General features: G+C 42.7%; 203 protein-coding genes and 2 tRNA genes (2 of these 205 only partly in view). 76 read left to right on the forward strand and 129 right to left on the reverse strand.

Going from position 1 to position 230,686, the window contains the following annotated elements:
• The 4 genes from ABDW02_RS07880 to ABDW02_RS07895 form a co-directional block, all read right to left on the reverse strand.
• Nucleotides 1-151: the start of an SDR family oxidoreductase gene (locus tag ABDW02_RS07880; RefSeq protein WP_343633853.1), read on the reverse strand. It extends 611 nt beyond the left edge of the window; only the first 151 of its 762 coding nucleotides appear in the window; it begins with the start codon at nucleotides 149-151; its stop codon lies beyond the left edge, outside the window.
• A gap of 72 nt (nucleotides 152-223) precedes the next feature.
• A complete protein-coding gene (locus ABDW02_RS07885) occupies nucleotides 224-622 on the reverse strand; it encodes an AraC family transcriptional regulator (RefSeq protein ID WP_343633855.1) in 399 nt (132 codons plus the stop codon).
• A 30-nt stretch (nucleotides 623-652) separates the two neighbouring features.
• The gene (locus tag ABDW02_RS07890) at nucleotides 653-985 is read right to left on the reverse strand and encodes a hypothetical protein (RefSeq protein WP_343633857.1); all 333 of its coding nucleotides are present in this window, start codon (nucleotides 983-985) and stop codon (nucleotides 653-655) included.
• The gene (locus ABDW02_RS07895; RefSeq protein WP_343633859.1) at nucleotides 982-1,338 is read right to left on the reverse strand and encodes a hypothetical protein; all 357 of its coding nucleotides are present in this window, start codon (nucleotides 1,336-1,338) and stop codon (nucleotides 982-984) included. Before ABDW02_RS07895 ends, ABDW02_RS07890 begins: the two co-directional genes overlap by 4 nt.
• Before the next feature lie 42 nt (nucleotides 1,339-1,380).
• Between ABDW02_RS07895 and ABDW02_RS07900 the strand changes: the two genes are divergently transcribed.
• Nucleotides 1,381-1,728, forward strand: a complete 348-nt coding sequence (locus ABDW02_RS07900; RefSeq protein WP_343633861.1) for a hypothetical protein — start codon at nucleotides 1,381-1,383, stop codon at nucleotides 1,726-1,728.
• A gap of 16 nt (nucleotides 1,729-1,744) precedes the next feature.
• On the opposite strand, the gene ABDW02_RS07905 is transcribed toward ABDW02_RS07900, so the two are convergent.
• The 15 genes from ABDW02_RS07905 to ABDW02_RS07975 all read right to left on the reverse strand — a co-directional run bounded on the left by ABDW02_RS07905 (nucleotide 1,745) and on the right by ABDW02_RS07975 (nucleotide 15,018).
• Nucleotides 1,745-2,317: a YdeI/OmpD-associated family protein gene (locus ABDW02_RS07905; protein WP_343633863.1), complete on the reverse strand. Its 573-nt coding sequence runs from the start codon at nucleotides 2,315-2,317 to the stop codon at nucleotides 1,745-1,747.
• A gap of 323 nt (nucleotides 2,318-2,640) precedes the next feature.
• On the reverse strand, nucleotides 2,641-3,057 hold the full coding sequence (locus ABDW02_RS07910; RefSeq protein ID WP_343633865.1) for a DUF1761 domain-containing protein: 417 nt from the start codon (nucleotides 3,055-3,057) through the stop codon (nucleotides 2,641-2,643).
• A gap of 245 nt (nucleotides 3,058-3,302) precedes the next feature.
• Nucleotides 3,303-4,292 (reverse strand): response regulator transcription factor, encoded by a 990-nt coding sequence (locus tag ABDW02_RS07915; RefSeq protein WP_343633867.1) that lies wholly within the window; start codon nucleotides 4,290-4,292, stop codon nucleotides 3,303-3,305.
• Nucleotides 4,293-4,771: 479 nt separating this feature from the next.
• The gene (locus ABDW02_RS07920) at nucleotides 4,772-5,221 is read right to left on the reverse strand and encodes an SRPBCC domain-containing protein (RefSeq protein ID WP_343633869.1); all 450 of its coding nucleotides are present in this window, start codon (nucleotides 5,219-5,221) and stop codon (nucleotides 4,772-4,774) included.
• 174 nt (nucleotides 5,222-5,395) lie between these two features.
• On the reverse strand, nucleotides 5,396-5,956 hold the full coding sequence (locus tag ABDW02_RS07925; RefSeq protein WP_343633871.1) for a DUF4256 domain-containing protein: 561 nt from the start codon (nucleotides 5,954-5,956) through the stop codon (nucleotides 5,396-5,398).
• Nucleotides 5,949-6,569 carry a DUF1801 domain-containing protein gene (locus ABDW02_RS07930; protein ID WP_343634253.1) on the reverse strand — a complete coding sequence of 207 codons (621 nt, stop codon included), beginning with the start codon at nucleotides 6,567-6,569 and terminating at the stop codon, nucleotides 5,949-5,951. The genes ABDW02_RS07925 and ABDW02_RS07930 overlap by 8 nt, the downstream gene beginning before the upstream one ends.
• Nucleotides 6,570-6,574: 5 nt before the next feature.
• Nucleotides 6,575-8,233, reverse strand: coding sequence for a serine hydrolase (locus tag ABDW02_RS07935; RefSeq protein WP_343633873.1), 1,659 nt, complete (start codon nucleotides 8,231-8,233; stop codon nucleotides 6,575-6,577).
• Nucleotides 8,234-8,382: 149 nt separating this feature from the next.
• Nucleotides 8,383-8,754, reverse strand: a complete 372-nt coding sequence (locus ABDW02_RS07940; RefSeq protein ID WP_343633875.1) for a DoxX family protein — start codon at nucleotides 8,752-8,754, stop codon at nucleotides 8,383-8,385.
• Nucleotides 8,755-8,831: 77 nt separating this feature from the next.
• Nucleotides 8,832-9,287, reverse strand: coding sequence for an SRPBCC domain-containing protein (locus ABDW02_RS07945; protein WP_343633877.1), 456 nt, complete (start codon nucleotides 9,285-9,287; stop codon nucleotides 8,832-8,834).
• Between the two features lie 59 nt (nucleotides 9,288-9,346).
• Nucleotides 9,347-9,670 (reverse strand): metalloregulator ArsR/SmtB family transcription factor, encoded by a 324-nt coding sequence (locus ABDW02_RS07950; RefSeq protein WP_343633879.1) that lies wholly within the window; start codon nucleotides 9,668-9,670, stop codon nucleotides 9,347-9,349.
• 252 nt (nucleotides 9,671-9,922) lie between these two features.
• Nucleotides 9,923-10,408: a hypothetical protein gene (locus ABDW02_RS07955; protein ID WP_343633881.1), complete on the reverse strand. Its 486-nt coding sequence runs from the start codon at nucleotides 10,406-10,408 to the stop codon at nucleotides 9,923-9,925.
• A 60-nt stretch (nucleotides 10,409-10,468) separates the two neighbouring features.
• Nucleotides 10,469-11,494, reverse strand: a complete 1,026-nt coding sequence (locus ABDW02_RS07960) for a histidine kinase dimerization/phosphoacceptor domain -containing protein (RefSeq protein ID WP_343633883.1) — start codon at nucleotides 11,492-11,494, stop codon at nucleotides 10,469-10,471.
• A gap of 88 nt (nucleotides 11,495-11,582) precedes the next feature.
• Nucleotides 11,583-12,722, reverse strand: coding sequence for a T9SS type A sorting domain-containing protein (locus ABDW02_RS07965; protein WP_343633885.1), 1,140 nt, complete (start codon nucleotides 12,720-12,722; stop codon nucleotides 11,583-11,585).
• A gap of 140 nt (nucleotides 12,723-12,862) precedes the next feature.
• Nucleotides 12,863-14,251: a glycosyltransferase gene (locus tag ABDW02_RS07970; protein WP_343633887.1), complete on the reverse strand. Its 1,389-nt coding sequence runs from the start codon at nucleotides 14,249-14,251 to the stop codon at nucleotides 12,863-12,865.
• Nucleotides 14,252-14,523: 272 nt separating this feature from the next.
• Complete coding sequence (locus ABDW02_RS07975; RefSeq protein ID WP_343633889.1) at nucleotides 14,524-15,018, reverse strand: DinB family protein; 495 nt, start codon at nucleotides 15,016-15,018, stop codon at nucleotides 14,524-14,526.
• A gap of 255 nt (nucleotides 15,019-15,273) precedes the next feature.
• Between ABDW02_RS07975 and ABDW02_RS07980 the strand changes: the two genes are divergently transcribed.
• From ABDW02_RS07980 to ABDW02_RS08025, 10 genes are all read left to right on the forward strand, one after another.
• Nucleotides 15,274-16,164 carry a pentapeptide repeat-containing protein gene (locus ABDW02_RS07980; RefSeq protein WP_343633892.1) on the forward strand — a complete coding sequence of 297 codons (891 nt, stop codon included), beginning with the start codon at nucleotides 15,274-15,276 and terminating at the stop codon, nucleotides 16,162-16,164.
• A 141-nt stretch (nucleotides 16,165-16,305) separates the two neighbouring features.
• Nucleotides 16,306-16,635, forward strand: coding sequence for a hypothetical protein (locus ABDW02_RS07985; RefSeq protein ID WP_343633894.1), 330 nt, complete (start codon nucleotides 16,306-16,308; stop codon nucleotides 16,633-16,635).
• A 379-nt stretch (nucleotides 16,636-17,014) separates the two neighbouring features.
• On the forward strand, nucleotides 17,015-17,383 hold the full coding sequence (locus ABDW02_RS07990) for a DUF2200 domain-containing protein (protein ID WP_343633896.1): 369 nt from the start codon (nucleotides 17,015-17,017) through the stop codon (nucleotides 17,381-17,383).
• Between the two features lie 26 nt (nucleotides 17,384-17,409).
• On the forward strand, nucleotides 17,410-17,679 hold the full coding sequence (locus ABDW02_RS07995) for a hypothetical protein (protein WP_343633898.1): 270 nt from the start codon (nucleotides 17,410-17,412) through the stop codon (nucleotides 17,677-17,679).
• A 212-nt stretch (nucleotides 17,680-17,891) separates the two neighbouring features.
• The gene (locus ABDW02_RS08000; RefSeq protein WP_343633900.1) at nucleotides 17,892-18,623 is read left to right on the forward strand and encodes a hypothetical protein; all 732 of its coding nucleotides are present in this window, start codon (nucleotides 17,892-17,894) and stop codon (nucleotides 18,621-18,623) included.
• Between the two features lie 250 nt (nucleotides 18,624-18,873).
• A complete protein-coding gene (locus ABDW02_RS08005) occupies nucleotides 18,874-19,281 on the forward strand; it encodes a hypothetical protein (RefSeq protein WP_343633902.1) in 408 nt (135 codons plus the stop codon).
• 19 nt (nucleotides 19,282-19,300) lie between these two features.
• Nucleotides 19,301-22,702 carry a DNRLRE domain-containing protein gene (locus tag ABDW02_RS08010; RefSeq protein WP_343633904.1) on the forward strand — a complete coding sequence of 1,134 codons (3,402 nt, stop codon included), beginning with the start codon at nucleotides 19,301-19,303 and terminating at the stop codon, nucleotides 22,700-22,702.
• A gap of 15 nt (nucleotides 22,703-22,717) precedes the next feature.
• On the forward strand, nucleotides 22,718-29,068 hold the full coding sequence (locus tag ABDW02_RS08015; RefSeq protein ID WP_343633906.1) for a hypothetical protein: 6,351 nt from the start codon (nucleotides 22,718-22,720) through the stop codon (nucleotides 29,066-29,068).
• Between the two features lie 118 nt (nucleotides 29,069-29,186).
• Nucleotides 29,187-36,848, forward strand: coding sequence for an RHS repeat-associated core domain-containing protein (locus ABDW02_RS08020; protein ID WP_343633908.1), 7,662 nt, complete (start codon nucleotides 29,187-29,189; stop codon nucleotides 36,846-36,848).
• Between the two features lie 553 nt (nucleotides 36,849-37,401).
• Complete coding sequence (locus ABDW02_RS08025) at nucleotides 37,402-37,950, forward strand: hypothetical protein (protein ID WP_343633910.1); 549 nt, start codon at nucleotides 37,402-37,404, stop codon at nucleotides 37,948-37,950.
• Nucleotides 37,951-38,020: 70 nt separating this feature from the next.
• Here ABDW02_RS08025 and ABDW02_RS08030 read toward each other — a convergent pair whose 3' ends face one another.
• From ABDW02_RS08030 to ABDW02_RS08115, 18 genes are all read right to left on the reverse strand, one after another.
• Complete coding sequence (locus ABDW02_RS08030) at nucleotides 38,021-40,303, reverse strand: T9SS type A sorting domain-containing protein (protein ID WP_343633912.1); 2,283 nt, start codon at nucleotides 40,301-40,303, stop codon at nucleotides 38,021-38,023.
• Nucleotides 40,304-40,569: 266 nt separating this feature from the next.
• Nucleotides 40,570-40,962 (reverse strand): DUF202 domain-containing protein, encoded by a 393-nt coding sequence (locus ABDW02_RS08035; protein ID WP_343633914.1) that lies wholly within the window; start codon nucleotides 40,960-40,962, stop codon nucleotides 40,570-40,572.
• 13 nt (nucleotides 40,963-40,975) lie between these two features.
• Nucleotides 40,976-42,343, reverse strand: coding sequence for a mercuric reductase (locus ABDW02_RS08040; RefSeq protein ID WP_343633916.1), 1,368 nt, complete (start codon nucleotides 42,341-42,343; stop codon nucleotides 40,976-40,978).
• Nucleotides 42,344-42,463: 120 nt separating this feature from the next.
• On the reverse strand, nucleotides 42,464-43,201 hold the full coding sequence (locus ABDW02_RS08045; protein ID WP_343633918.1) for a hypothetical protein: 738 nt from the start codon (nucleotides 43,199-43,201) through the stop codon (nucleotides 42,464-42,466).
• A 224-nt stretch (nucleotides 43,202-43,425) separates the two neighbouring features.
• A complete protein-coding gene (locus ABDW02_RS08050; protein ID WP_343633920.1) occupies nucleotides 43,426-46,548 on the reverse strand; it encodes a T9SS type A sorting domain-containing protein in 3,123 nt (1,040 codons plus the stop codon).
• A gap of 166 nt (nucleotides 46,549-46,714) precedes the next feature.
• The gene (locus ABDW02_RS08055; RefSeq protein WP_343633922.1) at nucleotides 46,715-47,893 is read right to left on the reverse strand and encodes an efflux RND transporter periplasmic adaptor subunit; all 1,179 of its coding nucleotides are present in this window, start codon (nucleotides 47,891-47,893) and stop codon (nucleotides 46,715-46,717) included.
• Nucleotides 47,894-47,991: 98 nt separating this feature from the next.
• Complete coding sequence (locus ABDW02_RS08060) at nucleotides 47,992-52,359, reverse strand: CusA/CzcA family heavy metal efflux RND transporter (protein WP_343633924.1); 4,368 nt, start codon at nucleotides 52,357-52,359, stop codon at nucleotides 47,992-47,994.
• Between the two features lie 94 nt (nucleotides 52,360-52,453).
• Entirely contained in the window at nucleotides 52,454-52,852 is a 399-nt protein-coding gene (locus tag ABDW02_RS08065; protein ID WP_343633926.1) for a hypothetical protein, read from the reverse strand.
• 55 nt (nucleotides 52,853-52,907) lie between these two features.
• On the reverse strand, nucleotides 52,908-53,732 hold the full coding sequence (locus ABDW02_RS08070) for an NAD(P)H-hydrate dehydratase (protein ID WP_343633928.1): 825 nt from the start codon (nucleotides 53,730-53,732) through the stop codon (nucleotides 52,908-52,910).
• A 131-nt stretch (nucleotides 53,733-53,863) separates the two neighbouring features.
• The gene (locus tag ABDW02_RS08075; RefSeq protein WP_343633930.1) at nucleotides 53,864-54,490 is read right to left on the reverse strand and encodes a response regulator transcription factor; all 627 of its coding nucleotides are present in this window, start codon (nucleotides 54,488-54,490) and stop codon (nucleotides 53,864-53,866) included.
• Nucleotides 54,477-55,247: an ATP-binding protein gene (locus ABDW02_RS08080; protein WP_343633932.1), complete on the reverse strand. Its 771-nt coding sequence runs from the start codon at nucleotides 55,245-55,247 to the stop codon at nucleotides 54,477-54,479. The genes ABDW02_RS08075 and ABDW02_RS08080 overlap by 14 nt, the downstream gene beginning before the upstream one ends.
• Before the next feature lies 1 nt (nucleotide 55,248).
• The gene (locus tag ABDW02_RS08085; protein WP_343633934.1) at nucleotides 55,249-55,902 is read right to left on the reverse strand and encodes a hypothetical protein; all 654 of its coding nucleotides are present in this window, start codon (nucleotides 55,900-55,902) and stop codon (nucleotides 55,249-55,251) included.
• Nucleotides 55,903-55,958: 56 nt separating this feature from the next.
• Nucleotides 55,959-56,591, reverse strand: a complete 633-nt coding sequence (locus tag ABDW02_RS08090) for a hypothetical protein (protein ID WP_343633936.1) — start codon at nucleotides 56,589-56,591, stop codon at nucleotides 55,959-55,961.
• A 74-nt stretch (nucleotides 56,592-56,665) separates the two neighbouring features.
• A complete protein-coding gene (locus tag ABDW02_RS08095) occupies nucleotides 56,666-57,238 on the reverse strand; it encodes a hypothetical protein (protein WP_343633938.1) in 573 nt (190 codons plus the stop codon).
• 23 nt (nucleotides 57,239-57,261) lie between these two features.
• Nucleotides 57,262-58,698, reverse strand: coding sequence for a hypothetical protein (locus ABDW02_RS08100; protein WP_343633940.1), 1,437 nt, complete (start codon nucleotides 58,696-58,698; stop codon nucleotides 57,262-57,264).
• A 203-nt stretch (nucleotides 58,699-58,901) separates the two neighbouring features.
• Nucleotides 58,902-60,098, reverse strand: coding sequence for a hypothetical protein (locus ABDW02_RS08105; protein WP_343633942.1), 1,197 nt, complete (start codon nucleotides 60,096-60,098; stop codon nucleotides 58,902-58,904).
• Between the two features lie 204 nt (nucleotides 60,099-60,302).
• Nucleotides 60,303-61,094, reverse strand: a complete 792-nt coding sequence (locus ABDW02_RS08110; RefSeq protein WP_343633945.1) for an AraC family transcriptional regulator — start codon at nucleotides 61,092-61,094, stop codon at nucleotides 60,303-60,305.
• A 13-nt stretch (nucleotides 61,095-61,107) separates the two neighbouring features.
• Nucleotides 61,108-62,019, reverse strand: a complete 912-nt coding sequence (locus ABDW02_RS08115; protein ID WP_343633947.1) for an SDR family NAD(P)-dependent oxidoreductase — start codon at nucleotides 62,017-62,019, stop codon at nucleotides 61,108-61,110.
• Between the two features lie 165 nt (nucleotides 62,020-62,184).
• Between ABDW02_RS08115 and ABDW02_RS08120 the strand changes: the two genes are divergently transcribed.
• Nucleotides 62,185-63,030 (forward strand): Cof-type HAD-IIB family hydrolase, encoded by an 846-nt coding sequence (locus ABDW02_RS08120; RefSeq protein WP_343633949.1) that lies wholly within the window; start codon nucleotides 62,185-62,187, stop codon nucleotides 63,028-63,030.
• 232 nt (nucleotides 63,031-63,262) lie between these two features.
• Here the strand turns inward: ABDW02_RS08120 and ABDW02_RS08125 are convergent, their stop codons facing one another.
• From ABDW02_RS08125 to ABDW02_RS08170, 10 genes are all read right to left on the reverse strand, one after another.
• Nucleotides 63,263-63,823: a hypothetical protein gene (locus ABDW02_RS08125; RefSeq protein WP_343633951.1), complete on the reverse strand. Its 561-nt coding sequence runs from the start codon at nucleotides 63,821-63,823 to the stop codon at nucleotides 63,263-63,265.
• Nucleotides 63,824-63,955: 132 nt separating this feature from the next.
• Nucleotides 63,956-64,858, reverse strand: a complete 903-nt coding sequence (locus tag ABDW02_RS08130) for a helix-turn-helix domain-containing protein (RefSeq protein ID WP_343633953.1) — start codon at nucleotides 64,856-64,858, stop codon at nucleotides 63,956-63,958.
• Nucleotides 64,859-64,894: 36 nt separating this feature from the next.
• On the reverse strand, nucleotides 64,895-65,710 hold the full coding sequence (locus ABDW02_RS08135; protein ID WP_343633955.1) for an SDR family oxidoreductase: 816 nt from the start codon (nucleotides 65,708-65,710) through the stop codon (nucleotides 64,895-64,897).
• Between the two features lie 292 nt (nucleotides 65,711-66,002).
• A complete protein-coding gene (locus tag ABDW02_RS08140) occupies nucleotides 66,003-66,197 on the reverse strand; it encodes a hypothetical protein (RefSeq protein ID WP_343633957.1) in 195 nt (64 codons plus the stop codon).
• A gap of 24 nt (nucleotides 66,198-66,221) precedes the next feature.
• A complete protein-coding gene (locus ABDW02_RS08145; protein ID WP_343633959.1) occupies nucleotides 66,222-68,810 on the reverse strand; it encodes a YCF48-related protein in 2,589 nt (862 codons plus the stop codon).
• 78 nt (nucleotides 68,811-68,888) lie between these two features.
• Nucleotides 68,889-69,413 (reverse strand): GNAT family N-acetyltransferase, encoded by a 525-nt coding sequence (locus tag ABDW02_RS08150; RefSeq protein ID WP_343633961.1) that lies wholly within the window; start codon nucleotides 69,411-69,413, stop codon nucleotides 68,889-68,891.
• Nucleotides 69,414-69,919: 506 nt separating this feature from the next.
• The gene (locus tag ABDW02_RS08155) at nucleotides 69,920-70,195 is read right to left on the reverse strand and encodes a hypothetical protein (RefSeq protein ID WP_343633963.1); all 276 of its coding nucleotides are present in this window, start codon (nucleotides 70,193-70,195) and stop codon (nucleotides 69,920-69,922) included.
• A 159-nt stretch (nucleotides 70,196-70,354) separates the two neighbouring features.
• Nucleotides 70,355-71,395: a hypothetical protein gene (locus tag ABDW02_RS08160; protein ID WP_343633965.1), complete on the reverse strand. Its 1,041-nt coding sequence runs from the start codon at nucleotides 71,393-71,395 to the stop codon at nucleotides 70,355-70,357.
• 66 nt (nucleotides 71,396-71,461) lie between these two features.
• Nucleotides 71,462-71,593 (reverse strand): hypothetical protein, encoded by a 132-nt coding sequence (locus ABDW02_RS08165; RefSeq protein WP_343633967.1) that lies wholly within the window; start codon nucleotides 71,591-71,593, stop codon nucleotides 71,462-71,464.
• Between the two features lie 16 nt (nucleotides 71,594-71,609).
• The gene (locus tag ABDW02_RS08170) at nucleotides 71,610-72,014 is read right to left on the reverse strand and encodes a hypothetical protein (RefSeq protein WP_343633969.1); all 405 of its coding nucleotides are present in this window, start codon (nucleotides 72,012-72,014) and stop codon (nucleotides 71,610-71,612) included.
• 66 nt (nucleotides 72,015-72,080) lie between these two features.
• Here ABDW02_RS08170 and ABDW02_RS08175 point away from each other — a divergent pair, with 66 nt between their 5' ends.
• A complete protein-coding gene (locus ABDW02_RS08175) occupies nucleotides 72,081-72,890 on the forward strand; it encodes a hypothetical protein (protein ID WP_343633971.1) in 810 nt (269 codons plus the stop codon).
• Between the two features lie 58 nt (nucleotides 72,891-72,948).
• Here the strand turns inward: ABDW02_RS08175 and ABDW02_RS08180 are convergent, their stop codons facing one another.
• Nucleotides 72,949-73,524 carry a hypothetical protein gene (locus ABDW02_RS08180; RefSeq protein WP_343633973.1) on the reverse strand — a complete coding sequence of 192 codons (576 nt, stop codon included), beginning with the start codon at nucleotides 73,522-73,524 and terminating at the stop codon, nucleotides 72,949-72,951.
• Between the two features lie 200 nt (nucleotides 73,525-73,724).
• Between ABDW02_RS08180 and ABDW02_RS08185 the strand changes: the two genes are divergently transcribed.
• Nucleotides 73,725-73,991: a hypothetical protein gene (locus ABDW02_RS08185; RefSeq protein ID WP_343633975.1), complete on the forward strand. Its 267-nt coding sequence runs from the start codon at nucleotides 73,725-73,727 to the stop codon at nucleotides 73,989-73,991.
• Nucleotides 73,992-74,071: 80 nt separating this feature from the next.
• A complete protein-coding gene (locus ABDW02_RS08190; RefSeq protein ID WP_343633977.1) occupies nucleotides 74,072-74,683 on the forward strand; it encodes a hypothetical protein in 612 nt (203 codons plus the stop codon).
• Between the two features lie 67 nt (nucleotides 74,684-74,750).
• Here the strand turns inward: ABDW02_RS08190 and ABDW02_RS08195 are convergent, their stop codons facing one another.
• Nucleotides 74,751-75,677, reverse strand: coding sequence for a hypothetical protein (locus ABDW02_RS08195; RefSeq protein WP_343633979.1), 927 nt, complete (start codon nucleotides 75,675-75,677; stop codon nucleotides 74,751-74,753).
• A 58-nt stretch (nucleotides 75,678-75,735) separates the two neighbouring features.
• The gene (locus ABDW02_RS08200; RefSeq protein WP_343633981.1) at nucleotides 75,736-76,059 is read right to left on the reverse strand and encodes a four-helix bundle copper-binding protein; all 324 of its coding nucleotides are present in this window, start codon (nucleotides 76,057-76,059) and stop codon (nucleotides 75,736-75,738) included.
• Between the two features lie 405 nt (nucleotides 76,060-76,464).
• On the opposite strand from ABDW02_RS08200, the gene ABDW02_RS08205 reads away from it, so the two are divergent.
• A complete protein-coding gene (locus ABDW02_RS08205) occupies nucleotides 76,465-76,860 on the forward strand; it encodes an endonuclease domain-containing protein (protein WP_343633983.1) in 396 nt (131 codons plus the stop codon).
• A 591-nt stretch (nucleotides 76,861-77,451) separates the two neighbouring features.
• A complete protein-coding gene (locus ABDW02_RS08210; protein WP_343633985.1) occupies nucleotides 77,452-83,859 on the forward strand; it encodes a choice-of-anchor Q domain-containing protein in 6,408 nt (2,135 codons plus the stop codon).
• Between the two features lie 82 nt (nucleotides 83,860-83,941).
• Here ABDW02_RS08210 and ABDW02_RS08215 read toward each other — a convergent pair whose 3' ends face one another.
• The gene (locus ABDW02_RS08215) at nucleotides 83,942-84,718 is read right to left on the reverse strand and encodes an SDR family oxidoreductase (RefSeq protein WP_343633987.1); all 777 of its coding nucleotides are present in this window, start codon (nucleotides 84,716-84,718) and stop codon (nucleotides 83,942-83,944) included.
• A 231-nt stretch (nucleotides 84,719-84,949) separates the two neighbouring features.
• Here ABDW02_RS08215 and ABDW02_RS08220 point away from each other — a divergent pair, with 231 nt between their 5' ends.
• The 5 genes from ABDW02_RS08220 to ABDW02_RS08240 all read left to right on the forward strand — a co-directional run bounded on the left by ABDW02_RS08220 (nucleotide 84,950) and on the right by ABDW02_RS08240 (nucleotide 91,227).
• A complete protein-coding gene (locus tag ABDW02_RS08220) occupies nucleotides 84,950-85,942 on the forward strand; it encodes a ligase-associated DNA damage response exonuclease (protein WP_343633989.1) in 993 nt (330 codons plus the stop codon).
• Nucleotides 85,939-87,540, forward strand: a complete 1,602-nt coding sequence (locus ABDW02_RS08225) for an ATP-dependent DNA ligase (RefSeq protein ID WP_343633991.1) — start codon at nucleotides 85,939-85,941, stop codon at nucleotides 87,538-87,540. The genes ABDW02_RS08220 and ABDW02_RS08225 overlap by 4 nt, the downstream gene beginning before the upstream one ends.
• Nucleotides 87,533-89,983 (forward strand): ligase-associated DNA damage response DEXH box helicase, encoded by a 2,451-nt coding sequence (locus ABDW02_RS08230; RefSeq protein WP_343633993.1) that lies wholly within the window; start codon nucleotides 87,533-87,535, stop codon nucleotides 89,981-89,983. Before ABDW02_RS08225 ends, ABDW02_RS08230 begins: the two co-directional genes overlap by 8 nt.
• Nucleotides 89,984-90,026: 43 nt before the next feature.
• Nucleotides 90,027-90,695 (forward strand): ligase-associated DNA damage response endonuclease PdeM, encoded by a 669-nt coding sequence (gene pdeM / locus ABDW02_RS08235; RefSeq protein WP_343633995.1) that lies wholly within the window; start codon nucleotides 90,027-90,029, stop codon nucleotides 90,693-90,695.
• A 79-nt stretch (nucleotides 90,696-90,774) separates the two neighbouring features.
• Nucleotides 90,775-91,227: a hypothetical protein gene (locus ABDW02_RS08240; RefSeq protein ID WP_343633997.1), complete on the forward strand. Its 453-nt coding sequence runs from the start codon at nucleotides 90,775-90,777 to the stop codon at nucleotides 91,225-91,227.
• On the opposite strand, the gene ABDW02_RS08245 is transcribed toward ABDW02_RS08240, so the two are convergent.
• The 15 genes from ABDW02_RS08245 to ABDW02_RS08315 all read right to left on the reverse strand — a co-directional run bounded on the left by ABDW02_RS08245 (nucleotide 91,221) and on the right by ABDW02_RS08315 (nucleotide 103,005).
• The gene (locus ABDW02_RS08245; protein ID WP_343633999.1) at nucleotides 91,221-92,621 is read right to left on the reverse strand and encodes a S41 family peptidase; all 1,401 of its coding nucleotides are present in this window, start codon (nucleotides 92,619-92,621) and stop codon (nucleotides 91,221-91,223) included. The genes ABDW02_RS08240 and ABDW02_RS08245 overlap by 7 nt on opposite strands.
• Nucleotides 92,622-92,746: 125 nt before the next feature.
• Nucleotides 92,747-93,601, reverse strand: coding sequence for a LytTR family DNA-binding domain-containing protein (locus ABDW02_RS08250; protein ID WP_343634001.1), 855 nt, complete (start codon nucleotides 93,599-93,601; stop codon nucleotides 92,747-92,749).
• 206 nt (nucleotides 93,602-93,807) lie between these two features.
• Nucleotides 93,808-95,829 (reverse strand): hypothetical protein, encoded by a 2,022-nt coding sequence (locus tag ABDW02_RS08255; RefSeq protein WP_343634003.1) that lies wholly within the window; start codon nucleotides 95,827-95,829, stop codon nucleotides 93,808-93,810.
• Nucleotides 95,830-95,962: 133 nt separating this feature from the next.
• The gene (locus ABDW02_RS08260) at nucleotides 95,963-96,502 is read right to left on the reverse strand and encodes a 2'-5' RNA ligase family protein (protein WP_343634005.1); all 540 of its coding nucleotides are present in this window, start codon (nucleotides 96,500-96,502) and stop codon (nucleotides 95,963-95,965) included.
• Between the two features lie 107 nt (nucleotides 96,503-96,609).
• Nucleotides 96,610-96,945, reverse strand: coding sequence for a hypothetical protein (locus ABDW02_RS08265; RefSeq protein ID WP_343634007.1), 336 nt, complete (start codon nucleotides 96,943-96,945; stop codon nucleotides 96,610-96,612).
• Between the two features lie 139 nt (nucleotides 96,946-97,084).
• On the reverse strand, nucleotides 97,085-97,993 hold the full coding sequence (locus ABDW02_RS08270) for a helix-turn-helix transcriptional regulator (protein ID WP_343634009.1): 909 nt from the start codon (nucleotides 97,991-97,993) through the stop codon (nucleotides 97,085-97,087).
• A gap of 93 nt (nucleotides 97,994-98,086) precedes the next feature.
• On the reverse strand, nucleotides 98,087-98,293 hold the full coding sequence (locus ABDW02_RS08275) for a hypothetical protein (protein WP_343634011.1): 207 nt from the start codon (nucleotides 98,291-98,293) through the stop codon (nucleotides 98,087-98,089).
• Nucleotides 98,294-98,324: 31 nt separating this feature from the next.
• The gene (locus ABDW02_RS08280; protein WP_343634013.1) at nucleotides 98,325-99,239 is read right to left on the reverse strand and encodes an SDR family oxidoreductase; all 915 of its coding nucleotides are present in this window, start codon (nucleotides 99,237-99,239) and stop codon (nucleotides 98,325-98,327) included.
• Between the two features lie 145 nt (nucleotides 99,240-99,384).
• Nucleotides 99,385-99,609 (reverse strand): helix-turn-helix transcriptional regulator, encoded by a 225-nt coding sequence (locus ABDW02_RS08285; RefSeq protein ID WP_343634014.1) that lies wholly within the window; start codon nucleotides 99,607-99,609, stop codon nucleotides 99,385-99,387.
• A 3-nt stretch (nucleotides 99,610-99,612) separates the two neighbouring features.
• Nucleotides 99,613-100,149 carry a DUF2975 domain-containing protein gene (locus tag ABDW02_RS08290; protein WP_343634016.1) on the reverse strand — a complete coding sequence of 179 codons (537 nt, stop codon included), beginning with the start codon at nucleotides 100,147-100,149 and terminating at the stop codon, nucleotides 99,613-99,615.
• Between the two features lie 170 nt (nucleotides 100,150-100,319).
• Nucleotides 100,320-100,775, reverse strand: a complete 456-nt coding sequence (locus ABDW02_RS08295; RefSeq protein WP_343634018.1) for a hypothetical protein — start codon at nucleotides 100,773-100,775, stop codon at nucleotides 100,320-100,322.
• An 82-nt stretch (nucleotides 100,776-100,857) separates the two neighbouring features.
• Nucleotides 100,858-101,208, reverse strand: a complete 351-nt coding sequence (locus ABDW02_RS08300; RefSeq protein WP_343634020.1) for a hypothetical protein — start codon at nucleotides 101,206-101,208, stop codon at nucleotides 100,858-100,860.
• A gap of 2 nt (nucleotides 101,209-101,210) precedes the next feature.
• Complete coding sequence (locus tag ABDW02_RS08305; protein ID WP_343634022.1) at nucleotides 101,211-101,762, reverse strand: DNA-3-methyladenine glycosylase I; 552 nt, start codon at nucleotides 101,760-101,762, stop codon at nucleotides 101,211-101,213.
• 58 nt (nucleotides 101,763-101,820) lie between these two features.
• The gene (locus ABDW02_RS08310) at nucleotides 101,821-102,189 is read right to left on the reverse strand and encodes a nuclear transport factor 2 family protein (RefSeq protein ID WP_343634024.1); all 369 of its coding nucleotides are present in this window, start codon (nucleotides 102,187-102,189) and stop codon (nucleotides 101,821-101,823) included.
• Nucleotides 102,190-102,210: 21 nt separating this feature from the next.
• Nucleotides 102,211-103,005, reverse strand: coding sequence for an SDR family oxidoreductase (locus ABDW02_RS08315; protein ID WP_343634026.1), 795 nt, complete (start codon nucleotides 103,003-103,005; stop codon nucleotides 102,211-102,213).
• 125 nt (nucleotides 103,006-103,130) lie between these two features.
• On the opposite strand from ABDW02_RS08315, the gene ABDW02_RS08320 reads away from it, so the two are divergent.
• Entirely contained in the window at nucleotides 103,131-103,490 is a 360-nt protein-coding gene (locus ABDW02_RS08320) for a helix-turn-helix domain-containing protein (protein WP_343634028.1), read from the forward strand.
• Nucleotides 103,491-103,496: 6 nt separating this feature from the next.
• On the opposite strand, the gene ABDW02_RS08325 is transcribed toward ABDW02_RS08320, so the two are convergent.
• Nucleotides 103,497-104,435 carry an NAD(P)-dependent alcohol dehydrogenase gene (locus ABDW02_RS08325; protein ID WP_343634031.1) on the reverse strand — a complete coding sequence of 313 codons (939 nt, stop codon included), beginning with the start codon at nucleotides 104,433-104,435 and terminating at the stop codon, nucleotides 103,497-103,499.
• A 101-nt stretch (nucleotides 104,436-104,536) separates the two neighbouring features.
• Between ABDW02_RS08325 and ABDW02_RS08330 the strand changes: the two genes are divergently transcribed.
• Nucleotides 104,537-104,905: a helix-turn-helix domain-containing protein gene (locus ABDW02_RS08330; protein ID WP_343634033.1), complete on the forward strand. Its 369-nt coding sequence runs from the start codon at nucleotides 104,537-104,539 to the stop codon at nucleotides 104,903-104,905.
• Between the two features lie 175 nt (nucleotides 104,906-105,080).
• On the opposite strand, the gene ABDW02_RS08335 is transcribed toward ABDW02_RS08330, so the two are convergent.
• The 10 genes from ABDW02_RS08335 to ABDW02_RS08380 all read right to left on the reverse strand — a co-directional run bounded on the left by ABDW02_RS08335 (nucleotide 105,081) and on the right by ABDW02_RS08380 (nucleotide 122,679).
• The gene (locus ABDW02_RS08335; protein ID WP_343634035.1) at nucleotides 105,081-105,578 is read right to left on the reverse strand and encodes a hypothetical protein; all 498 of its coding nucleotides are present in this window, start codon (nucleotides 105,576-105,578) and stop codon (nucleotides 105,081-105,083) included.
• Nucleotides 105,579-105,860: 282 nt separating this feature from the next.
• A tRNA-Arg gene (locus tag ABDW02_RS08340) sits at nucleotides 105,861-105,937 on the reverse strand.
• A gap of 84 nt (nucleotides 105,938-106,021) precedes the next feature.
• Nucleotides 106,022-106,291: an ATP-dependent Clp protease adaptor ClpS gene (locus tag ABDW02_RS08345; protein ID WP_343634037.1), complete on the reverse strand. Its 270-nt coding sequence runs from the start codon at nucleotides 106,289-106,291 to the stop codon at nucleotides 106,022-106,024.
• A gap of 103 nt (nucleotides 106,292-106,394) precedes the next feature.
• Nucleotides 106,395-113,363 carry a hypothetical protein gene (locus ABDW02_RS08350; protein WP_343634039.1) on the reverse strand — a complete coding sequence of 2,323 codons (6,969 nt, stop codon included), beginning with the start codon at nucleotides 113,361-113,363 and terminating at the stop codon, nucleotides 106,395-106,397.
• A 30-nt stretch (nucleotides 113,364-113,393) separates the two neighbouring features.
• Nucleotides 113,394-114,017 (reverse strand): glycerol-3-phosphate 1-O-acyltransferase PlsY, encoded by a 624-nt coding sequence (gene plsY, locus ABDW02_RS08355; protein WP_343634041.1) that lies wholly within the window; start codon nucleotides 114,015-114,017, stop codon nucleotides 113,394-113,396.
• Nucleotides 114,017-118,639, reverse strand: a complete 4,623-nt coding sequence (locus ABDW02_RS08360) for a hypothetical protein (RefSeq protein WP_343634043.1) — start codon at nucleotides 118,637-118,639, stop codon at nucleotides 114,017-114,019. The genes plsY and ABDW02_RS08360 overlap by 1 nt, the downstream gene beginning before the upstream one ends.
• The gene (gene prmA, locus ABDW02_RS08365; RefSeq protein WP_343634045.1) at nucleotides 118,636-119,481 is read right to left on the reverse strand and encodes a 50S ribosomal protein L11 methyltransferase; all 846 of its coding nucleotides are present in this window, start codon (nucleotides 119,479-119,481) and stop codon (nucleotides 118,636-118,638) included. Before prmA ends, ABDW02_RS08360 begins: the two co-directional genes overlap by 4 nt.
• On the reverse strand, nucleotides 119,463-120,224 hold the full coding sequence (gene tpiA, locus ABDW02_RS08370) for a triose-phosphate isomerase (RefSeq protein WP_343634047.1): 762 nt from the start codon (nucleotides 120,222-120,224) through the stop codon (nucleotides 119,463-119,465). The genes prmA and tpiA overlap by 19 nt, the downstream gene beginning before the upstream one ends.
• Before the next feature lies 1 nt (nucleotide 120,225).
• Entirely contained in the window at nucleotides 120,226-122,127 is a 1,902-nt protein-coding gene (locus tag ABDW02_RS08375) for a DoxX family protein (RefSeq protein WP_343634049.1), read from the reverse strand.
• A gap of 15 nt (nucleotides 122,128-122,142) precedes the next feature.
• The gene (locus tag ABDW02_RS08380) at nucleotides 122,143-122,679 is read right to left on the reverse strand and encodes a DUF1599 domain-containing protein (RefSeq protein ID WP_343634052.1); all 537 of its coding nucleotides are present in this window, start codon (nucleotides 122,677-122,679) and stop codon (nucleotides 122,143-122,145) included.
• Nucleotides 122,680-122,782: 103 nt separating this feature from the next.
• Between ABDW02_RS08380 and folP the strand changes: the two genes are divergently transcribed.
• A complete protein-coding gene (folP, locus tag ABDW02_RS08385; RefSeq protein ID WP_343634054.1) occupies nucleotides 122,783-123,565 on the forward strand; it encodes a dihydropteroate synthase in 783 nt (260 codons plus the stop codon).
• Between the two features lie 60 nt (nucleotides 123,566-123,625).
• Here folP and ABDW02_RS08390 read toward each other — a convergent pair whose 3' ends face one another.
• From ABDW02_RS08390 to ABDW02_RS08415, 6 genes are all read right to left on the reverse strand, one after another.
• Nucleotides 123,626-124,069 carry a PaaI family thioesterase gene (locus tag ABDW02_RS08390; RefSeq protein ID WP_343634056.1) on the reverse strand — a complete coding sequence of 148 codons (444 nt, stop codon included), beginning with the start codon at nucleotides 124,067-124,069 and terminating at the stop codon, nucleotides 123,626-123,628.
• Nucleotides 124,066-124,917 carry a mechanosensitive ion channel domain-containing protein gene (locus tag ABDW02_RS08395; RefSeq protein ID WP_343634058.1) on the reverse strand — a complete coding sequence of 284 codons (852 nt, stop codon included), beginning with the start codon at nucleotides 124,915-124,917 and terminating at the stop codon, nucleotides 124,066-124,068. Before ABDW02_RS08395 ends, ABDW02_RS08390 begins: the two co-directional genes overlap by 4 nt.
• Nucleotides 124,918-124,994: 77 nt before the next feature.
• Nucleotides 124,995-125,816 carry a 1,4-dihydroxy-2-naphthoyl-CoA synthase gene (menB, locus tag ABDW02_RS08400; protein WP_343634061.1) on the reverse strand — a complete coding sequence of 274 codons (822 nt, stop codon included), beginning with the start codon at nucleotides 125,814-125,816 and terminating at the stop codon, nucleotides 124,995-124,997.
• 105 nt (nucleotides 125,817-125,921) lie between these two features.
• Nucleotides 125,922-126,827 carry an AAC(3) family N-acetyltransferase gene (locus ABDW02_RS08405; protein ID WP_343634063.1) on the reverse strand — a complete coding sequence of 302 codons (906 nt, stop codon included), beginning with the start codon at nucleotides 126,825-126,827 and terminating at the stop codon, nucleotides 125,922-125,924.
• A gap of 1 nt (nucleotide 126,828) precedes the next feature.
• A complete protein-coding gene (locus ABDW02_RS08410; RefSeq protein ID WP_343634065.1) occupies nucleotides 126,829-128,940 on the reverse strand; it encodes a WG repeat-containing protein in 2,112 nt (703 codons plus the stop codon).
• Between the two features lie 142 nt (nucleotides 128,941-129,082).
• Nucleotides 129,083-129,337, reverse strand: coding sequence for a type B 50S ribosomal protein L31 (locus tag ABDW02_RS08415; protein WP_144334052.1), 255 nt, complete (start codon nucleotides 129,335-129,337; stop codon nucleotides 129,083-129,085).
• A 192-nt stretch (nucleotides 129,338-129,529) separates the two neighbouring features.
• On the opposite strand from ABDW02_RS08415, the gene ABDW02_RS08420 reads away from it, so the two are divergent.
• Nucleotides 129,530-130,852: a right-handed parallel beta-helix repeat-containing protein gene (locus tag ABDW02_RS08420; protein WP_343634070.1), complete on the forward strand. Its 1,323-nt coding sequence runs from the start codon at nucleotides 129,530-129,532 to the stop codon at nucleotides 130,850-130,852.
• A gap of 135 nt (nucleotides 130,853-130,987) precedes the next feature.
• Complete coding sequence (locus ABDW02_RS08425; RefSeq protein ID WP_343634072.1) at nucleotides 130,988-134,008, forward strand: CotH kinase family protein; 3,021 nt, start codon at nucleotides 130,988-130,990, stop codon at nucleotides 134,006-134,008.
• Between the two features lie 64 nt (nucleotides 134,009-134,072).
• Here ABDW02_RS08425 and ABDW02_RS08430 read toward each other — a convergent pair whose 3' ends face one another.
• Nucleotides 134,073-134,999: a malate dehydrogenase gene (locus ABDW02_RS08430; RefSeq protein ID WP_343634074.1), complete on the reverse strand. Its 927-nt coding sequence runs from the start codon at nucleotides 134,997-134,999 to the stop codon at nucleotides 134,073-134,075.
• A gap of 246 nt (nucleotides 135,000-135,245) precedes the next feature.
• Here ABDW02_RS08430 and ABDW02_RS08435 point away from each other — a divergent pair, with 246 nt between their 5' ends.
• Both ABDW02_RS08435 and ABDW02_RS08440 read left to right on the forward strand, forming a co-directional pair.
• Entirely contained in the window at nucleotides 135,246-135,815 is a 570-nt protein-coding gene (locus tag ABDW02_RS08435; protein ID WP_343634076.1) for an RNA polymerase sigma factor, read from the forward strand.
• Complete coding sequence (locus ABDW02_RS08440) at nucleotides 135,812-137,095, forward strand: hypothetical protein (protein WP_343634078.1); 1,284 nt, start codon at nucleotides 135,812-135,814, stop codon at nucleotides 137,093-137,095. The genes ABDW02_RS08435 and ABDW02_RS08440 overlap by 4 nt, the downstream gene beginning before the upstream one ends.
• 8 nt (nucleotides 137,096-137,103) lie before the next feature.
• Here ABDW02_RS08440 and ABDW02_RS08445 read toward each other — a convergent pair whose 3' ends face one another.
• The 3 genes from ABDW02_RS08445 to radC are packed head-to-tail and all read right to left on the reverse strand — an operon-like array spanning nucleotide 137,104 to nucleotide 140,015.
• Nucleotides 137,104-138,039, reverse strand: a complete 936-nt coding sequence (locus ABDW02_RS08445) for a GSCFA domain-containing protein (RefSeq protein ID WP_343634080.1) — start codon at nucleotides 138,037-138,039, stop codon at nucleotides 137,104-137,106.
• Entirely contained in the window at nucleotides 138,036-139,319 is a 1,284-nt protein-coding gene (locus ABDW02_RS08450; RefSeq protein ID WP_343634082.1) for a polysaccharide deacetylase family protein, read from the reverse strand. Before ABDW02_RS08450 ends, ABDW02_RS08445 begins: the two co-directional genes overlap by 4 nt.
• 3 nt (nucleotides 139,320-139,322) lie before the next feature.
• Nucleotides 139,323-140,015, reverse strand: a complete 693-nt coding sequence (gene radC / locus ABDW02_RS08455) for a DNA repair protein RadC (protein WP_343634084.1) — start codon at nucleotides 140,013-140,015, stop codon at nucleotides 139,323-139,325.
• 140 nt (nucleotides 140,016-140,155) lie between these two features.
• Here radC and ABDW02_RS08460 point away from each other — a divergent pair, with 140 nt between their 5' ends.
• From ABDW02_RS08460 to rluF, 8 genes are all read left to right on the forward strand, one after another.
• Nucleotides 140,156-141,169, forward strand: coding sequence for a metal-dependent hydrolase (locus ABDW02_RS08460; protein ID WP_343634086.1), 1,014 nt, complete (start codon nucleotides 140,156-140,158; stop codon nucleotides 141,167-141,169).
• 46 nt (nucleotides 141,170-141,215) lie between these two features.
• Complete coding sequence (locus ABDW02_RS08465) at nucleotides 141,216-142,061, forward strand: SDR family oxidoreductase (RefSeq protein ID WP_343634088.1); 846 nt, start codon at nucleotides 141,216-141,218, stop codon at nucleotides 142,059-142,061.
• Between the two features lie 24 nt (nucleotides 142,062-142,085).
• Complete coding sequence (locus ABDW02_RS08470) at nucleotides 142,086-142,679, forward strand: low affinity iron permease family protein (protein ID WP_343634090.1); 594 nt, start codon at nucleotides 142,086-142,088, stop codon at nucleotides 142,677-142,679.
• Nucleotides 142,680-142,839: 160 nt separating this feature from the next.
• The gene (locus ABDW02_RS08475) at nucleotides 142,840-144,342 is read left to right on the forward strand and encodes a T9SS type A sorting domain-containing protein (RefSeq protein WP_343634092.1); all 1,503 of its coding nucleotides are present in this window, start codon (nucleotides 142,840-142,842) and stop codon (nucleotides 144,340-144,342) included.
• 334 nt (nucleotides 144,343-144,676) lie between these two features.
• Complete coding sequence (locus tag ABDW02_RS08480; RefSeq protein ID WP_343634094.1) at nucleotides 144,677-146,185, forward strand: T9SS type A sorting domain-containing protein; 1,509 nt, start codon at nucleotides 144,677-144,679, stop codon at nucleotides 146,183-146,185.
• A gap of 160 nt (nucleotides 146,186-146,345) precedes the next feature.
• Nucleotides 146,346-147,506, forward strand: a complete 1,161-nt coding sequence (locus ABDW02_RS08485) for a glycoside hydrolase family 3 N-terminal domain-containing protein (RefSeq protein WP_343634096.1) — start codon at nucleotides 146,346-146,348, stop codon at nucleotides 147,504-147,506.
• A 110-nt stretch (nucleotides 147,507-147,616) separates the two neighbouring features.
• A complete protein-coding gene (locus ABDW02_RS08490) occupies nucleotides 147,617-148,180 on the forward strand; it encodes a hypothetical protein (RefSeq protein ID WP_343634098.1) in 564 nt (187 codons plus the stop codon).
• Between the two features lie 60 nt (nucleotides 148,181-148,240).
• Nucleotides 148,241-149,146, forward strand: a complete 906-nt coding sequence (gene rluF, locus ABDW02_RS08495; protein WP_343634100.1) for a 23S rRNA pseudouridine(2604) synthase RluF — start codon at nucleotides 148,241-148,243, stop codon at nucleotides 149,144-149,146.
• A 165-nt stretch (nucleotides 149,147-149,311) separates the two neighbouring features.
• On the opposite strand, the gene ABDW02_RS08500 is transcribed toward rluF, so the two are convergent.
• Nucleotides 149,312-151,093 (reverse strand): PDZ domain-containing protein, encoded by a 1,782-nt coding sequence (locus ABDW02_RS08500; RefSeq protein WP_343634102.1) that lies wholly within the window; start codon nucleotides 151,091-151,093, stop codon nucleotides 149,312-149,314.
• Between the two features lie 123 nt (nucleotides 151,094-151,216).
• Here ABDW02_RS08500 and ABDW02_RS08505 point away from each other — a divergent pair, with 123 nt between their 5' ends.
• On the forward strand, nucleotides 151,217-153,097 hold the full coding sequence (locus tag ABDW02_RS08505; RefSeq protein WP_343634104.1) for a SpoIIE family protein phosphatase: 1,881 nt from the start codon (nucleotides 151,217-151,219) through the stop codon (nucleotides 153,095-153,097).
• A gap of 151 nt (nucleotides 153,098-153,248) precedes the next feature.
• On the opposite strand, the gene ABDW02_RS08510 is transcribed toward ABDW02_RS08505, so the two are convergent.
• Complete coding sequence (locus tag ABDW02_RS08510; protein WP_343634106.1) at nucleotides 153,249-153,959, reverse strand: transglutaminase-like domain-containing protein; 711 nt, start codon at nucleotides 153,957-153,959, stop codon at nucleotides 153,249-153,251.
• Between the two features lie 26 nt (nucleotides 153,960-153,985).
• Between ABDW02_RS08510 and ABDW02_RS08515 the strand changes: the two genes are divergently transcribed.
• Nucleotides 153,986-154,588: a hypothetical protein gene (locus ABDW02_RS08515; RefSeq protein WP_343634108.1), complete on the forward strand. Its 603-nt coding sequence runs from the start codon at nucleotides 153,986-153,988 to the stop codon at nucleotides 154,586-154,588.
• Here ABDW02_RS08515 and ABDW02_RS08520 read toward each other — a convergent pair whose 3' ends face one another.
• The 3 genes from ABDW02_RS08520 to pepT all read right to left on the reverse strand — a co-directional run bounded on the left by ABDW02_RS08520 (nucleotide 154,589) and on the right by pepT (nucleotide 157,782).
• The gene (locus ABDW02_RS08520; RefSeq protein ID WP_343634110.1) at nucleotides 154,589-155,122 is read right to left on the reverse strand and encodes a shikimate kinase; all 534 of its coding nucleotides are present in this window, start codon (nucleotides 155,120-155,122) and stop codon (nucleotides 154,589-154,591) included.
• A 73-nt stretch (nucleotides 155,123-155,195) separates the two neighbouring features.
• Nucleotides 155,196-156,380, reverse strand: coding sequence for an aminotransferase class V-fold PLP-dependent enzyme (locus tag ABDW02_RS08525; protein ID WP_343634112.1), 1,185 nt, complete (start codon nucleotides 156,378-156,380; stop codon nucleotides 155,196-155,198).
• A 157-nt stretch (nucleotides 156,381-156,537) separates the two neighbouring features.
• Nucleotides 156,538-157,782, reverse strand: coding sequence for a peptidase T (gene pepT / locus ABDW02_RS08530; RefSeq protein ID WP_343634114.1), 1,245 nt, complete (start codon nucleotides 157,780-157,782; stop codon nucleotides 156,538-156,540).
• 99 nt (nucleotides 157,783-157,881) lie between these two features.
• On the opposite strand from pepT, the gene ABDW02_RS08535 reads away from it, so the two are divergent.
• Nucleotides 157,882-159,852, forward strand: a complete 1,971-nt coding sequence (locus ABDW02_RS08535; RefSeq protein WP_343634116.1) for a hypothetical protein — start codon at nucleotides 157,882-157,884, stop codon at nucleotides 159,850-159,852.
• A gap of 57 nt (nucleotides 159,853-159,909) precedes the next feature.
• On the opposite strand, the gene ABDW02_RS08540 is transcribed toward ABDW02_RS08535, so the two are convergent.
• The 5 genes from ABDW02_RS08540 to ABDW02_RS08560 form a co-directional block, all read right to left on the reverse strand.
• A complete protein-coding gene (locus ABDW02_RS08540) occupies nucleotides 159,910-160,602 on the reverse strand; it encodes a Crp/Fnr family transcriptional regulator (protein WP_343634118.1) in 693 nt (230 codons plus the stop codon).
• A 39-nt stretch (nucleotides 160,603-160,641) separates the two neighbouring features.
• The gene (locus tag ABDW02_RS08545; protein ID WP_343634120.1) at nucleotides 160,642-161,745 is read right to left on the reverse strand and encodes a DEAD/DEAH box helicase; all 1,104 of its coding nucleotides are present in this window, start codon (nucleotides 161,743-161,745) and stop codon (nucleotides 160,642-160,644) included.
• A 214-nt stretch (nucleotides 161,746-161,959) separates the two neighbouring features.
• Nucleotides 161,960-162,913 (reverse strand): hypothetical protein, encoded by a 954-nt coding sequence (locus tag ABDW02_RS08550; RefSeq protein ID WP_343634122.1) that lies wholly within the window; start codon nucleotides 162,911-162,913, stop codon nucleotides 161,960-161,962.
• Nucleotides 162,914-162,916: 3 nt separating this feature from the next.
• Nucleotides 162,917-163,447: a sigma-70 family RNA polymerase sigma factor gene (locus ABDW02_RS08555; RefSeq protein ID WP_343634124.1), complete on the reverse strand. Its 531-nt coding sequence runs from the start codon at nucleotides 163,445-163,447 to the stop codon at nucleotides 162,917-162,919.
• Between the two features lie 139 nt (nucleotides 163,448-163,586).
• Nucleotides 163,587-165,176 carry a T9SS type A sorting domain-containing protein gene (locus ABDW02_RS08560; RefSeq protein ID WP_343634126.1) on the reverse strand — a complete coding sequence of 530 codons (1,590 nt, stop codon included), beginning with the start codon at nucleotides 165,174-165,176 and terminating at the stop codon, nucleotides 163,587-163,589.
• Nucleotides 165,177-165,324: 148 nt separating this feature from the next.
• Between ABDW02_RS08560 and ABDW02_RS08565 the strand changes: the two genes are divergently transcribed.
• The 12 genes from ABDW02_RS08565 (at nucleotide 165,325) to ABDW02_RS08620 (ending at nucleotide 174,523) form a co-directional block, all read left to right on the forward strand.
• Nucleotides 165,325-165,882, forward strand: a complete 558-nt coding sequence (locus ABDW02_RS08565; RefSeq protein ID WP_343634127.1) for a hypothetical protein — start codon at nucleotides 165,325-165,327, stop codon at nucleotides 165,880-165,882.
• A gap of 33 nt (nucleotides 165,883-165,915) precedes the next feature.
• Complete coding sequence (locus tag ABDW02_RS08570) at nucleotides 165,916-166,332, forward strand: hypothetical protein (protein ID WP_343634128.1); 417 nt, start codon at nucleotides 165,916-165,918, stop codon at nucleotides 166,330-166,332.
• 83 nt (nucleotides 166,333-166,415) lie between these two features.
• Entirely contained in the window at nucleotides 166,416-166,868 is a 453-nt protein-coding gene (locus ABDW02_RS08575; RefSeq protein WP_343634129.1) for a hypothetical protein, read from the forward strand.
• 18 nt (nucleotides 166,869-166,886) lie between these two features.
• Nucleotides 166,887-167,336, forward strand: a complete 450-nt coding sequence (locus tag ABDW02_RS08580; protein WP_343634130.1) for a hypothetical protein — start codon at nucleotides 166,887-166,889, stop codon at nucleotides 167,334-167,336.
• Nucleotides 167,337-167,346: 10 nt separating this feature from the next.
• Nucleotides 167,347-167,796 (forward strand): hypothetical protein, encoded by a 450-nt coding sequence (locus tag ABDW02_RS08585; protein ID WP_343634131.1) that lies wholly within the window; start codon nucleotides 167,347-167,349, stop codon nucleotides 167,794-167,796.
• Complete coding sequence (locus ABDW02_RS08590; protein ID WP_343634132.1) at nucleotides 167,789-168,298, forward strand: hypothetical protein; 510 nt, start codon at nucleotides 167,789-167,791, stop codon at nucleotides 168,296-168,298. The genes ABDW02_RS08585 and ABDW02_RS08590 overlap by 8 nt, the downstream gene beginning before the upstream one ends.
• Nucleotides 168,299-168,445: 147 nt before the next feature.
• Nucleotides 168,446-169,984: a carbon-nitrogen hydrolase family protein gene (locus ABDW02_RS08595; RefSeq protein ID WP_343634254.1), complete on the forward strand. Its 1,539-nt coding sequence runs from the start codon at nucleotides 168,446-168,448 to the stop codon at nucleotides 169,982-169,984.
• A 194-nt stretch (nucleotides 169,985-170,178) separates the two neighbouring features.
• Nucleotides 170,179-171,771: a ribosomal protection-like ABC-F family protein gene (abc-f, locus tag ABDW02_RS08600; protein WP_343634133.1), complete on the forward strand. Its 1,593-nt coding sequence runs from the start codon at nucleotides 170,179-170,181 to the stop codon at nucleotides 171,769-171,771.
• Nucleotides 171,772-172,148: 377 nt separating this feature from the next.
• A complete protein-coding gene (locus ABDW02_RS08605) occupies nucleotides 172,149-172,484 on the forward strand; it encodes a DUF6150 family protein (RefSeq protein ID WP_343634134.1) in 336 nt (111 codons plus the stop codon).
• A gap of 88 nt (nucleotides 172,485-172,572) precedes the next feature.
• The gene (locus tag ABDW02_RS08610; RefSeq protein WP_343634135.1) at nucleotides 172,573-173,427 is read left to right on the forward strand and encodes a hypothetical protein; all 855 of its coding nucleotides are present in this window, start codon (nucleotides 172,573-172,575) and stop codon (nucleotides 173,425-173,427) included.
• 3 nt (nucleotides 173,428-173,430) lie between these two features.
• A complete protein-coding gene (locus ABDW02_RS08615) occupies nucleotides 173,431-173,880 on the forward strand; it encodes a DUF1569 domain-containing protein (RefSeq protein WP_343634136.1) in 450 nt (149 codons plus the stop codon).
• A 1-nt stretch (nucleotide 173,881) separates the two neighbouring features.
• Nucleotides 173,882-174,523 carry an O-methyltransferase gene (locus tag ABDW02_RS08620; protein WP_343634137.1) on the forward strand — a complete coding sequence of 214 codons (642 nt, stop codon included), beginning with the start codon at nucleotides 173,882-173,884 and terminating at the stop codon, nucleotides 174,521-174,523.
• Nucleotides 174,524-174,590: 67 nt separating this feature from the next.
• Here ABDW02_RS08620 and ABDW02_RS08625 read toward each other — a convergent pair whose 3' ends face one another.
• Nucleotides 174,591-175,091, reverse strand: a complete 501-nt coding sequence (locus ABDW02_RS08625; RefSeq protein ID WP_343634138.1) for a hypothetical protein — start codon at nucleotides 175,089-175,091, stop codon at nucleotides 174,591-174,593.
• A gap of 286 nt (nucleotides 175,092-175,377) precedes the next feature.
• Here ABDW02_RS08625 and ABDW02_RS08630 point away from each other — a divergent pair, with 286 nt between their 5' ends.
• Together ABDW02_RS08630 and ABDW02_RS08635 are read left to right on the forward strand one after the other, a co-directional pair.
• A complete protein-coding gene (locus ABDW02_RS08630; RefSeq protein ID WP_343634139.1) occupies nucleotides 175,378-177,426 on the forward strand; it encodes an OmpA family protein in 2,049 nt (682 codons plus the stop codon).
• Nucleotides 177,427-177,530: 104 nt separating this feature from the next.
• Nucleotides 177,531-177,860: a rhodanese-like domain-containing protein gene (locus ABDW02_RS08635; RefSeq protein WP_343634140.1), complete on the forward strand. Its 330-nt coding sequence runs from the start codon at nucleotides 177,531-177,533 to the stop codon at nucleotides 177,858-177,860.
• Between the two features lie 105 nt (nucleotides 177,861-177,965).
• On the opposite strand, the gene ABDW02_RS08640 is transcribed toward ABDW02_RS08635, so the two are convergent.
• The 9 genes from ABDW02_RS08640 to ABDW02_RS08680 form a co-directional block, all read right to left on the reverse strand.
• Nucleotides 177,966-180,050, reverse strand: a complete 2,085-nt coding sequence (locus ABDW02_RS08640) for an OmpA family protein (RefSeq protein ID WP_343634141.1) — start codon at nucleotides 180,048-180,050, stop codon at nucleotides 177,966-177,968.
• Nucleotides 180,051-180,065: 15 nt separating this feature from the next.
• Nucleotides 180,066-181,052, reverse strand: coding sequence for a PorP/SprF family type IX secretion system membrane protein (locus ABDW02_RS08645; RefSeq protein ID WP_343634142.1), 987 nt, complete (start codon nucleotides 181,050-181,052; stop codon nucleotides 180,066-180,068).
• Nucleotides 181,053-181,055: 3 nt separating this feature from the next.
• On the reverse strand, nucleotides 181,056-184,742 hold the full coding sequence (locus ABDW02_RS08650; protein WP_343634143.1) for a PKD domain-containing protein: 3,687 nt from the start codon (nucleotides 184,740-184,742) through the stop codon (nucleotides 181,056-181,058).
• A gap of 19 nt (nucleotides 184,743-184,761) precedes the next feature.
• Complete coding sequence (locus tag ABDW02_RS08655; protein WP_343634144.1) at nucleotides 184,762-185,730, reverse strand: type IX secretion system membrane protein PorP/SprF; 969 nt, start codon at nucleotides 185,728-185,730, stop codon at nucleotides 184,762-184,764.
• A gap of 1 nt (nucleotide 185,731) precedes the next feature.
• Entirely contained in the window at nucleotides 185,732-189,154 is a 3,423-nt protein-coding gene (locus tag ABDW02_RS08660; protein WP_343634145.1) for a PKD domain-containing protein, read from the reverse strand.
• A 194-nt stretch (nucleotides 189,155-189,348) separates the two neighbouring features.
• Nucleotides 189,349-189,825 carry an RNA methyltransferase gene (locus tag ABDW02_RS08665; protein ID WP_343634146.1) on the reverse strand — a complete coding sequence of 159 codons (477 nt, stop codon included), beginning with the start codon at nucleotides 189,823-189,825 and terminating at the stop codon, nucleotides 189,349-189,351.
• Nucleotides 189,822-190,802 carry a succinylglutamate desuccinylase/aspartoacylase family protein gene (locus ABDW02_RS08670; RefSeq protein WP_343634147.1) on the reverse strand — a complete coding sequence of 327 codons (981 nt, stop codon included), beginning with the start codon at nucleotides 190,800-190,802 and terminating at the stop codon, nucleotides 189,822-189,824. Before ABDW02_RS08670 ends, ABDW02_RS08665 begins: the two co-directional genes overlap by 4 nt.
• Nucleotides 190,803-190,804: 2 nt before the next feature.
• On the reverse strand, nucleotides 190,805-191,683 hold the full coding sequence (rimK, locus tag ABDW02_RS08675; protein WP_343634148.1) for a 30S ribosomal protein S6--L-glutamate ligase: 879 nt from the start codon (nucleotides 191,681-191,683) through the stop codon (nucleotides 190,805-190,807).
• A 48-nt stretch (nucleotides 191,684-191,731) separates the two neighbouring features.
• Complete coding sequence (locus ABDW02_RS08680) at nucleotides 191,732-192,169, reverse strand: RimK/LysX family protein (protein ID WP_343634149.1); 438 nt, start codon at nucleotides 192,167-192,169, stop codon at nucleotides 191,732-191,734.
• Between the two features lie 185 nt (nucleotides 192,170-192,354).
• Here ABDW02_RS08680 and rplS point away from each other — a divergent pair, with 185 nt between their 5' ends.
• The 13 genes from rplS to ABDW02_RS08745 all read left to right on the forward strand — a co-directional run bounded on the left by rplS (nucleotide 192,355) and on the right by ABDW02_RS08745 (nucleotide 201,265).
• Entirely contained in the window at nucleotides 192,355-192,711 is a 357-nt protein-coding gene (rplS, locus tag ABDW02_RS08685) for a 50S ribosomal protein L19 (protein ID WP_294669741.1), read from the forward strand.
• Between the two features lie 168 nt (nucleotides 192,712-192,879).
• Nucleotides 192,880-193,671 carry a hypothetical protein gene (locus ABDW02_RS08690; RefSeq protein ID WP_343634150.1) on the forward strand — a complete coding sequence of 264 codons (792 nt, stop codon included), beginning with the start codon at nucleotides 192,880-192,882 and terminating at the stop codon, nucleotides 193,669-193,671.
• Between the two features lie 65 nt (nucleotides 193,672-193,736).
• Nucleotides 193,737-194,606 carry a nucleoside hydrolase gene (locus tag ABDW02_RS08695; RefSeq protein WP_343634151.1) on the forward strand — a complete coding sequence of 290 codons (870 nt, stop codon included), beginning with the start codon at nucleotides 193,737-193,739 and terminating at the stop codon, nucleotides 194,604-194,606.
• A gap of 115 nt (nucleotides 194,607-194,721) precedes the next feature.
• The gene (locus ABDW02_RS08700; protein ID WP_343634152.1) at nucleotides 194,722-195,624 is read left to right on the forward strand and encodes a M28 family peptidase; all 903 of its coding nucleotides are present in this window, start codon (nucleotides 194,722-194,724) and stop codon (nucleotides 195,622-195,624) included.
• A gap of 11 nt (nucleotides 195,625-195,635) precedes the next feature.
• Nucleotides 195,636-195,851, forward strand: a complete 216-nt coding sequence (locus ABDW02_RS08705; RefSeq protein WP_343634153.1) for a Kazal-type serine protease inhibitor family protein — start codon at nucleotides 195,636-195,638, stop codon at nucleotides 195,849-195,851.
• 81 nt (nucleotides 195,852-195,932) lie between these two features.
• The gene (locus ABDW02_RS08710) at nucleotides 195,933-196,334 is read left to right on the forward strand and encodes a ketosteroid isomerase-related protein (RefSeq protein WP_343634154.1); all 402 of its coding nucleotides are present in this window, start codon (nucleotides 195,933-195,935) and stop codon (nucleotides 196,332-196,334) included.
• A 1-nt stretch (nucleotide 196,335) separates the two neighbouring features.
• Nucleotides 196,336-196,926, forward strand: coding sequence for a GNAT family N-acetyltransferase (locus tag ABDW02_RS08715; protein WP_343634155.1), 591 nt, complete (start codon nucleotides 196,336-196,338; stop codon nucleotides 196,924-196,926).
• Nucleotides 196,917-197,876 carry a carbon-nitrogen hydrolase family protein gene (locus ABDW02_RS08720; protein ID WP_343634156.1) on the forward strand — a complete coding sequence of 320 codons (960 nt, stop codon included), beginning with the start codon at nucleotides 196,917-196,919 and terminating at the stop codon, nucleotides 197,874-197,876. The genes ABDW02_RS08715 and ABDW02_RS08720 overlap by 10 nt, the downstream gene beginning before the upstream one ends.
• Before the next feature lie 9 nt (nucleotides 197,877-197,885).
• Complete coding sequence (locus ABDW02_RS08725) at nucleotides 197,886-198,350, forward strand: hypothetical protein (protein ID WP_343634157.1); 465 nt, start codon at nucleotides 197,886-197,888, stop codon at nucleotides 198,348-198,350.
• 3 nt (nucleotides 198,351-198,353) lie between these two features.
• A complete protein-coding gene (locus ABDW02_RS08730) occupies nucleotides 198,354-198,662 on the forward strand; it encodes a hypothetical protein (RefSeq protein ID WP_343634158.1) in 309 nt (102 codons plus the stop codon).
• A gap of 38 nt (nucleotides 198,663-198,700) precedes the next feature.
• Nucleotides 198,701-199,180 (forward strand): MlaD family protein, encoded by a 480-nt coding sequence (locus tag ABDW02_RS08735; RefSeq protein WP_343634159.1) that lies wholly within the window; start codon nucleotides 198,701-198,703, stop codon nucleotides 199,178-199,180.
• 244 nt (nucleotides 199,181-199,424) lie between these two features.
• A complete protein-coding gene (locus ABDW02_RS08740; RefSeq protein ID WP_343634160.1) occupies nucleotides 199,425-200,789 on the forward strand; it encodes an aldehyde dehydrogenase in 1,365 nt (454 codons plus the stop codon).
• A 179-nt stretch (nucleotides 200,790-200,968) separates the two neighbouring features.
• The gene (locus tag ABDW02_RS08745) at nucleotides 200,969-201,265 is read left to right on the forward strand and encodes a hypothetical protein (RefSeq protein ID WP_343634161.1); all 297 of its coding nucleotides are present in this window, start codon (nucleotides 200,969-200,971) and stop codon (nucleotides 201,263-201,265) included.
• A gap of 99 nt (nucleotides 201,266-201,364) precedes the next feature.
• Here ABDW02_RS08745 and ABDW02_RS08750 read toward each other — a convergent pair whose 3' ends face one another.
• The 7 genes from ABDW02_RS08750 to ABDW02_RS08780 form a co-directional block, all read right to left on the reverse strand.
• Entirely contained in the window at nucleotides 201,365-201,925 is a 561-nt protein-coding gene (locus tag ABDW02_RS08750) for a helix-turn-helix transcriptional regulator (RefSeq protein WP_343634162.1), read from the reverse strand.
• Between the two features lie 276 nt (nucleotides 201,926-202,201).
• The gene (locus ABDW02_RS08755) at nucleotides 202,202-202,354 is read right to left on the reverse strand and encodes a lmo0937 family membrane protein (RefSeq protein WP_343634163.1); all 153 of its coding nucleotides are present in this window, start codon (nucleotides 202,352-202,354) and stop codon (nucleotides 202,202-202,204) included.
• A gap of 174 nt (nucleotides 202,355-202,528) precedes the next feature.
• Complete coding sequence (locus ABDW02_RS08760) at nucleotides 202,529-202,966, reverse strand: peptidase M23 (RefSeq protein WP_343634164.1); 438 nt, start codon at nucleotides 202,964-202,966, stop codon at nucleotides 202,529-202,531.
• 266 nt (nucleotides 202,967-203,232) lie between these two features.
• A complete protein-coding gene (locus tag ABDW02_RS08765; RefSeq protein ID WP_343634165.1) occupies nucleotides 203,233-203,772 on the reverse strand; it encodes a hypothetical protein in 540 nt (179 codons plus the stop codon).
• Nucleotides 203,773-203,878: 106 nt separating this feature from the next.
• On the reverse strand, nucleotides 203,879-204,727 hold the full coding sequence (locus tag ABDW02_RS08770; protein WP_343634166.1) for a thioredoxin domain-containing protein: 849 nt from the start codon (nucleotides 204,725-204,727) through the stop codon (nucleotides 203,879-203,881).
• 147 nt (nucleotides 204,728-204,874) lie between these two features.
• Complete coding sequence (locus ABDW02_RS08775) at nucleotides 204,875-205,546, reverse strand: hemerythrin domain-containing protein (RefSeq protein WP_343634167.1); 672 nt, start codon at nucleotides 205,544-205,546, stop codon at nucleotides 204,875-204,877.
• Nucleotides 205,547-205,649: 103 nt separating this feature from the next.
• Nucleotides 205,650-206,804, reverse strand: coding sequence for an MFS transporter (locus tag ABDW02_RS08780; RefSeq protein ID WP_343634168.1), 1,155 nt, complete (start codon nucleotides 206,802-206,804; stop codon nucleotides 205,650-205,652).
• 111 nt (nucleotides 206,805-206,915) lie between these two features.
• Here ABDW02_RS08780 and ABDW02_RS08785 point away from each other — a divergent pair, with 111 nt between their 5' ends.
• On the forward strand, nucleotides 206,916-208,658 hold the full coding sequence (locus ABDW02_RS08785) for a VWA domain-containing protein (RefSeq protein ID WP_343634169.1): 1,743 nt from the start codon (nucleotides 206,916-206,918) through the stop codon (nucleotides 208,656-208,658).
• Between the two features lie 49 nt (nucleotides 208,659-208,707).
• Here ABDW02_RS08785 and ABDW02_RS08790 read toward each other — a convergent pair whose 3' ends face one another.
• The 3 genes from ABDW02_RS08790 to ABDW02_RS08800 are packed head-to-tail and all read right to left on the reverse strand — an operon-like array spanning nucleotide 208,708 to nucleotide 211,162.
• Nucleotides 208,708-209,406, reverse strand: a complete 699-nt coding sequence (locus ABDW02_RS08790; RefSeq protein WP_343634170.1) for a hypothetical protein — start codon at nucleotides 209,404-209,406, stop codon at nucleotides 208,708-208,710.
• The gene (locus tag ABDW02_RS08795; protein ID WP_343634171.1) at nucleotides 209,406-210,248 is read right to left on the reverse strand and encodes an ABC transporter permease subunit; all 843 of its coding nucleotides are present in this window, start codon (nucleotides 210,246-210,248) and stop codon (nucleotides 209,406-209,408) included. The genes ABDW02_RS08790 and ABDW02_RS08795 overlap by 1 nt, the downstream gene beginning before the upstream one ends.
• The gene (locus ABDW02_RS08800) at nucleotides 210,248-211,162 is read right to left on the reverse strand and encodes an ABC transporter ATP-binding protein (RefSeq protein WP_343634172.1); all 915 of its coding nucleotides are present in this window, start codon (nucleotides 211,160-211,162) and stop codon (nucleotides 210,248-210,250) included. Before ABDW02_RS08800 ends, ABDW02_RS08795 begins: the two co-directional genes overlap by 1 nt.
• Before the next feature lie 390 nt (nucleotides 211,163-211,552).
• On the opposite strand from ABDW02_RS08800, the gene ABDW02_RS08805 reads away from it, so the two are divergent.
• Nucleotides 211,553-213,742 (forward strand): T9SS type A sorting domain-containing protein, encoded by a 2,190-nt coding sequence (locus ABDW02_RS08805; RefSeq protein WP_343634173.1) that lies wholly within the window; start codon nucleotides 211,553-211,555, stop codon nucleotides 213,740-213,742.
• A gap of 67 nt (nucleotides 213,743-213,809) precedes the next feature.
• Here the strand turns inward: ABDW02_RS08805 and ABDW02_RS08810 are convergent, their stop codons facing one another.
• Nucleotides 213,810-214,433, reverse strand: a complete 624-nt coding sequence (locus tag ABDW02_RS08810) for an NAD(P)H-dependent oxidoreductase (protein ID WP_343634174.1) — start codon at nucleotides 214,431-214,433, stop codon at nucleotides 213,810-213,812.
• 98 nt (nucleotides 214,434-214,531) lie between these two features.
• On the opposite strand from ABDW02_RS08810, the gene ABDW02_RS08815 reads away from it, so the two are divergent.
• Together ABDW02_RS08815 and ABDW02_RS08820 are read left to right on the forward strand one after the other, a co-directional pair.
• Entirely contained in the window at nucleotides 214,532-214,918 is a 387-nt protein-coding gene (locus ABDW02_RS08815; RefSeq protein ID WP_343634175.1) for a helix-turn-helix domain-containing protein, read from the forward strand.
• 12 nt (nucleotides 214,919-214,930) lie between these two features.
• The gene (locus ABDW02_RS08820; RefSeq protein WP_343634176.1) at nucleotides 214,931-215,323 is read left to right on the forward strand and encodes a hypothetical protein; all 393 of its coding nucleotides are present in this window, start codon (nucleotides 214,931-214,933) and stop codon (nucleotides 215,321-215,323) included.
• A 46-nt stretch (nucleotides 215,324-215,369) separates the two neighbouring features.
• Here the strand turns inward: ABDW02_RS08820 and ABDW02_RS08825 are convergent, their stop codons facing one another.
• The 10 genes from ABDW02_RS08825 to ABDW02_RS08870 all read right to left on the reverse strand — a co-directional run bounded on the left by ABDW02_RS08825 (nucleotide 215,370) and on the right by ABDW02_RS08870 (nucleotide 225,205).
• Nucleotides 215,370-215,759: a hypothetical protein gene (locus tag ABDW02_RS08825; protein ID WP_343634177.1), complete on the reverse strand. Its 390-nt coding sequence runs from the start codon at nucleotides 215,757-215,759 to the stop codon at nucleotides 215,370-215,372.
• A 294-nt stretch (nucleotides 215,760-216,053) separates the two neighbouring features.
• Nucleotides 216,054-216,674 (reverse strand): response regulator transcription factor, encoded by a 621-nt coding sequence (locus tag ABDW02_RS08830; RefSeq protein ID WP_343634178.1) that lies wholly within the window; start codon nucleotides 216,672-216,674, stop codon nucleotides 216,054-216,056.
• Entirely contained in the window at nucleotides 216,671-218,665 is a 1,995-nt protein-coding gene (locus ABDW02_RS08835) for a tetratricopeptide repeat protein (RefSeq protein ID WP_343634179.1), read from the reverse strand. Before ABDW02_RS08835 ends, ABDW02_RS08830 begins: the two co-directional genes overlap by 4 nt.
• A 428-nt stretch (nucleotides 218,666-219,093) precedes the next feature.
• Entirely contained in the window at nucleotides 219,094-219,516 is a 423-nt protein-coding gene (locus ABDW02_RS08840) for a hypothetical protein (protein WP_343634180.1), read from the reverse strand.
• Nucleotides 219,517-219,731: 215 nt separating this feature from the next.
• Nucleotides 219,732-220,478, reverse strand: a complete 747-nt coding sequence (locus tag ABDW02_RS08845; protein WP_343634181.1) for a response regulator transcription factor — start codon at nucleotides 220,476-220,478, stop codon at nucleotides 219,732-219,734.
• Nucleotides 220,465-222,090 (reverse strand): tetratricopeptide repeat-containing sensor histidine kinase, encoded by a 1,626-nt coding sequence (locus tag ABDW02_RS08850; RefSeq protein WP_343634182.1) that lies wholly within the window; start codon nucleotides 222,088-222,090, stop codon nucleotides 220,465-220,467. The genes ABDW02_RS08845 and ABDW02_RS08850 overlap by 14 nt, the downstream gene beginning before the upstream one ends.
• Nucleotides 222,091-222,248: 158 nt before the next feature.
• Nucleotides 222,249-222,671 carry a hypothetical protein gene (locus ABDW02_RS08855; RefSeq protein WP_343634183.1) on the reverse strand — a complete coding sequence of 141 codons (423 nt, stop codon included), beginning with the start codon at nucleotides 222,669-222,671 and terminating at the stop codon, nucleotides 222,249-222,251.
• Between the two features lie 487 nt (nucleotides 222,672-223,158).
• Nucleotides 223,159-223,875, reverse strand: a complete 717-nt coding sequence (locus tag ABDW02_RS08860; RefSeq protein ID WP_343634184.1) for a MauE/DoxX family redox-associated membrane protein — start codon at nucleotides 223,873-223,875, stop codon at nucleotides 223,159-223,161.
• 138 nt (nucleotides 223,876-224,013) lie between these two features.
• Nucleotides 224,014-224,574, reverse strand: a complete 561-nt coding sequence (locus tag ABDW02_RS08865) for an AraC family transcriptional regulator (protein WP_343634185.1) — start codon at nucleotides 224,572-224,574, stop codon at nucleotides 224,014-224,016.
• 10 nt (nucleotides 224,575-224,584) lie between these two features.
• On the reverse strand, nucleotides 224,585-225,205 hold the full coding sequence (locus ABDW02_RS08870) for a class I SAM-dependent methyltransferase (protein WP_343634186.1): 621 nt from the start codon (nucleotides 225,203-225,205) through the stop codon (nucleotides 224,585-224,587).
• Between the two features lie 288 nt (nucleotides 225,206-225,493).
• Between ABDW02_RS08870 and ABDW02_RS08875 the strand changes: the two genes are divergently transcribed.
• The 4 genes from ABDW02_RS08875 to ABDW02_RS08890 all read left to right on the forward strand — a co-directional run bounded on the left by ABDW02_RS08875 (nucleotide 225,494) and on the right by ABDW02_RS08890 (nucleotide 228,102).
• Nucleotides 225,494-225,566, forward strand: a tRNA-Lys gene (locus ABDW02_RS08875).
• A 309-nt stretch (nucleotides 225,567-225,875) separates the two neighbouring features.
• The gene (locus ABDW02_RS08880) at nucleotides 225,876-226,367 is read left to right on the forward strand and encodes a hypothetical protein (protein WP_343634187.1); all 492 of its coding nucleotides are present in this window, start codon (nucleotides 225,876-225,878) and stop codon (nucleotides 226,365-226,367) included.
• 672 nt (nucleotides 226,368-227,039) lie between these two features.
• Nucleotides 227,040-227,492 carry a response regulator gene (locus ABDW02_RS08885; protein WP_343634188.1) on the forward strand — a complete coding sequence of 151 codons (453 nt, stop codon included), beginning with the start codon at nucleotides 227,040-227,042 and terminating at the stop codon, nucleotides 227,490-227,492.
• A 103-nt stretch (nucleotides 227,493-227,595) separates the two neighbouring features.
• Complete coding sequence (locus tag ABDW02_RS08890) at nucleotides 227,596-228,102, forward strand: hypothetical protein (protein WP_343634189.1); 507 nt, start codon at nucleotides 227,596-227,598, stop codon at nucleotides 228,100-228,102.
• 36 nt (nucleotides 228,103-228,138) lie between these two features.
• Here ABDW02_RS08890 and ABDW02_RS08895 read toward each other — a convergent pair whose 3' ends face one another.
• A complete protein-coding gene (locus tag ABDW02_RS08895) occupies nucleotides 228,139-228,615 on the reverse strand; it encodes an acyl-CoA thioesterase (protein ID WP_343634190.1) in 477 nt (158 codons plus the stop codon).
• Nucleotides 228,616-228,858: 243 nt separating this feature from the next.
• On the opposite strand from ABDW02_RS08895, the gene ABDW02_RS08900 reads away from it, so the two are divergent.
• On the forward strand, nucleotides 228,859-230,686 hold the 5' end (the start) of the coding sequence (locus ABDW02_RS08900; RefSeq protein ID WP_343634191.1) for an FG-GAP-like repeat-containing protein. Its footprint extends 10,163 nt past the window's final position; the window shows 1,828 of its 11,991 coding nt (coding positions 1-1,828); it begins with the start codon at nucleotides 228,859-228,861; its stop codon lies beyond the right edge, outside the window.

Genomic DNA, 230,686 nt, shown 5'->3' on the forward strand with positions numbered 1-230,686 from the left:
ATAAGATCTCATCCACTACTTTTTCAGCTTCTTTTTGGTTGGAATGATATGTGAGAATCATATTCAACCCTTTTTTGGCCAGGCTGACAGCCATATCCCGTCCAAGTCCTCTGCTACCTCCTGTTACGAGTGCGATTTTACTTCTTGTCATTTTTTTGATACTAAAAATTAATGACCCAAAAGTAGGCGGACAGTTTTTCTGAATACTGGTGAGAATTTCAGTTTAAATGGTGAGGATTTCAGTTTTTTGCAAAAGCAATGTTTCCCGGTATTGCTTCGGAGTCATCCCGGAGAAATGTTTGAAAAATTTGGTAAAGTTGGACGGATCGTACGTTAAATGCGCTGCAATCTCAGCAATGCTCCTGTTATTTTCAGCAAGCATGCGTTTGGCTATAACGAGTATTTTTTCTTCGTAATAAAAGCACGGATGATTACCGGTCGTCAGTTTAACCGTGTTTGTCAAATGGGTCGGATGAATATGCAGGATATTGGCAAAATCCCGGATGCCAAACATCTTATCGGCCCTACCCTCCTCGATATCGAGCAAATGCTTATCCAGTTCTTTCAAATAATCAGCGGTAATCTCGTGTTGACGGGCCATTATTTTCTGAGGAATTTTCATGTTTCGAAAGTACGACAAATCAGCAAAACCTCATTTTTTAAGTCTAAACTTTCTCCGGAAGATGAGAAATGTTGCCAGTACGCTTACCAGCGGAACGCCTATGCACAGCGAATCAATCAACAGCTTGTTCCGGTTATAAGGCATTTTTCCGGTTATTGAAAACACGGTACAAAAGGAAACAACCAGCACCACGGCCAGCAGGGTTTTCCCAGCGGATTTCCATTTGATACAGGCGATGAAAATGGTCAAAGCGATCAGGGTGAGCAAATCATAGAAAAGCGAAACCAATACTTCTTGTCCGTTAGCAAAGGCGGCAACCGGTAAGGTCATTCCTACAAACAAAAGAAACCGATTCTTATTCATTGGCTTGTTCTTATTTGGGCCAGGAATTTCAGGAAGCTCAGTCGTGCTGAACACTGCGGACAGAACTTGTCTTTGATAACCTGTGGTTCTTTCAAGTCACTTACGAATTCAAAATGCTGGAACCCGATCCGTTTCCCGTTGGTGAAACCAAAGTATTCCGGCCTGTGAGAACCAAAATCTACTGCGCAGAAGTCACAGAGTGTCAGACGCATTCCCCGGTAGACTTCGTAAGTGGTATAGGTATGAAGTCCCTGATGCAGGTGATTTATTTCAAGCGGATCCCAGCCGCAATCATCGCAGGGAGCACAATCGCGCACTTCGAGTGGGTGGTAGCAAACCGGACATTGTTCCATTATTTTCCCAATTTAGTTATTTTTAGGATAAATGCCGTTTTTATGTACCGATTCTTCCTCCTGCTCCTGGTTTTTATTCCTGCTTCCTGCCAGACACTCCATACACATATGCCGAAAGGTACTATGAGCGACGAGTCTATCCTGGAGTTAAAGCTGGATTACCGTTCCATTTCTACTTATAAAGTAATAGGTACTGTTCAAAACAATTCTAAAAACCGGGTTTATGATGTCCGTGTACGGATTGAGATTATCCACGCCGACCAGTCAACTGCTGTGGAACATTTTGTCATTCCCAGGATTAACCCGTATGAAAATTACAAATTTAAAAAGTCAACGGAAGACATGCTGGGAACCGAATTAAGACTGCAGATCCAATCTTCACATTATTAGTGACACCGGTTTTGCATTAAAATTGCTTCGGTTTTGATTTGCGGGAAGCATGTTCCGCCAGTTCATCGATGCGTTTCTGCCTGGTTTCCGGTCGTTTGGCACTCACCAGCCAATACAGCATCATCTTTTTAACCGACTTACTCAGGCCCAAAAAGTATTCCAGCGCTCCGTCGTAATTGCTGAGTGCTGATTCGAAGTCTTCGGGAAGGGTGAGCGCTTCTACTTCATCGAGAATCGTCCAGGAACCATTTTCCTTTGCCCGTTCAATGCTCTCATAACCGGCTGGTGTCATCTGTCCGTTTTCAATCAGGCGCTCGATTTTATCCTTATTGATCTTCGACCAGGTACTTTTGGCTTTGCGCTTACTGAAGAACTGGTGCGCCTTTTCGGAGTCGACAGCAACTTTCTTACTGTCTATCCAGCCGAAACACAGGGCTTCGTCTACTGCTTCGCTCCAGGTAAGTGTTGGTTTCCCGGATGATTTCTTATAGAAAACCACCCAAACAGCCTGTTCTTTCACATGGTTTTTCTCCAGCCATTGACGCCATTGGGTGCGGTTTTCGGGGTAAAAAACAGTTATTTCGCTCATTGTTTATTCATTTGGGGTGATATGCAGTTGGTTTATCAACCACATAGCACACAGAGAACACATAGTTTTTTGGTATCTAATGGCTGACAAGTACGCAAAAGTGCATAAAAGTAATTTGCATTCCTTAATCGCGAAGAAAAGGAGATTTCTGTAGGAAAACTAGCAATAGCCTGTTCTTTTGATGTGGTTTTTCTCCAGCCATTGACGCCATTGGGTGCGGTTTTCGGGGTGAAAAACGGCTATTTCACTCATAATTTATTGATTTGATGGACTATGTAGCAATTTTAACCACATAGTCCACATAAGATCACATAGTTTTTTTGTTATCTAATGGCTGACAAAATACTGCAAACGATCAACATACCAACCAGGTGGAACGTTCCACTGATGATTCCGTAGGGAATTGGTTTCGGCATGTTGGGATTGATAGCTATGTTTACCGTATTGGAAAAGAGATAGCCAACTCCCGCGATCAAAGCAAATTCAGTGGCATTTGCCAGGGTTTGAATTCCCAAAGCGCGCATCAATAAAGCACTCGTAATAGTAATGACTAAGGAACAAACCATCGGGCCAATGAAAAAGATGGGTGTTGAATTTTGGAGTTTCTCTCCTTCTTTCCCCAAAGATCTGGCATATTGCTTTTTGAAAAAGACCGTGAACCAAAGTGCTCCCAATACCGAATAAGCCACAAATGCAACAACTACGCTTAGCCAATTGATGGCTGAAATAAACTGAATCATACTTCTATTTTTTGAATGTTCCACAAAAATAAATGCGGGTTGTGACAGCCTTATGTCAGGGGTAGAAACAGAATGAGAATGAGAAGCAGAATGAGAATCCAAAGCAGATTTTCAATCGCTTCGGATTAAATGAGAATCCAAAGCAGGTCAGCCGCGGCTGATCGCTTCGGTTAAATGAGAACGCCTTCGCTGAAGCTATTCGTTGCGAAATGAGAAACGGTAAAAGGAACAATAAATCCTGCCAGTTAATTCACGATGAATTTGTAACCTACTCCGCGGATGTTGACAATTTTGATGCGGGTGTCGGGTTCGAGTTTTTTACGGAGTTTCGAGATAAAGACATCCAGTGTTCTGCCGATGTAATCGCCTTCATCGCCCCAGACGACTTTGAGGATGTGTTCGCGCTCAACGGTTGTATTGACGTGGGTGAAAAGAACTGAAAGCAGATCGGATTCCTTGCTGGAAAGTTCGGTCGTTTCTCCTGAACAGGTGATTGTCATGTTCTTCTGATCAAAGGCGGTATCTCCTATGCGGATTACATCCGGATTGCCGGTTTCAGCGGGTGAAACGGGTACGGATCTTTTCTTCCGGAAGTAAACAAACAACCCGATGAACGCACAAATGGAACCCAAAGGCAGCGCAATCATGGAATAGGCGGACTTACCGGGAACAACTGCCGGTTCTTTTTGGGCTCGAACGGATTGCTTTCGGGAAGAAACAGGATGAGTTGCCGCCGGATTCTCCATGAAAGCCGGCTGAACAGGAGCCGAATGATACAGGGAGCCGACATGGAGATTGTACCGTTTCAACACGGTGAGGTAAATGACGTAGCACGCTTTGGATTGATAACGTGGTCCGCACGGCATGAGTTCGGGGTTCACCGAATCTCCTTTTTCATAGCTGTAAACTATTTCGTCGTTCTCACAGCGCTTTACTTCTACGATGTAGCTGCTTGCTGCTTTCATCTGAAGCATCACCTGATCAACCGTGGCTGCCAGATCGCCGGGATTAAAACCGAATGCGTTGCCGAACTGGATTTTATAGCTTTCTCCTTCTTTTTCGATGGGAAAAACGCGTGATGTGCTGTCACCGGAATCCAGCAATACCTGGTGACCAATCATCCGCAAGGAAACCAACAGGTGTTTTTCTTCTTTCGGAGTTTGGGCATAACAGGCTGTTCCTCCAGCAAGCAGGTAAAGCAGTACGCCTGTGATAATTTTCAATTTTCCGGACATGGTACTACAAATCTAAGCGAATAGGTATTGAACAGGAAGTGTTCAGACCCTAATTTACATTAATTTACATTTGAAATGAAGTTTTTGGGGAGGAATAATTTACACTTGTGTGCATCTATAAAAGTCACTTCTCCCGAATAATTCTGGACTCATTTACCTTTAATTCCTGTTTGGTGACTTTTGACTCTTCATTCAGTGATCTTTTAGTTTCACTTCATTTGTGTTTTGAACCCCCTGTTACCACAGAGTTTCCGGTTCACCCGAATGAGATTGTTAAGAATTCGGAGATTTGTTACAGGAGTAACGTTTTAATACTATATCTATACTTGACCCGTACTTGATCCGTACTTGACCCATAGGCGACCTATTGGAGCACATTTTTTGGCATTTTCAAAGCGGATTCCGGAAAGTTTTCCAGGTCCGTCCGGTTACATTTCCGGGAAACCAAAAAACATGGTTTGAAGCCTGTTTTTCAATGATCAATCGTGGAATTTCCCTTCTTCGATCAGCTGCTGAATGTAAGTATTTAAGCGTTCGATGTTTTGTTTCTGTCCTTCATCGGCCTTGTGTGCTTTTACGATGGTATTGAACTGCTCTTCGGAATCAAACAGCATGTTCCATTGCAGTTCGGTGCCATTTTCAACTGACTCGAACAAAACGGTAGTTATGAAGTGCGGATTAAAATGCTCGAAAACGATTTTCTTTAAGGGGACGATCTCCCTGTAGATGCTCCTGTTCGGGTAATTTGTGCCATCGGGCCCGTGCAGGGTGAGTTTCCACTCTCCTTCTTCCCGGAAATCCATTTGGTGGATTGTTGTTGAGAAACCGGCCGGTCCCCACCAGTTTACGATCTTTTCGGGATCTGTCCAGGCTTCCCAAATCAATACCAGGGGCGCTGTGAATGTTGCTGTTGTTTGAAGTTCCTGCATATTCTAATAAATGAGTTCAAAAGGTTCAAAATCTTCTTCGCTCTGCGAGCTTCGAAGGTTTAAAAGTTCAAATGTTCCAAACTGTAGCAGACTTGCTTGTTAATCGCTGCGGTTTAAAGGGTTAAAAAAATGTTCAACTTAAAATGCTTTGAACTGTTTAAGCTTTTGAACTCTTTAAACTTTCAGCATTCCGCGGAATCCGCGGGCGGCATAATATGATTCTGCGCCATTGTGGTACGTAAAAACGGTATCATAGCGCCGGTCGCAGAATATTGCTCCTCCCAATTTACGGATTTCTGCCGGAGTTTTTACCCAACTGGATGTTTTTGTATCGAAATTGCCCAGTTGCTGCAATTCGCGGTATTGCTCTTCTGTCAACAGTTCGATCCCCATTTCTGCGGCACGTTCCAGCACGCTTCCTGCAGGTTTGTGTTCTTTGCGGGAATTCCAGGCCTCGCGGTCGTAGCATAAACTGCGGCGCCCTTTGGGACTTTCGGGTGAACAATCGCAAAACAGGTATTCGTCTTTTTGCTGATCGTATCCAATTACGTCCGGCTCGCCTTCCGATGCTTCCATTTCGTCGAGCGACCACAATTTCCCCGGATTTGCTTCCAGTTTGGCCTGTATTTTCGACCATTCCACGTCCGGATGGCGTTTTGTGTTTTTCTCAAAGCGCGCTTTCAGCACTTTGAGCAGTTCTTGTGCTGCTTCTTCGGATAAGGTTTTATTAGTCATTTTTAGCTGCTTTTTTCCGTATCAAATATTCGTTCACATCGTTGAGTCCTTTTCCATCCAGGATATCCGGCATCGATTTTTCAATGCGTGATTCGCGCGTTTTTGCCTGTTTGGGTTGTGAGAAATGCAGGATGTAGGCTCTTTGCCGGCCCGGAGTCAATGCTTCGAACGCTTGTTTCAAAGCAGGAACTTCTTTAAACTTTGCTGTCAACTCATCCGGAACGGGATATTCCTTCGTTTTCTTCAGTTCCACTTTCTTTCCCGATTCCTCCACTTCTACTGCCTGGAAAATGTACTTTTTCAAATCAGAAGCTATTGATTGAATTTCTTTCAGGCTTGTAAACCGCACCTGTCTTGCACTTTGTACATTTTCAGTTTGCTGAATGAGGATTTTTTCCGGGTCTTTCATCAATGCTCCCTTGAAGAACAGCAACGCACAGTATTCTTTGAATACATGGATCAGCACGATGTTTTTCTTCTCATAGGTGTAGCACGGACATCCCCACTTCAAATCTTCTGTGAGGTGACATTCCAGGACGATTTTCCGTAATTCCGCCACCTCCTTTTTCCATTTTTCTTCCTTTTCGAAAAACCAATCAACTTTTGGATTTATCATTATTAATCGTGTTTTTTTGCTCTCAGATTTTTTAAATTTTCTCTAAACGTTTCTAAAAGCGCATCGTTTTTCTCTGCTGCAAGCATAACCGCCTTCTCTTCCATTTCAATGGCTTCATTGATCTTATTATTCTGATCCAACACGTATGCGTAACTATCAAACACATTTCCAGATTCCGAAAAAAGTTCAGTATTCAGTTTCAAAACAAATTCTGCAGCATTATAATCGTTCATCCCCAGGTAATAATAACCAACTCCATTCAACAAGCTTTCTTTTTCTTCCTCAGATTCCCCGTTCAACGATACTGCTTTTTTAAAATATTCTGTTGCCTGCTCCTGAGACTGTTCAGATAACAGTATTTTGGCGTATTCCGAAAAGATTGCAGGAGATCGGGGAAATACCTGCAAAGAATGGTTTAGCACTTGCTTTGCCTCATTCATTTTCTTTTCTCTCACCAAGTATTCACTTAACAGGATCATTTCTTCTTCCGAAATGTAATAATCAGCTCTTTCTTTTTCCTTTCGGTGATCAAACTCAACAAGTGCACATTCTATCCCTTGCGAGTATATCTCACAACCCAATTTCTGCACCAAAGACATAAGTACCGGATTCCTGTAGGGCTCTTTGTTAATCGTTCTCAACAGTGAAATTCCCTTTAAATCCACGGCAGGAAAATCAAAATTATCGGTCATTGCCACCACTTGTTTTCTTTCAGGATTGCGCAGAAAGACGGAACGTGAACCGTAACTTCTTCCTTTGTGCCAGATAACTCTTCCGTTGTTCCGGCTGATCGAAATAAACCAGCCCATTCCATAATAAGATGGTATCGGAGCTCCCAGATCCTTTGCAGTATCGCCACTTGTAAGTATAAATGGCGTGTATGCCAGTTCCTGTAATTCTTTCGACAGTAGCTTATTTTGTCTTAAAGCACAGTCAAATCTGGAAAGGTCTCCCACGCAGGAATAAACATTTTCAGATCCTACCAGGAAATCTTTACGTTGCTGCACAAAATTGACAGAATCGACCGGACTAGCTTCACATGATGCACTGTTCTTCAATTCGTGCGGAACAAGCAAATCCTGCTCCTGAACTCCTTTTGGCAACCAATGAGTAATTTTTTGACTGGAAGGAATAAATGTCCGTTTCATACCAGCCGGTTTGAAAACGTATTTATCCATGTAAACGGCAAACCTCATCAGCGAAACGCGTTCAACAATGACCGCAAGTAATTCATACCCCACATTCGAATAAATCCATTCGGCTCCCGGTTCTGCAAATAACGTCGGTTTATAGCGCTCAAAAATTGCAACCAAGCTGTCATTGTTTACGGGAATTGACAGGTCCACTTCCTCAATCTGGTTCAAACTTTGTTTTAAACCGGAAGTATGAGAAAGTAAATGCTTGATTTTTATATCCGGATAGGGAAATTCGGGGATATATTTCAGTACCTGGTCCTCGATATTCAATTTCCCCTGCTGATGCAACTGCAAAATGGCAAGCGCGGTAAACGGTTTTGAAACAGACCCCAAGTTAAAGATCGAATTGTGTTGAACGATTTCTTTTGTAGTATTATCTCTGAAACCCTCACTTCTTTCAAAAACAGGCTGGCCGTTGACTGCCACCAATAAATCCCCGTTGAAGCACTTTTTTTCTGAAAACAACTGACATAATGAATCCAAAGAGCGAGTGAATTCCTCCTGTGCGTTAATGATATTGCTCCCAAAAACAGGAAGCATTAGAAAGATGCAGCGTAACGTCAAGGACTGTCTTGTTTTCATTTTCAATGTTACAACTTTCTTTTTTTATTCTTTTAAACCGCCAGCTTTCTTTCCGCCGGCCTGAAATACCAAGATACGACAGTTAATACTAAAAGCAAGAGAGAAGGAAAGATTTCACTGGCGGGGCTTCGGGAAACAATGTGTGAAAATGCAGCTCCCGACATCGCGAAGAAAAATCCGGCGTAGGCCCATTCCTTGAGTACTGGAAATTTCGGGATCAAAACGGCAATTACCCCCAATATTTTCCAGATTCCGAGCAATGTGAGCAAATAAGTGGGGTAATGTAAAAAAGCCATACGGGCTACGTCCTGTTCCATTTGAAGCAACTGAACGATCCCGGTTGAAAGCATTCCCAGGCAAAGCCAGATTGTGGCGATCCAATAGATTATTTTTTTTGTTCTCATTTTTTTCAAATTATGAATGATTAATTATGAATTATCAAGCCGGTTATCTTGATAATTATTTTCTTGATAATTGATAATTAGCTCAATATTTCCTGAATGCGATTATGCGCCATATTGATTCCCTGTGCGAAGGGAAGTTTCAGGATCTGGTCACGGATCTCATTTGAGCGGTAGATGACGTGCATGGTCAGTTTACTTCTGTCACCGAACAATTCTTCGAATTCCAGGAATTCCATCTGGGCCCCGAAAGGCGCATTTTCCATTTCAAAGGTGCGGATGATCTTTTGGTTCGGGATAAAGTCGTGAATGGCTCCGCTGAACCCGTGTTTATTTCCCATCGGGTCTGTTGTTTCAAACTGGTAGCTGCCGTGTTTTTTGTTTTCCAGCTTCAGGACTTTTGTGCCCATCCACTGCTCCACGATATCGGCTTCTTCGTAAGCTTTGAACAATAAGTGCAAAGGCAGGTCAAATTCCCGGGTGATGATCAATTCCTGTTTGCCATCCTCGGCGTGAATGTGTGTTTTTCGTTCCATGATACAAGTTCAAGAGTTTAAAAGGTTCAAAGGGTTTAAAGGGTTTAAATACTTCGCAATTATTTTTTCTTTTGATAGTTCTTCATGATCTCTTCGAGCTTGTTGAAGCGTTCATCCCACATTTGGCGGAAAGGTTCTATGAAATCAGCGACTTCTTTCATGCTCTTTGCATTGATGTGATAGTAAATTTCCCGTCCGTTTTGAGTTTGCTGCAGCAATTCGCATTCGGTGAGGATTTGCAGATGTTTGGAAACCGTGGGCCGCGCAGTATCGAAATTGGAAGCTATTGCCCCGGCTGTCATGGATTGGGAAGCCACCAATAACAGGATGGCCCTTCTTGTAGGATCAGCGATTGCCTGAAATACATCTCTTCTTAAATTCATCGTGTAGCTATTTGACTACAAATATATATGAAGTTATTTGACTACGCAAAATTTTTTTTCAAAAAAACACTTGTATAAGGATTATTGTCCGCCTGCGGCAGACATTTTCTTTTTCACGCAGATATCGCAGATAGCGCAGGTTTTTATGATGATATGCTTGTTAGCTGATTTACTCAGATCCCTCTAATTAAATTTGCTTAGAAGATCCTATTACCCGTTGAGAATTACCGCTTCAATGGGATTTGGGCAATCTTATTCTTCTTTCTGAAAAATACAAGCTCCCTGATCCGGGTAACGCATCCAATAAATAACGCTCTCAAACTCATCAACCAGTAAAACCATAATTATTGGCTCTGGAAGTTTTTCAACGATTGTTGAAGGTGAGCCCTGAATGGAAAAAGGATAAAAACTTATCCGGTGGTCTAGTGTAATGATCAGGCTGTCATTGTTTAATTGCCAGTTTCCAATCCATTGATCTCTTATTACATCAATACTATAAATACTTAAAGAAGTATCTCTTTCCAGGAAAGCTCCATGCGTAGCATTCAGACACAAATTGTGAAGAACGGTGGTATCTGCATATTTTGGAGTTGAAGCATAAGTACTTTGAGGCATAGCATAATAATGAATGCCAATTTCTTCCTCAAAAGTATATGTTCCGGGTATTGTTTCCATCCGCTGGGATTTTGCATCCGGCAGCTGAAGGAAAAACAACATCCCTGCAACCCATTTCTTCATCTTTTTAATTTGATCATAAAAACGTACAGTTGAAGAACAGGATCGTTCAAAGGGAACTTCTTACTCAAACTCCAACTCGAAACAAACACCTTGCTTACTTTCCTTTTTTTGGAGCTTTCCGTTGAGTTGCTCTGCAAAGCCTTCTATTAAAAAATGTCCGAAATGATGGTCATCGGTTCCTGTTTTGTATTCGGAGAAACCTGCGCCGTCGTCTTTGTAGGTCAGGAGGTATTTTCCGTCTTTCAGTTGAAGGCCGAGGTAGATTTCTCCGTGATTTCTTCCTTTGAAACCGTGTAAAATGGAATTCGTGATCCATTCGTTGATCAATAAACCGAGCGGAATCATTTTATCAACGGGAAGTTCCAGGTAATCGATGTCCAGCTTCAGCTTGAAATTATCGGGTTCGTTTACCAGGGAATTCAGGCAGTCTTTGAAGAGCTTTTTCCAGTAGTTTGCCACATTGATCAGGGCCAGATCTTTGTGCTTGTATAGGGATTCATGAATACTGGCAATGGTTTCTATGCGCGATTGCGTTTTGTCGAGTACGCCGTTGAAGTTATTATCGCCTTCTTCCATTTGCAGCCGGATCAAACTGGAAATGATCTGCAGATTGTTCTTAACCCGGTGATGCATTTCTTTGAGGATCACATCTTTTTCATTGTTGAGCTTTTCCAGCTCGGCAGTCCTTTTCCTGACTTTATTTTCCAGGTCGTTCTTCAACTGGATCAGTTCTTCTTCTGCCCGCTTGCGGTTGGTGATATTGGTTGATAATACGAAAATTCCTTCGGGAATGGGTTCTATGCGCAATTCGAACCAGTTTTTGGCTCCGTCGTTATAGGTAAATTCGTTCTCAAAATGAAGTGTAACGCGCTCATCCATGCATTTTTTGAGTTGACTGAACATGAAGGTATCCTCGATTCCGGGATAGCATTCCATCATCGTTTTCCCCAGTAATTTATCAACGGTACTTTGCCCCTGGCTTGCCACAGTTGTATTTACGTAGAGGTATTTCCAGTGATAGTCGATTACCTGGAATCCTTCAAGCAAACTATCGAGAATACTTAAGTTTAAGAGTGATCGTTTCAATGAATGAGCGTTTAATTTACACCCTTAATATACAAAAAACCACATACATGCAATGAAGTGGGGTTTTGAAATTGTCGTAAAAAGTATATCAGGAATTCGTGATCACCAGTTTTTTGGAAACCGTGAACCCTTTTCCTGAAATTTTCAGGATATAAGTTCCTGCTTTCAAATGATCGATATCCAGGGACTGAATGTTTTCACCGGTTTTCTTTTCAACCAATCTACCGCGCATATCACGCACGGTGATTTCTTTGACCGGCCGGTTATTGCTTGCCTGAATGATTATTGCATCTTCTGCCGGATTCGGCCAGAAAGCTACATCAACCTGTTTGTAATCTGAAACGGCTGCTGTTCCTTCGTACTGACTGAAAAAGCGCCAGATCTCTTTGGATGCGTCGAAATCCATGCAGGTATTCCCGGAAGAACCCGAAACCGGTGAACCGGGCCAGGTATGCCCACCACCGGTTACTTTAAACAATTCGACCGTGTAACCGTTGGTTCCTCCCGTGTAAAGGTATCTTGTTGCCGTAGCGTTATCGGAAGTTACTGCATCCGGAATCGGAATCACAGCCGGAACCGGGTTACAATTGTTCTGATCGACCCAAAAGAGATTCGTGTCATCGATGCCTTTCATGGTCGAAGTTCCCGCATAGGGATTCGTATTATCAGAGGTTCCGTGAATGTGCAGAACAGGAACCGGGTGCTGCGGAACACATTCGTCGTACATATCCACCGACATGGAGCCGGTCACTGTTCCGATTGCTGCAAAGCGGTTACTTTGACAAGCCAGGTAATAAGCCATAAAACTTCCGTTGGACATTCCCGCGCAGTAAACCCTGGAGGAATTGATGGAATAATCTGCTGAAATGGTATCAATCAATGCTTCCAAAAACCCGACATCATCCACCGTGGAGCCCAGTACGCTTCCGTAATTCCAGAAACGCTGCCCGAACATAGTAGAACCATCCGGATGAACGACGATAAAGTTTGCCGTATCCGCTATGGGCCTGAAATCGCGGTATTGTGCCTGGTACGCCCCATCTGTACCCAATCCGTGCAAGTTGAACACCAAAGGAACCGGATTTGCCGGATTATACATGGCAGGAATGTAGAAGGAATAAGTACGTGTAATTCCACCGTGGACAAAAGAACCTGAAACGGTTGTCTGCGCGCGGAGTAACCCGGCCACACAAACCAGTAACGCAGTAATAAAGCTGGACTTCTTCATAGAAGAAATATAGGGATTTTTTTGTATAAACTCTATCCTTTTTGCATCCGGACCGACTGAAAATCAAATCCCGCACCGAAACCGGAGCGGGATTTTACCTAACTTACCTAAACCTAAACACTATACACTACTTATACTCTTTAATGCTTTTGCGGAAGATCACGTGTCAGCCACCCTCTTCGGCTCGCAGTTGCGATAGCGTACGGAGTGATCCAAAACAGCGTGAACGTATAAAAAATGCTATATGGATATGCCCAAAGTGATTCGAGCAGATTGTGTCGTTTTGTATAAAAGAATACCTGGATGCTTGAGAAGATGAACAGGCTTAAAAATGCCGAACTCAGGAACAAAAGCGGGTGCGTACAGATCAGGAAGAACATCAGCAGCATTCCCGGATAGGCCACGAATACTTTCAACCACTGATCCAGCAACAGAATACGCGGACCAATTTTCGATTCTTCACGGAATTTCCCGAAAGCGAACTTACTCATGGCGATGTTCTCGCGGATGTTGCTTCGTTCCCAACGGATAAACATTTTGTACAGGCTTTTGTATTTCTCCGGAATGTTGGTGAATACATACGCATTTCGCTGGAACAACACATGGTATCCTTGCTTGAGAATCATGTTCGTCATTGCACGGTCTTCACCGATATCGCTCAGTTGTCCCATGAAAGTCTGGTTCATCCAGTCCGGAAGGCAAGCCATCACCACATCTTTGCGGTAAGCGGCGAGTGCACCGGGTGTGCACAATACGGATCCCAGTTTGCTTTGAGCCGAACGTATAAACTCAAAACTGAAGGTAAAGCTTACGTTCAACATGCGTGGGATCATGGCGTTCTTATTGTTCAAGACGCGTACATTCCCGGCCACTGCGCCACATTTTTCATCTGTTATGAAAGGGCTTACCAAATTTCTAAGCGTATCTCTTCTCACGATGGAGTCACTGTCGACGGTTACAAAGACATCTCCGGTAGCCAGGTTGAAACCACGATACAAGGCGTGTCTTTTTCCCTGGTTGTGCGGCTGCTGGTAAATTTCCAGGCGGTCTCCCAATTCTGCTTTAGCTTTTTTCATCCAATCCCAGGTATCGTCTACACTTCCATCATCAATGGAGATCAGCTGCAGTTTTTCGTGCGGGTAATCACTCTGAGCGAGACTAATCAATGTACGGTACACTAATTCTCCTTCGTTGTATGCCGGCACGATCACCGTTGAAACGGGCAGTTTTTCGTCAGGTACGGATTTAACAGACCTGTATTGCAGGTACAAAAACAGGATATATATTAAAAAACAGATTTTGAATATCAATAAGGCCGTTCCGACAACAATCAATGCAATTCCCCAGGAATTATTCATGCGTTCGAGGTGTAATGCTTTGAAATGCGGCTGCAGCATGTATACCAGGAACGCTGCTCCGACCATTAATAAGATCGCCCCAAGAAGGATGATCACATCTTGTACTCTTACAGGGCTTTTCGGGTAGTAACTATATGTTACTTTCGGGTTTGTGTGTTTGTTAGCGTGCATGTCGTAAAGCTTTGAATTTCCGTACCAACCCTTTCAACAGTTGTACCGAATTCAAAAACCCCTTATTTTTCAAGGGTTTAACGATTTAGTAGTTTTTGAAATCCGGGGAATTATTCCACAGATTGGGGAATTTCTCCCCAATCTGCCTCAAACTCGCTTCTACCTGCAAGTGATAAAAATTTGAGCTTTAAACTTTTGAACCCACACCAAAAACAAAAAAGCCACCCAAAAGAGTGGCTAAGACTATATTATTATTCTGAATCCTATCTTTTCTAGCTGTCTTCGTATGTAGGGCCGTAGAGTCCCGGAACTTTGTTTCCGGTGGAACGCAGGTAAACGATCATTTCTCCCCGGTGATGGTAGATGTGATTGAACAAAAAGCCTCTTGCGACTGTTCCCCTCGGAAAAGGCCCCATGATGGTACGATCTCCGGATTTCATGACCCAGGGAGTTTGCAGGTCTTCTTCCTTCAAAGAAAGAAGCGCTTCCCGGGCTTTTTCCACATTTGCTTCAAAAAGCTCACGCGTTGCATGAATGTCTTCCGGGGATCCGCGTTCCAGGCTGTCAGCAGACATATCGTATTCATCCTGCGTCAATGTTCCCACATACCAATAATAAATGGTTGCAATGTGCTGAGCCAGTTCTCCCATAGACCAGGAAGTCGGCGACGGTTTGAATTTTACATGACTTGCCGGAACGGCGTGCAATAATTTGCGGGTGCTTTCTGCTTCGTGCTCAAATTCAGCTATTAAGGCTTCTAACATCATACTCCAGATTTTAAATGAACGGATAAGTTACTACTCTTCCTTTTTGAAACAAAATCGCGGCGTGTTAATAAAGCTAACATTCAAAAAAGATGCGTTTTGGCGGCAGAAAGAGCAAAAACCGGTTAAAAACCACCATTCAACCCAAATAACAACTAAAAGTAGTGTAAAAACAACCAGAAGTAGTTGTATTTTTATCAGACCTGCAAATGTGCCCTCCTACCTTTGCTTCATCGAAAATCAACAAAAAAGTACGTTATGTTCAATTCAAAAATCATTGGTGAGCGCATCACCGAAGCAAGAAAGAAGACAGCAGTTTCACAAGCGGGACTTGCCGAATTGCTTTTTATCAGTCCGCAGGCAGTTGGAAAATGGGAGCGCGGAGAATCCATGCCGGATATTTTGACTTTAAACCGCCTGGCAGAAATCCTGCAGGTAGACCTGAACTATTTTTCGGAAAATTTCCCATCGGTTGCACGCGAGGATCAAACACCTGTTGTACCAGAGGCAGTTCCTTCCACTCCATCGAAAAAGAAACCACTATCCTGGGATATGTCGAAAGGAAGCTGGGCAGATGCCGATTTCTCCGGGCTCAAAAACCTGCATGAAAAATTCAGTTCTTCGCATCTGAAGAATTGCAAGTTCATCGGTTCGGACTTATCGGGATTACAACTGAGCGATAACTATGTACTGGGCTGCAACTTCTCGGGCTCAGACCTCAGCAATAGCCAGTTAAAAGGTTCGCACCTGACCAAAAACGCGTTCAGGGAATGTTTGCTGAAAGCGACCGAATTTACAGGTAGCCATCTTTCCGGGTGCGATTTTTCCGGAGCAGATTTTTCGGAAGCCGTGTTCAAGTCAGGAGGTTTTGAGAAAAACACGCTTGAAAACGCACTTTGGAAACATGTTTCGTTCCGGGAAATGTACCTGGCCGACCTGGTTTTTGAAGGAATCGTTGAAGACTGTTATTTTGAAAACTGCGCTTTTAAACGAATTACTTTCAAAGATGCAGTCCTTACAAACACGTTCTTCAAGAACAAAAGCCTGAAACACATCCGTTTTGTGGATTGCAAGGCAGATCGCATCACGTATGAATTTTTAAAGAACGGAAAAGCGGATTTAAGCGGGCTTGAACTGATTGACAGCTGAAGGAATCCGTGTTTTTTGTTTGGCGACATCATCCGGTTTCCGGGAATTTAAACAGGTTTAAACATGTTCAAAAAAGGTTTAAAAGGGTTCAAAAAGTTTAACCATATTTGAAGGGTTATTGAACTCTTTGAACTTGTTTTTATGAATGCGAACGAACGGTCTCGAATCTGCAAAGCCAGTACCGAAGAATTTTTAGTCCTGCTTCATAAGGAGCATAAAATCCTGCTGGAGCAAGACCTTTTTAAAGCCAATATCCTGGCACGGATACTCAGGTTCACGCCGCTTGAACTGGAAGAAGTCCTGGAATATCTTCACCGGTATGAGATTGATATTGTTATCGGAAAAGCTGCCAAAAAAGCTGCCCGGAATGCCCTGGAGCATTATGACAGGCCGGATTGGCAAATTCGGGGCAGGGATGTGTTTGAAGAAATTTATGATGATTTGAAAAGGATTTATGAAATTTCCGAGTAAATCCTTCCTTACTTTTTTCCAAGGCAAAAAAAGTAAGCAAAAATGCCTTTCAATTACCACCGTCAAGCAGCTTTCTCTTTCGGACCGACTCACGAAAAGAAGGGATCAGGATCCCAAATGACAAGCACTTTTCGGAGTCGGTTACCAAAATAGAAAACCTTTTTCTTCGACAATTATTTTTAAGTTTAGTGTAGATTTCTCTATCAAAAACGAGTTCTGGAAGCTGGTAATTGATGTTCAACCGCTGCATACAATCTAAAACAGGTAATCTTAGCTTCTGCAAAAAAATAATCTTTTAATATTTTTTTCGAACCAAGAGAAGAATATCAGTTGTTTCACTATTTACAGATTCCGTATTTTTGGTAAAAGCATTCAGACTATGAGTACAACTCCGGAACACGATCAAAAAATTGCCAAACTGACCTTTGCTTCGGTTTATCCACATTATGTAAAAAAGGTTGAAACCAAGGGAAGAACGGTACAGGAACTCCACGAGGTAATTGAATGGCTGACCGGTTTTGATGAAAAAAAAGTGCAGCAACTCATTGATCAGAAAGTGACTTTTGAAGAGTTCTTCAAGCAAGCTAATCTAAACCCGAATGCGGAATTAATTACCGGAACGATTTGCGGTTACAGGATTGAAGAGATCCAAACACCACTGACCAAGCAAACCCGTTACCTGGACAAATTGGTCGATGAACTGGCGAAGGGGAAAAAGATGGAGAAAATCTTAAGAAATGAGAAGTGAATATGGTAAATGTTTAAAATAGTATTGTGGCATTTAACTTAATCCTCCTTATCGCCTATTTGTGTGTCACGATCTTTACCAGTGTGAAGATCAGTAAGAGCATTACGCTTTCTACCACTCAGAAAGTAATTAATATTGTTTTAAATGCTTTTGCCCCGGTACTTTGGTATTACCTGATCTCCCCGATTATTTTCCCGAAAGACAAACTCATTACCAGGGACGAACGCGAGAAGCTGCTCGCAAAAGAAAGGGGAAGCAGGATGGAAAACACAGGAAGATCTTCCACTTATACCTGACTCCATGAAATTAAAAAGGGGACAAAAGCCCCCTTTGTACCTAACTTGGTTTTTGCTACATTACCAACTTTCAAATCCTACAGCTAAGTTAATAACGAACAAGACCAGGGAGTTTACACATCAGATAAAAGGATTTACATAATTCCTACTATAACCGGCAGCACTTTCACTAAAAATGACTATTCTTGTGCGCTACAATAACACTCATTCACATGAATAAACCGACTATCACTGCGTTAATTACCGTTCAGGAAATCCATAACTCCGCCAATTCGAACCTTCCGGATGCCCATGTCAAAGATTTCGGAGGAAAACCGTTGTTTCAATTAATGATTGACAAACTGCTTGGTGTTCAGTCCATCGATAAAATCGTGGTAACCACCGATTCGGAGAAAGTCAGAAAGATCTACGCGAACAACGCCAAAATTTCCCTTATTCCGTTGCCGGATGCAGCTACCCTTTCCGCTGAAAACTCTGCAGAGCGCATTCTGGAAGACATGCCCACTTCCGATTGGTTTACCGCGCACGCCCTGAAGAAGACAGCCGGAGAACATTTTATGCAAACGCAATGTATCAACCCGCTCCTTTCCGTACAAACGATCGAAGCTGCCATTGAACAGTATTACAATTACGTACTGAACGACGAATACCAGCAATTTGATTCGGTGATGAGCCTTTGCCGTGTTGAAAAAAGACTGTACGACAACAGCAAATATCCCAAACCCGTTACTTTACGAAACGAGCCGCATTTCGTGATTTTTGAAGACACGGTATTCAACCTTTTCAACCGCACTTCCTTCCAGAAGAATAACCGGCAAAAACTGGGTAAAAACCCGATGTTCTTTGAAGTTCCGGAAATTGAAAGCCTCGCAGTGGAGTCACCGGTGAGTTATAAACTGGCAAAGCTGGCTTTTGAGCATAAAAACCGGTTTAATATGGATTAAATAGACTATCAACAATTGACTTTTTCAAGCTTTTATAATAGGTTTCATAAAATATTCAAAAAAAACAATCAACAAATAAACCATTGAAAAACATATCATTACATCAATATTGAAGAGTTATCAACAACTTTTTTTTCAAAAAAATAGTTAAAATACCAAAAGCTTAACTACATTTGGAGAGCGATTTAAGAGCCTAAATTATTTTTTAAAGACGCCATAAATCAAAAACACAACTTAGTACATTATTCTTATGAAACAGATCCTTTTAGGGTTTATACTTCTCGTATATTCCTCTGTGTTCTCACAATCAACCAGCATTGATTTTTCAATGTCTTTCGCTATCAATCCCTCATTTACTCCCGGATTAGACGAAATAGACCGACAAGGTTCGATTTTCCAGGTGAAAATTACAGCAACTGATTTAAACGACATAGGTGAATTTACAGTCATTGTTTGCGACCAGGCATCCGGTAATCCGATTACGGTGAAACGTCTGAGTAAGCAAGAATTATTAACAGGCACATACACTCAGAACGGCTTAACTGTCTTTAGTTTCCCCTATTTGGAACCTTCAGCAAAGTATAAAGTTATTTTGGAAGCCCAGAATTCCCAGCAGGCATATTTACCCCGAATTGAGAAAAATTTTCCCTCTAATTAATCTATAGACAACTTAAATTATGAATCGAATAATTGCACTATTCGCCTTTTTGTGTGCCTTTTCAGGCTATTCACAAATAGTAAGCGTACCAACCCTTTATTCAACGGAAGATGCGCAAACCAATTCCGGATCAACAGGAACTAATTATGGAACATTAGGAACCATGAATGTTTCTGTAGCATCAGGCCCCGCTGTATACAGAGGGTTCATGAAATTTGACCTGAGTACGATACCATCAAATGCTGTAATCACTTCAGCAATATTGCGATTGACACCAAGCGGAACCGAAAACGTAACTGCGGTCAATTCAACCCAATTGTACGTAGATGTTTGTAATTCATCCTGGACAGAAACAGGAATCAGTCATTCTTCCAACATTTCAAATAATACCCTTTTCTCCACCGTAACCTTATCCCAATCCATATCCGGAAAAAGGGAATTCATTGTTAAAGACTTTGTACAGGCAATGGTTGAAGGACGTTTACCAAATAATGGTTTCCGGGTCCGTAAGAGCGATGAATCAACTGTCCTTAGCACGACTTATTTTACCAGAGAAAACGGAACAGCATCCAATCGCCCCCAGTTAATTATTCAATACTACCTTCGTTCTTATGTGAGTGCGGCAACTATTGTCCATACAAGTACTTTGAGTAGTACAGACGGATCTATTTCTCCTACAATTGTCAACGGAGCAACTCCAACTTTGATGACCTACAATTGGTATAATTCAAGTGGAACTCAGATTGCAACAACCCAAAACTTAACAGGTGTTGGAAAAGGTTGGTACGGTTTGAAATATTGGAGTACCGGTATATTCGGCGACACTACTTACCAGGCTTTCCTGGTAGGGACAGAATGTGAAGATGTCTCTATAACGTTTGACCCGGGACCGAATTATATCGACGATTCCCGTTTTTCGGATTTTGTCAGCGGCTCTGGAACTACCGCTATTAACTATCCTCAGGCAAACAATGGATCCAATGTACTGATGCTTCATGAGCGCTGGACAAACGGTACCTGGTATAGTGCCAGAGATGTGATCAAGTTCAGGGTATGGGTTGATCCGGGATGCGATGTAAATTCGGCAGTCATGACATTGGTAGGAAACGCACATTATCCTTTACAAACTCCTAATACTTCCGAATTGCAGCGAATAACTTCCGACTGGTCCGAATACGGGGTTGCTCAAAACAACATGCCAAGTGCTACGGCAACCGGAAAAATAACCGTTCCTGCAATTCCTGCAGGAAACGGGAATGCAACTACTGATATTGCTAGTTTCTTTAATATCTGGAAAACAAACAATACCCAAAACTACGGGATGCTTTTCCAGTTGCAGTCTTATGCATCGAACCTTTATACCAGAATGCAATTTCATTCATCAGACGCGACAACTCCGAGCAACCGTCCTCAAATTGCCTTCTCAATAAAAGTAAACACCTGTGATTTAAGCAGAAAGGGATCTACGACAACAAGCAGTAATGATCCGGCCCTGAAAAAATCCCTTCAGGTAAGTATTACTCCTCCTTCTTGGGCAGTTTCACCATACAGGTATGTTATTTCGGATTTGCCGATCCCGAATCAAACTGATTTGCTGACTTACCTGAACGATTCCGTTTTTGATCCGGATATCGACAGTACCAAACTGTATATGGGAACTGTTAATTCAACGACTTATAATTTCGGAGAAGTAGATTACAGCAATTACAACGTAGCAGTTTTTGATAATAACGGAAAACGCATCTATGACAAAAAAGACATTGATCTTTATCCGGCAATTACATTGCTTGCTGCTTCAAATGCAGTGGTAGTTAACAACAATATGATCCGGCCTAACACAGCTGCAAATGGTATCTGTGAAGTCAATGCTTATGTAAATACAACATCCCAGGGATCTGTAAAAATAAACCCTACCGTTTTATCAGGAACACAGTATTATGGGTTTATTGATGATTACAAACCGCTCGCAACATCCGGAGATATTCGTTTCGGTTATGCTATAGTAGGTACGAAACTCTATACGATCAAAAACTCAGTTGTCAGCAGTAGTTATGTGAATATTACAGCTGGAAAGAATGTAAACCTGACATTTGAAAACGATACCATTATCTTCTCGGACGATTCGACGATTTTTGACAAAGCTGCCATAACTGCCGGATACAAACTAAAATTCGGAGGGATTATGAACAGTGCTTCCCGAACGTATTTAAAATTCAAAAAGATACCTCTTAAGCCGTTCTTCCTGTTACAAACATCCGGAACCGAAAGAAGTTGTACCACACCTACTGCTAATTTCCAGTTCAGTATCAACGGATTTTTGAGCAACTTGTTTGGAAGCTACAACTATACGCTAAATGCACAGAATGCAAACAGTCCCGTTCCTTCTTTCTCAGGTACGGGAACCAGTGCCGGAACTGTCACGGTCAGTAACGTTCCACCGGGAGTTTATACATTGACTTGTACCCAAACAAGCGGTAGTTTGATCTCTTTGGTTTATACCGTGTACATCGGGGTTCAGGCAGATTGGTATACCACTCACCCGAATTATAATATTACACCGAACTCTTATTCGTTAAGCAGAAACAATGTAAATCCTATTTCAACTTACGCCAGTGCATTCAGTACGAATTTTCTGAACGCAGGCACAAAAGGATGGATCTGGTTCTACCCGGTGGTAAGTGCTTTTTTACAGAACAGGAACGATTATTTGTCGATTGTAGACAACTTCACGAATACACAACCAAGTCCTACCCAAACTTACCTTTCATTCAGAAAAGTTCTTCCTACTATTTCCAGTTCAGGATCCGGGACAATTGTTATAATTCCGGGAGGTATACAGGTTGTCTGGAGAGATGCAATCACTTCTGCTGTAGGATCGACCATCATACCATCCAATACAAATCCATTCATTACAATTGAAATGACCGGTACAATGATGAATGTAAGAGCCAACGGCACAATCATCGCATCCATTAATCAACCTGCCGGAGGAATTCGTTTGAAAGCTAACTCCAACAGAACCAACGAAGGATTTAAAGATGTACATACCACTTTCGCATGTACACCTGCGCAAACAATTGACCAGGTTGGCTATTATGAATTGGCCAGAGATTACACAGCCGGTTACGCCACAGCAGTTGAAGGAAAATTGAAATTTACCTTTGATGAAGAATACGGCATTCAATCGGGTAAAAAAGTACAGTATGTTGTTTACAACGACTCGAACAATCCTATTGCTTCAGGCGACATGAGTGGTACCGTAACAGGAGGTGCAAGTGCCTTAGCATATAGCTTTGATGATAACAGATATACTTTAACAGTTTCTTCTATCAGTACAGCAACGGTTGGTAAGTTTTATCACCTGGAAGTAACCACTTCAACCGGTCAAAAAAGAGTTTTACGTTTCTTATACAAAAATTAATACCATAATCATCCTATGTATTTATTTACAAAACTTAGCAAAAGAACAAAAACCATCAGTTGGTTTTTACTTCATGTTTTTGTTCTGCAAATCATCCCTTTCTCCTCTTTCGCAGGTGAGAAAAACAGCACGGTTGATTTGAATTTATTCACTGCTTCGGGTAACAAAAAGAGTGATCTAATCGCACGTATGCTTGCCTGGTCAGCACCTTCATCTAAAGAAAATACCGAATCTGATTCGGAGTACCAATCTCTAAAAAAGGTAAATTCTCCTGATTCAAATAAGAAGAATTCGGTACAATTGAAAACCGTATCAGCGAGTGGGAGTGGATTCACACCAGGTGCCATGAACGACATGGTTGATCCTTTTACAGGCGATTTTTCTTACAATCTTCCTTTGATGGATGTAGAAGGTTATCCATTGACATTGACGTATAATGCCAATGTAAATATGAATTCCGATGCCTCCTGGGTTGGTCTGGGGTGGAATTTAGATGTAGGATCGGTAAATCGTGAGATGCGAGGAATTCCTGATGAATTCAATGGTGATCAAAACTTAACCAGAACCGTGAAGCAATTGGATGATATAACTTCCAACGGATTCAAAGCGGGAGGTTATGCATCGTTAGGCTTAAAAAAGAACTATTTTACTCCAAAACTGCAGGTAACAGCTTTATGGGGAAGCTATGAAAACAGTTATTTAGGACTTGGAAAAACCTTTGACATTGGTTTACAAGCAACTGTTGCGTTAAGCTATTCAGACGAACGCGGTAATATTGCGGCAAGTTTCGGTTTGGGTTATACTTCAGATACAAAAGGAGGGGTTGGTTTTAATAGAGATTTTGGTTTTAGTGCAGGATACGGTCCGAAACAAGGAGAAACAGGTGCCGGCGGTAGTATCGGAGCAACTTTCGGTAGAAATTTTAATTCCAGGATCGGTTTAATCGCAAAAACACAATCATTCAGTGTCTCAGCCGGTTATACTGCTGAACCTTATAAAGGGAATGCCGATAGCGATAAATGGTTTACAAAAGGGGATAAAGGTGCCACTACAGGAAGAGGATACAGTGCAAGTTATGGAGCCAGCACAACTATTATGTTTGGAACAGCTGCTTCTACTCCACGCTTGCAATTCAACTCAACATCCCTTAGTAACGCTTTCTTCCTGAATGCTTATGTAGGAGCGAAATCCGGGAGTTTAGTCGCAAAGGCCGGGGCAATTGTTGAAACCTATAGTTCAGAGTCCAAAATGGCCGGTTCCAATACCATTTACGAACAGGCATACGGTTATCTGCATTCCGGTAAACGCGCCAATGCAACAGGAAGTTCTCCTGTTATGGATTTTAACCGGGGAACCGATTTTGAGTTTTCAGAGCGCATGAAAAACCTTCCCTTTTCTGTTCAGACTTATGATATTTTTCATGCATCAAGCTCTGGAATAAATGGTCAATTTAGAGCAAACAGAACAGATGTAGGAACTTATTACGATGCATCGACTCAGGGAAGATTGAATGAAAACAGTGTGATGCTTGTTAATGATGATATTAAGGCTGTAAACGTTGGTGTTTTATTCGGTGCAGGTATTACTATTGAAGTAGGATATTCTACAGGTGTACAAAAAGGAGACATGGTTTCCGGGAAATGGGGATCACCTATTGATTTCGCGACCGTAGGTAACAACACTGAATACGATCCGACCACTTATTTTAAAGCAATTGGGGAATTAACACCGAATAATCTGGCGAACTATACTAATCTTGGAGGTAGTGCACCCCGACGTTTCAATTTAACTGCCGGTTCTGATATAAACGTAACTTCCACAATGGACAATGGTATTTCACCATCTGTTTCTTCCAGTCCTAAACCTGTAAGGGCAACAGCATTTATCCCGCGTACAGCAAATGCAATGTATACCGGGTCTAATGTATATGAACGCACTTTCCGTTATTACAACACTACAGGAACTTACGTTTCACCCGTTAACCGTGTAGGAGCACATCGAGCAGGAAACCATATTTCTGCTATACAAGTAACATCTACTAATGGGGGCATCTATACTTATGGAATTCCCAATTATTCCCTCATTAGTTCAGAGGTAGCATTTTCCTGCACGGGAAGATCCGTTGATGCAAGTACAGGGATGGTGAGTTATTCAGCTTCAGATGCCAGTATATCCAATTCATTGGGAAAATCACAAATGTTTGACCGAACAGATATTCCGGCTTACCCCACAACATTCCTGTTAACATCATCTGTTAGTTCGGATTACATAGATGTAACAGGAGATGGTCCTTCATTGGATGATATTGGTTCCTATTATAAATTTGATTATGTAAAGGTTTACGATAATTACAAATGGCGTTTTCCTGTCAGCGGATACGGTTCAGGTAATCCGAAAGCCATTATTAACAAAGGATTCTTATCCTTAGATTCCGATGATATTGCAAGTTACTCCTATGGGGAGCGTGAAGTATATTATCCCAAAACTATTAAGGGAAAGAATTATATCGCTGTTTTTGTGTTAGAAGACCGAAAAGATGCCTTTGGTGTAATTGATGATAAAGGTTTCCTGGATGACACAAAGCCCCTAAAAGCTTTAGATAAAATCATTCTTTATAACCTGAGCGACTACGAAGCAAACGGAGTAAACGCAACGATGCTTCAAGTCGTTGATTTTGAATATGATTATTCACTGTGTTTGAAAGCCCCATCCAACAAAGACACATATACGAATCCATCTTCCACTAATAATGGAAAGTTAACCTTGAAAAAAATAATGACTTATGCCGGTACATCCAAAGAGCAAGGATTAAGTGCTATTGAGTTTGATTACAATGCAGGACCGTCATACAATCATTTGAATGTTGACAGATGGGGTAATTACAAACCAAATAACACAGCTGTTCCGAATGATCTCTACCCATATGCTATTCAGGATGAAACTACCGCAAATACATACTCAGCTTACTGGAAATTAAGCAAAGTAACCTCATCTACTGGTGGTGAGATGACTATTAATTATGAAGCTGACAGTTACGGTTACGTTCAAAATAAACGTGCCATGCGACAGTTTGAAATTGCCGGTATGATGAACCTATACAAGTACCATGAGGTTATCAATCAAACTTACTGGACAAGTCAAAGCAGTGATTTAAAAAGTGAATTCCGTAACGATTCATTTAATCCCAATCCGGATTTTGTAGTGGAGCAATTTAGAAAAAAATATGGCGAGTTTAAGAAAAACCTAATGCCTAACAATGTTATAGTATTCAGGTTGGACAAGCCTATTTCGAACAGTTTAAGCAAAGTGGAAGCCAATAAAAAAGTAAAAGACGATTATTTCAAGGATCCAAGTAAAGGACCAAATAGTTATTTGCAAGAGTTGTATTTTAATGTATATGCGGAGGTAAAATCAGGTTACCAGGAAATGATTCCTTGTTTCGTAAAAATTGCTCCTGATTATCCTCAGTTATTCCAGGATTGGTCTGGTGGAATGGATAATAATATGTATTCCATCGGAGTACTTCCTCCAAGCTCATCAACAGATGATTATCAATATGGGTATGTTGTTTTGGAATTGATCAATGTTGGTAAAATTGAAGAAACTAAGAAGAAAGAGAAAAAGGACAAGGATATTTTGATTCTGCATCCCATTCAACGTTTTGGAATTGATTTCATAAGACAAAATTTACCTGACATTGTATATGGTGCATGCAGAACCTGTGAAGGAGAATTATCTGTTGATAAAAAAGCACTTTTTGGTAATGAAATGTATGAGTACATTATTACCAAAGGCAATTATTTAAGAAATCTTACAACTACCCGTTCATTTGTTAGATTATTTGAACCGGACAACAAAAAGTTCGGAGGAAATGCCCGTGTGAAATCTATTCAAATAGATGACAAATGGGTAAGTATGTCTGGCGAAGAATCAATAACTAATGGTACTTACGGATGGACGTATCAGTATCCTTCACGAAGTGAAACCGGTGGAATCGCCGCTTATGAACCTCGCCAGGGAATGGACGAAAATCCTTTCTACGAATGGGATTCTTATTATGATTTTGCAAAGAAATTTCCGGATGAGTTGAATTTTAATGTGATGCCTCTAGCTCAACAATTATTCCCTAAAGAAGTGGTGGGATACGAAAAAGTCCGTATTTCCATGACTGGATATGGTGCTAGTTCAAAAGGAGAAGTCGAAATGAACTTCCACACGAACAAAGAAGAGGGATACAAAACAATTGCTGTTCCAACGGATATTGACAAGAGTCAGAAAATCAATGAAAAATCCTTTTTCACCGGGCAAACAGTTGATTTATATGGTTTCTCTCAGGGGTACTCAGTTATTACCAATGATTTTCACGGAAAACCTATTGATATAACCTTAAAAGATCCTCAAGGGAATAGCATTTATCAAACTGTTTATGAATATTATAAGTTAGGTGAAAAAATCCCTATGATTGATCGAAAAGGTCATGTAGAGAATGAAAGTGTTGCACAGGAATATGACATCCATTTGGATTCACGTTATATCCATGATGAATCCAAATTTAAAATGGCTGGTTTAACAGTTGGATTCACCTGGTCACTTCCGCCTAAGATTTCAATTTCCCCATTTTATACTCAAAATAGCAGGGAACGCGGTTTCTATTCCCTGAACATGTTAAAACACATGAACTATTCTGCAGTTGTAAAAAGTATTAAAACAACTAATATGGCTTCCGAGAATACTGCAAATAATCTGCTGTATGATAAATATACAGGATCAGTCATTCTTTCCAGTCTACAAGATGAGTACAATGACAGATTATATAGTTTGGTTTATCCGGCTCACTGGGCCTATCCTAATTTACGTGAAATCCAAACCTCTTATCCTGCAAGCAGTAGCGGGAACTTAAATAGTTCAACAGGATTACTGACAGCAACCTATGATCTGAGTGAGTTCTATTCACCAGGTGATTTGATTGAACTCACAAACGGATCGACAACCTCTACAGGTTACATCTTGTCCATTGCAGCTGGATCTTCTGGAAGCTCTACAGCATATATTGTAAATACAAATGGGGCCATATTTACAGCCATCTCAGGGGCGCTAACCTTCCGTGTATTAGTTCCCAATCGAAGTAATCGTTTGTCTGAGGCAATGCAAACTCTTGCTACAAAAAAACCTTTTGTAATAACTGCTGGAAGTAATTTCCCTTTCCCGACAGATGAGATATTAGAAAGTAGTGCTTTAATTTATAAGGATAAAAACAACATCAGTGAATGTTCTCCGAAACCAGATAACCAGTATATCAACTTGTTTGCAAACGGAGCTAAAGGAAAACCAATCGTAGAAACAATTCTTTCCTGGCAAACTGAACGAAAAAATGAGGTACATCCTCAAAAAACTCGTTTTGATGGAGCTTATGTGGATTTCAAACCTCTTTACGCATTAGATGCATATAACGTATGGGCCCGAATAGATAGACCCAACTATCCATCAGGAAATGGCACGTTCCAAAAATGGAGAAAAAGTGCAATAAACACGCGTTTTAACAGATATGGAGTACCAATCGAATCCCGCGACTTAATTGGCAACTATTCAACAACAGTTTCCATAACAAATACAAAAATTGCGGATCTTCAAATTGCTCAGGTTTCAAACGCAAATGCTACAGATATTGCCTTCGATGGTTTCGAAACTTATACTTATGAAACAGGGTTTTACGGTACGTATTTCAATTTTCAGATTCCAAGTAGTACCTCTCTTGTTTCAACAGTTAGACACAGTGGAAAAACATCTTTGAAATTGACCGCATCGCAATCTGCAAGTTATACATCGACCACTACTGCGAATTGTGCATTCGATGAAATTCCAAGTACAGATATTCCTGCAGGTTATCTAGATGGACGAAATTGCAATTGTCCTCCTCCTCTATTTAATCCTAACCCGGGAGATTATATTTTTGGGGCTTGGGTTAAACAAACCGGTACCAATGCAACTGTTAAAGTGATTGTGGGAACAGGTGGCTCAGCAACAACTTATACTGCTGTTAAATCAGGTCCTGCAATTGACGGATGGCAGCGTGTAGAAGGAATTTGTACAATTCCCACAGCACCTATTCAGGTTTCTTTAAAATTGGAAAATGGCACATCAACAGATGCTTATTTCGATGATTTCAGACTACACCCTGTTTCAGCAGAAATGTCAACGATAGTATATGATCCTAAAACATTGCTTCCATTAGCAACACATAATACATATAACTATACGACTTTTTATAACTACGATGAAAATCTTCAGTTAGTACGTTTAAAACTGGAGACCATTGAAGGAATTAAAACTGTTTCAGAAACAGAATCAGGCCTTTATACAAAATAATCAATCCCAATCACAGACTTCAATAGCTATGAAAAATTTTAAATATTTAATAGTTTTTTTACTACTCATCACAATAACCCAAAACGTGTTTGGGGCAATTGAACGGTTTAGTAATAGAATGGATGGAGACAACTCTACAAACCCATTGGTATCTGGTAGCTCAATGACCGTTTACGATGATAAGTACTTCGATATGAGCACTGATCCTTTTTGGACTACTCGTTTCGCTAACAAAAAAGCAACGGGATATGTGCGGTTAGGAATTAATCCTGATTTAAACCTTACAAGTGGTTTCAGTGGATCTCAAAGTATTGAAATCAATTATTGGACGTGGAATACAACTTCCGGTGGTTTTGATTTGACAACCGTTACCAAAGTTTTCAATTTATCTTACTCAACTACACCTACAACCCCAGTAGACGATCAATACACATTTACCATTAATGGAGCACAACGTATTACGGTACGATTACTTTCAGGAACTCTTCCACTTGCAAATTTATATCTGGAAGCAGGAGTGGAGGTAGAACGATACTATACATTAGATAATAGTGCTGTTTCTAATTTAGTTTATACGATTCTGAATCCACTTCCTACAGCAGTAATTGACGGGCCTCAAATTGAATTCCGCTGGGACACGAAACCTGGGGCTGAGTCTTACGAATTGGAATGGGTACACGTAAACAGCTACAAATTAGCTTCCGGTACTTATTTTACAGAAAGTGAACTAAGCTATAATTTCTATTTAAATAGTACACGTATTGAAACGAAACAAAACTGGTACCGGATCCCCCATATTTTTGATCACGGATACATAGTGTTCCGCGTTCGACCAATTGGTAAAACAGGAACGGATTTTACTGACAGGCAAGATGGGACCTGGTCGGTCATCAATGAATCAGGATTAATATCTTCGTTTCCGACCGCCAATAAAATTCCGATTACCTCCAAATTCTCAAATCTGAACTGGGTACATGTTGTAAACTATTCTGAAGATGGAAGACGTGTGGAAGGAGTTTCTTATACGGATGGATTGGGAAGAAACCATCAATCAATAGGCTACAACCCGATAAATAACCAAGTCATTGTATCCAATAAGTATTACGATGAACTAGGTCGTATTGCGGTAAGTGATATTCCAACACCTGTCAATGGAGCATGGATGAAATTCCAACCCAATTTCAACCGTGCAAATGTACCGGGATCTCCTTCCTATTCCTGGCAAAACTTTGATAGTACAGTAAGTGATTCCTGTTTATTGAATTCAGCCGGATTTACAACTACAACCGGGGCAGGTTTATATTATTCTCCTTCCAATCCTAACCAAAACGGTGCAAATGTTGCTATCCCTGATGCTGAGAGACATCCATTCACACGTATTGTTTTTACTAACGATTATTCCAACCGTCTTTCACGAATTGCACTTGCCGGTGACGATTTAAAAATCGGTTCAGGCAAAGAAAAGAAAATTTTCTATCCTTCAACAAATCAACAAGAGTTAGATCAATTGTTCGGTTCAGAAGTAGGTTACGCCAAGCATTACGAGAAAATGATAACAGTGGATGGTAATGGCCAAATCTATGTCCAGTATTCTGACTTGTCCGGAAAAGTAGTTGCTTCTTACATGGAAGGACCTAGCCCTAACAATCTTGATGGTGCCGAAGGAAACTCTTCAAGTCCACTACTTGTCACAATGATTGATCAGGGATCCCCGCAACAAATCAACACTTCTGTGCCTTATTCTGAAATCTCATACAGTCAATATGTTTCTTCAGATACGGTTTTCAATTTCAATTATTACTTCACTCCTTCTCAATTTGAGAGTGCATGTACAGGCAATCTATGCCTGGATTGTATATATGATCTGTCTATTGAAGTGTTTGATTATTGTGGTCAACCCGTTACTTTAAATGGGTACACCAATCCTGTTCAGATCATTGGATCAAACATTGACAGTATTATCAATGGAACATGTAATGGTGATGATGCTTACGAGGCAAGTTTCTCAGCGAACCTGACAAAAGGGATGTATACCATTCATAAAAAACTGACGGTAAACGAGCAGGCTATCGATGATTACTGGTGCCTATACCTGGAAGCGAACAATTGTATTGAAGGTGTTCAGTCCATTTTTGACAGTCTTTACTTAGCAGAACCTTTCTTAGCATGTACTCCTCAGCCTATCGAAGAAGAAGAACTGGATGAATGTGAAAGTGCTAAAGCTATCATGCTGTTGGATGTTAGTCCGGGTGGACAATATGGTCTTTACAACGGAACAAGCTGGACTTCTACGGATGCTTATTCGGTTTATAATCCTTCCGGGCAATTGGGAGTAAACTGGAGAAGTTTGACGTACCTGGATGCAAATGGCGTTGCTGTCCCTTCAAGTACTCTAGCTGGTACAGCAGGTTTACAGTGGTTCGTAAATAATTTCCGTGACGAATGGGCTGAGGTTTTGTTGGCATACCATCCGGAAAAATGTTACCTGGATTTCTGTTTTGCGAACTCAGCTTCCAATCAATATAACAATGAAATGCTGGCTATTAACTCTTTCGAGGGTGCTAAAACAGCCGGTTTCTTAATGCCTTTAACCGGAGGTGTTCCTAATAGTAACTATTCTTATTTCCCGTCATCCATGCCTAGCTACCTGGATCCGTTCTTCACTACAGGTGGAATGGGTGTTTCACAAGCTAGCACAATGGTAGGAACAATGAACCATTATATCGACATCATGCCGGGGTATCCGCTTTCGATGTGGGAATATGCACTTTATATGATTACCGGTGGTGATTGCAGAAAAGATAATCTATCTACTTGTATGGAACTGGATGATTGTAACAAAGATTTGGTTTGGTTGACTTTCAGAGAATTGTATCTTCAGGAAAAAGCAACACAGGTTTTCCTGGCTCAGCAAGCTTATGCAGCAGTTCATGGTTGTTCGAATGATTGTATCGGTAAAAACCCTCCTTGCAGCGGTACTCCGGCACAATTGGCAACACGTTCTTCCCGTTTTGGAAATTTGGGTCAATTTGCGAGTACAACTACAAACCCGGCTACTCAGGCAGATTCTGAAATTGAAATGAATGCATTGATCGCTGAAGCTTGTTCTACCAGCTGTGAAGGATATGCTGAGCAATGGCTGGCAGACCTTTCAGGATGTGCACCGATTGCATCATTAACAAATGCTGAACGAACTGCATTGAAAAACGAATTCATTGAATTGTGTATGCTTGGTTGTGATCAGTATCATCCAATGGGAGCAACAACAGCTCCATCAGGAGAAGAAACGACTAATCATCATACAGACATTCAGGGAATATTGGATTTCCATTTAGGTGGTAAACCGGGTTATCCAAGTGTGAATTGTTCTCCTTATCTGATTTCAGTTCCTGGCCCGTACCAAAACATGGATGCTATGTTGAATGACATTCCGGTTATGGACCAGTGTGGTTGTGATATTTTGATGGATGTACGCGCGGATTATCAAGCAGGAATTGCTAACAATACCATTCCGGCAACTACTACATTAGAAACTTACTTAAACATTTATAAAGGTATCAGTTTAGACGACGTCGATAACCTGCTTTGTGTGTGTGACCAATTCTATGACGAAACAAACAATGTTTGGTTACCGAACGCTGACGCATCTATTCGTTTGGCTAAAAAATATGTTCCGAAGGAATTAACATGTGAAGTAACTGTGGCTTGTAAAACTTGTGACGAAGTTTCTGCTGCTTATACCGGAGCGTATGCATACGTGAGTGAGCAATACGATATGGATGCTACGGAATTCGAAGCATCTGCAAATTATGAGAGCATCCTGACAGCTTATCTGAACGAACAATTCGGTTACGACCTCACTTTCCTGGACTACGATTTCTTCCACAGAGGTTGTACGGCAAGCAGTGCAGAACCTGTTTGTGAAATGAACCCGATCATGAATGAGTTCAAGGATATGATGTCCTTATTGGCCATGCGCGGTCAATTTGTTCACACTAGTCCGTTGAACCTTGTAAACGAGAACGTTGTCTATAAACATGGAAAATTAAGAGAAGACGAAATCTTAGGTTCCAGTTACAGCACCACCACTTCTTCCGGGCATTTAATTGCAAGCTTCCAGGCAGGATCTCAAACCCCTTGTACGTTTGACTTCTCCATTGCAGGCAATCCGACGTTTGATTTCTCCAAAGTAGTTTCATTCGGAGATGTTTGGGCAACAACAACGAATTGTACGGCAAATACCAACTTCGAGATTGAAGTAAAATACTACGAGTGCGGTCAGTTGGTAACGAAAGTAGCTCAGGTTTCCTCTGCTTGTTTGCAGGTTAATTTCTGTTACTGTGGTGATAACGGGCAGCGTTTATGTGACCAGCCTTTGTTTGATCCGAACTACAGCATTTGCTACCAGCCAACTTTGGATGAATTGATGCAGAATGCAACCGAGACTTACGAAGCAAGTGTCTCAGCAGCTTATGCTTTATTCAAAGAAGAGTACAAATCGCAGTGTGCTGAAGCATTCTCTACGGAGCATTTCGATATGCAGGGACGTTACCGTTTCTATCAGTATACTTTGTATTATTACGATCAGGCAGGAAATTTGGTAAAAACAGTGGCTCCAAAAGGAGTTACTAAATTAAATGCTACCCAGGTTGCAGCTGCGCAGGCTAACAGAGCTTCTGTTACAGATGTAACGAGTACAACTCCTGCAGTAGTACCAACACAGGAATACATTACAAAATACAGATACAATTCATTTAATCAAATTGTATCGACCGAAAATCCGGACCAGGAAGGAATGACCAACTACTGGTATGATTTCTATGGTCGTAAAATACTTTCCCAAAATCCTGAACAAGCTACTGTTAATAAATACAGTTACACTTTCTACGATAAAAAAGGAAGAATTGAAGAAGCTGGTATAGTTGCTCCGGCAACGGCTCTAGGAAGTATTGATATTAAAGCACAGGATCCTCTAGCTGCCGCCTTTAGAGCGTGGGTAACAGCAAATGGAAGTACGCGAACCGAAGTAACTAAAACTTATTATGATAAAGTATTTATGCCCGGAGTCCAATCACGTTTTACTCTTCAACCAGGTCAAACTGTTGCCGGACAACAAAACTTAAGATTACGCATAGCATCTACTGCATATTATAATACCATCACCCCTTCAACAAATCTGACAACAGGTTATGCTTCTGCAACACACTATACTTATGATTTGCACGGTAATATTTTACAGACACTGCAAGATGTTCCTGAATTAGCTCCTGTATTACAGAATATCAAATCAACCGAGTATGAGTTCGAAATGATAAGTGGGAACCTAAAAACGATCAAATATCAAAAAGATCAACCAGACCAAATCACACATAGCTATATATATGACAAGCTGAATCGCATGGAAGAAGTGTTTGTAAGCACTGATAAAGTGCATCAATCCCGTCAGGCACATTACTTGTATACAGAATATGGTTCTATCGCACGTGTTGAAATTGGAGAACAAAAAGTTCAAGGGATGGATTTTGCCTATACAATTAATGATTGGGTAAAGTCAATGAACGGAACCATATTGAATCCGGGATACGAATTGGGAAGAGATAATACTTCTGGATATTTATCTCAAAACACTTCTGTACACAGTAAATTTGCGAAAGATGTTGTTGGATATACTTTGGGTTATTTTAACGGAGATTATCAAAGTATCGGTTCTACCAACTTCATTCCTTCTCCTTACGGTGTAAGCATACTAAACTCGGCAATCAGTCAATTGTATAACGGAAATATTGCTTATACAACGAGTTCTATTGCGGATGTACCATCTGGTCCTGCTATGGCCATTCAAATGGGAGTATATCGTTACGATCAATTGAATCGTTTAATTTCTTCGCGTACTTTTAGAGCTACCGGCCTGGCGGCAAGCAATAACTGGTCAACAGCATATGAAACGCAGGAATACAAATCCGCTTATACTTACGATCAAAATGGAAACCTAAAAACCTTGTTACGTAATGGAGGATCCACTAACTTAAACATGGATAATTTTATCTATCAACCTGAGTTGATGAGTTCCGGTGCTAAGACTAACCGACTGGATTATGTGGATGACAATACCGGATACACTGGAAACTACACACAAGACATTGATGATCAAGCCTTAAACAATTATGGATATGATAAACTGGGGCAATTAACCCGGGATAATTCTGAAGGTTCAATGATCATTGAATGGTATAGTGCAAATCGTAAGGTAAAAAGGATTACACGTACGGGAAGAACTATTGAATTTAAGTACGATCCATTTGGTCAGCGAATTATGAAAACTGTATGGGACGGAGATAATGACGGACAAATTACGTATTATGCATATGATGCAACCGGAAAAGTTATGGCAATTTATTCCATGACAACGGATTCATACCTTGAAGCATCATTGGATGAATTTAATCTCTATGGAGCTACACATTTGGGAACTATTAAAAGACAGATTCCTCTTTATGATAATGGACCGCTCACTTACACACCAGCGAATCCATGTGCACATACTTTAGGTTACAAACGTTACGAAATCAATAATTACCTGCGAAATGTTAATGCTGTAATTACAGATAGAAAACTATATGTATCAGGTTCTTATCAAGCTACAATGGTTCTGAATGCTGATTATTATCCATTTGGAATGGAAATGCCAGGAAGGACGACAAACATTGGTACATACCGTTACGGTTACAATGGTATGGAAATGGATATCGAGACAAAAGGCAACGGACATTCTTATACTACTGAATTTAGGCAGTATGATCCGCGATTAGGGAAATGGTTGAGTTTGGACCCTTTGATGGCTAAATATCCTCAAATGTCTCCGTACGCAGCATTTAATAACAATCCTGTTTTCTTCATTGATCCACTAGGTTTGGAAGGAACTAACAATGGTAATCCTTCGGTTTACAACGACGGTGGTGATGAAGATTGTGATCCTGAATGTGAAAATACAAGTGCTTCAAGTGGCGGCGGTGGTCATGATTTCACTAATTACCCGTTAGCATGCGGTGGTACGATCACCCTTTATAAAGATGCTAAAAATGTTGTCTTGGATAAAAATAAAAACCTTCAAAGCTTTACGCTATACAATAAAACATACAGCTACAGTGTAGATGGTGACGGGGACTTTAGAGGATTCAGAACAAGTGATGATGAACTCTACCAGGGAAAAACGGTATTTAATAACTTACCTTGGTATTATTATGATGTATATCATTACAAAGACTCACCGATCAAGTGGCCGGTTACAAAAGGAGGAACCAAAACCGGTTATGGAGAATGGGAAGAACAGGCTGCTGAATCAAAAGTATTTCAGGCATATCTAGCGGGATTGTTAAAAACTATGGGGGCGACTCCAATGGGAAAAAGGATTCTTGCAAGTATTTCTAAGGAACTACTTAAAGATGACGTGAGAGAATGGATAGCCACAGGTCTTACTTTTACGATGTTGTTTGAATTCAACCTGGAGAGAAGAAGTTGCTATCAGTACCAGGAAGTTCAGGATTGGTATGGCCATTTTGCACATAATGGATTCAATTCGGATTATTCGTATATTGTACCAATTGGAATGAGTGATGTCTATGAAAAGCGAGTAGGTGTTGCCAAGTATCAGTGGAGAGTTGTATGGAGAGGACATGATCTTGGAGATCTTGGAGGGTTACTTCTGAAAACTGAGGATATTATTGAAGCAATGACTGTTCCAACATTAACGACTCCTCCGACGTCAATAAATAAACATTAATGAGAACAACAATAATCAAAATATTCATTGCTATAGGTATATGCATCATCGCATTTTGGAAAATGCCTGCTGTCCTTCTATCTGAAGATTTAACTATATCTTCAATTGGAGAACCTTTACAAGCGAGTCTTTTCTGTGTAATGCCTTATTTAGTATTTTGTATATATAGTATTTTCAGGAAGAAAATAAGCTTCTTCTACCCGGTAATCGGGGGAAGCTTTCTACTGGTACTGATCTCCTGGATGTTTAAAGGGCATATTAATTCAATGCTTTGGTTTAGTGTATTTGTTAATACTTCGGGTATTTTACTAGTACTATTTTTTTGTGAGTTGTATTTATATCTCTCAAAAAAAAGACCAACAGATTTAGATTCTGACGAAATTTAATTCAAAGAACTAAACAAATCAGTCTAAAATTTTAAACCCAACTAATGGAACAGTTTCTATTAGTTGGGTTTGTTTTTTTCTGTTTGCTAAAAATCAACTGAAGTAATGATTTGATACATTCTCAAAACAAATTACTTATCTTTGCCCCTTATTAATAAACCAGCAACATGCCACAATCAATTATCTTTTTAGTAACAACTCTCGGATTCATCTTTGGATCCCACTCTCCTCTGCTCGGGCAAAAAAACACCAAGTCACCTAGTAAATTGATGGTGTTCAAAAAGGACAACTATGAACTGAAATACCCGGAAACCTGGTCGTTGGATACTACAACCAAAACTGCGGCGGATTTTATTGTTTACAGCCCTTTAAGTTCTGATAAGGATGAGTTTAAGGAAAACCTGAACCTCGTAGTACAAGATTTGAAAGGCTTGAATTTTGACCTGGACAATTTCACAGCGCTCTCGGAGCAACAGATCCAAAGCTACCTGGAAGGAAGTGAAGTAACGGAGAATGAACGATTGAAAAAAGAAGACCAGGAGTATCATCACCTGGTTTATACAGCAAAAACCGGTGGACGCATGCTTCGCTTCGAACAATATTACTGGGTGGTGAACGAGAAGGCTTACATTTTGTCTTTTACAGCAGAATTGGACCAATTTGAAAAATATGCCGATATCAGCAAACAGATACTTGAAAGCTTTACACTGAAATAGCACGAAGAATTTATTCCAACAAAAAATCCCTCCCGAAACCGGAAGGGATTTTTTGTTGAACGAAAACAAATTACTTCTTAACAAACTGTCTAACAGATAGTTTGTTTGTTTGAGTATTTGTTACTTTTAATAAGTATGTTCCTGAGCTCAAAGCGGATACATCCATTTGGTTTTCTCCGTTACGAGTTACATCGTACACTCTTCCTGCAACGTCTGTTACCTGGAAATTGTACAGGTGCTCGTTCGTTCCTTCATAAGTTACGTTCATTACATCCGAGCATGGATTCGGGTACAAATTGATCGTCAATAATTCGTTTTCATCCACGATCAATTCTGCGTCTATATCTGCTACGGCAAAAGGGCTTAAACTTGTAAGGCCTGTACGCGTGATCTCATACGTGCTGTTTGCTCCTGCTACCGCACTTGCTGAAGTTTGAGAATCCCACGCTCCGCTTGTATAATGTGTAATGTAAGCATTGTCGCGGTCGAATCCGTTCACTTCTGATGTTGCCATCCAACCCAATTTCAAGTTCATGTTTACGGAAGAAGCATCAGACTCTACCAGCCAGGTTCTGTTTACCACGCTTCCGCTGGTAGCACTGTTGAATCCTGTATTTTCTGTTCCACCGGTAAATACACCGCTAAAGGTTTTTACCATGAAATTACCGGAAGCAGATCCGGATGCCTGCTGGATACTTGCCGGTGAGTAGCCGGAAGTTGTTCCAACCGGGAATACTTTATACGGATCGGAAGCAGCAACATGCATTTGAAGCATTCCCATGTAAGGTGTCATAACGTAACGTGTATCGCTGTATCCTGTAATATCTGCATCTTCTTCGATGATCAAATCGTCATTCATCAGCATTACGCTTCCGCTGGTAAGTGTCAGTTCATCGTAAATATGCAGTGTGGATCCCAGTATCAAATCACCACCACCGGTAATGTTCACAATCAATTGTCCCAGGTCCGTACCGGAACCGTCAAAATAAAGTGTATCGTCGGCTACCGATGCAATGTTCAAATGCAGATCTGAATTCATATCTCCCCTGATCGGGCTAGCCATATCCTGATTCAGTGTACCGTTCAGGATCAGGTCGTTACCATTCAGGTCCAACGTACCGTTTACCAGTTCCAATTCGCCGTCAACGGTTGCATCACTATCCAGCATCACCTCGCCTTGTCCGATGTTTACTTCTACGTCATTCAATCCTGTACCTGTAATTTCAACTCCTGTAGTAACGGTTGAATCTCCCATGTATTCCACATCATAGGAAGCTGTCCCGGTAAAAGTTCCGCCATTGCTTTGCAGATTTCCGTTCATCACCTGAACCACACTTCCTGCATTCATAGTAAGTACAGAACCGCTTTCAAGGCTCAAAGTTCCGTTGTGCAACTGCAATTCTCCTGCAATCTCCAATTCGCTTTCCAACATCACCGTTCCTGAAGTTCCTGAATAGTCAATAGAAAACTGACCGATGGAAGATCCGGAAGTAAACACCAAACCGGAATTTAAGGCATTGGAAGTCTCGATCATCACATTGGACGCGGCAGTTGTGGAAAGCATTGCTCCCGACTGGATGTCCAGATTCCCGTGAATTTCCAGGTCATTGGCGCCAACACTCAAAGTACCAGTATTCAACAGCAAATCCCCGTGAATGATCAGGTCGCTTCCCATTGTCAAAACAGCCGTGTTGTCGTCCAGGCTGATGTCTGCGTTTTCCATATTCATGGAATTGATCTCAATACCGGTAGTTTTGGATCCTCCGATGTAGTATACGTGGTAAGCACCACCTGAATTGAATACTCCGCCCGATGTTGCCAATGAACCATCATTGCGAACCACTTTTGCATCTACTTCCAGCATCAGGTTTGATCCCGTATTCAGGGTAAATGATCCGTCTTCCAGGTATAAGGAATCACTCACCGTAACCTGTGAAGTAATTGCGAGTACCGATCCCATATTCGCGAAAGTATTCACTGTCATATTTCCCGAAAACGAATAGGAAACCAAGACCCCTGTAAATTCAATACGCTGGATATCTACATCACCGCTTCCGCCGAACGTACCCAAATCGATCGATAATTCGCTGTTGGTAGAACTCGTTAATGTTCCATCAACCGTAAAATTGTTCAGAAGACCTGAAAAGGTAACATCCGTATTCATGTTCACTTCAATTCCTGAAGGGATGATAATATTGTCGTTGCTGACATTGTTGGAAGGAGCTGTTCCTCCCCAGGTGGCAGGATCTGTCCAGTCACCACTTGTGACTGCAGTAAAAGCAAATAATTTGTTGGTGGATAATGCCATAAAAGCAAAAACCACAAGTCCTAATTTTAGTAACCCTGTTTTCATATACTTGATTTTAATTACTTGATGTTTATTTACATAAAGTTCTGTCCAATCAGCAGATGAATTGTTACATTATTCAGGAGTGAGAATTACATATTTCACAGAATCGGAATACAAAGCAGATTTTCCATCGCTTCGGATTGAATGAGAATCCAAAGCAGCTCAGTCACGCCTGATCGCCCGGATTAAATGAGAAGTCGTAATAAGACTAATTTCCTTCACACTCACACTATTGAGAATGAAATACAATAAATGAAACCCTACTCTCTTTATGAACTGATCTTAATCAGGTAGGCCAGTAATAATATGCTAATCACAAAGATCAGGATGACGGTAATATTTAAAAGGATGGGATTGTGCTTAAATTCTCCCAGGTCGATTTCTTTTCGGATGCGCCGGTAACGCAGCAAAGCAAACAGGGAACTCATTGCACCAATGGCGACAATGATGATTCCGATCGGGCCTGAATAACTGTAATGGTTTCCCTGGACTTCTATTTCCAGTGCCACGTTCATTTCTTTGGTAAACAGGGAAAATTCCACCACCACAAAACCAAATGCCATGATACCGACACTGGTGCGCACCCAGGCAAGCAAAGTCCGCTCATTCGACAAATGGTCCGATATCTTTTTTTGTTCCACACTTCCTTTCTCCTCGTTCATACTTCTCATCGTGTTAGTTAATCTCTTTTAATTTTCCCAAAGCGGTCGGGATCAGTTCTGAAACCGTCGGATGCAAAACCATCGTATCCCGGAGCGCGGTGTATGGAATATCCGACACCATCAGGTTGAGTATCCCGGAAATGATTTCGTCACCTCCTACTCCCAAAACTGCGGCTCCTATTAATTGATCCCGGTCATTAACCAGCATGCGGATAAAGCCTTTGGTTTCTCCTTTTTCCACTGCCCGCCGGATTTGCTTCATTTCAATATAAGCTTCGCGGACTTTCAATCCTTTTTCCAGGGCTTCTTTTTTCGTCATCCCTGCTCTTCCCAGCGGTGGATCCACGAAAAGTCCGTAAGTCATGATCCTGTCTGAAATCTTTCGTTTTTTTCCTTCGAACAGGTAAGAAGCCACCACCTCAAAATCGTTGTAAGCCGTGTGGGTAAAAGCACCTTTCCCGTTACAGTCGCCCAGTGCAAAAACGCCTTCCACGTTGGTTTCACAGTAATCGTTTACCCGGATATACCCGCGCTTATCGGTGGCAATAGTTGCAGCCTCCAGGTTCAACAGATCCGTATTCGGCACTCTCCCGATTGCCAGGAGCAAATGCGTTCCGGAAACAGTATGTGCTTTCCCGTCCTGTTCGTAAGTTACCTGAATTTCGCCGGTTTTGCCACTTGCAGCGATATTTTGAACATTGGTCAGGAACTTTACACCGTCGCTTTCCAAACTTTCCCGGATGGATTGGCTCACATCTTCATCTTCGCGGTTAATGATTTGCGCCGACCGTTCTATGATCGTGACTTCACTTCCGAAGCGCTTAAACAGCTGTCCGAATTCCAGGCCGATGTAACTGCCTCCGATGATCAGCAAGTGTTGGGGTAATTCCGTCAACTCCAAAACCGATTCATTTGTCAGGTAATCTGCCTCCCGGTATTCTTCGGGAACAAGTGCACGCGCACCCACATTGATAAAAATTTTCGGCGCGGTATAAATCGTATCACTGACTTTGATCTCATAGGGGGAAACAAATGAAGCCTCGCCTTTCACAAAAGTGATGTTGGGATTGTCCCGAAACCCCGTTTCTATTCCGTGAACGGATTCGGAAACAATTCCGTCTTTACGCTGTTTGATCTTTTGGAGATCAGCTTTCGGTTTCCCGGAAAGTGAAACACCCAATTCTTCGGCATGGAAGACATCCCACATTCTGCGGGCACTTGCGACATAGGTTTTCGTAGGTGTACAGCCACTGTTGACACAAGTGCCGCCAACCGTGTTTTTTTCAACCATTAAGACCTGCATTCCCTCGTCAGCCAGGCGAAATGCCAAAGGGGTTCCCGCCTGTCCGGAACCAATGATAATCGCGTCGAATTTTTTCATACTTTTTCTAAAATAGCATATTCAACCCGAAATATCAAACGAGCATGGACCTTCATTTTATTAAAAAAGCGTAATTACTGATGCAATTACGCTTTAAGCTTTTCAGGTATTCGTATTCCTTTAAGGAACAACCTGCACCACTTTATTCAGTGCCCGGTACTTGCTCCGGATCTTTCCTCCTTCACTGGTTCCCTGACTCACAGCCGTTTCATTCGTTCTATCCATATAAACAGTGGAAGAACCCAGTGCAAGTGAATTCAAGCTTGCAACTCCCATGATGATATTGGATGCGCCCAATTGATTTTGGTAGAACAAAGCATCCTGCCCCCAGGTCCAGGATCCGATAAAAATCCCCACAGATTGATTCGCTGCCAAAGGGCTTCCGATCCAGGTAAGTGTATTTGCCTGTGATTTTACGATCGTATCAAACCCCGGCTGAAAAGCAATTGTGTCCAAAACAGGTGTTGTATTCGTAAACTGATTGCCATCCGTATCATTGTAAATGAAGGTTCCGGAATTGATTTTTCCCGCATATTCTTTGTAATGTCCGAAGTAGAAAGCATTGTAAGTAAGCGGATCTCCATTAAAGGTCACGGAAGCTCCGCTTGTCAACTCCAGGTTTGTTCCGGTAGGGCCGCCAAACTTAAAACGTGCGACCACATAAGTCTTATCTTCGTTTTTATTGTAGAACAATTCGTAATCCGTGTAAATTTTGTCCTGGTTTACATCTTCCGAATTCTCCTTTTCGCAGGAAACGAGTAAGAAAGGAATTGAAACCAATGCGATTGCCTTTTTAACTATTCCGCTTTTAATCAGGACATGCTTCTTGTCCTTCCGTTTTTTAGTAGTAGTATTCATTTTGTGTTTTTTTCGGGGCTAACTTACAAAAAAATAAATTCGGCCGGTAAAAGGGAACTGATTTGTAAGGGATTGAATGATTCATTATCCGGTTTCGGGAAATAATCGGACGTGCTCACTTAGCAACTAAAGAGATCGTATCGAAAATATTCCGAACTATTTCTGATTAAACGAAAAGAGCCCCTGACATTCCACCAGGAGCCCTTTCTTTGTTACTTAACTTATTAATTATTGGAAACCACTATTTTCTTCACAATAGCAGATCCGTTTTCGAATTGAATACGTGTCAGGTAAGTTCCTGTCATTAACCCGGACAGGTTTTTAGTTACCAGTGTAGATCCTTCTTCCAAAGTCACCTTGTCAGAGAAAATCACTTTACCTGCCAGGTCGATAACACTAACAACAGCCGATCCGCTTTTCGAAACATTATTCACCCGGATATTCAACTGATCCCTGGTTGGTACCGGGTACAAATCTACCGTTACCCCATCCACCGAAGCTGCAATTTCATTGATGCTTGCGGGTTCATCCAATGTATTGACCGTAGTATTTGTAGTAATCGGCGCGTTGTAATCAAAGAAGATATCTGCCGTATTGGTAAACACTGTTCCCACCGGAGTGGTTGTTTTACGCTGAATGCTGTACTGAACCAACCCGGAGCTCAAAGCGTCTCCGAAACCGTCTTTCCATGGCAGGTTGATGTTTGCAAATGTGAAAGTTACCAAACCTGTTTCGCTCATGGTTGCTGTGTAGTGATGATCGGAATAACCCGGTTTGAACGTTGTCCAGTCAAAATCCGCATCCAATTGATCGGTCACGGAAATGTTCTGAGCGAAGTACGTTCCTTCATTCTGGAAATGGATCGTATAATCGAATTCTTTCGTTTCCATCGGCACCAAACCGGTTGTTCCTGTTCCTTTTGGAGTTACTTCCTTGTAATTCGGGTCATAAGAACCAATAACGGTTGTCTGATGTGTATTTACGTTGTTCCAGGGCGTATTATCTGTTAACCAGTCTGTTGCAATCGGGGCTGCACCAGCCACTGTGTCGTAAACGTTTACAAGTGTTCCCAGCGGAATGTTTGTGGGTGTGCTGTAATCTAAAAGCATGACGTGTGTTCCGTTCGGATTCAGGGAAGGGAAACCTGTCTGTACACTGTAATTATTCGGATAAGCAGTGCTGTTCAATTGAACAAAACCGGGTGAAGACGCGTTTACAAAAGCCAATTGTCCGTCGTGTGAATAGCCCAGCTGAACTCCCGACTCAGTCACTGTTCCTTCATTTCTCACGATTACTTTTTGCTGGTAGCTGTTTCCAGGGATCGGAGGAAGGTTCGAATTGATGGTAGTAATTTTCAAGTCATGCATCGGTGTTGTTCCATTGGAGAAATCTACCACTGTATTACACCCTGAAGCAGCAACTACATTCACAGTATTCGTATTGCTTTGGCAAGCAGATAACGGATAATAGGAGTTTACCTGCTCGCTGATTGTGTATGTTCCCGTTGGAACCCGGAAGCTGTAATGTCCGTTTGCATCTGTAAATGTGTAACCGAAACCGGAACAATGGATCATAATGTTTTCAATCCCGTTCTCACCTGAATCGTGTGTACAGTTAGCATTCGCGTCTGCGTAAACCGTTCCTGAAATCGTGCAGTAACAGCTTTGGCTCGTATTTGCATTCGCAATCCAGAAATGTTTCCAGCTGCTGCATCCGTTTGCATCCGTAACCGTTAAATAATAATCATCTACTCCCAGGTTAGTCGCATTTTGTGTTATTGTTCCGTTTGAATAGGCATACGTATAAGGTGCTGTTCCTCCGCTTACAACTGCTGTTGCAGTTCCGTCTGTACTATAAATACAGCTTGCACCGACTGTCGATACCCCTACATTTACTGGAGAAGTTGCGTCCAACAACACGGATTTGGTTACCGAGCAGGATACTGCATCTGTAATCACACAGGAGTAAGTTCCCAACGGAACTCCGCTGATGGAACTGGTTGTTGCCCCGTTGCTCCATTGGTAGGTGAACGGACCGTTTGTTCCGGAAACCGCTGCTGTTACTGCCCCTGTTGTTGCCGGACAAATAACGGTAGATGCCTGAACATTTGCGTTGATTGTACTGATCGGGCTGACTACCACAGAACCAGTTCTGATACATCCCACGTTGTCTGTAACCTGGAACGGGTAAGTTCCTGCAGGAACATTCGATAAGGTTGCCCCTGTTACTGCCGGATACGAACTCCAGGAATAAGTATAAGGAGCTGTTCCACCCGTTGGTGCTAACGTTGCCGAACCTGTAGGTGCAGTACACTGACTGGCTGTAGAACTGTACGAAACGTTGATCGGTGTATTGGTGTTTATATAAGCATATCCCTGCCCGATACAACCATTTGCATCTGTGGCAATGACCGTGTAGGCATTTCCTCCGTTTAAGTTAGTAGCATTATTCCCCGTTTGGCCGTTGCTCCAGGAATAAGTGTAGGGGTTCATACCTCCTGAGCCGAATGCCATAGCACTTCCGTTCGGCTGCAAACAGGTTGCATTTGTAACAGTTACGTTTACATTGATATGAGGACTTTGCAAAATGGTAGCTCCCAGGTTATTGGACTGACATCCTTGTGCATCGGTAACCGTCAAAGGATAAAATCCCTGGCTCATCCCGGAAATGGAAGCGCTGGTTGCGCCTGTGCTCCATAAATAAGTGTAAGGTGCCACACCACCTGAAGCAACTGCTGTTGCCGTTCCATTCGTACAACTGGCATTGGTAGTGTTGATGGTTGCTGTAACGTTCGATAACTGATGTACATTAATGGAAGTATCCATAATATTCAATACACAACCGGTTGTTTGGTCCGTTATCATTGCCTGGTAATCTCCAATAGGAACACTTGCATTATTCCCGGAATAACTGGTTAGTGTTTGTTGATTTATCCAACTGTACGTAAAAGGCCCGGGAGTTCCGTTTACCTGCGTAGCAGTAATTGTTCCCATGGTAGCCGGGCAAAGCGGTGAAACAACATTCACTTCAAACGTAAAGGAAGGTGTGTAACCTGCCTGCGCATATGCCATTATATTTCCACTGCTTACCTGGCAATAGATATAGCCGTAATTGGACATGGCGATGCCGGTCAATTGATCCGTTGTGGAGTTCACATTGGAATGAACTACCGTGCCCCCGTCCGTATAATAGGTGTAGGTAATTGGGAGGGGAACTCCGGTTGTAGAGACTGAAAAGACGCCGTCGTTGTTACAGGGCGTCTGTGTGAAAGTCCCGGTAGCTGTCTGACTCATTGCATGCTGACTCATACCGGCCAGCATGCATATGAAAAGAGTAAGGTTTTTCATAAACTGATTATTAAATGATTTCTCTAAGTACTTTCCCTGAAAAGAGAAGTTGCCTGAAGGAGAAATTATTTAAAAAAGAATGAAACAGAATGAGGACTTTCGCTAATGAACAGGAAACCGAGTGAATCAACTACGACGGGTCCTCCTCATTCTCATTCTCGTTCTGTCAATGTGCGTGTCCGCCTTCTTCCTCGGAGTTTTTCATTTTTGCCAGCAGGCTGAATGCCCCTCGAACTACCAACTGTTTCCGTACATCAAATCCTTCCGGTAAGGTAATCGCTACAAAACCGGCCTCTTCTTTTCCAACTACGATTTCAACCATTTTGAAAACGACATTCTTTTCGCCGCCTTCGCGGTGTTCCTTTTCCCTGACGAAGATGTATGGTTTCCCCTCGAAATAGACGATGGCACTTTCCGGAACAGCACTTACGAGGGCATTATCCGTTTCCACTACTGCTTTCAGGTACATTCCCGGGATCAATTCCTTGTCGTTCTTCGTAATGTCGCAATGAATCTGCACACTGCGTTCACTGTTGATCTCTCTCCCGATGAGTTTCACGCGTGCTTCGCGCTCTTTGGTTTCATTGGTCAAGCTGAATAAGACGCGCTGTCCTTCACGTATGGAAGGAATATCTTTCTCATAAACGGTTAATTCTACGTGCAATTCTGCCGTATTTACAATTTCGATCAGCACATCCGTGGGGTTTACAAATGCGCCGATGTTCGTATTTACTTTGGTGACGTAGCCCGAAATCGGTGCATACAGGTTGATCGTATTCTGGATTTTCCCGTTTTGCAACCTGTTTACGTTGATATTCAGCAATTCCAGCCGCGATCTCAATCCTTCAATACGGCCTTTTGCCGACAGGTAATTGGCTTTGGCCTGCTCCAGTGATTTCCGGGCGTTGATATTCTCTTTGGCCAATTCTTTCTGCCGCTCGTATTCCGAGTTCAGGTATTCCAATTGCCCGTAATTTTCCAGGTATTCCTGCTGCAGCTGGATATAATCCTGGTTCTCCAGGATGGCTACCACCTGCCCTTTCGCCACTTTAGAGCCAGGCAACAACTGGGTGGATTTCACAAAGCCCGCCATCGGTGCGGAAACGGAAACTTTACTCTGAGGCGGCACATCCAGGAAGCCATTTACGGAAATCACCCCACTGATGCTACGTTTTTCAATCGTTCCCAGGGAAATTTCAGCAGATGCATATTGAGCTTCGGTGAGTTCCACCGTCTCTGCAGATTCTTCGTGATGTGCTTCCTCCTTCCCGGTAGTTGTTTCAGCGCCTCCACAGGAGGAAAGTAATCCCGCAAATGCAATAAATATGATCCAATTTGTTTTCATGTCTTTATTTATAAGGTTAAAAGTTCCAACCGGTTCAAAAGGTTCAAAACTTTGATTTTGAACGCTTGAACATTTGAACTTTTTTTGAACTTTGTTTCTTATTCAGCCATCAGGTAATTCAGGTAAAGCAGGTTTGAATTGTAGTCATTTACTGCTTTTAAATATCCTTCATTGATAGCAATGATTTGTTCTGTATTTAATAAATGTGTCGTAAAATTGATCTCACCCAACTCAAAGGATTTGAGGGATTGCTGTTCGATCAGTTTCGCATTCGGGATCGCTGCGTTGAGGTAATATTCCATTAAATTCCTGCTGGCTTCCACTTTAATCAGCGCCTTCTCATATTCGCTTTGCAACCCGCTTACATAATTGGCGTAATCCAGGCTTTTGACATCGCGGTTAATAGCTGCGGCTTTCGATTTGCTGATATCCGGGCCAAACCAAAGCGGAATAGTTAATCCGACCTGGAATCCCTGGAACCTGTCAGAACGCCCGGCAAGCTGCGTGGAATTTTCCGACAGCAAACTTCCGTAGAGGGTTTGATTGAAATATCCCACTTTCAATTCCGGGAGTGCCGAATTAACGGCTAATTTGCGTTCCTGCTCTGCAATCGAAACCTGTTGTTCCAGGTAACGGGCCTGCGGATTATTTTTCAATGCAGCCGTATCCCCGATCGGAACCGTTTTGAGCGGCACCAGTTCGTCCGAATTGAACCGCACCGGAATCTTTGAGCCCAGTAAAAACTGCAGCCTGCTGGCTATAGCGGTCAATTCTGCATCTACCTGTAACTGTTTGCTCCGGATCTCATTCAAACGCGTCTCAACCTTTGTTTTTTCGAGCAATGAGCCTTCACCCGCACGATGGTTTAACCCGGTTGCTTTTGCGAATCGCTGCAAAATACTATCCTGCTTCATCAACCCTTTTTTGTACGAATGCCAATACGCATTTTGGGTATGCAATTGCCGGATTTCAAAGGTCAATTCATTTTTGGAAACAGCCAATTGCATAGATGCTCCTTTGATCTGTGAACTTGCCAGGTTTGATTTCGCTACAAACACCGTGGGGAACGGAATGGTCTGTGTAACCGTGATATTATTGTCGCCTCTGTAATAGCTGTTATACTGACCGATCATTAAACTCACGTCCGTTTTAGGCAATTCGCTGCTCGTTTTCTTCAGCTGTTCGTAATATTGAACCTGTTTCGATTTTGCCTGCAGATTTTGATTGTTCGCATAAGCGATTTGCAAAGCAGAATCCAGGGAAAGTGCCGTTTGCCCGAAACCGGACTTTGCAAGCAATACTCCGAGAATCAGCATGCCGATGGATTTGGGAACGGTTGTTTTTCTGTTCATCGTTTTGGGTTTATTCGTCAAGTAATAAATACACGGAAGGACAATCAGCGTTAACAGCGTAGCCGTGATCAATCCACCGATTACCACGGTTGCCAGCGGTTTCTGAACTTCCGCACCGCTTCCGTGTGAAAGCGCCATGGGCAGGAATCCGAGAGATGCCACGGCAGCAGTCATAACTACCGGTCGCAGGCGTGTTTGTGTTGCCAGCAAGATACGCTCTTTCACATTTTCCACTCCTTGTTTTTGCAAATGATTGAATTCTCCGATCAATACAATTCCATTGAGAACCGCCACACCGAACAGGGCAATAAATCCGACACCGGCAGAAATGCTGAAAGGCATATCCCGCAGCCAAAGTGCAATGATTCCACCTATCGCAGAAAGCGGAATGGCTGAAAAGATCAATAAACTCTGACGAATCGAACTAAATGTGAAATAAAGCAACACGAAAATAAGCAGTAAGGCAACAGGCACTGCAATGGACAAGCGACCACGGGCTTCCTGTAGGTTTTCAAACGTTCCGCCGTAAGTGGGATAATATCCAGGATTAAAAGCCACCTGCTGATCCACTTTTTGCTGCAATTCTTTCACCACACTTTCCACATCGCGTCCACGCACATTGAACCCGATCGTGATTCTTCTCTTGGCATCATCGCGCTGGATCTGGACAGGAGCCGAATCATCAAAACGAACCGTTGCTACCTGTGAAAGCGGAATTTGATTGCCATTCGGAGCTTTCACATACAGGTTCTGAACATCTTCGATACTCGTGCGCAGTTCTTTTTCCAAACGCACCACCACATCAAAACGCTTTTCACCTTCATATACCAAACCAGCTGATTTCCCTGCAAAAGCAGCATTTACCACCGTATTGATGTCTTCAATATTCAACCCGAAACGCGCCAACGCATCCCGGTCGTAAGAAATGAGAATCTGGCGTGCCCCTCTGACATTTTCCAGGTACAAATCAGTCGCTCCGTCGATGGTATTTACAATTCCTGCAATCTTTTTGGAGTAAGCCGTAAGCATATCCAAATCTTCTCCGTAAACCTTTACGACCACATCCTGTCTGGCGCCGGTCATCAACTCATTGAAGCGCATTTGGATCGGTTGCTGGAAACCGAAAGTGACTCCGGGAATATCTTCCAGTTCTTTGGCCATCAGATCCGCCAGTTCTTCCTTGTTACCGGTTTTCTTCCAGTGTGATTTGTCTTTGAGAATAACCATCAGGTCGCAAGCGTCAATAGGCATCGGATCGGTGGGAATTTCTCCCGAGCCAATTTTACCTACCACCATTTCCACCTCATCCGGGAAACGGTCCAGCAAAATCCGCGAACCTTTTTTAGATGCATCGATCGTTTCTTCCAAACTGCTTCCCAGCATCACGCGGGTTTCCACAGCAAAATCACCTTCGTCCAGCGACGGAAGGAACTCTGCTCCCAACCTGGTAAACAGGAACAGGGAAGCGACAAAAAACACCACTGCCGAACCGATAACCCATTTGGGAATCCCCAAAGACTTTTTGATCAGCGGCTCGTATATGCGCTGGATTCCGTCGACCAGGCGATCTGAAAAGTTGCGTTTGTGTTCCGTTTTTTTACTTAGAAACAAGGCGCTCATCATTGGAATGTAGGTTAAGGACAAAATGAAAGCACCCAAAATCGCGAAAGAAACGGTTTGTGCCATCGGTTTGAACATCTTGCCTTCCACTCCAACCAAAGCCAGGATCGGCAGGTACACAATCAGGATGATGATTTCCCCGAAAGCAGCCGACGAACGGATCTTACTGGCGGAAGCATACACTTCCGTATCCATTTCCGCTTGTGTGAGATTCCTTCCGGGTTTCAAAATGCGGATATGATGCAGCGTAGCTTCTACGATAATTACCGCTCCGTCTACAATCAGCCCGAAATCAATTGCCCCCAGGCTCATCAGGTTTCCGGAAACACCGAATAAATTCATCAGGGCTATTGCAAACAGCATTGCCAGTGGAATAACCGATGCAACGATCAGTCCTGCACGGAAATTCCCGAGAAATACTACCAGGATGAAAATGACGATCAACGCTCCTTCCAGCAAGTTTTTGGAAACGGTGCCAATGGCATTGTCGACCAGTTTTGCCCGGTCCAGGAAAGGTTCGATCCGAACTCCTTCTGGCAAGGTCTTTTTGATTTGTTCGATGCGTTCTTTGACAGCCGATATGACCTGGGAGGAATTCGCTCCTTTCAGCATCATCACAATGCCGCCTACAGCTTCCCCTTTGTCGTTGTACGTTAGTGCACCATACCGAATGGCATTTCCATAGCGGACCTGCGCCACATCGTGGACCAAAACCGGCAGGCCGTTATCCATCTGCCGGACTACGATCCGTTTGATGTCTTCCAAACCCCCGATCAATCCTTCGCTGCGGATGTACCACGCATTCGGTTTCTTGTCGATGTAAGCACCTCCTGTATTCTGATTGTTTTTCTCCAATGCATTGAAAACATCCGAAATGGTAATTCCCAGGCTGTTGAGTTTATCCGGGTTCAAAGCAATTTCATACTGCTTCAGGTACCCTCCGAAACTGCTCACATCGGCAACACCTTTTACGCCCAGCAACTGACGGCGCACGATCCAATCCTGGATAGTCCGCAACTCCATCGCGTCGTATTTTTTTTCGTAGCCTTTTCCGGCATGAATGGTATATTGGTAGATTTCTCCCAAACCGGTTGTTACAGGAGCCAACTCCGGCCTTCCGACACCAGCCGGAATATCGTTTACAACGGTTGTCAAGCGTTCCGACACCATTTGGCGCGCCTGGTAAATATCTATTCCGTCTTCAAAAACAATGGTTACCACGCTCAGTCCAAAACGGGAAAAGGAACGCACTTCCTCCACATTCGGGACGGTAGCAACCGACTGTTCAACGGGATAAGTGACCAAACGCTCGATATCCTGCGCCGACTGCGAGGGAGCGGAAGTAATAATTTGTATCTGATTATTGGTAATATCAGGTACTGCATCAATGGGAAGCCGTGTTAACGAATAACTTCCCCAGCCTACTAAGGCAAGCATCAGCATGCCTATAATCAGCTTATTCCGGATGGAAAAGCGAATAATTGCATCCAGCATAAAATAAAATTAAAGGTTAAAAAGGGTTCAAAATGTTCAAAGAGGATCAAAACCGGAACCTTTTAAACTTTTTGAACTTGAACAATGCAGTTGTTCAAATCTTAGGCGGTTGCCAGATGCTTCCGTTGTATTCGGAAAAGGTAAACCGGTAATCGGGTAATTCAGACTTTTCCTGGTCGTTGACCGGTGCTGAATTTGCGAGAATAAAAGGTGGTTCTTTCCTTAAAATATAGATCAGTTGCGTAGTGGTATGATTGTGTGAGAACGGGCAGTTTTCCTGCTCATCACCGTGGTGCTCGTGCCTGTCGTGCTCTTCATTACTTCTGAGGTGCTCGCCGATAAATGCTATCAGGCCGATTTTGTGATGCTCCCTATTGTGATGATTGTAATGGGTAATGAATTTCGGGATGAATGAAAAAGCGTGTACTGTTCCGTCAGGCAGTGCAACTACCAGTACCAGAAACAATACAAATGCTTTCTTCAATTTATTCATCGGGATAAATGTAGTGAAAATCAGAATGAGAATCAGAATCAGAATGAGGATTTTCTCATTCTCTGATTTGTTTAAACGCTTTGCCCAAATTCGCTATGACATCGGTAATTAACATACTTTCTGCGCTTTGTTCCGCCAGGGTTATATCTGCTGCCAAACCGTGCAGGTATACTCCGAGCTTCGCGGCATCGAACGGTTCATACCCCTGGGCTAAAAAAGAGGTAATGATTCCCGTCAGCGCGTCGCCGGAACCTCCTTTTGCCAAACCTGCGTTACCGGTTGTATTATACACCACTTCCTGATCTTTGATAATGGCGGTATGATGCCCTTTCAAAACGATGATTATTCCATATGCGGCAGATTTCTCCTTAGCGGTTTGGATCCGGTCTTCCTGCAATGTATGCTCTCCGAACAGCCGGTCAAATTCGCCGGCATGCGGAGTGAGAACTGTTCCTTCCGGGACACAATCCAGCAATTTTTTATTGTGTGAAATAATGGTCAGCGCATCTGCATCCAGCAGCACCGGAGTTTTAGCCTGAACCAATACCGAAACCAGCATTTCTTCTGCCAGTTCATCCGTGCCGATTCCCGGCCCTACTCCCACCGCAGAAAAGCGCTCTACCTGGTAATGGCCTTCTTCACGCATCAGGAGCATTGCCTCCGGAACAGCCGTTTGCAACATGAAGCGTTCTTCCGTGGGGACACAAACTGTCAGCAAACCCGCTCCTGCCCTTAGTCCTGCTTTTGCAGCGATAACGGCAGTTCCCATCATTCCTTTTTTCCCGGCTATCAACAATGCATGGCCATGATCGCCCTTATGAGAAAACGTTTCCCGCTGTTTCAACCGCAATCCGATGTAATTTTTGGTGAGCTTATTCATACGCATAATTCATAAGGAATTCATCCTGAATTTACGAAAAAAAATGGGAAAAACAGAAACAGAACAGCATGAGAAACCAAAGCAGATCAGTCGCAGCTGATTTCTTCGGATTAAAATGGATTGGGGCTATATTAACGGATAAGCTTGTTGTTCATAGCCCATTTGACCAGTTCATCGGAATCGCCCACATTGGTCTTTTGAAAGATATTTTTGCGGTGTGTTTTCACCGTATGTTCGGAAATAAAAAGCCGGGTTCCGATATCTTTACTGGTGTATCCTTCAGCGATCAGTTCAATAATCTCAATTTCCCGTTCACTCAGTCTGAACTCCTTAAACTCCCGGGGCGCATCGATAAAATCGTTTAATTGATCGAAATACGTTTTTCCGGAGATCACTCTTTCAATGGCCGTTAAAAGCTCTTTCCCCGAGTTGCTCTTTAAAATGCATCCGTCGGCCTGCACTTCAAACAATTCGCGAATGAATTGTTTACGATTGTACATGGTAATGACAATTACTTTCGTATCGGGGTATTGAGCCTTTAATTGTTTGGTACATTCTATCCCATTCATAACCGGCATATTGATGTCCAATAAAACCAGATCAATCTGATTTTCTGCAACCGTATTCAGTACTTTTTGTCCATTGTCTACAACTCCAATAACATTTAAATGCTCAGCCGTATTCAGGATAGCTTCTATTCCGCCTGCCACAATGGAGTGGTCGTCGGCAATGAGGATATTGGTTTTAAGCGTTTCCATATAGTGGTATTTCAATAATAAATGTAGCACCTTTATTCAAAGATTCCATGTGAAAAGTTCCTTTATGTTTCTGACAGCGTGTTTGAATACTTTTCAGCCCCATTCCGGGCGAAAGCTGCTCCGGATCAAAACCAATACCGTTATCCTCATAAATAACTGTTAATTCTTCCTGTATTCCCGTAACTTCTAACCGGATTTTGGAGGCATGTGCATACCGTAGCGTATTGGTAATTAATTCCTGGATCATTTGGTATACATCTTTTGCCAGTTCCTGTGAGATATTACTTTCCAAGGTGATGTAACAATCCATATCGATCTTTTTCGAATCGCGAATGACCCGGCACAAATGTTCCAGTGCCTTACTCAGCCCGTAATAATTCAGGGTAGAATTCCCCAGGTTGTGCGCTATAGCCCGCATTTCCTGAATGGATGTCTTCATTTCACGCTGAAGAATCTCCAGCAATCTTTCCTGTTCGGGAGTAATGTGACTCTTTTCCAATAAATCCAGGTAAATCTGGACTGTAGAAAGCTGTCCGCCCAAACGATCATGCAGATCCTGTGCAATCCGCTCACGTTCTTTATCCTGTCCTTCCAGCAAAGCATAAGCAGCGTTTAATTCTTCCGCTTTCAGAAGTTTTTCAATTTCCCGGAGTTCAGTCCGCCTTTTACGCATCTTCCGCTGATACAAAAAAGTAAACACGAACAAACTCACAACCACCAGCACCATAGCCGTTGTTCCGATTAATACTATTGTCAAATCATTTTGCATACTTTCTCTCCACAAAAATTCCTAACACAATCAAAATGAATTTAATATAAGTAAAGCCTGAGATGATGATCCATGAATAATCAAAATTTTCTTCCGGAACGATTTCATGGGTCATTCGGGCTATGAGCAGGTAACCGAAAAAGGCTCCCGAAGCAAAAACAGTCAATCCACCACTGATATAGAAATGTGGATAGAATCCCAGGTATTCTACTTTTTCTTCCTGATAGAGTTTCCAAATAAAATTGAATCCCAATGCCATCATAAAAAACATACAACATGCAAGTCCTACACTGTTTATTTCTTCTCTGTTATGCACAAGCAGATAGCCCGAATCTACTAAATATGCAACCAATACAATCCCAAAAATGATGTTCCAATATTTCTTCAAATCCAAACTTAGATAAAGCAAAAAAGTAAATATCAGTTCTACCAATCCGATGATGTGATAGAGGTAATAATTAGCTATTTTATGATCTGCCGTGATTTTAGAAGCAATCATCCAGGGAGCCAGACAAAACAAATAAGCACTTAGAATTGTAAAATAGTTATTCCTTCGAACAGTGAATAATGACACAGCAAAAACAGGAAGGATCATATAATCCGACCAATCAGCGATTAGTATCGTTATTTCTTTCAGCGTCACCTGCTAAATGTAAGATTTTCAAGGAGAAAGAAGCCCGAAATCGGGCTTCTTTTTGTTTATTGATGAATGTATATTTTCTTATCTGAACACAATCTCGGACAAGGTCTGAAATAAGTATATGCTTTAATCTCTTCATCTAAAGTGTGTGGTAAATCATCAATCAGGAATATATCCTCCCCACTGGATAAGTAAGGAATCATGACCAAATCAACCTTTCTTTTTAATTGTCCTTTAATCGTTCTCTCTGAGACGGCTTCGTAAAAACGTAAGCCTGCAACCTTTAAAATCTTCTTATTTCTTTTAATCTTAGATTTATTGAAAAGCTCTATAGCATCATACATTTCATAAATATGATCAATGGAAATTTGATATCCATAGATTTGATTGAACTTGTTCCGATCCTTTCCTTCTTTTATAAGCTTTCGCAGGTAGATTGTATCTTTTTTTTGAAAACCTTTTCCATAAAGTTCTCCCGGTTGATAACACCCATTTTCAGAGATAAAAATATCATCTATCCGTGAAGTAATATCAACACAACATGAATCTGTAGAACTGAACTGACATGCTACCGATCTGTTTCCTGTTGGATCATTATCCGGACATTCTTTGCTTTTTTTCTGAAAAAGTAATACGCTAAGAATTACAACGGCAATAGTTAATATGCCGATAACTAGATTTTTTGTTTTCATGAATTGTAGTTTAAGTTTCTATGGTACTGAAAATAAATAATCTAAATGATATTCAGACAACTTCTTACACGCATTTATTTACACAATCTGGGACATGGTCGTGTATGCCCGTAGATTGGCCCTGTAGTTAAATCCACGTCCATTGATAATGTCGGATAAATAACCAGGTCAAATTTGTTCGTAACAGGAAGTCCACCGGGCATTATTCTTGTAGAAATAGCTCTATAAAAACGAAGTCCCTTGATCGGGCTTTGAATACCTGCGGGTGTTTTGTTATACCTTTTTGCTTTCGTAAGCATGGAATCCAGGGTGACCAAACCCAAATGAAAAGCCTTTACATCATCAGCACCAAAATGTGCTTCAAAAGCTGCGATTTCTTTTTTAGCGGAATCAGCTTTAATTTCTTCTCCGTCGTTTTGAATAGTTGTAGCATTACAAAGTAACCTATGTAATTCCTTATCTAATTGCAACGAAGAAGAGAAAGATCGTTCACTAAAATTGACTGAAGTCTTTTCTGATTCGAATTGAGCCACCTCTTTTGTCGAAGTGACATATTGACGATCATCCTGAAGAGTTCGAAATAGAATAATACTCAATGTAACAACCACAGCAGCTAATACACAAATAATGATGTTTGTTGTTTTCATAGTGTTTAAGAATTATGGGGTATTTAGAAATGGAACTGGATTCCGAAGTAGAATTTCGGACCGGAAAACTGATAACGTAGATCACTTTTAATTTCGGATTCATCTTTAACAACATCTCCTACATTCAGATCATCCAATCCCTTAATTGCAGTTAACGATAAACCACAAGCTACAGAGAATGCCCGGTCTTTTAGCCCGAAACGAGTGCCCAATCCACACATGAATAAGGGCATTTCTTTTTGCAGCCCTAATCCAACCTGCCAAAAAGGTAAGACTCTCCAATCCTGTTTATTGAGATAAAAATTCAGCATGGAAGAAATTGCAATTCCTTCAAAGTCTCTTTGTCCGATTTGTACAATGGTTCCCCCACCTGAGCCGTCGGCTGCCATGTTGTACGAGTCTTGAGATTGTAAGGAATAGTAAACTCCCGCACTAACTTCCGGCACAAAATTCCGGTGCCATATTAAGTGAATCGAAGCAATTGCTTTTTCTTTAGAATCAGCTAATCGTAACTGATTATTTCCATCGATACTCATAAGATGTTCTGTCATACTCACAGTAACAAGTACACTTGAATCCCTTGATACATTTCCTTCCTCAACCAGAATAAACCAAGTGCCATTTACTTCATGTGATTTCCAACTTTTGATTGTTTTTTGCATTTGTTGTAATAACCGCTCGAAATTATCCAGGAATTTTTTTTGATCGTCGATTAACCCTTTTATCCGATTCACTTTATTCAACCACACTTCAAGTGATATAGCACACTGGGTATTAGTGCCATCAAGCTTCTTCAGAATATCCGTTCTAACAACGTCCACCTTATCATAGAGTTCTTTGTAACTATCTTTTGCAACTTTCAAGTTCAACTCCATTTGAATCAGTTGATCACTAGTACTGCGTTTCGAGGCGAAATCGAATTCAATCAATTGTTTGGACCATTCCACATAGTCTTTCGATTTTTTTTGTTCTTTTCGAAAAAGCTCAAAAACAGCTAATAACTGAATGTTTAGAATGGAATCATGTGGACAATGACACTTTTCAGGACATTCTATGCTTTTTATAAACCCATTCTCCTGTGTTTTTCCTTTATAGGCATCCAGTATTTTCCACATTTCTTCCAGAGCGGTATTCAACCGGTAGTTCAGAGAATCTACAATAACCTTACTGGAACTGTTTAACGAATAATTCAATGGATTATAAGCTTTTACATAAACAGCAAATTCACGTTTACCGGCATCCGATTGTGCCTCATGGTCTTCGCTCCTTTTAATGCTAATAACTTGGCCTTTTTTGATCCTGGAAAATTTAACTTTTCCTGGTATTAAGGACATTTGTAAGTCTTGATCGAAATAAATATTGCCGTCTTTGGATCTCGGACTTTCGATCACATCCCTGGTAGATTGTCCGTAAACCAACTGTGCTAACAGGACAAATACGAATGGTAAAATTCTTTTCATGATTTCATTTGTTTAGTGAATATTTTGGTAACTATCTGGAAGCAAAGGTGATTCAAAGAAAAAAAGGCATCAATCCCTCCCTGGAGTGATTCGTGAATCCGGAAAGAGGTATATTAATTGCATTTACCCGATCCGTCATATTTTGAAAAACAAAAAAGAGCACCAAACTTGATGCTCTTCCATATTTTTACTGCCATATAGCCCTAATTAATCTTTATGTAGTAATACACGGCAATATTCCTGGGACGGGTTTCTGCACCACCCGTCGCATTTGTTTTGCCTGTATTTGTAACATCGGTGTCTGACACTTTATGGTTTCCACTTGCGCCCTTACTATCATTTTGTTTCGGTTTCAAATATGAAAATGTATGCTTATGAGATTTTAACTCATCAGATTGATAACTTCCGACAATTCTGGCATCTGGATCAGCTTTATTTGCAGAAACAGGAGGAACAGGTTGGTTAGGATCAAAAGTATTCAGTCCTCTAAGGAACATTCCCCTTAAATCCGGTATCTGAGACTGTGATGTTAATGTTTGAAACTTTGAATTCGGAATGGGACGTCCATCACAAGGAGCCCATTTACTTTTGTTTGAAGTCCAGATTCCCCCTGGACTTTTTTCGTTATTTTTTGTTGCAGCATTAAATTGCTCAAAGTTTAAATAAGAAATAACAATAGTTCCTATTGGAAGTTCTTTGTTTGAAGATATATTTTCCAAAGCGTAAGCTTTACTGGAAATAGCTCCTCTATCGGTTTGAAGTGTTAAAATCAAATCTTTATCCAAAGGCCTTTTGCAAGTGATTAATGTAGTAAAGCTTTCTAAAGGTTGATTAACGCTCACATTTCCACTTATAACACTTCCTTCCGGAAGTACACTAAAATTTTTCACAACAGGCATCGGGTCACTGGGTGAGGAAGGTCTGTAATAAATGGTAAATACAACAGCATCTTCTGTTTCCAGGTTCTTACCCTGAATAAATCCTGATCCCGGATTAACACAAATTCTCGTACATTCAACAAACGCATCATACAAACTTGTATTAGGAATCGAACCAAAGGACGCCTGAACACTTCCTTCATCAATACTCAACTCACTTATTTCTAAAAGCTTTGTTCTTAATTCTGAAAATTTTTCCTCCGAATCATTCATTCCAATTGAAAAAGGAATTCCTTTGATAGGAATAGTTAGAGAGCCTCCCCATTTTCCGCTTCTCATATCTGATTTAAAGGTTTCCGATAAATAGTAGGTTCTCAAATCTTTACTAAAAGAGTCTGTTCTGGTCATTTTAGTAAATGAATATAACCCATCTTGCAGTAGTTCTGTGCACTTGCAATCTTGTCCGAATGTTTGCAGATTCACCGTAATAAACAGACTAATAAATGTCATTTTAATGCTCATAATTTTAAGTTTATTGGTTACATTTTTTCTGATATATGACTTTTGAATATCATATACTAAAATTGACCAATACAACATAAAGATTCAATCGCTCCCGGGAGGGATTCATATTCTTTAAAAGGGTGATTTAAAACTAACATCAGACCAAAACTTCACTCTCATTTAATCCGAAACGATCAGCCACAGCTGATCTGCTTTGGTTTCTCATTCCCCCTCTCTTCTCCTACTAACCTCCGAAGGAGTTTCTCCGAAGTGTTTTTTGAAGGCGTAGGAAAAATGTGTGAGGTCTTCGAAGCCGAGTTCCAGATAGATTTCGGAGGGTTTCCGGCCTTTTTTGGATAGTAAGAAGTTGGCTTCTTCCAGTCTTTTTTGTTTTAGCCAATGGTTCGGGGTGTCGTTGAAGATTTCCTTGAAGTCGCGTTTGAAGGCGGAAATGCTTCTCCCGGTCAGGAAGGCAAAGCGGGAAATGCTCACGTTGAACCGGAAGTTTTGGTTCATGAAGGCTTCTATGTCAATCTTTTCCGGGATTCCGTAATCGAAGAAAAGCCCTGCGAGATCGGGTTGTTTGCGCAGCAAGATGAGTAACAATTCTTCCCGTTTCAGGTCTGCGAAAGGTTCTTCGATTTTCCCGCGGTGATAGTAAGGAAGCAGGGATTGCATGAAGGTATCCAACAATTGACCGGATTCAACCGGTATCAGCGATTCAGCAGATGGAAAGCCGGTTTTAGAGAAGCCATACTTTTCCTGGAAGCGTTTGAGAAAATCTTTGTCGAAGAAGACAAATACCTTTTCCAACTCGTTGTTGATCCGCTCCTTATTGTAACGCGCCAACCTGTTCTTTCGAGCAATGCAGCAATCGCCCGAGTAGAGAGACACCTGCTTTGTTCCGTCATAGATGTTCATTACACCTTTGAGGATATAAGCCAAGGTATGCTCGGCAACGAATTGCTCCGGGGAAATTTCTTTCCCCACGTAATGCATGTGTGAATCGTCCATTTGCTGTTCTAATTTAGGAATACTTTTCCAACAAAGCCCGTGTTTCCAGAACCACGCGTTCCTGGAACTCTTTGCTGCGCGACAAAACGGAACCCTGCATCGGATTTCCTTTTTGGTCGAAGTAAACACCGGTTCTGCCCGAGGTGTCCGTTACCACATCCGAGATCACTTTGGCGGATTTCTTCGGGGTGCTTTTGTAACGCGAAAATGCAGGAAGGAGCATCATCAATTGCATCATGCTTCCCATCAGGAAATGCACGAAGCGGTTTCCGTTGTTGCCAAGGCCTGTTCCGGGAGTAATTCCCGGTTCTATGACGTTGAAATGCAGACGGGGCGTTTCGCGAGCCAGGACCATAGCGGCGGCCAATACGCATTGTTTGGAAGTTGCATAGGCATCTATTCCGGCCATTTTTGCTCCGCCGGGTTTCCAGATTCCTTTGGCGCTTGATTCGGCAGAAAGGTATTGCCCGCCTTTCATTCCCATCACTTTAGCCGGTTTCCTTTCGGGATCTTCTATGGCCGAACCGATGAAAACCACGTTGGCCCCGTCCGGAAGATGTGGTACCAGTGCTTCTGTCAATGCAAATGCTCCCAGGTAATTGGTGGCGAAGGTCAAGTCCCAGCCCTGCGCATTTTTCAAGGCTTTTTGAGGCATGATCCCGGCGTTATTCAGCAACCCTGCGATCGGAAGCCCGAGTGACGCGATTTCCTTAGCAGCATGCTTTACGCTAATGATATCGGAAACATCGCACACCACCATTGCGGCATCCTGGCCGCGTTCGTTGATCGTTCTTTTGACTTCTTCCAGTTTATTGCGGTTACGCCCCACCAGGACAACCGTTCCGTGTTTAGCGAGTTCCAATGCGGTTTCATATCCGATTCCGGATGTAGGGCCGGTAATGACGTATGCTTTTTCTTCTTTCATCTGGTCTTTATTTGATACGACAAAGGTCCGAAGATTGCCTGCTCCGAACTTTGTTGCGAGGTCCAAAAAGGTTTGTTGGGAAGTCCAAAGACAGAAGGACAATCCAAAGCAGTTCAAGCAATAAAACCCCGCTTTGCCCGTTGGGATTACTGAGAGTTCAACTTTATGCAAGAAAAAAATCCAAATACTGATTCCACAACGACACCCACTTCTGATTTCAACAAACAACAAACCATCAAAGCTGTTTTTTTCGACATTGACGGAACATTGATCAGTTTTAATACACGTACCATTCCTGAATCGGCTGTGCTGGCCATTCAAAAATTGCAGGAACAGGGAATCCGGGTCATTGTTGCTACCGGCCGTTCGATCCAGGCGGTCACTCCTATCCGGCACCTGGGATTCGACGGATACGTGACATTTAACGGCAGTGCCTGCTATGACAAGGACGGTAATCAATTGTCGAGATACACCATTTCACCGGATAGCATTTCCCGTTTACTGCATTACACGGAAAACCGGGAAATCAATTTTGTGCTCATGTATGAAAACACAGTTGCCGTGAACCTGGTAACCCCGGAAATAATTGCCAGTCAAACCAAGCTGAAACTGCCGGTTCCACCAGTACTTGACCGGACAAACCCGGACATTGGCAATGTGTTGCAGGCAAATGTTTTTATCGGGCCTGAAGAAGAAGCGGCTTTCATGCAAACCGTGATGCCGGATTGCGTTGCCGCCCGCTGGACTCCACTTTTTGCCGATGTGAACCCGGCCGGGATCAGTAAGAAAATCGGCCTGGAGCTATTTTGCAGCTACTTCGGACTGGATGTATCCGAAACGATGGCCTTTGGCGATGGCGGGAACGATATCACGATGTTGCAATACGCCGGGATCGGTGTAGCCATGGGAAATGCCGGTGCCAACGTCAAATCGGCAGCAGATTACATCACCACCGATGCGGATGAAGATGGGATTTGGAAGGCTTTGGAGTATTTCGGTGTGATAGAATGAATGGCCCACCGGCGCACAAAGGAATTGGTGATAACTGATCTACGCCTGCGGCATAGCTTTTTCTTCCACTGATCGCATAGTTACAAAGATTAAATAAACCGCAAAGAAAAGGAGAACGCAGAGATGTTGTATCAGTTAATCTACGCCTGCGGCATAGCTTTTATTCTTCGGAGAGGAACAGCGTTACTTACCACTTTCCTCCTTCTTTCTTAGTTCTTTGGGGTAATAAGCTCTAGGTCATAAACCACAGAAAACCGATCTGGTTCCCGTCGATGGCGATGATGCAGGGATATTCGTAGCGGTTCGTCTCGAAATCAGCCGGGGAAGAATTGGTATAGAACTGCACACTTTCAGCATTGAAAGTCTTTCCGAAGAACAGTTCTTTTACCTGACTGTAATCGACCCATTTGTTGGAGGCTTTCCATTCCAGCGGATCGTTGTTGATCGTTTCGTGCTCTTCCAGGTAATGCGTGTGTGTTTTTTCGGATTCGGTAATGAGCAGGTCGGTAAACGATTCTGCTTCCGGCTGCGGAATATGGCGCCATTCGGTACCGAGCAGCAGGTCGTAGTTAAAATCTTCCGGAGTATGAACTGTTCCCAGTGCTCCTTCAATAAATACATCGAACAGACGCATGGCCAGTTCGTCGTTCGAAGGATTTGCACGGTAAGAACGAATGAGCTCATTGGTGCGTTCATCCGTCTCAGAAATTTCTTCTACCGGGCGGATCTCAAAGACTTTGCACCAGATGACGTCGTAATTGAAATAAAGAAATGCATTGAGTTCGTTGTTCATAATCTCCGGAACTATTGGTTTGAATGAAGATACGAAAACAGTGCGAGAATCCAAAGCAGATCAGCCGCGGCTGATCGCTTCGAATTAATGAGAATGAGTTTATAACGTTCATGCATCTTTGCATGCTTATTTTCAATTCGATTTCTGCCAGGCACTCGGCGACATACCCGTTTTGCTTTTGAATAGTTTGGTGAAGTGTGAAGGATATTCAAATCCCAGTTCATAAGCAATTTCAGCAATCGTTTTAGCATTTCCCCAAAGCATGTTCTTGGCCCGTTCTATCAGTTGAAGGTGGATATGCTCCTGGGTGCTTTTACCGGTATGCTTGCTCAGTAAATCGGACAAATAGTTGGAAGAAAGGCTCAGTTTGGAGGCAAAATACCCGACATCCGGCAGGCCTTTATCAATCAGGGTTTCCTGCGAAAAATAAGCGATCAGTAACTTTTCGAAGCGCTGCACCAGGTCGTTGTTTACCTTCTCCCGGGTAAAGAATTGCCGGTCGTAAAAACGGTTGCAGTAATTCAACAGCAATTGCAGGTTGTCAACGATTAGTTCTTTGGTATGCTTGTCGGTATTTTGACTGTATTCCCTCACTATTTTTCCCAGGCAATCGAGCAGGATCTGTTTCTCGTCTTCCGACACGTGCAGGGCTTCATTGGCCTCGTAGTGGAAAAAAGAATATTCCCGGATCTTCCTGCCTAAATCTGTTCCTGCCAGCAAGTCGGGGTGAACAAAAAGGCCCCACCCCTCTTCTATTTCCATTTCCGGCCCCGAAGTAATGACCTGACCCGGAGCAGTGAACATCAGCGAACCTTCCTCAAAATCATAGTAAGATCTTCCGTATTTCAAGGTTCCTGTTATTTTCTTACACATCAGGATGTAAAAGGAAGTCCGGTAAGAAACTTCCTCATCGGGGCGATCTACCTGTGTTTGCGTAAGGTCAATAACAGAAATGAGCGGATGTTTTGGCTTTCCGTATTTGTAAAACCGGTGGACTTCCGTGATGGATCCGATATCAACAAACTTGTTTTTCATGTTTCCCGAAAATACACTCAATTTACCATGATTTTCCTATCCGAAGAAAAAACTACGGATTGTACGCACAAACTGATCTTCCGTGTTCTTCCATTTCGTGTCGATGTAAAATTGGGCATCAGCTCCTATGATGTAGCGCAATCTGGTACTTTCATCGGTGGCGGCCTCATAGATTACGTCAGCCACTTCTCCGGGTGTTGCCTGTACCAAATGGGCAGTTGAAGCACCGAATTTGGTGTAGATATTTCCCATAATGGTATTGTATTCTTCGATATCGCTGTGGATAAACTGCTGTCCGTTCCTGAAATTGGTTTTGACGCTTCCCGGCTCCACAATCTTCACCTGAATATTCAATTCACTGACCTCGTGAGAAAGTGCTTCGGAGAACCCTTCTACGGCAAACTTGGAACTGGAATAAAGGGTAGCGAAAGGCATCCCGACGGCTCCGCCAAAGGTAGAGATATTGACAATAGAACCCTTTCCGTTTTTGCGCATTACGGGCAATACCGCCTGTGTTACCATCATGGTACCGAATACATTTACCTCGTACTGGTTTTGAATCTGCTCCCTGGTAGCTGCTTCAAATACACCCATAGCGCCATAACCGGCGCTGTTTACCAACGCATGAATGGTACCGAAACGCTCCACACCGGCAATCACTGCCTGTTGAATGGATTCCTGGTCCTGAACATCCAGTTTTACTACCAGTACATCTTCCAATGCGGTTAATTCGGTTTCTTTTTCAGGAGAGCGCATCGTTGCAATGACATTCCAGCCTTTTTGGTGAAAGAGTTTGGCTGATTCTTTTCCGAATCCGGAAGAAGCTCCGGTAATCAATACGGTCTTTTTCATGTTGTCTGTTTAAAAAATTGCTTGCCATTAGTGATACTGCAAAGGTGACACCGATGAAAAGAACCGGCTTATACGTTTCAGGGGATCGGTTATACAAACTACGGATTGTGCGAAGGGATGTAACCACGAGGCGCGCGGACACATAGCAGATTTTCAGTCGCTATATCTTTCAGAGTACGAGGAATAGGTGCTTTGTACAATCTGCGTCTGCGGCACAGCTTTTTATTCTTCGGAGGAATAGGGTTTACTTACCACTTTCCTCCTTCTTTCTTAGTTCTTGCGGTAATAAGCTCTAGGTCATAAACCACAGAAAACCGATCTGGTTCCCGTCGATGGCAATGATGCAGGGATATTCGTAGCGGTTCGTCTCGAAATCAGCCGGGGAAGAATTGGTATAGAACTGCACACTTTCAGCATTGAAAGTCTTTCTGAAGAACAGAGCGAGAATGTGTGAGTTGCTATAAAAGAAAAACCCTGATAAAAACATCAGGACTTCTTCCTTTTTAATGTTCTAATTTTTAATCATTCGTTTTACTGCTCTTCCTTTCTCAGTTGAAATCTCGAAAAGAAGAATCCCATTAGAAAATCCTGAAAGATCAATCTGATCATTAGATACTACTTCTTTTGAAAATAGCTCTTTCCCATTAATATCCCGGATAGTCAACTTTGCCGCACCAGATTCAAAACGAAGAGTAACCAGGCTGGAAGCTGGATTTGGAAAAGCAAAAAAATTCTCTGTCTGCAATTCTGAATTTTTCAGTGTAACTGTATTAGTTTCTATATAAATGTTTTCGTTAACAATCAAGCCTTCAAACGTATTTCCTTCACAATAAAGACTCAGTTGAATAGCATACATTCCGTTTCCATTAATAGGATATTGTGCCGGAATTATAAATGTACCTGAAGCTGTTACAATTTCCCACTGTGCTTCGATGGTGGAAGAATTGATGAAAGCCGCAGAGATGAGTTTAGCGGATGACGTAAAGATCAGTTGCTGACCGCAAAATTCCTGCACATTTCCGGACCGATATGCAATAGTCGAATCCGCATAAGCTGTTGTTCCATAAAAATGGTTCGGATCTGTCACAACAAATAATCCATCCAAATCGTTTCCACAGGAAGTATATCCTCCTTCAAGGGAATAAAGTCCTTCGCAAAATCCTGAAAGGTTTCCAGAACCAGCAATAACCTTATTCTGGCCCGAAACAGTTGTAGCAAAAGATTCACTGGAAACAGAAGAAAGTTTTACAGAACCATTACAATTAGTTGCAGGACTTAGCGTATATGTCATTATTTCTACTGGATTAACCGTTGAACAATGGAATTTAAGCAGGTTTCCATCTTGTTTAGATGCCCATCCTATTTGATTATCTGGTGTGTTCGCAACCGCTGATATTGTAATCTGTGAAGGTGTTGACTCAGGTAACCAGGTTACACCAGCATCCAATGTTACTAAAATCGTACCATCATAACCTGAAACCCTTCCATGTGTTGAAGAACTAAAGGTAATATCTTTTAATATGCTTGTCGTACCCGAGTTTTGCAGAGTCCATGTAATTCCACCATCATAAGTAGACACTATAACTCCTTGGTATCCTACAGCATAAGCAGTATCTGTAGCAGGATATTCAATGCTGTTGTAGGCGTTCAAACCAACAGTTGGGGTGATATTCTGCCAGGTTGATCCACCGTCTACGGTTTTGAATATAAACTCTGTGGTACATACCATTCCGGTATCCTGATTCAAAAAGCTTATTGAATTATAATTTATCCCTGGATGCCAATCTGATGTCCAGTTCACACCACCATCAAGAGTTTTATGAATGTATGATGGTCCTGCAATATATCCGACTTGTGGTGTTGGAAAATCTATATCCATCAAATCACCACCTGACAAAAACTGGTAAGAATCCCAATTAACTCCTCCATCAGAAGTATGAAAAGACACTCCTGTAACACCTATTACCCAAATATTTTGTGTATCTGCAACACCAATTTTTGTATACATGCTGCTAATAGGTGAATCAACAAGTGACCAGCTACTCCCATTGTCGGTTGTATGCAATATAGTTCCTTCTAATCCACATGCCCACCCGTCATTGTCGGATGAAAACTTAACATCAGTTAATTCCCAGCCTGAACCGTTATACATAGAAGCCCAACTTTGTCCACCATCAGAAGTACTTATAATTTCTGTCAAGACAGAAGAAGTTGCCCATCCATGCAATGAATCCAAAAAGAAGGTTTGCTCAAAATTTCGATTCTTTGGACTGGAAAGGTCTGTCCAGGTATTTCCACCATCCGTAGTTTGAAAATATTGATTGTTATTTGCACGTACAAACCCTGTCATTTCGGAAATAAAATAGATTGAAGGGGATGGGTTTAACATGTTTTGAAACTGGGTGGAATTCTGCCAGGTTAATCCTCCGTCTACAGTAGTTAGGTAAGTTCCATTATGACCAACAGCATAACCTAGTAGACTTGTAGTAAAATAAACATCCGTTAATGGTAAACCCGCAGCATCATCAGGTTCATCCCAACTTAAACCTCCATCGTGTGAAACAATAATGTTTCCATACCCCAAATCATTTCCAACTGCTACGATCATATTTTCATCCACAAATTGCAAAGCAAACAGGTTATAACCAGATTCGATAAAAATAGTGTCCCAGGTTTGTCCACCATCCGTTGTTTTCAATAATTCATAATTTGACATCAAGATACCAAGTGTATCATTTAAAAATTGAGTTTCAAGGAAGTAGCCATTGGGCTCATTGATCAACTCGTTCCAATTTAAGCCGTCTGTAGTTTCAAAGATGCCATGATATCCTGACGCATACCCGTGTGTTGTTGAAAGCATATCAATACTGGTCAAGCCATTATACACCGAATAATTTCCCTGAAGAGACCAAGTATCACCACCATCATTGGTATGTGCAATATAACCGTTAATTGTAGAAGCCCAACCATTATTAAGATCGATAAATTCAATGTCTGTTGGACTGAATTGTGTTGCCTGAGGAACATTTTCCCATTGAAACTGGGCAAATATGCTTCCTGAAAAAATCAAACAAAGATAAAGGAGGATTTGTTGGTTCATATAAATTAGCATTGATGTTGCGGCTGTAAAAGTAATGAATAACTGAGAAACAAAATAGTAAGTCGATTCCCATTTGTTTTATTCCTTCAAAGTCTTTTTCATGAGGATATCGGTTTGTTCGTCGGTGCCTAATTGGAACAGGTGTTTGGAGAATGCCATAAACCCGTTCTTTTCGTAAAAACGGATTGCCCGCGGATTCTTTTCCCACACTCCGAGCCAGATGTATTCCTTGTTGAGTTCACGGGCTATTTCCAGTGCTTTTTCGTAAAGTAGCTGGCCCACTTTTTTTCCATGGTATGCGGCTTTCACGTAAATCCGCTCAATTTCTATCGACACGGCTTCTTTTACATCCGTCTGCGCTTCCCCGGTATTCAGTTTCAGGTAACCAACCGGTGTTTCACGATCCCATGCCAGGAAGAACAGCGAATTGGGGTTTGACAATTCTGCCAGGAGCTTTTCCGGACTGAAATTCACAGCCAGGTAATGTTGCATATCTGCTTCGGTATTGCTGTCGGCAAAGGTTTCGTAGAAAGTTTCACTTCCTATTTTCCGTACAAGTTCCAGATCACCGGCCGGAGCGGGCCGTATCATTAATTCGTCCATTGTATTTGTCTTTGAATCCGGGGATGAGGCTCACCGGCAGCAATCGCAACTAAACATGATATCATATTTCATACTATCGTGTTTTCGTGATATTACGATATAACGATCAAATGTAGTAACTCTTTTTCTTTGAACCGCTCAGCACAGAAGGTACACGAAGAAAATAGGTTTGGTTTGATCTGCGCCTGCGGAACAGCTTGGCTTGCCTAATAAAAACAGCAAAGAGAAGGAGGACGCAGAGGTATTGATGAACTCTGCTCTCTTCTTTTCTTCTACCTAGTATCACGTCTTTCAGACTATACTTCGTCTTCACCAGCTATTGCTGGCTCTTCTTTGCGGTGAGAAAAAAGTCTATCTTATCGTTTACTCAATCCCTGAACTTTTTCACGTCATACCAATCGATCAGGCCCATGAGGAATCACTTATCCAAAAACAAGTAAAGCGCCTGAATGCGGTCATTTTCAATGATGGCTACATCCATTCCGGTGGCAACCGGTGTTTCCCCTTTAAATCCCAGGTTCCAGGAAAACGAGTTGCGAAGCGTGGTTTACCTGTGAAGGTTTGTTCAGTTCGAATACAAACTCAAGCGGCCATTCGGCCTGCAATTTCGAGATCAGTGCGTTGATAGCTTCGTAACCAATGATGGGCTTTCCGTCGTTGCTTTCGAAAAAATGAATGTTGGGTGCGTAGATTCGCTGCATTGCTGCCAGGCGATTGCCGGGGTTTCTGTCGTTCCAGATAACAAGCAGGCTGTCTTCCAATAGTTTCGCTGTAGTTGCCATAAATTTCTTTTAGGGTGTAAAGCTATGTTTTTTTGGTTTTCTGACGCCGGGCTGATTCTGGCCACCTCCACCTCCTCTGACGGAGTCTGATACTCGTCAGAGTCGTCAGACCCTAAACCCCTCCTCAAGGGGGACTTATACTGCAAAATCACCACAATTTTACGGGAGGGGGTCTAAAGCCCCATCTGCACTAGATTGCAGGCTTTTGACATATTGAAGAAACTCTTTCGGAGTGAATACTTTCGTAGGAATATTCAATTGCTTATAGACTTCAGTCGCTTTATAGTGACATCTTGTATCCTCAGTTATAAAGAAATAACAATGTGAGCCATAAAAGGTATGGTTCGAATCGTCAATCATGTTATCAAAATCTTTGTCAGTCTTAAATCCTTTAAAATCAATTTTAGAATACAGATTTGTGATTTTATCATACCAAGGATGGTCACTTGTTTTGCCATCAGGAGCATAAGTTTCCAGCATTGAATCTATATCATATTTCTTCAGGCTTTTCTTGAGTTCTTTCTTATCAATCGTTTGACCAGGAGGTAACATCTTAGCAAACTCGTTAAAATTGTCAGGATTCATCATTCTCTTCAAATCCCTATACATTTCTGGGTCTTGCCCTATTCTTGTGTTTAAAGTCAATAAATCATCAAACATATTTTTCATGTCTCCTGATGAATATGTGATTGGAAACATTTTTTGATACAATGGAAATTCAAAAGCTTTCATAAAGTCATCAGGAAAAGCTTGTGTCACCAAAGTGGTCATACTTTCAATTGTCTTATTAAGTATTGCATCAACTAATTCTAAATCAACATCGCTAGTTATTGAATCAATTAGACCTGAGAAGGATGTTTCTTGAGGTTTTAAAGAGTCTTCTAGTGACGAATTGAAAACTTCAAATACATCTTTTCGCTCAAGCTTAGTTTCAGATTGTTGACCATATAAGCACATAAAGTTATTGTTCGTAAGAGTGCTAATATGTTGAAGATGTCCTTCCAATTGTGTTGTATCTCCAGATGGACTTTTATAAGCACGAATTAAATCACTAATATGAGCGTTGGTGTAAACAGTAGTTAAAGTACCTGACTGAAGAGAATCCAAAATCAACTGATAAGGTTCAGCTTCTTGATAATTTAATCTTTCAATCTTCTCAATTTGGTCAAATACGTTAAGGTCGAGGTATATTAATTTCATAATTCTAACATAAAAAAAACAGGAGGTCAATATCAAGAGTAGTCAAAGAAGTTTTGTAATACAAAGTTATACTCCCATGCTATTTCTTACTCCGTCTCTCAGGAACTCTGCAAACCGCTCCTTTACAACAGCCTGGAACTCTTCAATTTGTTCATCAGTATAATCCTCTATCCAGTTATTGTTGATGAACTCTACCATATCCTTATATTCAGAATCACAATGGTAGCTGAGCAAAAGTATTTTTATGCTCTGGAAGAATTTGAGTTGGCTTCTCAACCACTTCTAAACTTTTCGAATGGAATATTCCAATCTTTTGTAGAGTATTTGAACCAGGTGACAAGTAATATTTGTATCCTGTGCTGTCAGCAAGAGTTTTAAATAAAACGCTATCACAAATTTCTTCAAAGACAATAACATCAACTTGACCTAACTTCTTTATGATTTGAGATGCGACTTGCATTTGTTTCTTTTCATCTGATGGTCCTTTTCCAGAATTTCCAAACCATTCTAGATTCCAAGTTAGAACTTCAAGAGAATTATCAGTCCTGAGTTTTTGTGAATAGGACAAAGTTAATGCCGAGATTATCATCAGCGAAACAGTGGTAAAAAAGTGTTTCATAGGTTATAACTATTTGACAACTAATATATAAATTTATTCCATTAATCTAGTTTAACTTAACTCACAATGAAAATACCAGGCTTCAAATACATTTATGCGGACACGAATGTTGTAAGTAATATCCTCAAAGAGAATGGTATATTAAAGGATTTTCTTAGACACTTTCCTCTAAAAGACTATAATCTTCTTTGTTTCAGTACTTATACATTATATGAAATCAGCAAGAGTGAAACATTAATGGCAGACTTTAGAAAGGTATTTGCGGTTTACCCATGTGCAATAATGTTTTCTTATTTCCCTTTGGGAGTTAGAGAGATTGATGTAATCAGTGGTAAAGAACCTTATGTTGACCCCGTTCTTTTAACACCCCAAGCCATTAGTGTTGATGGAAAGAAAATGCATCCAGATTCTTTAAACAAGATTTTACAAGACCCTAGTATTCTAGCTGCATTTGATTTTATAGAACATAAATCCGAAGAATTATTCCACGAGTATTCTAACTTATTAGATAAAGAAGAATTCGCTCAATTTCGAGATGCTAAAATGAGCAGAAATCAATTTGTTAATACCTTCAAAAGATATGAGCTCAAATATCGATTCTTTGGTGGTCAATGGAAAGAGCCAAATAAAAACAATGTACTTAAAATGAAAACACTTGAAGTTCTTGGACAAGGGTTATATTACAAGTTCTACTCTGACCTTAAGCGCAAGACTTCAATATCTGATGTGCTTGATATTCTAATAATGACTACGGCACCTTATTGTGATGCATTCATTTCGGAAAGTAACAGCATCGATATTTACCGAAAGATTATAAATATGAATCAGTGCGCCATTTCTACAAACTACATGACAATATCAGATTTGTTGAAATAGCGCACTTAAATCCTATGCAGCGATTAACACATCAAGCTTCTTAACTTCTTCATCAATCTCACTTGGTCACTAACAATCTCTTCACGAGTTTACCATCAACAATGTACCCTTTTTCCTGGCAAACTTTAAGATTTCTATAGAAAGTTGGCTTGGTCATATATGTAGCACCTTTTAATGCTTTAAGACTACCCTCATGCTTCAGCAAATATAAAAACCTGCGAATTGCACCTGATTCATTCTTAAGCCAAACTGTTGGGAGTTTCTCCTTTAAAGGCTTTGCTAATTTAAGTGGTTTCAATTCTTTTTCCTGCTTCAAGATGTTATCTGAATTCTCTGACTCTAGACATTCCATCTCTACAATATAAGTTGCAACTATTTTGGACCTATCTTTCCAATGGAGTAACGTCACTTCATATTCACAAATTAGGCTATTGGCTCTTATACGCTTGACAAATACATGTTCATTTAGCATGTACCATTCATAGTCCCAATAATAACTACTTTCGCAAAGGTGGTCGAGTGTAAACTCAAACAGAACACTTTCATAAGTGTCAGAACACAAAGAATGGAGACGATACTTTCGCACACCATTTTCTTTGCCTTTTTTCCAATAACGGACATTAAATACATTCATATAACTCTTTTATTGAACAAATTTCGGTACATGTCATTTACCAGAAAAATGGTCTCTACAACTATGTACGAGATTGAGACTAATTCAACTCCTAAGTACTGTGTATAAAGGAAATAAAAAAAATGAATTTTAAAGCTTAAACTTATTGGAACTATTGCAATATTCTTTATTTTAAGGTTTAACTTTCTTAACTTAATACCATGTATTCTATTTACCTCGATTTAAATATTTTTGACAGAATTGAAAAAATTCAAAGGGTAAGTTCTGATGAAGCTGAACCATATAAGTTTCTCGTTCATTGTTTAAAAAGCGGAGACTTCTACACTCATTATTCTCACGCACATATCACAGATTTGGTCCGAGCTTACAAACCAGAAGATACTACCAAGCTTGAAGGTCATCTTAAGAATATAGGTGATTTATCAAATCATGTCTATATCTGTCTTTCTGAGGTGATGCTGATGTAACCATAGCAGAAGTCGACATTTTTACATATTTCAATTTTGTTCTCGAAGCTTCTAAGAATATTGTTACTACTGAAGACATAATGGCTCAATTTGGCGAATACGCTAATGATGAGTCTCCAATTTCACCTGAAATGGAAAAGGCTTTAGAACATCCATTAATTCAAAAGTTGTACCCGAAAACTTTTAAGACAAGAATGAATAAGTCTATTCTTGAAGACAACATCGATGCACCTCAACGGATGCATGATGACCCTTCTTTGTTCAGAGCGGTAAAAAAGTTGATGAATCCAGCCAATATGAGTGAGTATAAGCAAACTCTTCCTCCTGGAGAAAAACTGGATAAGCAGGTTGAAAAATATTTGAAAGGTTTAGACTTCGAGGCTCGATTAGATAAATATGGACCACAAGGTAAAACAAGTGATAACGAATGGTATGACGAAATAGTAAATCTTTACTATAGAACAGATTTTAAAGGATTCAAGACTGATAAAACATTTACCAGCTTAATGCAGGATGCTGAGCATACATTTTATGCGGCTCATTTCGATATATTCATAACGAATGATAAGGGATGTCATTACAAAGCTTCGGAGGTTTATAGTAAACTGGGATTTGGTACAAAAGTTTTCACAGCAAAGGAATTTTATGACTATGCTATGAGCAATTTAACTAATTCTGAAGGGGGAAATTAGCCCTCCCGTAAATCTGTGGTGATTTTGCAGTATAAGTCCCCCTCAAGGAGGGAGATACGGAAAGCCTTTATTTTTTATCTATCTGGAAACCGGTGAAATCCGATGCTGCATTCGGATCATCGCTGCAGGCGTTGACTGTAATATAGGTCAGTTTGGGGTGATCGTCTACGTAATCGGAGAGGAAAGTCTCTTTTTCAATGTAGTCTGTTTGACGGGCTGTATCATCGTCGTCACTGCGCAATTTATCTTCGAACGGTTCCAGCACCATATCGTCCATGACATCATTTTCATTTTTTACCCGGAAGGTTTCAGGGGTGACATATGATTCTGCCCATTCTTCAAATTCGGGCTTGCGTTCAATGGCAGCAAGTGATCCTTTTTCGTTTCCCTTCAGGTCGCTAAAGCTGCGTTTGCCTGTATCCAGTTCTTCCAGCAGTTTCTTCTGCAGTTTTGTTTTTTCTATTTGCTTATTGCGGCGTACACTAGAAATCACCGTTTTGTTTTTCCAAAGGTCTTTGTTGGTACTGATTTTCATCATTTTCCGGATTTTCTTGTAATCCGGGTTATTCGTTGTATTAAGCACCAGGGAAATATCTCCCAATGTGGCTCCCGGAGGCGCCGTGATTACAATGGTTTTGCCTTTCGGAACTTTGTAGGGAATCAGGTCTCCCTTCTTATTACGACGTAAACCGCCGTGCCCGCTGACAGTAGCTTTTTTGGACTTGGTACGCGCCAACTGGGTAACAGCTTGTAGTTGAACCTGCGGGTGATTATCCGCAATGGATTGAAAATGCGCATTCCCCCTGGCCTGCGGACTTTTATTGGCAGCTATCTGCAATTTTTGTTGGATCATGGCTTCGGGCCTGCTGTCCACGAATTTCCATCCCGGATTTTCCGGTTTTTCTAAAGCCCGGCCGGTATTGGCGGATTGCTGTTCTTTGTTCTTATTTTGGTACTGGTGCATATAGCGGCGTGCTGTGAATAGTTTGCCCAATATACAAAAATGATTGAAGAACAGTGTTTACTGAGTGGCACAAATCTCCGAAAGCACATTACATGGCCAGGCATTTTTCTGCACATGCACGGCAAGCCCGGGCACATTCGGCGCAATGCTGGTTATCGTGCTGTTCGCATTCTACGGCACACTGCCGGCAAATATCCGCACAAATCCTGCAAATTTCCGATCCTTTGCTGCTTCCCAGACTCATTAACCGGGCGGCGGCTTCGCAAATGGCCGCACATTCCATGTCCAGTTGGATGCAGCGGGTCATCATATCCACATCGTCTTCCTGCAAACAGGAGGAAGCGCAGTGGTTGCACAATGCAGCACACTGTAAACAAGCATCTATACATGCTTTGTGATCATGGTAATTCATAGAAAACGTTTTAAAATATCCAGGCTTTAAGATACCCAGATCTGCCTGAATGTGAGTTACATGATCCGTTCAGGATGTTGTATCATTCTTGGATTGCGGGCGGTAGTCATCTGCCACCCGATCGATCCTGGCCACCCTCCTTTATCCTCCCTCAAGGGAGGAATTTGTAATCCTCTCTTGATTTAAATTGTAGGTCTTCTTATCGTTAAGGTAGGAGGCCTATCTTGTCTCCCTCCTTGAGGAGGGATTAAGGGAGGTGGCTTGCGTGGGTGAGCGTTGTTGCGGTGGCGGACGATGGATGCCGCCACCTTACGATCCTCTGCCACCCCTCTCTGTCTCCCCTCAAGGGGAGAGGACTTGAGATTCCTGTCTTGTAATTGTTGATTTTTCTCCTTAAATTAAAATATGAAAAGATTTGACCACAATCACTACAACCCCAAGCTGAAAGAGTATGCCCGTGAGTTGCGGACGGAAACTGTTTCCAAAGCAGAAAAGGTGATCTGGAAAGGATTACTGTCCAGGAAACAAACCGGAGAACGCTTTTTGCGCCAACGGCCTATTTATAACTTTATCGTGGATTTCTTCGCACCGGAGATCGGGCTGATCATTGAGATCGATGGGAATTCACATGTCAACAAGGGGAATTATGACCGCTACCGGGAAGATAAACTGGTGTCGCTGGGATATACGGTAATTCGTTTCAAAGAAGGCGACGTGATCTGGAATATGGATGTGGTTTCGGAACAGGTGCGGCATGCTATTTATGTGTTGAGATCAGGGATGCCTCCTTCTTCTTTCTGATCCTCAGGTTGCCATCCCCCTTTATCCCCCTTCAAAGGGGGAGATTCGAGCCACTTCCTCCCTTGAGAAGAGAAAGCACTGCTTTCGAAGACCAAACGTTAGTGCCGGGAGGACCGAGGAGGGTGGCTTGCGTGAGCGTCATGCCCCCACTCCTCAAACTTCTACTATCGTACAACAAATAGCAAACCACCAAAGCTGGGTAACCATTTTCAGGAATACCAGCAGTTCCAGGTGCCGTTGCCAGTTGAATTTGCTTCTCATACCGGAAAATATAAGCTGTAAACAATCCGGGAAAGGATTATTGCTGCGGGTCTTTTTAAAGAAGTGTTCATTGCGCGCATTTTAGCTGAAAACCAGTCTTGAAGTTACCCCGGATGCAAGGGAAAAGTGTTACATCTTTCCGGTAAATGTTGTAAAATATTGAGATTGAAGATCATTTGTTGCAATCGAATACTTCACATTTCCGGACGAATCCCAATTAAATGGGTTCTAATATAAATTCCTGCGATTTTGATTGTTGCGGAGGTATTTATTTCGCTATGAAAAGGGTAATTTTGCACCCGTTTTAAAGAATTAAAATCTTTCTGCCTGATGAAACACAGATCATTTATTCGATTACTCCTTGCTTTATGCCTGGTTACCAGCTGCTCCCATGCGTTTGCGGCCCGTATCTACGTAAAGCAAAATGCTACGGGTGCCAATAACGGTACTTCGTGGGCCAATGCTTACACCAACCTGGAATGGGCGCTTGCTTTTGCTGCGAGCGGCGATGAGATCTGGGTGGCTGCCGGAACGTATTACACTTCCGATATGAACGACCCGAACAACAGCTTTGTTTTGGGCGACAATGTGAAGCTTTACGGGAATTTTGCCGGTACTGAAACCAGCCTCAGCCAGCGTGTGGGCCTCACTCCGAATGCTTCGGGGGCGAACCGCACCAATGAAACGATCCTTTCCGGGGATATCGGTGTGGCGGGAACGAATTCTGACAATGCTTACCGGGTGATGTACCTGGTTGGAAACACCACTTCCGTTTTTATTGACGGGATCAAGATCGTTGGTGGTAACTCGCGTGCCGGTGTGGTGCGCGGGAAAGGTGCAGGGATCTTCATCCAGAACAGTGGAACCGTGCAGCTGAGCAATGTCATTATTATGAATAACGTGAGCTCTGCCGAAGGAACTCCGGGAGGAGCCGGTGGTGGACTTTGCATTGACAACAGCGGTGCTTTCACGTTAACCAATTCGGTGATCCGCAACAACACGCTTGCGGAAACAACTACGTATTACAGCGGTAGCGGCGCTTTTCTTGGCGGCGGCGGACTTTATTGTAACTCCAGTTCTGTTCAGATTTCCAACAGCTTCATTACCAACAACGCGGTTGCATCCGGCGGATACGGGGATGTTTACGGAGGAGGTGTTTGCCTGAAGCGCTCCGGTGTTTCCAACGTGACAGTAACCAACACGGAGATCACCAACAATACTATTACCAAGAACGGATCTTTGAGCACTTACGCACAGGGTGGTGGTTTTTACTGCTACGGAACTACTGCAAATACGCTTTTACTGAGCGGATCCAAATTCAACAACAACGCCTGCCAGGCCGTTGCAGCGAATACTTCTTACGGGGAAGCTTACGGTGCAGGAGCTTATTTCTTCGGAGATACCCTGCGCATTGCAAACTGTGAATTCCTGACAAACACCGTTACAGGAGGTGTAAATACCTACGGTGGCGGGTTCTATTGCGATCAAACCAAAAAAGCATACCTGTCGAATTCCCAGTTCAACTATAACACCCTGACCGGAGGACGAACGAATTACGGTGGAGGAGCTTACCTGTCAAGCATTTTCGGTGCGTTGCCTTTTGAGATCAGTAACTGCCAGTTTTCCAATAACTCCATGACTTCCACCAAGGCAAGTGCTACCGGAAGAGGGGGCGGATTATACACCGCTTCATCCCTTATTATTACAGGATCCCAGTTCAATGACAACTCCATCACCATGACCTGTACCAATACCAGTATTGCAGCTTCGCAGGCGGGCGGATACGGAGGCGGATTAGCAACTTCAAACTCTCTGGATGTAGATAACTGTACGTTTAACAACAACCAGATCTACAATTCCATGAACTACAACACGGAGAATTACGCTACGTTCAATAACCAGCATGCCATTGCTTATGGAGGCGGGATCTATACTTCTACGTATTTCAATGTCAAGAATTCTTCTTTCCTGAACAATTACAACCTGGGAAATGCCAATGCACAATATACCGGTTATGCTACACAGGCACTGACCAAAGGTGGCGGTTTTTGTGTAGAATTCTCTTCAGCACCGGCTACCGGGCCTTCCAAATTACTGAACTGTGAATTTAGCGGGAATACTACCTATTCAGCAGCTTATTCGAATATCAACAACAGTGCGACCAAAGGTGGTGGTGTTTCGATTGAAAATACGTACACTGCTTACCAGGTTCATGTAGACGGATGTACCATTTCCAATAACCTGTCATACATCGCTAATCCGAACGCTCCTACCAATTCAGGAGGCGGGATCCATTTTTCGAGTGCCGGTCATATTTTCCGGACAAAGATCCAGAATAACCTGGCACGCTCACTGAAAGGCGACGTTTATGGAGGTGGAGCTTACACGGCTGCCAGTGGATTTATTTCCAACTGCCTGATTACCGGTAACGCCGTTATGGCCCCGAGTAAAGCTTACGGAGGCGGGATCTATAACACCGGAACATCTACCATGTCGAGCCTTACGGTTGCTGAAAATAAATCAAACAGTACCAGCAGTGCAGACGATAAAGGTGCGGGAGTTTACAACAATTCAAACAAAAGCCTTTACAACTCAATCGTTTACTACAACGAGTCTACAGACAATTATTTCGGGCAGGCTTCTTACCTTCCGTTCAACAGTATCATCCAATATTTCCCGAACGGGGCAACGAACTACAACCTCCCTCCTTTCTTTGCAGATACGGCAGCGAATGATTTCCACGTAGCGGCAAACTCCATCGCTATCAACCATGGAAACAATACCTACATTCCTGCCGGGGTAACTCTTGACCTGGACGGAAATCCGCGTATCCTGAATTCCACCATCGATATCGGTGCCTACGAGCTGGATCCGTGTATCAATCAAACTTCCATTACAGCTTCTATCTGTCCGGGAGGTTCTTATTCCTTCAATGGAATGACTTTAACTGCGGCGGGTGTCTATAAAGACACACTGACCAACGTTTCAGGTTGTGACAGTATTGTTACCCTGAGCCTTACTTTGAGCGGCGGAACAAGTTCCAATACCACCATTGCCGTTTGTAATAGCTATACCTGGAACGGAACTACTTACACTGCTTCGGGGACTTATACCTGGAACGGGACCAATGCAGCAGGATGTGATTCAACGGCAACCCTGAATTTAACGATCAAACTTCCAACCACTTCCACTGTTACGGCAAGTGCATGCAGCAGCTATACCTGGCACGGAACAACGTACACCGCGGGCGGAACCTATACCTGGACCGGAACAAATGCAGCCGGCTGCGATTCAACAGTGACTTTGAACTTAACGATCAAGCAACCGACCTCTTCAACGGTTTCCGCTTCTGCGTGTAGTTCTTACAACTGGCACGGAACAACTTATACAACCAGCGGTTCTTATGTTTGGCACGGAATCAATGCAGCGGGTTGTGATTCGGCGGTAACACTGAACTTAACGATTAAACAACCGACAACGAGCACGGTTTCTGCAACAGCATGTGACAGCTATACCTGGCATGGAAACACGTATACCTCAAGCGGGGCATACGTATGGCATGGAACGAACGCTGCAGGTTGTGATTCGGCGGTAACTCTGAACCTGATCATCAATCAATCGACCAATTCCAGCAGTACTGTTGCAGCATGCGGCACATACACGTGGCACGGAACCGTTTATTCGACAGGCGGAACCTATACCTGGACAGGAACCAATGCGTCCGGATGTGTGTTGACAGAAACATTGAACCTGATTATCAAGCAACCGACGACTTCCACTGTTTCTGCTTCCGCTTGTAGTTCTTACAACTGGCACGGAACAACGTATACTGCTTCAGGTGCTTACACGTGGATCGGGACAAACGCGGTAGGTTGTGATTCGACGGTTACTTTGAATCTGACAATCAAGCAACCGACCACGTCAACTGTTTCTGCTTCTGCATGTAATTCTTACAGCTGGCATGGAACGACTTATACGACTTCCGGAGCTTATACCTGGATTGGTACGAACGCAGCAGGATGTGACTCGACTGTTACTTTGAACCTGATTATCAAGCAACCGACAACTTCAACCGTTTCTGCTTCCGCTTGTAGTTCTTACAACTGGCATGGAACGACTTACACTGCTTCAGGTGCTTACACGTGGATCGGGACAAACGCAGCCGGTTGTGATTCGACGGTTACTCTGTACCTGACAATCAAACAGCCGACAACTTCAACGGTTTCTGCATCTGCTTGTAACTCTTACAACTGGCATGGAACAACTTACACTACTTCCGGTGCTTATACCTGGATTGGAACGAACGCGGCAGGTTGTGATTCAACAGTGACTTTGAACTTAACGATCAAACAACCGACCACTTCAACAGTTTCTGCTTCTGCTTGTAGTTCTTACAACTGGCATGGAACGACTTACACTGCTTCAGGTGCTTATACCTGGATTGGTACGAACGCGGCAGGTTGTGACTCAACGGTTACTTTGAATCTGACAATCAAACAACCAACAACTTCCACCGTTTCTGCTTCTGCTTGTAACTCTTACAACTGGCATGGAACAACGTATACTGCTTCAGGCGCTTATACATGGATCGGGACAAACGCTGCTGGTTGTGACTCAACGGTGACTTTGAATTTAACCATCAAACAACCGACCACTTCAACGGTTTCTGCTTCTGCTTGTAATTCTTACAACTGGCATGGAACAACGTATACCGCTTCAGGTGCTTACGTTTGGCATGGAACGAACGCGGCAGGTTGTGATTCGACGGTTACTCTGAACCTTGTTATCAAACAGCCGACAACTTCCACTGTTTCTGCTTCTGCTTGTAGTTCTTACAACTGGTATGGAACGACTTATACCGCTTCCGGAGCTTATACCTGGATCGGGACAAACGCGGCAGGTTGTGATTCGACGGTGACTTTGAACTTAACAATTACGCAACCGACAACTTCAACCGTTTCTGCTTCTGCTTGTAACTCTTACAACTGGCACGGAACAACTTATACCACTTCCGGAGCTTACACCTGGATTGGCACGAACGCGGCAGGTTGTGACTCAACAGTCACTTTGAACCTGATTATCAAGCAACCGACCACTTCAACAGTTTCTGCATCTGCTTGTAGTTCTTACAACTGGCATGGAACAACGTATACTGCTTCAGGTGCTTATACCTGGATCGGGACAAACGCGGCAGGTTGTGATTCGACCGTTACTTTGAACTTAACGATTACGCAGCCGACAACAAGTACCGTTTCTGCTTCTGCTTGTAATTCTTACAACTGGCATGGAACAACGTATACTGCTTCAGGTGCTTATACCTGGATCGGGACAAACGCGGCAGGTTGTGATTCGACCGTTACTTTGAACTTAACGATTACGCAGCCGACAACAAGTACCGTTTCTGCTTCTGCTTGTAATTCTTACAGCTGGCATGGAACAACTTATACCGCTTCCGGAGTTTATACCTGGATTGGTACAAACGCGGCGGGTTGTGATTCAACTGTTACTTTAAACTTAACGATTACTCAACCGTCAACAAGCACGATTTCTGAAACTGCGTGCGGTACATACACATGGCACGGAACAACTTACACCACTTCCGGAGCTTATACCTGGATTGGTACAAACGCGGCTGGTTGTGATTCAACAGTCACTCTGAACTTAACAATTACGCAACCGTCAACAAGTACGGTTTCTGAAACAGCTTGTGGTTCTTACAACTGGCATGGAACGACTTACACTACTTCCGGAGCTTATACCTGGATCGGGACAAACGCAGCAGGTTGTGACTCAACGGTGACTTTGAACTTAACGATTACGCAACCGTCAACAAGCACGGTTTCTGAAACTGCGTGTGGTTCTTACAACTGGCATGGAACAACTTACACTGCTTCCGGAGTTTACACCTGGATTGGAACGAACGCAGCAGGTTGTGACTCATCAGTGACTTTGAACTTAACAATCACTCAGCCAACAACTTCTACTGTTTCTGAAACGGAATGTGGTTCATTTACATGGCACGGAACTACTTACACTGCTTCCGGAGTTTACACCTGGATTGGAACGAACGCAGCAGGTTGTGACTCAACAGTGACTTTGAACTTAACAATCACTCAGCCAACAACTTCTACTGTTTCTGAAACGGAATGTGGTTCATACACCTGGCACGGAACAACTTATACCACTTCCGGAGTTTATACCTGGATCGGAACAAACGCAGCAGGTTGTGACTCAACGGTGACTTTGAACTTAACGATTCAATCTGTGAATGCAACTGTAACAGTACAAGGTGCTACCATGACTTCTGCAGAATCGGGAGGCACTTACCAATGGGTGAAATGCGACGGTTCGTTCACAGCGATCAACGGTGCTACTTCCCAAAGTTATACTCCGGTAGTAAATGGTTCTTACGCGGTAATCGTTACCGGAGCAAACGGATGCACCGACACCAGTGCTTGTGTAAACATTGCAAACGTTGGCTTGAAGGATCTTTCTTTCGAAGCTGAATTGAAAGCATACCCGAATCCGACAACCGGCAACGTAAGAGTTGACCTGGGAGAAACGCAATACAACATCACGCTTACCGTGCGCGATGCACTTGGAAGAATGGTCAACCAATACCGTTACGAGGCAGCGCAATCCATTGATCTGGATATGCCGGAAGCACGCGGTGTGTATTCACTGACACTTGTAAGCCAGGAAGGTAAATCTGCGATCCTTCAGATCGTGAAACAATAACTTATTTCGCACCTGTATATCATCAGAAAGCATTCCTCCGGGAGTGCTTTTTTTTGTTTTACCCGAAATAAGTTTCCTACTTCTAGATTTCCTGCATCAAAGGTTTGATCTGTAAACTCACAATGCTGCACCGTTTGGGCTGCGAAAGGCAGAAAATAATAGCCCAGGCAATATCCTGTGCCTCCAGCATTTCTTCGTTTTGTACCTTCTTTTCCAGATCTTCCACAAAACCTTCCTGCATATCCGTAAGCACAGCACCCGGCTCAATCAGCGTTACATGAATATTGTATGGGTTCAATTCCTTTCTCAGGGAAACCGAGAAACCTTGTATAGCTGCTTTGGCGGCTACATACATCGAACTTCCGCCATCCCTGGTTTCAGCACTCATGGAACCGATATTGATAATGTGGCCGCTGCCGTTCTGCTTCATTCGTTTAGCTGCTTCATGAACACACATCAGGTAACCGTCCACATTGGTGCTCAGCATGTAATTCCGGTCTTCATGACTTCCTTCCAGAACACTTCCGTAACCGATTGCCGCATTGTTGATCAGCACGTCTATCGTACCGAATTCGTCATCAAATCTTTTAAAAACTGCTGCTACATCATCCTTCTCGGAAGCATCAGCTATCATACCTATTACTTTGTTATTTCCTGTTTTATCCCGTTCTCCCCAGGCTTCATTCAACTTTCCCAGAGTTTCATCCAGTTCCTCCCTGTGTCTTCCGAAGATCATAACACGAGCTCCCAAAGAAGCCAACAAAAGTGCTGTAGCCCGCCCGATCCCTGCTGTTCCTCCGGTAACCAGGACATTTTTATCTGCCACTGTTACCGGTAAATAATCCATCAATTTTTTCATGTATTCAGCCAGTTATTTATTTTTCTTCGAAAAATAACCTTCCGGGAAGCGGGAATCTTACAAAATCACAGGTGTGATTTATATAATTATTGGGAGAAATAGTACGACGATCTATTTATCATGCTCCTCTATTTTTAAAAACCCCGCTTTTTCTTAATAATCGTTAATACTTGCCGGCACCTGCATACAGATCATTTTTCAAATAACTAACTTATCCGTTAAACAGAGAGTATGCTTAAATTCACAGATAAGGGAATGTACTGTCAACCGGGAAAGTTTTATATCGATCCCTGGCGTCCGGTGGACAAGGCGCTCATTACGCACGGCCATAGTGATCATGCGCGCTGGGGAAGCAAAGCCTATTTGTGTCAGCACGACACGAAACCTATTCTCAAACTCCGGCTCGGAGCAGATATATCTGTAGAAAGTGTTTCATATGGCGAACCCATTTCCATCAACGGTGTTAAGGTGAGTTTTCATCCAGCAGGACACATCATCGGATCGGCACAAATCCGCATGGAATACAAAGGCGAAATCTGGGTAGTAACCGGTGATTACAAACTGGCAGACGATGGCATCAGTGCACCTTTCGAACTCGTAAAATGCCATCATTTTGTGACCGAATCCACTTTTGGCTTACCGATTTACCGGTTTGATCCACCCGAAAAGACGTATGCAGAAATCAATCAATGGTGGGCGCAAAATGCCGCCAACGGAATAAACACCGTGCTTTTGGGTTATGCCCTGGGCAAATCACAGGCAATCCTGAATGCACTGGATCCGGGTAACGGGCCCATTTTCCTGCATGGTGCAGTAGCCAATGTGAACGACGCACTAACAGAATCCGGATACCATTTCCCGGGATCACGCATTACTGCCGAAACGGATCGCAAAAGCATCCAATCGGCCCTGATCATGGCCCCGCCTTCTGCCTTCGGAACTCCCTGGCTTCGGAAACTGGCTCCTTACAAAGTTGCCATGTGCAGTGGCTGGATGGCCCTGCGCGGTGCAAGACGCAGAAAAGGAGTGGATAAAGGCTTTGCTCTTTCAGACCATTGCGACTGGAACCAGCTCAACGAAGCTATTCTTGCCACAGGCGCAGAACATGTATATGTGACGCACGGTTACGAGTCGGCATTTTCGCGCTGGGTGCGTGAAGTGCACCAGCTGAGTGCTTATGAGGTCAAAACATTGTTTCACGAAGGAGAAGACGAAGATTTATGAGGCTGTTCACCCAATTATTCACCGCAATAGACGAAAGCACGAAGACTACCGTAAAGGTGGCAGCACTCGTTTCCTATTTCCGGCAGGCTTCGCAAGAGAATATCCTGCACGCCATTGCGTTGATCATGGGAAACAAACCCAAAAGGCCCGTTAAAACAACCGAACTCAAAGAATGGGCAGCTGAATTGGCCGGAATTCCGAATTGGCTCTTCGACGAATCGTATTACATAGCCGGCGATTTGGCAGAAACCATTGCATTGCTCCTTCCACCTCCGGTTCAGCAGCGCGAACTGGACCTTGCAACACTGATCAAAGACTTGTCGAGACTCATTGTTCTTTCACCGGAAGAGCGCAAGGAAGAAATCCTGGATTACTGGAAATCGCTTTCGGGCAGCGAACTTTTTGTGTTCAATAAACTGATCACCGGAAACTTCCGCATGGGTGTTTCGCGGCAATTGGTCATCAAGGCACTGGCTCAATTCCTTGAAATGGACGAAGCACAGATCGCGCACCAGCTTATGGGCAAGTGGAAACCGGAAAACGAAACACTGGATTCGCTTTTTGGCCGGGAATCACTTACCGGGAAACATTACCAACCCTACCCTTTTTACTTAGCTTATCCACTGGAAGCGTTGCCCGAAACCCTCGGGCCGATCAGCGACTGGATCCTGGAGCGCAAACTGGACGGGATCCGCGGGCAGATCATTGTGCGAAACGATGAACTTTTTGTCTGGAGCCGCGGTGAAGACCTCCTGACAGATAAATTCCCGGAATTCCATCCATTAAAAGAAATACTGCCCGCAGGAACGGTTATAGACGGCGAAATTATTCCGCTTCTCGACGGCAATTATCTGGGATTTAACGAAATGCAGAAGCGCATTGGTAGGAAGAACCTTTCCAAAAAGATCATGGCCGATGTTCCGCTGGTGATGGTCTGTTACGATCTGCTCGAATGGCAGGGAGAAGACCTGCGCCGGAAATCCCTTTCCGAACGGCGAAGCCTGCTGACCGGTTTACTGGAAAATTATCCCGTCAATTCTATTTTAATTTTATCCGAAGACCTGCCCTTCCAAAACTGGGAAGAAGCAGCCGCATTCCGCATCAATGCCCGCAAGGAACAGTGTGAAGGGCTGATGATCAAACGCCGGGAAAGCAACTATGAGATCGGTCGCAAACGAGGTAACTGGTGGAAGTGGAAAACCGAGCCCATGACAATTGACGGAGTGCTGATCTACGCACAAAGCGGTCACGGACGGCGCGCCAACCTGTTTACCGATTACACCTTTGCCGTGTGGGATGAAAACGGGAACCTGCTTCCGTTTGCCAAAGCTTATTCCGGTTTGACAGATAAAGAAATTGTGACGCTCGACAATTGGGTGAAGCGCAATACGGTTGAAAAATTCGGCCCGGTAAGAAGCGTGAAACCTTATTGGGTTTTTGAGATCGCCTTTGAAGGAATTGCGGAGAGTCCGCGGCATAAGTCGGGAATTGCTTTGCGTTTCCCACGAATCTTGCGTTGGCGGCAGGATAAAAAAGCTTCCGAAGCCAACACCATCTCGGATCTGAAAGACTGGCTAAAATTCGATACGCATGAGTGACCTGGGAAATACGTGGTTTTTCAACCGGGGCTGGACAGCGCATAAATTCCAGGAACAAACCTGGGCGGCTATGGCTAGAGGAAAATCGGGTTTGCTGAATGCGCCTACCGGGTCGGGAAAAACCTATGCAATCTGGTTCGGACTGCTGGAACACTATTATAAAAAGCGCAAAAAAACGAAAAGCACCCGGGAAAAACCCAAACTACATAGCTTGTGGATCACACCGCTCAGAGCCTTGTCGCGGGAAATCCACCTGGCAGCACAGAGAGTCAGCACCGATTTTGACCTCGATTACGACGTACAGCTTCGCACCGGTGACACTTCCGCGGCAATGCGGCAAAAACAGAAAAGTCAATCACCGCAGGCCTTGATCACCACACCGGAAAGCGTTCATTTACTGCTGGCTTCCAAAGACTACGCAACTTATTTCAGCGAACTGAGCTTTGTGATCGTAGACGAATGGCATGAACTCCTAGGAAGCAAGCGCGGTGTACTCATCGAACTCGCCCTAAGCCGATTGAAAGCTATTTGCCCGAAACTCCAGATCTGGGGAATCTCCGCCACGATCGGAAACCTGGAACAAGCCATGGACATTTTACTGGGGAAAGATCACCAGGGCATCATGGTACGGGCGGTGAACCGGAAAAAGCTGGAAATGCATACGCTTTTGCCCGACACGCTTGAAAAGTTTCCCTGGTCGGGACATCTGGGCGTGAAAATGATCGATAAAGTATTGCCCGTTATTTATGCCCATCAATCAACTTTGCTGTTTACCAACACGCGCTCACAAGCCGAGATCTGGTACCAGCAGCTGATCGAAGCGGATCCGGAACTTTCCGGGCAGATTGCCATGCACCACGGTTCGCTGAGCGAAGAAGTACGGTTTTGGGTGGAAGAAGCTTTGCATACCGGGAAACTGAAAGCCGTGGTATGTACCAGTAGCCTGGATCTGGGTGTGGATTTCAGGCCAGTTGATTGTGTGGTCCAGATCGGATCATCGAAAGGAATTGCGCGCTTTATGCAACGTGCAGGCAGAAGCGGCCACCGACCGGACGCTACCAGCAAGATCTTTTTCCTGCCGACACATTCGCTGGAGATCATGGAAGGTGCAGCGATGCGCTATGCCGTAAGCGAAAAAATGTACGAACAACGTCAGCCCTACATCCGTTCGTTCGATGTACTGCTGCAATACCTGGTAACGCTATCGGTTTCAGACGGTTTCCACCCTGAAGAAATCTATTCGGAGGTGAAATCCACCCATTGTTTTGAATCAATAACAGCTGAAGAGTTCAGCGAATGCTTGCTCATGATCACACAGGGCGGTAAAAGCCTGCAGGTTTACGACGAGTTTCACAAAGTGGAAATCATTCCCGGTGAAAACGGAAAGCCGGCTCTTTATAAGGTCAACAGCCGTCAAATTGCCATGCGTCACCGGCTTGGGATCGGTGCCATTGTTTCCGATGCCATGTTGCAGGTAAAATTCCGGAAAGGTGGCTATCTGGGAAGCATCGAGGAATTTTTCATTTCGCGGCTCAAACCCGGCGAGGCTTTCTTCTTTAGCGGAAGACTGCTGGAACTCGTGCAGGTAAAAGACATGCAGGCCATTGTAAAACCTTCGGTACAGAAAAAAGGAATTGTGCCATCCTGGAAAGGCGGACGCTTTCCCATTACAACCGATTTTTCCACGGCTTTGCGGCATACTTTTCTGCAGATTCGAGAACCAGGCAGGAACCAGCCGGAAGAACTCCGATTCCTGCATCCGCTTTTTGAAAAACAGGAAGCAGTTTCGGCTATTCCCGGTGAAGATGAATTGCTGGTGGAATACGTTGCTACCAAACGCGGATTTCACCTGTTTGTATTTCCGTTTGAGGGGAAATTAGTCCACGAAGGAATGGCAGCCGTTATCGCATACCGCCTGAGCCAGGTTTCCAAAGCTACTTTCAGCATTGCTTCGAATGAATACGGTTTTGAGCTGCTTACGGATGTTGAATATGACATCCATAACCTCATCGGGAACGGTTTGTTTTCACCGGAAAACCTGCTGAACGACATTCAGCATGGTATTAATATCGGGGAAATGGCCAAGCGCAAGTTCCGGGATATTGCAGGAATCGCCGGGCTTGTTTTCAAAGGATTTCCGGGCAAACCTCAAAAAACCAAGCACCTGCAAGCCAATTCCGGACTTTTCTTTTCTGTTTTCGAAGATTACGATCCGGCAAACCTGCTCCTGCGTGAAGCTTACGACGAGGTCTATGATTTCCAGCTGGAATATGCGCGTATGTACACCGCCTTCGAACGCATTTCTACCCATCGCATCATCTTCAAAACGCCGGAGCACCTTACTCCTTTCGCTTTCCCGGTTTTCGCAGAATCCTTCCGGGAACGTTACAGCAACGAAGATTGGCAATCCAGGCTGGAAAAACTGAAGAAACAACTGGAATAACAAGCAAAACCACTCCTTTCTTATCTTTATGTATCTTTAAACTATGAAATCCGGGAAGATCGTTCTCCAGCAAACCGAATTGCAATTATTGCCCGAAAAGGCGGTTTTCCTGCCTGAATTCCAAACGTTGTGCATTGCAGACTGGCATTTGGGAAAAGCGGCCCATTTCCGGAAAGCAGGCATTGCACTTCCCCAACCGGACCTGTCACTGGAATTTGACAAACTCTCCCGGCTGATTGACCGGTATGATGCGCAACAGGTGATTTTGCTGGGAGATATCTTTCACAGCGACCTCAACAAGGACTGGTTCCATTTCGAAGAGTTTATCAAAGCACATGCGCATATTGCATGGATTATCACCATGGGAAACCACGATCTTCCGGGGAAAGCCAAATTCTCTTCGCTCGGAATCAATGCTACAGATGAATTCCGGTTGGGAAACCGGATTATTGGGACCCATCATCCTTTGGAAAACGTTCCTGAGGATTGTCTCAACATTGCCGGCCATGTGCATCCGGGCTGCGAAATTTTCACTCCCGCACGCCAGACATTCAAATTGCCCTGCTTCCATTATTCCCGCTCGGTACTCACTTTACCGGCTTTCGGAGGTTTAACGGGTTTATTCATCCTGAAACCCGACGAGCACAACCGCATTTTCCCGATTATCGGTGACGAAGTGAAGGAAATCCGGTTCAACCGATCGAATTCTTAAAAACTAAACGAAACCGCTATCCTTTCTTATAATTCGTTAAAAGGTTCAAGGCACTCCTGAAATTGGGCTATATTTAAGTATGGGCAAAAAAATAGCAAGCTGGATAAAAAACAATCCTTCACGGGTAAGAATGATCGTGGGAGTGGCAGCCGGCATCGTGTTTGCCATGATTGCATCCATTATCACCCATGAAATTCTCCACCTTTGCGGAATCATGCCGGCGATACATAAACCCTTATTCGATACCGAACTCGTAACCATCGAATTGATCTATCACAGCATATATGTCATTGTGGGAGCTGTAATAACCGCCCGAATTGCCAAAGAACATACCCGGAAAGCAACTTTTCTAATGGGATCCAAAGAAGCCATTATGTGGCTTTTGGGAGTTGCCCTTCTGTGGAACCACACTTTTGCCTGGTATAATTTAACCAAAGCAGGCTTGGGCATTCCTCTGGCACTTTTCGGAGGATTTCTTTACACGAAACTCTTCCGGAAATCTCCCGGCACACAAAAAGTACCCGGTCAATGATTATTCCCGGAGTTAATCCGTTCAAGGGTCTTGTCTAAGGCATCCTCTGATTTCACCTCCACATCGGGAGTTACTCCCGCTTTATCCAGGCGCACACCATCGTAGGTATAGAAATCTGCAATCGGCAGCAGAAGCATGAATTTCTTTTGCAGATAGAACGGATATGCAGCCAGCATTCCGCCATAGGTTTTTTCGCCGACAACAGTAGCTCTTTTCCTGTTTTTCAGCACGTAGACAATCGGTTCGCAGGTACTTCCAGTGTAGTGATTGGTCAGTATGTAAAGCTTTCCGGTGAATACCGGGTTTTCGGGCTTCTTAAAGATAAGCTTCGCCCCGGGTGAAACACGCAGTTCATTCCCGAATTCTTCGGTGCTTTTAGGTTGAAGTTCCGGCAAGGTGCGGAACAATTCCGGCTGATAACCCGAGTAATTCAATTTGTTCGTGAGGAAATAACCTACTTCCAGGTCTTCCCTTACGATGTATTTTGCCAGTGCGAAAGCCGGGCCAACACCACCACCGCCATTGTTCCGTAAGTCGATGATCAGGTGTTTATAGGACGTATTTGACACAATTCCGGGTAAGATGGCTTCCAATTCTTCCGCTGAAGTAGTGAAGTTCTTTATTTGCAGGTAAGCCGTAGAATCATTTTTTACTTCAAACACCACCGATTGATCCGCCGTTACCTGTTCCTTATTCTTATTCTCATTCTCATTCTCATTCTCATTCTCATTCTCTTTTTCCGACACCAGCAAATTCAAATGCGTAAACGGAAGTTTGGAAGTCATCATGCTGAAACCAAAAAACACTTCAATATCATCGTGTGCCCTACCGCAGAGTTTCTCCAGTTTTTTCTCGAATTTCTTCCATTCTTTGGTTTTCAGCGGCTGTTTGGAATAGATATTATCGGTGATGGTTTTGATCAGTTCCCGTCCCAGCAGCGTATAGTCGTTCTTGTCTTCAGAAGAAGCAATTCCCTTCAGGATACCGATAGTTGCTCCGTCCGCATTGAGTAATAATCCGCTTAAGCTTTGGTTGTGCACGATTCCCCGGAAGTTCAGTTTTCCGAACATCGGGATAGCTGTTTCCCCCACCAAACTATCTCCCTGCTGCACTCCTTTTATATTCACTATGATCCCTTTTTTCGGCAATTTGCCCATCATTCTTCCCAATCTTGCCTTACCTCCCAGCATGCGGACATCTGCATTTTTGGGAGAACTGATCTTAAATTGATCTTTCGTGGTGCTCAAGTCCAAAAAAGTGGAAATAACGGTACCGCCACCAAAATCGATGTCGCTTTTAAAATGTCCCGCTTTGTTTTGGGCGAAAGCTGGTGTAAAAAGAAAAAACAGTGCGAAATTCAACCCGATGAATTTCAGTTGTGCATTGTTGAACATACGTGTAACCGATTTAATTGTGTGATCAAAGAAAACACGAAATCCGTTACCCGGCTGGAAATTGTGATGAAATGATTAGCTTTTTTGACGAACAGAGTAGATTTTAAATGATCATTGCTGAATGATCAATTATAAAGAATATTCCGACCCGGTACTTCCTTATTTAAAATTGACTGAACAGAGTCGAAATCTGCTTTTACTTGTTTGTAATAGGTTTTTGAAAGCGGAATCTCTTTATCACTTGTCATAAACGAAATTTTGGCGCCTTGCGAGTTCCCGGTGATTTCCCGGATGTTTCCTGCATTGACCAGGTACGAACGATGGCATCTTTCCAAAAACGGCAACTGTTCGTAAACATTCGACAGGGTTTGACGGAATGTCAGGGAGATTACTTTCCGGTACTCATCTATGAAACAGATCTCCACGTAGTTTTCTACAGCTTTCACAAACAAGAGATCCGCTTTTTCCAGTTTCAGAACTTCATGCTTATTCTCCCCGATCAATATCATGGAACTTTCTGCCAGAGGAACGATCTTTTCACCCAATTTTTGTCGTAAGTAAATCATGGGCGGGACAAACACGGGAACCATACAGGTCACTGTAACACTCATGAAACGCAGGTAAGTCCAAAACGTATATTCCCGGAAGTAATTAACGATTGTGCGGTTGTATGCATAGAGCACCGATCCTGAAACGAACAGATATAACAATGTGGAAAGAATCTCCCGCTTGACGGTCCAGACTTTTCCGGTTCGGCGATACCAGCCATTTTCAAATCTTCCCAGCAGGATAAATACCAATCCGGCGAAAATACCGTAACCGGAAAGCAGCAATGTTTTGTACTCCGCATCAAATTGACTGGTATCGAAAGGCTGCAGCACAATAACGATAAAACATAGATAAACACACAAAGTAAGTCCAATCAGTGCTCTTCTTCTTCCGGATACCGTAAAATGGATTTGTTTGTTTAAAAAGTTCAAGATCTGTGCCTTTTGTATGGGCGAAAATAAGCACTTTTTTAGTTTGTTGCGTTTTACGCGATTAACCGCACATTGGAAACTGGTTCTAAGACCAGGAAGATCGCAGCTCTATTTTTTATTTATCTTGTAAACAAATGCATAATTATAATGAAAGCATCATCTGCCACTGCGAACAATGCTTCCATTTTCAATTGATACTTCAGTGCCTAAAGACTATTGACAGGTCCGATAAGCGGAACTTCGACCGGCTTGGCTATTCCGTAAACGACTACCACACCGGAGCCCCCGCCCCACGTAGAATAAGCCGGATCGGGTTTGGCTTGCATGACCGTTTGTGGCAGGTTCCAATTATTGGCGCACCAAAGATTACCGGCCTGGTCAACAATGACATCAGTGAGCATCTGGATACTGCCCGAATGAATGGTATGGATCACATCACCTGTGTTAAAGGTTTCGGTACGCTCACTTTTTGGAGCCCCGGCCATAAATGATACGCCTCTTCCCATAAAATTAGCAACCCATACATCATCATTCCCGTCAACGGAGATTCCCCACGGAGCATTCAGTTCCCCGTCTCCGAAAGGGGTTAAATTGGATTCGTGAGTGGTTTTGTCAATCGTATCAACCGGATTGGCATCGGAAGGAATCATAAAAACAGAACCGGTTTTATTCTTGTGTCCGAGTGTTTGCTGAAGGTGTGGATAACCCAGGGCAAATCCCTCAATAATCGAAATATGGTCCGTAGGAGTTGTAGGCGGAAAATCCGGGCTTGTATTACAGGCCACCCAGCAATTTCCTTTCGAATCCAATGCAACACCGCGTCCGCCACCGGCAAGGATGAAGCGTTCTGCCTTTTCTTCGGACGGAGTATAACGCACCAGCGATTTACTGTTCGTATTGCTGATCCATACACGGTTCGAATTATCAATGGATGCTGCAAAAGGAGCGGAAAGCATACTCTTCTGTTCATCTTTCGTTACTGCGACAACTTGATCCATGATGGTAACAACCTTACCCTGGGAAAGCTCTCCACCCGGAAAACAGAGCATTTCATTCGATGATGTTGCAGCAACCCAAATATCTCCGTTGGGTGCCACACCAATTCCCTGTAATCCACCGATAGCAGTTAAGGTTTCAGCAATGTTTTCCGGAACTTGTTCAACAACCGGAGAACCGTCTTCCAGGTTAAATACACCGATAGCTCCGTTAAAGCTCGTTATCCAGCAGGTACCGGCATTGGTAATTGCAGTTCCCCAGCCTACACCATCCACTCCCATTCCGGTGTAACCGGTAACGGGCGGTGAAATTAACCGGCCGGTTGAATCCAGCTTCACGAGTCCGCCGCCGATTCCCTGATACACCCCGTTTTGTGCTCCGGGCATCCAGTTCAAACCGGTCCATAGGTTCCCGTCTTTGTCCAGGGCTAGTTTTCCGGGCGCGCAAATTCCACCCTGACCAAAAACCAGGATCATCGCAAAATCTTCCGGGGCAAAACTCAGATAAGGGACAAAAGGAGAACTTCTCCGGCTGGCAGGAACTTTGCTATTCGGCTTGGCCGGAAAACCATCGGTCGGTTGCGGGTAAGCCTGGTCGAACAGGTTATACAATTCTGCCGGATGCAACCAGGGAGATTGTGCGATACCAATCATCGCCTCAGCAGTATTTACAGGCCTGTTACCTCCTGATGGTGTTGAATAATTCAAAAACTGGCTCTGCCAATCGGCTGAAGCTGTTGTACCGTAAGCGGCAATCAAAGCTGCCAATGTGTTCAGGCGGGCAAGCGTTTCATTCTGTGTAATGTTGAACGGATCCATTAAAACGTGCCCCCAACTTCCCGTTACCGGGTTCACCAGATTCGGAGTGTTTTTAGCGGCAATGGTCATTCCCTGCAAATTTCCCGACAATTGAAGCCCGTTGAAGAACTGGGCACAGGTAAAGGCAGATGCCACCGTAGTAAACTCATTCACGACCACTCCTTTCGCCGCAATCTCTTCCCGGAAATCAGGAGAAAGAACTGACAACAACATCACTTTGGAGCTTTTTAATTCCGCCGTAATATAAAGAATGGAGTCCGTTGATTCAGGAGTCGCTGTTATAGAAAAATTCCCGGTCGCCTCACACCCACCTATCAAATTTTGAGCATTTGACTCCCACAATTTCACGGTAGCAGTAACATCATTGGATTGATTAAAGGATAATTTTCCCTGAATAGTAATTTGATTAGACATTTTTTTCAGTTTATAGTGATTATTGTTCTTGTATCTCTTCGTTTATTAGCTCGAATCCGATACAACTCATTTTTGCCTGTCTAAACTAACTATTTTTTTCTTTTGTGGAGATTCTCATCAAAAATAGCATCGATTAAAGATTCGCCAGGGTGAATTTGCCCAACTCTATATACTTCCGCTCTGCCGTATATTTCAACAAAGTAAGGTGATCGAAAACCAGTTCGCGCCCGACATCAAAATTCGCTACAGGAAGAGTTTCAGGAATTTTATCGCCCGGTATTTTGTAAGCCAGTGTGAGGTGCAATTTCCCCTTTCTTCCCCCGGGAACTTCCTTTTTCAGGTCGGCAATAATGCTAGAAAGGGTTTCTGAAGCAGTTACATCAACTATCAGGTGTTTTCCCCATTGCGGACCAACCAAATTTGCTTTTTCAGCCCGCAGAACCAACGGTTCATACCGTTGAAGAACCGTCGTAATTCCGTTTACCATCCATTCATCAGCTTCCGGTTTATCTTCCCAGGAAACCAGGGTAACATGCGGTTTTGATGTTTGCGTATATTTTTCAGGAATTCCTGCACGTGCAGCTTCTGTCTTTTTATGAAGCATAAACTCCATTGATCCGGCATCCGGATTCAGTAACAGGTAATAACAGGTGTTGTTGTCTTGCTTTTCCAACTTATGAAAGTTATAAATCTCCGGAAAGATAGGCATCAGTTGTGAAACAAAAAAGCATCATCCGGGATTACGAATCATGCTTTTTTATCCTTGTTTTTAGAATGCGATTAATTCCGTTGATAAACCACTCCGTCCAATACCATGGTGTAGGTCCACGGATCCGAAGGATCTTTTGCAGGTGCCTGGTCTACACTGAACTTTTTGGTGAAAATCTTCAGCTTATCTCCTTTAATCTTTACAGTTCCTCTTACTGTAATTGTACCTACTCCATACGATTCATAAACACCTTTGCTGTCCGAACCGATTACTAAAGAATAACTTTTGTCCGAATCATATCCCATCCAGTAACCGACATAATCGGAGTTAACGGTTGCAACTTTTTTCTTGCACGAAACAGAAAATGAAAGTGCTGCGATGCACAGCACGTAAATAAGAGTTCTCATACTATCAAATGCCAACTAATTTCAAGGAGGAATTTAAGGTGGCGGTTCAAATCCCCGGTGTACCAATTTCTACTGCCAAAGATAGCACAAAAGCGGTAATTCCGTTATCTAACACCGACCAGTTGTAGCATTCCGCTATTCAGTTAAATGCTGATCGAAACTCCATCGGGCTTTGATTCGTCTTGGTTTTGAATAATTTGCTGAATGACTGTACATGTTCAAAGCCCAATTCGTAGGCAATTTCGCTGATGGATAAATTGGTCGTAGATAGTTTTTCTTTGGCCTTTTCGATGAGTTTGTCGTGTATATGCTGTTGGGTGCTTTGTCCTGTCAGTGTTTTAAGCAAACTGCGCAAGTAGGTCGTTGAGACATGTAAGTGTTCCGAAATGTATTGAACGGTCGGCAAACCTTTTGTCACCAGATCATCGCTGTTAAAGTAGTCCGAAAGCAGGTTTTCCAGCCGGTCAAGTATCTGATGATTCGTTATTTTACGGGTAATGAACTGGCGCTGATAAAACCGTTCCGCGTAGTTCAGCAACGTTTCCAGATGCGAAATGATAATATCCTGGCTGAATTTATCCATGTTTGAATGGTATTCATTCCGAATATTTTTTGCTATCTCGTTGATGATCGTTTCCTCTTTGTCGGAAAGAAACAAGGCCTCGTTTACGGAATAATCGAAGAATTCGTATTTCTTTATTTTATGAGCCAGTGAAGTTCCCCACAGGAAATCGGGATGTATAAACAGCATCCAGCCTTCGAGGTTTGACGGAACACCTTTTTCTTCCCCGCGCAGAATTTGTCCGGGTGCCAGAAATGCCATCAGACCTTCATCAAAATCGTATTTTTGTTGTCCGTAGTGCAGTTTATCGCAACCTCTTTTCAGGGATATGACATAGAGGTCAAAAATTACCGCATTTACTTCTGATTCGTTTCTCAATCTCGCTAAATCCACGATACCGATGAGCGGATGCTGAGGCTTTGGCAGCCCCATCAAACGGTGTATTTCTGTTATTGATTGTATTCTATGCGGTTTCATCGTTGCCATTTCATAAAGTTAATTAATTTCCAAACGGGTATTTTATTCCGATCAGTAAAGCAAGAAAAGGGATTTCCATCAATGCCATCTCATCTTTCTTCTTTAAACCAATATGCAGGTTTGTACCAAATAACCGCCAATCAGACCAAGCGGTATACCAATCAGGGCATTCATAAAAGCTGTCCGGGCCTTTCCCGGAAACTCCTTTCTGTATTTGTAGCTCAGGTAAAATCCTATTGGAGGTACGGCATTTGAAAGAATCATTAAACCGATGGGAAGCTTTTCCGGGTGTTTTAACGGCTTGTTCATGTTGTCTTGTTTTGGATGCGAAACGGAATTCCTAAAATTCAACTTTTGCCAACTGCTGAGAAACCTCCCATAATCTGGAAGAAACAGCCAGATCCGTTGCTTGTACGGGTATTTTTGCGGGAGATGGAAATCCTCTGGTTTCACCCATTTTGTTTGGTCCGTAATACGATCCTCCTTTAGCGCTCGGGGATGTGGCTGCATACAATGTGGGTAATGCTCCCTGTGCGGTTGGCTGGAACAAAAACGGAAAAAAAGTTCTCATAATTCCTGCAAAACTCCATCGCCCGGCGCCATTAATCAGCAGGTTTGTGCGGGAAACTCCCGGATGAGAAGCCATGCTCGTTATTCCCCAGCCGTGCTTTTCGCTTTGACGCTGAAGTTCCAAAGCAAACATCAGATTGGCGAGTTTTGCCTGGCCGTATGCTTTCATGGGAGTATATGAGGATTTGGACTGAAGGTCTTCAAAATTGATTTGACCTGCACGATTCGCCACACTTGAAACCGTTACAACGCGCGCACCGGGCGATTTGCGCAATAACGGAAGTAATTGAGCCGTCAACGCAAAGTGGCCGATGTGGTTGGTTCCGAATTGCAACTCGAAACCGTCAGCAGTTTCAAGCCGTTTCGGCGGTGTCATTACTCCGGCGTTATTGATCAGAAGATCAATCGCCTGCCCTTTCGAAATCATTCGTGAAGCAAAAGCTTTGATCGAAGACAAATCCGCAAGGTCTATTTTTTCAAAACTCACTTTTGCCTTCGGGTTCATGCGCTGTATCTTCGCAATTGCCTCAGCGCCTTTTTGCGGGTTGCGTCCCATCATGATGACATTCCATCCGGCTGACGATAAAGCCAGCGCATCTTCATACCCTACTCCTTCCGTGCTACCTGTAATTACTGCTAAACCCTCATTTCTTTGAGGAATATCAGCTGCCGTCCAATTTTTCATAGTGTTTTGTATTTACCTGTTTTTGTTAGAGCAAAGTTGCAACGGTTTCAAAAAGCAGATTTAGCCGAAACGACTTTTGGTTTAGCCGAAAGTGGATTGATTTCCGTTTTCACCTGAAAATAAGCGAAATACGTTGATTTTATCGTTAATCAGAAGTATTTTTTTCATCCGTAACATATTCCAGGATGTCGCCTGGCTGGCAATCCAATACATTACAAATTGCCTCCAATGTACTAAATCGAATTGCCTTCGCTTTTCCGGTCTTTAATATGGAAAGATTCGATAAAGTCAGCCCCACTTTTTCGGAAAGTTCATTCAGTGACATCTTGCGCTTTGCCATCATGACATCTAAATTTACAATGATTGCCATAGATTAAACCGTTAAATCATTTTCGTTTTGGATCTCTACCCCTTTCCTGAAAATAGTAGCAATAATATAAATGACAGCTCCCATTAAAATAAAGGCTTCACTATCGACCCAAAATTTGTTTAAGTTGTCGGGAACAAAACTGTGGTGCATTAGATTTTTAACCGACTGTCTGGCAATGTAACTTAACAGTCCAATGGAAAGTGTGTAATAACTGATTTGCGAAATTTGCCCCGCCACAAACGTATTGAACGGTTTTGACAAATCCATCTTGTGCATTAGCCGGATAACTACGTAAAACAGAAAAGCTTTTAAAATGGAAATGATCAGAATAAAACTATAAATGCTGAAAAAAACCATTTTGCTGGCTTTATATACCTCGCTTAAGTCCAATTTTTGATACAGATTATGAATAAATTCAGGTTTGTAGAGGCTAAAAAAGAAATTTACAAGCAGGCCTCCTGCTTCAATAGACAAGCCGACAAAAATGAGCCAGGCCACCACATACAAGGACCAAAAGACGAAGTTGTTTGTTTTTGACATAATAAATAGTTTAAATCGATGGGATAAACATAAAAAATTTATTGATAAACAACAAATAAATATTCCTATTCAATACATTTATATCCACAATCCTTCAATAAAAAAGCATTATCCGAAATCCGAATAATGCTTTTATCCTTGTTTTTAGATTGCTGTACCTGCCTATACAGTTACAAAACCTTGCAATTTGAAATAGTCAGGCTATTCAGCTTTCCTTTCTCATCAAAAAATGAAACTCCTAATTTTCCTTTGAAATGCACTGTTTCACCAAATCCGGTTTTTTCTTTTGTTGCTTCTGCCGAACCGCCGTTATCTGTAAACATAAACTCTGCCGTTAGCGGCAAATAATTTGTTTCAGGACCAAATTTCACCGCAATTTTATCGTCCCAGGTAGCAGGAAATTGCGACTCGCCGCTTAATTCAATTTCAGAATCGGTTGGATATTTCTTTTCAAAGGCTTCTGCTCCCATTTTATTGGCTTCTTCGATGAACATTTCGGTAGTCATTACTTCAGACGCCTCGCCCTTTTCGCCGGTAGCAGTATCTGTTTTTTCATCCGAACACCCATTCAGGGTAAACGCAAATAGCGCCATTGCAACGAATGACATGAGTTTGATTGTTTTCATAAGTACTATTTTTTCTAAATATATTTAATTAATTGAAAATCAATCGGTGTTTGTGCAGACTCTCGTATGACCTTTTGTTGAATTAGTGCCCGTATTTCTCAATTAATCGTTTGAACCCTTGCGTGATTTTGTCGACAGGAATGTCATCCGAAGGATTTACTTCGAGCGTTGTTACCTGGTGTTTTCCACGACCTTTGGAGGATACTGTCTTTTTATCCTCCACGAATCCAACAACAATCTTCTTTTTGTGAACCCATAAGAAACCAAGCTCAAATTCCTTGTAACGGAAAAACGGGATTTGATATTTTCTGGTATGTACTACCTGCTCATCTATCGAAAGCAGGATGAATTTTAAGGCAAGCAAACATTCTTTTATAGCCGGTTCCTGCTTCTGGTAATAGTTGTCCAATGCGGTTAAAGCATCCTCTTTCATGGTTACTTGTTTGCCCACATGGGTTTCTTTTCGAGTATTTGCTGATGGACCGGACAATTTTCAGCATGTGCTCCACGCAAATAACCGATACTCATTAAAAACTCATTGACAATTTCACCACCTGTGAAACGGAAAGTCTTTTTAAATAACTTCACCCATTCTTCTTTTGTTTTGGGGTGATGATGCTCCAGCCACTTTTCAAAGGAACCAAATTCCTCCTGCAACTTTAAAATGACTTTTGCATTTTCAATAGCTGCATTTATTTTTAGTTTATTGCGGATGATTCCGGCATCAGCCAGGAGGCGTTCGCGGTCACTTTCCGTATAAGCAGCAACCTCACGAATGTTGAAATTGCTGTATGCTTTGCGAAAAGATGCTTCCTTTTTTAAAATGGTTTCCCAACTTAAACCTGCCTGATTGATTTCCATTACCAGGCGACAGAATAATTCATGATCATCGTGAAGCGGAAAACCGTAATAATGGTCGTGGTAATTTTTGTGCAATGCTTTTTTGTCTCCCTGTTGCATGGCTTCTATAGCGTTACAATAACTCATCATGTAAGTATTTAAAAACAGCGAGTGGCTTTAAAATCAGCCACTCGCTGTTTAACTATTAATCTGTTACGTTTAAGTGCTGAATTTGTCCGTCAACAATCTCAAAATGAAACTTCAATACAAGCGGACTTCCGGGAAATGTACCTGAACACTCTGCAGACAGCAAGCCTGAAGTTCCATTTTCGGTATATTCAAGAGGTTTCATCACGGATTTGTATTTCTTGTTTGATTCATCTATACATTTTTCGATTTCGATTCTCCCCGTATGGGTTTTACCTTCATCCAACATCACTCCTGTTTCAGCAAAACAGTTGGCATAGGCCACACTGTCAAAATTGTTTTGTGCTATAATTAAATCGGTAATTACTTTCGGCAAATTACTCAAAGAATGTGTATTGTTCGTCTGTTCGTGCATATTTGATTTCATATTTCTGTTTTTTAATGATTCTTAAATGGTTGGCACTGTGCCTCCATCGATTACAAATTCAGTTCCTGATAAATACCCGGCTCTCGGTGAAACCAGAAAGCCTACCAATTCAGCTACTTCTTCCGGTTCGACAGGTCTTCCGTAAGGTATTCCACCCAATGCATCCATCACACCTTGCTGAGCTTCTTCCACCGTGCTGTTCGCATTTCTTGCGATCTCGCCCAACCAGGCTATCGATGCCGTTGTATTTATCCATCCCGGCGAAACGGTTAGTACGCGAACACCTTTCGGCGTCACTTCATTGGATAAACTCTTGCTGTAATTTCTCAGCCCGGCTTTGGCAGCTGCATAGGGCAACGTAGAATCGTACAACGGCAATTTACCCTGAATGGATGCAATGTGAATAATCACACCACTTTTCCGCTCAATCATTTGTGGTAAAAATCCTCTGTCCAGTCGAACAGGAGCCAGTAAATTTGCCTGCAGGGTTGATTCCCAATCATCATCACTCAATACCTGGAAGCCACCGGCCGGTGTTGCCGAAGATCCGAGGTTGTTCACCAGGATATCCAGCCTTCCATAAGTTGACAGCACTTCACTGACTACTTTTTGTGATCCTGCCGGTGTGCTTAAATCCGAAGCGATAAAGTGCAGCTTATCGTTTTCTTTCTCAGGTGCGTTTCTTGCGGTAATAATCACTGTTGCACCGGCTTTTAGCAGCCTTTCCGCAATAGCCCTTCCGGCTCCTTTTGTTCCTCCTGTTACCAAAGCAATTTTGTCTGATAATTCATTGTCGTAATTAAATGTCTGTTCCATCTTTTAAATTGTTTCAGGCAAAGTTGAGACATATGTACGGTGCTCACAAGTACGGAATTACGATTCATATAGGGATAAATTTTTCCCCTATTGCACAATTTGGAACATAGGTTTAACTTTGTTTTATGTATGAAAGAAAGATTATTCCGAACCTGAATTGCGGGCTGGATCTGATTGGCGAAGTACTCTATGGAAAATGGAAAATCCGCTTATTGTGGTTTATCAATGAAGGGCATAAACGCCCGAGTGAACTGCAACGGAAAATTCCGGATGCAACCAGGCGTGTGCTTAATATTCAGTTGAAAGAACTGGAAGACCATGAATTGATTACCAAAGTTATTTATCCGGTTGTTCCTCCCAAAGTGGAATACAGCCTCACGGATTTTGGAAAATCGGTTATCCCTGTAATTGCCGCAATGGGTCAGTGGGCTGATGATCATGAGGAACGCTTACGAAAACTCATTCTGAAAAGGCTGGAAAATTAGGAACGTTCATTGGATGCTTACGACTAGTTTACCATTGACACTGCCATTTGTCAGAGCTTTATGAGCTTCTTTTATATCCGGCAAATCGTAGTTTTTAGAAATGATCGGTTTGATCACCTTTTGGTCGGCAAGTTTCGAAATAAAAGCCAGGTCTTCACTCTTCGACTTTACCAAAGTAAATTTGAAAGCAGGCCTTGCAAAAAGCATTTTTAAAATGTATTTAGGTAAGGGTATCAGACAAATAAAAATGCCATCAGGCTGTAAAATTTTCTTTGCCTTAGAATAGTAGGCGTTGTTCTTTCCAAATACCTGAAAAAAAACATCGTATTTTTTCTCCGATGCAAAAATGTCGTTTTTGTCATATGAAATGAAATAGTCAGCACCCTGTTCTTTGCAGAATTCTTCGCTGGAAGAACGGGCTACTGCAGTTACTTCCGCCCCGTAATATTTTGCCAGTTGAATTGCCGCTGTTCCAACACCGCCGGAAGCACCGAATACTGCTACCTTGTCGCCTGGTTTGATTTGGCATTTGTCCCTGATTGATTGTAATGCACATAAATACACACAACCCAGAACGGATGCTTCTTCAAAGCTTACTATTTTCGGTTTATGAGCAATGAAACTTTCAGCTATGGTTATGTACTCCGAAGCTGTTCCTTTGTTCAATGAAGGTTCATATCCAAAAACTTCATCCCCGACTTTGAAATTTTTGATGTCTTTGCCAACGGTTGTTACGATACCTGCAAAATCAGCACCGGTTTGTTTTGGAAACTTTCGGTTCATAAATAATTTGTAGTCACCGTTTCTGGCACTCGTATCCCGGGGATTAAGGCTTATCGCTTTTACCCGGATCACTAATTCTTTATTTTGAGGTCTTGGCATTGGCAATTCCGCTATTTCAAGCGTGTCCTCGTTTCCATAGCGATTGTAAATAACAGATTTCATTCTTTTATTTTATTTGTTGAGCAAACATACCTTACATTTGATCACTAAAAGTTAGCGCTATACAAAAGGTTAGCTGTTTGGACGCTTTAAAAGTCAGAACAATGAATGATAAAATTGAAAATTGCAATCCGGGTGAAGAATATTATCAGGCAATTCTCAGGTCGGTAGGTGATTCGCTGTATGCAATTGGCGGGAAATGGAAATTAAAAATTATCATTTCCTTATTTAATGGCACTAAACGGTTCAATGATTTGCAGAGGAGTGTTACCGGAATTTCAGCAAGAGTTTTGTCCAATGAATTAAAAGAGTTGGAGCTGAATGGCTTTGTAAAGCGAAAAGTAAACACCGAACATTTTACTGAAGTTATTGAATATGAACTAACGGATTATAGTTTTACATTAAACGATGTTATTATGTCCTTAAGTCATTGGGGAGTCAAACACAGAGAGCATGTTAAAACGTTGCCTTAAGTTTTAGCTCTGTGACTTTGCTGGGAACGTCACACTTTTGAGGGAGGGTTTGGAACGGGTATTGCAACTTGAAGCAATCGATTGATGTGTGTCCGGGATATTATTAGCCAATGCTTTCCAAATAGGCAAGGAGGCATAACAAATTAATACTTTTCGCGCTCTTAATTATTTGGTGTTATAGAACATCTTTTTTTATCAAAAAATTGTAGATGAATAACCCAGCAAAAATGAGCCAAACAAATAAAGGAGAATATCTTGTATCTTCTTTTCCCTTGTTATAATCATCCAATTTTAGAAATGTTTTTTTATTAGATTTTAATCCATATATCCTCTTAATTCCTACGAACAAATTCATCATTTCTTCAAATCCAATATTTTTCGATACTAGAATTTGGATTTGGCTACCTGTCTTTAATTCAGATTTAACATCATCTGTAGCTAAAGCATCATAACTTAAGTCATCAGTTTGATATCTATATTGGTCTGAATCCAAATCAAGCTCCATATAACACCCACCTTTTCCTCTATCAAATTTCGGTTCTCTACGCAGATATCCTGATATTTCTGTTAATTCTGATTCTTCTATTGAATAATTAAAAAAATAATTAACTGACCATCCTAGGGCAATTAACAATATTGAGCCGTATAATATTTTCTTTGTGTTTCGTTTCACTCTCGTTGATGTTCTATAATGGATTTCAGGCCCTGCGTTCGGGTGAGTTTCAGAGCACAAAGTTTCAATTTATTACTAAGTTTTAGTCGCACTATGTTTCAAGTTACACGTAAGCCCACCTTACGCAAAACTCGTGTTAGCGAAGAGGGCAAAAAGAAAAAGCGAACTACCGAAGTATGATTTCTATATTGACTCCTGATAGCAGACTTTCTTCGTCAGTCGCTACAGGGTCACCACAAAGTGCAAAAGGCATCCCCGAAGGAATGCCTTTTTCTACTTTAGTGGTGACCTCGTCAGGAGTCAAACCTGAAACCTTCAGAGCCGTAATCTGATGCTCTATTCAATTGAGCTACGAGGCCTTGTCTTTAGACGGGTGCAAAGATAGGTGCTTTTTTTGTTTTTGCAAGCAATCTTTGCGCTTTTTTTCTTGTTAATCTAAATTCCTATTGGATTTCAGCTGTTATTCCTCTTTCTAACAGCGCAGTACACATCGGTTCTAATTTTTCATAATCCCCGCGTTTTACCTGACATTTGCCATTGAAATGGACAATGTAGGTACATTGTACTGCCTGTTCAACCTCGTGTTTGCATACTTTGATCAATGATTCGATCACGTGATCAAATGTATTGAAATCATCGTTGTATACTACCAGGTCCTTTTGTTCTGTCAATAATTCCAGGACCTCTGTTTCGTTTTGTTCAAGCGTTTGCATCTATTCTGTTTGTTTTACAAAGTTAGTACTTTCTTTACAGAATGAGAAATAGATTCAGAATGAGGATTGGTTCTTCATTCCCTCAGCCGCGGCTGACTCATTTTCATTCTGTTTTTAACCGGGCTCCGTGCGTGGTAAAAAGCCCTTCGACTTCTTTCCGTTGTGCTTCGCCACTGACGCTCATCGAAATCTCGATCGTGGAAGCGTTTGTTTTTACTTCGTAAGGAAGTGTCAGTCGCAGTAACCAGTTTGCCCAGGAACCGGGAATTTCTTTATAGTCCCATACTCCTACAACTAACTTTTTATTTGGTTCATTCAGTTCGGTTTGTTTTCCGGGGATTTGTACCAGTGTATCAAACACCACCGTATTGTTTACCAAACGCGGTAATTCTGTACTTGCAGGTGTTTTGATGCGTAAATCGGTTTGATCGAAGTAGAAATCTCCCTGTACGCGCAATTGGTTCATAATTTTGCGCGGGTATTCGGAATAAATTTCTTTCGAAACCAACGTATATTGGTTCAATACCGGTTTTTCGATCACCGGGTTTTCTTTCGCATATTCTTTGGCCAGTTGGTCATTCACCGGAGTTTCGGGTACTTTCGGAAGTTCCTGTTCTTTGAACAGAATTCCTTCTCCGCGCTCTGCCAGCAAGTTCTTCGCTTCCTGCAGGGAAATGCGTTCTCCGTTGAAATAAGCCGTAATAAACGCATCCGAAACACCTTTCTCGACTGCTTCCCCTTTCTTCGGGCGTGCTTCGTCTACCGAACGGAAAGTTCCCGTGGAATAACGGATCTGCCCGTTTTCCAAACGGCGTGTCACCAACGGATTGATATCGTGCAGCTGCTCTTTTGTTGCCGGACGGTTGTAAACACCGACCTGGACCGTGTAGAACAATCCTTTGATTTCCTCACTGGCAATGGCAACTACTGCTCCCGGAGCTTTGTTGTAATCGCTCACTTTCGGTTCAGCTTTGTATTTCGCAATAGTATCCGCCGGAAGCTGTGCAATGGTGTTTTGAATGACTTCCATCACAATCGAATCCTGGCGCATCGGCTTACACAAGCCCTGCTCTTCCAATTGGCGCGCTTCTGCCAGGGAAATCCGTTTTCCGTCGCAATAAGCAACCACGAACGCATCTTTGTAACCCAGGTTGCGGATATCCTGCTGTGCATCCAGTACTTTCTGACGGTTCCCGAAATAACCCGCCAGATAACGTGTAATTCCGTTGTCCAGCTTTTCACCCGTTACCGGGCTGAATTCCTTAAACAAAGCTTCCGGGATCGGCTTGGCAAATGCTCCTACCTGAACGCGGTAAACCAAACCTGTCGGTGCCTTCACTCCTACCGGAATGGCTTTCTTAATGACTGCCGGAGCCACTTCCGGCTCGCGTTTTATCTCAAATCCGTTCCCTACTTCCGGTGCCAATACATCGGCAATGGTTGTGGAAACGCTTGATTTAGGCTGTACTTCCCGGGTCAATACGTTTTTCCAGGCTTGCTTGTCGCCTTCCACCGTATTCAAAGCCGTATTCAAGCTATTCTCCTTCTCCGTTATCTGTTCGCTCTTGGCTGTCAATTCATTAGACAGCTGCTGAATCTGCGTTTGCAGTTCTGCACGCTCCGCCGGATCTTTCGTTGCAACGTATTCCTTGCGTTTCTCTTCCAATTTCGTTTTCAGCTGGTTTGCCGATTCCTTCAAACGATTGATTTCCTGTTGCTGTCCGCGCAATTTCGGATAGTCTTTACTGGAAGCAATGGCCTGCTCTTCTTCGATTGAAACTGATTTTGTCAAAGCAGGATCATTGATCAAATCATAAGTCTTTTCAGCATTCAGCGCATTTAACTGCTCATCGATCTTCGCGACAGCGTTTACAAATGCCTGCTCCTGTCTTTTTAAATCTTCTGCCTGCTTCGGGTCGGTTGTTGCCTTTTTCAACTCGCTTTCAATGTCACCGATCTCAATGGAAAAACGTCTTTTCTGTTCTTTTAAAGCCGTTTCCGTTTGAACAGTTTGTTTGCTTTCTTCGAAAATCTTTTGACTGTTCAGGTATTCGGTTGCCGCATCCAACAAGGTTGCCTGACTTGTTTTTTCCAGTACAGGATCGGACGAATGAGTTCCTGTGGAAACGCGTTCAAGTACTGCATTTTTCACCGGATCGGAAGTCGATACAGCTTCCAGGGTCTGTTTTTTCTCTGCGGCGGTATTTCCCAAAGCCAGAACCGTTTTTTCCTGGATAGCTGTTTCCGCTTTCTGCTGTGCTTCTTTATTGACAGCTAATTTATTGGCGATTTCCGTTTTTTCTTTGGCTGAAGTTGCTGTTCCGAGCTGTCCCTTCAACTGTGTTTCTTCTTCCTTCAGTTTTGCCAGATCGGCCTGCGGATTTCCGGAAACTGTGGTTTTCACCGCAACCGGTGTTTCCACCTCAATCACCCCTTTTCGCTTGCGGATTTCCTCCAGTTGCTGCTCCAACAATTCGATCTTTTTCGCATCTGGGGATTCGGAACGTTTTTCCTCGTCTATTTTCGATTCGATGCTTTCCGACAGTTCGTTCAGAATTTGCAATTGTTTCGCCGCTTCTTCTTTGCTACCTGGTTTTTGGGTCATTGCGAAATTGTACTCGCTTCCCAATACTTGCTCCAAACCAGCTACTTCGGAAACCGGTGTTTCTGCTTCCACAGCCGCTTTGCGATTCTGAAGCACTTCCAACTGATTTTCCAGTATTCCGATCTTGCGTGTGTCCGGGATGGCCGCACTTTTTTCTTCTGCAATTTTCGTCCGGATCGTTTTGGAAGCTTCCTCCAGGATTTGTAATTGTTTCGCCGCTTCTTCCTTTGTAGCCGGCTTTTGCGTCATCGCAAACTTGTAATCGTCGCCCAACGCTTTCTCCAGGCTCACCACTTCCGTAGCCGGGTTGGTAACTACAGTTGGAGTTTCCGCTTCCACCATTCCTTTACGGGTATTGATGACCTCCAGTTGGCTTTCCAGTCTTTCGATCTTCTTCGCATCCGGGTTCACTGCACGTTTTTCTTCGGTAATTTTCGAAGTGATCGTTTTAGCCGTTTCCTCCAAAAGTTGCAGCTGTTTAGCAGCTTCTTCCTTTGTTGCAGGCTTTTGTGCCATGACGAAGTTGTATTCACTTCCCAATACAGTTTCCAAACTTGCTACATCTGATGCAGGATTCGTATCTGTAACCGGTGTTTTATTCGCGGAAGCTTTCAACTCCTCTTCCGTTTCTCTGGATTGCTGCAAAAGTTCCGTCAAAACCTGGTTTTCGGCAATTTTCTCTGCCGAGAACTCTTTTTCCAGGGCTTTTGTATTTGACTGGATCTGTTTTTCGATCGCAACCTGTAGTTTCTGCTCTTCCTCTAATTTTCGAACGGCTTCTTCCTTACTCAAATTCTGGATTTCATCCGCACTCAAAACCTGGTATTCCGGCATGACTTCCTGGCGAACCTGCTCGTCTTTCAATTTTGCTTTTACCTGGGAAACCGCAGTTTGTTTCTGTTCATCCAGCTTTGCTTCGTGAACCGCTTCCAGTTGGTTCAGATCGATTAGTTTGTTGATAGCCGCTGAATCAGCCGGATTTTTTGCCACGATCTTTTTCGTCTTGTCCTGCTGATCTTTAATCACTGCAAGTAACTTCACTTCCTCGTCGATGACCGCTTTTGTTTTTTCTGATGGAGAAGCAGTTCCGGACTCGATTTTTGCCAGATTCTCTTCATAGACCGGGCTGATTTCTTTCACCAGGTCTTTTTCCGTATTCTTCGGCTCCACGATTGCGGTTGTACTTAAGGTTTTAATTTCTTCGTTGCGGGAAATAATGTTCTCTTCGAACTGGTCTTTCAACTCTTTCAGAACTTCTTTGCGCTTGTTGCTGACCGCATCTGTCTTCAGATTTAATGCTGTCAATTCCTTATCAATGGACTCAATGGTTTTTGTTTCCAATTGATTCAGGGCTTTCAATTCGCCCAAACCATTCTTATCACCGATTGCTTTCTTTTCAGCTTCGTAATCCGGGGCAACCTGGGCCAATTCTTTTTCGATCGTTACCGCAGCAACTTGTTCGTTCTTGCCCGCTTCAATCTCATCCAGCTTGTCCTGGCGCTCTTTCACCACTGCTTCCTTGTCTTTTTTCAGCTTGGTTAAAGCCTCTTTTTTGTCCTGCAGTTTTTGGTTCAACGGATCTTTTGTCAGGGATTCGTAGACTTTATCCAATTCTTTATCTACCTGCTCCAGCAAGGCTTCATCTACTTTATTCTGATCTGCCAGGCGTTCTTCCGCATTCGAATTATTCCCGGCATTCTTTAACTCCGTATCGTAATTCGGCATCAAAGCAGCCAATTCTTTTTCTGCCGTAGTGGTGGTGTTTACCGGAAGCTGAGATTCGGAAAGAATGGTTTCCCGGTTCTTCGCATTTTTATCCTTCATTGCTACAACTTCTTTTCGCTGCTCGGTCAACTTCGTATCTCCCGGATTCTTCGCCAAACCTTCATCGATTTTTGCCAGTTCCTGCGTCAATTTTTTATCCAGCTGCTCGTTGTTCTTCACCTTCAGCGCCACTTTTTCTTCGTGGGTCAAATCCGTCTGCTTGTCCACCGCATCCTGGGAAACCGCATAATCTTTTTCAAATCCTTCTACGCGTGTTTTGGATTCCTGGGCCAATACATCATTGGTTCTTGCAGTAATTTGGGTCGTATCGATCGATTTCAGCTGCTCCTTTACGTAGGCTTCCAAAGCACGCACATTGTTGGTGTTAATCACCTCCAATTTCGCATCAGCCTCTGCTTTTGTGGCTGTTTTATTATCGTTGGTATGCTGCAGGTTATTAATAAAAGTAATCTGCTTCGTATTCCCGAGTTCCTTTTTCTGAATTTCTGCCATTTTGTTGTCCAGGCGCTTCACTTCTTCGGAAACCAATTGTTTTTCAGACTCTTTGGAATCAATTTTTGATTGAACAGCCGGCTGGTCTTTTGCTTTCGCAGCGGCCAATTCCGTTTTGAGTGCTGCAATTTCCTTATCCAGCTGTGCCTCACTTTGCTGGTAGGAATTCAACTGCTTTTTCAGCTGTCCCAACTGTTTTCCGAGCTCTTCGTTTTGCGCCAGCAAATGATCCACCGGGTGCGATTCTTTTTCGCCCTCAATACTTTTCACCACATCCGCTTTTGCAATAACCGCTTCTTTCAATTGGTCGTATTTCTCTTCCACCACGGATTTACTCACCGTTTCTTTCAGGTCGGTAATCGCTTTGAGCTTTTCCTGTTCTTTAGGTATTAATTTGGAAACGCTGTCTGCAAATGCGTCGATGCGCTGGATTTCTTCTTTTAATTCGATGATCTTCGCTACTTTATCGTTTGCCGCCAGGAGAATATCGTTCTTTACTTCCTTGGAGGCGGCATTATTGGCTTTGGCCACGTCCTTTTTCACTTCAGCCTGTAAGGCTTCCACCTGTTCGGCTTTCTCTACAATGGCAACCAGCGAACCGGTTTCCAAACGCGTCAATCCGTCTACTTTCTGTTCCTGCTTTTGCTGGATGGCCTCAAATTTCGAAATGATTTCCTGGTTCGATGCACCTTCCAAACCGATATCGGCCAATACTTTTTTGTTTTCCTTCTGGGCATCGAGTGCGTTGATATCGAAATTTCCCGAATTGACATTCAATTCTGCTCTTGTCCGGATTACTTCCGCCAAAATTCCGGCTGCATCTTCCACATATTCGTTGAACTGATCGACAACACGGACCACTCTCCCGTCCGTTCCGGTTGATTCTTCCTGGATTTTTTGTTTCAGCGGTTTGAATTCTTTCAGGAAAGGAATAGTGACCTGAGCTTTGTAGACATCCGTTGTTCCGTCGACCGTCATTTCGTACGTATACTTTCCACCTTTGGGCAGCGTGATCAGGTAACTTCCTTTGTCATTGGATTTAAAGACACCGATCTCATTCCCGGAAGCGAAATCCGTGATTTTAATACTGATCTTTTTATTTTCCGGGTTCAGGGTCGAGGCAAATTCTCCTTTGATAATTGCCAATTGCAGCGGCACACGGTCCACGCGCACTTTGTAGACATGGATTTTCCCGTTCTGGCTTTGGCGCGAAGAGGCAAAATAGGCATTCTTTTCCAGGGAATCCACCACGTAAAACAAATCATTATCCGGCGAAGAAATGGCAAAATCCATATTCTCCGGCGGACCGAAGGAATTATTTTCAGGATCAAATTTTGAACGGAAAACATCGAATCCTCCCATGGAATTGTGGCCTTTGGAACAGAAATACAAGTATTCCCCGTTCGGGCTCAGGTAAGGAAAATCTTCGTCAAAAGCGGTGTTTACGCTTCCGGAAACCAAAGCTGGCAAACCCCATTTTCCATCGGGAAGGCGTTTCCGGCAATAAATATCCTTGCTTCCTTTTTCCGAATCCCCGTAAGAAGAATAATAAATTGTCTGGGCTTTATCCGGAAAATGGATCAGCGGCGTGTGGTTTCGCTTTTTATCGATCTTCGACTGGTATTCTGCCGTAATGAGCATCACTCCACCGATATCTTTCAGGTTGTACAGGCGGAAGAAAGAAGCATATTCGATCTCTTTTTTTTCCAGAACCACCAAATCGGTAATAGTTGTCAGCAATTTCTTCCCGTTCTGACACATTTCAATCTGCCGGTTGATATCAAAATTCGGATTGGGCTTTCCTCCGCTCTTCTGAATGTAGATATTGTAATTCTTAATGGCTTCGTTGAACTGGAAATTCAGGTGAAATGCTTTTCCCAGGTAGAAATAAGCTTCCGGCGCAATATTCGGGTCCGTAATACTGAAGTTCAGGTACTTGAATGCGTCCTGTTTTTTATAGGAATTGAACAAGAGGCAAGTTCCGTATTTGTAGTTATATTCCGGTGATCTAGGGTTGAGTGCAATGAGGTGCAAAAATTGCGGAGTTGCTTCCACAAATTGTTCTGCATCGAAGAGTTTATCGGCTTTTAGCTTTAAATCGGCTTCGGTTTCCTGGGCAAAAGAATAGTGAGCTGTTAGGACCAACAGTAATAGTAGTAACCAACCATTTACACGTTTAAATGACTTCAAGCTCAACTTCTTGTTTTAGAGGCAATACGCTTATTTCTTAAAAAGGTTCATTTTACTTTCTGTTCCATTCAATAACCGGGAGATATTTTTACGATGGGCAAAAATGACAATGAACGCCAACAATGACCCAAAGATAGGTAAAGCGTACGTATTTATGGGAAATAACCACAAACAACCTGAAAACACAATCGCTGCGCTGATGGATCCCAGGGAAACATAATGAGATGTAATAAAGACTACCAGGAAAACAACCAGGCAAATTGCAGCAGCAGCCGGTTGCAGCCCCACGATCACTCCCAGAGAAGTGGCAACGCCCTTTCCTCCCTTGAACCCGGCAAAAATGGGAAAAACGTGTCCCAAAACCGCCATGAAGGAAGCCACCAGTTGAATGTGTGTTAAATGTGCCGAAGAAAAAGGAAGCGGCAGTACAAAGTATGGTAACAGTACCGCCAGCATTCCTTTTAAAATATCTATTGTAAGAACAACTCTACCTGCTTTTTTTCCCAGTACCCGGAACGTATTCGTTGCTCCCGCATTCTTACTTCCGTGCTCCCGTACATCTAAATTATATTTTGCACGACCTACCCAAACTGCTGTTGGTATCGATCCTAAAAAATATGCAGGTATAGCCCATAAAAAATCAGTCCAGTTCATTATTCAAAAATAGCATTTAGTTTGCCTAAATACACGCTATTCGTTGAGATTTGATACAAGAATCCTTTTGTTTTACGTTTATCTTCCTTGATCCCGTTAATTGCATTCGCTAATTCCGAGTCACTTGTAATGATATTCAATGTTCCGTCGCGTTTCAGCATGGAGTAATCGAATAAGTAATCCGGTCCGCCCGGAACCTGCATCATCATCGCGAAATGGTCGCCGTTCTGAGAATAGATCTGTTCGAACGCGCCGCGGAACACTACCTGTCTCATGACCGGTTTTCCGTAAATATTCACGATCGCTGCTCCTTCCAGGCTCGACATCAATCCGCGGATATCTTTGCTCATCGGGATGTTTTTCAGACGAATACCTGTAATCACAATCGATTTCTCCATTTCTTCCGGTAAGCGTTTTACTTTTTTGTCTTCGGAAAGGGTGTAATCCGACTTGATCTTATCTGCCGTTTTGCGGTCGCTCCACATCAGCAAAGCCTGTTCGATATTTGTTGTTTCAAAAGACAAAGGTTTAGATCCTTCGTAATCCACAATACGCTGTCCGGCACTTTCCCACGGGCCTTTATCCATCGGAAGATTGAGTTTGATCGTTGCGTTGACATCCGTCTGACCCGTTTGCTGATTGTAGGAAACATTTCCGATTGCGTCAACTGTAATATCTCCGTAATCCATTCCCATGTTGATTTTTCCTTCTCCGTTCATAGCGCAGCTTTCTGTATGCAATGAAATGAAGTTCCCGGGCTCGTTGCGGTTCAACAATTTTTCTTTGGGCCCGATCTGGAATTCCTTCGAAGAGAAATCGTATTGTAACACCCCAGTTGCCGTGATGAAAATCGGGTCGTTCGGGTCTTCCAGGGAAGAAAGGAAAGTCGGATACAAACGGATCGAATCTTTCTGACGCGAATCTCTCCAGACAATACCTGCTGCAATAGCTTGTCCATCCAGTGTTTTCATATTCGGTGTAACCGGGATCTGGATATTCTTCGGATCAATTTCTGCCGAGAATGACATCCAACTCTTCGCAAACTTCTCACAATTGTGATTGATTCGCGTTGCACCGCTAAAGCTGATCAACGGATTCGCCGCTCTGATTTTCATCGGACCGTAGTAATCGAAATACTTATTCAACTTGAAGCCGTCTTCGCTTTTCACGGTTCCTGTTGCTACCGTTTGTGAAGTCGAATCGACCCCGATCTTATCCATGTGGATCAATGTTTTTACCGAATCCGCATCGTAGTACGGATAATCTCCTTCGGAAGTATATTTTCTTCTGGCAGAAATGGTCGTGTTCGCATTCAGGAATGTGTGGTATTTCGTTACGTAGTTCGCTACGATCTTCGAATTCAATAACGGGTCCATCACTGCATTCTTGTGAATGGTCACTTTCGCGCTATCCGGGTAAATACGTGCATCCGCTACATCAATAAAGGTTGTATTGGAACAGTAAAGCACTTTTTTCTTCATGGAGAATTTCACTTTCGGAGCAGCAAACTGCAGGGAATCCTGGTCCGGGTGAATGGAGAACATATTTGGCTGAGCCAGGTTCAGATCGGTATTGATGTTGATATCCCCGGAACTGTTACCTCCTCCTTTTTTAGACAATTCCATTTCGTCCTGATCCATCAGCCAGGTGAAAATATCCACTTTTGCAGCGTACTTGATTACAGGGAAAATTTTCAGCTCTTCCCCGTCATTTGATTTGAAATCTCCTTTGCGGTCTTTGAATGATATGTGTGCATTGACATTATTGGATGAGAATGCCAACGGACTCTCTCCTTCTTCCGGATACGGATTCTTCAGATTAAAGACCGAGGTATCGGAATCGATGTCATAGCGTTTAAATTTGAAATGATCGGATCCCAGGTTTGCTTTTTGCATGGACATAATTCCGAATCCGGTCATTCCGGTCGGTTGAACAATAGCAGTTCCTTTCATTTTCGCTTCCCCGTTAAAGAAGGTCAATTCGTTCTCCTGCGTGGAAGAAGCTTTCAGAACGTTTTGTCTCGGAAGGTATGTAATGAATGCATCCGGCGATTTTACATCTGGGAATTGCACTCCTGCTTCTACGGGTTTATTCTCAAACTTGGCGTATCCAAGCGTAGAATCCGGCAGGAAGGTAAATGCTTTCGAATCGGAAATCGACTGAATGAAGTTGATCACTCCCGCTCCCTGCAATCCGTTGTTGGACAAAACGATCTTATTCTTGTACATCGCTTTTGTACCATAGAAAACATGTCCTTCCGGCGGTGCTATGGTACTGAATCCAAGGGAATAATCCGGCATAATTTTCAAATCTTCTTTGATTACCGGGAAAATACCTGCAGAAACCAATTCTCCTTTCAAACGGAATGATTTTTCCGAGAAGTTGTCCAAACTATCCATTTCAAATGGAGCACACGTATAATAAAAACGCGCAGAATCGTAAGCTCCTTTAAACAAATCGTATTGATTGTAGTAAACCTTCGACGGTTTCGTTGACTTCAAAATCGGGAATTTTCCGAAAGCAGGATCTTTTTTCATTCCCGAACGGTTTGAAGGATCATCCACAAGGATCTCTCCCACCACTCCGTTCAATGCAGAACCTAAAGCAATGGATCTGTTACCGTCTGCCTGTGAAAGCGGTTTTGCACGGAAATAACTCTTATCGGTTCTGATCAGGTTGATCTTGTTTGCATCGTAGGCATAATTTGCCTCCAGCGTGTGGATCTCAAACTTCCCGGAAGAAGCCCATCCTGTGAACTTAAAGTCTCTGTTCTTGCTGATTTTCACTTGTGCTCTGTCCGGCAAAACAAATGATCCCTGCGCATCCGAAATCGTTACACGGTCTACTGCTTCCAGCGCCATTTCCATCGTTCCCAGGTTCATGGAACCGAAGTTCGGCATGGTTCTTCTCTGGATAGCCAGCAATGAATCCTGGGCCGCCACTTTTTGCAGTGCCGGATTGTCTTTCAATTGTTCCGGGGCAATTTTCGCCTTCGGACGCATATCCGAAACAAAGATCAGGTTGTCGTAGTCACGCTTACCTGCACGGGACTCAATAAATACTTTCGTTTTTTGGTTTACCTTGATAATTTTGTTCTCCGTATCGTAACTGATAAATCCGTAAGACGCCAGATCCAGCAACTGTGTTTTTACCTGCTCCACCGTTTTACCCAGGGCCGTTGCGGCTTTTCCTTCCGTCAAGGTGAATTCATCATACTTGTAACAGTAGTTGTACAACGAAGCAAGCGGATGGACCTGTTCCATTCCCTGCAAACGGTCATACAATCTTCCGTCGTAGAAATTCATAGACTCAAAGCGAGCAATACGTTGTTCCTGGCTCGTACCGAATTCATAGGTAAACAACAAGTCATTTCCGGTGCGTTTCCAAACTACTTTTTGAACGTACCATTCCAATTGATGGTAAGAATCGGTAAACGGCGACTGCAAAACTCCTGATTTTCCGCGGGTTAATTCCACCACATTTGAATCCTTCGTATACGTGAACCCGACACCCGGATGCGTAATGGAATCTTTTTCAGCCACATATAAAGTGGTTTGTGTGACATTCGAAACGATTTTAGCCGGTTCAATAGCAATGTATTGCGTTTTTGCTACCAGGAATTTTTTTCCGTTCCGTTTAATGGTCAACTGTGCCAATTCGGTGGCATTTCCAATACCGATAACGCTTGCGCCCTGCAGGGAAAATCCTCCTACGTAATCCATATCCGGAAGTACGTTATTGATACTCAATTTTCGTTCGAAGGAGATAAACTGCGGATAATTGCGGTCTGCTTCACGAATAATACGGAATGCACGTTCATTCAGTGTTCCTTTTACCTTTTTTCCCGGGAAAAACGGACTTGTTAAGGAAACGGTATCCGCTTTCAGGAAATTCGACTTCATGGAAGCATCGTAATTTCCCAATTCTGCAAAAGTTTCACTGTCTTTCAGCCCCACTTTCACCCAGTTTACTTTTCCTCCCTGCCCGATCCATTTTTTCAGGATCGGATCGTAAGTTCCCGAGGTGTTGTAAACCACCAGTGAATCCAGAAAACGCGGCTCACCTTTCTTCACCCCTTTGTTCGGGAATCCACAAACCAGGCGTCCGTTTGTAAACTTAATGACCGGTTTGTCGGTAAATTCGAATACGTAACCTCCGTAGAAATACCATTCTTCATTGGAAGAACTGGCCAGCATTCCTTTTGAGAAGAACCCGGCGGACAACTCGATGAAATCTTTGAATTTATTGATATTCTTGGCGTCCAGGAGTTTATCTACGGAACTATGCCATGCGGTAAAAGAGGATTCGGGCTGTTTGTTCTTAACGAATGAATAAACGGAAAATACATAATTGTAGATTTCCGGGTATACTTTCAATCGTTTGCTTTCCATCAGGTTGGCAGTTGCAACCATTTTCGAAAAGTACTTATCCGGAAAATCCGTTGATTTAAGCAGTGTCACAGAGAACTCGTCTTTCAAAAAGTCTTTCTGTTCCTTATCCAAATACTCACTGGTTAATGAACTGATTGTTTTTACAAATTTTTCTCTGTCTTCAGGATAAGTCTGAGCAAATGAATTTGCAGCCCACAACAGTGCCATTAAAATGAATCCCCATTTTTTCATAGTTCTACTTTTTTAAGTTTCATGGATGCCCACGTTTCTTTATCTCTTACTTCTACTAATTCGAATCCTGCTTTTTTCGCAGCATCTTCCAATTCCGGAACATCGGAAGTGAAGAACCCGCTTAAATAAAGTAAGCCGTTATCGGAACATAGTTTTGCGTAATCAGGCAAATGTCTTTTCAATACATTTTTGTTGATGTTAGCAAGGATCACACCAAAATCTTTTTCAGTGATCGCATCGATATCTCCCAACAAGCCGCGAATCTTCGTGCAGCCGTTGCGCTGTGCATTTTCAAGGGTGTTTTCTACCGACCAGGATTCGATGTCCACAGCCAAAATATCGGTCGCTCCTTTTTTCTCTGCTAAAATTGCCAAAACTCCCGTTCCCGTTCCCATGTCCAATACGCGTTCAGGTAGTGAGTGTAAATCAAGCAGGAATTGTGACATCAGGTACGTAGTTTGGTGATGTCCGGTCCCGAAAGACATTTGCGGCTGGATGACAATTAATTCCCTGTCCGGAAAGTCATTCGCATCGTGAAAAGGCGCAATAATTGCCAATCTCGAATCGACCAAAACGGGATCAAAGGATTCTTCCCAGGTTGCGTTCCAGTTCTGGTGCGGAATTTCTTCCAGTTTCCAATCCACTTTGATTTCGCTGTTATCGTGAATGCATGTTTGTTTCAAAATGGATGAAACATCGCCAATTTGAACAGGAGCGTAAGCCTGGATACCGCCTTCCGTTTCCACGAAACTTTCGAATCCCCATTCGGCCAATTCGGCCACTAAAATATCCGACCAAGGCTCTCTTGGCTCAATTGTTACCGTTAATTCAAAATAGTCCATGTTCCTTCAGCTACTAAAACAGAAAAATCAGCAGCTTTCAAAGACGCTCCTCCGATCAATCCTCCATCTACATTTTCGCATGCAAATAACGCCTGAGCATTGCCCGGGTTACAACTTCCACCATATAAAACGGATGAATTTTCTGCAATTTCTTTTCCATACTGCTCTTCGATCCACGATCTGATTGCCGCATGCATCTCTTCAGCCTGTTCTGTCGATGCCGTTTGCCCGGTGCCGATTGCCCAGATCGGCTCATAAGCCAATACCACTTTGGAGAAATCTTCCGCTGAAAGATGGAAGACGCTTTCCACCAGCTGCTTTTTGACATATTCCAGGAATGTCCCGTTCTGACGGATTTCCAAAGGTTCTCCGCAGCAAAAAAACGGTTTGATCCCGTGAGCCAAGGCCGCATCCAGCTTTTGTTTTAGCAACGCATTGTCTTCGTTGAAATATTCCCTTCTTTCGGAGTGACCGATCAAAACCGCCTCAATTCCAGCTTCTTTCAACTGCCACATACTTACTTCGCCTGTAAAAGCGCCCGTATCTTTCGGATAGGCATTTTGCGCTCCTACTTTCACATGGGTGGAAATTGCTTTGCAATCACTCACATACAACATCGGCGGAAAAATATAGACTTCTATTTCCGAACCGATATTCATGTTGTTCACTTCTTTACACAATGCTTTCGCCTCTTGCTGAGACAAATTCATTTTCCAGTTTCCTGCTACAATTTTTGAGCGCATGCTATTTTGCTAATAAATTACTTTGAATCCAATTAAATGTCGGCAACGAATTACCGGTATATTTTCCTTTCACACGTCCGTGTTTCAATACCATCAGTGCCGGATTAGCTCTTGAAACCACTTTCAATTCGATTCCGTCATTGATAAATACCGGTACGTTTAAATGGTGTTTCTTTTTAAAGGCAGCTATTTCCTCATCTCCGGAACCAACAACCAGTACGAACGGAACGTTTGCTTTTTTAGCTTTCGCAGCAATCGCTTTGATCTCGCCCAGGTGATTCAGGTCAAATTCTTTCAGGTTTTTGGAGAAAACTACGATCACTTTCGGAGCCGTGAACAGGAACTGACGAATGCTTACGTCGGTCAATTCCGGGTTTTCCACTTCAATCGTATCCAGGATTGTATACGTATCCACCGGATAGGATTCTACGTTGTATTCCACTTCCGGGATTTCGGTTTTTTCCTTCGTGATCTTATCTTCCAGGCGCAGGCCGGTAATTTTGGTATTTTTAAGCTGTTTCTTCACCACTTCCAACTGAAGTTCGTCTTCGGAAAGGTTCCGAATGCTTCTGGAAGGATTGAATTGTGCCGTATCGATGGAAGGAAGCCTCATCGGGATGATCTCCTTGTTGACCATTTCCAGGTATTTCCATTCTTTGGTTTTCTCCCATATTTTGGAATCCATGAATTCCTTGCTGGAACCATCGTACTCTCTTTTTTCGCCGGTTTTGACGTTTTTATACACCAGTAAACTCTGGTATTTGCCCGGATCACCGTTTTTAGTCAGGTCCGGCAGGTAATTGCCAACCGCGTAAGCCCTGTAATCGCGCAACGGATCGTATTTCAACACATACCAGATGAAAATCCCGCACAGGAATGTGACGATGAGTGCCGAACTGTAATGATTCCCGATCCGTTTATTCCTGATGCGGTAAATCCACAACGCTGCCAGGATTGCGATCAGCGAGAAGACAATCGGGAAATACCACCCGAACACCCAGGATAATGCCGCGATCAGCAACATGGAAATCGGCACATAAATCCAGTTCTGGCGCACATTATTGGGCTTAATAATTCCCTGCGCCGCAAAAATCCAGATTGCCAGGTACAACAATACGATGTCTTTCCAAAGCGATTCTTTCGGAGTCAACGATCTTCCAACGGAACCTTTCATCGCATCTCCGAAACACCCGCAATCCGTTACACACTGTGGCGCTTTCAGTTCCTCTACTACCACTTCCTGAGGCGTTTTGGAAATAATCTTAATTTCTTTATTTGTTTTTGCTTCTTCGATTTTCGTATCCGCAAGCTGCGCTTCTTTCGCATCAACCAGTGAATAAGTATCGCGGTCTACAAATTTCTTTTTCGCATCGCAGGTAGACGTGTGCCAGGTCAGGAATGTAAAAAAGAGCATCATGATTACCAGCAGCCAGCTTACAAAACGCATTTTACCTCCAATGATCACCAATACTCCCAGCACAATTTCCGCAATGCAAATGATCACTGAAAGGGCCAATGCATGCTGGATGAAGTATTCCAGGGAGAAACCCGGAGCCCCGAAAAACTCCTTGATCCGGTAGGCCAAAGCTCCGTCCTCAAAGTATTCTTCGAGTTTGTATGAAAATCCGAGCGGGTCATTGGCTTTGATTAACCCCGAAACGATGAATAAACTTCCGACAATTACGCGTGAAACGGTTGCTATCATCAATCTTCCTTTGAAAAAGATCAGCGCCACCGCAGAAAAAAGCATTAAGACCAGGCCGATACTGACGAGTAATAATTTCTGAGCTTCGAAATGATCGTGAAAGCCCATTGTTGTCAGTGTTAATCCTGCCAGGTTTAAGATGACAAACAGAACATTGAGTGGTAATGAATGCCCTGAAATGGTTCGAGTAGTTTTCATAGAAACCGATAGTTTTTAAAGTGTGAGGTGTATTAAAGCAAAAATAGAATAGTTCAGAATATCAAAGTAATTCGATTCGATTCCTTCAGATGCAATCGTTTTCCCTCCGTTATCCTCAATCTGCTTAATCCGTAACAACTTCATCAAAATCATATCGGTGAGTGAACTCACGCGCATATCTCTCCAGGCTTCCCCGTAATCGTGGTTCTTTTTTTCCATCAGTTCAAAAGCTTCCTGCGCAACCTGATCGTACAACATTTCCGCCTGCTGAGCAGTCAATTCCAATCCCATATTATCGGAAGAACGGGATTGAGCGATGGCCATGATGCAATAATTCACCATTGCCCCGAATTCCCCTTCGATACTTTCCCCTACTTTGTTCTCGCCGGTTTCCTGGATTGTGCGGATGCGGTTTGCTTTTATGAAGATCTGATCGGTTAAACTGCTTGCCCGTGCAATGCGCCAGGAAGTTCCGTAATCTATGGTTTTTTTAAGGAAAATTTCTCTACAACCCTGTACGATGTGTTGATATTGTTCCGATGTTTGTATCATCTATGTCAGTATGGAATTTTTAAGGTCTGAAAATACAAATTTTTCGCGAGAACGGGGGTTAAACATCCGCGGTAAGTTATTCACTATTTCGGCACCTCAGGTCATGGGAATTGTCAATTGCACACCCGATTCTTTTTATTCGGACAGCAGGAATTCCACGATTGAAAAACAGCAAAAACTAATCGATCTGCATGTGCAGAACGGCGCAACATGGTTAGATATAGGAGGTTACTCGAGTCGTCCGGGTGCAACGCATATTTCAGAATCCGAAGAGATTGAACGGATAAAATTCGCCGTTTCCTATTCCCTGGAAACCTATCCGGGTATCAAAATCAGTGTTGATACTTTTCAGTCGGGAGTAGCTTCTTATGTGCTGGAACAAGGTGTTCACCTGATCAACGATATCAGCGGCGGACTGGTCAACCCGGAGATTTTTTCGATCACTGCTGCACATCAGGTTCCGTATGTATTGATGCACATGCGCGGAACTCCTCAAACGATGGCTCAACTGAATACCTATGACAATCTTCTGAAAGAAGTGATCGTTGAATTGGGAAGTCAGCTGGAAAAAGCAAGGGCTGCCGGTTTAAAGGATATTGTAATCGATCCTGGGTTCGGATTTGCCAAAAACAGCGTGCAAAACCTGGAATTGTTTGCTTACCTGGAAGCTTTTCAATTGTTTGACTGTCCGCTATTGGTTGGAATTTCCCGAAAATCGATGATCTATAAAACATTGGAGATTGATGCCGCAGATTCCCTGAACGGGACGAGTGTATTGAATACGATTGCGTTGGATAAGGGAGCGAATATTCTTCGCGTACACGATGTGAAAGAGGCGGTGGAGACTGTTACGCTTTGGTCGAAAACCAGGGGAAATTATCAATGAATCAATTATTAATTATCAAGGAAAACACTTGATAATTAAAGAATTTATAATTGATAATTATCAAAATACTTTCTCGCTGATCTTTGAAACAGGATATGCATTCATCGTAGCTGAGGCGGTGGCCACCAATTCTCCTTTTTGGTTCCTCACTTTTCCTTCCACAAACAAAATACGCTTCCCGGATTTAACGACCTGTGCATCAGCGGTCAATTCGTCATCCCTGAGTGCCGGGATCAAATAAGAAATCGTCAGGTTTACGGTAGAAACGACTTTCAAGTCTTCACAAACTTCCGTCAGACAAGCAACTCCCAGAGCAGCATCAATTAAAGCTGCAACCGATCCTCCGTGCGCAGCAAAAGGCGTTGCCAAATGAATGTCTTTCACGATCATTTTATAGCTTACGCGGCCTTTTTCTTCCACTTTGAAATCCATTCCCAGCAGATCACCGAAGCGATTCCAGATAATATACTGCTGAATAATCGGATGTTGTTTCAGATCTGTCATCCCTTCGGTTGTTGCATTTGTACAATGTGCTCCTGCGGTGAAGTCAGGTTCAGGCCTTCTTTCCCGAACTCTTCGTAAATCCTTCTGTTCAGTTCGTAGTAAACATCCCAATATTCGTTTGTCTTAGCCCAGGCACGAACAGTAATCATTACGGATGCCCCCAATTCGCCCAAAGCAACAAAAGGTGCAGGATCTTTCTTCACTTTTTTATCTTCCGACAAGTATTTCAGGATTAATTGATGTGCTTTTACAAAGTCGTCTCCATAAGAAATCGGTATCGACCAATCTACCCTGCGTACATTTGCTTTCGTGAAATTGGTAAGCGCTCCGTTTGCAATCGGACCATTCGGAAGCACAATTACTTTATTGTCGGATGTATGCAGATAGGTATAGAAAATCTGAATTTCCTTCACCGTTCCCTGTAAGCCTTGAGTCAATATCGTATCTCCCACTTTGAACGGCTTAAAAAGCAAGATCATGATTCCTCCCGCAAAATTGGAAAGTGTTCCGGAGAACGCCATACCGATTGCCAAACCTGCAGCACCTAAAATGGCCACAAATGAAGTCATTTCGATACCCAATTGTGTAATTGCCGTAACAATTACCAGGATTTTCAGCATGATGGTGGCTAAACTCGATAAAAAGGTTATCAGTCCTGCGTCCACTTTTCCACGCGTCAGGATCTTAACGACCAAACGCCCGATCCATTTAGCGATCCAGAAACCGACGAGCAAAATGATCACGGCAAAAATCAGGTTGGTTCCCGATTTTACCAGCCATTGTTTTCCTTCTGCCAAACTAAATCCAAAAATGCGCTGAAAATCAGCTTCGATATCCAATAATGCCATGCTAAATTTGGTTTAAAAAGGTTCAAAAGTTTAAAAGTTCAATTTTGAACCCTTTGAACTTTTTGAACCATTGAACTTTATGGAAACTTAGGAAATTGCTGGAAATTCGGCTCTCTCTTTTCCAAAAATGCGCGTTTTCCTTCCTGAGCTTCTTCCATCAGGTAATACATCAGGGTAGCATCTCCGGCGAATTCCATCAAACCTCTTTGCCCGTCCAATTCCGCATTCAAACCACGTTTGATCATACGAACTGCCAAAGGTGAACGCTTCATGATTGTCTGGCACCATTGTACGGTTGTATCTTCCAGATCTTTCAATGGAACTACTTTGTTTACCATTCCCATTTTCTCTGCTTCGTCTGCCGTATATTGTTCGCACAGGAACCAAATCTCACGAGCTTTCTTCTGTCCTACGTGACTTGCCAGGAAAGATGAACCGAAACCGGCATCAAAGCTTCCTACTTTCGGACCTGTTTGCCCGAAACGTGCATTGTCCGAAGCGATTGTCAGGTCACAAACTACGTGAAGTACGTGTCCGCCACCGATTGCGTATCCGTTTACCATCGCAATTACCGGCTTAGGCAAAGCACGGATAGCTTTATGAACATCCAGTACATTCAAACGCGGAACACCGTTTTCAGAAATGTATCCTCCAACTCCTTTCACATTCTGATCACCTCCCGAACAAAATGCTTTGTCGCCTTCCCCGGTTAAAACAACCACTCCGATATCCTGTCTTTCACGGCAAATTTCCAATGCATCCAGCATTTCCATGTTTGTTTCCGGACGGAAAGCGTTATACACTTTGGGGCGGTTAATGGTAATTTTTGCGATCCCGTCGAAGATCTCGAATTTAATATCTGTGTAGGACTTGATACTTGTCCAGTTTCTGTTTGACATGTTCTTTGTTTTTGGTTTTACAAAAATAGCAATGCTTGCATAAAATAAATCTATTCTATTATAATTTGCTGATAAAAGGTCGTTGAGCGGAGTCGAAACGCCTTTTTAATTTCCTCCATTCGGTGTATACATCGTCACACCATTTGTTTGGTATTCTGAAATCATTACTTCGAGCATTTTAGCAGCGTCGAAGACCAAGGTCGGTGCATTTCCTATGGTTGAACGCGTCATTACTCCTTTCTCTTCGAAGAGCGGCAGTAACCCGTCGCATTTGCGTTTGGCAGATTGTTCCGGGTTGTGGACTTTCACTGAAACAGGAACACTTGTTCCATCCATCCTCTTTACTGAAACATGGAATAATTCCGGGTAATAAACCGGGTATTTAAAATCGGGAACGGCATCTTCCAGCACATGCAGGGAAGTTCCTGCATTATCCAAAGTCACGCCGATGTAAAGGATTTTTCCGTTTGCTTCTGCCAACCGGGCAAAAGGGCTGTTCTTGGTATAAGGTGTTTCTTCGCCCAAATGTCCGCTGGTAAACCATTCTGCTTTCGGTCCGAAACAGCAAACCGGTTCGGTAGGACTTTCTGAACGTAAAACTCCCGGAAGTTTCCGGAAATATTCTGTAATAGCGCCCATTTTCGAAGGATCGTTCCGAACATCGAATTGCTCCAGGTTCCGGATGTAATCTAATTGGTAGCCCGGGTTCGGAGAACTTGGCATCAGTAAATTTCCTTCCGCACCAATGACTTCCAACAGCGCATCGACAATGATTCTCGGTCCGCCTGCTACAAAACCAATCTTTGAAAAACTGCTGTGAACCAATACGGAATCCCCTGCTTTTAGTCCGCAAGCCTGAAGTTGCTGAAATACTTGTGTAAAAGTTAGTCCTTCTCCCCTTAATTCCTGTTCACGGATCAATTTACGCTGCTTATCTTTCTTTCGTTCACGATAAGCATTCAGAACCTTTGCCGGAACCAGCGAACGGATAAAGTTTTTCAAGGCCGACATGTTATTCCAGGTTTGGCTTGATCAACTTATTTTCCGGAACGTAGAAATAATGCAGTTCCGTTCCTTTTGTGAGGATGTAGAAATCATCCTGGACCTTACGAATATTCACATATTCCAGCGGAACTACCAATTTTCCTTTGTTGGTGTAAATCCCGTAAAAAGCTCCCAATGAAACCAGGAAATGTGTATCATCCAACGGTTTGATGGTCGTATGTTCAACCGGAATAACGGTTTCTCCTTTCGCATTAACCGCTCCTTTCAAGGTCAATAACTGGACCACTCCCAAACCGGACTTGAAGCTTTCCGCAGCTTCGTACATCGGAGGAATGACCGGTTTATTCTGTAAATCGATGAAACCCCATTTTCCCGCTTTTTCAAAGGCAATCAGGGAAGAAACTGCGCCTAATTTGGAATATGTGAACGGAATAACCGGCTTCCCGAATCGATCTATGATCCCGAATTTACCTGCTTTGGAAGCTTTTGCGTACATCCCGGAAAATTCACCTTCCGAACGCGCATTGGTAAAGTAATCATACGTTGCCGGGATGACAGTTTGCCCTCTTTTATCCAGGTAACCGATTTTATCGTCGGAAATCACCAAAGCCCTATCAGAAACCAAAGTTCCGATCTCCTCAATCAGAATCGTTTTGATCTCATTTCCCTGGAAAGTTGCCAGTTTTGCCGTTTCGTCACCTTCGATGACAATTGCAGAATCCCCGAATAAATTAATGGATTCATACAATGGTTTCACTTTGAAAGAACCGAATGCATCGATGTATCCTTCCAGGCCTTTGTAAGTCACTTTTGCTATTCCTCCCGAAAAAGAGAATGCCTCCTCGTATTGTTCCGGAATTCTCGGATAACCCAAACCATCAAAATAACCGTATAAACTATCTTTCAGGGCATAGATCAATCCTTCGGAAAACTGCCCGATATCTTTATATTGCGGCTCAACGATATAAGCCCCGGACCGGTCGATAATCCCGAAAAGCGTATCTATTTGTACGATGGCTCTTCCCTTATCAAAATCATTTGCACTGGAAAATTTGAAAGGAATGACCACTTCATTCGCTTTGTTTACGAATCCGTATTTCCCGCTTTTTTCTGCCCATGCCAGCCCTTCCTTGAAGAAACCTACGGTACTGTACTGTGCCGGAATAACAATGTTTCCGCTTAAGTCCATCCAGCCGAATTTTCCGGCATTCTTATAAGGAATGATTTGCTGTGAACCCAACTTCTTGTCCTTGGTGATTTCGTCTTTGTAAGGATAATTCGGGTATTCGGATTGGAATTTCTCCAACCGTTCCATGGAATAATCGGACATGTAGAGCTGGTACAATTTCCGCCACGCATTCTCCACATTCTTGTTTTTCGGATAAGTCTTGATGAACAAGTCGTAATCCTTTACCTGGTTTCGTGTCGTACTTAAATTATAAACCTGGTCCTGTGCATCAGCCACATACGGATTGGTTGGAAATTGTTTTTCAAAGCTTAAGAAAGATGCAATTGTTTTCCCGTCCGTATTTTCCTTGTATTGCAAGCGGTAAAAATTATTCAACGCTTCCTTTTTAAACTCCGATTCCGGGTATCTTTTGAGAAACAGGTCGAAAGCGGCTGAAGTATTTGCATTTTTAGCTTTCAAATATCCGATCGAATCGCGGGAATAAATGGCTTTCTGGTATTCTGCTGCCCACGGATTGTTTTTTTGGTATTGATCATACGCTTCTTCGGAAGGATTTTTCAATACCGCTTTATAAAGTCCGCTGGAAATATCTTTGCGCAGGCTTTCAATAGCCGCATAATCGAAATTGTATTTTTTGAGCGCTTCTTTCTGCTTGTCCTTCATGGCACTGTAAGCCTTTTCGGAACGTACAATCTTCACATAAGCAGAATCGAGTTGATGAAACGGGTTATCTGTACGGAAATAAATCACTGCCAACCCGTAATTTGCTGCAGATTCATTTGACTTTAACGATTTCTCAAATTGCTTTTTCGCCTCGAAATAATTGAACTGGTTCAGGGCCTTGAATGCATCGTCGATTGAACCCGCATTCGCGTAATTAAAAGCACAAACAATAAATAGAACTAAAATTTTAATCTGCAGTGAACTCATGATACAAATATAACCATCTAACAATTTAAAGGTATATCAAAAGGGGCTTAAATCCTTAAAAAAGGTTTAAAAACGCTCCAAACAAGGCATAAAAAAACCCTGACGAAGCACGCTTGTCAGGGTTATTATTTCGAGCTTGAAATTACTTTTTGTATTTCGCGTAACGATTGTTGAATTTATCGATACGACCTGCAGTATCCACGAACTGAACAATTCCTGTAAAGAACGGGTGAGACTTGTGAGAGATATCTAATTTTACCAATGGATATTCATTTCCATCCTCCCAAGTAATTGTTTCTGAAGTATTAGCAGAAGAATGACACAAAAACGCATACTCGTTTGTCATGTCCTTAAACACTACTAATCTATAATCTTCCGGGTGAATACCTGCTTTCATATGTTGTTAATCTTAATTATTCTTATTCAAAAATGGTTTGCAAAGATAATCAAACTTTTTAATTCACAACAAAAAAAATAAAATGGATTACATTTCGTTATTTTTGTCATGATGAAATTACTCAATCTATTTTTCGGAATCACAATTTTAGCCGCTCTTTCTTTGAGCAATTCTTCGTGTAAAAAGAAAAATTTGTTTGGAGACGGCAACCTTGCTTTTTCAAATGACACGCTGGTTTTCGATACTGTTTTTACTACAATCGGCTCTACTACCAAGTATTTTAAGATCTATAATTTTCAGAATAAAGCCTTAAAGATCAGTAATGTTCAATTGATGGGCGGATCGGCTTCCAAATTCAAATTAAACCTCGACGGCGTTCAGGGAACCAATTTTACAGATATTGAAATTCCTTCCGGAGACAGTTTGTTTTGCTTTGTAGAGGTGAAATTGAACGTAAACGGACAAAATTTGCCGGTAATCGTGGAAGATTCCGTGAAGTTTACTACCAACGGAGAAGACCAGTATGTTCAGTTAGTAGTTTGGGGACAGGACATGTATTACCACTACTCCAACACCGGAATGAATATTTACGACCTCAATGAAGGAACCTGGGCCAATGATAAACCTCACGTGATTTACAACCAGGCATTCGTAGATTCGGCAAAAACGCTCAACATTATAGGCGGAACAAAAATCTACCTGCATAAAGGAGCAATTCTCTGGAATTACAAAGGAACTTTAAACATAGACGGAGACTATAATAATAAAGTAACGATCCAGGGAGACCGGCTCGAAGCAGCCTACAAAGATGTTCCGGGGCAGTATTACGGAATTTACATGCAGGAAGCACGGCCATCCATGATCGATAATGTGGTGATAAAAAACGCAATTGCCGGCATACATGTCGATTCGCGGGACCAAGCCTTCAATCAAAACACCCTGACGATTTCGAATACAGAGATTTTCAATGCAGCCAGCTACGGATTATTCCTGTTCGACGGACCGAAAGTATACGGAGAAAACGTACTCGTTCACAGTACCGGGGTTCATTCGCTATTAGTCATACAGGGAGCAGACTTTACGTTCAACCAGTGTGACTTCCTGGGTTACGGAGCCGGAGAAGGAACAACACCCGCAGTAGGGATTTCGAATTATTACACCAATTCACAAGGAACAACCGTTGCACAAATCCCGAATGCCAACTTCAATAACTGTGTGATCTATGGAAGCAGCGGCGAGCATTTGGCCATTGATACGATCCAAACAGGTGGTTTACTTCTGAATTTCCATTTCAGGAATTCGGTGATTTTGAAGAACAATTTGAGCAACCCGATGTTTACTTCCTGTTCGAGTTCAAATCCGTTGTTCCAAAGTCCGAGCGTTGATAATTTCCAGTTCTTTTCCGGTTCGAGTTTAAGCAATGCGGCAAATCCAGCTTATACGACAGCTATGGATATTCGTGGTCAGGGAAGAAATTCGCTTCCTGATATCGGTGTGTACGATCTTCTTCCTTAAAAAGAAATAAAAGTAGGGGCGTCTAATTTGACGCCCCTACTTAATTAGCATATCAAGCATTTCAACTTCTTATCTTGCAGCGAAGCTTTGAAATCAGTATCATTGTGCAGTAGATCAAATTACTACACATTGCTTATGAAACTCAACGTTATTATTTTTGCGCTTGTTTGCTGCATTTTTTCGTTTTCTTCAAACGCACAGGTTGTTATCAATGAAGGAAGCAACCGCAATTACACCACTATTCCGGATGAAGACGGGGAATTCCCGGACTGGATTGAACTCTACAATACCACTTCGGATACGATTTCGCTCTTTAATTATTCGTTGAGTGATAATGCATCAGAGCCGCAAAAATGGACTTTCCCGGCAGTCAATTTGTTGCCGAACGAATACAAGACCGTTTTTTGCAGCGGGAAAGACCGCAAACCGATTTCAGGTTTTACCCACGTGCTTACCGCAACCAATTATACTCCAACAACCGGTTGGAATACGCATACCTTTACCACTCCATTTTATTGGGACGGAGTTTCAAACATCCTCATAAACACTTGTTCCTACAGCAGCGCCGGCTACACTCAGAATTCCATTTTTAATCAAAGTGCAACCACCTTCGCTTCTACCTCTTTTGCTTTCCAGGACGGTAGCGATGCTATTTGTGTTTCTTCCATCGGGAATACGGCCAATCAACGCCCCAACCTGAAATTCAATGGCTTCCAGGTTGGAAACGGGACCATTCAGAATTCGGGAACAGACTACCCGGCCCCTTATGGAAACTGGTACTGGGCAGCAAAACACCAACTACTCATTCTTGCATCAGAATTGAGTGCAGCAGGATTAAGCGCTGGTTACATCAACTCACTGGAGTTCGATATTGCTGCTACTAACCCCGGAATGGTTTACGATTACATCGAATTTGATATGGTACTCGTTTCATACGGCTCTTTATCAACAGATTTTGAAATGGTCAATCCGAACAACTATCAACATACCAATTTTTCGATTTCAAGTTCAGGTGAAACAATCGGTTTATACAGTCCTTCCCAAACGCTTATGAGCAGTTTGTGGGTGAATTGTCAGAACCTGGATGAAAGCCGTGGCTTGCTTCCTGACGCCAGCAGTAACGCTGTATTATTCGGAACACCAACCCCGGAATCCACCAATAACGGATCACCAGGATTCAGTACTCATTACACACCGCCACTTTTCTCAGAACAGCCCGGAATTTATGGTACAACCGTTTCGGTAACGATTTCAAACCCCAATGGATCAGGTTCACAGGTGTATTACACCATGGACGGAAGTGAACCTACAACATCCTCCACTTTGTATACCGGAAGTCCGGTGCCGGTTGTCTATTCCAGTGTTTTGCGAGCACGCGTTTTTGGCCCAAGTTTCCTTCCTAGCAGCATCAAGCAAGCTTCTTATTTATTGGGAATTGACCATGAAACACCTATTATATCGCTTATCACCGACGATCAAAACCTGTATGGGCCAACCGGTATTTTTGATAACTGGCAACAGGACTGGCAGCGCGCGGCACACATCGATTATTTTTCAGAAACCGAGCAGTTATTATTCTCCAGAAATACCGGAATGCAAATCGATGGCGGTTACGGAGGAAGCCGTTCCCATCCGCAGCATTCCTTCCGCCTGGAATTGGACAATGGCGTTTTGGGTGAAGCTCCGGTCAATTACCCGGTCATTCCAAACCGTCCGAACAGAACAAAATACAGCAACTTCTACATCAGGAACGGAAGTAATCAATGGCTCCAGTTTCCTTATAAGGATGCTTTCCAGGAAGAAGCAATGTCGGCAACCACTAATAACTACTATTCTGCCTGGCGCCCGGTAACTGTTTACATCAACGGAAGTTACTTTGGGTTGTATGAATTGCGCGAAAAAATAGATGATGAATTTTTCCGTTTAGCCGACGATGCAGATAAGGACTCTCTGGACATCCTTTCTCTAAGTGCCTGGAATAATTCTGTTTTGCGTTCGGTAACGGGTGCTCCGGTAGATACCTTTAATACAATTTATTCGGCATTTAATGCATTAAACCCTGCTTCCGCCAATTATTGGGATCAGGTAGACCAGTATTTTGACCAAACATATTATACCGATTATATCATCGCAGAATCCTGGATGGGCAATACGGACTGGCCACAAAACAATATCAAAATTTACCGCTCGAATAAAACCGGTTTCCGCTACCGTTTTTGTACGATTGATATGGAACTTGCGCTGGCTCCTTTTTCCTGGTCAGATTGCTACGACGACCACATTGCCTACATGATGGGACAAAACCCGGGCAATCCATTCATCAATATTTGGCTGAAAGGAATTCAGAATAACCGCTTCAAAGATTATTTCATTAACCGGTATGCAGATGTAATGAACACCGAATACCTTCCGGATCGCTTATTGCCATTGGAAAATGATTTTTTCGATCAAATTGCGGTCGAAATGCAGAAAGAATACGCACGTTGGGGAAATCCGAACAATATTCCGCAACAAATGACCGATTTGTACAACAGTCATTTGACTTTCCGGGATCAATTGACCGAGCGCAGTAACCAGGTTCGAAACCACATCGAAAACAATTTCAACCTCCCCAACCAGGTCGATTTGGTTTTGGACGTACATCCTGCCGGCGCCGGAAAGATTCATATCAGCACCATTGAACCGGGAACCTATCCGTGGAACGGAATTTATTTCAATGGAGTGCCGATTAAAATGGAAGCCATTGCCAATCCCGGATTTACTTTCAGTAACTGGGGAAACAACGGTATTATTTCGAACGTGCTTTCACCGGTTTATCTGGACACACTGGACGTAACCGCCATTCAATTCGATGCTTATTTCACAGGTAGCGGACTTGGACTCAACGAAAAAACGGAAATTACCGGATTCAATATCTATCCGAATCCGGCACAGGAACAGGCGGTCATTGTGAATCTTCAGCAGTTTAATAATGAGGCGCTACACTACCAATTGGTCGATTTATCGGGCCGGGTTTTGGAAACGCACGCACTTTCGAATACGCAACCAGAAACAACGGTTAATCTTTCCCGTTATCCGAACGCGGTTTATATGGTCAACATTATTTCCGGAACAAGCACCTTACAGCAAATGCGTTTGGTCAAAACCGGGAAATAGAATTCCATAAAAAAGGGGCTTTCCACATGTGCGGAACGCCCCTGCTATTATAATCTGATCTGATTTAATACTTCAAATCTCCGTTGATTTCTCTTACGGCATTTGCAGCTTCAGCAAATTTCGCTTTTTCGTCTTCAGTCAGTGTTACCGTAACGATCTTCTCTACTCCGTTTTTCCCGATGATTGCAGGAACCCCCAGGCAGATATCGCTTTGTCCGTACTCACCATCCAACATCAAAGAACAAGGGATCATTTTCTTCTGGTCACAAGCAATTGCCTGAACCATTACAGAAACAGCAGCTCCCGGCGCATACCAGGCTGAAGTACCCAATAATTTGGTCAATGTAGCTCCACCAACTTTGGTTTCTTCAACCACGTAGTTTTGCTTGTCAGCAGATAAGAATTCAGTTACAGGAACACCGTTTCTTGTTGCTTTGCTCAATAACGGAAGCATTCCGGTATCACTGTGCGCAGCGATTACCATTCCGTCTACATCGGAAATAGGTGATCCCAATGCTTCAGCCAAACGGTATTTGAAACGCGCAGAATCCAAAGCTCCACCCATTCCGATAATCTTGTGCTTCGGAAGACCTGAAGTTTTGTGCACCAAATAAGCCATCGTATCCATAGGATTGGAAACAACGATGATGATTACTTCCGGAGAATGTTTTACCAGGTTTGCAGTTACGTCCTTCACAATACCTGCATTGATACCGATCAATTCCTCACGAGTCATTCCAGGTTTTCTTGGAATACCTGAAGTAATTACAGCTACATGTGATCCTGCAGTTTTGCTGTAATCTCCCGTTGTTCCTGTGATTTTTGTATCAAATCCGTTCAAAGATGCCGTTTGCATTAAATCCATTGCCTTACCTTCGGCAAATCCTTCTTTGATGTCTACTAATACTACTTCCGAGCAAAAGTTTTTCATTGCGATGTATTCTGCACAGCTTGCTCCTACTGCTCCTGCACCAACTACCGTTACTTTCATTGTTATCTAATTAAATGATAATACTATATTCTTTAAGCGCAACGAATTTAAGAATAAAACTTTGCCCCGGCAGTAAATTTTGCTTCGGAAATCACGTTATTTGTAAACACACAAGTTCAAACGTTGTTCAAAATGTTCAAAGAGTTCCAATACCAGGACTTTTTGAACTTCAAACTTGAACTTTTAAACTTTTGAACCGGGTTGAAGGCAACCCTTCAATCCATCCTTCGTTATTGAGTTGAGACAGTGAAGCAGAATTGGGAATTAGAAGATATAATTGAAGGCTGTAAGTCGTCCGACAGGAGGGCTCAGGAGCAATTATTCAAGAGGTTTTACGGGAAAATGCTGGTGGTTTGCCAACGGTACATTCGCGATAAAGACTCGGCCCAGGAAGTTTTACAGGAAGGTTTCATAAAGGTCTTTGAACATATTAAAGGTTACGACAAAAAAGGGTCTTTTGAAGGCTGGATGAGAAGAATCATAGTGAACTGTGCCATTGATTCGATCCGGAAGTCTAAGAAAGACTGGATGCTGAGCGATAACGACAATGACTTCAAATACATTCCCGAAGAAGATGAATTGGGGGAAGATTGGGAGATCACCACGTTAAAAGCAGAGGTAGCAATGGAAGCAATCAATAAGCTTTCACCGGCCTACAAAGCAGTATTCAACCTGTATGTGATGGAAGAATTTACGCACAAGGAAATTGCGGAAATACTGGAAATCAGTGAAGGAACGTCGAAATCGAATTTAGCAAAAGCCAAAATGAACCTTCAGAATTATTTGAAACAGAAATTTACAAAAATCGCTCAATGAAAAACATTGAACAGATATTAAAAGAGTCACTTGAAAACCATGAACTGCCTTACGACGAGGCAGCCTGGGAATCATTGTCCAAGCGTTTGGACGGCTCTACTCCTTCTCCATTCTACCGTAAATGGTGGGTTGCAGCTTCAGTTGGTACGGTACTGGTTGGTTCTGCCCTGTTTTTCACGTTGAATTCCCAATCGGAATCAAGCAAAAACACTAAAGAGACTACTCCGGTAATTACTCAAAACACGACCACTCCTCAAACAGGTTCTCAAACTGAAAACCGTTTGAATACAACAAATAATGCAAACCCTCAGACAAACACGCATCAGAGCGAAGAGCACCTTAATCCGGGTACTCAATCAACTCCAATTGATCACACAAACTACCAGAATACGGAAGTAACTCAGGTTGCTCAAAATTCGAAAGATGCTTCATCTCAAAAGAGTGGCGCAAATCAGAACAACATTCCATTCACTGTAAAAAACACACAGAATGAGAATAACGGCCCGAAAGAGGTTGCTTATTTGCCGGTTATTTTAGACCAAACCAATCTGTGTATCGGTGATGAGATCGAGATCACAAACCCGAATGAAACATTACCGATTTCGGTAATCCAGAATAACAGAACACAAATTATTAAAGCAGGTTCAAAAAGAACATTCACAGCAAATTCAGAAGGTGTAATTGAAGTAGTATCCGGGAAAAATACTCAAACAATTACAGTTAACAAGCCATCTGATAAATTGTACATCAGTGCAGATCAGACAATCCTTTACAACGATGGAGTTCCATCCATCGAATTTAATGTTTCGGGCGCTGAAAATGCCGTTCAATGGAGTGTTGAAAAATACCACAGCGAAGTTCAGAACGGAAATCTGATCGTTCATCCTTATATCGGAAAAGAGATTACCGTAAAAGCTACTTCCAAAGATTTGAATGGTTGTACCGTTTCAGAAACGAAAACCATTTCCATCAAGGAAGAATACAACTTGCAGGCAGCGAATTCATTCAATATCAACTCAAGTGATTCGCGTAATAATAAGTTTATGCCCTATGCATTAACGGAGCGAAATACTGCTTTTGAATTGACCATTCTGGATGCAAAATCGGGACGAGTACTTTACAAAACAAACGACGCTTCCAACGGATGGGATGGTACGGATATGCAAACAGGTTCGCTTGCACAGGTAAACTCCACTTATATCTGGAGAGTGATGATGAAAAATCCACTACCGGGAGAACCGAAAGTATACAACGGAACAATCGTATTATTGAATAATTAAAAATAGTTCTACCAGGCTACTACTGGGTATTGGGAAAGGAAACTTTCCCTTTTTTGTTTTACCATATTCCGGTATTCTTCCGCTTTCCTGGATTCCGGGTAGAGCAAACGGTGTTCTTCCATCTTGCGTAATTTGATTACCTCATCTATCAAATCGTTCGTCTGTACAGAAAAAAGCTCCTTTCGAAGAAAATCCCAAACAAATTCCGCTGCCTGGTCTGAAGGATGAACACCATCCGTTTCAAAGTAGCGGTAATCACGCAATACATCATTCACCAATTCAAAAGCCGGGAAATAATGGGTTGAATCATTTTTTAAAAGCGATACCAACCGGAATAATTCGGATTTTGATAAGGAATTTTCCATCAAACCATCTCTCACGTAGCGAACGGGACTAACTGTAAATACGATTTGAATTCCCGGGTTCAGTTGTTTTAACGCATCGACCGCCAACCCCCAATCCGATTTCATGTCCTCCGCCTCACTCAACTCTTTTTCAAACAAAGCTTGCGGCTGCTGATGGCAGTTCGCTACTAATTCACCGGAAGTCTTCAATCGGTATCCATGTGCAGAACCCAGTGTCACTATTAATAATTTGGCGTTTTCCAATACATTTCTCAATTCCTGCAATTGATTCTGCATCAAATCTTCCAATTTGGAAGCACTCATGGCATACAAGGTACTGCTGGCATCATAGCTCACAAACACATCTTCTTTCTGCACAAATGTACTTAGCTCAGCCTTCCCGAAAGCCAGTAAAATCTGCTTCGCCAGCGGAACCGGGTGAAAGATCACTCCCAGCGGATTATCCAGCACCCGGAAACCAGCCCGTTTGAACCAATAAGTCATATGGGTAGAAAAACAGGAGCCCAATTGCACAATGGAATCTCCATGCTCGATTTTCGGGAAGTTTCCCTGGTGTAAGCTTGAATTTGAAAGGATCATTTTAATTGTTCTAATGTATAATCAAACACTTTTTTCCACCCTTTCCACTTCCCCGCTTCCGCCAATGTTTCATTGTGCCAGATAAAACAAAACGTTCCGCCGTATCTTTTCACTTCTTCTACTAATTGATGCACTGCTTCCATTGCCTGATCAATCGACAGCTTTTTGTATTCCAGTAAGGTTCCATCCATGTAAGCAAAAGGAACTATCCGGTATTCCGGGTAAGAACGGTTCGTCAACAGATCGAAAAAGGAATGCTCATACGCCGTTCCGGCACGAAAACCATAATCGTCTGCATAACCCATGGTGAAATCCCGTTCAAAACCACGATCCATCATACGGTGATAGGTTTTTGGCAGATTCAATTTTAAAAAATGCTGCCTGGATTCCAGGATCTTTTTGGAAGTAATTTGTTCAATGCGCTGTACTTCCTCATTTAACTTTTCGTCGGAATGATTGCTGGCATAACTTGGATGCAGGCCTACATTTCCGGCTTCGCTTAATGTATAAATCAGTTCCTGGTGCTGCGGATGGTTCCAGGCAATGTTGGTATCGTATTTGGCATAATTGCCCAACTGCCAGAAAACACGTGTTTCGGGATATTTTTGAATAACAGCCCGAATAGCTTCAAAAGAATCATAAGGATCTTTCAATTCTCCTTTTTGAACCAGCTTCCGGGCTTGCATCCGTTCTTTATTATTCTTCAGGAGATCTTTTCCATTTGACAACCAGGAACGCCAGCCTTCTTTCCATTTGTAGGCAAAAGTATTGTCGATATCAAACGAAGGAATGATCCGAACTGTTTGCTGTAATTCCAATTGCTTCAAAAGTTCCGGAGAATATCTCTGAAAAAATACCTCAATCCAGCGCTCCACAATTTGAAGGTGCAACCACCCGAATTTACTCAGAATACTTTCTTTGGCGGTAAACCTGCCATGATCGTCCGGAAATGAAGAATGATACTCTTCATACCTGGAAAGCACGTAAAAGATAGATGCTAAAGGATCTGCAACCGAATCGAATTTCAAACACGCTACTCCGTTCCAATTTCCTTTTTCCACTATAATGGAATCGCGGAAAGTTTCTTCAAATAACAAACCTGCAGGAGGCAAAAACGGCGAACCGTCAAACTCAAAATTCGAGTAAGAAAGTTTGGTTCCTGAAAAAGTCTCAAAAACGTGCTTGTCATTTGTAAGCTGATAATCCAATCCATGCTCCCTGAACACAAAGTCCAGGGTATAAATGAAGCGAATGGAAATTTCATCAACGTAAAACAACATGTTTCAAAGAAGTTCTTGATCCGAGAAGCTAAAGTAGCCATTATCCGTGATAATAAGGTGATCCAAAACCGGCATTTCAATGAGCTCTCCGAATTGTTTGATCTTTTTGGTAAGTTTTTGGTCTGATTCACTGGGTTTGAGATTCCTGCTGGGATGATTGTGAGAAAGGATAATTGCAGACGCGCCCATATCAATTCCGTACTTAAAGATAATTTTAGGATCTACGTAGGTTCCTGAAATACCTCCAATGGATAATTGCTTGACTTGCATGAGCTCGTTCGCGCGATTGAGGTACATCACAAAGAACTCTTCGTGGCTTAAATCCGTAAAATAAGGCTTCAATTCCTTAAAAGCACGTTCGGAACTATTGATCTTGGGGCGCTTTTGAACTTTTATTTCTTTCCTTCTGCGACCAAGTTCCAAAGCCGCAAGGATAGAAACAGCTTTGGATTTTCCAATGCCTTTTACCTCGCAAAGTTGTGAGAGCCTCAATTTACCGAATTCGTACAAATCTCCTTTGGCCAGTAAAAGAATTTCCCTGCCCAAATCAACTGCGGATTTATTTCCCGATCCGGTTCCGATCAGGATGGCTAATAATTCAGCGTCTGAAAGTGAATTTCTTCCTTTAAGCATCATCTTCTCACGTGGTCTGTCTTCTTCTGACCAATGTGGAATAGTTGTTTTTTGCACTTGCATAGTTCTTTTTCTTTCCCTGAAGGTACAAAATTACTTCGGGGAAAAGAACACGAATCTCCATTTTTTTCAACATTTTTCTCTTATTTTTTAATCAAACGCGTAGGTAATGCATTTAAAAGAATAACGGTTACTTTTATACTATGGATTCATTGACTCAAATCGTACTGGGCGCCGCTGTCGGAGAGGCGGTTGCAGGAAGAAAAATGGGGGCAAAAGCTGCTCTTTGGGGAGCAATCGGAGGAACTATTCCGGACCTGGATGTGTTTCTGCGGTTCTTTTATGATCCGTTGGATGCCGCTTTGGTTCATCGTGGATTTTCTCATTCGTTGTTGTTTGCCATTCTGGGCGGAATTATTTTAACGTGGGTATCCATGAAGCTCAGCAAGAAGGATTATGGAAGAAAAACCTGGTTCCTGTTGTGGTTCCTCTCTATTGTAACACACCCGATGCTGGATATATTTACTAATTACGGAACTCAATTCTTCTGGCCGTTCGACTGGCGCTTGACTTTCAATTCCGTGTTCGTAATTGACCCGTTGTATACGGTTCCGTTTATGGTTTTACTGATAGGCGCACTATTTATGAAACGTGAATCCAAAAGAAGAAAGATTTGGAACTGGACAGGAATCATTTATTCGTCGCTTTACTTATTATGGGGTGTTGGTATCAAATTGTTCGTATACAGCAATACCGATTCCTATTTTGAACAGGCAAATATCCATCCCAAACAAACAATGGTTACTCCAATGCCCCTCACTTCATTCTATTGGGATTTGATCGTAGAAGATGATTCCAATTATTATGTAGGATATAAGTCGCTTTTTGCACCTTTTGATCCGAAGCAGATAGAGGTTTTCCCGAAAAACCATCATTTACTGGAACAAATTGATTGGCAGGGAAATTCACGGATCGGGGAAATTGAGCACATTACGAATGGTTTTTATGCCGTGGAACAAAGAAACGACAGCCTGATTGTACATGATCTGAGGTTTGGAACTGCAACCACTATTACTAATGGAGTAAGCAAAACTCCTATTTTAGGATACGGTTTTGTATTGGAAAATCATAAGCCGAAAAAACTATTTGCGAACCGCACCCGGGATTTCAGTAAAATAAACTTTAGCGTTTATTGGGATAAAGTTTTTGGAAAATAAACCTGCTTCCGGCTATTTTTAGAATAGAACGTTAAAACTTCTATTCATGAAAGAGCAAAACTTTAAGACCCAAAAGCAAAAAAAACCGGGATCGGAGTCGAAAATGACACCGAAACCAGAGTACATCAGCAAAAATTATAAAGCTAGCGGAAAACTCACCGGTAAAGTAGCATTGATTACCGGAGGAGACAGCGGAATCGGGAGAAGTGTTGCGGTTCATTATGCCCACGAGGGTGCAGATCTCGCCATTGTGTATCTTTCAGAGGAAAAGGATGCGCTGAAAACAAAAAAGCTGGTTGAAGCACAAAACCGGAAGTGTTTACTGATTAAAGGCGACCTTACCGATGAAAAATTCTGCAAAAAGTGTATTAAAGAAGTTGTAAAGGCGTACAAAAAGTTGAATATCCTGGTGAATAACGCCGGAACACATTTCAATGCGGATACTCCGACAGAAATCACTTCTGCGAACCTGAAAAAAACATTTGAAACCAATGTTTATCCGCTGTTTCACCTGACAAAAGAAGCCATTCCACATCTTTCCAAAGGAGATTCCATTATCAATACTTCGTCGGTGACCGCATACAGGGGCAGTGATCACTTACTGGATTATTCGAGTACAAAGGGGGCAATTTCCACTTTTACAAAATCACTAGCCACGATGCTGGCTAAAAAAGGAATTCGTGTAAACGGTGTTGCTCCCGGTCCAATCTGGACTCCGCTGATTGTTTCCAGTTTTAAACACCTCGAAAAATTCGGGAAAGACACCCCTATGGGCCGCGCGGGGCAACCTTCGGAAGTTGGGCCTGCTTATGTGTTTCTTGCTTCTCCGGATAGCAGCTATATCACAGGACAGGTTATTCATGTAAACGGCGGAGAAATCGTTGGAAGTTAAATTATCATTCAAAAACACACTATTATGGCAAAAGATAAATCCAAAAAACAATTCTTTGAGAACTTTGCGTCCAAAGCATCCAAGGCAGTAGGAAGTCCGTATGCGTTCATTACTGCTCTTTCATTAGTCATTGTTTGGGCAGTATGTGGCCCTTTCTTTGATTTTTCGGAAACGTGGCAGTTGGTGATCAATACCGGAACAACCATCATTACGTTCCTCATGGTATTCCTCATCCAGAAGTCCCAAAACAAGGATTCACTGGCTATTCAGCTTAAATTGAATGAATTGGTGGCCTCCAGTGAAAAATCAAGCAACCGACTGGTGGATATCGAAAGCATGACCGAAGATGAAATGATGATCGTTCAAAAATACTATCAAAAACTCAGTGAGTTGTCTGATAAGCAGGAACCACTTCAAACCTCTCATTCCATTGAAGAGGCGAATGAAGACCATCAGGAAAAATATGCCCATGTGCCTAAAAAAACAACTCCAAAAAAACAATCACCGGATAAACAGACAGCTAGTAAGCAGGCAACAGCAAAAAAAACACCTGCTAAGCCCGCCACCCGGAAAACAACACCGAAATCCGGCGGACGTCAAAATACGAAAACCGGTTAGTTAGCCGGTTTTTCTGTTTCATTTTTTCATAAAATTGAATGGAGTTGTGATTTATCCGTCATTTATGATAGTTTGATTATCAGTAGTTTTGATAAATTAATCGATTTAGTATAGTTTTAGTTCCGCAACTTATTCAGTATTGAATTTAAACCGGGACACTATGAAAATATCCAGTACTCTCACAACTTTATTGATCGCTTCGGCTGCATTTACTCAAAACTATACTCCAATACCAGTTACAGGTTACAATTACGACGTCATTGCGGAGGCAACTCCTGCTCTATCTACAACCAATATTGCCATGGACGGAAGTGATTATGTACTTTACAGCCAGGCCTATGGAACTTCTTTCGGAACAGGATCAGGACTTCCCAACAGCGGTTTGATTACTTCAGGAGCCAGTACTTACCAGCTAGCTCCCTACACGGCTGAAAATGCCATTTTTCTTGCCAACGGTCAAACAGATTCCCTCGAATTAAACACACCTGCCTCTTATTCTTCCCTTAGCTTTTTAGGTTTTTCAACGGAAGGAGCCGGAACGGTATTATTCGTTATTAAATTTACGGATGGAACTGCTATGGTTGTTCCAAGTACGAACCTGCCGGATTGGTTCAATGGCGCAGGAGCGGTTACTAGCGGTTTCGACCGGACAGGAAGAACTGGAGACACTCCCGATTACAGTACTTTCCAGCCGTATATGTACCGTATCAATGTGAATTTATCCTGTGCAGACCAGGCTAAAGTAGTTCAGCGTGTTCTGATCATTAATACAACCTCTTCTCCAACGGTTAAAACAGCCATTTTTGCTGTATCGGGAGCTTCGACAGTTGATAACTCCAGCATCCTGGCATTTCAGAATCCTGAATGTTTCGGAGAAACAAACGGCTATATCCAGTTAACTCCATCCGGATTAAGTCCGATCACTTATTCCTGGAACACCAATCCGGTTACAACCACCCAAAACCTGAATAACAAAGGTGCGGGAACTTATACCTGCACGATCACGGACGCAACCGGATGCACCAAACAATTGACTCAAACATTAACAGAACCTGCAGCAATCGGAAGCAGTCAGACGATTTTTATTTGTTCGGGGGAAAGCTTTTCAGTGGGACCGTTTACACATACAACTTCCGGAACATACAACGACCCGCTGCCAGCGACAAATGGTTGCGACAGCATTGTAACAACCGTACTTACAGTGACGAACATCAACAGCAATGTCAGTTTATCCGGTCATCAAATAAGTGCTGTTGCCAGCGGAGCTCAATACCAATGGCTCGATTGCGGAAACGGTTATGCCATGGTTCCCGGAGCAACCGGACAAACATTCTCACCAACTGCCGACGGTGCTTACGCAGTAGCAATTACCGTGAACAACTGTACGGATACTTCTTCCTGTATTATCTATTCCACTTTAGGATTGGAAGAAGCCTTGAAAACAAGCATTTCGATTGCTCCAAACCCGGTGAAGGATTTCCTGGAAATCACAGCTGATGAGCCAATCCGTTCGGTTGAAGTGATTGATCTTTCCGGTAAGAAACAAGTGGTAAACTTAACTGAAAACAAACTGGATCTGGCAACTTTATCGAACGGGGTTTACCTGGTAACGATTACTACCATTTCCGGCGGAAACAGTATTTTGCGCGTTATCAAAGAATAGATAAAAATACTATTCACTTGATTATTAGCGGCTATCCGGACTTCGTGTGACAGCGGGTATTAAAAGACTAGTGTCCAACCTTTTCTAAAAACACTTATAAACCTCCTCATACAGGAACATTTTTACGTATTTATTTAAACTGTAATCCGGACTCTGCAAATAGAGTCCGGAGGATCGGTAAAATACAATGCATCCGTAAATTCAAAAGTATTTACCGCATTTTCATAACAGACAAATCCAGCACTTGAAATAGCTTTGTATCATAGCTTATCTCTTTACATGTAAATAAACCTCTATCGGAACTGGATCAATCAATAACTTAAAAACACACGTTATGAAAATCTTTATTTTTCCGGTGCTCTTAGCAACATCCTTCCTGTCCTATGGACAAAATCACACTCCTGTGCCTGTTACAGGATACAATTACGATATTATAGCAGAAACAACTCCTGCATTAACAACAACGGATACCACTTTTAATATTGCCAACCAGGTTCTTTACAGTCAGAACTACGGTTCCTTATTTAATTCAGGTACCGGTTTACCCGACAACGGTTTAATTACTTCCGGAAACAGTTCTTACCAATTGGCAGCTTACAATGCCAAAAACTGTATTTTGCTTTCAACCGGGCAAATGGACACCCTCGAATTAACTACACCGGCCTCTTATTCTTCGTTGAGCTTACTTGGACTATCAACAGAAGGCGACGGAACTATTTTATGTATCATCGAATTTACGGATGGAACAGTGATGATTTTATCACAACCCAATCCCACACTTGCCGACTGGATGAATGGCTCCGGTGCAGTTATCAGCGGGTTTGACAGAACATACCGGCCTGGTGACCTGGTTGATTTCAACACGTCAAATCCTCATTTACACCGAGTTGACATCAATCTGTCTTGTACAGATCAGGCAAAACTGGTTCGAAGAGTCATGATCATCAATTCCACTGCTTCTCCCACAATCAAAACTGCGATTTTTGCCTTATCAGGAGCTCCTGTTGTAGGTTTAAGCAGTATTTCAAGTCACCAGGACCTGAACTGTAATGGCGACACCGATGGTTTTATCCAGCTGACCCCTTCCGGATTAACTCCATTCAATTTCTCCTGGAATACAAATCCTCCGGCAACAACGCAAAACCTGAATGCTGTTGGAGCAGGAAACTATACCTGTACTATCACCGATGCTACCGGATGCACAAAACAGCTTAGTCAGATTCTTACAGAACCGGCAGCAATTGCATCCAGTCAAACAGCTGTTATCTGTAATGGAGAAGTTTTCACCGTTGGATCATTCACGCATACAACTCCCGGAACATACTCTGACACATTAACGGCTTTTCTGGGATGTGACAGTGTGGTTACAACTACACTTACCGTCACAAGCATCACCAACAATGTGACTATTTCCGGGCATCTGTTAAGTACAAATGCAAGCGGTGCACAATATCAATGGCTTGACTGTAATGCCGGAAATGCTGCTATTCCTGGAGCAACCGGACAAGTATTCGCACCGAATAACGATGGTTCCTATGCAGTTGCCGTTACCATGAATAACTGTACGGACACTTCATCCTGCGTCAACTATTCTGTTTTAGGAATATCGGAAACTTTAAAATCCACTATTTCGGGCAGTCCTAATCCTGTAACAGACATTTTGACCATCAACACCGAAGAAGCTATTCATTCTGCGGACGTGATTGATCTTTTTGGTAAAAAACAAGTTGTTACGCTTTCAGGCAAACAACTACACATGAATGCTTTACCCGCAGGAATTTACTTTGTAACTCTTACAACAGGTTCGGGAGAAAGCAATGTGTTGCGGATTATCAAAAACTAAGTAAACAAAAGATCAGAATTGCCGGTTCCTGCTATTGAACCGGCAATTTTGTTTCAATAGGTGCCTTAATTCACGTGTTAATTGTTTATAAGTGACTTTTCAAAAAGCATTCAAAAGAAACTTTCGGCTTACATTTGCATCAACTATGATAAAAGTAGAGATGAAACACTGGATTACGATTTGCGCTTGCTCGGCACTATTGCTGCAGGCTTGCGGACAGAATACCGAAGGAACAAAAACAGAAACGCCGAAAGAAGAGCGAAAAGTTCCTCAATTGCCGGAGATCAAACACACGTTTAAGCTTACAGATTATTTAAGCGAGAACAAGGACCTGGACAAAGATGTGGAAGATTTATTCAAGACCCTGGATGATACGGCTATCGTAGCACAGTTGATTATGCCGGCAGTGGGAAGATTGGGAAATACGCCAACTTCCATCAAAGCATTGATTAACAAACGTGTAATCGGTGGAGTTTTAATGCTGAACGGAACGAAAACGGAATTCACTTCCTGGATCAACGAATTCAACGAATTGAATACAGCAAACGGAAACCCTGGATTCTTGTACAGTGCCGATGCAGAACCAAGTTTGTTCAACCGCAAAATTTCCGGTTCTTCTACCGTGAAGAAAGCAAACGAAATTACTTCCCTGGCTGAATTAAACCAATGTGCTGATACTATCGCAGCTACTTTAAAAGCAATCGGGATCAATTACAACTTTGCACCGGTAGTGGATTTGGCAAAAAACGGAACAGTTGGTTACCGCGGATTTGCGAAAGTGGAAGCAAACAACATTCCCTGGTCGAACGCATTTATTGCACGCATGCAGGAACAGGGAATCATTGCCACGGCAAAACATTTCCCGGGTCACGGTTTGGTTTCCGGAGACACGCACAAATCCTTGCAGGCAATTGACGGTGAACTGAAAGAAATTCCTACCTACCCGGCTTTGATCGAAAAAGGCGTGTTGAGTATCATGATCGGGCATTTGGCAGTTGTGAATAATCCGAAATACAACACCAACGGACTTCCGGCTACTTGTTCGAAAGTAATCGTAACCGATTTGCTGCGAAAAGAATTGGGATTCAAAGGATTGGTAGTCACAGATGCCATGAACATGGGAGGAGTAACAACTGTAAAAGGAAACAGTGTAAAAGCCATTGAAGCCGGAGTGGATATTTTACTAATGCCTTTGGATTGTATGAAATCTCACGGTGAAATTCTGGCAAAATACCGCACGGATGCTGCGTTCAAAGCGAGTGTAGATGCTGCTGCAAAACGCGTATTACGCATGAAATTGTGTGCAGGAGCTATTAAATAAAACGTATTCAACGAATCGAAGCCGTCTGTCTGATAAAGATCGACGGCTTTTTTTTGTTCGAATCATTTTTGGCACTACTTTTATGGCGCTACCCAAAAAAATTGGAACTTATGAAAGCTATCATTACACTCCTTGCATTGGCATGTTGCCAATTGATTCACGGACAGATCATGCACCAAACCGTGCGGGAAGACAAATCTTTTGAATACTGGTTTTCATTGGACCAATATCAGAAACCGTTGAATTATGCCATCGAAATTGCACATTTAGGCGGAAACATCAACCAATTGAACGGAAAGATCAGCGGAAACAAGAAAAACGGTTCCGTGACCATTTTGGATACCCAGGGAAAAAAGTTATTCGAAAAAGAACTGGGGCCCAACCTGGATTTTGAATTCGCAACGGACCAAAAAGACATCGTGGTAGAGTTTACGGTAGACGGATTTGTTACTTATTCCAAAAAAGTAAGTGCAGAATCCCTTTCGGTGCTGGTTTTAAAACTACAACCTGAACCGCAGGATGAAATATACCAGATCAACTCCAAAAAGGAATTGTCGGAAACCGAATTGAACAGCATTATGGAGTGTGTGAACAATTGCATGCAATACAGTGTGAACAAAGAATTGAAATCGTGCGTTATAAACGATCAATACACGATCTCTATCCAGATATAATCGGAGAATCGGATAGAATGAACTAACTTCGCGGACTAAAGCTTGTTTCAATAAAGAGTTATGCACGAATCAGTCCGGTTAAACAAATTCATCAGTGACAGCGGCTACTGCTCGCGCAGGGAAGCCGACAAATACATTGAGCAGGGATCTGTATTCATCAATGGCGTTCGGGCAAAGATCGGCACACAGGTTGGCCCGAAAGATACGGTTGTTGTCAACGGCCACACCGTTCAGCGAAAAGTGCAGGAAGACGAATTGTATATTGCACTGAACAAACCAAGAGGCATTACTTCCACTACCGAAAAGGGCGTTGAAGACAATATCATCGATTACATCGGACATCCGAGGCGCATTTTCCCGATTGGCAGGCTCGACAAAGATTCACAGGGACTTATTTTCCTGACTACCAACGGAGATATCGTCAATAAAATCTTGCGTGCCGGAAATCAGCATCAAAAAGAATACATCGTTACGGTTGACAAACCCATTTCAGGTGATTTCGTAGAGCGAATGGCTAACGGAGTTCCTATTTTAGGGGTAGTCACCAAAAAATGCATTGTAGAACAACTTTCATCCAACGTTTTCAAAATCATATTGGTCCAGGGCTTAAACCGCCAGATCCGCCGCATGTGCGAATATTTTGGATACAACGTGACCAAACTGGAACGAACCCGCATTATGAACATCGAACTCAAAGGGCTTCCTTTGGGCGAATGGCGCGAATTGACCGATGCCGAAATGAAAATCATGAACGAGTTGCTGAAGGATTCTTCCGGTGAAGCCGAAAAACCGGCCAACAAACCAAATCCGGCGAAAAAGAAAGCACCGGTTCAACAAAAAAAGAGCAGCGGTAAAAGCGGGCAAAAAACGCGTTCCTTCGGAAGCAAACCTGGTTCAAATAGCAACGGTGGTGGAAAATCAGGAAATTTCAGAGGAAAGAAATCAACACCAAGAGGAAAAAGGTAAATCATTTAAGAGCCGAGAACTCAAAGAATAGAACCAACCCCCTTTGCTTTTTTCTTTTATCCTAAACTTACACATGGAAAAAACTACGCGTTCTTCTTCCCTTTGCGTAAAATAAAAACGGGACACTCTCAAGAATGCCCCGTCTCTTACTATTCTTTTTTCGAATTAATTCGTTGTTCTCAGCCAGTAATCCAGCTTATTTTTTGCATTTCCGTTTAATTCAAACTTAAATGAAGGTCTTTCATACAGGCTCATTTGAAGCGTTAATTCCATCATCACTTCATCGCGTGCAATCAATAAAGTACATGTTTCACCTTCTCCCAAACTGCCTACATAACTTTCAACCGAACTGTTATCTACACGCATGCCGTCTGCAGCAATAATTTCATCACCTACACTCAAGCCCGCAGTTTCCGCAGCACTTCCGGCACGAATTCCTTTTACCATGCAATTTCCGCCTTCCTGAGACAAAGATGCTCCGAATGAAGTGGTTGCTTTTCCGGTATAGACCACATCTACTCCAATCTTCCCGAATACTTCTTTGTAATTCGGTATTTCTGTTCCGTTTACGTAGTTGTCAAAGAAATAATCCATGTCCTGGCCCAGGAATTTCTCCAAAGCGTCCTGGAATTCGATTTCCGTAAATCCGCGGTTCTTTTTGATGTAGAATTCCTCGTATAAATACTGCATGAAATTGTCCAAACACTTGGTTCCGTTGAATTTGTCGATAATCACCGCATCTAAATAAGCAGCAAGAACAGCACCTCTGGAATAATAAGTCATGCCGGTGTTGGCACTGTTCTCATTCGGACGATATCCCTTAATCCATGCATCATAGCTGGAATGAGCCACCGGCTGAACACGTGACCCGACAGAACCTTCCACATAATTCAGAGTTCCCTGCAATTTTCGCAGATATTCATCTTTGGTATAATATCCGGCCCTTACCAGCAACAATTCATCGTAATAGGAAGTAAAACCTTCCATTACCCAAAGCAAAGAAGTATAGTTTTCTTCGTCATAGTTAAATGGCCCCAATTGGATCGGGCGAATGCGTTTCACATTCCACAAATGGAAATACTCATGAGCTACCAACGACAGGAAATCCTTGTAATTCCCTCCGTAAGTCCAGCGATTTACACTCAGCACACAAGAACTTGCATGCTCCAATCCTCCTTGTCCGTTTACCACATTGTGAATAATGAACGTGTAATTCTTATTGGGATTCTTACCCGCAAATACATTGTTTTCAGCTTTAACAATGCGTGACATATCTGCTTTCAATTCGTCCACATCGTAGTTTCCGGCGCCATAGATAGCCACTTTGTGTTTTGTTTCACCTACTGTAAAATCAAACACTTCCTGGTTTCCGATCTCAAACGGAGAATCTACCAACACATCGTAATTGGGGAATTGGAATGTTTCCGATCTCTCTCCGGACTTCTGCTCTGCAGCTTTTTCAAGAGGAGTAGTAATCACCTTAAAATCGTTGTGAGGATAAACCGTAACGGTTCCAGGCTTGTCTTTATGCCCGTCCAGGTAACAGAAAACTCCCGAACCGGAAACAAATCCGTGAGTCAGGTCCAAAAAACTTGTTCTAACAGACAATTCAAACGCATATACTTCGTATTGAACACGCACTTTCTTTGCTTTTCCGGTGGTTACTTTCCAGGCATTTTTGGAAGTTTTACCCACTTTCAAAGCGGTTCCTTTTTCATCATAAGCACGAACCAGGTTCACATTTTTGGAAAACTCACGTACCAAATAAGATCCGGGCGCCCAAACAGGCATTTTCACCGTTAAATCGCCTGCTTTGAATTCGGAAATTTCCATTTCCACTTCAAAATAGTGATTCTGCGGTTTGGTCATTCGCAGCGCATACTGGATTTTCTGCGCGTGAATGAATCCGGCAAGGCCAAGTGATACTGCTAGTAATGCTGATTTCATGCTCGATTTTAATTTAGCCAAATATAGTTGTTTCAAAAGAAATTCATCATTTTCTAATCCTTCTTAACAGCAATTTGACATGCGATTTATATTGTAGCAAAAGATAGAGTTGAATTTTGCAGTATGAAAAAATCGTTGGTGATAGTCCTTGGAGGATTTGGCCTGGTGTTGTTGATCTTTGCTTCGATGTCCTGGTTCTTTAATCAGAAAATGCACGAAAAACAAGCCCTGCTTTTAAAGCTGGACAATCTTTCTACACAGATACAGGATCATAAAGATTGGATGGAACACCTGACCAATCAACGGTTTTGGTACGACTCCATTGCACGGAACGAACACGACTATCGTCGTAAGAACAGTTTCACCCACGAATTGATCCGCCAGGATATCACGGATGTATTTGCTACCGATAAGCAGGTAGAAAGGGAATTACTCATCACCCTCGATGATATTTTGCTGATAGAAGACCGGATTTTAAACGACATTGCAAAGATCGGATTCAAGGAATTCGGGTATATCGGTAAAATGCGTGAAGTGATTCATGAAGTGGAAGAAAAATTCCCGCAATTCGATCAACAGATCCTGAGCTTGCGCAGGCACGAAAAGGATTACATCATGCGCAATGATGAAAACTATGCCGAATCGCTCCACAAAGAAATCGAAAGCTGGCAGGCCCGTGGAAACTGTCCGGCAGAACTGGCGCAATACCTTCAATACTTTGATTCGGTCAGAAGCCGCATACAACTCTTGTTTGCCATTCCTAACAGGAACCACTACTCCAACTGGTCGCTGAGCATGTCGAATATTCAATCCAATTTACGCCGGATCAGAGGCGAATTTATTCGTGAATCCTACGCTTTATCCAATGACTCGCTTACGATGCAGTACATTATTTCGGGAATAGCATTCCTGGCCCTGATCATCGGAAGTGTTTACATTGTACGCAACATTACCATCCAGGTAAGCCGGTTACAGCGTAGTATGAATGAGTTTATTTCGTCCAATTACCAGGCTTACGAAAGTATTTCACACCAGCTTCCCAAAAACGAGATCGGACAAATCAGCATCCAGTTCCTGAAAATGGCGCGCAAGATCAAATGGGACGTTCACCTTCTGGAAGATCGAGTTTTAAGAAGAACTACCGCCCTGCATGAGAAAAACATCCAATTGGAAAAACAGCATTCCGAAATGATGGATAGTCTGCGTTATGCTCAAAAATTGCAGGAATCATTATTGGTTTCGCGCAAGCAACTCTCCCAGCATTTTGAGCACGCACACATCTATTACACTCCGAAAAACCTGGTGGGAGGAGATTTTTACTGGATGAAAAGTTTTCGTGAAAACGGAGCTGAAAAAATCCTGTTTGCCCTGGCCGATTGTACCGGACACGGCGTTCCCGGAGCTCTGTTAAGCGTATTGGGAATGAATACCCTGGATGAATTATTTGCCGACGGAATCCGCAAGCCCAACGAATTATTGGATTCATTGCGCAAAACCATCCTCCGTCGGATCAGTTCGGATGAAGAACAGCGCATGGACGGAATGGACATTGCTATTTTCTGCCTGGATAAACGCACGCGTGAGTTGTCTTTTTCCGGGGCACAAATGCCTTTGTGGATCGTTCGCAACTCAGAAGTAATCGAACTCAGCGGAGAACGCGTTCCGATCGGGTTTACGTACATGAACCACCTTGAATTCAAATCGCAGGAACTGATCCTGGAAGAAGACGACAAACTGATCTTCTTTACGGATGGAATGGTTGATCAATTCGGAATGGAGTCCAACAAAAAATTCGGCAAGAAACAGCTTCGTTATTTGTTATCCCGATCCTCCAATCAAAACGGAAGTGTACTGTATAACCGACTGATGAACCAATTCTCTTTTTGGAAGGGAGAACGCGAACAAACGGATGATTGTACGTTTATGATTTTGGAGCCAAAGTTTGTGAAGGTTAGAAACGTAAAAGTCGAGATGCCCGTTTCAAATGGAAAGGTTGGAGTGTGAGTAAAAAGACAAACTAATTAATTCGTTTTAAAAAATCAAAACACTAGTTATTAATACTTTAACTTCAAATCTGTTCATATCTTTGCTAACACACGAATTTGCGAATTCATATATTCCCGAAGAACTGAATTCTCGATTATCTGAATTAAAACTAATTTTTTGTTCGATCCTCCTGGTGGTTAAATGCAAGTTTCGGATCAAAATGAAAGGAGAAAGCCTTTGTATCCACCGGATTGTCAAATAAGTCCGGGTAATAGGCTTTCATTTCACGGTGCATCAACTCAAATGGAATATCATCAAATTCCCCGTAGAAATGCAGGTATTCCATAAACTGATTGTTCTCCACAAATGCCTGGAACAGCGAATCGTCGCTTCCATTCCACTCCAGCAAAGGAACTCCGCTCAGTTTGCAAATCCTCGGATCGAAAGCCGGAGTACATTTACTCCATTTTCCATTCAAATAAACCTCCACATACCCGTGAAAAACAATTTCATCGCGTTTGAGGTAAGATTTCAGCTTTTCAACCCCAATGTGATTTTTCACAATTCCGAATCCCAGGCGGGCAGGAAAACCAAATGCCCGAAAACAGGCACAGGCCAAAAGCGATTTCTCCACGCACCACGCGCGTTTTTTAGAAACAACTACACTGGCCTTTAACGATTCCGGGCGCAAATCCAGGTGATAGGGATCATACAAAAAGGAGTCGCGAACGGTTTCATAAATGGAAATGGCTTGTTGAACCGGATTTGTATGAACCGGAATGGTTCGGATAAATTGCTGTACTTCCAAAGAGGAATAGTCGATCTGTGGAGTTTCCGCCAGGTATTTCTCCCATTTTAGCTCTTCGTTTTGTGCATTCATTCTGCGAAATTAACTAAATTCGTTGAGTGACGGAATCTGATAAAAAACATTCATTTCGCGAGGAATTCGAGGCACATCTTGAAAGCCCGATCCCTATATTGTCCCGGTTGCGCAACCTCATCTTCGGAAAAGAAACTCCGGATACTTATACCCAGATCAGCTTTTACCTGGGCCTGCTCATTTGGATTATATTTTTAGTTTGGATTATCCTGGGCTACCTGGTGCTTACAAGTACCGAATGGATTGAGCAGGAAAAAGGACTGGACGTTCATACGCTCATAGAGCAGCGCGGACAAGCTTTGGGATTTGCGGGAACAGATTTCCAGGACAGCCTGATTACTTTTTACAACGTTGCAATCGTTTCCTGGATCGGTCTTTTTATAGGATTGGTGCTGCAATGGCGAAAAAACAGTTGGTTCATTTATTTCATTTGGGGAGGCGGAGCACTCTATTTATTGGCCATGTGGTTTCTCATGGGTTTTTCTTACTGGTACAACGACACCACTACTTTCGACAAAATTGCTTTCTTCCTCTTCATCGGACATTCGAGCCTGCATTATTACTTTTTGAACAAGGAATTGCGCGGTGAAAATGCCAATTTCTTTGGAATTGATGAAGAGTTCGACTAACTAATTATTCAGTTTAATCAGTTCTTTTTCCAACTTTAAAACTAATTCATTAGGCGAATTTCGTTCGTTGGGCATGATCAGTTTTGCCTGTTTGTAAAAATGCACACGTTCACTCAATAAAGCTTCTACAAAAGGATGGAATTCTGAATCGCTCAGATCTCTCAGCAATGGACGCTCCTGCTTTTCTTCCTTCAATCGTTTGATCAATGTTAATAAACTTGTATTCAAATAAATAACCAAACCCAGTTCATGCATTAATGGAAGTGCCTGTTCGATAGCCGGAAGTCCGCCTCCGACAGCAATTACAGCAGGCTCAGCCGATTTTAAATCTATCAGAAACTCCATTTCCATCTTTCGGAAAACAGCTTCACCGTCTTCTGAAAAAAGGGCACTGATGCTTTTTCTTGCTTTCTTTTCGATCTCCTTATCCGAATCCATAAAAGGAAGTTCAAGGCGCTCTGCCAGCAAAGCCCCGACAGTTGATTTACCGCTTCCCATAAAGCCAATGAGGAAAATGTGTTTTTGTAATGTCATATGGTATTTTAAGCTCTTTTATTCTCCAAAGGATGCTTAACAAAAAAGTTAAATCCTCTTCTTTGCGGTAAAATCAAAAAATTAGTTTGCGTTCTTTCAGTTCCACAAGCACTTTCTCCAGTTTTACCAAATCGTCTTCCGAATTGAAGGCATTGATCGAATAACGGATATAAACCTGGTTATTCTGCACCATCACCGGAATCTCGATTTTATATTCGTTGTAAAGGATTTGTTTCAGTTCGACCGGGTTTTCGCAACGGGTGGGAATACTTCCCAATTGGCCGATAAATTCATCTGTAACCGGCGCTAAAGGCTTCGAACCAACCAACTCACACAAACGCGGAAGCCATTTTTGCACGAGCATTCTGCAATCTTCGGCAACTCCCCACCAATCATTCCACTTCATGAAATCAATGGCTTCAGGGATGGTCAAGTAGGCCGAAAAATCGCGGGTACCGTTGAACTGATGATAATCCAAGAACTGTGAATCACCCGGAAAGTCAGCTTTATATCCCCAACTCACCACCAAGGGATCCAATTGCTGCTGGTGTTCCGGCTTCACATGTAAAAAACTGGATCCTTTCGGTGTCATCATCCATTTATGGCAGGCACCGGTATAAAAATCGGCATTCAGGTCGGTTAGATTGAGGTGAATATGTGCCGGAACATGTGCTCCGTCCACAAATACTAACAAACCTCTTCGCTTTGCTTCCTCGCAAATCTCTTTTACAGGCAAAATTAAGCCCGTAGCCGACGTTATCTGCGAAATGAATACCAATCTTGTTTTCTCACTGAAACCTTTCCAGAAATCCGCTAAAAACACTTCTTTCGATTCAATGGGCAACTTTATTTCCTGTTTTACATACTTTGCCCCTTTTTCGGCGCAATAAAATTCCCAGGTACGGTCGCAGGCTCCGTATTCGATATTCGTGCTCAACACTTCGTCACCAGGTTTCAAATCCAGGCCTCTCGCTACAATATTCACCGCATAAGTCGGATTGGGAACATATACCAGGTCATCTGCTTTACACCCCAGGAACTCTGCCAGACGTACTCTGCTTTCCTTCAGGTATTGCGGGCCTTTATTAATGATAAATTGAACAGGTTCGTATTCCAATTCCTGTTGAAACCGCTGATAAGCATCGAAAATGGGTTTCGGAGTTGCACCGAATGAACCGAAGTTCAGGAATGTAATGTCTTCCCGAAGCAGAAAGGCTTCTTTCAGGTTGTTATAAAGAATATTGTCTGAGCTTTCCATTTCTAATAAATATCGTTCAATAGTTCAATAGTTTCAGCCGCGGCTGATTCAATAGTTCAAAAACTTTTCACTTTTCACTTTTCACTTTTCACTTTTCACCTTTCACTTTTCACTTAATCAAATTTTAAACCTTTTGAACTTGGAACTTTTTGAACTGTTAGTGTTTTTCCCAAATCTGCACCAGTTCCACCAAGGTATCCACCGCTTTCTGCATATCCTGAATACTCACGTACTCGTGACGGCTGTGGATGGCCATTTCGCCGGTAAAAATATTCGGACAAGGCAAGCCCATAAACGACATACGCGAACCGTCAGTCCCACCGCGAATGATCGTTGGTTTCGGTGTGATCCCTGCTTTTTCCATGGCTTCTATGGCGTAATCCGTCACAAAAGGAACATCTTTAATGATTTCCTTCATGTTTCGGTATTGCTCTGTCACTTTCGAAGTGTATGTTGCTCCCGGGAACCGGGCAATTGTCTCTTTCAGGATTCCTTCCAGGCGCGTTTCGTATTCAGCCAGTTTTGCCGTTACATGATCACGGATAATAAAGCTTACGGTTACTTCTTCCAATCCACCGGAAATAGCAGTCGGATGTACAAATCCTTCGCGGTCTGTCGTGCTTTCAGGCGACCATTCGTCTTTCGGTAATGCGTCAATAAAGGCACTTGCTACTTTCATGGCATGTACCATTTTTCCTTTTGCATATCCGGGATGTGCGCTTACTCCTGTGATTACGAAAGTCATGGCATCGGCTGAAAAAGATTCGTCTTCAATAGCACCCAATTCACCTGAATCCAGGGTATAGCCGAAATCTGCACCCAGTTTTTCCATATCCAACTGCTCTACTCCTCTTCCCACTTCTTCATCAGGAGTGAAAAGAATGCGGATTTTTCCGTGCGGAATTTCTTTCTTCTTCATCAATTGTTCCGCCAAATCCATGATGATGGCCACTCCCGCTTTATCATCCGCTCCAAGCAAAGTCAACCCGGAAGCCGTAATCAGGTCATCCCCGATTTTCTCTTTCAGATACGCATGCTTTTCAGTGGTAATTACCTGAGTCGGATCATCCGGAAGTGTGATCGGTGCCCCGGTATAATTGCGATGAATAATTGGTTTTACATTCGTTCCGGTAACATCCGGAGCGGTATCCATGTGCGAACAAAAACAAATGGTCGGAATATTTTCTTTGGAAGAAGTGGCAGGAATAGTAGCATAGACATATCCCCACTGATCCGCTTCCGCATCTTCTATTCCCAATGCCTTGAGTTCTTTCACCAATAAATGCGAAAGGTCTTTTTGTTTTTCACTGGAAGGAAAAGAAGTTGAATTTGGATCTGCAGTCGTGTCAATTTGCACATAGCGCACAAAACGCTCTTCGACCGAATACGGGGCATTTTTCATCTGATACAATTTTTTTTCTAAAATTAGGAGATTTTTAAGACTCAGTAACAGTCCGCGTAGCTTTAATCAATTTTTCTAACTTTACCAAAATTCAAATCCATGAAACCTACACTTCAATTCCTGCTCGGATTAGCACTTATCCTGATCACCACAAGCTGTAAAAGTGCTTCTTCTGAGGCTTTGGGCCAGCTACGCGAGACGCAATTTCCAGCTTTCGAGGAAATTTACACGCATGTAAACAGGCACATTAAAGGGCCCGGCAAAGAATGTCAGTTCGGATTGGCAAAAAAAGCAGACGGTTATTACCTGAAGATTACTCCTTACGACAAATACGGTGAATTCAAGGAACCGAAATTCGTTAAAGCGTGGGATGCGACTACGAAAAAATACCTGCCGCTGGCTATCGAAAAATATTACACGCCTGATTATTCGAATTCCTTGTATGATCAGGGATTGGCGGGAGTAAGAACCGCAGGAAGGAACTTTGAACTGAACTATTTCTATGGTTATCCGAACTATACGACTGATCTGATCAACCTGCTGAAAGACCAGGAAGATCTGACCAGTAAAGAACTGGAAATGCTTGGCAGGGCCTATTCTGCGGAAGCGTGCGATTACATTCATCCGAATCAAGCGGGGAATATGATTGCTGCAACGGAGGATCTATCCGACCCGATGTATGAAAAGCTGCCCACCAACCGGATCTCCGCTTTTAATGAATTAGCAGAAAAAAGCCTTGCATGTTTTCAAAAGCTTAAGGAAAAAGACCCCAATTACAAAACTACTATTATTGAAGACCTGAACCTGAAAATCGGGCATGACCTGATGAACTATTACCTGCTTCTGAGATCCGTACAGGAAAACAGTGCTGCAGAAGCGATGCTAAAACGCACGGAGTATAAAGCGGATGCTATTGCCTACGCCAAAGAATTATTGGATAATTGTGCTCAGAACGGCGTTTTAATGACTTCCGGTGATACCGATACCTTCCCGCTTTGGTATGTGCAGGAAAAACTGCATTACCGCAGCGATGTGATTGTTATAAACCATTCATTACTTCAAGCTCCGTGGTATTTTGATTACCTCAAACACACTACTTCGATCAAATCATTGCTAAACATCAAGGAATACCAATACTATTATAAAAATTACATAGTGCTTAAGGATATTGATAGCACTGCATTGACATACCCGGAATGGTTGTCAGAATTGAGAACCGATAAAGACAAAAAGGGAAGCAATGAGCAGGAAATGACCTGGATGAACTTTCCGGAAGTTTCTAAAAATCTCCTGATTGATATCCAGGGAACTGCCGTGAGCGTTGAAACAAGACAAAGTTATTTAGCCGGTGTAAACTTGTGCATGCTTGATCTGATCAACAGCAACAAAGAACGCCGTTTTTACACGACTTCCGTTTACGTATTCTCCGAAAACAACCTGGAAGAACACCTGGTAAAACGGGATTTAGTTTATGAATTACTCCCTGTGAAAGCAACAGGGAATTGGGACAAGGAATCCAACCGTATGCTGGCTCAAAGTCTTCAGAAATACCCGCTCAAAATCACTTCCGGGAAGTTGAATGACATTGACAAAGGATTCGTTTATGCGAAATGTTTCGACTGGATCCTGATGCCGGAAGATGAAATTGAGACCAACAAAGCTGTTTTTGACCAATTCATTAAGCAACTTCCGTTTAAAACGGTTTCAGAATCCGAAAATCCGGAAGTGCCTGAATTATATACGGTTGCACTATTCCATATGAAATCAAAAAAAGTGGGGCAATTCCTGGATTTTTACGCACCGAAAGCATTGGCATTGATGGCAGGAATAGACGATCAAAAGACGTTATCCGAAAAAGACGCCGAAACACTGGAAGGTATCCACTCGTGTTATATCGACAGGAAAAATGCATACAACCGGTATGCTACTCAGCAAATCGATTCCGAGTTACAATCCAGGGTGGTGAAAGCATTGACTTCGAAAATCACCATTTTACTGGACAATCCGCTGAATACCCGCAACCTGAGCTGGAGCCTTGAGAAACTGGAACGGATGAAAAATGGTTACTAACTATTCACATCCGATTGCGAGACCAACTGGTATTCACTCAAAAAGAAGTCAATCGGTTTAACGATGTCCGCCGGCCAGGTGTATCAGCTCTTCTTTTTTAACGATGAAGATCTTGCGTGTTTGTGTATCGATCAATCCTTCTTCCTTGAGTTCTTTCAACAACCGGATCAAGGTTTCAGTAGCAGTTCCCACGAAATTTGCCAGATCTTCGCGTGAGAGGTTGATCGGTTCGTCTCCGTAAATATCTGCCAGGATCATCAGGGAATACGCCAGGCGTTCACGGACGGTTTTCTGGGCCAGGTTTGTAATGAAAATAGCCCGTTCACCCAATTCTTTCGATAATTCCTGGATCAGCGAGTTGCGCAGGCTTGGAATATTGTCGAGCATATTCAGGAAATCATCCTTGGAAACGAAGCAGATATTGGAATCTTCCAGTGTGGAGGCAGATAATTTGTAAGGCTCACCACTCAACATGGCACGGAAACCGATCACTTCTCCTGCTTTTGCAATGTGAACGATTTGTTCTTTTCCTTCGTCTCCGAGTGCATATACTTTCGCCTTCCCGCGATTGATGCAATAAACGCCTCTTGGAAAACTTCCTTCCACGAAAATAGTTTGGTTTTTCTTGTAGAACGAACAGCTTTTGTGCCGGTCCAAATCGCCAATCTCATCGCTGGTAAAATGTCCGAAAAGACTGTTTGACCTTACGGCGCAGTCCTGGCAATTGACATGTTTGTGCGATTTTTCCATGGTGTTCTCTTCTGCAAATCTAGGATTTAAAATCCATCCTTACAATTGGATAAAGTCCACGTGCAATAAATCCTGAATATAGCGAAGCTTTTTACGTTCCACAGATTCAACCAGGCTGAGGGAAATTCCTCTCTTCCCTGCCCTTGCGGTTCTTCCGCTCCGGTGTGTATAATAATCCGGATCATCCGGCAATTGGTAATGCACCACGAATGCCAGATCGGGGAAATCCATTCCGCGGGCAGCAATATCGGAAGCAACCAGGTATTGCGTGTGTTCCTGGGAGAACATACGCATGGCTTTTTCACGTTCTTTGGGGAACATTTCCCCGTAAATCTCGGTTACTTTCTTTTCGTGTGAACGCAGGAAACGGGCTACATGTTCCACATCGCCTTTCGTTCTGCAAAAGATAATCCCGCGGCCTTTTTTCATAGTCGTCAGGAACTCAAGCAGCAACATGGGTTTGTCTTCTTTCTGACATTCCACATACTGGTGTTCAATACGCGGATTCATGACTTCTTTGGTAGCAATGACCGCTTTCGGGGCATCCATGTGTAAAGTCTGTTTGATCCATTTGGTCAGTTCACCGTGAATGGTTGCCGAAAAGAGCCATTTTTTATGAAAATCGTTGGTTTCACCCAAAATCTTATCGATTTCTTTCATAAAACCTTTTGCGTACAACTCATCCGCTTCGTCCAGAACGATTGTTTTTACCCTTCTGAGCGAAACCGCCTTGAGGCGAATCAGTTCGAGTAATCTTCCGGGCGTGGCAACCAATACCTGCGTAGGGCGCTGAAGGTCCCGTTTCTGTTGTTCAATATCATCTCCTTTTACAATGGATTGAATGAAGAATTTATCGAGGTTCTTGGAGAGCTTGAACAGGGTTTTTGAAGTCTGAACGACCAATTCACGTGTAGGGACAAGCACTACTGCCTGTACATCCTTGTCTTTGGCATCAATACGCTGCAGCAAAGGAACGCCATAGGCGATGGTTTTCCCGGAACCGGTATGCGCCTGGCCTACATAATCCTGGTGTTTTTCAATCAGATGTTTCCAGGCGTGTTCCTGGATCGGAGTCGGGTTCTCGAATCCCAATTCCGCCAAGCGATTTAAAATTTTCGGATTAATCGGTGAATTTGTCTTCATCCTGCAAAGGTAATCAGAACAAATGAAACACTATTTCTATCTCTCGTAGATTATGTTAGTCGTATTCGTTCGCCTTCGGCGGAGATCTTTCTTTTTCACGCAGATTTAGCTTCGCTGAACTTACATTTCGCAGATTTCGCAGATAGCTATTAGTACTATTTTGCCCAACTTCGGCGGACACAGGTTTATTTACCGCAGCGCGCGGAGCTTTACACTAATTCTCTTCTTTTTCTGCCGGGTAAACTTCGAACGCTGGTTTACCGTTTGTTTCTTCGCAGTCTTTGACATCTTTCCCGGAACGTTTCGGGATGTAGAGTACTTTTTTCTTCTGGCGTTTATTTTTCTGTTTGGAGGATTTGATATTGGTTGTTACCACCAACTGGTCGTAGATCAACGGAATGAAGATCTTTCCTTCCGGGTCCACGAAACCGAATTTGGATTTATCCATCACAAGTGCATAGCCGCAATACAAATCGTTGAATTTTCCTACGCTGTCGTATTTCTGCATCCACAGCATATTTTTACCTGCCGGAGTAGTTGCCATTTGGCTTTCAACTTCACTCTTTGAATTCTCTTTGGTATAACCGAGCACCGCTACTGTTGGCCTTGTAACCGCCACGGAATCTTCGGCACTTTCTCCTGTAGCCGTTACCATTCCGTAATAGCCGTTTTCACGGGTATGGATGGAATAGCGGCCAACAGCTGAAGTGAAGCGCGTATTTGTTCCATCGTTCGTTTGCCAATCAGTAGGTTGAATAAGTGAGCTTTTGCCTCCTGGCTGGTTTGATTGATGGTTGATCTGATAAGCCCGGCAAACCCATTCGGAAGGTTGTTCTTTTGAGGTTTCTACTGCCGTATTTTCAGCTGTTTGTTTCGTGCTGTTTTTCGTGTTTACCCAATAAATAATGCCGACAACAGCAATTGCAGTTCCTACGATACCAATCGTAAATTGTTTGATGCGCAGGTTTCGCAGGTATAATTTACCGGTCTGCCGGATCATGGTGCGCTGGGAAGCCCGTTTTGCAGCCGATTGAATCAGCTGATGCATTTCCAGTTCTTCCCGGAGTTCCGGGTTGGTGTTTAATTCCTGCTCGAAAGCAATTTTTCCTTCTTCGGATAATTCGTTCTGTAGGTAACGTTCTATGAGTTGATTCCAATTTGTTTCCATGTCTTAAGCTTTAATTGGTTCAACTACTAATTCCTGTTCCTGAATCAATTCCTTTGCCTTCTGCAGGCATCTGTATTTCTGGGCTTTCGCGACTTTATCGTTGCGTAAGCCGATTTTCTTTGCAATATCCACCATGTTCCATCCCAATCCGTAAAACAACTGCAATAATTCCTGGCATTGTGCCCCGAGTTTTGCCAGTGTAGATTCCACCTCCCGGATCTTCATCTCTTTCTCGAACCAGGCATCTTCCGTGGCTTCCATATTTTCGTGCAATTCGGTGGAAATGTGTTTCTGTTCTTTGCGCGCCTGGTTGTACCACAAGAGTTTGCAGGTATTACGCACGTAAAAGAAGGGCTCAACCGTAAGTTCGAAATCGGAAGATTCGCGTTTACGGACATAAATGAGCAGGGCTTCCTGGAAAATATCTTCGGCACTCACCGAATCGCAGCCCAAAGTCTTCAGATAACGGCGGATATCCGGCCATTTTCGGTAGAGCTGTTTGAGTTCCTGCTGCATATTTACGGTTCCAATCATGGAGGTGTTTTCGTTCTGATGTCGGAAAAATGAAAAGGTAAACAATAATTCATAACGGCGAATTATAAATGGAGAATTATCATATCCCTAAAACAAAAAAGGCGGTCAACATGACCGCCTTCCCCGTATCAACAAGAAATTATTTTTTTACAAGTCTTAACTGCCTTACATTAGATCCTCTCGTAACTTGAAGAATATAAACTCCTTCTACCAACGCCGAAAAATCTTTCGTATTTATTTCCGTACCCGACCAGATAACCTGACCTACGGTATTCGTCAGTTCAAAAGCTTCATTTCCCTGGGCGTTTAACAGTTGAATAGTTGATTCAAACGGATTCGGATATACGTTTACTACCGATAGCTCATTATCCTCAATTCCCAATGATGTAATTACCACACATGCAGAAGTATCCGTACATCCATTGGAAGTAATGATAACCGCATAAGATCCGTTGACTGCAGGTGAATAATTTTGTCCTGTTTCATTGGCAATTAAAGCAGAAGTGGTACAATTCAGCCATTGATACGTACCCGTTTCAACCGCATGAATGGTGTAATCCGGAAGAACTGTTGTTGTAGCTGCAAATGCACAAACCACTACATTCACGCAATCAGATGTATCCACACAACCATTATTGGTAATAATTACCGCATAATTACCTGTTTGTGCAGGAGTAAAACTCTGGTTAGTCGCTCCTGCTATCGGGGTATTCCCTGAACAATTGATCCACTGATAAGTTCCCGCCTGAACCGCAGTAACGGTAGATCCATTACTAGTTGCACTTGCCGTTAAGTTACATACCACCACATTTACACAATTCGAAGTATCGGAGCAGCTTCCGTTATTAACAATAACTGCGTAGTTACCGGTTTGTGTTGGAGTAAAGCTCTGGTTAGTCGCTCCCGCTATCGGTGTGTTACCTGAACAATTGATCCACTGGTATGTTGCTCCTGCTTCATTAGCCATGATGGTAGTCCCGTTTAAGGTAGTTGAATTATCAACTGCGCAGGTTGTATAAGTAATGGTAACATAACCGCCTGTCCCTGTTCCAGGGCCACCACCATTTCCATTACCGCCACCACCGCCAGCACCGTAGTTTAAGCCATTACCGGATGGATTGCTTACATTGCATGAAGGATCGGTAAAACCGGCACCTTTACCACCATCGCCACCTGGTGCTCCTCCACCTGTTCCAGCAGCTCCTCCTGGTGTTTGACATTGTCCGGTCCATGCAATTGTATTGCCTCCATTACCTCCATTACCAAGTAAACCGGCTCCGCCGCCACCGCCGCCGCCGAAATAGGTCCAATAGCCGCCACCTCCAGTACCACCTACATGATTAATAGTACCACCTGTACCACTACCACCACTACCGCCTCCGCCAATAGAAGGGTTACTCACCGTAGTCCCGTTACTTCCACCGGTTGCGCTAATCATTGTGTCTACAGACGAGGTTCCTCCCGCGGATCCGCCTCCCGCTACTCCAACAGTTACTGTCAGAATCTGACCGGGAGTAACTGCATACGTTCCTTTCGCATAACCGCCACCACCACCGCCACCACCTCCGTTACCGGCGCCTGCACCACCTGCGCCGATGACTTCAATGTCTAAGGAGGTGACTCCTGCAGGAACATTAAATGTTGAACTACTGGTGAAATTTACTGTTGTTTGTGAAAACGCCGTTCCACCGAATAGAGTTAGTAGTAATGTATTGAATAGTCTCTTCATACCTGACGTAAATTAAAATAGTTGTTTATTAGTGTAAACCCGTAATTTACAATATAAATTGACTAAAGCCAAAAAACATTTCCAATCCAGGTTTAAGAACTATCGTTTCAAAAAAACAATTAAATTGCAGTTGTATACTGAAACTGCCATGAAGTACCTGTTTTTAATATGCTTGCTTTATCCCATCTATTTCTTCGCCCAGGAAAAAGAGACAGATAAATATCTGAGCCAATATGCTCGTTACCGGGATGAGAAAAAGTATGATTCGGTGGTTTTTGTTTGCCAGAAACTGATTAAACTGGACCGGAAGATCGCCCAGGAAAATCACCTGTATTTCAAGCTGGCGGATGCTGCATTTGAAGCAAGGGATTACGAATTAGCGGTTCACCAGGCTAAAAAATACATTCCGAACATTTACTTTAAGTCACAGGCCCGCTTGAACCGTCATTGTCTTCGAAAAAATGTCGATTATAAAATTCTTTGTACGCGCTTAGCCGATTATTATGCGGAAACAGGGAACCTCAAAAAGGAGTACCGCTATCTTTCTTTGATGGAGCGTAAATACAACGCCGCTTTTTGCGGAACACAACGACAATATTGGTTCGGATATCTTTATAACCGCATGATCACGTGTTCCAACGAATTGGGTAAAACAAAACGTGCCGAGAGGTTGGAGAAAAAAAGGGACGATTCCCGGAAAAAATGATTCTTCTTCGTAATTTCAACCCAAACAAATTGTATGTCGGCCACAAGTCCTTTTGATCAACTAGTAACCAATGCCAGAACTTCAGGTAAAGAAGCGGACCTGGATGCGCTTTACGGTGCTTTTTTCGCACTGGAAGACTGGAATTTCATCGTTTCCCAAAACAGTTCATTGGAAGAAGCGAAACCCTTCATTGGAGTGGTTGATGAAAAACCGTGGCTTTTTGTTTTTACGGATGGACTGAAAGCAACGGAATATGCCAGAACTGCAGGTGGTTTCCTGGAAAAGGACGGCCACACGGTTATTTTACGGCTGGCATCTGAAAATGCGACCCATCTGGCCAATCAACTGTATCAGCATGGTGTATACGGAATCCGGGTGAATGACGGTGCAAACGGCTGGTATTTCGATATTCCGGCGTTGGATAGCATACGGAAGCACCTGAATCTGTAGATTTCTCCCACTAAGGAACACAGAAGTTGTACGGAACTCTTACCTTTTGTTTTTCTTAAACTACATCTATAAACCGACTCCAAATGACAATCATTCTAAAATTTTCAAGCTATATCGTGCTTCTTTTGTGGAGTCAGCATTGTTTTTCCCAGAAAGACCGGGAAAAAATCCTGGCAAATTTCGATTATGTGGAATATTACCCGGACTCGACAATACGGGCTGCTCATAAATTCATTCATATTACCGTGGAACGGTTTACTGTTGAATTCAATGAAGCCGGGATGCCGGTTGCCATGGGAAAGTATCAAAAAGGAAAACAGGTCGGTGAATGGATTTATTCAAATGGTTCATCCAGGATCTTCCCGAAGTTTGTAAATCACGACAATCCAATCATTGTTGCTTATGACCCTTATGATCCGACAGACCACCGCACGGGAAATATACGTCCTGGTTGCGGAACGGGAATGATGCAGGCAATACAAGCATTTAGAGAGAAGTATGAGTCATTGCTAAATCCGGAAAAACAGGTTCGTTAATCAAAGCCTACTTAATAGATGGATATTATTATTAATAGAGAACATTTTTCTTTCTTCATTCTGAAAAATCTGACAGCACCCTGTCCTCAATGCGGAATTCCTGCATGTGGAAGAGAAGACTTCTTTTGGTACAACGAAGCTGAGAAGCGAATGACTTTGGTTTTGGATGGTTCTTATCTGGATCTCATCATTCAAAATTATTTGAACAATAGCCTTGAAAAAACAACCTATACTCCTTTGCCTAAATTCCTGAGAGAATCTAACGAATGCATCGGTTGGAGTGAAGCTGATGATTTCAGAGGTACTGAAATTGATATAGATGATTTGCTTGCTTCAATAGAACTTATCAACCAATTTGTTCCGGAAAATTGGTTAAAGGAAATAACCGCTGAATACACAAGCGAATTATCTGCCATTTGTAATCATGCTAAACGATTCAATAGTAAACTCTTCCTAGCAAGAAGCTAAAAATAAACCTATGAATCATCCAAACGTTATTTCATGGTACAAACTATCTATTGTTTCAACAGGATTCATTTTGGTTTTGGATGCCTTATCCGATTTGTTTTATACTGGTTTCAAACTGAAGAACATCTTCCTGATATTTGATTGGGATTATCCGATCTACAGTATAGGATTAGAAGGGCTGCTTATTTTCATTTGTTCTTCCGGAACGTACTTTATTACCTTCAAACTGACTGATTTTAATTTTAAAACCGTCCTGATTCGCCTGGGGCTTTTTTCTTCTTTTTACCTCATCCTTGCGTTGATTGCAACCTTTATTATGTTTGCGCTTTTATTGGAAGATACCTACAAACATTTCAAGCTGAATTTCAAATACTTCATTACGGGTTCTAAGTATTCTTTCGTATTTATGATCGTTTGGATAGTTTTGAAATATCGTCAAAAAAGTGTTCCCCATGACTGAGAAATACCGCATAACCAGAACTTGTGACCAGTGTAATCACTTCCGGGAAGCATTTATTTCCAAACGGGAAGCCGCCTTTGAATTGGTTGATTACGACAAGCTTTTGGGTACAATCTGTAGGCAATGTGGTTCTGCAACGTTCAGTTCATCGCGGCAACTCCCTGATTTGGATCTTGAACTGATGCTAGAGTGGGCAACGAACGCAAACCTGTCTCTGATGGAGCAGGATGAGGAATTAATGCTTGCAGAGGAAAAGTACCTTCCGTTTATTTTAGAATTACTCGACAATCATCCGATCCTGGAACGTAAGCAGCACATGCTTATGGACGCTTTGTGCATTATGGTTTACGACATTACAGAGTTTGAGCCTCCCGGTGAAAAAGAGACATTAAAAAAACGTGTCATTTCTGAGATTAACTTGCGGAAAGACAAACTTGAACTGGCAGATGAATGGATTATGTCTTATATTAAAAAAGTGGTTTATCCGCAATTGGGGTTATAATTATTTTTCACCATTGAAAATAAAAATGTTGTAGGAGCTAAAAATTTTTCGTCCCTACAATCAATAATTCTTTTAAAATTCCTTAATTCTGGTTCAACATCCGTCCTGTAAATTTGATTTTAGCTATCTTGAATGAAAATCAATCGCATGGACATTGTGGACAATATCGAACTGACTTATCTGAGCATCTCTGACTACGAAGCGCTGAAAGAGGCGATGGTAGAATCGTACACCGGCCTGGCAAATCCTTACTGGACGCGGAAACAGGTGGAAACGCTGATCAATCAATTCCCGGAGGGACAGGTCGCCATTAAAGTGAACGGACAAATTGCCGGCGTGGCACTTTCCATCATCGTGGAATCTTCGAAATACGAGCATTTGCATACATACAAACAGATTACCGGGAATTATACGTTTAAAACACATCGCCCGGACGGGAATATCCTTTACGGGATCGATGTGTTTATTAAGAAGGAATTCCGCGGGTTGCGACTGGGGCGGCGTTTGTATGATTACCGCAAGGAATTGTGTGAGAAACTGAACCTGAAAGGTATTGCGTTCGGAGGTCGGATTCCGAATTACCACAAATTTGCCAAGGAAATGAGTCCGCGTGAATACATTGAGAAGGTAAAGCGCAAAGAGATTCACGACCCGGTGCTGGATTTCCAGATGTCGAACGATTTTCACCCTTCCAAAATCCTGAAAAATTACCTGGAAGGCGATTCGCACTCGAAGGATTACGCTGTTTTGCTGGAATGGGACAACTTGTACTATGAAGTAAAAAGCGAAGCTCCGAGCGCGATCAAAACAGTGGTACGTTTGGGATTAATCCAATGGCAGATGCGCCCCTACTCCAACCTCGACGATTTGATGCAGCAAGCGGAATATTTCGTGGATGCTGTTTCAGGGTATCGTTCGGATTTTGCCCTGTTCCCGGAGTTCTTCAATGCCCCGCTGATGGCCGAGAATAACCATTTATCGGAACCACAGGCCATTCGTGAGCTGGCCAAATATACACAGGAGGTAGTGCAGCAATTCTCCAAACTGGCGATCAGCTACAACATCAATATCATTACGGGAAGTATGCCGGAAATGCAGAACGACCGCTTGTACAATGTGGGTTATTTGTGCCACCGCGACGGACGTATCGAACGCTTTGAAAAGATCCATGTGACGCCGGATGAAGCGAAGATTTGGGGAATGGAAGGTGGAAACCAGGTGCATGTGTTCGACACCGATTGCGGGAAGATCGGGATTTTGATCTGCTACGATGTGGAATTCCCGGAATTGAGCCGCTTACTGGCAACTGACGGCATGGACATCCTGTTTGTTCCTTTCCTGACGGATACACAAAACGGGTATTCGCGCGTGCGCCACTGTGCCCAGGCGAGAGCCATTGAAAACGAATGTTATGTAGCCATTGCCGGAAGTGTGGGAAACCTTCCGAACGTACACAACATGGATATCCAGTATTCCCAGTCGATGGTATTTACCCCGTGTGATTTTGCCTTTCCGTCTAACGGGATCAAAGCGGAAGCTACTCCCAACACGGAAATGATCCTGATAGCGGATGTGGACATTACGCTTTTGAGGGAACTGAATCAATTCGGGTCGGTGCGGAACCTCAAAGACAGAAGAACGGATATTTATGATTTGAAGAAGCGGAAACGGAAGGACAATTCCTAATGCTGATTCTAATTGCAAATGCCGAATTACGAATTATGAATTATGATCAGGGACCTGTTTTGATAATTCATGATTGATCATTAATTTTGTATCCGAATTAAACATTCCTCCATGTAAAAACCAATTTCTTTCTAAAAAACAAGATGGCAGGCCGCGAGTAGTTTGCCCGATTCGTTCATTCCAGGAAAGAAATCATGGTTATTCTTCAACAATTATCTTATCAACATCCCAATAAGGATCGCTTGCTTGAAAGTATCAGTCTAAGCATCCAAACGAATAGTAAAACAGCCCTGATCGGGAATAACGGATCGGGGAAATCGACACTTTTGAAACTAATTGCCGGGCAATTGCAACCCACATCGGGGCATATCTCGGTTCAGTCGGAACCTTATTTTGTTCCCCAGCAATTTGGCCAGTACGATAACCTTTCGATTGCACAGGCATTGCAGATCGATCACAAACTCCGTGCTTTCCGGGAAATCCTGGATGGAAACGTGACGGATGAAAACATGGAAACCCTCAACGACGACTGGACCATCGAGGAACGCTGTGAAGCTGCTTTGCAACTGTGGAACCTGCCCGAACTCGATCCGGAGCAAAAACTCGGTTCACTCAGCGGCGGTCAAAAAACCAAAGTTTTCCTGGCAGGAATTGCCATCCGTCAACCGGAACTGATCCTAATGGACGAGCCTACCAATCATTTGGACTTACAGGGCAGAACCTTGCTGTACGATTTTATCAGAAGTACCGCTTCTACCCTGCTGATTGTGAGCCACGACCGGAAATTGCTCGATTTGACCGATACCATTTGTGAATTGTCGCTCTCGGGAATCCGGGTTTATGGCGGGAATTATACCTTCTATACCGAACAAAAAGCCATCGAACAGCAGGCGCTTCAGAACGAATTGCAGCACGCGGAAAAGAGTCTCAAAAAAGCGAAGGAAAAGGAACGTGAAACCCTGGAAAGACAACAAAAGCTCGATTCACGCGGGAAAAAGAAACAGGACAAGGCCGGCGTAGCACGCATCATGATGAATACTCTGCGGAACAATGCCGAAAACAGTACTGCAAAAACGAAAAGCATGCATTCGGAGAAGATTGAAGGCCTTTCCACGGATTTGCAGCAAGTGCGTTCCAAATTATCGGGATCGGACCAGATTCAATTCGGTTTTGAAGCATCCCATCTCCACAAGGGAAAAGTCCTGTTTAAGGGAACGAACCTGAATGTCAGCTACGGCGATTCGAAACTTTGGAAAGAACCGGTAAACATTCAAATCAACAGTGGTGAACGCATCTCCATCCATGGCGCAAACGGATCGGGAAAAACAAGTTTGCTGAAACTGATCCTGGGAGAACTGGAACCGGAAAGCGGGGCTATTCAACGAGCGGGAGATTCCATCGTTTATATCGACCAGGATTACTCGCTGATTGACCCTGCCAAGAGCATTTATGAACAGGTGCAGGAATTCAACCGGACTGCTTTGCTGGAACACGAGGTAAAAATCCGGCTGAACCGTTTTCTTTTCGGGAAAGAAACCTGGGATAAATCGTGCAATGACCTCAGCGGCGGAGAACGCATGCGACTGCTTTTGTGTTGCCTGACGATTTCGAACAGCGCTCCGGATATGCTGATCCTGGACGAACCTACGAATAACCTGGATATTCAGAATACGGAGATTTTGACGGCTGCGATTAATCAGTATCCCGGCACAATCGTGGTGGTTTCACATGATGAATTTTTCTTAAGTCAAATTGGGATTGAGTTTAAGATTCAATTGGGCAGCTGAAAAACTTTGTTTATCTAAACGAATTTAGCCAGGGTGTACGCAGGTTAGCCAACGGTGGACACACGATTATTTCCCACAGAGGGGCGCAGGTGAGCGCAGATTTTTTTGAGTAATTGTCCACCTTCGGCGGACAATTTTCTTTTTTCACGCTGATTCTGCAGATTTCGCAGATATTTAATTGCAATAGTGGTCCTCCTGCGGCGGATACGGTTATTTCCCACAGAAGAGCGCGGAGGAACGCAGATTATTACTGGTCGTATTTGTCCACCTTCGGCGGACACTCTTCCTACAGAGGGGCACGGAAGAGCGCAGGTAGGAATTAACTCCAATTGGAAAAATGGTATTATAATTGCACAAGGCGGATTAAAATGAAAGCAATGAAAAACCTATTTACATTACTAGTACTATTTTTAGTTTCCAACGGAGTGAACGCACAACACGTTTATTCGGTGAATTACGAATCACAGGCGGATGTGAAAGTGTTTGTGGTAGACTATGAGTCGCAGGCCGACCTGAAGGTTTACAAGGTCCAATATTCTTCCCAGGCAAGCGGAAATGACGGAAAATGGTTCTTCGTGGATTATGAAAGCCAGGCAAAAAAGTCTATCTATTTTGTCAAGTATGAAAGTCAGGCGGATTTGAAGATCTATTTCGTGGATTACGAGAGCCAGGCAGGTTGGATCAATAACAGCAAGAAGCAACTGATGTATTAATTGAAAATTGATAATGTTAAATTGAAAAGAAATAAATGCAAAGCATCTTTTCAATTGTCAATTCTCCATTTTCAATTATTTTCGCGGTATGTGGCTAAAGAACCTGGTTAAATACTATTTCAGCAAACGCATACATCGTGACAAACTGCATCCTTCAGTTGGTATTCAGCAGCGCGCTTTGATGCAGCATTACCGGCTTGCGCAAAAAAACGGGCAAGTTCCTGCTTTCAATACAACCGGGTTCAAGGTTTTTTCCCAGTTTGAAGAAGACGGGCTTTTATTGTTCCTCTTTTCACTGATGGGCGAAGGAAGCAAAACATTTATTGAAATCGGTTCAAACGACGGGATCAACAGTAATTGCAGCAACCTGGCTATTCATTTTGGCTGGTCGGGCCTGTTTTTTGAAGGCGATGCAAAGCTCATTCGCCGCGGGGAGAAGTTTTACTCGAAAATCCCGACTCCCTATCACCCGAAACCGAAGTATACGCAGGCAATTATCAAACGAGAAAATATTAATGAACTGATTTCAAAAGCCGGTCTTTCCGGGGAAATCGAATTGCTTTCCATTGATATTGACGGCAACGATTACTGGGTTTGGGATGCACTGACAGTCGTTCAGCCGAAGGTAGTAGTGATCGAAACCCATACCGAATTCGGTTTGGAAGACATTGTAGTTCCCTACGACCCCAATTACATGTATCCCGGAAAACACCCGATCTATCACGGTGCAAGCGTCATTGCCATGAACAAGCTTGCCGAAAAGAAGGGTTACCGTTTGGTTGGAGCCAATGATTTGGGCATGAACCAGATTTATATTCGAAAAGACCTCCTTTCAGACGAAGTTCCTACCGTTTCCCCCGAATCAACTTTGTGGCATCCGAAAGCCCAGGCGGATTATGCAAAGTTCCATGAAATTAAAGATTGGGAATACATTAAAGGTTAAACTATGGAAACACTTTTTGCAAAACAGACTTTGGATCAAAGTATTGACCGGATCAACCGGTTACAGCCGGATAAACAGCCGGTTTGGGGAAAAATGAATGCTACGCAAATGCTCGACCATTGCAGTGAAACGATGAAAGTGGTTCGTGGTCAAAAGCAGATCAAACGTTCTTTTATCAGCTACACCCTGGGGACAATGCTTAAAAAGAATTTCTACAACGATAAACCGTTTCACAAAAACGGTCCCACACACCCGGATTTTATTATCACCACCACTTCTGATTTTGAACAAGCAAAACAGCAACTGATAGATCACCTGGTAGCTTTCCAGGAAGGAGGAGTAGAAAAATGCACTTCCGAACCTCATGCTTTTTTCGGGAAAATCACCAGGGAACAGTGGGGAATCGGCATGTACAAACACCTGGATCATCACTTACAACAATTCGGAGTATAATATGGAATTTATAGACCAGGCACTGGACGATTACTGCTGTGCACATACCTCTGCGGAATCGGCACTTTTGGCTAAACTGAACCGCGATACACACGTTAACATTCTTCAGCCACGCATGCTGAGCGGGCATTTCCAGGGACGTTTGCTGAGCATGCTCTCAAAAATGATCCGCCCGGAATGCATCCTTGAAATCGGGACTTATACCGGCTACTCTGCGCTTTGCATGGCGGAAGGTTTGTCGGAAAACGGGAAGATCATCACCTTGGATATCAATGCGCAACTGGAAGATTTTGTACGTTCTTACATTAGCGAAAGCGAATATGCGTCCAAAATCGATTACCGCATTTGCAATGCCATGGAGGAAATCCCAACGATGAACGAACAGTTTGACCTGGTTTTTATTGATGCGGACAAAATGAACTACATCAATTATTACAATCTTGTTTTTGACAAAGTAAAGCCCGGTGGCTATATTTTTTCAGACAATGTGTTATGGTCGGGAAAAGTGGTGCAAACCGAAGGAAAAATTGATAAAGACACGCAATTATTGAAGGATTTCAATGCATTGATCCAAAACGATCCGCGGGTAGAGAATATTTTACTTCCGATCCGGGACGGGATTATGATCGCCCGGAAAAAGTAACCTTTTTCCAATTATTAATGATGTAATTATCAATTATCAAGAAGGAACTTTCCTTGATCATTGATAATTACTGCGGGCGGACTACTGCTTTTTCTTTCTCCAGCTCCACATCGGTTGCTTTGCTTTTGGAAACAAAACGTCCTTCTTTGAACTCATAGGTCAACAAATCGTATCCGTCGTATAACGTGCTTACTCCTGCATTTTTAAACGGGAGTGCGATTTTCAGAACGCCGGTAAATTCTTTCCCGTTGATGAAGAAATCGTGGGTTTCCAGGTTATTCAGGAACTTGCTGTATGCCAGAAACACCTCATCCGTTTCAGTGGTTTTGCGGTTTGCCACGTAATAATGGACAATTTTGAATGTATTTTTATTGTCAATTCTCTTTACGATTGCTTTGGTAGTCAGGAACAGCTTCTTTTTCTCGGTGACAATATTATCAGGGCAAATGCTGAAATAGCTTCTTCCCACCTTTTGTTCGGTGCAACCCGATTGCGCATTCAGGTTATTGGGAACCAGAAAAGTCAGCAGCAAAAGGCCAAAGCTGAACAGGAGAAATTTCGTTTTCATCGGTTTCATTTTTTTAAAAATACGAATTTCCAATTGCGAATTGCGAATCAGGCATTCATCAGTTTCAAATATAATTTGCTAAAGTGCTTACACTGGAAATAATTATGCCAAAAAGAATTAAAAATACCGGAAGTTCAAAGGTGTTCAAAAGGTTCAAGGGGTTTAAACTTTTGAACTCTTAAACTTTTTGAACTTTCTTCGGAAAAACAGTAACCTTTTCGTCGAAATTACGATATAGAGTGTTGGGCATAATTATTGCCTATTCGAACTGTATTTTTAAAAGTATATGTGGAAGAACTACTTATTTATTGCAGGAATTTCTCTTGCTTCTATAAACTCATTTTACGCGCAGGAAGAAGATCCTTCTTGTTTAGCTCCTTCTAAAAAGACCCAAAAGCTCATTGATGCCGGAAAAAATTCCCCGGATCTCCAGTCGGCAGCAGCTAATTTTGCCAAAGCCATGGAATCGGAACCGGATAATGCGGGTGCGTATTACGAGTTCGGAATGTATGCCTATGAAGCCGGAAGAAAAGCTTACGAGAGCAACCCGAATCCTGCTATGGGAGACCGCAATTTCCAGAAAGCTGAGGGATTGTTCCAAAAGGCAGCTGAACTGTGCCCCGATTATCATTCCAACATCTATTATTACCTGGGAGTGATCAATTATACCCAGGACGAAAAAGAAGCCGCCAATGAGTGGTTCAAAAAGTTCATCGCTTTTAAAAACACCGATAACAGCCGCTACGGCGCCGAATATACCAAGCAGCTGGCCGACGTCAAAAAATTACTGGCTGACCAAAAGGAAGAAACCGAAATGCTTGCCAAAGAGGTTCCTTTCAACCCGAAAAAGATTCCGAATGTAAGTACGGATAAAGACGATGAGTACTTGCCGATGATCTCCCCCGACAACTTATTGATGTTCTATACGCGCAAACAGGACATGAAAAACCTGGGCGACGTGGTTTCCAACATCCAGGAAGTGTATACCTATTCCAGCCGGACAGACGACCACATTGCTTTTGACGGCGGGAAAGCATTCCCAAGACCGTTCAACAAGGGAGATTTCCAGAGCTACGGAGGCGCTACGGTTTCTGTCGACAACAAGGAAATGATTATTTGTGCGTGCAAGAAAACGGAAGTGAACGGCCAACCCTACATGAATTGCGACCTGTATTCGACTACTTACCAGAAAACAGGACCAAATCCTTCGGACTACCAATGGTCGGAATTGGTGAACCTGGGGCCGAAAATCAACACTCCTGACGGCTGGGAAGCTCAACCTTCGATGTCGGCAGACGGAAATACCCTGTTCTATACCGCCAACCGAAGAACTACCAAAGACAACGACGTTTTTGTAGTGAAACGAAATGCCGACGGAACCTGGGGAGCACCAAGACCTTTTGACGAGATCAATACAGCCGGAAAAGACAAAAGCCCGTTCCTTCACCAGGATAGTGAAACCTTGTATTTTGTTTCACAAGTTTCCGATGACCGCAAAGGAGTTGGAGGTTTGGACATATTCTACATGCGCGAAGAGAACGGTGTATGGAGCAAGCCAAAAAACATCGGTTACCCGATCAACTCCAAAGGTGACGAAGTCGGAATTTTCGTATCTACCGACGGGAAACTGGCCTACTTCTCCTCTCAGCAACAAGGAAAATGGGACATTTACGGTTTCGACCTGTATGAAGAAGCACGTCCGAAAGCTGTGACGATCATCAAAGGTGATTTGAAAGATCCGGAAGGAAAGCCGGTTGAAAACGCAACAATCGAAGTGGCGTACGAGAATTCTGAAAAAGTAGAACAGGTTCGCGTAAACGGGAACGACGGGAAGTTTGCCGTTGTAGTGAAAACAGACAAACCGCAGGATATCATGGTTTCCGTGAAAAAAGACGGAGCGGCTTTCGATTCCAAACTGATCACGAAAGAAGAAATCACCAAGAAAGAGAACCGTTTGAACAACAAACTGGAAGTGAAAGAACTGAAAGTGGGTGAAGCTTATACGATCAACGACATTCTTTACGACTACAACTCGGATGTTCTTTCCAACAAATCGAAATTCATTTTGCGCGAATTTGCACGCTTCTTAAAGAGCAACCCAACGATTAAAATCATGATCCAGGGTCACACCGACAGCGATGGTGACGATGCGAAAAACTTAGATCTTTCCGACCGTCGTGCGAAAGGTGTAAAAAGCTACCTGATCTCGCTGGGTATTGAAGATGATCGCTTGGAAGCAAAAGGATACGGTGAAACGAAACCGAAAGCTGCAAATGATACTCCAGAGAATAAAGCGAAGAACCGTAGAACGGAGTTTATGATCCAGGGAATGTAATCCGAATTATCAATTATCAGGGTTTTAATTATCAAGGGGAATTCTATAAAGGAGAACCTCTTGATAATTCATTAAGCTTTGATAATTAAGTCCTAAATTGGTACATGAAAACAATTTTTCTCTTTTCACTAATAACTACGGCTATTTCCTGTAATCAAAAAGCGACGAATGGAAAAACATTGGTTGTAGACGTGCGCAGCAAAGAGATTTGGAAACAAGGCCATGCATGTAACGGAGTGAACATTCCACTTCCGGAACTGGAAAAACACAAAGCCGAAATACTGAACTACGATACCGTGATCTTTGTTTGTGAAACCGGGCAAAGCGCGCAGCAGGCCACTTCTTATATGAATGCGCAAAAGGAGAATGAGAAACACATTGAGACGGTGTTTAAAAACGGGATTTCGTGGACCAACTATCAAACTTGTCCTTAACAAGTTTGATAGTTCAATAGTTCAAAAAGTTCCAAATGTTTAATGGGTTCAAGGAATTCAAAAGATTAAATGAGTTTGAACTCTTGAACTTTCCTTTGAACTTTTTTACTGATTAATTACCTTAAACGTTGTTCGTCTGTTCTTTTGGTGTAACGCTTCTCTTTCCGGTTTGGACTTGAATGAATTGATATACGATTCCACCAATAATACCGGTTTCCCTTCCGCATCCAGAACAGGTTTCTTATCCGGTCCGTACAATTGGTTCGGCTGCGTTTCCCCGTATCCTTTCGGGATCAGGCGAGACGGATCGATCCCTTTTGAAACCAGGTAATCCACACACGATTTCGCTCTTCTCTGGGAAAGATCGAGGTTGTAGATGTCCTTTCCGCGTGCATCCGTGTGGGAATTGATCTCCACGCTAATGTTGTTGTTCAGTTCCAGGAAGTCGAACAGTTTATCCAGAACAGCCTGGGAAGCAGGACGCAGTTTGTCAGAGTTAAAGTCGTACTCAATCCCTTCAATCTCAATTTCTTCCTGCGGGATCGGTTTCAGGTAAAAATCTCTCGTAATGCTGGTTGTTTGCGTAATGGAATTCGTATTCACACTTGTTGCATCGGCAAAGTAGTTAATTTTTTGCCCCTTAATGAACAATTCCACCCCGTATGTCAATTCTTTCTCGTAATAACCGTTTGAATCCGTTACAATGTTGTAGGAAGGGAACACTCCGCGTACATCCTTGAAAGTCAATTTGACATTCGGCAGGATCTCTTCTGTTTCCTTGTTATAGGAATATCCGCTCAGGTAAATGTGGATCGGTTCATTGATTACTTCATAGATATCGTAACAACTTCCACCGGTACAAGGCTCCCGGTCACTGGAGAAAAATCCTTTGGACAAGCGGGAATCCCACATCATATAAGCATCGTCTCTTGCGGAGTTGATCGGCATTCCAAGGTTTATCGGAACGCTGAATGCTTCTGTTTCGCGGTCGTAGTGAGCTTTGAAAATATCCAATCCACCGATGCTTCCGTGCCCATTGGAAGAAAAGAACAAGGTCGAGGAAACTTCGTGGAAAAACGGTGTCACCTCATCCTGGTCGGAATTGATCAAAGAACCCAGGTTCTCCGGCTGACCATGCGTATTTCCCGCAGAGTCGATAGCAATTTTCCAGATATCCATTCCACCTAATCCTCCCGGACGGTTGGAAGAGAAATACAGAGTCCTTCCATCCATTGACACATATGGCTGAATGCTTTTATATCCCGGGTAGTTAACGGAAGAATCCAATTTGTATGCTTCGAAGAACTTCATGTTCATCATCCGCGCCAGGTAGATGTTTTGCTCCGTTTTCTTTTCTTCGCTCCAGCGTGTATAGAAAATCACGTTGTTATTGTTGAAAGATCCTGCCCCGTCGTTCTGCGCACTGTTCAAAGGCCGCCCGAAGTTTGTAGGCGCTGTCCAGGTACTATCCGGATTCAGGGAAACCCAGTACAAATCGCACAGGTATTCCGACTGTTGTTTTTCATTCAGGATCACGCCTCCTGTTCTGGCAGAAGTGAACATCAGCTTTTGATCCTTATCGAAGTACATCGTAGCAAAATTTGCTGTTCCCCGGTTGAAAACAGAGGTATCTGCCATTTTCACACTGATCTCACGTGTTTTTTCAATTTCTTCTTTCGCCAGGTAACAACCGGTCATTGCAACCTGTGCGGCATGCAACAATTCATCATCAGCTTGTGGAGAGCGGATGTAATCTTCGAATTGACGGATCGCATCATCGTACTTGCTGTTATTCATGTAGCTTTGGGCCAGATAATAGCTGTCGTGCGGATACGCTTTTTCTTCAACCGTATTTTTCAGGTGCTTCTCCGCATTCGGATAATCGTGCAGGCGGTAATAACACCACGCAATGTGATGGTGCAGGTATTCTTCCATGGTCACTCTCAGACTGGTGTCTACCTCGATTTTTTTCTTCGACAATTTTTGGTTACTGACCTGTATTTCGTAGGGATAAGTCATGGTTGATCTCGCCACGGAATCAGACAATGCCAGTTTATATTGTTCAAGAGCGTTTACGTAATCCAGTTTACTGAAATACTCATCTCCCAAATAGATATACATTTTTTTTGATTGCGCCAATGACATCCCGGATATCACCAAAAACAACAAACAGATAATCTTCGATTTCATAAGTGAGAATGCGTATTATAGTCGTGGACAGATTTTGTATTCAAGTGGTTTCTTCTTTTTATGCACGTAGGTGAAAGAGATTTCGAATCCTCCCCTGCTCTTGGAAGTAGCAGTGAGTGACGATACATTGAAATCATAGGCCAGCTTTACCGTGTAAGCGTCTTTCTTCACACCCAGTGTTGCGATCATGGCATCTTTTGCACGGAAAATTACTCCTCCGAGCACATAAGCAGCACTTCCTTTGAGGAAATAACCGGCTTCCAGCGCATAGGTTTGTTCGTGGAATTTCTTCTGCTGCATGATCAGTACTTTCGGAATCACGTAAAACAATTCCGTGATGTTGATACGCGTTCCCAAATGCGTGTATATGCGCAAAGGAAGCTTGCTTTCCCTCCCGAAAAAGGACTCGTTCGGCTGCAGCAAGTTGAACATCGAAACGCCGATAAACGGGTTCAATCGTGCCTGGGATTTCGAGTAATAATACAAAGCACTCGCATTCAGCATCGGGATGAACTTGGACTGTGCCCCGAAGTCTTCCCCGGAAACCAACGTTTGGTCAAACTCACCACCATTGTTCAGGGTATACTGATTATTGAAAGACAACAATTGGTATTCCAGTGATTTCTGCGTTACTCCTCCCTGTAACCCGAAGTTCAGGATATGGGTTTTGTTCTTGTTCAGCGGAACATAGTAAGCCGCGGAAAGTAATCCCTGTAAGACATTGAAGTTGCCCGCTCCTGCCCGGAAGTTATTGATCTGAACTCCGAATCCCCATTTTTTGATCGGCATATCGAAGCTGATCAATGCTGAAGTGTAAGGTTTATAGTTCACTGATTTCCATTGCGTACGGTATTGGCCGTGCACTCTGAAATCTCCTTCAACCACGCCGGTCAAAGCCGGATTCAAAAATAAAGGCGCTGCATCGTACATCGATAAATGCGCATCCTGCCCGTAAGACAATCCATTCAAGAAAATGGCAAAAAAACAAATTCTCAATTTCATGACTTATCGAATTAAAGTTACGTCGCCCGATTCTCTGACAACAAAATCACTACCCATATCAATCACAAAAGTCCAGGTATAAACACCCAAAGGAACCGGTTCTCCTTTGTATGTTCCATCCCATCCCACTTCGGAGTCATCGGTTTCAAAAATCACCTGACCCCAGTTATTATACACTTTAAAATCTACGTTTCTGAACGGACCGCCACGGATAATGAATACATCGTTCTCCCCGTCGCCATTCGGTGTAAACCCGCTAGGAAGTACCGGAAGCAAGGCAATGGAGATCTCTTTCGAAACGGTATCGATACAACCGATGTCATCCACAATGGTCAACGTTACCACATACACGCCTCCGTCCGGATAGCTGTGTGTTGTAATTTCGGTGTTATCTCCTTCTCCGTCTCCGAAGTCCCATTGCCAGGAAATGATATTCCCCGGTGTTACATCTGTAAATGTAATGTCCTGTTCAACCAATGCCGGGTTCGGTGTAGCCGTAAATGAAGCGGTAGGTATTGCATGCACATTGATTTGCTGAATCACCGTATTGGTACATCCGAAATTGGATGTTGCCGTTAAGCTCACATTGTAAACACCGCTTGTAGGGAATACAAAGGACGGATCTGATTGCGTACTGGAACCAATCCCGTTGAAATCATACGAATAGCTGGTAATCGATCCCGAAGGGATGAAAGAAGTATTCGTGAAATTGGTCGGATAAGATTCACATGCAATTGAAGCATTGAATGCCGGTTGTGGCAACGGATACACCGTTACCTGTTTCACTACTGTATCTGTACAACCGTTGCTGGAAGTTACGATCATCTGCACGTTATAATTACCAAATCCGGTATAAGCGTGTTGCGGATTCTGCGCGATCGAGTTGGTATTATCCCCGAACGACCAGGCCCAGGAAGAAAGTGTTCCGGTATTGGCCACCGAGGCATCCGTAAAGTTCATATTGCTTGCCTGACACACGTTCGTGAAGCTGAAATCAGCCGTTGGAATGCGATTAAAGGTAATCGTAACGGTATCGCGGTCAGGAGGACATCCGAAACTGGAAGTCGAAGTCAATATCAGGCTCACCGGCCCTCCGGCAACATCTCCCGGCGAAGGATCGTATAATCCATTCAGATACCCTGGTCCGGGAACAAATGTTCCTGTACCCAGTGTAGACCAGGTTCCGGTTGTATCAGCCCCGATAATATTCCCGTTCAATTGAACCATCTGGTTCTGACAGTACGTTTGATCCAGTCCGGCATTTACCTGCGGCGGAGAAACAAAAGTTACCCGCATGGAATCGTGTGCGATCGGGCAAATACCTGTTGTAGACAAAATCACATCGATGAACCCGTTGGTAATATCTACCGGTGAGATCGTGTAAAACGTATTCAGGTTCGAAGGATCTGCTATCGTGCCGAAACCGGAAGTAGTCCATTGCGTAGAGAAACCGGAAGTAACTGTACCTGTCAGGTTCAGTGTGGCGTTATTCGAACAAAGCGAATCCATGGAAGTAATGGTAACTACCGGGAAATCGATGATCTGGATTTCTAGACTGTCCGTTACCGCCAAACAGTTGCCATTATTGGTCGACTGTAAGTACAGCATCACCGTTCCATCGGAAATATCTGCAGTGGATAAAACATAATCGGCATTCAGGTTGGTTTGGGAAGGAGAAAAACCTCCTGTTCCGTCGGCAGACCATACACCGGTTGTTGTAACTCCCGTGATAATACCGTTCAGAGTTACATTGGTTGTATTGGAACAAACCAATTGATCTCCTCCAGCATCAATAAACGGAGCTTCAGTGAAATAGATCACGACCGTATCCTGTTTGTTCGGACACGAGAAGAAACTTCCCGCAGTGGTATAGAACAATGCTACGCTGTCTGCCGCCAAATCAGCCGGTGAAGGAGTATAGGTAGTAGATGCAGAACCGATGTTCCCGAAAGCTCCCCCGTTTCCTCCACTCCAGGTTGCAGCAGCAGAATAGGAAAATGCTCCCGTAATCGGAATAGCACCAACGTTGTTTTTACAATAAGAATCATCCGTTCCTGCATTTGCTTCCGGCGACTGGATGAATGTCACCACCATCGTATCTCTTACCGGGTCACAGTTTCCAGTGGAAGAAAGTACAAAGGTCAAAGTTCCCTGTGTGTAATCCGAAGCAGAGGGAACATAGGAAGTTGCCAAATCCGTTGCATTGGCGAAAGAACCTGCACCGTTGATAACAGTCCATTCCCCGGTTGTTGAACCACCTTCTACGGAACCGTTCAGCAATACCGCCGGATCTCCGTTACACAAGGTCGTATCGTTTCCTGCTTTGGTGTATACTTTCCGGTTGAAAGCCGACATGTAGTGGTAATAACATCCCGAACCTGCTCCACCGTTGATAACTCCCAATCCGAAGTATTCACTGGAGTTGGTGATCAGGTTGGATGAACCAACCGGGATATTGGCCGTGCTGAATGTAATCTGGGCCCCACTCCAGAAACCACCCGTTCCGGGAACCGGGTTAAACGCAGATCCGGGAACCAGCGTGTTGCTTCCATTCAACTGGAAGTTATTGATTGCCGATGTCGGACACAAGATATTCAGGATGAATGTTTCTGAGTTTGTACGTGTAAAACTGACCTGGTTGGACCCGGCACAGTTGATCGGAGGCAGGATTGCTTCCCCCAACTCACACCCGAATCCACTGGCCTGCAATACATATACGTTTTTATCCGCATCCACATATGCAAGCGGTTCTGCCGTTGTGAGTGTGTATTTCCAGGTATCTCCCTGGTTCAATAATTGTGTAAATGTTCCCAAACTGGTCGTAACACTTACCGTTGTAAAGTTTTGAGTTGCCACGATGAAAGCTCCTTCGTTGGAAGCGGCAAACATATTTCCACGGTTCACAATGTAGTTCGTACCGACCACATCTACCGGAACAATCTGGTCGCCCATCAAATCCCGGCAGCCTCCGCCGGAATTCGTCACCGAGTCATCGGAAACAGTTACCGCAATGGGCTTATCTGAAACCACAATGGTTCCTCCCAGGTTATTCCCCGGAGTATTCGTTGCCTGGGAAGTATTTTCGACCGTATACGTCTGCCCTTTATTCAGGACAATGGAATAAGTAACTCCGACGGGGTGTCCTACCACTGTTGCTTTCGGAGTAATCCAAACCGTGGTATTGTCTTCCGTAGCTACGATACAGATCATGGATTTCGGCTGTACCGGTGCATAATTTCCATTTCCCCAGCTATTCTGGAAAGGACAAACGAACTCAGTCCCCAATGCATTCTGGCCCTTCAAAGAGTACGTTTCCGGGTTATTAACAACTGTCACAACCTCATAAACCACTGTAATCAGCGTATCTGCTTCGATTTTGATCCCGTAATTCAATACGCTGTTTGCAGGTTTGGATTCCAGGGTGTTCACGATGGAAGTCAAAAAGTGCGAGTTCAGGGAGTTTGCAGGCACTACAAACGTAGAATCGTAAGTCCCTGCAGGTTGGTAAACCCTTACAGTTGTTGGCGTATTAAAGGTTGAAATCCGCAATGCAAGCGGTGTATTTCCTGCGTGACTGGGCGTTACCCAAGGTGCAGCAAACCAAAAGACCGAGTCAATCTGACCTTTACTTTCGAATGATCCGACCGTAAAAATCAAAGCTAGCAGCAGTATAATCCGACGTAATTTCATAAGCTCTAAATTCATCCTACTATTTATTCTTGTCAATTTCCTTTTGGATATCTTCCAGAATACTATTATTCAATTTATCATCTTCCTCCTCTAAAGAAGGTCTGTTTTTCGTAATTATAAACGAGATCCCGATCTCATGTGAACCGGCGCTGTACTTTCTCAGCTTCGTATAGCTGTAATCGTACCCGTAAGTAATCGCCAAACGTTCTTTCAGCCTTACTCCCAGGAAAATCCCCATAGCGTCATTTGTTCTGAAGTTCAATCCTCCGAAGAATTTGTCTTTATAGGACAGCTGGGCCATGATCGACAACTGGGCAGGAACCGGTTTGGTGTAACGGAATAAAATTCCAGGTCTCAATTCCCAGTTCTTTTTGATCAGGAATTTGTAGGAACTCATCACCGCATAATGGAACTGCAGATTCTGGTTGTAAGACTTGAAGCTTTTCCCCATGATCATGTGATCCAATGTTCCGCTAAACTCAAATTTATCGCTGTATAAACGGAACCCCGCATTGGCATCGAATGCATTCCCGGAATAACTGTTCCCTGTGAAAATCGGATCTCCTTCGTCGGCAATAACTGCATCGTACAAACGCACGCGGTACTGAACAAATCCCGGACGAACTCCCAAGCCCAGTTTCCACTTCGATTTCGGGCTGAATTTAATCTGGTACCCGTAATTCACATAGATTCCCGTTTTACCCAGTAGTCCCATTTGTTCGGTCATTACCTGCACTCCGTAACCGTGTCTTGCTTTGTTCTTGAAAGAACCGTGGAAGTTCAGGTAAAAATTCCGGGGAGCATCTTTGAATCCGACCCATTGGCTCCTGTTGTAAAAACTCACTTCGTGATAGTTCGTACTTCCTACATATGCCGGAGAGTAATGCAACGGATTGGCGTATACATTCGTGAATAGACTTTGCTGCTGTCCAAAGGAAACAAAGAACAGAGTTACAAATATTGCTGTAATAAAATTCTGCTTGTTCATCTTAATCTCGTTTTCTTAACACCATTAATACTCCTTTGTATATATCGGGATCAGCATTTGCATTCAACTGAATAACGAATAAGTAATTGCCATCCGGAACCGGTTCTCCTTTATAAGTACCATCCCACGGAGTTTCATATCCGTCAGAAGTGAAAACCGTTTGCCCCCACTCGTTGTAGATCTCAATGTGTGCGTTCGGGTAAGCCAGTTCAAGGAAATCGAGCTTCCAGACATCATTTGAGCTATCGCCATTCGGTGAAATAATCGTAGGGATCAAGGTGTTGATTTCCGTTGTAACGGTATTGATCGCTATAAAACGGATGGCACTGTCAACACACCCCAAAGCATTCGTTACCTGCAGAACGATGTAGTAATTCCCGTTACCGTAATACGTATGACTCGGATTCATGGAAGTAGCAGTCGATCCGTCCCCGAAGTTCCAGGAATAACTCACCGCATAATCCGATGTATCGATGAAATTAAAGACTGCACCGATGTTCATTCCTCCGTTGGAATTGTAATAGAAACCTGCATCCGGAAGCGGATCGATCGTAATCGGTTCAATGATCGTATCGGAACATCCGTTAACGGTAGAAACGATGTGTGTAATCGTATACGTTCCACCGCTTGCAAACTGCTGATTGACATTTGCCATTGCGGCAGATCCCTGTCCGCCGAAATCGTAGAACCAGTAATTGATCGTTTCAGAGCTTGTAGAAGCATCTGTGAAAGAAACCGTAACCTGGTTATTCGGACAGGAGTTCACGGAATTGAAATCAGCAACCGGCTTGTCGAATACCGAAACGGAAATCGAAACGGTGTCTTTACACCCGTTGGAATTCGTTGCAATTAATTGTACGGGATAAGAACCCGGCACTCCGAAATTATAGCTCGGATTCTGGTTTGAAGAAGTCTGACCGGTTTGGAATACCCAAGACCAGTTTGTCAAAGTTCCTGAACCAGGAAGTGAAAAGTCTGTAAATACTGTCGGAAGGCCTTCACACACGTTTGTTCCGCTGAAATTTGCAAATGGAGGTGCCACAAAGTTGATCTGGATAGCATCTGAAACAACTGCACATGTTCCGTTGTTGGTCGAAGTTAAAGTCAAAACAACACTTCCGTTGGAAACTTCGGATGCTGTTGGTGTGTAGGTTGCATTCAATGTGGAAGTAGCCGGACTGAATGATCCGGACCCACCGCTCCAGACTCCACCGAAAGGCCCGCCGCTAACACTTCCGTTCAGCTGAACCAATGTAGCGTTCGAACATTTCAACTGATTCGGCCCTGCATCCACGCGCGGCGCATCATTGATCGAAACATAAATACTGTCCTGAACCGGGTTACAGTTCCCGTTGGAAGTGGATTCCAGGTAAAGCCAGACAAAACCGGCCGTTGTATCAGCTACACTTGGAATATAGGTACAGTTTAACGAGCTGTTGTTCGGGGAGAAAATCCCGGTACCGCTAGTCAGCCATTTTCCGGTTGTAGTTGGCCCGCTTACTGTTCCTGACAAGGAAACGTTTGCGTTGTTCGCACAAACGATCAGTGTATCAGGCCCCGCCTCAACGGTTGCTGCATTGGTAAATGTAACCACCATGGTATCGGAAACCATTGCACAAGAAGGCGCATTCGTAGATGTTAATACAAACTGAACCGTACCGGCCGTCAAATCAGCTGCGGAAGGCACATAGGCCGCATTTAAAGCAGATGCATCCGGTAAGAACGTTCCAGAACCATTTGCTGTCCAGATCCCGGTAGCTGCTCCTCCACCGATGATCCCGTTCAGCTGGATCACAGAGTTGTTTTCACAGATAGACTGGTCGGTATTTGCGTTAACAAGCGGCGCGGGAGTAATTTCCAAATACAAAGTATCTTTTGCAACCGGGCAAAAACCGGTAGTGGACAAAATGATGCGGATAGGACTGATTAAAGTATCCAGAGGACTTGGAATATAAGTATTCGGAACAGAATTCAACCCGTTCTGGAAAGATCCGTAACCGTTACTCGACCATGCCCCTGTTACGGCTCCTCCTCCCACGATTCCGTTTAGTGTATAACTTACATTCGCACAAACCGTATCATTTGGTCCTGCCTGTGAAAATGCCGTTGCATAGAAATCGGTCGTGTATGCATAACTCGCACCGGTATTTACGCCTCCGCCTGATATCACTGCCATCGTAAAGATATCCGAAGCGTTCGAGATCATGTTATGGCTATTCGGAGGAACCTGTGCCGTTGAAAAGAAAATACGCGCTGCTTTGTATAGTCCGCCTGTTCCGGGAACTGTCTGGAACATTCCGGCAGTAATTGCACCCGCTGTTCCGTTTAATAAAAAGTTTCCTTCAAAGCCGCTTCTCGTTACAAGTACAACTCCCAATGAGTCACTTCCGGAGCGGGAAAACGCCGAGGTGTTATTTCCCTTACAGTTCAAACTCGGAACAACAGCCCCGCTCAATTCACAGCCAAACCCGGAAACATGGTATACATAAATCGGTTTGGTGGATTTGATATACATCAACTGATCCGTCATCGGAATTTCCAGTGTTTCGGAAGAGTTGATCAATGTTGTGGTAGTTGTAGCTCCTGTTACTTCGATGGAAGAAGCATTCTGGGTAGCCAGTACGTAAATACGGTCACCGGTAGAAGTTCCTTTGTAAATTGCGTAATCCGTTCCGATAGAAGGAGTCGGGATCAACTGATCACCGATCATATCCGCGCAGGTCGATTGAATTAATTGTCCGTCAAAAACAGTCAGTGCAATGGGTTTATTTGCCGAAACAATGGAACCGGCAAGGCTGGTTGTTGCATTCACATCCATATCCCTGGCACTGTATGTTTGCCCGGCATTCAGCACCACGGAGAAAGTAGCATTTGCCGCATGCCCCGTAATGGCTGTTCTGGGTGTAATCAAGACCGTGGTATTGTTTTGAGTCGCTACGATTTCAATCCCGGAATAAGTTGTCGGAGAAGTCGCCGCGTTGTTCCAGAATTTCTGGAACGGTGTATAGAAGTTAATTCCCAAAGCTTTTCCGCCTTTCAAACTGAAACTTTCTTTGTTATTCGGTGCGATGACTTCATATACCGTATTGATCAGGCCGGTAGAACTGATTTTGATCCCGTTATTCGAAACGACATTTGCCGCTGGACTTTCAACCTGGGAAATGACCGAACTTAAATCAATACTGTCGCTTGAAAATGCAGGCATTGTAAGCGTCATCGGAACAAAAGCTCCGTTTGCAGGCTCAGTAACGGTAATCGTTGCCGGCTGATCGTAAGTTTGAAAACGAAGTTTAACGGGAATCTGCCCCACCCCGGCTGAAACATCCGGAGCTGCGAACCAAAAAACGGTGTCTCTCTGCGCATGCGAACCTACCACCATGGTAAGGGAAAACGCCAGCAGGAAAAGTTGTATAAATCTGAACATAATAAAGCTACCTCAGTTTTGAGCTTGCAAAGATAGCTCATACGTGATAGACTTTAACTAAAATTAAAAAAGCGAAACATGCTATTTACACAACGAAACATGGAAATTGAAAATAAAAATCAGTTAGTTACGAATTTAACACCGTTTATAATTTGTCGAAAAAGCGTAACTATTCAGCTAGTTTTAACTAAGATTCAGCGATGGTTGGGTGGAAGATCGGGCTTCAACTTTGCGGCACGATCGTGCAGTACGATACTTCCGGTAACGGCCACATTCAGGGAGGAATTTCCGGGAAGTTTGATCACTTTCCGGCATTTTGCCAAAACAGATTCCGGTAATCCCTGATCTTCCGATCCCAGCAGGTAAATTGCGCGTTTCGGGTGCTCGAAATCGTGCAGGAATTCTGCATCGTCGGTTAGTTCAACTGCAATCAAATGACAGTCGTAGGGAATATTTTCGCACAAATCTTCCAAAGTATCGTAATGAAAATATGGGATACGTGCCCAGGTACGCGTTACATCGGAAGTTTGTTTTTTGTAGCGTTTTCCGACCGTAAAAATATAAGAAGCTCCCAAAATATAAGCTGATCGCCATAAGGTTCCGATATTGTGGTCGGTTTTTGCATTGAAAACACCTATAGCACAATATCCCTGGATATTTGAAGTTTTCATAAATCGGAAGCCTTGAGTTTGTCTATATTCATCGCACTTCCGATGTGGAAGATCGCATCTCCCTTATTCACCAGAGGCGCTTCGTTGGTACAAATGATATATCCTTTTGAATTGGATTTGATTTTTCGCTCGGAAGAACCATACGGGTCGCTTACATAACCGATCACTTCCCCTTTTTCGACGTATTGCCCGTTCTTAGCAACGGCATGGAACACTCCCGACTGCGGAGCACGCAGCCATTTGGAAGATTTGATCACAATCGTATCATTTTCGGGTTGTTCCAGCTTGAAATTTTTCATGTGGAAATGGTTCAGAATGCGCTGAATCCCCAGCAATCCTTCCTCCACAATGGTTTCATCGATCGAATTGGTTTTCCCTCCTTCGAATAACAGGATTTTCTTCCCCATTTTATTCAGGGCTTCCCGCACCGATTTGGAAATATACCCGGAATGAACGATAAACGGCGGATTGAAAACCTGCGCCAATTCCATGCTGACCGGATCCGAAAGCAAACAGCGGATCTGAGCAATATTGGAGCGCTGAGCCGATCCGGTATGAAAGTCAATGACGATATCTACATTCGGCGCAATCTGGTTCATAAACTGGTAGGCAAACTGGCTTGCCAGCGAACCATTTTTTGACCCGGGAAAACTCCGGTTCAAATCCCTTCCGTCAGGAAGTTCACGCGTTAAGTTCAAATACCCGAAAATATTGAATACCGGAAGGCAAATAATTGTTCCTGAGATCGGTTTGTTCCACTTTTTGCGAATTACCCGGCGAATGATTTCCATTCCGTTGATCTCATCCCCGTGCATTCCGGCCATGAGCAACAGGATCGGTCCGTCTTTCAACGAACGCTCAACAAAAACCGGCACCTGGACAGGCGTATGCGTATGCAGTTTCGCCACATCCATACTCAATTCAACACTTTGACCGGGCAGAATTTCTTTTCCAAGTATGTAGAACTTTCGGGCCATTTCTATTTTTTTACATTCTTCTCAATAAAAGCGATGATTTTCCCTGCGATATCAACACCGGTTGCTCGTTCAATACCTTCCAGACCCGGAGAGGAATTCACTTCCAATACCAAAGGGCCGCGGGAAGATTGCAATAAATCAACACCAGCAACACCCAATCCAACAGCTTCTGCCGCTTTGATCGCCGTTCGTTTTTCTTCTTCAGTGAGATCCAGGATTGTTGCTGTTCCTCCACGGTGCAGGTTCGAACGGAATTCACCTTCCTTTCCCTGGCGTTTCATCGCACCGACTACTTCTCCATCTACCACAAATGCACGGATATCCGCACCACCAGCTTCTTTGATGAATTCCTGTACAATGACACGTGCTTTCAACCCGTTGAATGCTTCCAGCACCGACTGGGCCGCATTTTGGTTTTCTGCCAAAACAACACCCAAACCTTGTGTTCCTTCCAGCAATTTCAGGACAACGGGTGCACCACCGGCAGATTCAACCACGTGCTCCACATTCCGGGAATAGTTGGTAAAAACCGTTTTCGGCAAACCGATGCCTTCTTTGGAAAGCACCTGCAAACAGCGCAGTTTATCGCGTGAGTGCACAATTCCACGCGAACTGTTTACTGAAAAGACATTCATCATTTCAAACTGGCGCACCACCGCGGTTCCGTAAAACGTAACAGATGCTCCCACACGCGGGATCACCGCATCAAAACCTTCCAGGTAGTCGGAACCGTAAAATAAAGACGGCCCTTTTTGTTCAATTTCAATATTGCAGCGCAAGTGATCGATCACATGTGCCTCGTGCCCGTGTTTTTCTGCCGCTTCCACCAAACGTCTGGTAGAGTACAATTGGGGATTGCGAGATAAAATGGCAATTTTCATTCTTTTTTTCCGAAAGGCTCATCCCTTTCCTTCGATCAATATACTTAGTTACTTATTCTCGTATTTATAAGAACAATTGGTTTTGGAGGTATCAATCAGGAAGCGTTTATTCAGCAACCTGCGCCCCAGCAGAATAGGATTTCTCAAACCCGTTCGTTCTGTCAGCGAAAATACGGTTTCATATGTTTGTCCGAACAGGCGTACCGTTCCTTTAACAAAAAATCGTTCCTGGGCAATTCCGTTCGAACTCTTTACGACCTTTGTCTTAAAATCATTGAAGACAACTTCTTTTCCTGTAAAACCTGAAATTCCGGCATCGAGAAAGACTACCCGGAGTTGTTCTTTTTCACCGAATTCAATCACTTCAATAGACTGACAATGCATGGAACTCGAATACGCTCCCGAATCAATTTTTACGGGTACATTTTCCAGCTCAAATTCCGGAAAGGAAACCAAATCCTTACGCCCGAGTATTTTCTTATCCACAGCCTCCATATTCTCACTATCTTTGCAAAGAAGTTTGTTTTTCGGTAGTCGAAATTAGAAAAAAAGCGATTCGGAAGAGAAAAATGAGTTCAAATAAAAAAAAGTTAGGACAAACTATCATAAAATGAAAAATTATTCCTAATATTGCACCCCCAATTACGGGATAGTGAAAGAAAATTAGAGTCATGGATTTTATCAGAGAGCTTCAAAAAGAACTAGTAGAATTGAAAGAATTCCCAGCATTCGGAGCTGGAGATACAGTTACTGTATCTTACAAAATTAAAGAAGGAAACAAAGAGCGTATTCAGCAATTCCAGGGTGTTGTTTTACAACGTCGTGGTCAAGGTACAACTGAAACGTTTACAGTTCGCAAAATGTCAGGAAACGTAGGTGTAGAGCGTATCTTCCCTATTTCTTCTCCTTTCATTGATACTATTACAGTAAACAAGCGTGGAGCCGTACGTCGTGCACGTATCTTCTACTTCCGTGGTCTTACTGGTAAAGCAGCACGTATCAAGGAAAAAAGAAGCTTCTCTCACTAAGTCGAAGATTATTCTCCATATACAAACCCTGGCTTTTTGTCAGGGTTTTTTTGTGCTTAAAAATTTACCTGAGGCTTTCCTTCTTCTGATTATTAAATCTCTCTTCGATAGCGCTATTTTATTATTTCAATCATCTTCGCGGCTAAAAATTGGCATTAACTTTGCCAGATGCGCCGTATGAAAATCATTCCGATCCTCTTCCCGCTTCTGCTCATGCAGGCATGTACCGGTCAAATCGAAACCACCGAACCTGCTCTCCAAACAACCCCTGAAAAGAAACAGCAGGCAGATCCGATCCGGGAGCTCTATGATCAGTATCAATCAAACACAACTCCAAGCATTTCTTCGGGAACAGTCAGCAACGGCAGTTTAAAGAATGGGCGCATCTTCCCGTTCAAAGGCCCCAACTTTATTTATTTCGATTCTACCAGCTATCTGAACAAGCACGCTTTTACGCATGAAAAAGTGAACCGGACCGTGCTGGCTACTTACCAAACGTTTGAATCCATACTCCCGGCATTTGAGTTCGGGCTCATGGAATGTTCGAATGAACACGGCGGGAAGATCTGGCCGCACAAAACCCATCAAAACGGATTAAGCGTAGATTTCATGTCCCCGCTTTTGAAAAACGGAATTTCAACAACGGATTTCAATACTACCGGGCTTCCGCACTACCTGATGGATTTCGATGAAAACGGTATTTACACGGAAGACAACCATTACTCAATCGATTTCAATTTGATGGCGCAACACATCCTGGAACTGGATAAACACGCCCAAAAAAACGGTTTGAAAATCGACAAAGTGATTCTGAAGATTGCATTGAAAGACAATTTGTTTACCACAGAATACGGAAAGAAGTTAAAAGCCAGCGGGATTTATTTTGCGACAAACCTGAGTGAACTGATAGACAGTTTGCATGACGATCATTATCATGTGGATTTTTCATTCGCAAACTGATCCATTCTTATATTTTCAATATCTTTACGGCCGAAAATTAATACACTAAATATAAAATTACTACCATGCAACCTAAATTGCCCTTCCATTTCGATATGGAAACCGCCGATCCCGACGATTCAATGACCCTGGCTATTTTAGCAACGCACCCCAAAGTTCATTTGGCAAGTGTTTCCGTGCATCCCGGTGGAACAGACCAAATCGGTGTGGTACGCCATATTTTGCGACTTCTCGACAGGGAAGATGTCAGCATCGGCGCCGGAACCCCGAAATCTCTTGCCAGCCGCGTTTCCGGTTTTCACCAGCAATGGGTCGGAAACTTCGAACATTCGGAAGCAGATGATACTGCCGCGCATATTATGGCAAAAACACTTCATCAATTCCCGGACTGTACATTGCTAACGGGCGCTGCTCTTACAAATCCGCATGCTTTGTTTGAAACAGGAGTTTTTTTTGAGCGCTGGTTCTGCCAGGGAGGTTTCGCAGGAGATAATATTATTCCGAAGGAATACCGTCTGGAAAAATTCGATGGAAAACTCACTTGTCCGACATTCAACCTGAACGGCAACCCGCTGGCGGCTGAAGCGCTTATCGCTATCCCGATGAAGGAAAGACGTCTGATCAGCAAGAATGTTTGCCACGGCGCGATCTTCACAAAAGCAGATGCAGAATTACTGGTACCCTTCAGAAATCACAATAAAGGACTGGATTTGTTCCTGAAAGCCGTGGAACTGAAAGAAAAAGCACTTCACGACACAGTCGCCGGTTTATTGGCAATCGATCCTTCCAAAGCGCTTTGGGCAGAAGTCATTCCGTATAGAAAAAGTGGCGGCTGGGGCTGCCTGGAAGCAGAAAAGCATCCGGACAAGCATTCCTCCATGATTACAACTTACATTCCTGATTTATCAGATCTTTGGATGGTCATGAAACCGTGAAACTGTGAATTGAGAGGAGTTTACTCAATGAGGCGGACTATTCAGGTTTTTTGAAAAAGAGATTCCGTTAAACATTTTTACTTTCCGGTTGTACAACTTCTCTCAACCCGTAAACATGAAGCATCTTTTCTTCCTGATTCTCTTTCTTTCCGGTACAAAAGCCTGTGCACAGGCTGATACCATGCGGATCAAAGAACTTTTGACCGAACTCACGAAAACAGAAAAGCCGCGCAATTACCGGAATCCTGATCAGCTGGACCAAACCGCCGGATTCATTTACAGCTATTTCCGGCAATATGCGGATACCGTTTTTTATCAGACTTATTCGATTGATGGAATTACTTATGGAAATGTCATTGCCCGCTTCGGGGACACCATCAATGAGCGCCTGATCATCGGAGCGCACTACGATGTTTGCGGTAACCAGGAAGGAGCAGATGACAACGCTTCCGGAATTATCGGTTTACTGGAAATTGCGCGCATGCTCCGCGAACAGAAACAGCACCAAAACATTGAACTTGTTGCTTACACACTGGAAGAACCGCCATTTTTCCGTACCGAGTACATGGGATCTTTTATCCACGCACAATCGCTCAAGCAATCTCATGCTAAAATTTCGGGAATGATCTGCCTGGAAATGATCGGCTATTTCAACGAAGCAAAGCACACCCAGGATTACCCGATCGGATTCCTCAAACTGTTTTACGGTTCCAGGGGAAATTACATTACGGTCGTCAACCAATTCAGCAAGGGAAAACCGGTGCGCCAATTCACCAAACACATGGACCGTTTTGCAAAGCTTCCGGTGAAGAAATTCAACGGTCCGAAATCGCTTACCGGTATCGACTTTTCCGATCACCTGAACTACTGGAAAATGGGATTCAGCGCCTGTATGATCACAGATACAGCCTTTTACCGGAACAAGAATTACCACCAAAAAACCGATGTGATGGGGACGCTGAATATTTCCAAGATGGCGCTGGTCATTGACGGTATTTTTTTGAGTATCTTAGCTTAAATTCACGGATTATGAAATTAGTTATATTCGCTTCGATCTTAGCAGTCGGTACTTCTGCTAAAAGCTGCAATAAAAAGGAAGATTGCACCGAAAAAGTCAAAGACGATTGTATCTGCACCATGCAATACGATCCGGTTTGCGGATGCAACAATAAAACGTATTCCAATGCCTGCACCGCGCAGTGTCACGGAATTACGAAATATGTGAAGGGGGAATGCCCGAATTAATTATCAATTATGAATGGAGTAATTATCAAGCTTGGCAAATCAATGCTTGATAATTGATAATTATTGAATTTATAATTTATCATGACTGACTTACAAACCGTAAAAGCGTATTACGACGCGTTCAATGCCCGAAACTGGGACGAAATGTTGTCTTTAGTGGACGAAAACATCAAACACGAGCCCAACCAGGGAACGCCTCGCATCGGGAAAAAACTATTTACCGAATTCATGCAGCACATGGATGCCAGTTACTCGGAAACGTTGAAGGACATCGTTCTTTTTTCCTCCGAAACAGCTGGCCGCATTGCAGCTGAGTTCGTAGTTCACGGAACGTATAAAAAAGCAGAAGAAGGTTTACCTCCTGCTCACGGACAAACTTACGTGCTTCCCGCAGCGGCTTTCCTGGAAGTGCAACATGGAAAAATAACCCGGGTGACTACCTATTACAACCTGGAATTGTGGATCGAACTGGTTTCTCAATAAAGTGAATCACTTACGTTACGAATCAGCAACCGGACACGGCATCGCGAAACTGGTCCCGCACCTGGGGCAATTGCGTATCCGCGTGTTCTACGATTTTCCCTACCTGTATGAAGGCTCACAGGCATATGAAGAAAACTACCTGCAGATTTACACGAAAAATCCGTTGAGTATTGCTTTCCTTGTCTTTGACGGGGAAGAACCCGTTGGAGCAACTACCGGAATGCCTTTAAGTGCCGAATCGAAAGAAATACAGCAACCCTTCCTGGACCAGGGAATGGATATCGATGAGATCTTTTATTTCGGGGAGAGCATTTTACTGGATGCATACAGAGGACGGGGAATCGGGCACTTATTTTTTGATGTGCGCGAAAAACACGCCCTGGAAAACGGATTTAAAACAACGGCTTTCTGCTCGGTTGTCCGGCCGGAAGACCATCCTTTAAAACCGGCTGATTATCGCACGAATGACGTTTTCTGGACAAAACGCGGCTATCAAAAACAAAATTATTCCTGCCGCATGTCCTGGCTCGACCGCAACGAAACGCAGGAAACAGAAAAAGAATTGATTTTTTGGACCAAAGAATGGAAGTAACACTAGCATTGGCGCAGTATCCGATCACATTTCACCACTCGCTGGAAGATTGGAAAAGCCATACGGAAAATTGGGTAGCAGGCGCTTGTTCACAAGGTGCACAAATCCTGACTTTCCCGGAATACGGAAGCATGGAATTGACCTCATTATTCCCGGAGGCTGTGCGGAATGATCTGAAACTCCAGATCGACCGGATGCAGGAACTTCTACCCTATTTTATTGATTTTTTCCGGGAATTAGCTGAAAAATACCGCTGTGTACTTGTTGCACCGAGTTTCCCGGTTGACCTGGGAGATAAAACCGTGAACCGCTGTTTTGTATTCACGGAAACAGGCTACTCCTTCCAGGACAAACATTTCATGACCCGTTTCGAAGATGAATCCTGGGGAATTTCCAGTTCCGACGGTGCTTTGCGTTTATTTGACACCCGTTTCGGGAAGTTTGGAGTCCAGATCTGTTTCGATATTGAGTTCCCGATCGGCGGACATTTGCTGGCAGAAGCCGGAGCAGATTTCATATTGGTTCCTTCCTGTACGGAAACACTCAAAGGCGCTACACGCGTACACATCGGAGCACGGGCACGGGCCATGGAACAACAGCTTTACACGGGAGTTTCCCAAACAATTGATGAAGCTTTGTGGTCGCCGGCAGTAGATATCAATTACGGCTACACAGCCTTTTACTCTTCACCTGACGGCGATTTCGACGACGAAGGAATCCTTGCGAAGGAACAAGCACAAACTTCCGGCTGGTTGATCCGTACACTGGACCTTTCCAAAAATGCCGAAATCCGGGAGAACGGCCAGGTATTGAATTTCAGGAACAGTCAGAACTTGACGATGCAGGATGGAAATTGTTTCGTGGAAATCGTTTCGATGAAACAGAATGGGAATGAGAATCAGAATCAGAATCAGAATGAAGAAATGAAATCCTCCTTAAATTTACTCTGAAGCTGAATCATGGCTTACTACAAAGAACTAAAAGGTGACGAGTTGTATCTGTATATGAACGGAAAACTCATTTACAAGCGCTGGCTGAAGACCGGCCAGTCAAAGGTTTTTGATGTGATGGCTTATGATAAATATACAGCGATGAGTATCGGGAATCCGGAAAGAACTGCGGCAGAAATTTTCCTGGATGAAAATGTCTTTTATGGACTAACAAATCTGAATACCGGTTTTGACAGCCCAACCATCAAGTACTTTTCTGCGGATGACTTTCGAATTGTTTTACAAAGAGTCGAAAAACTGGGATTGGGCATTTATGGAATCGAACCGTGGGAAAACGGTACATTTTACGATGTGCTTACATGTAATTCACCTTTGAATCCGCAACGATACAATGCTATCTTTGAAAAATTCCTGAAACGTGGAAAAGACCTTCAATATGCTGCAAGTTATTATATTCCCGAATTAACAAAATAAAGAATGAAAATGCTTTGGTGCTGGCGCTGCCAGATGGAAGTTCCCATGCTGGATGACGAAGAATTTAAAGTGGCTGCTAAACTTTACGGTGAAGCTTTCGGAGAGAGACTAAAAAATTCGGGAAGATCTATCCATGAACGCTTTCAACCTTTGCTGGATTATTATGAAACACTAACAGGTTTTAAAGAAACGGTTCCCAACGCCATCATGCATCATCAAATTTCACAGTACGGCCCGGAATGTGAAAACTGCGGAAAACCTTACCGCACACCAAAAGCTTCGTTTTGTGCTGCCTGCGGAAATAAGCGGTAAGCGATAAATCTCGTATCTTTGTTCCAAATTCTTTCGATATGAAACAACTCCTTTTCATCTTTTCTCTTTCGGTTATTTTGTTCTCCTGCAGTGATCCCAAGCGCGACCTGGTTATTTCATTTGAGGAAATCAATGGTTTGGAGGAAGGTGATTATGTAATCATTAAAAAACAGGATGTAGGAACCGTTACTAAAATCGAGTTCAGCAATGATTACAAAATGGACGTGCATATCCACCTCGATAAAGTCGACCATTTGCCGCGTGATTCCAAATTCCTGATCGGGAAAGACGGAATTTTCAGCAATGCACTTTATGTCGTTCCGGGAAGGTCGAAATATGCCTTGACCGGTTCTCACCGCGCGAACGGGAAAGCCATCGAGGAAATAGACTGGGGCAAGGAATTCAACGACCTGATGGAGGAAAGCTTTAAGAGACCCGCTCAAACACAAGACTCCATGTTGAACGAATTGCGCGATATCAAGCAGGAAGTGCACGAGGTGAATGAGAAGACGAAGTAAGCATGGATAACAAAACCGCTTCTTGTTCCGAATGCCAGAGCGACTATTTCCACGAGGCTTCAAAGATGCAGGGATTATGTCCTAATTGTGCCCATTACCTGTACGGATACAGGAATTGTAAACATGAATTTGAAAATGGCCGGTGCGTTCATTGTTACTGGAATGGAAACACCTCCGAATACATTCAAAAAATCATGCATCAATAATCCGGTTATTGCTCTTCTTTTTCAGTAACTTAAAGGTCATGAAATCACTCATCGATCAGCAGCGCGCGTTTTTCAACTCCAACCAAACGAAGGACTTGAAGTTCAGAATCGGGCAATTGCAAAAACTAAAATCGTTGTTACTATCGAACCAGAACCGATTGAATGAAGCTATTTACAAAGACTTCGGCAAATCTCCATTCGAAACTTTTACCAACGAATTCGGGTTGGTTTTCCTGGACATCGATGAAGCCTGCAGCAAATTAAGAAAGTGGGCAAAACGTAAACGCGTACGGACTAACTGGGTGAACTTTCCCGCTAAAAGTTACATTATACCGGAACCACTGGGAGTTTCGCTGATAATCGGCGCATGGAATTATCCGTATCAGCTATCTTTAGCTCCGGCTATTGCAGCCATTGCAGCCGGAAACACGGTAATCCTGAAACCCAGCGAATTGCCTTTAAACACCAGTAATATCCTCGCAGAAGTGATCAATACGGCTTTTGATCCCGCATTTTTTCACGTGGTAGAAGGCGGAATTGAAGAAACAACCGCTTTGCTGGAAGAACGTTTCGACAAGATTTTCTTTACCGGAAGTACGAACGTAGGCCGGATTGTGTATCAGGCCGCAGCCAAACACCTCACTCCTGTTACGCTGGAATTGGGAGGAAAAAGCCCGGCAATTTTCACGGAAGATGCGAACTTTAAAATGGGTATCAAGCGCCTGATCTGGGCTAAATTCCTGAATTCCGGCCAGACCTGCATTGCGCCGGATTACGTATTGCTTCCCAAAAGCAGGAAGAACGAATTCCTGGAACTCGCAAAAGCAGAAATCGAACAAGCTTCCTATTCCATTGAGAACGGAAATTACATCCGGATCATTAACGACAAGAACCTAGAACGGCTAAAGAACCTGATCGATCCGGACAAAGTTTATTCCGGGGGAGAAATCCGGGAAGGGCAACGAATCATTCAACCGACTTTGATGCACAACGTTACTTTCAACGATGCAATCATGCAGGAAGAAATTTTCGGGCCGATCCTGCCCGTAATCACTTACGATTCCCTGGATGAAGTGATTCCGGAAATCAAAAAGCGCGAAAAGCCGTTATCCTGTTACCTATTCACCACTAATTCTTCGATCAGGGACAAATTGCTGCACGAACTTTCATTCGGAGGTGGCGCAATCAATGAAGCGGTAATGCACATTTCCAACAGCCGTTTGCCGTTTGGAGGCGTGGGACAAAGCGGAACGGGATCCTATCATGGCGAAGCAGGATTCAGGACATTTTCTCACTATAAAAGCATTTTACAAAAAGCCACCTGGTTTGAGACAAACCTGAAATATTCGCCTTATTCGGAAGGGAAACTGAAATGGATCCGGCGATTGATGGGGATGAAGTGAACATTCAAAGTTTAAAGGGTTCAAAAGTTTAAAGGGTTCAAAAGTTCAAAGGGTTCAAAAGTTCAAAGGGTTCAAAGGGTATAAGTAATTACTTGAACAACTCCAGTGATTTCTGTAAGGGTTTTTGTTTGCCAATTCCTTAACTTACAGGGAGAAATTACCATCAAAAAAAATGAATTATGAGCACAAAAAAACCAAATAAGCCGGCAGAAAAGTCTGAAGAAAAATTTCCGGGATATCCGGCATATCCGGCAAGTGAAGACATTTACCGCACAGACAAGGAAGAAAAAGATCTGGATCCGGAAGAACCCACTAAAAAGAAAACTCCCAATGAATCTTCCATTGATAAGAACCTGGATGTTCCCGGTTCCGAACTGGATGATGAACAGGAAGATACCGGCAATGAAGACGAAGAAAACAATTATTACAGTTTAGGCGGGGACGATCACGAAAACCTGGAAGAAGACAACGATTGATCTTCTCTTACAAATTGTAACTATGAAAGGCTATAAAAAGCAAGAGGCTGTTTTAAAAAAACAGCCTCACTATTTTGGTAGATGTTATTTTGAATCCTATCAGAACGCTTCCAGGGTATTTCTTTCGAGTTGCTTTGTTTGTTTGAAAAACGATGGAGAAAGTCCTGTAATTTTCTTAAACTGATTGGACAAATGCGCCACACTGCTGTAGTTCAGCTTGTAGGAAATTTCCGTGAGGTTCATTTCGTCATACATCAGGAGCTCTTTGACGCGCTCAATTTTGTTCATGATGATGAATTGCTGAATGGTTATTCCTTTCACTTTGGAAAATACATTCGAAAGATAAGTGTAATCGTAATTCAGTTTTTCACTGATATAATCCGAATAATTCATTTTCGGAGCTTCATCCGAATAATGGATCATTTCAATGACCACACCCTTGATTTGTTCTATGAGGATACTCGTCCGGTCCTCCAGAAGTTCCAATCCGCATTTAGCCAGATTGACCCGAATTTTTTCACGAAGTTCATCAGATACATGCTCTTTCACTTCAACAACTCCCAATTCGACTTTGCTTGGGCGCAAACCTAAGTTTGCCAGTTCCTCCTTCACGATCATCTTACAACGAAGACTCACCATGTACTTAATAAATAACTTCATACCGCTTTAATTTTTAAATAAAAAAAACTAACTCTGTTCACTTAGTTATTCAGGTATCAGTAAAAAAATTTGCGTTATTTCCTGTTAATGAAATGTAGCTATAACTATTTGTAGTGCGTGTGAATGGTTCTAAGATAGAATTAAAAACCAACGCGGCAAAACAACCTGTTATGTTTTATAATTATTTCACATTTCCGGATGCATGCCGTTTAAACAAAAAAAAGACCATCCAACAAGAATTATTGCCGGATGGTCTTCCCCCTATCTGGTGATTACCTAATCCCTTCTTCCTGGAATTAATTGTAAAACAATTGCTATCAGTGCAATCACTAATATTAAATGGAATAATCCTCCTGTATGGTAGCCAAAGTATCCGATGGCCCAACCGATTACTACAAGAATTGCTATGGTGCTCAATATTGCTCTCATGATTGTAAGTATTAATTGGTGAATAATTATCCCGGTTTTTCCGGTCCGGAACCCTGTCTGTTAGTTTCTAACCAATCGACCGATTTGTAAAGCCGGTTTGAAAAAGGGAGGCCGCCGAAACGGCTTCCCTACCTAAAACCAATCTTAACCTATCCTATCAACTGTTTATTTGTATTATTTTACGTTGTCTTTTCCAAGATCTCTGAAAGCTTGTCCGAGTTCATCCATATCGTTGTTAAACTCTCTCTTAAACTCCTGCCAGTTTTCCCGGTTCGTATTTTTCATTTCGTCCATTCGGGCTTCCATTTCATCGTTGCGTTTTCTAAGCTCTTCGATGCGTTCGTTTCTTCGTTGAATGGCATCTGCCCGTGCATTGATCTTTTCAGCTCGCAGACGCTCTATCTCTGCGCGGTTATTATCGATATCGTTCTGTACCGAACGCCGGTATTCTGCAACCTCTTCTTCGTATTCTCTCTGTGCCCGATCTAATTCTTGCTGCGCATCCTGAACTTTATCCGAAGCGTTTTCCACTTTTTCAGATTTTGTTTGCGTACAACTTGCAAGAGCGACTACCAGTAACGATAATCCCAGGCGTATTACTATCCTTTTCATGACTATCCAGATTAACCGTGAATGCGTTTTCACTTATAACAAATATGCAATTCGCAGGTGTTTTAATCTTTACACGTTTTGCCGCAATTATTGCATATTTTACAGAACTCTTAAGGAACGTTAAACGCTTAAAATCTGCTCCCGGGAAAGCGAAAGGCCACAAAAAAAGCGCCAGTCGTATTCAGACTGACGCCTTTCTCTAGATAGAACCTAACAGTTACTATTAGTCGTATTAATAGTAACTGATAAGCACGTTACATCTAAAATTACAGGACGTATTTATCCGGTTCCTCATCAGAAGGATTCTGATTTTGGTTCGGATTCTGGTTCTGATTCTGATTTTGATTTTGATTGGACTGTCCCTGATTAAATTCGTTCAGGATATTCTGAACTTCATCGCGCGACTTGTTGAGTCTTGTGCCTAGTTCGTCCATTAATTCGTTTTCCTGTCCGGGACGGTAGTCCAGATCCGAATCAGTTAGTTCACTGTATTTATTCTTCAATTGAGAAGATTGCTGGCCCCAATTACCTGTAATCTGGAATGGTGCCGTATTTTGTCCCGTTCCTGAATTCGCATTGGAATCTTGGTTGGAATACGGGTTCTGATTCTGATTGGTGTTTTGATTCGGTCGTTGATCAGAATTTTGCTCGGAACCCTGATTTTGGCTTCCCCATTGATTTTGACTTTGACCCTGGTTTTGATTCTGACCCTGGTTCTGGTTGGAACCTTGATTCTGATTCTGATTTTGATCCTGATTGGAACCCTGATTTTGATCTTTGTTCCAGTTGTTTTCTTCTGCTGACATAACTCTATAATTAATGATAAAACTTTGTGCTTTTTACAAAGATCTTTCATTAGCAAAGAATTGCCATTATATAAAAATTCCGGATTATTACATAAATCTCACCAAATCAGTTCACAAACTGGCTTTTCACATATTCGAGGTAATCAGCCTGAGAAGGCAGATCGGGAACATTACATTTTTTCAGGTAAGGATAAATCTCCACAACCATGTTTTGCATGATCTCAAAGTTATTTGCCGCTTTTGCTTCCTGGTAAGTTGTCATGAAATAATCATTGATCTTCCCCAAATAAACATCCTGATTCTTCACGTTTTCATCGTTATTGAGGAATTCCTTGCTCAACGGTGATTTATAATCGTGAACTGCGCTTCTGAACACCTGGAATTCAACCGGGTCTTTCAAATCCAACGCGGGATACTTTTGATAATATTCTTCCGCGTATTTACGCAATGAATCGTGCTCGTTATCTGCCAACACTTTCACATAAGCTTTAAGGTCTTCGCGCTTCTTTTTAGATTTTGCGTAGGTTTTATTGGCCAAAGAAACCGGGTTTCCTTCCGGGTTAACAACTTCTCTTCCTTTCGCAAGCAATTGTTTTGCCTGCTGCCCGCCAACTACTTTAGCAACCAAATCTCCGTTCGCGTTGAAATACAAAAGTGTCGGGTAAGCGCTGATTCCGTATTTACGCATCACTTCCGGCCCGTCGTTTTTCTCACCGTCAAGCTTTAATGAAACAAAGTTTGAATTATAGAAAGCTGTTACTTCCGGATCAACGAACGAAGTTGCCGCCATTTGCTTGCAAGGCCCGCACCAGGTAGCAAATACATCCACGAACAAAGGTTTCTTAGCCTCTTTGGACTTTTTTAAAGCTTCTTCCAGAGTTCCGTGTTCGAAGGTGATTTGACCGAATGAGTATGTACTTACTAAAGCAATCAGGGCAAGAAATGTCAGTTTCATGTTTCTGTTTTTTTGTTGAAGTTACGAAAAGGCAAATATTGAGCCAAACAAATTGAGGAAGCAGAATTGAAAAGGTAAAGTGAGTTCAAAGAGTTTAAAGAGTTCAAAGGGTTCAAAGGGTTCAACTTTGACTAATTGAACATTTTCTCAGCCCAACAAATGAACTTCCAGTTCCACCAATCGGGGCAAAAGCACATCGTCTTCCAAAACGGCATGAATGGCCAGGTCTTTTTCAAAGTGTTCCAGCTGGGTCAGGAATATGCGGAAAGCCAGAGGAGTTTTCAACCCTTCTATAATCCCGGTGATTTTATTCCTCACCTCGTTCAGGTCTTCTTCCAGGTTCGAATGGTTGTCAAAGAATTGTTTCAGGGTAAAGTTCCCGAAACGTTCGCGGTCAATAGGTATTCCTGACTTGCGGAATTCCAGTAAAGATTCGATGTAGGGAAACAGGAAAACTTCTTCGTACTGAATATGCGCCACCAGCTTCTTTTGGTAGGAAATGAAGAACCCGCACAACATCAGTAATACATTGTCGGAATTGGCCTGCTTGCTATATAAATTATAGATCGACTGCTCTATTTCAGGAAGCTTGGTATTCAAATAATTTCCGTGGGATTTTTTCAGCGCTCCGAGCAAATCTTGGATTGCTACTTCCTGTATGAGTTCTTTCGGGAAATCCGTCATGCCTTCTTTTGCCAATTCAATCAATTGGGTTAAAGCATCCCGGGAAGTATCAAAAACGGGCATATTGTTCAACCGTTCTTCCAGCAAACGATCTGTCACATTCTTCCCCCATTTTGTTTTCTGCTCTTCCTTCATATCCCGCGTGAATTGTGATAATCAATTGAAACAAATATACGGAGAGAATCTTGCTCCATCAATACCTTAAAAGCGGTAAAGCTGTCTGAAAGGTGTTTCTTTTTCAGGCCTGATCCTTCTTCATCCGGAAGATCAAAACAGTGGTGATCACGGCTCCCACAAGTGCCATCATCAATCCTACAACATTCGGAGAAGTAAAATCATACCCCATTACCAAAGGAATTCCTCCAAGGAAAGCTCCCAGGGCATTCCCGATGTTGAAACTCGCCTGCAATGCCGCAGATGCGATCATTTCGGAACCCTTCGCTGTTTGGATCATCAGCATTTGGATCGGGGCAACGACCGCGAAAGAGATACAGCCCGTGAAGAAAACCAATATCAGTGAAGCGACCGGGTTGAATGACGTGAACAGGACCAGGGTCAAATCCAGGGCCATGGCAAGTAAAAGCATCAGGATAGTGAGTGCCGGAGAATATTTATCCGCCAGTTTTGCACCCAGGAAATTCCCCACGACCATCCCGAAACCTGCCAAAATCAGGATGGAAGACACACTTTCAGCTGAAAATCCGGAAATATCCGTTAATAGCGGAGCAATGTAACTGATCCAGCAAAACAAGCCTCCAAAACCGATTGCCGTAATCAAAATGATGTACCAGGCTCTCGGATTCGAGAAAAATACCAGCTGACTTTTTACACTTCCCGGTTTATCCGATTCCAGGACCGGCATCCAAAAAGAAAGTGCGGTAAAGGTTATTAACCCGATTATTGCTACCAATGCAAACGAATAACGCCAGGAAAATTCGTGGCCAATGTAAGTTCCGACAGGTACTCCGATCAGATTTGCAAAAGTGAGCCCGGCAAACATAATCGAAATGGCCTGCGCTTCTTTTCCTTTCGTGGCCAGGCGACTTGCAACAACTGCTCCTACTCCGAAGAAAGCTCCATGCGGTAAGCCCGAAAGCAAGCGCGACACGAATAAAACTTCGTAATTCGGGGCAATGATTGACAAAGCGTTAAAAACGGTCAGCATCGCTGCAAAAACCAGCAAAATCTTCTTCGGCGGATAATTGCGCGCCATCAAAACCAGTGTCGGGGCACCGATCACAACTCCCAAAGCATATGCTGAAATCAAATAACCGGCCTTCGGAATGGAAACCGATAAATCCCTTGCAATGTCCGGGAGCAATCCCATCATAACAAATTCTGTAATTCCGATGGTCAATCCTCCAAATGACAATGCAATCAGTGCTTTCTTCATAATTCCTCCCTGCGAGCCTGCAAAAGTAGCTGAAATAGTTACCCGCACAACTATTTTTCAGCAGCCGGGCGTTTGAATTTTCATTAATTTAACATGATCGAATACTCATTCATGACTTCAATAAAATACTTCCTGTTTGCCGGCTGCATCATTTTCTCCACTGTTTGCCGTGCGCAAAAACGGAATCAGGCTGTTCGTGAATTAAATCATGTGGTAGAACTGATGAATGCTTTCAGCCTTTGCAACCAGGACTGGTATTTCGACGCCGTTCAATTGCAAAAAGCAATGAATCGCAGCAGTCAAAAAGTGAATGAAAGCTATTTCTATTGTAGCAAAACACAACACAGCGGGCTTTTGTCTTACACGAATATCGAGCAAACTTTCCGGTTCAAAGAAATTACTCCGAATGCACAAAACCAGATTCCGGCTTATCAAGCCGATTACATTCCCTGGCTCGAAGCAAGAGAAACGGTTTTAAAAGTGCTGTCAAAACCCAAAAACGAATACTCGGCTTTTGCACCTTTCCTGAATAAATACCTGGCTTCGACGGATAGTTTGTATGCGACCCACGAAGCGTTGAACGAATATGTTTCGGAGAAAAAATTCCGGTCAGACAAAGGCTTCGAAACGGCAAAAAGTATTTTAAGAACACACGGTCGCTGGTTCCGGGAGTGTTACGTGAACAGTAAAGAACTCGACAGCGCACTGGTCGATTACTGCAACTTCCACTACCCGCCTTTCGGTACGCACAAAGAATTGCAGCAAGGATTACAGGAATTGAACCTGACCATGATCGTATTGATGAAGTGGGAAAAGGAATTGTACGCGGAGAATATGTCCAATACTGCAAAATACGACGCCAGGATCAGGCAATTAAATGCCGAAGGCTTGAAAAATGATTCGCTTTATTTGTACAAAACACGTGGCTACGGCGTCTTGCACAGCGGATTCTGGCTGCATACGCGCTACCGCACATTTTATACTTCCATGCAAAGCCGCATATACTGGTTTGCTTCCTCCAGGTTTCCTTCCGAACCTTATTTGAAACAGTCGCAGCAGGCTTACAATGATTTTGTGCGCAGTTACAATGCCATTGTGGAAGATTACAACGATTACATCGCCATAGCCGACGGCTTGACTTTCCGGAAAACTTCCGACTGCTGCCTTTCTCCTTCCGAGATCGATACGAATCAAAACGTATTGCTGATGGCGCCGAAACTCCTGTACAAATTTGAGTATACCGAAGAAATCAATGAGCCTCTTCCAAAAGATTCTGTTCCTTCCAACCTGAGCAAGGAAGAATTGCTGATCCAACAAGCAGCACCTCATCATTTGGTGTATCTATTGGATGCTTCTTCCTCCATGAACGAATCCGGGAAATTGAGCCATTTGAAGGAAAATGCTGTGAACCTTGTCAACATGCAGCGCGAAATCGACCGGATCTCGATCGTTACTTTTTCAGGTAAATCGGATATCCTGCTTCAATCCGTTCCCTGTAATCAGAAAAAACACATTCACGAAAAAATAGAACACATCCACGCATTCGGCCAAACCAATATTCAGCGTGGATTCGAAACGGTGAAAAGCCTTCTGGCTTCCGACAAACTGGAAAAAGGCGTGAATGCAGTGCTTTTACTAACGGACGGTGAATTTCTTCTGAATGCTGAAACACAAGCTTTGTTAAACCAGTTAAAAAGCGATAGCATTGCGGTTTATTTCATTTACCTGGGCAAACCATTGGGTAAAAAACAAGCGAAGGCCTTTCAAAAAACGTATACCGACATGGGAGTTGTTTTGTACGATACGAATAAGATCGATTTGAAAGAGGCGTTGCTGAAAGTTGCTACGCAGTAGTTCCACGTAAACACGTAGGAGTGAAAAATTTTTCGGCCCTACATGTAATCTATTTTTTCTTCTCTTTAAAAATACTGTCGCTCAAACCGGTGTTCACTTTGTAATCGCTCAAAGTGATCGTGATATTCCCTTTTGTCCGTTGTTTTTCCTTTGCCTTTTTTTGGTCCGCAGATGTTTTATTGATGTCGGCAGCAACGCTTTTCGGCATTTTGAACTTCTTCACATCTATCTCGAATTTCAATTCGCTGGGCAAGCCATTACCGATTTGTGATCCGTATTTGAAATCCGTTTTCACCGTTCCGTTGGTTTGAGTAGTGACCTGCGAACGCATGATGACCGCATTTTTCTGATCGACCCAAATCTTTGCCAGGACAATTTCTCCAGAAGTGGAATTCGGAATAATATTGATCAAACGCGTATCCACATCGCGGATTTTCAGTGAATCTCCGAAAACGGCTGTGTATTTGGATTTGTCAGACAAAAAAGTGTTCAACTCCGTAAAGCCCTGCTTAGGCAGAATAGTAATTCCTTTCGATTCGATCTTTACCTTGTCCTTTTGCTTGAAATAAATCTTTGCATTGGAAGGCATGATCTTGATCATCGGGATATCTGCATCGATGTGTGCATTGACGGTATAATCTTTTACGAAAGCCATCTTTGCATTGATCTTTTCGATGACTTTTTCCGGTTCCTGCGCGAATACTCCGAAAGTCAGGAACAGGAAACTAAAAAACAGGTTCTTTTTCATTACGATGTGATGTCTTTTCTGTTAAACTTAAATAAGGTAATTCCGACCAATAACACAATGTGCGTGAGCAAAATCACGATGGAATTGATAATGTCATCGAAAGGAACGGGATCTTCAAAGAAACTGCGCCAGGACGCCATGTGGGTCGTAAACAAATACGGTTTGATCGTATCGAAAACGGTTACATCCAAACTTCCGATGATCGTAAAAATGATGATGATTGCCATGGTTGCGACAATCGGTCCGATGGAATTCTCTGCAAAGGCCGACAAACAGATCGAAAGCGTTGCTACAGTCAGCAAGGACAAATACGCCACGCAAAACGCCAACCCGAAACGCCACAAGATATCGGCTTCCGGCAAAATGACCAATCCGTCGCTGTTTAACACCATCAAGTCTCCCGTTCCGAATACCAGGTGAGAAACCAGCAAGGACAGAATTCCCAGCCAAAGTGTAATGACCAGCGTATAAATGGCTCCGGCGGTGAACTTCGAAAGCACAATCTGCGTACGCGAAATGGGTTTGCTTGCCAGCATTCGGATCGTTCCCATGGCGGCTTCTCCCGAAATAAGATCTCCGGTTACCAAAGCAATCAGCAATGGAATATGGACCACCAGCATTTGCAGGATGATAAAGGCAATGAGGTTTCCATTTACCAGTTTGCCGTTGAACGAAAGGGTTTGTTCGAAACTTGCAGTTACAAAAGAAACCATCGATTCACCATCTGCTTTCATGGCAAAAATGATCAGACCGATTAGCACGGTTAAAGCGCCCAATCCCAAATAGCTTCTGGGTTTTGATACGATCTTAATGAACTCGTTGTACGTGTTTTTGAAAAGCATCAGGATTGAATGGTTTTAATGAAATAATCTTCTAATTTGCGTTTCGGCTCGATTGCATGGATCGTAAACCCGGCCAGTACCAGTTCTTTGGTCAGATCCGGAACATGGTTTTTCGAAAGGAGCACTTCCAGTTCTTTGGAAGAAACCTGGCTGATTTCGGCAGGATTGAATTTGGAACGGATTAACTGCATCGCTCCTTCCACTCCATCTACTTCAATGCGAACCATTGTTTCTTCGCTGTTCAGCAACTCTTCCACGGAACCTTCCACAATGGATTTTCCCTGGTTGATAATCACCATGCGATTGGCGATCAGTTCGATTTCAGACAATTGGTGCGAAGACAGCAAAATGGTTTTATTCTGTTCGTTCTTCAGGCGCAGGATCAGGTTCCGGATCTCGATAATTCCCTGTGGGTCCAAACCGGTTGTGGGTTCGTCAAGGATAATCAATTCCGGTTTATGCAATAAGGTTTGTGCAATTCCCAGGCGCTGTTTCATCCCGTGGGAAAAGCCTTTTACTTTGTGTTTTGCGCGATCACCCAATCCTACAAAATCAAGCATTTCATGGATCTCTTTCTTCGAGACATCCGCTCCGGAAATACGTGCAAAGATTTCCAGGTTCTTTTGCGCCGACAAATACTTGTAAAAATCAGGCTTTTCGATGATGCTCCCGATGTTTGCCAGGATGGCAGAACGGTTCTTCTGCAGGGATTTATCAAATAATTCAATAGTTCCGTTGTCGGGGCTGATGAGCGATAACAAACAACGGATGGTTGTACTTTTGCCGGCGCCGTTTGGTCCCAGGAATCCGAAAACATCTCCTTTATTGACCGTAAAGGAAACGTTTTTAACTGCTTCAAAGGACCCGAATTTCTTGGACAAATTCCGAACCTTGATAATGGTTTGTTGTTCCATATTACCTGTAAACAGATTAATGCCTTTCCGTTTCAAAAAGACCCTTAAAAGTAAGGATTATCCGATTTCGTTAAACCCAATTTTTTCAAAAATTCGGTGAACGGTATCTCTTCATAGGCCAATAAAAAAGTACTGATTAAATCGGTTGACTGCTGCAAAACCAAATGATGCGGACCAATACCGGGGAAACCCTGAACAGTGGGTTATGGGAAAACCTTCTGAGTTTTAATCCACTGGAAACCAAACAGCTAATTCAACGTCAAAAAACACACGGGCGCAATCGCTCTGTTTATGGGCACTTCGATGTACAAGGGTTACCCCCTGAATCACCTACCCGGGAAAATTTCCGGGAAACAAAAGACCTAGCTTTGAACAAAACAAAATCTGAATATGAAAAAAAATTACTTCATTTTAAGTCTGCTCTTTAGCATACTTGCCACATTTAACGGGTATTCCCAGACCTACTCTGCTTACGGGAGTACTCCTACAAATGACGATTATAACTACATTGATTATTCCAGCGATACAATGTACTATACCTTTAATTCACTTGCTTCTGGAGCGTACAGTGATGCCACATTGACCATGGATGGTGATGCTTATTTTTATCCAGGAAGCTCTTTCAACATTTACGGACCAGGAACGACATTAATAGGAAACTTTACATCACCGACGTACTATGACTGCTCTCCATTTACGGCTACTGTAACAATACCGTTTGCAGATGTCAATGCGTATGGAGGAAGTGTTGTTTTAAAATTTGTAAAACAAGGAAATGTAAGCCCTTACTGTAATTTCAACAGAATGCGCGCTAAAATTACATACAATTACTGTACAACAGGTGTTCCTTCCCAACAAGCCAGTTTCAATTTTACCACAGACAGCCTTTTTTGTCTTTCGGAAGATCCGATCAATTTAGTGGGTTCTCCTACAGGTGGTACATTTACAGGTATGGGAGTTGTCAATAACACCATTGATTTGAGCACCTTACCGAATGCGTTCGGGGTTTACAACATCACATACACAGTTACCGAAGCAAACGGGTGTTATACACAAGATAGTGCCAAGTTTACTGTAATGACAAATCCGGCAAATGAATCAAAAACGGTATGTGAAAATACCTGGACGGTTTTGGACTACGGAAATATAGTAAAAGTTTATGCAACAGATAAAGACCTGGTCAACCAACTTGGAATGGGAAATATCATGATGCTGCCTCCAATTACTTCTAACCCGATGGACTTGTACACTGCTATTGTGTCAACTCCATACAACTATGAAATAACTTCTCTTGATACCAGCAATTTTCAAACGGTTGATCATGATGATATCACCGGAGATGATCGTGGCGGAATCGCAGTAACAGCAAATTACGTGTATATTGTAGGTGATGATGCTACCGGCCGATTTGGTCTGAATCTTCAAAATGGCATGGATCTACCAAAACGCGACGGAATCTTTACAGACTTGTCCACATTGAAGTTATACACGCTTTACAATACAGTTGCTCCCTTCACTCCAAACGATGACAACCTGAATGGATTTACTATGAATGCTTTACGCTCATTGAATGAAGATTTGAGCTACGGAACAGAAATCATCATGTTGTCTCAGCCAATTACAGTTGGAGTACTGGACCAAGGTGTAATGCTTGCCGGATACAATGAGTTGATCGTTGGAACTGCTTACGGAAATTATGACTTTTACCACATCTCTATCCTAAACGGATTGGTTACGCCAATGGGGCAGCACAACCTGAACGTATACGGTTCTGAAAACTGGGCTGACTGGGGAATGTCGGGATTTGACGGAACAGACCGCCACGCTTACTTCCGCGATGATAATGATTCGATTGTTGATTTTAACTTTACTACGAACACTGCAACAGCTATCCTGGATATTACCGACTTTTCGGACATGGCTAGTTTTGTAATTCATCCTACAAACAATCGTTTTTACGGGCACTACGAAAGCAGCACCCCTACTTTTGGCGGGGGCGACGAAAACCTGATTTACTTCCAGGCCACAGATATGGCTACGCAATTGATGGGAACAGCTGCGAATTTTGGTTGTCCGAACAAAATCACGTTGATGTTTAACACCATCGACCTTGGTCCTGATACAACGGTATGTTCAGAAGATGGATTGTTCATCATTCCGGGAGGATTCGGTTATAGCTCTTATACCTGGAACGGTGTAAACAACAATTACAACTCATTTGCAGTTCAAAGCTCTGGTGAAGTAGTTCTATCCGTAGTAGATAATGCGAATTGTACACTTACTGACAGTGTTTTTGTAACGGTTGTTGATTGCGGTACTACAGGAATAGAAGAATTGGGTGTATCCTCTCTGGAAATCTACCCGGTTCCTAACAACGGATCATTCCAGGTTGCTTTTGACGCTTTGAAAGAAGAAACGCAATTGATCATTATCGATGCTCAGGGAAAACAAATCAGTGAGCAATCCATTTCCAAAGGAGAAACAGCGGTTAACATGAATATCCAGGTTCAGCCGGGAATTTACTTTGTTCGCCTGGTTTCCGAAACAGGATCTACACAGCGTGCAATCAGCATTCAATAATTCATAACCAATAAGTAACAAAAAAGCCGGCCTGGAATATTCAAGCCGGCTTTTTTTATGTTCTTTTTTAAGCCATTGCTTCCAGGTCTTCCGGGATAGAGATGCTTTGGATTGCACGTTCAAGGGTAGTTTCTTTCCAGCCTGGAACAGACGTTCCATCCGCCCAATAAGCTGTAGTATCTGTCATTCCAAGGAAACCGAGCATGCCTTTCAGATACGGGGTTAAAAAATCGAACGCCTGCATCGGTCCTTCCGTGTAAACAGCACCTCCGGACAATGCCAGGAATACCTTCTTTCCTTTCACCAAACCTTCCGGACCGGCTTCCGAATAGCGAAAAGTTTGTCCGGAGCGTGTAATGTGGTCGAGCCAGGATTTTAACTGTGCTGGAATGGATAAATTGATCAGCGGCGCACTGATTACCAGAATATCCGCATCCAATAATTCGGTTACAGCTGCTTTTGAATAAGCTGCAGCTTTGATCATTTCCTCCGTATGCTGGTCTTCTGGCATGAAAAATGCCGCCACTTCTCCCGTTGAAACGTAAGGTGCCGGATCGGCTATTAAATCACGAAGGATTACCTGGCTATCCGGATATTGAATCTGCAATTTTTCAATGATTGCTTTTCCCAGTTGCGTACTGAAAGAAGCTGCTCCTTTTGTACTTGATGTGATGTGAATGATTTTTTTCATAGTTTGCTTTTTGGACAAAATTAGGTAGCTTTGCTTTCTAAAAGTGAGTAGTATACTTTAAGTTAGTACTTACCTTTTGGTTAGTTATTCAGGAAAAAATGGAAAAAAAAACACCCAAATTCCCACCCCTGTCTGCCGCTCCGACATCTACGGAATGCAACGGGCGTTTAAATGCACTCGAAGATGCTTTGTTCGTGATCGGAGGAAAGTGGAAGCTGAAGGTGATCATTGCACTCAGAGACGGTGACATCAAACGGTTCAACGAACTTCAGAGAAGAATTACGGGGATATCAGCTAAAATGCTTTCCAATGAATTGAAAGACTTGGAGATGAACGGTTTTGTGAGCAGAACGGTTCTGAACCAAACTCCGGTAGTGGTCGAATATGCATTGACGGAATACAGTGCTTCGTTAAGCCAGGTATTGCATGAGCTGGTTGAATGGGGAAAAATGCACCGGGAAAAAATCCGGGAAATGCGGTCCTGATATCCATGCTCTATGATCAGGCTCTCCCACTCTATTAACTCCATCAACTTCACGTTTGACCAGGACGGCCTGGATGCTTTTATCCGATTATTCGGGCGGTTATTCGCGGAGAAAAATGCCGAAATCGACCGTATTCCTTTTCTTCAAAAAGACGGAACCGAATCACTCATAAAACTATCGTTTGCTATTGCAGGTGAAAACACACTCAGGCTGTCAAAAAACCAGCTGCATATAACTATGGAGCAGGAAGATTCGGATGATACACTTGAGCGTTTCCGGCAATTACGATCCAACCCGGAAATGCTGTACCCGGAATGGATACAGGTAAAAAAGCTTTCGAATCACCGGACTGTGTACCTCTACATGTTTTTCAGAACCGATTTAAATAACAAAAAACCGGTCTGAAAAATCAAACCGGCTTTTTTATATATCCTCTTTCGAGGCTGGTAAATTACCTCATAATGTATACAGTCTCCCGTCGGTTACCGCATAGGAAATAATATGTTCCCGCCGGCCAGGATTCTGTTTCGATCAATTGTGTTCCGCTGATGGTTCCGGTATACATTTCTACACCCTGGGAATTGACCAACTGGAACGGAACTGCTTTGGAAAGTCCGAATACTTCCAAAGTCAGGTAGTTGGAATTGAACGTATTGTGGATGTTCAGTGTCATTGGAGCGGCCTTATCGGCTGTTTCCAATGAACCATCGGAAAAAGACTGATTTTCCAGATCTGATTCCTGTACAAACAAACACATGGGAACAGGCTCATATTTTTGAGCAAAAGCAAAAAGGTTGCTGATTACAACTGCTACTAAACTGATTGATAGAAAACGTGCCATACTCCTTTAATTTTTAATGTACCGTTCCAGCCTGGTGATTGCTTACAGACAACAACTATACCAAGCAAAAAAAGTTACATTCCGGAAAAAGGCAAGAAGTACTAAATCGATTTAAAAACCGTTTAAAAGAGCGCACAAAACATCGGAAAACCGCAATTTTACTAGGATTTTCATTTTAACATTTTCAAACAAGATCATTTTAGAAACTGAGAGAACCGTGCCAGCCCCACTTGGATTTTGCTTCAAAATGAAAACCGGTTTTTTCAATTTGAAAATAGCACACAGGCTAACTCCCTATTCCAGGCCATTTTTCAAAGCCCATTTTAACAGGATGTTCTTTTCCTTGGGTAATCCGAGTTTCTCAATGATATTGGAGCGATGGCCTTCGATGGTCTTTTCGGAAAGAAAAAGCATTTCTGCAATTTGTTTACTGGTTTTTTGCTGCGCTATCAATTCAATGATCTTTCTTTCGGAGAAAGTCAGTTTATCCAGTTCACTGGTGCCGGTTTCACGCACACTGACCAAATCATTCAACAGGGAATCACTCACATACTGGTTTCCTTTTGCCACTTCTGCCAGGCAATTCTTCAATTCCACTTGCGCATGTTCCTTAAGGATATAGCCGTAAACTCCGTATTCTTTTGATTTGTTGTAAATGGTCATTTCGTTGTGCATGGTCAGTAGAATGACTTTTGTCTTTAGTTTCAGTTCCTGCACTTTTTTGGCCACATCCAACCCGTCCAGTGCCGGCATATTGATGTCTAAAATGGCAATATCCGGTGTGCGGAGCTGGATCATATTTAAAGCTGAAACGCCGTTAGCACAAGTTGCAACTACCTGGTATCCGTAAGATTCCACGAAACTCTGTGTTCCCTGCAGTGTAAAAGGGTGATCGTCTGCAATTACGATTGTCATGTTGTTTTCTTTAAGTCAATAGTGATGATGGTACCGTTTTTATCGGAATGTATTTTTGCATGGCCTCCGATGGCCTTGCTCCGTTCGATGATATTGTGAAGCCCGAAAGCATCTTTCTTGGAGAGTGTTTCCTGTACATTGAATCCTTTCCCGTTGTCTTTGATCTGGATCATGAGGTCTTCCGTGCTTTCCCGGATTATAATCTTGGCAGCTACAGCTTCCGCATATTTGATAATATTGGAAAGTGCTTCCTGGATAATGCGGTAAACCTGTAATTCATCGGAAACGGACAACGAGTTGCAGTACACGATATCTGAAGTTACCATCAACTGATTCACCGACTGGGCGCGGTCGAGTAATTGATTGATGCTGGCCGAAAGCCCTACTTTCTCAAACATTACCGGGTGGAGGTTCCTGCTAATGCTCCGGATATCCTTGATGATGGAATCGATCTTTTCCCCGGACTGCCGGGGATTGGATCCGATGGAATGTTTCAGGTTCAGCAGTTCATGGCTCACGCTGTCGTGCAGATCACTGGCAATACGCCTGCGTTCCTCTTCGGTTTTATCGAGTAATTGCTTGGTATATTGTTGCGCACGCTTGTTCTCTGTTTTGATTTTCTTCTGTCTCTGACGGGAAAATACAATGACCAACACCAAAAGAAGCCCCATAAGGAGGGAAAACAACAGTGCAATGGTTGTTTTTCCATTGGAGATGGTTTCTTTCTGAAATGCAATCTGCTCTTCCTTTCGTTTGGTTTCATGCAATTTATTCAACTCCATGGTTTTGTTGATCACTTTTTGATTACTGATACTATTTTCGGCCTGTTTCAGTTTTTCGGAATAGAAAAAGGCTTTCTCGTAATTTTTAGCCAGCAGGGCATTGTCTCTCAACACCTCGGCAAAAGCTGCCTGGTTTTGATAATCTTCTTCTTCTATTACCGTTTCCAGGGCTTTTTCGATCAGGGCAATATCTTTGATCCCTTTCCCGGATTTGATTTCATATTCGGCCAAGGCAACCGTGTACTCCACATCTGAAACGGGGGAATTCAATTCCACTACCAATGGTTTAAGCTCCTCCAGGATTGCTCCGGCCTGCGCTACCCTGTTCTCATGCAGCAGCATTTCCACGTAAAACGCCGACAGCGAAAGATCCAGGGATTCATCTTCCAGTTTACTTTTTTTGAAAAAATGGTAGGCCGAATCGATCAACTGATACTGCATCGGATTATCCGTTTCCTGGTACAAAATGATCTTATTGTGCAGGGATGTAAGCATGTTTACGGTATCTTTCACCTGTTTGAAAGAATTCATCGCCTTCTTAAAGTAAGCATCCGAAGCCTTATAGTCTTTGATATACAAATGCACCAGCGCCAGGTTGTCGTAAATGGCGCCTTTTCCGTTTTCGTTGTCTGTCTTTTTGAACCATTCCAGTGCTTTCAGATCGTATTGAATAGCCTTTTCATGATCTCCTATTGCAAAATAGCAATACGCCAGATCTCCGTAACCATGTGCCACTTCCACACAGGTATTGAAATCAAAAGGGGTGTATTTGATCAGTCTCCTGAAATAAGGCATTGCGTTTCGGTACTGGTTCTGATTGAGTTCATAATTCCCCAAATACGAGTCAACGAACAGGGAATTATCCCACGACACTTTCTTTCTATAGTGTTTTTCAAAGGACAGAATGGTATCCCGGGTACTTTCCCGGAAGAGGGAGAAATACATTTCCAGTTCGGCCAGTTCCGAAAGTGCGAGTGCCGCCTTATCGTACTCGTGTTTTTTTAATTGCTTTTCGTAATAAGCATTGAAGACATCGTAAAAATTATCGTTGTGATAATTGGTCCTTTTTGAAAGCCAGAGACAAGTGTCATCCAACCCTGTGCGGGATTCCTGGCGATAAATAACTTCACTACCCCGTCCACCGCAGGCGCTTAGAAAAAGCAGTAACAGTGAAACAGTTCCAAAAAGTTTTATCCATTGTTTATTCATCCAAAACGAATTTCCCGCTTTAAAAATACCAGTTTGAAACGGATCCGATGCTTTTTCAGGCAAAATAGAGGGTTTCCCCTTAGTGGATAACTACTTAAAATAGCTGACATTTGCTGAAGAAGTTCTAGAAAAATGACCGTAACCGGTCTTTACTATAATACACCCGATTATTACTACTTATAGCGTAAGGTAAAAAATCCTCCGTCAGCTGAATGAACGGAGGATTTTTGTTTTTACATCTTCATTATAACATGAATTACCTGACGATGCAACTTTTACGCAAGTGGAAGTGGATAGTGTTTATTTATTCATTGAATAGTTGGTTTAAAAAAAGCAGAGGTCGCTACTACCTCTGCTCTCCTGTGAAAGCTAACATTAGGCGCTGTTGTAGTGTTCGTTTCAGTGAATAGCGGTGGTATTACTCTTTTTCACATCGCTGTTCTCTCGGTATTAATTTCCTGTTGTAGTATGGAAATTGCTCCTTTCAACTGATGGATATAACTTCTGCTGGGGAACTGGTCGATAATCAATTCCGGGAAGTCTGAAGGAATATCCATCCCGTTTGCATAATGCAGGTACAATACATAATAGTTCTTCAGGTATTCATTCTGAATCGCCAAATAGGTATTGACAGTATTCATTTTATTAGCTATTGCAGTCATCAAAAGCTGTTTGTAAGTCCTGTCAGGAAACTGATTCAAATGCTTCTGAGGAAAATCGAACGGCAATAATTCTCCGCGGGAAAAATGCCAGTACAACTCAAAGTAAGACTCCAGGTCCCGGATCTCTTCCAGAACTGTTTTAGCATCGGGAAGCGGCGAAAGTGTTACATCTGTCAATAAAAATTCCATTTCTCTTCATTTTAGTCTGCAATCCTGTTAGCATTGCATCGTTGACTGAAACAAGTATAGGGCTCTTTCCGGTGCAAATCCGGGGGAATGTCATGAAAACCGGAATCGATGTCACGAAAAACCAAAAACGAAGCATGGGATTTTTTTCAATGATCCATGATGAATGGTTGAATTATCAAGGCTACAATGGCCCATTGATAATTCATCATGGATAATTACTTGATGATCTTGAATTGGTTCAGCACCTCTTTGTAATGGTCGCTGATAGGCACGTATAATTTATTGCTCATCACAAGCAAGCCGTCGGAAGGCTGGATCTCTTCGATCTCATGTGCATTTACGATGTGATTGCGGTGTACGCGGTAGAATTTCGACGGATCAAGCAGGTTGATCACTTTGGTAAGCGAAATCTGGATGACGAACTTTTCAGTGCCGACAAAAATGGAACAGTAGCGCTCTTCCACCTCGATATTGATGATATCCGAAATGGCCACTTTCTTCAAGGCATCTTTTTTCTTGATGAACAGGAAGTCGGAACTGATAACGGTATCTTCTTCGTCTCCCTGGAAAATATCGGGTTGATCGTAGAATTTCTCTATCGCCATTTCGAGCGCATACAACACTTCCAGCGGGTTGAAAGGTTTTAACAGGAAACTGTAAGGTTTGGTGAGTCTTGCCCGTTCGAAAATGCTTCGGTCGGTGGAACTGGTCAAAAACACAAAAGGCCTTGCAGATTCCGGAACATTGTTGAGTGTTTCTGCGAAGGTAATTCCTTCGGGAATACCGTTCAGGAAAATATCGATCACCACGATGTCTACTTTATTGGTATAGAACAACTGCAATGCTTCTTTGTGCGAGCGTGCAACGCCCACCACTTCGAATTGACTCTCTGTCAATGTGTTGATCAGTTTATCACTTTCTGCTACCGTGTCTTCAACAATCAGGACCTTAATTTTTTCCATCAGCACATGTCTTTAAGGTAACGATCATACTCGTTCCCTCATTTTGTCTGCTCCAAATATCGAACTTCCCGTTGTTTTTTGCTAGCATTGCGCGACATAAATTCATTCCCAATCCCGAACCGATTGTTTTTTCGTGGTCTTTTTTGGTCAATTGAGGCGAATCGCTGAGTAATTTCAGGCGCGTTTCCTCCGACATTCCTTTCCCGGTATCTTTCCAGATGAATGTAACCTCATCAGCGTGAGTTTGAGTGTGGAGTGTGGAGGGAGCATGAAGACTTACCGTAATCGCCGATCCGGAATCCGAGAACTTGATACTGTTGTCCATGAAATTCCGCAGAACGATCTTCAGGGATTCTGCATCCACGAATACTTTTACGGATTTCGGGACCGTATTTTCAAAGGTGATTCCTTTCTGGTTCAGGACTCCTTTGAAATTGAAAGCCACATGGTCGATCAGCATGCTTAAACGGTGTTCTTCCGGTTTAAAATAACCGCCTTCCGTTTGCAAAAGCGCCCAATTCAACAGGTTATCCAGCATATTGTAAGTATTGGTGGCAATCACACTGTTTTCTTCCAGCTGGTTCTCCAAACCGGCGTAATCCTGTTTTTGTACTTTGTCTTTCAGACCGGAATTACTCACACTGAGTGCATGGACCGAAGATCTCAAATCGTGACTAACGATAGAGAACAATTGGTCTTTTGTAGCATTCAGGAGATCGAGTTCCTGCTTTTGACGCAAAATTACCCGCGAGCGCAACACACTTTGGCGGTAGAAGTAAGTTCCGAAAATGATTACAGCCAACAGGAATAAAGCAGCGAACAAATACGTATTCAAACGCGCTTGCTTCAGTTTGTTTTCCGTTTCCAGCAACTTAACCCGCTGATGTTCGTGTTCCAAAGCCAATCTTTTTTCGATCTGGGCAACTTCGTATATTTTGTTTTGGTCATTCAGGGAATCTTTCCAATTCTCATATTCTTTGCGATAAGCCAATGCCTTATCGTAACGCTTCCGGTTCTCCTCTGCTACAGCCATATTGTGCGAAGCATTTAGTTTCAATTCAAATGAACCGTATTTTTGAGAAAAATTATAAGCCTTCTCAAAATATATAATTGCTTTATCGTCGAGGTACTGTTCGTAATAAAGATTTCCTAAATCAATATACGAATAGATTAGCGAAACATAATCTTTTCTTTCTTCGATTAATCTGGCTGCTGTAAGCAAATACTTTTCTGATTCCGGATAATTTCCCAAATGCAGGTAACAAACACCCATATTGTGAAACAGCCCATCTATACGAATGGTTTGAATGTCTTTTGCATTCGAAGTATCAATACTTTTAAATAAATTCAAAGCCTGATTGTATTTTTCCTGTGATAAAAAAATACTTGCCTTATTGAACTGAACCATGGTATGGAATTCAAAGTCTTTTCGAATCAGGTCAAATTCACTCATAGCATACCTGAAAATCCGCTTCTTATGAAATGCTTCTCCTCTGTAATAATGTACAAAGTCAAGCAATTTTGGGTCTTTTACTTGCTGTAAAAGTTTCTGTGTATTCACTAAAACGGAATCCCAGTTTTCCAACTTTGCAAAACCAATTGTTTTAGACAAAACCTTTGAATCAACTTTCGCAGCCAATTCGGTTGTTCTTTGGTCAATGAACTGATTGCTCCTATCTCTTTCAGCAAAGACCTTATCAGTAATCAAAAAAAGTGTCCCCAGTAGGGACACTTTCAGTAGATATTTCAATTCATTTAAAGAGAACATTTTTATTGTTCTGTTGTTCTTACAGCACTATTCATCCCTCTTGAAGACTTTGGTCCATAAAGATTCACCAGCATCGTATTGATCGTCAAAACACTTCCCAACGAGATCGCCCCTCCGGATGAATCTACCGGGCTGGCTTTGAAAGCGCAGTTCACCGGTTTTGCTGTAGCGGTAGAATCCGAATTGTAAACTGCATAAAAATACAATTTGCTTGGGTCGGCAACAGCAGGATAGTATTGCTGGATCGTCACCTGGCTCGGATTGATGGTTCCAGGGAGCATGAATGTCATTGTTACGCTCATTTGTCCTGAAGCTACATTGAAAGCCGCATCAACTCCAGCGGTTTCAGGTAGATTTGGTGCACCACATGGTACAATAGGCAGCGCAACAGGCTGAACAGTGTAAGTTTGGATGGTTGTGTCCATAAAACGCATTTTTTAGTTAGACAAAAGTTTGTTTTCCAAATATGCCTTTTTTTGAGCAAAGAAGAAAGTTGTTTTCGTAAATAGCCGGAATCAGTTATTTTTCTTCAGTACACGATGAAAGGTTTAATCTATTGGTTTTTAAAAATAGCAGTTTTTTTCGTTTGAAAAAAGCATTGAAAAGCAATTCATCTAAATTTTACTAAACAAAACGGTTGAAATTATAGTACCTGAAATCATTGACCGATAAATCGGGGCCATTCACTCAATTTTCTGCTCGATTGGGCACCTTTTTAATGACAACTCCCCGGACGGTATGTAATTTTGCTCTCAAGAAGGAACTTATAGCGTACGCTTCGGCGGAATTTCCTCTGGATTACAACTTATTTTAGCAAACTCTTGCTCGGTTGAGAAAAAAGCCACGATCCCCCATCGGATGGTGGCTTTTTCTATTTTAGAACATTCAAAAAAGTTTAAAGGTTTAAAGAGTTCAAGCAAGGAACAGCATTGCTGCACTCATAGCAATCATTAATGCATCTTCAATAATGGTTACGGTGCTCATCGGCAGATTGAATACAGTTCCCAGGCAGGCACAACGGATTTTCTTTTTGTTCAGCACTGTTTTCAGCACTCCGATGATGCTGATGCTCATCACGATCAGGGTAATCCAGTTCGTAAGCTGTGGGTTCCAATTGACCAGGTAGGAAATTCCAAGTCCCAATTCAATAAATGCATAAACCACGCCCCAAAACGGGATTCTTTTTGCAATGACATCATACATGGCATAACTCTCGGAAAATCCTTTCAGGTTCAATAGTTTAAAGAAGGAAAAGACCAGGAAGAAGCCTGCCATGAAGTGGCGCATCCATTCCATCGGGTTGAACCGGTCATTTTGAAATTGTATCAAGACTGTAACACAGCCAATGAACGCGAAAATCAGTAAGATGGGTTTGTAGGTTTCCAGCCAGGAACGTGTTTCTTCCGCTTCCTGCACGTCTGTCACCGGTGCCATTGAAATGGAATACCTCGGATCGAGTGCTGCCTGTAAATCAGCAGTTGAAACGTGTTTGTTCATAGTTATACGGGCACTTCCTGCTTCTTTGGAAACTTCCACGTTTGTGATTTCCGGGACTTTTTCCAGGGCCGATTGGACTTTTGCTACGCAGCCGGAGCATGTTATTCCTGTTATGTGATATGTATGGGTCATTTGAATGATATTAAAGAGTAAAAAAATCAACGTTTAAATGGTTCAAATGCGCAGAACTTTTAAACCGTTTTCTATCAAACAAAAGTAGATCACTAACGAAAAAGCGTACTGTAGAATTTTGGAATTGGCTTGTAAGATTTACAGTTCTTCGATATTCCGGCGCTTATTTTCTTTCAGGGCCTTGTAGAAGGAAGGTGAAAGGCCGGTTATTTTTTTGAATTGATTGGATAAATAGGCCGCACTGCTGTACCCGAGCCGGTCAGCGATCTCTGCCAACGAAAGTTCGTCGTACATGAGCAGTTCTTTTACTTTTTCGATGCGTTGTGCAATGATGTATTTTTCGATGGTTGTCCCTTCTACTTCGGAAAAAAGGTTGCTCAGGTAGGTATAGTCGTAATTTACCTTTTGTGCGATGAACTCTGAAAAATTGGTTTTCGGGAAATCGGCGCTGTGATGAATGAGTGTTACAACGGCATTTTTGATTTGTTCGATCAGCCTGCTCTTTTTATCGTCAATGATTTCAAAGCCCACTTCTTCCAGGCTTTTTTTCACAATTTCCAGCTGTGCTTTACCAGGCTCTTCCAAAAGTTCCACTTCTCCCAATTCTACTGAAACGGGTATCAACCCGGCTTTAAGGAATAAATCGTTTACCACCATTTTACAGCGGCTGCATACCATATTGCGGACGTAGAATTTCACGAGCTTAAAATTAGCGCTTTCTGAAACTACAGAATATAAAATTCTGCCGGGTATCGAAAGGAGTTTGATGATCTACAGTGAGGCAACCGGTTTTCTCAAAGGAATTTCCTGTCACCAGATCCAAAGAAGTCTCCGAGTATTGCCTGATTTCTATTCCGCTGCATTTTAACGGGCCGTTTTCTGAGAACGTCCCCAAAACCAGGGTTCCCTCTTTCCGGATATAGCGTTCCAGTTGCGAAATATACTTTTGGATGTCTTTCTGATCCGTTACAAAATGAAATACCGCCCTATCGTGCCAAAGGTCGTAGGTATCTTCGAGTTCCATATCCAACACATCGGCCTCGATCCATTTCACGGAATCTGCCTTTTCGCCCAATCTTTTACGGGCACGTTCCAATGCTTTTCCGGAAATATCAACAACGGTAATGTTCGTATAGCCCAGTTCCAGTAAATGATCTAGCAAAAAACTATCACCTCCGCCCACATCTATGATTTTCGCATCTTCTGACAAGTTCGCTTTTTCAATAAACTGCAGGGATGTTTCCGGTTTTGGTTGATACCAGCTTACTTCGTGCAACTCCTTGGTGGCGTATACATTTTCCCAATGCTCTTTTTTATTGAAATGTGACATATTTCCTGTTTTTAGCGGTTTCAAATTTAAAGAGTTTCAGATTTCACATTACCTCTGTGTGAGAATTTATAAAGGAAACCGATCGGATGAATATGCAAATAAAAGTGACAACGTTTAAAAACACGATTTAAACCCTGAAAATTTCATCCAACTTCCCCCTTAAATTCAGGACGTTAGAAAATATGACTCATTTTTTTTCGTTTTTTTTGCTCAAAACCCTTGCACAAACACAAAAGATATCTATCTTTGCACCCGCAATCACGAATGAGTGAGGCGAATAAAAAATAAGATTCCGTAGCTCAGCTGGTAGAGCAATACACTTTTAATGTATGGGTCCTGGGTTCGAATCCCAGCGGGATCACAAAAGAAAAAAGCATCGCAATAGTGATGCTTTTTTCTTTTACCTCATTTTCATTCTGTTTCTCATTCTGACCAAATTTTCTCCAGATGCTTTTTTCTTTCAGAGCGAGAGCGGAGAGTGAGAATGAAGAGTGAATCCTTGTTCGAAGTTTCAATCCGATTCTTTCAGATGATAAGCTCCAATATTTAGTAAACCATTGATTTTATTGTGTTTTCTGAACATTCAAAGTGGTTCGAATCCAATTTGGGCTTCAGGCAATTTTTTTTATCGTTGTGATTATATCTATAATTGAAAAAATAAGTTAGAAGAATGGATGTTAAAAAGACACAGGAATATTATTGGATAGAATTGGATTCTGAAACATGTAATATTGGAACGATCGTTCAAAAGGCTCCAGAGTTATTACTTAATAAAAATCTCATCATCGTTTCATTTGATGGAGGTTCTTTTGTCCCTACCAATGAAGAATTATCCAGAGGATGGGTATTTGAAAATGAAATGGCTTATTTTGATAATATAAACATAGAAGAATTAAATGAGGCAATATTTGATGTTTATGATCAATGGTTGGTCACGACTAGTAATATTCGAATAAACAAAATGGATTCATATGTGAACTATAGTGGATTTTCATTACTATCAGAAAATATCCAAGATTCCTTGTTTGAAAATTTGACTAGCAAGTTTTGGAATGAGATTCATGAGATAAATCCAGATCAGTTTATATTGAATGGAGATAAATTCATTTATGGATCACTTCAAAAAAATGACGTAGAAAAATTAATAAGCTTCAGTAATTGATCTACTTTTTTCAAAGTGTTCGACTCTGGTTGCGGTAGGTTCACAAAAAGATTTCAAACGAGATCTAAAATCACTGAAAAGCTTCCAAATTGGGCGCTTTTTTCGTTTACCCCCATCGAGAAAGCAGATTTCTGCAAATTTCCAATTCAAACAAGTTCAAGAATAATGGTGCCCCTTTTGGTGCCCCATTTCTTTCGCTACATTGGGTCACCAGTTTTTTTTAACCGTTTGCATGACAGGTGAATGCTACTCTTGAAAGAACCGTAGAAATGGATTCTTCACGCCACTTTGTTGGTGCCCCACATAACCTTCAGATGATAAAAACACCGGAGCACCCATTAAGGAAGCAGAGAGTGAAAATGAAGTAATCTGTGTTCAAAGTTCTATATCGGTCAATTCTTCAAAGAAATCTTCTCATTTTCAAAATGAAAATCCACTTTTTCATTTTGAAAAACATTCCGTTTTTGTGGCACGCTCTCACCTGCTCTAAAATTCAGTATCTGCAAAGGCTTTAACATTTGTTTACGCATTACGGTACGAATTTCGGAATAGCCCGGATGTTGAACTGCTAAAACATTCAACCGTGAGGAAATCATATTTACTATAGATCACTCAGCGCGGAAAAACAGATGAACGGCAACAACACCAATTTTCAAACAAAAAACAATCGTCATGGAAAAGCAACCATTCTTCGGATTACGTATTCAGGTACTGGACGACAATCCATTCTACACGACTCTTTACAAACTACAGCTCGAACGCGAATTGCTCACGGCTTATGCCATGCATCAGAATCATTTTAAAATTAGTACATATACGGATTCCAAGGCTTTTCTATCAGATCTTCCGGGTATCCATTCCATCATATTCCTGGACTACAACCTGGGAGCAAATCTCACCGGCCTTGACATCATGGACAAGATCAAAAAGAAAACTTCTTTAGCGAAAGTCTACATTGTCACCGATGAGAACAATTCATTTATCCTGCGCTCCTGCCTTGATGCAGGAGCTGACGGGATCATCTTTAAGAATAATGAACTGATGGAGCTTTCACTCATGGTCATTCAGCAAACTTTAAGCAGCAACGAATTTCCTTACCAATTAAATATTCCCCGGAACAATTAATCGGGAATGGGATCAGTTGAGTAAACAGGTACGACCGTTCAGATTTTTACAGAAAATCCGGTTTTCAAAAGACTTAGATTCGGTTTAACTCTAATCTCAGTTTATGAAAACGGTTATACCTTTCGGCTTAATGCTTTGGGCACTTTTGCTCGCTTCCATTTCTTTCGGTGAAACAGATTCACTTTTGATCCAAAACAATATCCCGGCGTGGGTAAAACCTGTTTTGGAGAAATCGGAAATGGCTCAAAAACATCAGATCCTTACGGATTTCAATCCCTTTTATTTCGAAGCAGACTTTACCGGAGACGGCCAGGTTGACATTGCCTTCTTTGTGGAGAACAAAATCGACAAAACAAAAGGAGTCATGATCATCAACAATGTGAAGAATCTGGTTTACGTCATTGGCTGTGGAACGGCTACTGATATGGGAACTTCCCTTTCCTGGACCAAACGCTGGTTCATCTACCGGAACAAATACATCATGAATGACGGGAACAAGAAGAAGATTTCCCTGAAACTTCCGGCTATCCAGCTGATCAGAACAGATACCAACAGTTTGGTTATTTACTGGACCGGGAAGAAATACAAGACTTTTTTACAACAGTCATAAATCGTCAGGGGCGCTTAATCGCGCCCCTGATAGTATTTAAAATAAATCTTTCAAATGCGGGCCCATTTCGACCTCGATATCTTTGCGCAATTCCATTAAACGTTTGGCATATTGCTGTAATTGCATTTCACGTTCGGTATTCGGGATCCATTGATTGGTCGGTTTGGGATTTCCCTGTTCATCCACCGAAACAAAGACAATTACACAATGAGTTGTCTTTTCAAATTTGGTTTCACTCATCTTGCGCGAGAAAACATCCACCGCAATGTGAATACTTGATTTTCCGGTAAAAATGACCCGCGCCTGAATCTTCACCAGGCTACCGATATGAATGGGCTTAAAAAAGCGGATACCACCCACGTAGACTGTTACACAGTAACCTTCCGACCACGTAGAGGCACAGGCGTAAGCTGCCTGGTCAATCCATTTCATTACGGCACCTCCGTGCACTTTTCCTCCAAAATTCACATCCGTAGGTTCACTGACGAATTGAAAGGTAATCTTGTCTTGCATGAAAGCGAAATTAGCGAATAGTTTGTTTTAATTGAATTATCAATTAATTTTGTGTCATTTTTAACAAAAATACAACCTTTTGATTTTTTTTTCGTTAAAATTACACTGAAAACTAATGCTTCGAAGGTAATTCGATTTAGCACACCTGTTTATTCGCAAACGAGCGTGGCGGATTTGTTAAAAAAAGAACTATCTTCGGCTGATAGAAACTAATACACTTCCCGTTACCTTGACTAAACGTATATGAAAAAACTACTTATTTTCCTATCATTCTCCATGATAGCTCTTGCGAATTGGTCCCAGGTCTCCAACGCCTGCTTCAGTTCGAGAAACGATATTTCCATCCGAAAGACTTTCTCTCAGAGTCGCGGAATGGTAAAAGGTGATTTTGACAGTGACGGAGTGCTCGACATTGTCAGTTCGAATTATGTTGCTTCTGCTTCAACGGTCAAACGATTTTCCTTTCAAAAAGGGTTAGGCAATGGAAAATTCGGTTCCTCGGTCGGATACGGGAATGCAGGGCTCCAAACGCAGGATATCCGAAGTGCTGACTTCAATAACGACGGAAAGCTGGATGTGGCTTACATCAACTTAACGGGTATTTATATTTTTCACGGCCAGGGAAACGGGCTTTTTGATAGTATCACCACTCTTACTCTCACAAACGGAAAGTACATGGCTGTGGGAGACTTCAACGAAGACGGCGCTGTGGATATTGTGGGAACTTCTGCTACCAACCAGTTCACATTATTTGCAGGTACACTGGGTAATCCTACCCTATTCTCTTCTACGGTATTTACTATTACAGGCAGCATCCAAAACATGGAAGTTGCTGATATGGATGGCGATAACCACCTGGATGTTGTTTCCTATACGGCAAATGGTGTTTATGTATCCAAAAATAACAACGGAAGCCTTGGTAATTTCTTCACAGGTACCAATGTTTCTACAAGCGGTAGCGGTCAAACAGATCTAACCATTTGTGATATCGACAATGACGGAGATAAAGACGTAGTTACCACCAACAAATCGAGTAATAACATTTCCGTATTGAAAAACAACGGTACGGGAACTTTGAATTTACATGCTACTTATGCCACAGAACTGGCACCGGACGGCATTGACAATTTTGATATCAACCAGGATGGTTTTAAGGATATTGTCGTTGCCAATGTAAGTTCGTCCACCATCTCCATTTTCTTCGGAGGAAGTGGCGGAGTATTGAGTTTGTACCAGACGATCCAGGCACCTGGAAGCCCGAAAGCGGTGGTTGTAGGCCACTTCACTTCAGATACTTATCCGGACATTGTTTCGGCACAAACTTCCGGAGCTTACTTCAACTCTTTTGTGGGAAATGCCACAAACAATTACCTCCAGACGAATTTGTTCGACATCGGTGCTTCTCCGAGTTCTGCTTTTGCAGCTGACTTTAACGGAGATGGAAACCAAGATGTCGCTATCACACAAGCCGGGGCAAACAATGCCCAAATCTATTTGGGTAACGGTGCGGGAGGTTTTACAGCCGGAGCAATATTAACAACCGGTACTACTCCGTTCTATATTACCGGAGCAGATTTGGATAATTCAGGTTCCATGGACCTTGTTGTGGTGAATAACGGAAGTGGTAACATTACCGTCTTTTACGGTACAGGAAGCGGTACTTTTTCAGCAGGATCAACTTATTCGGTCGGAACAACACCTGTTCAGGCCAAGATCGGACACCTGAACGGTGATGCTTTTACAGATATCGTGGTAACCAATTCCGGGAGCGCGAATTTCTCTGTATTAACTGCCAATGGAGCTTCTTCATTCAATTCGGCAGTCAATTATGCAACCAATCCAACTCCATATCCGATTGTTATTACCGATTACGATAACGACGGATTTAATGATGTGGTAGTAGGTCACAATGCCAGTGCCAGTTCCCAGCTTTTAAAGTTTAAAGGAGACGGATCAGGAACGCTTGCTGCAAACGGGAACATCGGAACAACGACTGCAACTTATCCGTTGGCAACGTCATTGGAATCAGGTGACCTGGATGGTGACGGAGATAAAGACATCATCGTAGGAA

The organism is Fluviicola sp. (assembly GCF_039596395.1).
In the GTDB taxonomy this organism is placed as follows: domain Bacteria; phylum Bacteroidota; class Bacteroidia; order Flavobacteriales_D; family Crocinitomicaceae; genus Fluviicola.

Coding starts and splice junctions, on each gene's coding strand:
- rplS (WP_294669741.1), top strand. CDS start 192,355: ATGGATTTTATCAGAGAGCTTCAAAAAGAACTAGTAGAATTGAAAGAA.
- ABDW02_RS08580 (WP_343634130.1), top strand. CDS start 166,887: ATGGATATTATTATTAATAGAGAACATTTTTCTTTCTTCATTCTGAAA.
- ABDW02_RS08245 (WP_343633999.1), bottom strand. CDS start 92,621: ATGTTCAACAATGCACAACTGAAATTCATCGGGTTGAATTTCGCACTG.
- ABDW02_RS08780 (WP_343634168.1), bottom strand. CDS start 206,804: ATGAAGAAAGCACTGATTGCATTGTCATTTGGAGGATTGACCATCGGA.
- ABDW02_RS08550 (WP_343634122.1), bottom strand. CDS start 162,913: ATGGAAACAAATTGGAATCAACTCATAGAACGTTACCTACAGAACGAA.
- ABDW02_RS08065 (WP_343633926.1), bottom strand. CDS start 52,852: ATGAATAAATTGAAGAAAGCATTTGTATTGTTTCTGGTACTGGTAGTT.
- ABDW02_RS08480 (WP_343634094.1), top strand. CDS start 144,677: ATGAAAATCTTTATTTTTCCGGTGCTCTTAGCAACATCCTTCCTGTCC.
- ABDW02_RS08470 (WP_343634090.1), top strand. CDS start 142,086: ATGGCAAAAGATAAATCCAAAAAACAATTCTTTGAGAACTTTGCGTCC.
- ABDW02_RS07900 (WP_343633861.1), top strand. CDS start 1,381: ATGTACCGATTCTTCCTCCTGCTCCTGGTTTTTATTCCTGCTTCCTGC.
- ABDW02_RS08540 (WP_343634118.1), bottom strand. CDS start 160,602: ATGGAAAAATCGCACAAACATGTCAATTGCCAGGACTGCGCCGTAAGG.
- ABDW02_RS08485 (WP_343634096.1), top strand. CDS start 146,346: ATGAAACACTGGATTACGATTTGCGCTTGCTCGGCACTATTGCTGCAG.
- ABDW02_RS08320 (WP_343634028.1), top strand. CDS start 103,131: ATGTATGAAAGAAAGATTATTCCGAACCTGAATTGCGGGCTGGATCTG.
- ABDW02_RS08380 (WP_343634052.1), bottom strand. CDS start 122,679: ATGATACAAACATCGGAACAATATCAACACATCGTACAGGGTTGTAGA.
- ABDW02_RS08115 (WP_343633947.1), bottom strand. CDS start 62,019: ATGAAAGAAGAAAAAGCATACGTCATTACCGGCCCTACATCCGGAATC.
- ABDW02_RS08520 (WP_343634110.1), bottom strand. CDS start 155,122: ATGACATTACAAAAACACATTTTCCTCATTGGCTTTATGGGAAGCGGT.
- ABDW02_RS08610 (WP_343634135.1), top strand. CDS start 172,573: ATGTGGCTAAAGAACCTGGTTAAATACTATTTCAGCAAACGCATACAT.
- ABDW02_RS08405 (WP_343634063.1), bottom strand. CDS start 126,827: ATGTCGGCCTTGAAAAACTTTATCCGTTCGCTGGTTCCGGCAAAGGTT.
- ABDW02_RS07925 (WP_343633871.1), bottom strand. CDS start 5,956: ATGACTAATAAAACCTTATCCGAAGAAGCAGCACAAGAACTGCTCAAA.
- ABDW02_RS08775 (WP_343634167.1), bottom strand. CDS start 205,546: ATGAAGGAAGAGCAGAAAACAAAATGGGGGAAGAATGTGACAGATCGT.
- ABDW02_RS08120 (WP_343633949.1), top strand. CDS start 62,185: ATGCAAGAAAAAAATCCAAATACTGATTCCACAACGACACCCACTTCT.
- ABDW02_RS08165 (WP_343633967.1), bottom strand. CDS start 71,593: ATGGTAGAGTTCATCAACAATAACTGGATAGAGGATTATACTGATGAA.
- rimK (WP_343634148.1), bottom strand. CDS start 191,683: ATGAAAATTGCCATTTTATCTCGCAATCCCCAATTGTACTCTACCAGA.
- ABDW02_RS08545 (WP_343634120.1), bottom strand. CDS start 161,745: ATGAAGACAAATTCACCGATTAATCCGAAAATTTTAAATCGCTTGGCG.
- ABDW02_RS08570 (WP_343634128.1), top strand. CDS start 165,916: ATGTCGGCCACAAGTCCTTTTGATCAACTAGTAACCAATGCCAGAACT.
- ABDW02_RS08450 (WP_343634082.1), bottom strand. CDS start 139,319: ATGTTGTTTTACGTTGATGAAATTTCCATTCGCTTCATTTATACCCTG.
- ABDW02_RS08290 (WP_343634016.1), bottom strand. CDS start 100,149: ATGTCAAAAACAAACAACTTCGTCTTTTGGTCCTTGTATGTGGTGGCC.
- ABDW02_RS08660 (WP_343634145.1), bottom strand. CDS start 189,154: ATGTTCAGATTTATACAACTTTTCCTGCTGGCGTTTTCCCTTACCATG.
- ABDW02_RS07940 (WP_343633875.1), bottom strand. CDS start 8,754: ATGAGAACAAAAAAAATAATCTATTGGATCGCCACAATCTGGCTTTGC.
- ABDW02_RS07980 (WP_343633892.1), top strand. CDS start 15,274: ATGTTCAATTCAAAAATCATTGGTGAGCGCATCACCGAAGCAAGAAAG.
- ABDW02_RS08635 (WP_343634140.1), top strand. CDS start 177,531: ATGAAAACAATTTTTCTCTTTTCACTAATAACTACGGCTATTTCCTGT.
- ABDW02_RS08440 (WP_343634078.1), top strand. CDS start 135,812: ATGAAAAACATTGAACAGATATTAAAAGAGTCACTTGAAAACCATGAA.
- ABDW02_RS08750 (WP_343634162.1), bottom strand. CDS start 201,925: ATGAAGTTATTTATTAAGTACATGGTGAGTCTTCGTTGTAAGATGATC.
- ABDW02_RS08020 (WP_343633908.1), top strand. CDS start 29,187: ATGGATGGAGACAACTCTACAAACCCATTGGTATCTGGTAGCTCAATG.
- ABDW02_RS07885 (WP_343633855.1), bottom strand. CDS start 622: ATGAAAATTCCTCAGAAAATAATGGCCCGTCAACACGAGATTACCGCT.
- ABDW02_RS08575 (WP_343634129.1), top strand. CDS start 166,416: ATGACAATCATTCTAAAATTTTCAAGCTATATCGTGCTTCTTTTGTGG.
- ABDW02_RS08280 (WP_343634013.1), bottom strand. CDS start 99,239: ATGAAAAATTGGACGGCAGCTGATATTCCTCAAAGAAATGAGGGTTTA.
- ABDW02_RS08465 (WP_343634088.1), top strand. CDS start 141,216: ATGAAAGAGCAAAACTTTAAGACCCAAAAGCAAAAAAAACCGGGATCG.
- pepT (WP_343634114.1), bottom strand. CDS start 157,782: ATGAAAAATGCCCCGTATTCGGTCGAAGAGCGTTTTGTGCGCTATGTG.
- ABDW02_RS08425 (WP_343634072.1), top strand. CDS start 130,988: ATGAAACTCAACGTTATTATTTTTGCGCTTGTTTGCTGCATTTTTTCG.
- ABDW02_RS08190 (WP_343633977.1), top strand. CDS start 74,072: ATGGCTCAATTTGGCGAATACGCTAATGATGAGTCTCCAATTTCACCT.
- ABDW02_RS08795 (WP_343634171.1), bottom strand. CDS start 210,248: ATGCTTTTCAAAAACACGTACAACGAGTTCATTAAGATCGTATCAAAA.
- ABDW02_RS08145 (WP_343633959.1), bottom strand. CDS start 68,810: ATGAACCAACAAATCCTCCTTTATCTTTGTTTGATTTTTTCAGGAAGC.
- ABDW02_RS08205 (WP_343633983.1), top strand. CDS start 76,465: ATGAAAAGATTTGACCACAATCACTACAACCCCAAGCTGAAAGAGTAT.
- ABDW02_RS07905 (WP_343633863.1), bottom strand. CDS start 2,317: ATGAGCGAAATAACTGTTTTTTACCCCGAAAACCGCACCCAATGGCGT.
- ABDW02_RS08360 (WP_343634043.1), bottom strand. CDS start 118,639: ATGAAAAAATGGGGATTCATTTTAATGGCACTGTTGTGGGCTGCAAAT.
- ABDW02_RS08500 (WP_343634102.1), bottom strand. CDS start 151,093: ATGAAATCAGCATTACTAGCAGTATCACTTGGCCTTGCCGGATTCATT.
- ABDW02_RS08590 (WP_343634132.1), top strand. CDS start 167,789: ATGACTGAGAAATACCGCATAACCAGAACTTGTGACCAGTGTAATCAC.
- pdeM (WP_343633995.1), top strand. CDS start 90,027: ATGAAATCCGGGAAGATCGTTCTCCAGCAAACCGAATTGCAATTATTG.
- ABDW02_RS08625 (WP_343634138.1), bottom strand. CDS start 175,091: ATGAAAACGAAATTTCTCCTGTTCAGCTTTGGCCTTTTGCTGCTGACT.
- ABDW02_RS08815 (WP_343634175.1), top strand. CDS start 214,532: ATGGAAAAAAAAACACCCAAATTCCCACCCCTGTCTGCCGCTCCGACA.
- ABDW02_RS07895 (WP_343633859.1), bottom strand. CDS start 1,338: ATGGAACAATGTCCGGTTTGCTACCACCCACTCGAAGTGCGCGATTGT.
- ABDW02_RS08265 (WP_343634007.1), bottom strand. CDS start 96,945: ATGAGAACTCTTATTTACGTGCTGTGCATCGCAGCACTTTCATTTTCT.
- ABDW02_RS08710 (WP_343634154.1), top strand. CDS start 195,933: ATGACTGACTTACAAACCGTAAAAGCGTATTACGACGCGTTCAATGCC.
- ABDW02_RS08395 (WP_343634058.1), bottom strand. CDS start 124,917: ATGGCATTATTGGATATCGAAGCTGATTTTCAGCGCATTTTTGGATTT.
- ABDW02_RS08835 (WP_343634179.1), bottom strand. CDS start 218,665: ATGAATAAACAATGGATAAAACTTTTTGGAACTGTTTCACTGTTACTG.
- ABDW02_RS08555 (WP_343634124.1), bottom strand. CDS start 163,447: ATGATTGGAACCGTAAATATGCAGCAGGAACTCAAACAGCTCTACCGA.
- ABDW02_RS08560 (WP_343634126.1), bottom strand. CDS start 165,176: ATGAAGAGACTATTCAATACATTACTACTAACTCTATTCGGTGGAACG.
- ABDW02_RS08300 (WP_343634020.1), bottom strand. CDS start 101,208: ATGAAAGAGGATGCTTTAACCGCATTGGACAACTATTACCAGAAGCAG.
- ABDW02_RS08045 (WP_343633918.1), bottom strand. CDS start 43,201: ATGAATACTACTACTAAAAAACGGAAGGACAAGAAGCATGTCCTGATT.
- ABDW02_RS08055 (WP_343633922.1), bottom strand. CDS start 47,893: ATGAAAACAAATTGGATCATATTTATTGCATTTGCGGGATTACTTTCC.
- ABDW02_RS08230 (WP_343633993.1), top strand. CDS start 87,533: ATGAGTGACCTGGGAAATACGTGGTTTTTCAACCGGGGCTGGACAGCG.
- ABDW02_RS08615 (WP_343634136.1), top strand. CDS start 173,431: ATGGAAACACTTTTTGCAAAACAGACTTTGGATCAAAGTATTGACCGG.
- ABDW02_RS08410 (WP_343634065.1), bottom strand. CDS start 128,940: ATGAGTTCACTGCAGATTAAAATTTTAGTTCTATTTATTGTTTGTGCT.
- ABDW02_RS08620 (WP_343634137.1), top strand. CDS start 173,882: ATGGAATTTATAGACCAGGCACTGGACGATTACTGCTGTGCACATACC.
- abc-f (WP_343634133.1), top strand. CDS start 170,179: ATGGTTATTCTTCAACAATTATCTTATCAACATCCCAATAAGGATCGC.
- ABDW02_RS08725 (WP_343634157.1), top strand. CDS start 197,886: ATGGCTTACTACAAAGAACTAAAAGGTGACGAGTTGTATCTGTATATG.
- ABDW02_RS08035 (WP_343633914.1), bottom strand. CDS start 40,962: ATGAACGAGGAGAAAGGAAGTGTGGAACAAAAAAAGATATCGGACCAT.
- ABDW02_RS08830 (WP_343634178.1), bottom strand. CDS start 216,674: ATGACAATCGTAATTGCAGACGATCACCCTTTTACACTGCAGGGAACA.
- ABDW02_RS08895 (WP_343634190.1), bottom strand. CDS start 228,615: ATGCAAGACAAGATTACCTTTCAATTCGTCAGTGAACCTACGGATGTG.
- prmA (WP_343634045.1), bottom strand. CDS start 119,481: ATGGACTATTTTGAATTAACGGTAACAATTGAGCCAAGAGAGCCTTGG.
- ABDW02_RS08855 (WP_343634183.1), bottom strand. CDS start 222,671: ATGGACACAACCATCCAAACTTACACTGTTCAGCCTGTTGCGCTGCCT.
- ABDW02_RS08535 (WP_343634116.1), top strand. CDS start 157,882: ATGAAACCTACACTTCAATTCCTGCTCGGATTAGCACTTATCCTGATC.
- ABDW02_RS07955 (WP_343633881.1), bottom strand. CDS start 10,408: ATGAAGAAATGGGTTGCAGGGATGTTGTTTTTCCTTCAGCTGCCGGAT.
- ABDW02_RS08810 (WP_343634174.1), bottom strand. CDS start 214,433: ATGAAAAAAATCATTCACATCACATCAAGTACAAAAGGAGCAGCTTCT.
- ABDW02_RS08645 (WP_343634142.1), bottom strand. CDS start 181,052: ATGAAATTGAGAATTTGTTTTTTTGCCATTTTCTTGAATGGATTGTCT.
- ABDW02_RS08805 (WP_343634173.1), top strand. CDS start 211,553: ATGAAAAAAAATTACTTCATTTTAAGTCTGCTCTTTAGCATACTTGCC.
- ABDW02_RS07910 (WP_343633865.1), bottom strand. CDS start 3,057: ATGATTCAGTTTATTTCAGCCATCAATTGGCTAAGCGTAGTTGTTGCA.
- ABDW02_RS08870 (WP_343634186.1), bottom strand. CDS start 225,205: ATGTCACATTTCAATAAAAAAGAGCATTGGGAAAATGTATACGCCACC.
- ABDW02_RS08765 (WP_343634165.1), bottom strand. CDS start 203,772: ATGTCAGCAGAAGAAAACAACTGGAACAAAGATCAAAATCAGGGTTCC.
- ABDW02_RS08630 (WP_343634139.1), top strand. CDS start 175,378: ATGTGGAAGAACTACTTATTTATTGCAGGAATTTCTCTTGCTTCTATA.
- ABDW02_RS07985 (WP_343633894.1), top strand. CDS start 16,306: ATGAATGCGAACGAACGGTCTCGAATCTGCAAAGCCAGTACCGAAGAA.
- ABDW02_RS08185 (WP_343633975.1), top strand. CDS start 73,725: ATGTATTCTATTTACCTCGATTTAAATATTTTTGACAGAATTGAAAAA.
- ABDW02_RS08640 (WP_343634141.1), bottom strand. CDS start 180,050: ATGAAATCGAAGATTATCTGTTTGTTGTTTTTGGTGATATCCGGGATG.
- ABDW02_RS08070 (WP_343633928.1), bottom strand. CDS start 53,732: ATGAATAAGCTCACCAAAAATTACATCGGATTGCGGTTGAAACAGCGG.
- ABDW02_RS08090 (WP_343633936.1), bottom strand. CDS start 56,591: ATGAAAACAAAAAATCTAGTTATCGGCATATTAACTATTGCCGTTGTA.
- ABDW02_RS08890 (WP_343634189.1), top strand. CDS start 227,596: ATGAAAACGGTTATACCTTTCGGCTTAATGCTTTGGGCACTTTTGCTC.
- ABDW02_RS08740 (WP_343634160.1), top strand. CDS start 199,425: ATGAAATCACTCATCGATCAGCAGCGCGCGTTTTTCAACTCCAACCAA.
- ABDW02_RS07970 (WP_343633887.1), bottom strand. CDS start 14,251: ATGCACGCTAACAAACACACAAACCCGAAAGTAACATATAGTTACTAC.
- ABDW02_RS08390 (WP_343634056.1), bottom strand. CDS start 124,069: ATGACAGATCTGAAACAACATCCGATTATTCAGCAGTATATTATCTGG.
- ABDW02_RS08785 (WP_343634169.1), top strand. CDS start 206,916: ATGACTTCAATAAAATACTTCCTGTTTGCCGGCTGCATCATTTTCTCC.
- ABDW02_RS08130 (WP_343633953.1), bottom strand. CDS start 64,858: ATGAAAAACAAGTTTGTTGATATCGGATCCATCACGGAAGTCCACCGG.
- ABDW02_RS08770 (WP_343634166.1), bottom strand. CDS start 204,727: ATGAAACTGACATTTCTTGCCCTGATTGCTTTAGTAAGTACATACTCA.
- ABDW02_RS08800 (WP_343634172.1), bottom strand. CDS start 211,162: ATGGAACAACAAACCATTATCAAGGTTCGGAATTTGTCCAAGAAATTC.
- ABDW02_RS08665 (WP_343634146.1), bottom strand. CDS start 189,825: ATGAAAACTTCAAATATCCAGGGATATTGTGCTATAGGTGTTTTCAAT.
- ABDW02_RS08155 (WP_343633963.1), bottom strand. CDS start 70,195: ATGGCAACTACAGCGAAACTATTGGAAGACAGCCTGCTTGTTATCTGG.
- ABDW02_RS08220 (WP_343633989.1), top strand. CDS start 84,950: ATGCTTAAATTCACAGATAAGGGAATGTACTGTCAACCGGGAAAGTTT.
- ABDW02_RS08125 (WP_343633951.1), bottom strand. CDS start 63,823: ATGAACAACGAACTCAATGCATTTCTTTATTTCAATTACGACGTCATC.
- ABDW02_RS08885 (WP_343634188.1), top strand. CDS start 227,040: ATGGAAAAGCAACCATTCTTCGGATTACGTATTCAGGTACTGGACGAC.
- ABDW02_RS08040 (WP_343633916.1), bottom strand. CDS start 42,343: ATGAAAAAATTCGACGCGATTATCATTGGTTCCGGACAGGCGGGAACC.
- ABDW02_RS08150 (WP_343633961.1), bottom strand. CDS start 69,413: ATGGACGAATTAATGATACGGCCCGCTCCGGCCGGTGATCTGGAACTT.
- ABDW02_RS08860 (WP_343634184.1), bottom strand. CDS start 223,875: ATGACCCATACATATCACATAACAGGAATAACATGCTCCGGCTGCGTA.
- ABDW02_RS08255 (WP_343634003.1), bottom strand. CDS start 95,829: ATGTCTAATCAAATTACTATTCAGGGAAAATTATCCTTTAATCAATCC.
- ABDW02_RS08705 (WP_343634153.1), top strand. CDS start 195,636: ATGAAATTAGTTATATTCGCTTCGATCTTAGCAGTCGGTACTTCTGCT.
- ABDW02_RS08305 (WP_343634022.1), bottom strand. CDS start 101,762: ATGAGTTATTGTAACGCTATAGAAGCCATGCAACAGGGAGACAAAAAA.
- ABDW02_RS07975 (WP_343633889.1), bottom strand. CDS start 15,018: ATGATGTTAGAAGCCTTAATAGCTGAATTTGAGCACGAAGCAGAAAGC.
- ABDW02_RS08735 (WP_343634159.1), top strand. CDS start 198,701: ATGAAACAACTCCTTTTCATCTTTTCTCTTTCGGTTATTTTGTTCTCC.
- ABDW02_RS08030 (WP_343633912.1), bottom strand. CDS start 40,303: ATGAAAACAGGGTTACTAAAATTAGGACTTGTGGTTTTTGCTTTTATG.
- ABDW02_RS08415 (WP_144334052.1), bottom strand. CDS start 129,337: ATGAAAGCAGGTATTCACCCGGAAGATTATAGATTAGTAGTGTTTAAG.
- ABDW02_RS08695 (WP_343634151.1), top strand. CDS start 193,737: ATGCAACCTAAATTGCCCTTCCATTTCGATATGGAAACCGCCGATCCC.
- ABDW02_RS07950 (WP_343633879.1), bottom strand. CDS start 9,670: ATGAATTTAAGAAGAGATGTATTTCAGGCAATCGCTGATCCTACAAGA.
- ABDW02_RS08210 (WP_343633985.1), top strand. CDS start 77,452: ATGAAACACAGATCATTTATTCGATTACTCCTTGCTTTATGCCTGGTT.
- ABDW02_RS08755 (WP_343634163.1), bottom strand. CDS start 202,354: ATGAGAGCAATATTGAGCACCATAGCAATTCTTGTAGTAATCGGTTGG.
- ABDW02_RS08375 (WP_343634049.1), bottom strand. CDS start 122,127: ATGAAAACTACTCGAACCATTTCAGGGCATTCATTACCACTCAATGTT.
- ABDW02_RS08060 (WP_343633924.1), bottom strand. CDS start 52,359: ATGCTGGATGCAATTATTCGCTTTTCCATCCGGAATAAGCTGATTATA.
- ABDW02_RS08010 (WP_343633904.1), top strand. CDS start 19,301: ATGAATCGAATAATTGCACTATTCGCCTTTTTGTGTGCCTTTTCAGGC.
- ABDW02_RS08275 (WP_343634011.1), bottom strand. CDS start 98,293: ATGAACAAGCCGTTAAAACACCCGGAAAAGCTTCCCATCGGTTTAATG.
- ABDW02_RS08200 (WP_343633981.1), bottom strand. CDS start 76,059: ATGAATTACCATGATCACAAAGCATGTATAGATGCTTGTTTACAGTGT.
- ABDW02_RS08295 (WP_343634018.1), bottom strand. CDS start 100,775: ATGAAAACAATCAAACTCATGTCATTCGTTGCAATGGCGCTATTTGCG.
- ABDW02_RS08505 (WP_343634104.1), top strand. CDS start 151,217: ATGAAAAAATCGTTGGTGATAGTCCTTGGAGGATTTGGCCTGGTGTTG.
- ABDW02_RS08170 (WP_343633969.1), bottom strand. CDS start 72,014: ATGAAACACTTTTTTACCACTGTTTCGCTGATGATAATCTCGGCATTA.
- ABDW02_RS08585 (WP_343634131.1), top strand. CDS start 167,347: ATGAATCATCCAAACGTTATTTCATGGTACAAACTATCTATTGTTTCA.
- radC (WP_343634084.1), bottom strand. CDS start 140,015: ATGCAAGTGCAAAAAACAACTATTCCACATTGGTCAGAAGAAGACAGA.
- ABDW02_RS08345 (WP_343634037.1), bottom strand. CDS start 106,291: ATGCAAACGCTTGAACAAAACGAAACAGAGGTCCTGGAATTATTGACA.
- ABDW02_RS08460 (WP_343634086.1), top strand. CDS start 140,156: ATGGATTCATTGACTCAAATCGTACTGGGCGCCGCTGTCGGAGAGGCG.
- ABDW02_RS08140 (WP_343633957.1), bottom strand. CDS start 66,197: ATGTTTTTATCAGGGTTTTTCTTTTATAGCAACTCACACATTCTCGCT.
- ABDW02_RS08690 (WP_343634150.1), top strand. CDS start 192,880: ATGCGCCGTATGAAAATCATTCCGATCCTCTTCCCGCTTCTGCTCATG.
- ABDW02_RS08475 (WP_343634092.1), top strand. CDS start 142,840: ATGAAAATATCCAGTACTCTCACAACTTTATTGATCGCTTCGGCTGCA.
- tpiA (WP_343634047.1), bottom strand. CDS start 120,224: ATGCGCTCAAAAATTGTAGCAGGAAACTGGAAAATGAATTTGTCTCAG.
- ABDW02_RS08225 (WP_343633991.1), top strand. CDS start 85,939: ATGAGGCTGTTCACCCAATTATTCACCGCAATAGACGAAAGCACGAAG.
- ABDW02_RS08330 (WP_343634033.1), top strand. CDS start 104,537: ATGAATGATAAAATTGAAAATTGCAATCCGGGTGAAGAATATTATCAG.
- ABDW02_RS08760 (WP_343634164.1), bottom strand. CDS start 202,966: ATGAAAAGGATAGTAATACGCCTGGGATTATCGTTACTGGTAGTCGCT.
- ABDW02_RS08240 (WP_343633997.1), top strand. CDS start 90,775: ATGGGCAAAAAAATAGCAAGCTGGATAAAAAACAATCCTTCACGGGTA.
- menB (WP_343634061.1), bottom strand. CDS start 125,816: ATGTCAAACAGAAACTGGACAAGTATCAAGTCCTACACAGATATTAAA.
- plsY (WP_343634041.1), bottom strand. CDS start 114,017: ATGAACTGGACTGATTTTTTATGGGCTATACCTGCATATTTTTTAGGA.
- ABDW02_RS08700 (WP_343634152.1), top strand. CDS start 194,722: ATGAAGCATCTTTTCTTCCTGATTCTCTTTCTTTCCGGTACAAAAGCC.
- ABDW02_RS08650 (WP_343634143.1), bottom strand. CDS start 184,742: ATGAAATTACGTCGGATTATACTGCTGCTAGCTTTGATTTTTACGGTC.
- ABDW02_RS08175 (WP_343633971.1), top strand. CDS start 72,081: ATGAAAATACCAGGCTTCAAATACATTTATGCGGACACGAATGTTGTA.
- ABDW02_RS08595 (WP_343634254.1), top strand. CDS start 168,446: ATGGACATTGTGGACAATATCGAACTGACTTATCTGAGCATCTCTGAC.
- ABDW02_RS07990 (WP_343633896.1), top strand. CDS start 17,015: ATGAGTACAACTCCGGAACACGATCAAAAAATTGCCAAACTGACCTTT.
- ABDW02_RS08135 (WP_343633955.1), bottom strand. CDS start 65,710: ATGAAAAAGACCGTATTGATTACCGGAGCTTCTTCCGGATTCGGAAAA.
- ABDW02_RS08820 (WP_343634176.1), top strand. CDS start 214,931: ATGATCAGGCTCTCCCACTCTATTAACTCCATCAACTTCACGTTTGAC.
- ABDW02_RS08000 (WP_343633900.1), top strand. CDS start 17,892: ATGAATAAACCGACTATCACTGCGTTAATTACCGTTCAGGAAATCCAT.
- ABDW02_RS07890 (WP_343633857.1), bottom strand. CDS start 985: ATGAATAAGAATCGGTTTCTTTTGTTTGTAGGAATGACCTTACCGGTT.
- ABDW02_RS08510 (WP_343634106.1), bottom strand. CDS start 153,959: ATGAATGCACAAAACGAAGAGCTAAAATGGGAGAAATACCTGGCGGAA.
- ABDW02_RS08285 (WP_343634014.1), bottom strand. CDS start 99,609: ATGGCAATCATTGTAAATTTAGATGTCATGATGGCAAAGCGCAAGATG.
- ABDW02_RS08025 (WP_343633910.1), top strand. CDS start 37,402: ATGCCACAATCAATTATCTTTTTAGTAACAACTCTCGGATTCATCTTT.
- ABDW02_RS08565 (WP_343634127.1), top strand. CDS start 165,325: ATGAAGTACCTGTTTTTAATATGCTTGCTTTATCCCATCTATTTCTTC.
- ABDW02_RS08655 (WP_343634144.1), bottom strand. CDS start 185,730: ATGAACAAGCAGAATTTTATTACAGCAATATTTGTAACTCTGTTCTTT.
- ABDW02_RS08100 (WP_343633940.1), bottom strand. CDS start 58,698: ATGAAAAGAATTTTACCATTCGTATTTGTCCTGTTAGCACAGTTGGTT.
- ABDW02_RS07945 (WP_343633877.1), bottom strand. CDS start 9,287: ATGGAACGAAAAACACACATTCACGCCGAGGATGGCAAACAGGAATTG.
- ABDW02_RS08670 (WP_343634147.1), bottom strand. CDS start 190,802: ATGGCCCGAAAGTTCTACATACTTGGAAAAGAAATTCTGCCCGGTCAA.
- rluF (WP_343634100.1), top strand. CDS start 148,241: ATGCACGAATCAGTCCGGTTAAACAAATTCATCAGTGACAGCGGCTAC.
- ABDW02_RS08095 (WP_343633938.1), bottom strand. CDS start 57,238: ATGAAAACAACAAACATCATTATTTGTGTATTAGCTGCTGTGGTTGTT.
- ABDW02_RS08050 (WP_343633920.1), bottom strand. CDS start 46,548: ATGAAAAACCTTACTCTTTTCATATGCATGCTGGCCGGTATGAGTCAG.
- folP (WP_343634054.1), top strand. CDS start 122,783: ATGGGAATTGTCAATTGCACACCCGATTCTTTTTATTCGGACAGCAGG.
- ABDW02_RS08445 (WP_343634080.1), bottom strand. CDS start 138,039: ATGATCCTTTCAAATTCAAGCTTACACCAGGGAAACTTCCCGAAAATC.
- ABDW02_RS08790 (WP_343634170.1), bottom strand. CDS start 209,406: ATGAAAAAGAACCTGTTTTTTAGTTTCCTGTTCCTGACTTTCGGAGTA.
- ABDW02_RS08325 (WP_343634031.1), bottom strand. CDS start 104,435: ATGAAATCTGTTATTTACAATCGCTATGGAAACGAGGACACGCTTGAA.
- ABDW02_RS08745 (WP_343634161.1), top strand. CDS start 200,969: ATGAGCACAAAAAAACCAAATAAGCCGGCAGAAAAGTCTGAAGAAAAA.
- ABDW02_RS08110 (WP_343633945.1), bottom strand. CDS start 61,094: ATGGACGATTCACACATGCATTACGTGGGGAAAGAAATTTCCCCGGAG.
- ABDW02_RS08160 (WP_343633965.1), bottom strand. CDS start 71,395: ATGAAATTAATATACCTCGACCTTAACGTATTTGACCAAATTGAGAAG.
- ABDW02_RS08005 (WP_343633902.1), top strand. CDS start 18,874: ATGAAACAGATCCTTTTAGGGTTTATACTTCTCGTATATTCCTCTGTG.
- ABDW02_RS08720 (WP_343634156.1), top strand. CDS start 196,917: ATGGAAGTAACACTAGCATTGGCGCAGTATCCGATCACATTTCACCAC.
- ABDW02_RS07965 (WP_343633885.1), bottom strand. CDS start 12,722: ATGAAGAAGTCCAGCTTTATTACTGCGTTACTGGTTTGTGTGGCCGGG.
- ABDW02_RS08215 (WP_343633987.1), bottom strand. CDS start 84,718: ATGAAAAAATTGATGGATTATTTACCGGTAACAGTGGCAGATAAAAAT.
- ABDW02_RS08270 (WP_343634009.1), bottom strand. CDS start 97,993: ATGGCAACGATGAAACCGCATAGAATACAATCAATAACAGAAATACAC.
- ABDW02_RS08075 (WP_343633930.1), bottom strand. CDS start 54,490: ATGGAAACGCTTAAAACCAATATCCTCATTGCCGACGACCACTCCATT.
- ABDW02_RS08825 (WP_343634177.1), bottom strand. CDS start 215,759: ATGGCACGTTTTCTATCAATCAGTTTAGTAGCAGTTGTAATCAGCAAC.
- ABDW02_RS07920 (WP_343633869.1), bottom strand. CDS start 5,221: ATGCAGGAACTTCAAACAACAGCAACATTCACAGCGCCCCTGGTATTG.
- ABDW02_RS08845 (WP_343634181.1), bottom strand. CDS start 220,478: ATGGAAAAAATTAAGGTCCTGATTGTTGAAGACACGGTAGCAGAAAGT.
- ABDW02_RS08105 (WP_343633942.1), bottom strand. CDS start 60,098: ATGAGCATTAAAATGACATTTATTAGTCTGTTTATTACGGTGAATCTG.
- ABDW02_RS08015 (WP_343633906.1), top strand. CDS start 22,718: ATGTATTTATTTACAAAACTTAGCAAAAGAACAAAAACCATCAGTTGG.
- ABDW02_RS08430 (WP_343634074.1), bottom strand. CDS start 134,999: ATGAAAGTAACGGTAGTTGGTGCAGGAGCAGTAGGAGCAAGCTGTGCA.
- ABDW02_RS08880 (WP_343634187.1), top strand. CDS start 225,876: ATGGATGTTAAAAAGACACAGGAATATTATTGGATAGAATTGGATTCT.
- ABDW02_RS08180 (WP_343633973.1), bottom strand. CDS start 73,524: ATGAATGTATTTAATGTCCGTTATTGGAAAAAAGGCAAAGAAAATGGT.
- ABDW02_RS08605 (WP_343634134.1), top strand. CDS start 172,149: ATGAAAAACCTATTTACATTACTAGTACTATTTTTAGTTTCCAACGGA.
- ABDW02_RS08840 (WP_343634180.1), bottom strand. CDS start 219,516: ATGGAATTTTTATTGACAGATGTAACACTTTCGCCGCTTCCCGATGCT.
- ABDW02_RS08525 (WP_343634112.1), bottom strand. CDS start 156,380: ATGGAAAGCTCAGACAATATTCTTTATAACAACCTGAAAGAAGCCTTT.
- ABDW02_RS08730 (WP_343634158.1), top strand. CDS start 198,354: ATGAAAATGCTTTGGTGCTGGCGCTGCCAGATGGAAGTTCCCATGCTG.
- ABDW02_RS07915 (WP_343633867.1), bottom strand. CDS start 4,292: ATGTCCGGAAAATTGAAAATTATCACAGGCGTACTGCTTTACCTGCTT.
- ABDW02_RS08490 (WP_343634098.1), top strand. CDS start 147,617: ATGAAAGCTATCATTACACTCCTTGCATTGGCATGTTGCCAATTGATT.
- ABDW02_RS08315 (WP_343634026.1), bottom strand. CDS start 103,005: ATGGAACAGACATTTAATTACGACAATGAATTATCAGACAAAATTGCT.
- ABDW02_RS08310 (WP_343634024.1), bottom strand. CDS start 102,189: ATGAAATCAAATATGCACGAACAGACGAACAATACACATTCTTTGAGT.